General features: G+C 65.9%; 200 protein-coding genes and 4 pseudogenes (2 of these 204 only partly in view). 92 read left to right on the top strand and 112 right to left on the bottom strand.

Annotated elements, in window-relative coordinates:
• A protein-coding gene (locus IB275_RS12535) for a LysR family transcriptional regulator (protein WP_192295238.1) crosses the window boundary here: on the top strand, positions 1-354 show its 3' end. It extends 582 nt beyond the left edge of the window; 354 of the gene's 936 nt are visible here — the last part of the coding sequence; its start codon lies beyond the left edge, outside the window; the stop codon is at positions 352-354.
• A gap of 79 nt (positions 355-433) precedes the next feature.
• Entirely contained in the window at positions 434-1,678 is a 1,245-nt protein-coding gene (gene lysA, locus IB275_RS12530) for a diaminopimelate decarboxylase (RefSeq protein ID WP_192295237.1), read from the top strand.
• Between the two features lie 76 nt (positions 1,679-1,754).
• Here the strand turns inward: lysA and IB275_RS12525 are convergent, their stop codons facing one another.
• The gene (locus tag IB275_RS12525) at positions 1,755-2,192 is read right to left on the bottom strand and encodes an Lrp/AsnC family transcriptional regulator (RefSeq protein WP_201765472.1); all 438 of its coding nucleotides are present in this window, start codon (positions 2,190-2,192) and stop codon (positions 1,755-1,757) included.
• Positions 2,193-2,407: 215 nt separating this feature from the next.
• On the opposite strand from IB275_RS12525, the gene IB275_RS12520 reads away from it, so the two are divergent.
• Positions 2,408-4,090: a flavin monoamine oxidase family protein gene (locus tag IB275_RS12520; RefSeq protein ID WP_192295236.1), complete on the top strand. Its 1,683-nt coding sequence runs from the start codon at positions 2,408-2,410 to the stop codon at positions 4,088-4,090.
• 102 nt (positions 4,091-4,192) lie between these two features.
• Complete coding sequence (locus IB275_RS12515; RefSeq protein WP_081516817.1) at positions 4,193-4,978, top strand: carbon-nitrogen hydrolase family protein; 786 nt, start codon at positions 4,193-4,195, stop codon at positions 4,976-4,978.
• Between the two features lie 78 nt (positions 4,979-5,056).
• On the opposite strand, the gene IB275_RS12510 is transcribed toward IB275_RS12515, so the two are convergent.
• The 10 genes from IB275_RS12510 to IB275_RS12465 form a co-directional block, all read right to left on the bottom strand.
• Positions 5,057-5,428, bottom strand: coding sequence for a cytochrome c3 family protein (locus tag IB275_RS12510; protein WP_192295235.1), 372 nt, complete (start codon positions 5,426-5,428; stop codon positions 5,057-5,059).
• Positions 5,425-6,129, bottom strand: coding sequence for a ferric reductase-like transmembrane domain-containing protein (locus IB275_RS12505; RefSeq protein ID WP_192295234.1), 705 nt, complete (start codon positions 6,127-6,129; stop codon positions 5,425-5,427). Before IB275_RS12505 ends, IB275_RS12510 begins: the two co-directional genes overlap by 4 nt.
• Before the next feature lie 332 nt (positions 6,130-6,461).
• On the bottom strand, positions 6,462-7,412 hold the full coding sequence (locus IB275_RS12500; RefSeq protein WP_192295233.1) for a PDR/VanB family oxidoreductase: 951 nt from the start codon (positions 7,410-7,412) through the stop codon (positions 6,462-6,464).
• A 341-nt stretch (positions 7,413-7,753) separates the two neighbouring features.
• Positions 7,754-8,494 (bottom strand): SDR family NAD(P)-dependent oxidoreductase, encoded by a 741-nt coding sequence (locus tag IB275_RS12495; protein WP_192295232.1) that lies wholly within the window; start codon positions 8,492-8,494, stop codon positions 7,754-7,756.
• 10 nt (positions 8,495-8,504) lie between these two features.
• Complete coding sequence (locus IB275_RS12490) at positions 8,505-9,002, bottom strand: aromatic-ring-hydroxylating dioxygenase subunit beta (RefSeq protein WP_192295231.1); 498 nt, start codon at positions 9,000-9,002, stop codon at positions 8,505-8,507.
• The gene (locus IB275_RS12485) at positions 8,999-10,282 is read right to left on the bottom strand and encodes an aromatic ring-hydroxylating oxygenase subunit alpha (RefSeq protein WP_192295230.1); all 1,284 of its coding nucleotides are present in this window, start codon (positions 10,280-10,282) and stop codon (positions 8,999-9,001) included. Before IB275_RS12485 ends, IB275_RS12490 begins: the two co-directional genes overlap by 4 nt.
• A 10-nt stretch (positions 10,283-10,292) precedes the next feature.
• Positions 10,293-11,444, bottom strand: a complete 1,152-nt coding sequence (locus IB275_RS12480; protein WP_192295229.1) for an amidase — start codon at positions 11,442-11,444, stop codon at positions 10,293-10,295.
• Complete coding sequence (locus tag IB275_RS12475; protein ID WP_405307951.1) at positions 11,441-11,941, bottom strand: nuclear transport factor 2 family protein; 501 nt, start codon at positions 11,939-11,941, stop codon at positions 11,441-11,443. Before IB275_RS12475 ends, IB275_RS12480 begins: the two co-directional genes overlap by 4 nt.
• Positions 11,942-11,944: 3 nt before the next feature.
• Entirely contained in the window at positions 11,945-12,316 is a 372-nt protein-coding gene (locus IB275_RS12470; protein ID WP_045207771.1) for a hypothetical protein, read from the bottom strand.
• Positions 12,317-12,346: 30 nt separating this feature from the next.
• Complete coding sequence (locus IB275_RS12465) at positions 12,347-13,498, bottom strand: acyl-CoA dehydrogenase family protein (RefSeq protein ID WP_192295228.1); 1,152 nt, start codon at positions 13,496-13,498, stop codon at positions 12,347-12,349.
• Positions 13,499-13,711: 213 nt separating this feature from the next.
• Here IB275_RS12465 and IB275_RS12460 point away from each other — a divergent pair, with 213 nt between their 5' ends.
• The gene (locus IB275_RS12460) at positions 13,712-15,187 is read left to right on the top strand and encodes a PAS domain-containing sensor histidine kinase (RefSeq protein ID WP_192295227.1); all 1,476 of its coding nucleotides are present in this window, start codon (positions 13,712-13,714) and stop codon (positions 15,185-15,187) included.
• A 500-nt stretch (positions 15,188-15,687) separates the two neighbouring features.
• On the opposite strand, the gene fusA is transcribed toward IB275_RS12460, so the two are convergent.
• The gene (fusA, locus tag IB275_RS12455) at positions 15,688-17,796 is read right to left on the bottom strand and encodes an elongation factor G (protein ID WP_192295226.1); all 2,109 of its coding nucleotides are present in this window, start codon (positions 17,794-17,796) and stop codon (positions 15,688-15,690) included.
• Between the two features lie 258 nt (positions 17,797-18,054).
• Here fusA and IB275_RS12450 point away from each other — a divergent pair, with 258 nt between their 5' ends.
• The 4 genes from IB275_RS12450 to IB275_RS12435 all read left to right on the top strand — a co-directional run bounded on the left by IB275_RS12450 (position 18,055) and on the right by IB275_RS12435 (position 23,149).
• Positions 18,055-18,558: a sigma-70 family RNA polymerase sigma factor gene (locus IB275_RS12450; RefSeq protein ID WP_192295225.1), complete on the top strand. Its 504-nt coding sequence runs from the start codon at positions 18,055-18,057 to the stop codon at positions 18,556-18,558.
• On the top strand, positions 18,558-19,493 hold the full coding sequence (locus tag IB275_RS12445; RefSeq protein WP_192295224.1) for a FecR domain-containing protein: 936 nt from the start codon (positions 18,558-18,560) through the stop codon (positions 19,491-19,493). Before IB275_RS12450 ends, IB275_RS12445 begins: the two co-directional genes overlap by 1 nt.
• Before the next feature lie 408 nt (positions 19,494-19,901).
• On the top strand, positions 19,902-22,313 hold the full coding sequence (locus IB275_RS12440; RefSeq protein WP_192295223.1) for a TonB-dependent receptor: 2,412 nt from the start codon (positions 19,902-19,904) through the stop codon (positions 22,311-22,313).
• Between the two features lie 176 nt (positions 22,314-22,489).
• Positions 22,490-23,149 carry a DsbA family oxidoreductase gene (locus tag IB275_RS12435; RefSeq protein WP_192295222.1) on the top strand — a complete coding sequence of 220 codons (660 nt, stop codon included), beginning with the start codon at positions 22,490-22,492 and terminating at the stop codon, positions 23,147-23,149.
• Positions 23,150-23,421: 272 nt separating this feature from the next.
• Here IB275_RS12435 and IB275_RS12430 read toward each other — a convergent pair whose 3' ends face one another.
• Positions 23,422-23,757, bottom strand: coding sequence for a ribonuclease E inhibitor RraB (locus tag IB275_RS12430; RefSeq protein WP_024762270.1), 336 nt, complete (start codon positions 23,755-23,757; stop codon positions 23,422-23,424).
• Positions 23,758-23,964: 207 nt separating this feature from the next.
• Between IB275_RS12430 and ptrC the strand changes: the two genes are divergently transcribed.
• The gene (ptrC, locus tag IB275_RS12425) at positions 23,965-24,156 is read left to right on the top strand and encodes a type III secretion system co-regulatory protein PtrC (protein ID WP_081516802.1); all 192 of its coding nucleotides are present in this window, start codon (positions 23,965-23,967) and stop codon (positions 24,154-24,156) included.
• A 55-nt stretch (positions 24,157-24,211) separates the two neighbouring features.
• Here ptrC and IB275_RS12420 read toward each other — a convergent pair whose 3' ends face one another.
• From IB275_RS12420 to IB275_RS12410, 3 genes are all read right to left on the bottom strand, one after another.
• Positions 24,212-26,455 carry a xanthine dehydrogenase family protein molybdopterin-binding subunit gene (locus tag IB275_RS12420; RefSeq protein ID WP_192295221.1) on the bottom strand — a complete coding sequence of 748 codons (2,244 nt, stop codon included), beginning with the start codon at positions 26,453-26,455 and terminating at the stop codon, positions 24,212-24,214.
• Positions 26,456-26,466: 11 nt separating this feature from the next.
• Positions 26,467-26,925, bottom strand: a complete 459-nt coding sequence (locus IB275_RS12415; RefSeq protein ID WP_081516800.1) for a (2Fe-2S)-binding protein — start codon at positions 26,923-26,925, stop codon at positions 26,467-26,469.
• 451 nt (positions 26,926-27,376) lie between these two features.
• Positions 27,377-28,396, bottom strand: coding sequence for a zinc-dependent alcohol dehydrogenase family protein (locus IB275_RS12410; protein WP_081516799.1), 1,020 nt, complete (start codon positions 28,394-28,396; stop codon positions 27,377-27,379).
• A 313-nt stretch (positions 28,397-28,709) separates the two neighbouring features.
• Between IB275_RS12410 and IB275_RS12405 the strand changes: the two genes are divergently transcribed.
• The 6 genes from IB275_RS12405 (at position 28,710) to IB275_RS12380 (ending at position 36,740) form a co-directional block, all read left to right on the top strand.
• Entirely contained in the window at positions 28,710-29,624 is a 915-nt protein-coding gene (locus tag IB275_RS12405) for a LysR family transcriptional regulator (RefSeq protein WP_017517481.1), read from the top strand.
• Between the two features lie 355 nt (positions 29,625-29,979).
• Positions 29,980-31,215 carry a multidrug efflux RND transporter periplasmic adaptor subunit MexE gene (gene mexE, locus IB275_RS12400; protein WP_192295220.1) on the top strand — a complete coding sequence of 412 codons (1,236 nt, stop codon included), beginning with the start codon at positions 29,980-29,982 and terminating at the stop codon, positions 31,213-31,215.
• A 109-nt stretch (positions 31,216-31,324) separates the two neighbouring features.
• Positions 31,325-34,528, top strand: coding sequence for an efflux RND transporter permease subunit (locus IB275_RS12395; RefSeq protein ID WP_192295219.1), 3,204 nt, complete (start codon positions 31,325-31,327; stop codon positions 34,526-34,528).
• 5 nt (positions 34,529-34,533) lie between these two features.
• Complete coding sequence (locus IB275_RS12390; protein WP_192295218.1) at positions 34,534-35,961, top strand: efflux transporter outer membrane subunit; 1,428 nt, start codon at positions 34,534-34,536, stop codon at positions 35,959-35,961.
• A gap of 266 nt (positions 35,962-36,227) precedes the next feature.
• A complete protein-coding gene (locus IB275_RS12385) occupies positions 36,228-36,422 on the top strand; it encodes a hypothetical protein (protein ID WP_192295217.1) in 195 nt (64 codons plus the stop codon).
• A gap of 117 nt (positions 36,423-36,539) precedes the next feature.
• Positions 36,540-36,740, top strand: a complete 201-nt coding sequence (locus IB275_RS12380) for a hypothetical protein (protein ID WP_045207810.1) — start codon at positions 36,540-36,542, stop codon at positions 36,738-36,740.
• A gap of 53 nt (positions 36,741-36,793) precedes the next feature.
• On the opposite strand, the gene IB275_RS12375 is transcribed toward IB275_RS12380, so the two are convergent.
• The 3 genes from IB275_RS12375 to IB275_RS12365 are packed head-to-tail and all read right to left on the bottom strand — an operon-like array spanning position 36,794 to position 39,127.
• Entirely contained in the window at positions 36,794-38,014 is a 1,221-nt protein-coding gene (locus tag IB275_RS12375) for a CynX/NimT family MFS transporter (RefSeq protein WP_192295216.1), read from the bottom strand.
• Entirely contained in the window at positions 38,011-38,466 is a 456-nt protein-coding gene (locus IB275_RS12370; RefSeq protein ID WP_192295215.1) for a nucleoside deaminase, read from the bottom strand. The genes IB275_RS12375 and IB275_RS12370 overlap by 4 nt, the downstream gene beginning before the upstream one ends.
• 25 nt (positions 38,467-38,491) lie before the next feature.
• Positions 38,492-39,127 carry an ankyrin repeat domain-containing protein gene (locus IB275_RS12365; RefSeq protein ID WP_192295214.1) on the bottom strand — a complete coding sequence of 212 codons (636 nt, stop codon included), beginning with the start codon at positions 39,125-39,127 and terminating at the stop codon, positions 38,492-38,494.
• A 109-nt stretch (positions 39,128-39,236) separates the two neighbouring features.
• Between IB275_RS12365 and IB275_RS12360 the strand changes: the two genes are divergently transcribed.
• Complete coding sequence (locus IB275_RS12360; protein ID WP_192295213.1) at positions 39,237-40,103, top strand: LysR family transcriptional regulator; 867 nt, start codon at positions 39,237-39,239, stop codon at positions 40,101-40,103.
• 5 nt (positions 40,104-40,108) lie between these two features.
• Here IB275_RS12360 and IB275_RS12355 read toward each other — a convergent pair whose 3' ends face one another.
• Positions 40,109-42,172, bottom strand: a complete 2,064-nt coding sequence (locus IB275_RS12355; RefSeq protein WP_192295212.1) for a putative bifunctional diguanylate cyclase/phosphodiesterase — start codon at positions 42,170-42,172, stop codon at positions 40,109-40,111.
• Positions 42,173-42,384: 212 nt separating this feature from the next.
• Here IB275_RS12355 and IB275_RS12350 point away from each other — a divergent pair, with 212 nt between their 5' ends.
• Positions 42,385-43,473: an FUSC family protein gene (locus tag IB275_RS12350; protein ID WP_192295211.1), complete on the top strand. Its 1,089-nt coding sequence runs from the start codon at positions 42,385-42,387 to the stop codon at positions 43,471-43,473.
• 42 nt (positions 43,474-43,515) lie between these two features.
• On the opposite strand, the gene IB275_RS12345 is transcribed toward IB275_RS12350, so the two are convergent.
• On the bottom strand, positions 43,516-44,274 hold the full coding sequence (locus IB275_RS12345; protein ID WP_192295210.1) for a 3-oxoacyl-ACP reductase family protein: 759 nt from the start codon (positions 44,272-44,274) through the stop codon (positions 43,516-43,518).
• A gap of 123 nt (positions 44,275-44,397) precedes the next feature.
• On the opposite strand from IB275_RS12345, the gene IB275_RS12340 reads away from it, so the two are divergent.
• Positions 44,398-45,321, top strand: coding sequence for a LysR family transcriptional regulator (locus tag IB275_RS12340; RefSeq protein ID WP_192295209.1), 924 nt, complete (start codon positions 44,398-44,400; stop codon positions 45,319-45,321).
• Positions 45,322-45,443: 122 nt separating this feature from the next.
• A complete protein-coding gene (locus IB275_RS12335) occupies positions 45,444-45,701 on the top strand; it encodes a PA2433 domain-containing protein (RefSeq protein WP_192295208.1) in 258 nt (85 codons plus the stop codon).
• Between the two features lie 67 nt (positions 45,702-45,768).
• On the opposite strand, the gene IB275_RS12330 is transcribed toward IB275_RS12335, so the two are convergent.
• Positions 45,769-46,095 (bottom strand): I78 family peptidase inhibitor, encoded by a 327-nt coding sequence (locus IB275_RS12330; protein WP_192295207.1) that lies wholly within the window; start codon positions 46,093-46,095, stop codon positions 45,769-45,771.
• Between the two features lie 227 nt (positions 46,096-46,322).
• On the opposite strand from IB275_RS12330, the gene IB275_RS12325 reads away from it, so the two are divergent.
• Positions 46,323-46,709, top strand: a complete 387-nt coding sequence (locus tag IB275_RS12325) for a hypothetical protein (protein WP_192295206.1) — start codon at positions 46,323-46,325, stop codon at positions 46,707-46,709.
• A 48-nt stretch (positions 46,710-46,757) separates the two neighbouring features.
• Here the strand turns inward: IB275_RS12325 and IB275_RS12320 are convergent, their stop codons facing one another.
• The gene (locus IB275_RS12320; RefSeq protein ID WP_192295205.1) at positions 46,758-47,630 is read right to left on the bottom strand and encodes a LysR family transcriptional regulator; all 873 of its coding nucleotides are present in this window, start codon (positions 47,628-47,630) and stop codon (positions 46,758-46,760) included.
• Between the two features lie 108 nt (positions 47,631-47,738).
• Between IB275_RS12320 and IB275_RS12315 the strand changes: the two genes are divergently transcribed.
• The 7 genes from IB275_RS12315 (at position 47,739) to IB275_RS12285 (ending at position 51,563) form a co-directional block, all read left to right on the top strand.
• Entirely contained in the window at positions 47,739-48,485 is a 747-nt protein-coding gene (locus IB275_RS12315) for a CTP synthase C-terminal region-related (seleno)protein (protein WP_192295204.1), read from the top strand.
• Positions 48,482-48,805, top strand: a complete 324-nt coding sequence (locus tag IB275_RS12310) for an antibiotic biosynthesis monooxygenase family protein (RefSeq protein WP_192295203.1) — start codon at positions 48,482-48,484, stop codon at positions 48,803-48,805. Before IB275_RS12315 ends, IB275_RS12310 begins: the two co-directional genes overlap by 4 nt.
• Positions 48,806-48,897: 92 nt before the next feature.
• The gene (locus tag IB275_RS12305) at positions 48,898-49,359 is read left to right on the top strand and encodes a hypothetical protein (protein ID WP_192295202.1); all 462 of its coding nucleotides are present in this window, start codon (positions 48,898-48,900) and stop codon (positions 49,357-49,359) included.
• A gap of 20 nt (positions 49,360-49,379) precedes the next feature.
• A complete protein-coding gene (locus IB275_RS12300) occupies positions 49,380-49,805 on the top strand; it encodes a VOC family protein (RefSeq protein ID WP_192295201.1) in 426 nt (141 codons plus the stop codon).
• Positions 49,806-49,928: 123 nt separating this feature from the next.
• Positions 49,929-50,498 carry a C40 family peptidase gene (locus IB275_RS12295; protein ID WP_192295200.1) on the top strand — a complete coding sequence of 190 codons (570 nt, stop codon included), beginning with the start codon at positions 49,929-49,931 and terminating at the stop codon, positions 50,496-50,498.
• Between the two features lie 104 nt (positions 50,499-50,602).
• Positions 50,603-51,238, top strand: coding sequence for a C40 family peptidase (locus IB275_RS12290; RefSeq protein WP_225601665.1), 636 nt, complete (start codon positions 50,603-50,605; stop codon positions 51,236-51,238).
• 31 nt (positions 51,239-51,269) lie between these two features.
• Positions 51,270-51,563 carry a hypothetical protein gene (locus IB275_RS12285; protein ID WP_192295199.1) on the top strand — a complete coding sequence of 98 codons (294 nt, stop codon included), beginning with the start codon at positions 51,270-51,272 and terminating at the stop codon, positions 51,561-51,563.
• Between the two features lie 7 nt (positions 51,564-51,570).
• Here the strand turns inward: IB275_RS12285 and IB275_RS12280 are convergent, their stop codons facing one another.
• From IB275_RS12280 to IB275_RS12240, 9 genes are all read right to left on the bottom strand, one after another.
• A complete protein-coding gene (locus IB275_RS12280; protein WP_192295198.1) occupies positions 51,571-53,046 on the bottom strand; it encodes an efflux transporter outer membrane subunit in 1,476 nt (491 codons plus the stop codon).
• Positions 53,043-56,159, bottom strand: coding sequence for a multidrug efflux RND transporter permease subunit (locus IB275_RS12275; protein ID WP_081516777.1), 3,117 nt, complete (start codon positions 56,157-56,159; stop codon positions 53,043-53,045). Before IB275_RS12275 ends, IB275_RS12280 begins: the two co-directional genes overlap by 4 nt.
• Positions 56,159-59,281 (bottom strand): MdtB/MuxB family multidrug efflux RND transporter permease subunit, encoded by a 3,123-nt coding sequence (locus tag IB275_RS12270; protein ID WP_192295197.1) that lies wholly within the window; start codon positions 59,279-59,281, stop codon positions 56,159-56,161. Before IB275_RS12270 ends, IB275_RS12275 begins: the two co-directional genes overlap by 1 nt.
• The gene (locus IB275_RS12265) at positions 59,278-60,576 is read right to left on the bottom strand and encodes an MdtA/MuxA family multidrug efflux RND transporter periplasmic adaptor subunit (RefSeq protein ID WP_192295196.1); all 1,299 of its coding nucleotides are present in this window, start codon (positions 60,574-60,576) and stop codon (positions 59,278-59,280) included. The genes IB275_RS12270 and IB275_RS12265 overlap by 4 nt, the downstream gene beginning before the upstream one ends.
• A gap of 216 nt (positions 60,577-60,792) precedes the next feature.
• On the bottom strand, positions 60,793-61,293 hold the full coding sequence (gene tpx / locus IB275_RS12260; protein WP_081516774.1) for a thiol peroxidase: 501 nt from the start codon (positions 61,291-61,293) through the stop codon (positions 60,793-60,795).
• A gap of 161 nt (positions 61,294-61,454) precedes the next feature.
• The gene (locus IB275_RS12255) at positions 61,455-61,763 is read right to left on the bottom strand and encodes a hypothetical protein (RefSeq protein WP_138216553.1); all 309 of its coding nucleotides are present in this window, start codon (positions 61,761-61,763) and stop codon (positions 61,455-61,457) included.
• Between the two features lie 144 nt (positions 61,764-61,907).
• Positions 61,908-62,297: a VOC family protein gene (locus IB275_RS12250; RefSeq protein ID WP_192295195.1), complete on the bottom strand. Its 390-nt coding sequence runs from the start codon at positions 62,295-62,297 to the stop codon at positions 61,908-61,910.
• Between the two features lie 28 nt (positions 62,298-62,325).
• The gene (locus tag IB275_RS12245; RefSeq protein WP_192295194.1) at positions 62,326-62,826 is read right to left on the bottom strand and encodes a VOC family protein; all 501 of its coding nucleotides are present in this window, start codon (positions 62,824-62,826) and stop codon (positions 62,326-62,328) included.
• 302 nt (positions 62,827-63,128) lie between these two features.
• The gene (locus IB275_RS12240; protein WP_192295193.1) at positions 63,129-65,330 is read right to left on the bottom strand and encodes an OsmC domain/YcaO domain-containing protein; all 2,202 of its coding nucleotides are present in this window, start codon (positions 65,328-65,330) and stop codon (positions 63,129-63,131) included.
• 257 nt (positions 65,331-65,587) lie between these two features.
• On the opposite strand from IB275_RS12240, the gene IB275_RS12235 reads away from it, so the two are divergent.
• Positions 65,588-66,727 carry an aminoacetone oxidase family FAD-binding enzyme gene (locus IB275_RS12235; protein ID WP_494514445.1) on the top strand — a complete coding sequence of 380 codons (1,140 nt, stop codon included), beginning with the start codon at positions 65,588-65,590 and terminating at the stop codon, positions 66,725-66,727.
• A 314-nt stretch (positions 66,728-67,041) separates the two neighbouring features.
• Positions 67,042-67,683, top strand: coding sequence for an HD domain-containing protein (locus tag IB275_RS12230; RefSeq protein WP_192295191.1), 642 nt, complete (start codon positions 67,042-67,044; stop codon positions 67,681-67,683).
• On the opposite strand, the gene IB275_RS12225 is transcribed toward IB275_RS12230, so the two are convergent.
• A complete protein-coding gene (locus IB275_RS12225; RefSeq protein ID WP_192295190.1) occupies positions 67,680-68,603 on the bottom strand; it encodes a LysR family transcriptional regulator in 924 nt (307 codons plus the stop codon). The genes IB275_RS12230 and IB275_RS12225 overlap by 4 nt on opposite strands.
• 143 nt (positions 68,604-68,746) lie before the next feature.
• On the opposite strand from IB275_RS12225, the gene IB275_RS12220 reads away from it, so the two are divergent.
• The 4 genes from IB275_RS12220 (at position 68,747) to IB275_RS12205 (ending at position 73,657) form a co-directional block, all read left to right on the top strand.
• Positions 68,747-69,505, top strand: a complete 759-nt coding sequence (locus IB275_RS12220) for an SDR family NAD(P)-dependent oxidoreductase (protein ID WP_192295189.1) — start codon at positions 68,747-68,749, stop codon at positions 69,503-69,505.
• Between the two features lie 411 nt (positions 69,506-69,916).
• Complete coding sequence (locus tag IB275_RS12215) at positions 69,917-70,663, top strand: gluconate 2-dehydrogenase subunit 3 family protein (protein WP_192295188.1); 747 nt, start codon at positions 69,917-69,919, stop codon at positions 70,661-70,663.
• A gap of 7 nt (positions 70,664-70,670) precedes the next feature.
• Positions 70,671-72,434, top strand: a complete 1,764-nt coding sequence (locus IB275_RS12210) for a GMC family oxidoreductase (RefSeq protein ID WP_192295187.1) — start codon at positions 70,671-70,673, stop codon at positions 72,432-72,434.
• Positions 72,431-73,657 (top strand): c-type cytochrome, encoded by a 1,227-nt coding sequence (locus tag IB275_RS12205; protein WP_192295186.1) that lies wholly within the window; start codon positions 72,431-72,433, stop codon positions 73,655-73,657. The genes IB275_RS12210 and IB275_RS12205 overlap by 4 nt, the downstream gene beginning before the upstream one ends.
• Positions 73,658-73,807: 150 nt before the next feature.
• On the opposite strand, the gene IB275_RS12200 is transcribed toward IB275_RS12205, so the two are convergent.
• On the bottom strand, positions 73,808-74,128 hold the full coding sequence (locus tag IB275_RS12200; protein ID WP_081516762.1) for a DUF2025 family protein: 321 nt from the start codon (positions 74,126-74,128) through the stop codon (positions 73,808-73,810).
• A 297-nt stretch (positions 74,129-74,425) separates the two neighbouring features.
• On the opposite strand from IB275_RS12200, the gene sfnG reads away from it, so the two are divergent.
• Complete coding sequence (gene sfnG / locus IB275_RS12195) at positions 74,426-75,520, top strand: dimethylsulfone monooxygenase SfnG (protein WP_192295185.1); 1,095 nt, start codon at positions 74,426-74,428, stop codon at positions 75,518-75,520.
• Between the two features lie 178 nt (positions 75,521-75,698).
• Here the strand turns inward: sfnG and ubiM are convergent, their stop codons facing one another.
• From ubiM to IB275_RS12155, 8 genes are all read right to left on the bottom strand, one after another.
• Positions 75,699-76,871: a 5-demethoxyubiquinol-8 5-hydroxylase UbiM gene (gene ubiM, locus IB275_RS12190; protein ID WP_192295184.1), complete on the bottom strand. Its 1,173-nt coding sequence runs from the start codon at positions 76,869-76,871 to the stop codon at positions 75,699-75,701.
• 124 nt (positions 76,872-76,995) lie between these two features.
• On the bottom strand, positions 76,996-78,114 hold the full coding sequence (locus IB275_RS12185) for a sigma-54 interaction domain-containing protein (protein ID WP_045207883.1): 1,119 nt from the start codon (positions 78,112-78,114) through the stop codon (positions 76,996-76,998).
• Positions 78,111-79,295, bottom strand: a complete 1,185-nt coding sequence (locus IB275_RS12180) for an acyl-CoA dehydrogenase family protein (protein WP_192295183.1) — start codon at positions 79,293-79,295, stop codon at positions 78,111-78,113. Before IB275_RS12180 ends, IB275_RS12185 begins: the two co-directional genes overlap by 4 nt.
• 71 nt (positions 79,296-79,366) lie before the next feature.
• The gene (ssuD, locus tag IB275_RS12175; protein WP_151186711.1) at positions 79,367-80,512 is read right to left on the bottom strand and encodes an FMNH2-dependent alkanesulfonate monooxygenase; all 1,146 of its coding nucleotides are present in this window, start codon (positions 80,510-80,512) and stop codon (positions 79,367-79,369) included.
• 10 nt (positions 80,513-80,522) lie between these two features.
• Entirely contained in the window at positions 80,523-81,080 is a 558-nt protein-coding gene (gene msuE, locus IB275_RS12170; RefSeq protein WP_192295182.1) for an FMN reductase, read from the bottom strand.
• Positions 81,081-81,267: 187 nt separating this feature from the next.
• Positions 81,268-82,383, bottom strand: a complete 1,116-nt coding sequence (locus IB275_RS12165) for a saccharopine dehydrogenase family protein (RefSeq protein WP_192295181.1) — start codon at positions 82,381-82,383, stop codon at positions 81,268-81,270.
• 49 nt (positions 82,384-82,432) lie between these two features.
• The gene (locus tag IB275_RS12160; protein ID WP_192295180.1) at positions 82,433-82,834 is read right to left on the bottom strand and encodes a GFA family protein; all 402 of its coding nucleotides are present in this window, start codon (positions 82,832-82,834) and stop codon (positions 82,433-82,435) included.
• Positions 82,835-83,088: 254 nt separating this feature from the next.
• On the bottom strand, positions 83,089-84,225 hold the full coding sequence (locus tag IB275_RS12155) for an ATP-NAD kinase family protein (RefSeq protein WP_192295179.1): 1,137 nt from the start codon (positions 84,223-84,225) through the stop codon (positions 83,089-83,091).
• A 247-nt stretch (positions 84,226-84,472) separates the two neighbouring features.
• Here IB275_RS12155 and IB275_RS12150 point away from each other — a divergent pair, with 247 nt between their 5' ends.
• Positions 84,473-84,655 carry a PA1571 family protein gene (locus IB275_RS12150; RefSeq protein WP_192295178.1) on the top strand — a complete coding sequence of 61 codons (183 nt, stop codon included), beginning with the start codon at positions 84,473-84,475 and terminating at the stop codon, positions 84,653-84,655.
• A 21-nt stretch (positions 84,656-84,676) separates the two neighbouring features.
• Here the strand turns inward: IB275_RS12150 and pdxB are convergent, their stop codons facing one another.
• Positions 84,677-85,825: a 4-phosphoerythronate dehydrogenase PdxB gene (pdxB, locus tag IB275_RS12145; RefSeq protein WP_192295177.1), complete on the bottom strand. Its 1,149-nt coding sequence runs from the start codon at positions 85,823-85,825 to the stop codon at positions 84,677-84,679.
• Between the two features lie 143 nt (positions 85,826-85,968).
• Between pdxB and IB275_RS12140 the strand changes: the two genes are divergently transcribed.
• On the top strand, positions 85,969-87,372 hold the full coding sequence (locus IB275_RS12140; RefSeq protein ID WP_192295176.1) for an MATE family efflux transporter: 1,404 nt from the start codon (positions 85,969-85,971) through the stop codon (positions 87,370-87,372).
• A gap of 143 nt (positions 87,373-87,515) precedes the next feature.
• Here the strand turns inward: IB275_RS12140 and rhtA are convergent, their stop codons facing one another.
• A complete protein-coding gene (gene rhtA, locus IB275_RS12135; RefSeq protein WP_192295175.1) occupies positions 87,516-88,391 on the bottom strand; it encodes a threonine/homoserine exporter RhtA in 876 nt (291 codons plus the stop codon).
• 52 nt (positions 88,392-88,443) lie between these two features.
• On the opposite strand from rhtA, the gene IB275_RS12130 reads away from it, so the two are divergent.
• On the top strand, positions 88,444-89,046 hold the full coding sequence (locus IB275_RS12130; protein ID WP_081516749.1) for a helix-turn-helix domain-containing protein: 603 nt from the start codon (positions 88,444-88,446) through the stop codon (positions 89,044-89,046).
• Positions 89,047-89,143: 97 nt separating this feature from the next.
• Here the strand turns inward: IB275_RS12130 and phnX are convergent, their stop codons facing one another.
• Both phnX and IB275_RS12120 read right to left on the bottom strand, forming a co-directional pair.
• The gene (gene phnX, locus IB275_RS12125; protein ID WP_192295174.1) at positions 89,144-89,971 is read right to left on the bottom strand and encodes a phosphonoacetaldehyde hydrolase; all 828 of its coding nucleotides are present in this window, start codon (positions 89,969-89,971) and stop codon (positions 89,144-89,146) included.
• A 32-nt stretch (positions 89,972-90,003) separates the two neighbouring features.
• Positions 90,004-91,119 carry a 2-aminoethylphosphonate--pyruvate transaminase gene (locus IB275_RS12120; protein ID WP_192295173.1) on the bottom strand — a complete coding sequence of 372 codons (1,116 nt, stop codon included), beginning with the start codon at positions 91,117-91,119 and terminating at the stop codon, positions 90,004-90,006.
• 149 nt (positions 91,120-91,268) lie between these two features.
• Here IB275_RS12120 and IB275_RS12115 point away from each other — a divergent pair, with 149 nt between their 5' ends.
• On the top strand, positions 91,269-92,129 hold the full coding sequence (locus IB275_RS12115) for a LysR substrate-binding domain-containing protein (RefSeq protein ID WP_192295172.1): 861 nt from the start codon (positions 91,269-91,271) through the stop codon (positions 92,127-92,129).
• 160 nt (positions 92,130-92,289) lie between these two features.
• Here IB275_RS12115 and IB275_RS12110 read toward each other — a convergent pair whose 3' ends face one another.
• Positions 92,290-93,168 (bottom strand): LysR substrate-binding domain-containing protein, encoded by an 879-nt coding sequence (locus IB275_RS12110; protein ID WP_192295171.1) that lies wholly within the window; start codon positions 93,166-93,168, stop codon positions 92,290-92,292.
• Positions 93,169-93,501: 333 nt separating this feature from the next.
• Between IB275_RS12110 and IB275_RS12105 the strand changes: the two genes are divergently transcribed.
• The 7 genes from IB275_RS12105 (at position 93,502) to IB275_RS12075 (ending at position 100,959) form a co-directional block, all read left to right on the top strand.
• Positions 93,502-94,860 (top strand): MFS transporter, encoded by a 1,359-nt coding sequence (locus tag IB275_RS12105; protein ID WP_192295170.1) that lies wholly within the window; start codon positions 93,502-93,504, stop codon positions 94,858-94,860.
• Positions 94,861-95,030: 170 nt separating this feature from the next.
• The gene (locus tag IB275_RS12100) at positions 95,031-95,552 is read left to right on the top strand and encodes an RNA polymerase sigma factor (RefSeq protein WP_192223093.1); all 522 of its coding nucleotides are present in this window, start codon (positions 95,031-95,033) and stop codon (positions 95,550-95,552) included.
• Positions 95,553-95,659: 107 nt separating this feature from the next.
• Positions 95,660-96,583 (top strand): FecR family protein, encoded by a 924-nt coding sequence (locus tag IB275_RS12095; protein ID WP_192295328.1) that lies wholly within the window; start codon positions 95,660-95,662, stop codon positions 96,581-96,583.
• Positions 96,584-96,705: 122 nt separating this feature from the next.
• The gene (locus IB275_RS12090) at positions 96,706-99,309 is read left to right on the top strand and encodes a TonB-dependent receptor (RefSeq protein ID WP_192295169.1); all 2,604 of its coding nucleotides are present in this window, start codon (positions 96,706-96,708) and stop codon (positions 99,307-99,309) included.
• Between the two features lie 192 nt (positions 99,310-99,501).
• Positions 99,502-100,101: a biliverdin-producing heme oxygenase gene (locus IB275_RS12085; RefSeq protein ID WP_192295168.1), complete on the top strand. Its 600-nt coding sequence runs from the start codon at positions 99,502-99,504 to the stop codon at positions 100,099-100,101.
• Positions 100,082-100,531, top strand: a complete 450-nt coding sequence (locus IB275_RS12080) for a YbaN family protein (RefSeq protein ID WP_412547955.1) — start codon at positions 100,082-100,084, stop codon at positions 100,529-100,531. Before IB275_RS12085 ends, IB275_RS12080 begins: the two co-directional genes overlap by 20 nt.
• A gap of 59 nt (positions 100,532-100,590) precedes the next feature.
• Positions 100,591-100,959 carry a YajD family HNH nuclease gene (locus IB275_RS12075; RefSeq protein WP_192295167.1) on the top strand — a complete coding sequence of 123 codons (369 nt, stop codon included), beginning with the start codon at positions 100,591-100,593 and terminating at the stop codon, positions 100,957-100,959.
• A gap of 490 nt (positions 100,960-101,449) precedes the next feature.
• On the opposite strand, the gene IB275_RS12070 is transcribed toward IB275_RS12075, so the two are convergent.
• The 3 genes from IB275_RS12070 to IB275_RS12060 all read right to left on the bottom strand — a co-directional run bounded on the left by IB275_RS12070 (position 101,450) and on the right by IB275_RS12060 (position 103,774).
• Positions 101,450-102,445 carry an LLM class flavin-dependent oxidoreductase gene (locus IB275_RS12070; protein ID WP_081516739.1) on the bottom strand — a complete coding sequence of 332 codons (996 nt, stop codon included), beginning with the start codon at positions 102,443-102,445 and terminating at the stop codon, positions 101,450-101,452.
• Between the two features lie 343 nt (positions 102,446-102,788).
• Positions 102,789-103,202: an arsenate reductase ArsC gene (locus tag IB275_RS12065; protein ID WP_192295166.1), complete on the bottom strand. Its 414-nt coding sequence runs from the start codon at positions 103,200-103,202 to the stop codon at positions 102,789-102,791.
• Positions 103,203-103,282: 80 nt separating this feature from the next.
• The gene (locus tag IB275_RS12060; RefSeq protein WP_192295165.1) at positions 103,283-103,774 is read right to left on the bottom strand and encodes a DUF1543 domain-containing protein; all 492 of its coding nucleotides are present in this window, start codon (positions 103,772-103,774) and stop codon (positions 103,283-103,285) included.
• 164 nt (positions 103,775-103,938) lie between these two features.
• Between IB275_RS12060 and IB275_RS12055 the strand changes: the two genes are divergently transcribed.
• A complete protein-coding gene (locus IB275_RS12055; protein WP_192295164.1) occupies positions 103,939-104,619 on the top strand; it encodes a TetR/AcrR family transcriptional regulator in 681 nt (226 codons plus the stop codon).
• Between the two features lie 76 nt (positions 104,620-104,695).
• Positions 104,696-104,989, top strand: coding sequence for a hypothetical protein (locus IB275_RS12050; protein ID WP_081516735.1), 294 nt, complete (start codon positions 104,696-104,698; stop codon positions 104,987-104,989).
• Between the two features lie 7 nt (positions 104,990-104,996).
• Here the strand turns inward: IB275_RS12050 and IB275_RS12045 are convergent, their stop codons facing one another.
• Positions 104,997-106,133, bottom strand: coding sequence for a DUF1615 domain-containing protein (locus IB275_RS12045; RefSeq protein WP_405307925.1), 1,137 nt, complete (start codon positions 106,131-106,133; stop codon positions 104,997-104,999).
• An 86-nt stretch (positions 106,134-106,219) separates the two neighbouring features.
• Complete coding sequence (locus IB275_RS12040) at positions 106,220-107,113, bottom strand: DMT family transporter (protein ID WP_192295163.1); 894 nt, start codon at positions 107,111-107,113, stop codon at positions 106,220-106,222.
• Between the two features lie 130 nt (positions 107,114-107,243).
• Between IB275_RS12040 and IB275_RS12035 the strand changes: the two genes are divergently transcribed.
• Together IB275_RS12035 and IB275_RS12030 are read left to right on the top strand one after the other, a co-directional pair.
• On the top strand, positions 107,244-107,681 hold the full coding sequence (locus IB275_RS12035; RefSeq protein WP_138216592.1) for an Lrp/AsnC family transcriptional regulator: 438 nt from the start codon (positions 107,244-107,246) through the stop codon (positions 107,679-107,681).
• Between the two features lie 432 nt (positions 107,682-108,113).
• Positions 108,114-108,383: a hypothetical protein gene (locus tag IB275_RS12030; RefSeq protein ID WP_192295162.1), complete on the top strand. Its 270-nt coding sequence runs from the start codon at positions 108,114-108,116 to the stop codon at positions 108,381-108,383.
• Positions 108,384-108,523: 140 nt separating this feature from the next.
• On the opposite strand, the gene IB275_RS12025 is transcribed toward IB275_RS12030, so the two are convergent.
• The 3 genes from IB275_RS12025 to IB275_RS12015 all read right to left on the bottom strand — a co-directional run bounded on the left by IB275_RS12025 (position 108,524) and on the right by IB275_RS12015 (position 112,662).
• Positions 108,524-109,894: a DUF1329 domain-containing protein gene (locus IB275_RS12025; RefSeq protein WP_081516732.1), complete on the bottom strand. Its 1,371-nt coding sequence runs from the start codon at positions 109,892-109,894 to the stop codon at positions 108,524-108,526.
• A 13-nt stretch (positions 109,895-109,907) separates the two neighbouring features.
• Positions 109,908-111,869 carry a DUF1302 domain-containing protein gene (locus IB275_RS12020; protein ID WP_138216594.1) on the bottom strand — a complete coding sequence of 654 codons (1,962 nt, stop codon included), beginning with the start codon at positions 111,867-111,869 and terminating at the stop codon, positions 109,908-109,910.
• Positions 111,870-112,188: 319 nt separating this feature from the next.
• Positions 112,189-112,662: a DUF3859 domain-containing protein gene (locus tag IB275_RS12015; protein ID WP_151186696.1), complete on the bottom strand. Its 474-nt coding sequence runs from the start codon at positions 112,660-112,662 to the stop codon at positions 112,189-112,191.
• Between the two features lie 130 nt (positions 112,663-112,792).
• On the opposite strand from IB275_RS12015, the gene IB275_RS12010 reads away from it, so the two are divergent.
• The 5 genes from IB275_RS12010 to IB275_RS11990 all read left to right on the top strand — a co-directional run bounded on the left by IB275_RS12010 (position 112,793) and on the right by IB275_RS11990 (position 119,235).
• Positions 112,793-113,659 carry a pirin family protein gene (locus IB275_RS12010; RefSeq protein ID WP_192295161.1) on the top strand — a complete coding sequence of 289 codons (867 nt, stop codon included), beginning with the start codon at positions 112,793-112,795 and terminating at the stop codon, positions 113,657-113,659.
• Positions 113,660-113,805: 146 nt separating this feature from the next.
• The gene (fucP, locus tag IB275_RS12005) at positions 113,806-115,059 is read left to right on the top strand and encodes an L-fucose:H+ symporter permease (protein ID WP_192295160.1); all 1,254 of its coding nucleotides are present in this window, start codon (positions 113,806-113,808) and stop codon (positions 115,057-115,059) included.
• Between the two features lie 173 nt (positions 115,060-115,232).
• On the top strand, positions 115,233-115,724 hold the full coding sequence (locus IB275_RS12000; RefSeq protein ID WP_192295159.1) for a (2Fe-2S)-binding protein: 492 nt from the start codon (positions 115,233-115,235) through the stop codon (positions 115,722-115,724).
• Positions 115,721-117,958, top strand: a complete 2,238-nt coding sequence (locus tag IB275_RS11995) for a xanthine dehydrogenase family protein molybdopterin-binding subunit (RefSeq protein WP_192295158.1) — start codon at positions 115,721-115,723, stop codon at positions 117,956-117,958. The genes IB275_RS12000 and IB275_RS11995 overlap by 4 nt, the downstream gene beginning before the upstream one ends.
• Entirely contained in the window at positions 117,955-119,235 is a 1,281-nt protein-coding gene (locus IB275_RS11990) for a cytochrome c (RefSeq protein ID WP_192295157.1), read from the top strand. Before IB275_RS11995 ends, IB275_RS11990 begins: the two co-directional genes overlap by 4 nt.
• A gap of 42 nt (positions 119,236-119,277) precedes the next feature.
• On the opposite strand, the gene IB275_RS11985 is transcribed toward IB275_RS11990, so the two are convergent.
• The 8 genes from IB275_RS11985 to IB275_RS11950 form a co-directional block, all read right to left on the bottom strand.
• Positions 119,278-120,009 (bottom strand): dienelactone hydrolase family protein, encoded by a 732-nt coding sequence (locus tag IB275_RS11985; RefSeq protein WP_192295156.1) that lies wholly within the window; start codon positions 120,007-120,009, stop codon positions 119,278-119,280.
• A gap of 141 nt (positions 120,010-120,150) precedes the next feature.
• Positions 120,151-120,642 (bottom strand): YfbM family protein, encoded by a 492-nt coding sequence (locus tag IB275_RS11980; RefSeq protein ID WP_192295155.1) that lies wholly within the window; start codon positions 120,640-120,642, stop codon positions 120,151-120,153.
• A 58-nt stretch (positions 120,643-120,700) separates the two neighbouring features.
• A complete protein-coding gene (locus tag IB275_RS11975) occupies positions 120,701-121,891 on the bottom strand; it encodes a DUF4303 domain-containing protein (RefSeq protein WP_192295154.1) in 1,191 nt (396 codons plus the stop codon).
• 23 nt (positions 121,892-121,914) lie between these two features.
• Entirely contained in the window at positions 121,915-122,964 is a 1,050-nt protein-coding gene (locus IB275_RS11970) for an SMI1/KNR4 family protein (RefSeq protein WP_192295153.1), read from the bottom strand.
• 173 nt (positions 122,965-123,137) lie between these two features.
• Positions 123,138-125,036 (bottom strand): molecular chaperone HtpG, encoded by a 1,899-nt coding sequence (htpG, locus tag IB275_RS11965; protein ID WP_192295152.1) that lies wholly within the window; start codon positions 125,034-125,036, stop codon positions 123,138-123,140.
• A gap of 130 nt (positions 125,037-125,166) precedes the next feature.
• A complete protein-coding gene (locus IB275_RS11960; protein WP_192295151.1) occupies positions 125,167-126,411 on the bottom strand; it encodes an MFS transporter in 1,245 nt (414 codons plus the stop codon).
• Complete coding sequence (locus tag IB275_RS11955; RefSeq protein WP_081516718.1) at positions 126,412-126,858, bottom strand: PaaI family thioesterase; 447 nt, start codon at positions 126,856-126,858, stop codon at positions 126,412-126,414.
• Positions 126,855-127,328 carry a PaaI family thioesterase gene (locus tag IB275_RS11950; protein ID WP_081516717.1) on the bottom strand — a complete coding sequence of 158 codons (474 nt, stop codon included), beginning with the start codon at positions 127,326-127,328 and terminating at the stop codon, positions 126,855-126,857. Before IB275_RS11950 ends, IB275_RS11955 begins: the two co-directional genes overlap by 4 nt.
• A gap of 161 nt (positions 127,329-127,489) precedes the next feature.
• On the opposite strand from IB275_RS11950, the gene IB275_RS11945 reads away from it, so the two are divergent.
• Positions 127,490-127,711, top strand: a complete 222-nt coding sequence (locus IB275_RS11945) for a hypothetical protein (protein ID WP_138216606.1) — start codon at positions 127,490-127,492, stop codon at positions 127,709-127,711.
• A gap of 66 nt (positions 127,712-127,777) precedes the next feature.
• Here the strand turns inward: IB275_RS11945 and IB275_RS11940 are convergent, their stop codons facing one another.
• Both IB275_RS11940 and IB275_RS11935 read right to left on the bottom strand, forming a co-directional pair.
• A complete protein-coding gene (locus tag IB275_RS11940) occupies positions 127,778-128,539 on the bottom strand; it encodes a DUF599 domain-containing protein (RefSeq protein ID WP_192295150.1) in 762 nt (253 codons plus the stop codon).
• 65 nt (positions 128,540-128,604) lie between these two features.
• Positions 128,605-128,808: a hypothetical protein gene (locus IB275_RS11935; protein ID WP_192295149.1), complete on the bottom strand. Its 204-nt coding sequence runs from the start codon at positions 128,806-128,808 to the stop codon at positions 128,605-128,607.
• On the opposite strand from IB275_RS11935, the gene IB275_RS11930 reads away from it, so the two are divergent.
• Together IB275_RS11930 and IB275_RS11925 are read left to right on the top strand one after the other, a co-directional pair.
• Entirely contained in the window at positions 128,803-130,383 is a 1,581-nt protein-coding gene (locus tag IB275_RS11930; RefSeq protein ID WP_192295148.1) for a bifunctional 3-(3-hydroxy-phenyl)propionate/3-hydroxycinnamic acid hydroxylase, read from the top strand. The two genes, IB275_RS11935 and IB275_RS11930, sit on opposite strands and share 6 nt — an antisense overlap.
• 64 nt (positions 130,384-130,447) lie before the next feature.
• Complete coding sequence (locus IB275_RS11925; protein WP_192295147.1) at positions 130,448-131,095, top strand: TetR/AcrR family transcriptional regulator; 648 nt, start codon at positions 130,448-130,450, stop codon at positions 131,093-131,095.
• Between the two features lie 7 nt (positions 131,096-131,102).
• Here IB275_RS11925 and IB275_RS11920 read toward each other — a convergent pair whose 3' ends face one another.
• From IB275_RS11920 to IB275_RS11900, 5 genes are read right to left on the bottom strand one after another with little or no spacing between them, the layout of a single operon-like run.
• Complete coding sequence (locus tag IB275_RS11920) at positions 131,103-132,332, bottom strand: NADH:flavin oxidoreductase/NADH oxidase family protein (protein WP_192295146.1); 1,230 nt, start codon at positions 132,330-132,332, stop codon at positions 131,103-131,105.
• A 34-nt stretch (positions 132,333-132,366) separates the two neighbouring features.
• Positions 132,367-133,440 carry an amidohydrolase family protein gene (locus tag IB275_RS11915; RefSeq protein WP_192295145.1) on the bottom strand — a complete coding sequence of 358 codons (1,074 nt, stop codon included), beginning with the start codon at positions 133,438-133,440 and terminating at the stop codon, positions 132,367-132,369.
• Positions 133,441-133,470: 30 nt separating this feature from the next.
• Positions 133,471-133,851, bottom strand: a complete 381-nt coding sequence (locus IB275_RS11910; RefSeq protein WP_192295144.1) for a hypothetical protein — start codon at positions 133,849-133,851, stop codon at positions 133,471-133,473.
• Positions 133,852-133,853: 2 nt separating this feature from the next.
• Positions 133,854-135,500, bottom strand: coding sequence for an FAD-dependent monooxygenase (locus tag IB275_RS11905; protein ID WP_192295143.1), 1,647 nt, complete (start codon positions 135,498-135,500; stop codon positions 133,854-133,856).
• Complete coding sequence (locus IB275_RS11900) at positions 135,497-137,122, bottom strand: bifunctional 3-(3-hydroxy-phenyl)propionate/3-hydroxycinnamic acid hydroxylase (RefSeq protein ID WP_192295142.1); 1,626 nt, start codon at positions 137,120-137,122, stop codon at positions 135,497-135,499. Before IB275_RS11900 ends, IB275_RS11905 begins: the two co-directional genes overlap by 4 nt.
• Positions 137,123-137,385: 263 nt before the next feature.
• Here IB275_RS11900 and IB275_RS11895 point away from each other — a divergent pair, with 263 nt between their 5' ends.
• From IB275_RS11895 to IB275_RS11865, 7 genes are all read left to right on the top strand, one after another.
• Positions 137,386-138,000 (top strand): TetR/AcrR family transcriptional regulator, encoded by a 615-nt coding sequence (locus IB275_RS11895; RefSeq protein WP_192295141.1) that lies wholly within the window; start codon positions 137,386-137,388, stop codon positions 137,998-138,000.
• 79 nt (positions 138,001-138,079) lie between these two features.
• Entirely contained in the window at positions 138,080-139,171 is a 1,092-nt protein-coding gene (locus IB275_RS11890) for a VOC family protein (protein WP_192295140.1), read from the top strand.
• Positions 139,172-139,246: 75 nt separating this feature from the next.
• Complete coding sequence (locus IB275_RS11885; protein ID WP_192295139.1) at positions 139,247-140,200, top strand: fumarylacetoacetate hydrolase family protein; 954 nt, start codon at positions 139,247-139,249, stop codon at positions 140,198-140,200.
• The gene (locus tag IB275_RS11880; RefSeq protein ID WP_192295138.1) at positions 140,200-142,101 is read left to right on the top strand and encodes an acyl-CoA synthetase; all 1,902 of its coding nucleotides are present in this window, start codon (positions 140,200-140,202) and stop codon (positions 142,099-142,101) included. The genes IB275_RS11885 and IB275_RS11880 overlap by 1 nt, the downstream gene beginning before the upstream one ends.
• 59 nt (positions 142,102-142,160) lie before the next feature.
• Positions 142,161-143,177, top strand: a complete 1,017-nt coding sequence (locus IB275_RS11875) for an MBL fold metallo-hydrolase (protein WP_192295137.1) — start codon at positions 142,161-142,163, stop codon at positions 143,175-143,177.
• Positions 143,178-143,291: 114 nt separating this feature from the next.
• On the top strand, positions 143,292-145,142 hold the full coding sequence (locus tag IB275_RS11870; protein ID WP_192295136.1) for a DUF1302 domain-containing protein: 1,851 nt from the start codon (positions 143,292-143,294) through the stop codon (positions 145,140-145,142).
• Between the two features lie 14 nt (positions 145,143-145,156).
• Entirely contained in the window at positions 145,157-146,512 is a 1,356-nt protein-coding gene (locus tag IB275_RS11865) for a DUF1329 domain-containing protein (protein WP_192295135.1), read from the top strand.
• A 77-nt stretch (positions 146,513-146,589) separates the two neighbouring features.
• Here IB275_RS11865 and brnQ read toward each other — a convergent pair whose 3' ends face one another.
• The 10 genes from brnQ to sdhC form a co-directional block, all read right to left on the bottom strand.
• Positions 146,590-147,903 (bottom strand): branched-chain amino acid transport system II carrier protein, encoded by a 1,314-nt coding sequence (brnQ, locus tag IB275_RS11860; protein ID WP_192295134.1) that lies wholly within the window; start codon positions 147,901-147,903, stop codon positions 146,590-146,592.
• Between the two features lie 482 nt (positions 147,904-148,385).
• Positions 148,386-149,267, bottom strand: coding sequence for a succinate--CoA ligase subunit alpha (gene sucD / locus IB275_RS11855; protein WP_038803160.1), 882 nt, complete (start codon positions 149,265-149,267; stop codon positions 148,386-148,388).
• The gene (gene sucC, locus IB275_RS11850) at positions 149,267-150,433 is read right to left on the bottom strand and encodes an ADP-forming succinate--CoA ligase subunit beta (protein ID WP_015477516.1); all 1,167 of its coding nucleotides are present in this window, start codon (positions 150,431-150,433) and stop codon (positions 149,267-149,269) included. Before sucC ends, sucD begins: the two co-directional genes overlap by 1 nt.
• Before the next feature lie 160 nt (positions 150,434-150,593).
• A complete protein-coding gene (gene lpdA, locus IB275_RS11845; RefSeq protein ID WP_081516701.1) occupies positions 150,594-152,030 on the bottom strand; it encodes a dihydrolipoyl dehydrogenase in 1,437 nt (478 codons plus the stop codon).
• Positions 152,031-152,111: 81 nt separating this feature from the next.
• Positions 152,112-153,344 (bottom strand): 2-oxoglutarate dehydrogenase complex dihydrolipoyllysine-residue succinyltransferase, encoded by a 1,233-nt coding sequence (gene odhB, locus IB275_RS11840; RefSeq protein ID WP_192295133.1) that lies wholly within the window; start codon positions 153,342-153,344, stop codon positions 152,112-152,114.
• A gap of 42 nt (positions 153,345-153,386) precedes the next feature.
• On the bottom strand, positions 153,387-156,218 hold the full coding sequence (locus IB275_RS11835) for a 2-oxoglutarate dehydrogenase E1 component (protein ID WP_081516699.1): 2,832 nt from the start codon (positions 156,216-156,218) through the stop codon (positions 153,387-153,389).
• Positions 156,219-156,468: 250 nt separating this feature from the next.
• Positions 156,469-157,176: a succinate dehydrogenase iron-sulfur subunit gene (locus IB275_RS11830; RefSeq protein ID WP_045208028.1), complete on the bottom strand. Its 708-nt coding sequence runs from the start codon at positions 157,174-157,176 to the stop codon at positions 156,469-156,471.
• 11 nt (positions 157,177-157,187) lie between these two features.
• Positions 157,188-158,960: a succinate dehydrogenase flavoprotein subunit gene (gene sdhA, locus IB275_RS11825; protein WP_045208031.1), complete on the bottom strand. Its 1,773-nt coding sequence runs from the start codon at positions 158,958-158,960 to the stop codon at positions 157,188-157,190.
• A gap of 3 nt (positions 158,961-158,963) precedes the next feature.
• Complete coding sequence (sdhD, locus tag IB275_RS11820) at positions 158,964-159,332, bottom strand: succinate dehydrogenase, hydrophobic membrane anchor protein (protein ID WP_081517058.1); 369 nt, start codon at positions 159,330-159,332, stop codon at positions 158,964-158,966.
• Positions 159,326-159,712: a succinate dehydrogenase, cytochrome b556 subunit gene (gene sdhC / locus IB275_RS11815; protein ID WP_167523168.1), complete on the bottom strand. Its 387-nt coding sequence runs from the start codon at positions 159,710-159,712 to the stop codon at positions 159,326-159,328. Before sdhC ends, sdhD begins: the two co-directional genes overlap by 7 nt.
• A 354-nt stretch (positions 159,713-160,066) precedes the next feature.
• Between sdhC and gltA the strand changes: the two genes are divergently transcribed.
• Positions 160,067-161,350 (top strand): citrate synthase, encoded by a 1,284-nt coding sequence (gene gltA / locus IB275_RS11810; RefSeq protein ID WP_192295132.1) that lies wholly within the window; start codon positions 160,067-160,069, stop codon positions 161,348-161,350.
• A gap of 161 nt (positions 161,351-161,511) precedes the next feature.
• Here the strand turns inward: gltA and IB275_RS11805 are convergent, their stop codons facing one another.
• The 3 genes from IB275_RS11805 to IB275_RS11795 form a co-directional block, all read right to left on the bottom strand.
• Positions 161,512-162,117: an START domain-containing protein gene (locus tag IB275_RS11805; RefSeq protein WP_138216627.1), complete on the bottom strand. Its 606-nt coding sequence runs from the start codon at positions 162,115-162,117 to the stop codon at positions 161,512-161,514.
• Positions 162,118-162,241: 124 nt separating this feature from the next.
• Entirely contained in the window at positions 162,242-162,496 is a 255-nt protein-coding gene (locus tag IB275_RS11800) for a YkgJ family cysteine cluster protein (RefSeq protein WP_138216628.1), read from the bottom strand.
• A gap of 21 nt (positions 162,497-162,517) precedes the next feature.
• Positions 162,518-164,767: an alpha-glucosidase gene (locus IB275_RS11795; protein WP_192295131.1), complete on the bottom strand. Its 2,250-nt coding sequence runs from the start codon at positions 164,765-164,767 to the stop codon at positions 162,518-162,520.
• Between the two features lie 70 nt (positions 164,768-164,837).
• Between IB275_RS11795 and IB275_RS11790 the strand changes: the two genes are divergently transcribed.
• Entirely contained in the window at positions 164,838-165,179 is a 342-nt protein-coding gene (locus tag IB275_RS11790; RefSeq protein ID WP_045208042.1) for a DMT family protein, read from the top strand.
• A 66-nt stretch (positions 165,180-165,245) separates the two neighbouring features.
• On the opposite strand, the gene IB275_RS11785 is transcribed toward IB275_RS11790, so the two are convergent.
• Complete coding sequence (locus IB275_RS11785; protein ID WP_192295130.1) at positions 165,246-166,124, bottom strand: NAD(P)-dependent oxidoreductase; 879 nt, start codon at positions 166,122-166,124, stop codon at positions 165,246-165,248.
• Between the two features lie 103 nt (positions 166,125-166,227).
• Here IB275_RS11785 and IB275_RS11780 point away from each other — a divergent pair, with 103 nt between their 5' ends.
• Both IB275_RS11780 and ppnP read left to right on the top strand, forming a co-directional pair.
• Positions 166,228-166,779 carry a 3'-5' exonuclease gene (locus IB275_RS11780; RefSeq protein WP_045208048.1) on the top strand — a complete coding sequence of 184 codons (552 nt, stop codon included), beginning with the start codon at positions 166,228-166,230 and terminating at the stop codon, positions 166,777-166,779.
• 133 nt (positions 166,780-166,912) lie between these two features.
• Positions 166,913-167,194 carry a pyrimidine/purine nucleoside phosphorylase gene (ppnP, locus tag IB275_RS11775; protein ID WP_024765480.1) on the top strand — a complete coding sequence of 94 codons (282 nt, stop codon included), beginning with the start codon at positions 166,913-166,915 and terminating at the stop codon, positions 167,192-167,194.
• A 67-nt stretch (positions 167,195-167,261) separates the two neighbouring features.
• Here ppnP and IB275_RS11770 read toward each other — a convergent pair whose 3' ends face one another.
• Positions 167,262-168,179: a CobW family GTP-binding protein gene (locus IB275_RS11770; RefSeq protein ID WP_192295129.1), complete on the bottom strand. Its 918-nt coding sequence runs from the start codon at positions 168,177-168,179 to the stop codon at positions 167,262-167,264.
• Positions 168,176-169,924, bottom strand: a complete 1,749-nt coding sequence (locus tag IB275_RS11765) for an amidohydrolase (protein ID WP_192295128.1) — start codon at positions 169,922-169,924, stop codon at positions 168,176-168,178. The genes IB275_RS11770 and IB275_RS11765 overlap by 4 nt, the downstream gene beginning before the upstream one ends.
• Positions 169,925-170,036: 112 nt before the next feature.
• On the opposite strand from IB275_RS11765, the gene IB275_RS11760 reads away from it, so the two are divergent.
• Complete coding sequence (locus IB275_RS11760) at positions 170,037-171,083, top strand: helix-turn-helix transcriptional regulator (protein WP_192295127.1); 1,047 nt, start codon at positions 170,037-170,039, stop codon at positions 171,081-171,083.
• A gap of 57 nt (positions 171,084-171,140) precedes the next feature.
• Here the strand turns inward: IB275_RS11760 and IB275_RS11755 are convergent, their stop codons facing one another.
• A complete protein-coding gene (locus IB275_RS11755; protein ID WP_192295126.1) occupies positions 171,141-171,557 on the bottom strand; it encodes a VOC family protein in 417 nt (138 codons plus the stop codon).
• A gap of 17 nt (positions 171,558-171,574) precedes the next feature.
• A complete protein-coding gene (locus tag IB275_RS11750; protein ID WP_045208059.1) occupies positions 171,575-172,000 on the bottom strand; it encodes a YciI family protein in 426 nt (141 codons plus the stop codon).
• Positions 172,001-172,324: 324 nt separating this feature from the next.
• On the opposite strand from IB275_RS11750, the gene IB275_RS11745 reads away from it, so the two are divergent.
• The 14 genes from IB275_RS11745 (at position 172,325) to IB275_RS11680 (ending at position 186,254) form a co-directional block, all read left to right on the top strand.
• On the top strand, positions 172,325-172,792 hold the full coding sequence (locus IB275_RS11745) for a YbaK/EbsC family protein (protein ID WP_045208063.1): 468 nt from the start codon (positions 172,325-172,327) through the stop codon (positions 172,790-172,792).
• 255 nt (positions 172,793-173,047) lie between these two features.
• On the top strand, positions 173,048-174,271 hold the full coding sequence (locus tag IB275_RS11740; RefSeq protein ID WP_192295125.1) for an SfnB family sulfur acquisition oxidoreductase: 1,224 nt from the start codon (positions 173,048-173,050) through the stop codon (positions 174,269-174,271).
• Between the two features lie 9 nt (positions 174,272-174,280).
• A complete protein-coding gene (locus IB275_RS11735) occupies positions 174,281-175,654 on the top strand; it encodes an LLM class flavin-dependent oxidoreductase (RefSeq protein ID WP_192295124.1) in 1,374 nt (457 codons plus the stop codon).
• A complete protein-coding gene (locus IB275_RS11730) occupies positions 175,654-176,319 on the top strand; it encodes a methionine ABC transporter permease (RefSeq protein ID WP_192295123.1) in 666 nt (221 codons plus the stop codon). Before IB275_RS11735 ends, IB275_RS11730 begins: the two co-directional genes overlap by 1 nt.
• Positions 176,320-176,447: 128 nt before the next feature.
• Positions 176,448-177,218, top strand: coding sequence for a MetQ/NlpA family ABC transporter substrate-binding protein (locus IB275_RS11725; RefSeq protein ID WP_192295122.1), 771 nt, complete (start codon positions 176,448-176,450; stop codon positions 177,216-177,218).
• Positions 177,219-177,396: 178 nt separating this feature from the next.
• The gene (locus IB275_RS11720) at positions 177,397-178,632 is read left to right on the top strand and encodes an SfnB family sulfur acquisition oxidoreductase (protein ID WP_192295121.1); all 1,236 of its coding nucleotides are present in this window, start codon (positions 177,397-177,399) and stop codon (positions 178,630-178,632) included.
• 9 nt (positions 178,633-178,641) lie between these two features.
• Positions 178,642-179,856, top strand: a complete 1,215-nt coding sequence (locus tag IB275_RS11715; RefSeq protein ID WP_192295120.1) for an SfnB family sulfur acquisition oxidoreductase — start codon at positions 178,642-178,644, stop codon at positions 179,854-179,856.
• A complete protein-coding gene (locus tag IB275_RS11710; RefSeq protein ID WP_192295119.1) occupies positions 179,853-181,250 on the top strand; it encodes an LLM class flavin-dependent oxidoreductase in 1,398 nt (465 codons plus the stop codon). The genes IB275_RS11715 and IB275_RS11710 overlap by 4 nt, the downstream gene beginning before the upstream one ends.
• A gap of 22 nt (positions 181,251-181,272) precedes the next feature.
• Positions 181,273-182,070 carry a MetQ/NlpA family ABC transporter substrate-binding protein gene (locus tag IB275_RS11705; protein WP_192295118.1) on the top strand — a complete coding sequence of 266 codons (798 nt, stop codon included), beginning with the start codon at positions 181,273-181,275 and terminating at the stop codon, positions 182,068-182,070.
• 240 nt (positions 182,071-182,310) lie between these two features.
• Positions 182,311-183,372: a methionine ABC transporter ATP-binding protein gene (locus IB275_RS11700; protein WP_192295117.1), complete on the top strand. Its 1,062-nt coding sequence runs from the start codon at positions 182,311-182,313 to the stop codon at positions 183,370-183,372.
• Positions 183,335-184,009 carry a methionine ABC transporter permease gene (locus tag IB275_RS11695; protein WP_192295116.1) on the top strand — a complete coding sequence of 225 codons (675 nt, stop codon included), beginning with the start codon at positions 183,335-183,337 and terminating at the stop codon, positions 184,007-184,009. The genes IB275_RS11700 and IB275_RS11695 overlap by 38 nt, the downstream gene beginning before the upstream one ends.
• Positions 184,010-184,144: 135 nt before the next feature.
• Entirely contained in the window at positions 184,145-184,654 is a 510-nt protein-coding gene (locus IB275_RS11690) for a hypothetical protein (protein ID WP_225607839.1), read from the top strand.
• A gap of 38 nt (positions 184,655-184,692) precedes the next feature.
• Positions 184,693-185,043 (top strand): VOC family protein, encoded by a 351-nt coding sequence (locus tag IB275_RS11685; protein WP_192295114.1) that lies wholly within the window; start codon positions 184,693-184,695, stop codon positions 185,041-185,043.
• A gap of 269 nt (positions 185,044-185,312) precedes the next feature.
• Entirely contained in the window at positions 185,313-186,254 is a 942-nt protein-coding gene (locus tag IB275_RS11680) for a hypothetical protein (protein ID WP_192295113.1), read from the top strand.
• A gap of 45 nt (positions 186,255-186,299) precedes the next feature.
• On the opposite strand, the gene IB275_RS11675 is transcribed toward IB275_RS11680, so the two are convergent.
• Positions 186,300-187,121 (bottom strand): alpha/beta fold hydrolase, encoded by an 822-nt coding sequence (locus IB275_RS11675; protein ID WP_192295112.1) that lies wholly within the window; start codon positions 187,119-187,121, stop codon positions 186,300-186,302.
• A gap of 139 nt (positions 187,122-187,260) precedes the next feature.
• Positions 187,261-188,160 carry a LysR family transcriptional regulator gene (locus tag IB275_RS11670; protein ID WP_192295111.1) on the bottom strand — a complete coding sequence of 300 codons (900 nt, stop codon included), beginning with the start codon at positions 188,158-188,160 and terminating at the stop codon, positions 187,261-187,263.
• A 115-nt stretch (positions 188,161-188,275) separates the two neighbouring features.
• Here IB275_RS11670 and IB275_RS11665 point away from each other — a divergent pair, with 115 nt between their 5' ends.
• Complete coding sequence (locus IB275_RS11665; RefSeq protein WP_192295110.1) at positions 188,276-189,268, top strand: aldo/keto reductase; 993 nt, start codon at positions 188,276-188,278, stop codon at positions 189,266-189,268.
• A gap of 67 nt (positions 189,269-189,335) precedes the next feature.
• Entirely contained in the window at positions 189,336-189,803 is a 468-nt protein-coding gene (locus tag IB275_RS11660) for a thermonuclease family protein (RefSeq protein ID WP_192295109.1), read from the top strand.
• A gap of 12 nt (positions 189,804-189,815) precedes the next feature.
• Here the strand turns inward: IB275_RS11660 and IB275_RS11655 are convergent, their stop codons facing one another.
• On the bottom strand, positions 189,816-190,622 hold the full coding sequence (locus tag IB275_RS11655) for a substrate-binding periplasmic protein (protein ID WP_192295108.1): 807 nt from the start codon (positions 190,620-190,622) through the stop codon (positions 189,816-189,818).
• 261 nt (positions 190,623-190,883) lie between these two features.
• Here IB275_RS11655 and IB275_RS11650 point away from each other — a divergent pair, with 261 nt between their 5' ends.
• Positions 190,884-191,303, top strand: a complete 420-nt coding sequence (locus IB275_RS11650) for a nuclear transport factor 2 family protein (RefSeq protein WP_225607842.1) — start codon at positions 190,884-190,886, stop codon at positions 191,301-191,303.
• A 31-nt stretch (positions 191,304-191,334) separates the two neighbouring features.
• Here IB275_RS11650 and mgtA read toward each other — a convergent pair whose 3' ends face one another.
• From mgtA to IB275_RS11630, 4 genes are all read right to left on the bottom strand, one after another.
• Positions 191,335-194,052, bottom strand: coding sequence for a magnesium-translocating P-type ATPase (mgtA, locus tag IB275_RS11645; RefSeq protein WP_192295106.1), 2,718 nt, complete (start codon positions 194,050-194,052; stop codon positions 191,335-191,337).
• Positions 194,053-194,164: 112 nt separating this feature from the next.
• The gene (locus IB275_RS11640; protein ID WP_192295105.1) at positions 194,165-197,830 is read right to left on the bottom strand and encodes a translocation/assembly module TamB domain-containing protein; all 3,666 of its coding nucleotides are present in this window, start codon (positions 197,828-197,830) and stop codon (positions 194,165-194,167) included.
• Positions 197,831-197,844: 14 nt separating this feature from the next.
• A complete protein-coding gene (locus IB275_RS11635; RefSeq protein ID WP_412548208.1) occupies positions 197,845-199,572 on the bottom strand; it encodes an autotransporter assembly complex protein TamA in 1,728 nt (575 codons plus the stop codon).
• Positions 199,573-199,652: 80 nt separating this feature from the next.
• Positions 199,653-200,300, bottom strand: a complete 648-nt coding sequence (locus IB275_RS11630; RefSeq protein WP_081516669.1) for a GNAT family N-acetyltransferase — start codon at positions 200,298-200,300, stop codon at positions 199,653-199,655.
• A gap of 129 nt (positions 200,301-200,429) precedes the next feature.
• Here IB275_RS11630 and xthA point away from each other — a divergent pair, with 129 nt between their 5' ends.
• Positions 200,430-201,242 carry an exodeoxyribonuclease III gene (gene xthA / locus IB275_RS11625; protein WP_192295104.1) on the top strand — a complete coding sequence of 271 codons (813 nt, stop codon included), beginning with the start codon at positions 200,430-200,432 and terminating at the stop codon, positions 201,240-201,242.
• Between the two features lie 57 nt (positions 201,243-201,299).
• Here the strand turns inward: xthA and IB275_RS11620 are convergent, their stop codons facing one another.
• The 4 genes from IB275_RS11620 to IB275_RS11605 all read right to left on the bottom strand — a co-directional run bounded on the left by IB275_RS11620 (position 201,300) and on the right by IB275_RS11605 (position 206,444).
• Positions 201,300-202,505, bottom strand: coding sequence for a hypothetical protein (locus tag IB275_RS11620; protein ID WP_192295103.1), 1,206 nt, complete (start codon positions 202,503-202,505; stop codon positions 201,300-201,302).
• A gap of 331 nt (positions 202,506-202,836) precedes the next feature.
• Positions 202,837-203,460 carry a response regulator transcription factor gene (locus IB275_RS11615; RefSeq protein ID WP_192295102.1) on the bottom strand — a complete coding sequence of 208 codons (624 nt, stop codon included), beginning with the start codon at positions 203,458-203,460 and terminating at the stop codon, positions 202,837-202,839.
• Positions 203,461-203,703: 243 nt separating this feature from the next.
• Positions 203,704-206,070, bottom strand: coding sequence for a hypothetical protein (locus IB275_RS11610; RefSeq protein ID WP_192295101.1), 2,367 nt, complete (start codon positions 206,068-206,070; stop codon positions 203,704-203,706).
• Positions 206,071-206,216: 146 nt separating this feature from the next.
• Positions 206,217-206,444, bottom strand: a complete 228-nt coding sequence (locus IB275_RS11605; protein ID WP_192295100.1) for a hypothetical protein — start codon at positions 206,442-206,444, stop codon at positions 206,217-206,219.
• Positions 206,445-206,641: 197 nt separating this feature from the next.
• On the opposite strand from IB275_RS11605, the gene IB275_RS11600 reads away from it, so the two are divergent.
• Complete coding sequence (locus tag IB275_RS11600; RefSeq protein WP_192295099.1) at positions 206,642-208,024, top strand: substrate-binding domain-containing protein; 1,383 nt, start codon at positions 206,642-206,644, stop codon at positions 208,022-208,024.
• Between the two features lie 102 nt (positions 208,025-208,126).
• Here the strand turns inward: IB275_RS11600 and IB275_RS11595 are convergent, their stop codons facing one another.
• From IB275_RS11595 to IB275_RS11575, 5 genes and pseudogenes are all read right to left on the bottom strand, one after another.
• Complete coding sequence (locus IB275_RS11595; protein ID WP_192295098.1) at positions 208,127-208,843, bottom strand: hypothetical protein; 717 nt, start codon at positions 208,841-208,843, stop codon at positions 208,127-208,129.
• Positions 208,844-209,063: 220 nt separating this feature from the next.
• Positions 209,064-210,743, bottom strand: a pseudogene (locus IB275_RS11590) (hypothetical protein); the annotation flags it as partial.
• Positions 210,744-211,115: 372 nt separating this feature from the next.
• Positions 211,116-212,123 (bottom strand): annotated as a pseudogene (locus tag IB275_RS11585) (hypothetical protein); the annotation flags it as partial.
• A 909-nt stretch (positions 212,124-213,032) separates the two neighbouring features.
• Positions 213,033-214,646 carry a tetratricopeptide repeat protein gene (locus IB275_RS11580; protein WP_192319069.1) on the bottom strand — a complete coding sequence of 538 codons (1,614 nt, stop codon included), beginning with the start codon at positions 214,644-214,646 and terminating at the stop codon, positions 213,033-213,035.
• A gap of 49 nt (positions 214,647-214,695) precedes the next feature.
• Positions 214,696-215,583 carry a hypothetical protein gene (locus IB275_RS11575; RefSeq protein WP_192295095.1) on the bottom strand — a complete coding sequence of 296 codons (888 nt, stop codon included), beginning with the start codon at positions 215,581-215,583 and terminating at the stop codon, positions 214,696-214,698.
• Positions 215,584-215,936: 353 nt separating this feature from the next.
• On the opposite strand from IB275_RS11575, the gene IB275_RS11570 reads away from it, so the two are divergent.
• Together IB275_RS11570 and IB275_RS11565 are read left to right on the top strand one after the other, a co-directional pair.
• On the top strand, positions 215,937-216,980 hold the full coding sequence (locus tag IB275_RS11570) for a TerC family protein (RefSeq protein WP_192295094.1): 1,044 nt from the start codon (positions 215,937-215,939) through the stop codon (positions 216,978-216,980).
• Positions 216,946-217,143 (top strand): hypothetical protein, encoded by a 198-nt coding sequence (locus IB275_RS11565; protein ID WP_192295093.1) that lies wholly within the window; start codon positions 216,946-216,948, stop codon positions 217,141-217,143. The genes IB275_RS11570 and IB275_RS11565 overlap by 35 nt, the downstream gene beginning before the upstream one ends.
• A gap of 238 nt (positions 217,144-217,381) precedes the next feature.
• Here the strand turns inward: IB275_RS11565 and IB275_RS11560 are convergent, their stop codons facing one another.
• Positions 217,382-218,611: an acyl-CoA dehydrogenase gene (locus IB275_RS11560; protein ID WP_192295092.1), complete on the bottom strand. Its 1,230-nt coding sequence runs from the start codon at positions 218,609-218,611 to the stop codon at positions 217,382-217,384.
• Positions 218,612-218,778: 167 nt separating this feature from the next.
• Here IB275_RS11560 and IB275_RS11555 point away from each other — a divergent pair, with 167 nt between their 5' ends.
• Positions 218,779-219,711, top strand: coding sequence for a LysR family transcriptional regulator (locus IB275_RS11555; RefSeq protein ID WP_081516660.1), 933 nt, complete (start codon positions 218,779-218,781; stop codon positions 219,709-219,711).
• A 157-nt stretch (positions 219,712-219,868) separates the two neighbouring features.
• Here the strand turns inward: IB275_RS11555 and IB275_RS11550 are convergent, their stop codons facing one another.
• The 7 genes and pseudogenes from IB275_RS11550 to IB275_RS11520 all read right to left on the bottom strand — a co-directional run.
• Positions 219,869-220,996, bottom strand: coding sequence for an acyl-CoA dehydrogenase family protein (locus IB275_RS11550; protein ID WP_192295091.1), 1,128 nt, complete (start codon positions 220,994-220,996; stop codon positions 219,869-219,871).
• A gap of 10 nt (positions 220,997-221,006) precedes the next feature.
• Entirely contained in the window at positions 221,007-222,191 is a 1,185-nt protein-coding gene (locus IB275_RS11545) for an acetyl-CoA C-acyltransferase (protein WP_192295090.1), read from the bottom strand.
• A gap of 16 nt (positions 222,192-222,207) precedes the next feature.
• Positions 222,208-222,978, bottom strand: coding sequence for a 3-hydroxyacyl-CoA dehydrogenase (locus tag IB275_RS11540; RefSeq protein ID WP_192295089.1), 771 nt, complete (start codon positions 222,976-222,978; stop codon positions 222,208-222,210).
• Positions 222,979-222,996: 18 nt separating this feature from the next.
• Positions 222,997-224,661: an acyl-CoA synthetase gene (locus tag IB275_RS11535; RefSeq protein WP_192295088.1), complete on the bottom strand. Its 1,665-nt coding sequence runs from the start codon at positions 224,659-224,661 to the stop codon at positions 222,997-222,999.
• 396 nt (positions 224,662-225,057) lie between these two features.
• Positions 225,058-225,570: pseudogene (locus IB275_RS11530) on the bottom strand (methyl-accepting chemotaxis protein); the annotation flags it as partial.
• A 393-nt stretch (positions 225,571-225,963) separates the two neighbouring features.
• Positions 225,964-227,034: pseudogene (locus tag IB275_RS11525) on the bottom strand (PDC sensor domain-containing protein); the annotation flags it as partial.
• Positions 227,035-227,286: 252 nt separating this feature from the next.
• Positions 227,287-227,761 carry the 3' portion of an AraC family transcriptional regulator gene (locus tag IB275_RS11520; protein ID WP_192296308.1) on the bottom strand. 542 nt of this gene lie beyond the right edge of the window, so 475 of the gene's 1,017 nt are visible here — the last part of the coding sequence; the start codon falls outside the window, past its right edge; the stop codon is at positions 227,287-227,289.

The following is a 227,761-nucleotide window of genomic DNA, read 5'->3' as shown; positions in this document are numbered from 1 at the left end:
CTGGCCACCAGCGACCGCTACCGGCACCTGATCGACGCCGTGTTCCTCGGCGCCGGCGTGCAGCGGCAGATGCAGGTGGAAACCCACAGCGCCGTCTCGGTGTGCAGCATGGTCCGCGCCGGCCTGGGCCTGGCCGTGGTCAACCCGATCACCGCGCTGATGTTCCGGGACCAGGGCATCCAGCTGCGCCCGCTGGCCTTCTCGCTGCCGTTCCAGGTCAGCGTGGCGAAACCGCTGTACCGCCCCGCTACGCCGCTGCGCGAGCGCTTCGTGGCGGCACTTCAGGCAGAGGCTGGCGTGCTGGTACAGCGCCTGCGCGAAGCCGGCGTGGGCTGCACCCTATATCAAAATTGAATTGATCCGATAACAAGCGGCATTATTCAGCCATGCAAAGGGCCGGTAGACTAGCGCCATCTACCTTCGGAGCCCATTCATGACTTTCCTCGCCCTGCCCCGTGCCGAACAGCTCGCCCTGCAATTCGGCACCCCGCTGTGGATCTACGACGCAGCCACCATCCGCGGCCAGATCGAGCGCCTGAAGAGCTTCGACATCATACGCTTCGCCCAGAAGGCCTGCTCCAACCTGCACATCCTGCGCCTGATGCGCGAACAGGGGGTGAAGGTCGATGCGGTATCCCAGGGCGAACTTCTGCGCGCCCTGGCCGCTGGCTACTCGTGCCGCGAGGATGAGTCCGAGATCGTCTTCACCGCCGACCTGCTGGACCGCACCACCCTGGAAACCGTGGTCGAGCACGGCATCCCCGTGAACGCCGGCTCCATCGACATGCTCCGCCAGCTGGGCGAAGTCGCCCCCGGTCATCCGGTGTGGCTGCGCATCAACCCCGGCTTCGGCCACGGCCACAGCAACAAGACCAACACTGGCGGCGAACACTCCAAGCACGGCATCTGGCACAGCGACCTGCGCGCCGCCCTGGACGTGATCGGCGAGCGCGGCCTGCGCCTGGTCGGCCTGCACATGCACATCGGTTCGGGCGTCGACTACGGCCACCTGGCTCAGGTCGGCGAAGCCATGCTCGGTCTGGTTCAGCAGGTGAAGGACGCCGGCCACGACCTGTCCGGCATCTCCGCCGGCGGCGGCCTGTCCATCCCCTACCGCGCCGGCGATCCTGAAGTGGACACCGCGCACTACTTCCAGCTGTGGGACAAGGCGCGCAAGGCCGCCGAAGCCGTGGTCGGCCACCCGCTGCACCTGGAGATCGAACCGGGCCGCTACCTGGTCGCCCAGTCCGGCTGCCTGCTCAGCGAAGTGCGCGCCACCAAGGACGCCGGCCGCAACCACTTCGTGCTGGTGGACGCCGGCTTCAACGAGCTGATGCGCCCGTCCATGTATGGCAGCTACCACGGCATCCGCGTACTGGCCGGCGACGTCGCCAGCCGCGAGGTAATCGACACCGTGGTGGCCGGCCCGCTGTGCGAGTCCGGCGACGTGTTCACCCAGGGCGACGGTGGCGTGGTCATCCCCCGGGCCCTGCCGCGTGCCCAGGTCGGCGACCTGCTGCTGATCGAGGACACCGGCGCCTATGGCGCATCCATGTCGTCCAACTACAACAGCCGCCCGCTGATCGCCGAGGTGCTGCTCGAAGGCGCCGAGGCGAAGCTGATCCGCCGCCGCCAGCGCGTGGAAGAGCTGCTGGCCCTGGAAGAAGACCTGGGCTGATTCCCGCCGTCACGATCCGCCGGCCCTGCCGGCGGGTCGCGGGTGTGGCCCGCCCTCTACCGGAAGCGTCCGCCCCTCACCGATCGATACGCGTCGACAGAATGATCGACGACATCGTCCGCTCCACCCCGTCCAGTGCGCCGATGCGGTCCAGCACCGCGTCCAGGTCACGGATCGACAGCGCCTCGACTATCACGATCATGTCGAAGTTGCCGCTCACCGAATGCAGCGTCTTCACTTCGGCAATCTTCTCCAGCGCCTGCACCACCTGGTGTGACAGCTTGGGCAGCGCCGTCACCAGCACGTGGGCGCGCACCAGTGACTGCGCGTAGCTGTCCGACACCTTGATCGAATAGCCGGTGATGACGCCCTGCTGCTCCAGCCTTTCGATGCGGCTCTGCACCGTGGAGCGCGACACCCCGAGCTTGCGTGCCAGCTCCGAGATCGACTCGCGGGCGTTGGCACGCAGCAGGTTCAGCAAGGCTGCGTCGGCGTTTTTCGTCATATTGCTCATGGTATTGGTCAATCTGCCTGAAAGCTCTCGCCAATCTTGCAGATTGTCAGGTTCATTTCAACGACGGCCTTTGCAATAGTGGACGCCACGGCGAGCCCAGACGGCTCGCCATTTCTTTGCCCGCGCGCCATCCATCGACTGGTCCCTGCGGGCCGCGAAAAGCCTTGCCAAGCTGGTGCTACAAGCCGGCACGTCGAATAAAAAGGAAGCCTCCAATGCTCAAGAACCGCCACCCCCACACCCCCGGCAAGAAACCGGTGACCATCTTCGGCCCGGACTTCCCCTTCGCCTTCGACGACTGGATCGAGCACCCCGCCGGCCTGGGCAGCATCCCCGCCGAGAAGCACGGGCAGGAAGTGGCCATCGTCGGCGCCGGCATTTCCGGCCTGGTGGCGGCCTACGAGCTGATGAAGATGGGCTTGAAGCCGGTGGTCTATGAAGCGTCGAAGATGGGTGGCCGGCTGCGTTCGGAAACCTTCGAAGGCGCCGACGGCATCATCGCCGAGCTGGGCGGCATGCGCTTCCCGGTCTCCAGCACCGCCTTCTACCACTACGTCGACAAGCTCGGCCTGGAAACGAAACCCTTCCCCAACCCGCTGACCCCGGCCTCGGGCAGCACCGTGGTCGACCTGGAAGGCACCAGCCACTACGCCGAGAAGATGGCCGACCTGCCGGAGATCTTCCGCGAAGTCGCCCAGGCCTGGGCCGAGGCGCTGGAAGACGGCGCACGCTTCTCCGAGGTCCAGGACGCGCTGCGCGAGCGCGACACGGTCAAGCTGAAAGCCCTGTGGGACGAGCTGGTGCCCAAATGGGACGACCGCACCTTCTACGACTTCGTCGCCACCTCCAAGGCCTTCTCGCGCCTGTCCTACCGCCACCGCGAAATCTTCGGCCAGGTCGGTTTCGGCACCGGCGGCTGGGACTCGGACTTCCCCAACTCCATGCTGGAAATCTTCCGCGTGGTGATGACCAACTGCGACGACCACCAGCATCTGGTGGTGGGCGGCGTCGAGCAGGTGCCGCGCGGCATCTGGAGCCATGTGCCGGAGAAATGCGCGCACTGGCCTGCCGGTACTTCCCTGGCCAGCCTGCACAACGGCGCGCCGCGTCCGGGCGTGAAGAAGATCGCTCGCGCCGCCGACGGCACCTTCGCCGTCACCGACTACTGGGGTGACACCCGCCACTACGCGGCCGTCCTGGCGACCTGCCAGACCTGGCTGTTGACCACCCAGATCGAGTGCGAGGAAGCACTGTTCTCGCAGAAGATGTGGATGGCCCTGGACCGCACCCGCTACATGCAGTCCTCGAAGACCTTCGTGATGGTCGACCGGCCGTTCTGGAAGGACAAGGACCCGCAGACCGGCCGCGACGTGATGAGCATGACCCTCACCGACCGCCTCACCCGCGGCACCTACCTGTTCGACAACGGCGACGACAAGCCGGGGGTGATCTGCCTGTCCTACTCCTGGATGAGCGACGCCATGAAGATGCTCCCGCACCCGGTGGAGAAGCGCGTGCAGCTTGCGCTGGATGCATTGAAGAAGGTCTACCCGAAGGTCGACATCGCCGGCCACATCATCGGCAACCCGATCACCGTGTCCTGGGAGGCCGACCCGCACTTCCTCGGCGCCTTCAAGGGCGCGCTGCCGGGTCACTACCGCTACAACCAGCGCATGTACGCGCACTTCATGCAGGACGACATGCCCGCCGAGCAGCGCGGCATCTTCATCGCCGGCGACGATGTGTCCTGGACCCCGGCCTGGGTGGAAGGCGCGGTGCAGACCTCGCTGAACGCCGTGTGGGGCATCATGAAGCACTTCGGCGGCGCGACCCATCCGGAAAACCCCGGCCCCGGCGACCGCTTCGCCGAACTGGGTCCGATGGAACTGCCGGACTGATCCGCGCCACTCCCCTGCCTTGACTGAACAGCGGCTCGCGCGGGGCCGGGATCGGGTGCAAACTGCCTGATCCCGGCCTTGCGCGTTTCGAAGGAGAACACCATGTACCTCGCCCTCTACCAGTGCCCACCCGGCCCCGACGACGTCGCCGGCAACCTGCGCCGCCTGGAGCAGGCCGCGCAACAGGCGGTGCAGAACGGTGCGGACCTGCTGGTGCTGCCGGAGATGTACCTGTCCGGCTACAACATCGGCGCGAAGCGTGTCGCGGAACTTGCGGAAAGCTGCGACGGCCCGTCGGCCCTGCGCATCGCCGAGATCGCCCGCGAGCACAAGCTCGGCATCCTCTACGGCTATCCCGAACGTGACGGCGACGCCATCTTCAACAGCGTGCAGCTGATCGACCGGCAGGGCGAACGCCGCGCCAACTACCGCAAGACCCACCTCTACGGCGACCTCGACCGCAGCCAGTTCAGCGCCTCCGATGAGCCGCCGGCGATCTTCGAGCTCGACGGCTGGAAGGTCGGCCTGCTGATCTGTTTCGACGTGGAATTCCCCGAGGCCGTGCGCACGCTCGCTTTGGCCGGCGCGGATGTCGTGCTGGTGCCCACTGCGAACATGCGCCCGTACGAATTCGTCGCCCAGGTGCTGGTGCCGACCCGCGCCTACGAGAACCAGGTGTTCCTGGCCTACGCCAACTACGTCGGCAGCGAGGGCGAAATCGAGTACTGCGGCCTGAGCAGCATCGTCGCCCCGGATGGCCAGGTGCTGACCAAGGCCAAGCAAGGCGAGGAGTTGCTGGTGGCCGAGCTGGACCCGCACCGCATAGCCCTGGCGCGCGAGGGGTACAGCTATGTACACCTGCGGCGGCCGGTGCTGTATCGCAGTTGAAAAAAGCCCGGCTGATGCCGGGCTTTCTTTTGCCCAAGAACAATCGTAGGGCGGATAACGCCACCGGCGTTATGCGCCCTACGGGTACGACTTCCCGGTTGTATCGCGGTGGCAGGCCTGGCAGCTGCGCACCGGTCCGCTGGCGTGAAACGCCTGCAGGCGCTGCAGGTGGCAGCTCTGGCAGAGCTGGTGGAAATCCGCCTCGATGCGCACGGCCAGCGCCGGGCTCTGCTTGTGGCAGAGGATGCAGCTGCGGTTGCCGGAGACCGAGGGCGACTGGTCCTGGTAGTCGTGGTGGCAGGTAATGCAGTTTACCGAGGCGTGCGGCTCATGGGGGAACGCCAGCGGCATCAGCGGGCGGCTGCGTTGCCAGTGCTCGTGGGCGAACCACGCCCCCGCCGACAGCGCCACGGCAGCGGTGACGCCAAGTCCGATCCAGATACGCCTCACAGCGGCAGCTCCAGATTCGCCAGCAGACTGTAGAGCGCCGACAGGCCGATGATCGCGCCGCTGGCCGCCAGCGCGATCCAGATGGCGCGTTGCGCCGTGTTGCGCTTGCGACCGCTGATACCGTTGACGGGCTTGGGCAGGCGCGGCCAGGCAGCCACCGCCAGCATCAGCGCCACCAGCAAGGCGCCCTTCCAGACTCCGCCGCTGTAGTAGCCCGCACCGAGCACATGGACAGCCATCAGCGACAGGGCGAGAAAACTGCCGCCGTAATGCCAGCGGCGGAACGAAGCGGCGCTGCTGCTCCAGCGCGGGCGGACGCGGCTCAGGCTGGAAACCGCCAGCACCAGCATCAGGATCGCCGACGCCAGCCCGGCCAGCATGTAGCCTGGGGCGGATGGCAGCAGGTCCTCGACCAGCAGCGGCTCATCGATCAGCAGCACGACGATGTGCAGTAGCAGCAACGCGACGGCAGCAAAGCCCAGGTCACGGTGCAGGCGCAGGAAGAACTTGCCCTCATAGCGAGGGCGCGGTTGCGGGCGACCACCGATGACGAACAGCAGCCCCAGCAGGCAGGCGCCGAGCAGCCCGGCGGCGTTGGCGAAATCCCAGGCATAGCCGAGCCCCGGCATGGCGCCGAGGCCAAGCAGGACGGCGACCGGCAGCAGGCAACCGAGCGCCAGGCGCGCGATCAGCGCAGGCATGGGGGACTCCGAACGAGGGACGGTCGCAGGAGGCTAGCAAGCGCCGACCAGGCGCGCGTGTCGATCCCTGCCAGACGAATTGCCGGCTCTGCCACACCCTGTAGGAGAGAGATTGCTCACGAACCGACGCCGGCATCTGCCGGGATCGTACTGCCACCCTGTAGGAGCGCCCCATGGGCGCGATCGCGGGCATGGCCCGCTCCTACACTGGGCTCCGTAACCCGCCAGGAAACGCCAAGCAGGATGGTGTGGAGCGCAGCGATACCCTTCAATCCGCACACCAGCAGCATGGGTATCGCTGCGCTCCACCCATCCTACAAGAGCGGTTCGGCTTACAGGTCCAGCACCAGCCGCGCCGACCTGGCGCGAGACACGCAGGCGCAGATCTGCTTGTTGGCGGCCTTTTCCTTGTTCGACAGGCAGTTGTCGCGGTGCTCCGGCTCGCCCTCCAGCACTTCGACGATGCAGGTGCCGCAGATGCCCTCGCGGCACTCGGTATCGATGTCGCAGCCATGGGCCTGCAGCACGTCCACCAGCGTCGAGTCCGCCGGTACGTGAAGCACCACGCCGGAGCTGGCCAGTTCCACTTCGAAGGAACCGGTCGGCGCCGCGTTGGCAGCCGGGTCGGCCTGGAAGTGTTCCAGGTGGATGGCGTCCTCCGGGCGGCTGCGCGCAGCGATCTCCACCACCTTGTTCATGAACGGCGCCGGGCCGCAGGTGTAGACATGGGCCTGTTGCGGCGCACGCTCCAGGCACTCGCCCAGCACGCGGCCGAGGTCGGCGGGTTCGACGCCGTAGTGAAGCTCCACCTTGCCGGCGAAGGCCTCGCTGGCCAGCAGTTCGACGAAGGCCGCGTGCTCGGCCGAACGGGCGAAGTAATGCAGGCGATAGGACTCGCCCCTGGCGTTCAGGCGGTAGGCCATGCTCAGCAGCGGCGTGACGCCGATGCCGGCGGCGAACAGCACGTGCTCGCGCGCTTCGGGCGCCAGGCGGAACAGGTTGCGCGGCGCGCCGATGTCCAGCTCCATGCCTTCGCGCACTTCGTGCAGCGCGCTGGAGCCGCCACGGGAGGCGCCTTCCTTCTTGATCGCTACCAGATAGGCCGCGCGGTCATCCGGCGGGCTGCACAGCGAATACTGGCGCGTCACCCCGGTGGGGCCGGTGACGTCGACGTGGGCGCCCGGCTCGTAGGCGTCGAACGGCTGGCCATCACAACGTACGAGGCGCAAGGAACGGATGTCCTGCGCTTCCTCGACGATCCTTTCGATTCTGACCTTCATCATGGCGTTACCTGCAAGGCGTTGAGTGCGGGCTCTGTGGCCCCTTTCCGGCCTCTTTTTCACGAGCGGACGGGTTGTCGATGTTGCTCTGGAGAGAGGTTTCCTCTCTCCGATTGATTGGTTTCGGAGCAAGGGCGCTGCCCTCACCCCAGCCCTCTCCCGGAGGGAGAGGGAGCAGAATGTGCCGGCTGACGATGCGGTTTCATCCTGCTCCGGACGGGACGGTCCCCTCTCCCTTCGGGAGAGGGTTAGGGTGAGGGGGCTTGAAGCCCATCACCCATGCCAGGACCGAGCGCAGGGCGGATAACGCGCAGCGTTATCCGCCGATCACTCAGCCTGAAGCCTCAGCGCATGAACAACCCGCCATTGATATCCCAGCAGGCGCCCGTCACCGATCCGGCGTTCTCCGCGCAGAGCAGCAGCACGCTGTCGGCGATGAAGGTCGCGTCGCCCAGGCGGCCGGTGGGGATGGTCTTGAGGATCAGTTCCAGGCGCTCGGGCGCCACGCTCTCGTAGACCACCGGCAAGTCCAGCGGCCCCGGCGAGATGGCATTGACGGTCACGCCCTGCCCCGAGAGTTCGCGGGCGAACACCTTCGTCAGGGTCGCCACGCCGCCCTTGGCCGCCGCATAGTGGCCGCCGGTGGCGGTGCCGCCGTTCTGTCCGGCCAGCGAGGCGATGTTGACGATGCGGCCATAGCCGCGCGCCGCGAAGTGCGTGCCGAACACCTGGCAGGCGACGAAGGTGCCGCGCAGGTTCACCGCCATGGAGGCGTCGAAGTCCTCCGGGCTGATGTCCATGAGCGCGGCCACCTTCGACATCCCGGCGTTGTTCACCAGGATGTCGGTGCCACCCCAGCGCTCGGCAAGCAGGTCACGGGCGCGTTCGAAATCGGCTTTCTCTCGCGCGTCCAGCTTCAACCCGACAGCCGTGCGGCCCTCGGGGTCGAGTTCGTCGGCCAGTCGCTGTACCGCTTCTTCGTTCAGGTCGGCCAGCGCCACGCGCAGGCCGGCAGCGTGCAGGCGGCGCGCAATGACTTCACCCAGCCCGCGTGCGGCGCCGGTTACCAGGGCTACTCGTTGCATGGTGCGGCCCTCAGAGCAGGAAGCCGAGCGCGTTGAGCGCGTCTTCGGCATTGATCAGGCGGATCACCTTGCGCTCCAGTCGCGGCTGGCCGTCATTGAGGCGGATGCGGTGATTCAGGTCGGCAATGAACGGAGTCGCCACACCGCGCTTGTAGGCGTAGAGCACCTGCGCCGAGTTCACCTCGACCAGGTCACCCGCCGCTTCCACCAGGGAAAAGCGCGAGATGGTACGCACGGTCTTCGCCGCGTCCACCGCCGACGGCGAATGGCCGCCGGTGAGGCGTTCGATACGCAGGGCGCGCATGCGCGCGTCGTCGAAGACGTAGTTCAGGCGCGAGGCGAAGTCATCGTCTTCTCCGTCGATCGGCACCACGTAGACGCCGTCCTCGCTCCACAGCTGCGACCACTGTGCGTAGTCCTTGCGGTCCAGCAGTTCGGCTTCGCGCCAGACGAATTCGATGGCCTTGGCCAGCGGGCCGGAGAAGCCGTTCAGGGTGTCGTTGCTCATTGGCTCATCATCCTTTTCCACATCTGGTACGCCTCGCGCATGCCGCCTTCGTCGGTGGCGTGGGAGACCTTGTCGCCGTTTTCGGCGACCACTTCGCGGTTCAGGCCACGGTTGACCAGGATCGGCGCGTCGACGCCGGCGTAGGACCCACGCTGCACGCGGTCCCAGGCCTCGGCGTCATCCGGGCTGCCGAAGCCGAACGGGCCCTGGAAGTGCTCGTGGATGCGCATGCGCTCGCGGTTGGCGATTTCCGGGCCGCCGTCCATGCCCAGCGCGACGTGGCGAATTTCGGTCTCGGTGACGGAGATCGGCCGCAGCACGCGGAAGAACGACATGGACATGGCCACGTTGGGGAACAGGTTGAGGTTGAAGCCGGCGCCGTGCAGCGAACGGACGATGCGGCGCACCTGTTCCGGCGGCATGGTTTTCGACAGTTCCTCGGTGACGTGGGCGAAGCGCTCCTGGAGCTGCTCGGTGCCGTCGTCGTGGTCGAGGTCGACGTGCTCGGGAACCATCACCATCACGCTGTGGCCGTTGCCCAGGGCGTGGGTCACCGCCTGCTCGTCGCTCATGAACGAGAGCATCTCTTCGGTCTCTTCATCCACCGAGGACATGAACGACTTGTGCACGATGGGGAAGTGGTAGCCGTCGGTGGTGTTCTCCAGCTGGATCTTCCAGTTGCCGCGGAAGGTGAACTTGTGTTCGCCCTGGGTCTTGATCGGGTAGCCGGCGCCCTGCTTCATGAACAGGTCCATCCAGTGCTTCGCCCCGCCGAGGAATTCTTCGAGCGGCTCGATGTCATCGTTGTAGGTGGCGAACACCATGCCGGCGTAGCTCTCCACACGCAGGCTGGTCAGCGGCAGCTCGGACTTGTCGAGGATGTCCTCGTAGCCGTCCGGGTACGGCAGCGCGCGCAGCTTGCCGTCCAGCGCATAGGACCAGCTGTGGTACGGGCAGGTGAAACCGGTGGCGTTGCCCTTGTGCTTCTCGCACACGGTGGCGCCGCGGTGGCGGCAGCGGTTTTCCAGGACGTTGATCGTGCCCTTCTTGTCGCGCACCACGATCACCGGGCGGCGACCGACGCTGGTGGTCTTGAAGTCGCCGGCGTCGCGCACTTCGCTTTCGTGGGCGACCCACACCCAGGTGCGGTAGAAGATCTTGTCCATCTCCGCTTCGAACAGCTGCGGGTCGTTGTACAGCGAAACATCGACGCGGTCGTCGCCGACCAGCTCTTCGACGCTGCGCGACCGGGCGATCAGCCGGTATTCGTGAGCGCTCATGCCCATCTCCTCATGCCGATTTCTTATGTTTTTGCGCAGGCCGCGTGGCAGCCAGGCTGTGTTCGAGTTGCGCGCCGAAGGCACACACACGTTCGTCGTCGCCCTTGCGGCCGACGATCTGCAGGCCGACTTTCAGCCCGCCGCAATCCAGGTCCACCGGCACGGTCAGCGCCGGGTGTCCGCTCAGGTTGAAAGGCCGTACCAGGGGCGTCATGCCGGCCACGGACTTGCCGTTGCGCGCATCGCTGAGCAGCGGCGGCAGGTCGGGCATGGTCGGCAACAGCAGGACTTCGAAGTCCTCCAGCGCGGCGTCGATGGCGCGGGTGAAACCGTCGCGCACCTTCTCCGCTTCGGCGCGCTCGGCGTCGGTGGTGCGGCTGGCCAGCAGCAGGCGCTGCTCGACATCGGCGCCGATCAGGCCCTTGCCGGTCAGCGCCGCATAAGCGGCCCAGTTCTCGTGGTTGATCACCACCAGCCCGGCCTGGAAGGCCGCCTCGAACTCGCCGAGGAACAGGTGGCTGCGGCGCCAGCCGGCGCGGTCGGCGGCGGCACCCAGGCAAGCCTGGATGTGCGGCGCCGATGGCACTTCGAGGAAGGCCACGCGGGCACCCTCGCCCGGCATCCGCACCTCGCCGAAGCCGGGGCAGATGACCTGCATGGCGGCGATCAGGTCGGCCATGTTGGCGGCGAACGGGCCGACGCAGTCCAGGCTGCTCTGCGCCGGATGCACGCCGTCGCGGCTGACCCGGCCGAAGGTCGGCTTCAGCCCGGCGATGCCACAGCAGGCCGCCGGTACGCGGACCGACCCGCCGGTATCAGTGCCCAGGGCGATATCCGCCAGCCCGGCCGCCACGGCAGACGCGGAACCGCTGGACGAGCCGCCCGGCACGCGGTCGGGCGCCATCGGGTTGATCGGCGTGCCGGTCCAGTCGTTGATGCCGGTGACGCCGAAGGCCAGTTCGTGAAGGTTGGTCTTGCCGACGATCTGCCAGCCGGCGTTGAGCACGGCGTCGACGACGAAGGCGTTGCGCTCGGCTGGCGCGGCATCGGCCAACGCGCGGGTGCCGCAACGGGTCGGGTAGCCGGCGATGTCGATGCTGTCCTTGACCGCGACGCGCTTGCCGCCGTTGCCGAGGAGGAACTCGCTGACGAAAGTGCTCATGGACGGGTCTCCTCTGCGCTGCCCAGCAGGCGCTGCGACAGGCGCTGGGTGCGGAAGTGACTGATCTGCCAGCGCCCGTCGATCTCGCGGAAATCGATGTCCAGGCGCGTGCCGAACAGCTCGGTGTGCCCCTCGGCGTAGGTCGAAAGCTGCTGCATGATCCATTGCCCACGAGCGGTGCGACCGTCGACGCGGATCGACTCGCTGGTGAGGAAGTGCAGGTTCAGCGTGAAGTGCGGCGACGGCGGCAGGTAGCCGAAGACGAACGCGGCAATCGCCTCGCGGCCCTGGTGATGACCGAAGGTCTGCGCCGTGGAAGAGCCGATGCCCTCCCACACCGCGTCCTCGCTGAACAGCTCGGCCAGCTCGCTCATCGCCACCGGCGCATGCGGCACGTCGCAGAGGTCCATGTAGCGGGCCATCAACCGGCGCACCTGGCTTTCCCCTTCGAGGGTCTCCAAGCGGCGGTTCAGCTCGGCCATGCTCAGGCTGCTCATGGCTCAGGTCCGCGCGGCTTCGGGAATGGTCAGCGGGCGGCCGATGCGCGCCTCGACCTTGGCGTACTTCCACAGGCTGTACTCGCCCACCGGAGTGGTGCGGAACAGGTTGCAGGCGTCGATCACGGTCTGGTGGCAGTCCACGTCGGCCATGATGTAGACGGTCCAGGGCGAGGTAGTGGACGGGCCGACCATCAGGCGGTCGTCATCCAGCACGCCGAGCACGTTCATGCCCGGCAACGCGCCGAGGTCGCCCATCATCTGCGAGAAGCCCTTCCACACGGTGATGCCTTCACCGGTGGGCAGGTCGAAGAACGGCTGGGCGATGCCGATGCAGAACAGTACGCGCAAGGGTTCGGTGGTGGGACGGGTCATGGCTCGGTCCTTAATTTTTATGGTTCGAAATCAGATGTATCCGGGGAACGGCGGCACATCGAGCAGCACCGCGCCGGCGCCGTCGTACATGCCATCGCTGAGGAAGGCGTGCTGGGTGACCACCATGGCGTCGCGCAGGTAGCGCTGCAGCGGGTGGTGCATGTAGATCGCCGTGGTGCCGGCAAGGGTGTAGGCACGGCGCACCACGTCGGCACCGGCGCGGGACACGTGCACGGCGGACAGGCGCAGCTGGCTGACCTGCTCGGGACTGACCGCATCGCCGGCGAGGATGGATTCCCAGACGGCCTCGGTGGCGTCATAGAAGAAGCCGCGCGCGGCCTGCAGCTCGGCTTCGGCCTTGCCGATCTCGATGCGCACGTAGGCGCGGTCACCCAGTTTGGGCGCGCCGGTCACGCCGCTGGACGATGCCATGCGGGTGATCTCGTCCAGCGCCGCGCGGGCCAGGCCGAGGTTCACCACGGCGAGTACCTGGGCGGCGTAGGCAATGGTCGGGTAGCGGTACAGCGGCTCGTCGATGTTCGATTGGCCGCCACGGATGAAGGTCCAGTCGTCCGCGACGAAGGCGTTGTCCAGCTTCAGGTCATGACTGCCGGTGCCCTTGAGGCCGACCACGTTCCAGTTCTCGACGATCTCCACGTCCCTGGCGCGCAGCAGCGCGGTACGCGGCTTGCCGCCCGGCCCGCCGATGCCGATGCCGACACCGAGTACGTCGGCGCCCTTGCAGCCGCTGGCGAACTTCCAGGTACCGCTGACACGCCAGCCGCCTTCCACCTGGGTAGCCGGCTGGATCGGGAACAGGCCACCGGCGAACACCAGGTCAGGGCCGTCGGCATAGAGCTCGGCGAGGGTGTGACGCGGCAGCGCGGTGAGGTAGGTGCTGGCGCTGCCGAAGCTGGCAACCCAGCCGGCGGAGCCGTCGGCTTCGGCGATGCGCTCGACCAGACGCAGGAACTGGGCCGGCGGCAGCGCGTCGCCACCGAAGCATTTGGGCGTGGCGGCACGGTAGATGCCCACGTCGCGGAAGCGTTCGATCATGTCGCGCGGGACAAAGGAGCGGGTGTCGAACTCCTCGCGACGCTGGCGGACTTCATCCAGTACGCGCTGGAATTCGAGGGCACGGCCGTCCGCATCGAGCGGTTCGGCGAGGGCGGCACGCAGCATGGCGTCATCTCCGGTTGTTCTTGTAGGGCCAACCCGTTCGATGCGGGCCGGTCATCGTTGGGGCCAGTGTATGAACCGCCCTGCCCGCCCAACTATTGGTGCGTGCAGCCCCATGCCTAAAGAAATCCCCTAGTCGGCGCCGGGTTACTCCGCAGTCCCTTCGCGCTACGCTGCGCGGTATAAAGACGCCACTGCATTGCGAGACCGATTTCGATGTTTCAGCCCAAGCCCGACGACTTCCTCGCCCTGCTCCAGGCCATGCCGCTGTGCGTGATCCTCCACGACGCGCAGACCAAGGAAATCCTCTGGGCGAACAACGCAGCGCTGGCCGTGCTCGGCTTCACCCTCGAAGAGCTGGTACCGCTGAAAGCGCCGGACATGACCGCCAAGGCCCCGCAGTACCGCCGCTCGGTCGGCCTGCGCTGGCTGGAAGGCGCCGCGCGCACCGGGCAGCGCACCATCGAGTGGTGCTACCGCTCCAAGCAGGGCGTGGAAATCCTCTCTGAAGCCGTCGCCACCCGCGTCCACCTGCAGGAGCGCGATGTGCTGATGGTGCAGTTCCGCGACATCTCGAAGGAGAAGCAGGTCGAGCGCGACCTGCAGCGTTTCGAGAGCCGGCTGAAGGCCTTCATGCAGGACCTGGCAGAAGGCGTGGCAGTGCTGGATGCCGACGGCAAGCTGCGCTTCCTCAGCGAATCTGCCCTGCCCCTGCTGGGCGGCAGCCAGGACGACTGGCTGGCGCACAACTTCCTCGGCCGCTGCGACACCGCCACGCGCCCGCGCCTGGAACACCACCTCGCCATGCAGCCGCCGAGCCGCGAGCCCTACTCGGTCAGTTACCAGTTGCAGCGCCTGGACGGCGAATGGCGCTGGCACCACGCGACCTGCCGCTACATCGAGATCGAGGACGACCTGGTCGGCCACCTTCTGCTGTTCCGCGACGTCACCGACCAGGTGCGCGCGGCCCAGGCGCAGCGCCAGAGCGACCAGAAGCTGGAGTACCTGGCGCGGTACAACGCCATGGGCGAGATGGCCCTGGCGATTGCCCACGAGCTCAGCCAACCGCTGGCGGCCACGCGCAACTTCATCGAGGGCGCGCTGATCCGCCTGGACCGCGAACAGAAGACCGAGGCCTCCGCCGCCTGGGGCCTGGACAGCGCGGTGCGGCAGATCGAGCACGCCTCGCTGATCATCAAGAGCGTGCGCGAATACGTGGTGAAGCTGGAGCAGGCCGAACAGCGCATCGACCTCAACGAACTGCTTGGCGAGACTCTCTACTTCATCAGCCTCAAGGCCCAGCCGAGCAACGTGCGCGTGGAGCTGGAGCGTTGCGAGGAACCGCTGTGGGTGAGCTGCGAGAAGGTGCTGGTCGGCCAGGTGATCCTCAACCTCGCCTTCAACGCCATCGAGGAGATGCTCAACCTCCCCGAAGACCGCCGCCTGCTGCGCATCCGCACTTCTTGTGACGGGAGCACTGCGCGGTTGTCAGTCCTCGACCAGGGCCGGGGCATCGATGCCGGCGCCAAGGAAAGGTTGTTCGATGGCTTCTTCACGTCGAAGGTGAGCGGCAACGGCATCGGTCTTGCGCTGTGCCAGAGCATCGTCTCGCGGCATCGCGGTGATATCTGGGCGGAGAATGTCGAGCCGTGTGGCGCGATGTTCTGTTTCGAGTTGCCGTTGGCGCAGTGATTGACCGCCGGCCCAGCCGGCGGGTCGCGGGCATGGCCCGCTCCTACAAAAGAAGGCCGGCGCACACCCTGCTTTTCGCTCCTGAAGACTTCCAGAGAAATATCCGTGCGCGCCGAGTGCCCCGTTCAGGAGGCCTCGTTGAAGCGAAGTTTCAGGGGTTGAGCGGCATGGATGCCGCGAGAGCGCTGTCGGGCCAGGGATGGCCCGTCAGCGCGTGCCCCTGAAACTTCGCTTCAACGAGGGTATTTTTCGCCTAAGCGAAAAACCGGATGTCCGGGGCAAGCCTTTTGGTTACTTTTCGGCGTTTGGAAAAGTGACTCGCCCGAGGGGGCGAAACACTATGTCCGCGCGCACGCCGAAGCGACGCAGAAACACCCAAGTCAATGCAGCACCGTAGGGCGGATAACGCTGGCGCGTTATGCGCCCTACGAAATGCGCCATCGCTAGGCTCCACCAAAGAAAACGGCGCCCGTGGGCGCCGTTATCGGTTAAGGAACAACTCACCCCTGGGACTTCTTGATGATCGCCTCGGCAATGTTCGCCGGCGCCTCGGCGTACTTGGTGAACTCCATCGAGTAGCTCGCCCGCCCCTGGGACATCGAACGCACGTCCGTGGCGTAGCCGAACATCTCGCCCAGCGGCACCTCGGCACGGATGACCTTGCCTGCCGGCGTATCCTCCATGCCCTGGATCAGCCCGCGACGGCGGTTGAGGTCGCCCATCACGTCGCCCATGTAATCCTCGGGCGTCACCACCTCGACCTTCATCACCGGCTCCAGCAGCACCGCGCCGCCCTTCTGCGAGAGCTGCTTGGTGGCCATGGAGGCGGCGATCTTGAACGCCATCTCGCTGGAGTCGACGTCGTGGTAAGAGCCGTCGAACACCGAGGCCTTCAGGCCGATCAGCGGGTAGCCGGCGAGCACGCCGTTCTGCATCTGTTCCTCGATACCCTTCTGGATCGCCGGGATGAACTCGCGCGGGATGACACCGCCGACCACCTCGTTGACGAACTCCAGCCCGTCCTTGCCCTCGTCGCCCGGCTCGAAGCGAATCCAGCAGTGACCGAACTGGCCACGGCCACCGGACTGGCGGACGAACTTGCCTTCGATCTCGCACTTCCTGCGGATCGCCTCGCGGTAGGCCACCTGCGGCTTGCCGATGTTGGCCTCGACGTTGAACTCGCGGCGCATGCGGTCGACGATGATGTCCAGGTGCAACTCGCCCATGCCGGAGATGATGGTCTGCCCGGTTTCCTCATCGGTCTTCACGCGGAACGAGGGGTCTTCCTGGGCCAGCTTGGACAGGGCGATGCCCATCTTCTCCTGGTCGGCCTTGGTCTTGGGTTCCACGGCCACGGAGATCACCGGATCGGGGAAGTCCATGCGCTCGAGGATGATCGGCTTGTCGATGGAGCACAGGGTGTCGCCGGTGGTGACATCCTTCATGCCGATCAGCGCGGCGATGTCGCCGGCGCGCACTTCCTTGATCTCTTCGCGCTGGTTGGCGTGCATCTGCACCATGCGGCCGACGCGCTCCTTCTTGATCTTCACCGAGTTGAGCACGGCGTCGCCGCTGCTCAGTACGCCGGAATAGACGCGGGCGAAGGTCAGGGTGCCGACGAAGGGGTCGGTGGCGATCTTGAAGGCGAGCGCGGAGAACGGCTCGCTGTCGTCGGCGTGGCGTTCCAGGTGTTTCTCTTCGTCGTCCGGGTCGGTGCCGTTGATCGCGGGGATTTCCGTGGGCGCCGGCAGGTAGTCGATCACCGCGTCGAGCACCAGCGGCACGCCCTTGTTCTTGAACGAGGAGCCCAGCACCGCCGGGACGATCTGGTTGGCCAGGGTGCGCTGGCGCAGGCCGGCCTTGATCTCCTCGATGGTCAGTTCCTGGCCTTCGAGGTACTTGTTCATCAGGTCATCGTTGGCTTCGGCCGCAGCCTCGACCATGTGCGCGCGCCACTCGTCCGCCAGCGCCTGCAGTTCGGCCGGGATAGGTTCCTCGGTGTAGCTGGTGCCCTGGTCGGCGTCGTTCCAGACGATGGCCTTCATCTTCACCAGGTCGATCTGCCCGGCGAAGTTTTCCTCCGAGCCGATGGCCAGCTGGATCGGCACCGGGGTGTGCCCCAGACGCTGCTTGATCTGCGCCACCACGCGGAGGAAGTCGGCGCCCTGGCGGTCCATCTTGTTGACGTAGGCCAGGCGCGGCACGTGGTACTTGTTGGCCTGGCGCCAGACCGTCTCGGACTGCGGCTCAACGCCATCGGCGCCGCTGAACACCACCACCGCGCCGTCGAGCACGCGCAGGGAGCGCTCCACCTCGATGGTGAAGTCCACGTGGCCAGGAGTGTCGATGATGTTGAAGCGGTACTTGTTGGGGTACTGCTTGGAGGAGCCCTGCCAGAACGCCGTGGTGGCCGCCGAGGTGATGGTGATGCCGCGCTCCTGCTCCTGCACCATCCAGTCCATGGTCGCCGCGCCGTCGTGCACCTCGCCCATCTTGTGGTTCACACCGGTGTAGAAAAGGATGCGCTCGGTCGTCGTGGTCTTGCCGGCGTCGACGTGGGCGACGATGCCGATATTGCGGTAAAGCTCGATGGGCGTGGTGCGAGCCATGGTGTGCTCCGTATCTGCTGGGTGACTGCCGGGCCTGCTGCTGCAGATCCGTTGCCTGCGCGGGACGGCGAGAGGAAGTGCGGCGTCAGAAATTTCTGAGCGCAACAGGCTCAAGGTAGCGCGTCTTCGTGGCAATTCCAGTGTCGGAGGGTCGCAGGCAGTATCGTCCGACCGGCTGCGCCGCCGTGCCATTGCGCTATGCGGCGGGAAAACCATAAAATGATAGGCATTCTCAAATGAAAATCTGACGCACGCACCGTGGCCCTCGTCGAAACCCCGTCCCCGCAGCATCTGCACACCCTCTACAACGAGCACAACGGCTGGCTCCAGCAGTGGCTGCGCGGCAGACTGGGCAACGCCTGGGATGCCGCCGACCTCGCCCATGACACCTTCCTGCGGCTGCTGCGGCGGCCGCTGGAGGACCTCGGCGAACGCCCGCGCGCCCTCCTCACCCATATCGCCAAGGGCCTGCTGGTGGACCGCTGGCGGCGTCAGGAGATCGAACGCGCCTACCAGGAAAGCGTCGCCGCACTGCCCGAAGAGCAGGCGCCCGGCCCGGAAACCCGCGAGCTGATCCTCGAAGCGCTGGAGCGCATCGATGCCGCCCTGAGCGAGCTGCCGGCAATGACCCGCGAGGCCTTCCTGCTGTCGCAACTGGACGGCCTGACCTACCCGGTGATCGCCGAGCGCCTGGGCATTTCCCTGGCCAGCGTGAAGCGCTACATGCGCGCCGGCTTCGTCGCCTGCCTGAGCGTCGCCTGATGCGCGAGCAACCGCTGGACCCCGGCATCCTCGGCGAAGCCGCCGACTGGCTGGTGCGCCTCAACGAACACCCGGCCAGTAGCGCCGACCTGCAGGCCATCGAGCAATGGCGCGCGCGCAGCGCCCAGCACGCCGAAGCCTGGCGCCGCGCCGAAGCGCTGCTGGGCCTGCGCCAACTGCCGCCGGGCCTTGGCCGGCAGAGCCTGCAACGCAGCGGCCTGAGCCGCCGGCAGATGCTCAACCGCCTGGGCGTGCTGATGGCCGTGGCGCCGGCTGCCTGGCTGACGGCGCGGCAGCTGCCCTGGGCGGAATGGAACGCCGACCTGCGCACCGCCGTGGGCGAGCGCAAGCACCTGCGCCTGCCCGATGGCAGCCAGCTCACCCTGAATACCGACAGCGCGGTGAACGTGGCCTTCAACGCCCATGAGCGGCGCCTGAGCCTGCTCGAAGGCGAAATCCTCGTCGACGCCCTGCCCGACCCGCGCCCCTTCCTCGTCGACAGCCGCCACGGCCAGCTGCGCACCCCGGCCGCACGTTTCAGCCTGCGCGACCTGGGCGATGCATGCCGCGTCGCGGTGCTCGACAAGGAGGTCAGCGTCGAGCTGCCGGGCTATGCGAGCCAGACGGTCGGCGCCGGCCAGCAACTGGTGTTCGGCGCACAGGGCTTCCAGCCGCTGCAGACAGCGGACGCCAACGCCAGCGCCTGGGAAAACGGCATGCTGCTGGCCCAGGGCATGCGCCTGGACGACCTGCTGGGTGAGCTGGGCCGCTACCGCAGCGGCTTCCTGCGCTGCGACCCGCGCCTGGCGAACCTGCGCGTGACCGGGGCGATCCCGCTGGGCGACAGCGACGCCGGCCTGGCGCTGCTAGCGGACATGCTGCCGGTGAAGCTGCGGCGGATGACGCGCTACTGGGTCACGGTGGAGCCAGCGTGAAAGGCCGTTTCCCCCGTAGGGCGCATAACCTGGGACAGGTTATCCGCCGGCATGCTCATGGCGGATAACGCTGGCGCGTTATCCGCCCTACGAACTGTGACTCCTGTGCCTGTGATTCCCCCTCACCCCAGCCCTCTCCCTCAGGGAGAGGGAGCAGATCGTACCGGCGGACGCCACGGTTTCCTCCTGCACCCAGACAGTCCCCTCTCCCTCCGGGAGAGGATTAGGGTGAGGGCGGCCCAGCGCCGGGCTATCCATCTACCTGTAGGAGCGGGCCATGCCCGCGATTGCCCCCATGGGCGCCCCCCCAAAAAACTACCTGAAAATTTCTTCGCCCATCCCTGACACCTTTTTCGATCTCGCCCGGTGAAGAGGAAGACAACCTCTATTTGCCGACAGGAACACTCCATGCTCCTCCGCTCCCGCCTCCGCCCGCACTCCCTCGCCCTGGCCGTCGGCCTGGCCCTGACCGGCGGCGTCGTGCTGCCCAGCCTGGCCGCCGAAGCCGCCAGCCAGCAGCGCCAGTACGACATTGCCCCCGGCCCGCTGGGCGAGGTGCTGGCACGCTTCGCCGCCCAGGCCGGCGTGCCGCTGGCGTTCGAGGCGCAGGCGCTGAACCGCCAGCAGAGCACGGGTCTGAAAGGCAGCTTCGCCCCCGAGCAGGGCCTGGAGCAGTTGCTTGAAGGCAGCGGCTACCGCCTGGTGCGCAAGAGCAGCGGTTACGGCGTAGAGGCCGCCCCCGATGACAGCGGCGCCCTGGAAATGGACGCCACCACCGTCAGCGGCGCGGCCCAGCAACCCGGTGACCTGCCGCCCGCCTATGCCGGCGGCCAGGTCGCCCGTGGCGCGCAGTTGGGCATGATGGGTAACCAGGACATCCAGGACGTGCCCTTCAGCTTCGCCAGCTACACCGCCAAGACCATCCAGGACACCCAGGCGCAGACCGTCGGTGACGTGCTGCTCAACGACGCCTCGGTGCGCCAGGGCAACGGCTACGGTAACTTCTCGCAGATCTTCGTCATCCGCGGCCTGCCGCTGAGCACCGACGACGTCTCGCTCAACGGCCTGTACGGCGTCACCCCGCGGCAGATCATCGGTACCGAGTCGCTGGAGCGCGTCGAGCTGTTCAAGGGCCCCAACGCCTTCATCAACGGCGTAACGCCCAGCGGCAGCGGCATCGGCGGCGCGGTCAACCTGCAGACCAAGCGCGCCGAGGACACCCCCACCCGCAGCGTGACCCTGGGCTACGGCAGCGACAACCAGATCGGCGAACACCTCGATCTCGGCCAGCGCTTCGGCGAGGACAACCGCTTCGGCGCGCGGGTCAACCTGGCCCAGCGCGAAGGCGAGACTGGCGTTGACGACGAGAACCAGCGCTACAAGCTGGCCACCGTCAACCTCGACTACCGTGGCGAGCGCCTGCGCCTGAATACCGACTTCGGCTACCAGAAGCAGCGCATCAACCAGGGCCGCCCGGTGGTCTACGTCGGCAGCGGCGTCACCAGCATTCCCCACGCCCCGGACGCCGACCACAACTACGGCCAGTCCTGGAGTTATTCGCAGCTGGAAGACACCTTCGGCATGTTCCGCGCCGAGTACGACCTCAACGACAACTGGACGGCCTACCTCTCCGGCGGCGCCAAGCACACCCGCGAGAACGGCGCCTACTCCGCGCTGACCCTCAACGACAACAGCGGCGACGCGGGCGGCGGCACCATGGATGCTACCCACGACGAGGACAACAAGAGCGCCATGGCCGGCCTCAACGGCCACTTCGCCACCGGCCCGGTCACCCACCAGATGAACCTCAGCGTCGCCGGCATCTGGGCCGAGCAGCGCAGCGCCTACACCATGGCCACCAAGCGCTACCCGACCGACCTCTACAACCCGGTGCAGACGCCCAAGCCCGCGCCGACCCTGGCCGGCGGCGACTACAGCGACCCGGGCATCGTCGGCAAGACACGGAACAGGAGCGTGGCCGCCGCCGACACCCTGGGCTTCCTCGACGACCGCGTGCTGCTGACCGTCGGCGTGCGCCGCCAGAGCATCGGCACCGACGGCTGGAACTACGTCGGCAAGCGCACCGCCAGCTACGACGAATCCATCACCACGCCGGTCTACGGCCTGGTGGTGAAACCCACCGAGTACCTGTCGCTCTACGCCAACCGCATCGAAGGCCTGGCCGCGGGCCCGACCGCGCCCAGCAGCGCTTCCAACTTCGGCGAAGTCTTCGCGCCGAACCGCTCCAAGCAGGTGGAAGTGGGCGCCAAGCTGGACTTCGGCAGCTACGGGGGCAACCTGGCCTTCTACCGCATCGAGCAGCCGTTCAGCACCACCGACCCGGATTCGAAGATCTTCAGCGTCGACGGTGAGCAGGAGAACCGCGGCATCGAACTGAACCTCTTCGGCGAGCCGGTCGACGGCCTGCGCCTGCTGGCCGGCGGCACCTGGATCGACACCGACCTGAAGAACACTGCCGGCGGCAAGACCGACGGCAACCGTGCCGTGGGTGTACCGACCTTCCAGTACAACCTGGGCGCCGACTGGGACGTCCCCGGCATCCAGGGCGCCGCCATCAATGGCCGCGTGCTGCGCACCGGCGGCCAGTACCTGGACGCCGCCAACGACCTGAGCATCCCGGCCTGGACCCGCTTCGACCTCGGCGCCCGCTACGCCTTCAAGGTGGACGAGCGCGACGTGACCCTGCGCGCCAACCTGGAGAACGTCGCCAACAAGTCGTACTGGGCCTCCACCATCGGCGGCTACCTGACCCAGGGTGACCCGCGCACCCTGAAGCTGTCGATGACCGTCGACTTCTGATTTCCCCATCGCGACAGGGACGTCGCACCCCAGCCCCACCCCGGCCGCCGGCCTCCAGACCGGCGGCGCAGGCACCCGGCAAGCAGGCGAAAAACACCCCCGGCCGTCTCGCCACTGGATCGCAACACCCATCCGGGTCCATGCTAGAAGCTCGCCCATTTGCCGGAGTTCGCCCCATGAGCGACGCCATCACCATCGATTTCGTCTCCGACGTGGTCTGCCCCTGGTGCGCCATCGGCCTCAACGGCCTGCTGACCGCCATCCGCCGGGTGGACGGCGAACTGACCGTGGAGCTGCGCATCAAGCCCTTCGAGCTGAATGCCGACATGCCCGCCGAAGGGGAAGACCTGGTGGAGCACCTGCAGCGCAAGTACGGCAGCAGCGCCGAGGACATCGCCCGCAATCAGGAGCACCTGCGCTCCATGGGCGAGGAAGTCGGCGTGCACTTCGACCTGAAGAAGCGCAGCCGCATCTACAACACCTTCGACGCCCATCGCCTGCTGCACTGGGCGGGTGAATCGCACCGCGACATCGCTCTGAAGCAGGCGCTGCTGCACGCCTACTTCGGCGAAGGGCGCGACCCGAGCGACCCGGAAGTGCTGCTGGAAGTGGCCGTCAGCGTCGGCCTGGACGCGGTGCGCGCGCGGGAAATCCTCGACAGCGACGCCTACGCCGACGAGGTGGTGGCCGAGGAGGACTTCTACACCAGCCATGGCATCCGTGCGGTGCCGGCGGTGATCCTCAATGGTCGCCAGCTGATCTCCGGGGCGCAGAGCACCGACTACTACGAGCAGGCGCTGCGCCAGGTGGCGCGCCATGCGCCGTTGCCGGAGTGAGCCTTCTACCGCAGTGAAATCGCCCGCTTCGCGCGGGCCTTTTCATTTGGCACTCTCGTTTCCTGCGAACGCGGTGCTCCCCTGTAGGAGCGGACATTATCCGCGAAGGATTGCAGGACCGTAGGGCGCATAACCGGGAACAGGTTATCCGCCGGCACCCGCACGGCAGATAACGCTGGCGCGTTATGCGCCCTACAAGGGCCGCCCGCCTGCATTTGCCACAAAAGAAAAACGGCGCCCGAAGGCGCCGTTTCTCGTGCAGCATCAGCCGATCAGAGCGCCGACCAGCCGTCCATCTGACCGCCCAGGTCAGCGGAGTGCTCGGACAGCAGCGCCGCGTAGCCGCTGATGTGCTCATGGGAGAGCTCCATGACCGGGTACGCCAGGACCTGCCAGGGCAGCTTGTCGTTGCCGTCGTACTCGGAGTACGCCACCTTCTGCCCGTTCTGCAGCAGCATGATGGCGAAGTCCAGGGCGGACTGCTCGTCCGGGAAGATCACCGCGAACTCCACCTCATGCTCGAGGGAGAGGTCTTCGCCGTCTTCCTGCAGGGCCCACAGGGCATCGCCGATTTCGTCTTCCGGGAAAAGCTGCTTGTCGCGGCTCATGTCACTGCTCCAGTTCGATTTACAAAGTGCCCGGTGTGGGCACGCCCGCGCAGGATACCCGTCCTGCATGACAACTGCCGGAAAATCTCGCCGGCACCATCGCCTTTCGTGATGTTCACCATCACGGCGTTTCACTTCCGAGCTTGCCCGCCTGGCGCGAGGATGTGTCCATCGGGCCTGCGCCCTCCCCTCATCGAGCCTGCGACCATGCACAGCACCGAGGCCTACCGCATCACCTACATCACCCTGGACGAGGTGCAATTGCACTTCGAGACCGAAATCGCCATCCCCGACGAGGACGGTGGCCTCGCCCTGCTCCGTGCCGCCACGCCGCCAGCCGAACGCCGGGCGCTGCGCGAGCTGATCTGCGAGCAGGCTCCGGCGGTTCTTTCAGCGTAGACCCTGCAAAGCAATAGCCCCGCATTCGCGGGGCTATTGCTTCAGGCTTCGAACCTCACGCCTGCAACTGATTGCCGATCGGTAGCGTGCGGATACGCTTGCCGGTCGCCGCGAACAGCGCGTTGGCCAGCGCCGGCGCCAGGGGCGGCACGCCCGGCTCACCGACACCGGTCGGCGGTTCGGCGGACGGCACGATGTGCACCTCCACTACCGGCATCTCGTTGATGCGCAGCACCTGGAAGTCGTGGAAATTGGACTGGTCGACCTTGCCGTCGGTCAGCGTGATGGCGCTGTGCAGCGCCGCCGACAGGGCGAAGCCGATGCCTCCCTCCATCTGCGCCTTGATCACGTCCGGGTTGATCGCCAGGCCGCAGTCCACTGCGCAGACCACGCGGTCCACCTTGAAGCTCTTGTCGGCCTTGTAAGTCACCTCGACCACCTGGGCGACGAAGCTGCCGAACGACTCGTGCACGGCGATCCCGCGACCGCGCTGTTCGCCGTCCTTGCCCTTTTCCAGCGGGGCCAGCCAGTTCGCCCGCTGCGCCACCAACTCCAGCGCGCCACGATGACGCGGGTGCTTTTCCAGCAGCTTGCGGCGGAACTCGTACGGGTCCTGCTTGGCGGCAATGGCCGCTTCGTCGACCAGCGTCTCGGTGGAGAACGCCGTGTGGGTATGGCCCACCGAGCGCCACCACTGGGTCGGCACCGTGACGTTCTCCGCCAGCGCCTGTTCGACGCGCAGGTTGGGCACGGCGTAAGGCAGATCGGCGGCGCCCTCGACGGCGATCTTGTCGACACCGTCCTTGACCATGAACTTCTCGAACGGCGTGCCGACGATGAAGGATTGCCCCACCAGCCGCTGCTCCCAGCCCACCAGATTGCCCTGGGCATCCACCGCCAGCCGCGCGCGGTGCAGGAAGGCCGGACGGTAGTAGCCGGCGCGGGTGTCGTCTTCGCGGGTCCAGACCATCTTGATCGGTACCTTCACGCCTTGCTCGCGGGCCGCCTTGGCAATGGCGACCGCCTCCAGCACGTAGTCCGAATGCGGATTGGCGCGGCGGCCAAAGCTGCCGCCGGCGTACAGCTGGGTGATGCTCACCTGCTCGGGCGGCATGCCCAGCAGCTGCGCCACCGACATCTGGTCGCCGGTCTGCCACTGCTCGCCGTTCCAGATCTGGCAGCCGTCTTCCTTGAGGAAGACCACACAGTTCAGCGGCTCCATGGCCGCGTGGGCAAGATAGGGGAACTGGTATTCCGCCTCGATCAGATGCGCTGGTTTCTCCAGCGCCTTGCCGATGTCACCTTCGTTGCGCGCCACCAGGCCCGGCTTGCTGGCCATGTCGCGGTACTGGGCGAAGATTTCCTTGCTGCCCATCTTGAAGGCCTTGCTCTCGTCCCACTCGACCTGCAGCGCGTCACGACCCTGGCGCGCGGCCCAGGTGTTCTTCGCCAGTACCGCGACCCCGGCAAAACGCCGCTCGCTGCCGGGGAACTGCACCACGTCGACCACGCCGGGCACGGCCTTGGCCTTGCTCGCATCGATTTTCGCCGGCACGCCGCCGAAGCGCGGCGGATGGGCAACCACGGCCACCAGCATGTCGGGCAGGTGTACGTCCTGGGTGAACTGCGCGGTGCCATCGGTCTTCGAGGGGCTGTCCTTGCGTGGCAGCTTCACCTGGCCGATCAGCTTGAAGTCCTTCGGGTCCTTGAGTTTCACGTCCGCCGGCACCGGCTGCTTCGCCGCCGCCTCGGCCAGTTCGCCGAAGCCGGCCTTGCGCCCGGAAGCCGGATGGGTGACGACGCCGTCGTGCACTTCGACCTGCGCCGCCGGCACCTTCCACTGTTCCGCCGCTGCGCCGACCAGCATGGCGCGGGCACTGGCGCCGGCCTTGCGCATCTGTTCGAAGGAGTTGGCCATGGCGTTGCTGCCGCCGGTGCCCTGCAGGTTGCCGAAGGCCAGGTTGGCGTAGCGCTTGGCATCAGCCGGTGCGCCTTCGACCTGCACGTGGCTCCAGTCGGCGTCCAGTTCCTCGGCGACCAGCGTGGCCAGGCCGGTGTAGCTGCCCTGGCCCATTTCCACATGCTTGGCGATCACGGTGACGGTGCCGTCCGGGGCGATGCGCACGAAAGCGTTGGCCTCGAAATCGCTGGCCGCCTGGGCGTCGCCCAGCTTGCCCAGCAGCGGCGCGAAATAGATGCCCAGGGCCAGACCGCCAGCGCCACGCAGGAAGCTGCGACGGCTGACGTTGAGGATGCTGCCGGGCTGTGCCGGCTGTTCGTCGGTACGGGGTTCGAGCATGACTTCGGTCCTCAAGCCAGGGTCTGGGCGGCGTCGTGGATGGCCGCGCGGATCCGCGCATAGGTGGCGCAGCGGCAGATGTTGCCGCTCATTGCGGCGTCGATGTCGGCGTCGCTGGGCTTCTTGTTCGAAGCCAGCAGCGCGGTGGCCGACATGATCTGCCCGGACTGGCAGTAGCCGCACTGCACCACGTCGAGCTTGCGCCAGGCCTCCTGCACCGCCTTGCCGGCGGCCTGCTCGGCCACCGCCTCGATGGTGGTGATCTTCTTGCCGGCCACCGCCGCCAGCGGGGTGACGCAGGAGCGCGTCGGCTGGCCGTCGATGTGCACGGTGCAGGCGCCGCACAGCGCCATGCCGCAGCCGTACTTGGTGCCGGTCAGCCCGGCGACGTCGCGGATGGCCCAGAGCAGCGGCATCTCGCCGGGGGCGTCGAGCTCGTGGTCCTTGCCGTTCAGGTTCACGGTAATCATCAGGAATTTCACCTCTTTCACTGGGTGATAAAAAACAGGGTCTTGAAAGGGAGCCAAGCGCAGCGGCTCCGGCACGCAATGGATTCAGCCTAGGCGCAGCGGCCGGCAGGTGCCGCGACGATACGCGAGGAAGGCGCCGAGCGGTTTGCCTGGTTCTCCCGAGGCTTGCCTGATACTGCGGGGGATGTTGCGGCGTATAGAAGGCTCTACTCCGAGACTTTGCGGCCGGCGGATCAGTACCGCCCAAAATCGGAAGCCCGCATTTGCTCCGAGTAGGATGGCGTGGAGCGCAGCGATATCCATCACACCTGGCGTGGAGACCGCATGGGTATCGCCTAGGCTCCACCCATCCTACGTTCCAGCAAGTCTTTATCCGTCGCAGAGGCGGCAATAATGAGTGCGCATAAAAAAGCCACTCCGAAGAGTGGCTTTTTCAATCACGAATGACGGATCACTCCGGCATCTTCATCACCACACGGCCGCCGCCCGGGCAGGTTTCCATGTAGTAGTTGGCGTCGCGGTACTGGGCGAAATCGAACACCCGGTCGATGCTCGGCTTGAGCAACTGGTCGGCGGTCATCTGGTTGATCGCGGTCAGCGCCCGTTGCACGGCTTCGTCGTTGCGGGTCAGGCCGATCTCCGGTTGCCCGGTGAAGTCCAGCACGCAGTGGCGGTAGAACTGCAGGTGCTTCTTGAACGCCGCGCAGGCCGGGAAGGCTGCGTCGTTGCCGCCATTGATGCCGTAGAGGATCAGCTTGCCACGCGGCGCGGCAACGTCACCCAGCAGCTTCATCTGCGGACCGGCGCACTGGTCGAGGACGATCTCCACGCCTTCACCCTTGGTGAAGCGCTCGACTTCCAGCACCAGGTCCTGCTCCTCGGTGTAGATGATCTTGTCCGCACCCAGGCCTTTCAGAAACTCGCGGGTTTCCTCGTGGCTGGTGGTGGCGATCACCTGGGCGCCGAGCGCCTTGGCCAACTGCACCGCCTGCGGGGCGAGGCAATGACCAGCCTCGGTGATCAACACGCGCTGGCCGGGCTTGATCTGCGCCAACTCCACCAGGGCGAAGTAGGAATACAGCAGGCCGGTGTAGTGCACGGCGGCTTCGACCGGGGTCAGCACCTCGGGATAACGGGTCAGCGAGGTGCGCGGCACGATGACGTGGTCGCCCCAGGCCGGGTACAGGTTCGGCGAGTTCGCCGGGAAACTGGCCACCGCCACGCCGGGCTCGAGGTCTTCAACGCCCTCGCCCACGGCTTCGACGATGCCGGAGAGTTCATAGCCGATGCCCGCCGGCAGCTTGGCCTGATCCGGGGCGAGGTTCTGCCGCCAGAGCACGTCGCGCCAACTGACGCCCAGTGCCTGGGTACGGACCAGCACTTCACCCGGCCCCGGCTGCGGGGTCGGCATTTCCTCGATCTTCAGGACCGAGGCGTCACCGAACTGGTGGAAACGGATCATGCGGGACATCACATACCTCGCCTTAGTAGTGCTCATAGCCACGGACTCTATCCGGGCTTTAGGGGTGACGCCACCGTTCACCATTGATAATTGACATAAACGCCGATGATTCGGCCCGCGTTGAAAGCCTTGTCCGGCGCGGCTGCAAGGCTCTGCGACGGGGCTGCGGGAGAGAACGGGGCGGCTCTGTTCCTACAGAGTCTGACCACACTGCCGGGGCGAGATTCTCATTAAAAAAGTGGAAATTGATCAAGGACTTATCTGACAGACTTGACTCAGGACACGCTCGGCCCCACTTTTCCCCCATCGCCAGGGAGTCCCTATGAACCGCAACGACCTCCGCAAGGTTGATCTCAACCTGTTGATCGTTTTCGAGACGCTGATGCACGAACGCAGCGTGACCCGCGCCGCCGAGAAGCTGTTCCTCGGCCAGCCGGCGATCAGTGCGGCCCTGGCGCGCCTGCGCGGTCTATTCGACGATCCGCTGTTCGTCCGCACCGGGCGCAGCATGGAACCCACCGCGAGGGCGCAGGAAATCTTCGGCCACCTCTCGCCGGCGCTGGACTCCATCTCCACCGCCCTGAGCCGTGCCGCCGACTTCGACCCGGCCACCAGCAAGGCGGTGTTCCGCATCGGCCTGTCCGATGACGTGGAGTTCGGCCTGCTACCGCCGCTGCTGCGCCGCCTGCGCTCCGAGGCGCCGGGGATCACCCTGGTGGTGCGCCGCGCCAACTACCTGCTGATGCCGCAACTGCTGTCGTCCGGGGAAATTTCCGTAGGCGTGAGCTACACCGACGAGTTGCCGGCCAACGCCAAGCGCAAGACCCTGCGCCGCAGCACCTGGAAGATCCTGCGTGCTGACTCGATCCCCGGTGCGCTGACCCTCGATGACTACTGTGCGCGCCCCCACGCGCTGGTGTCCTACGCCGGCGACCTGGACGGCTTCGTCGACCAGACCCTCGCCGAGATGGACCGCAAGCGCCAGGTGGTGCTGGCCGTGCCGCAGTTCGTCGGCCTCGCCCAGTTGCTGGCCGGCACCGACATCATCGCCACCGTGCCCGAATACGTCGCACTGGCGCTGACCGCCGCCGGCGGCCTGCGCGCCGAGGAGCCGCCCTTCCCCACCCGCCTGGCCGAGCTGTCCATGGTCTGGCGCGGTGCCCAGGACCAGGACCCGGCCGAGCGCTGGCTGCGCTCGCGCATCACCATGTTCGTGGGTGATCCGGACAGCCTCTGACCCCACCCCACCGTAGGGCGCATAACCTGGAACAGGTTATCCGCCGGCAACGACGCGGCGGATAACGCCCGAGGCGTTATTCGCCCTACGCAACTCGCTCCTACAAAAGTCCTTTCGGCCAAACATCAGCGTGGGGCGGTCCCCTCTCCCCAGCCCTCTCCCTGAAGGGAGAGGGAGCTAAAAGCGGCAAACCCCGTGCCCACTCCCTCTATCTATTCCTGCGCATAGTGCAAAAGCATTTATCACTGCGCGTGATAATCAAAATCTGCTCGTTCGATTAGTTCCCGGGCGCCCCCTTGCGCAGACTCCGCTCCATCAGAAATCCCAAAACCAATTAGATCGCCGGAGTATTTCCATGGAGCGAAATCTGAACACCTTGCGTATTCCGTTGGCGTTGGCCGCCGTGCTGGTTCTCAGCGCCTGCGGCAAGGGCCAGGAAGCGGCGCAGAACATGGCCGCCCCCAAGGTCAGCGTGGCGGACGTCATCGAACAACCGATCAACGAATGGGACGAGTTCACCGGCCGCCTGGAGGCTCCGGAGTCCGTTGAACTGCGTCCGCGCGTCTCCGGCTACATCGACCGCGTCGCCTTCCGTGAAGGCGCGCTGGTGAAGAAAGGCGACCTGCTGTTCCAGATCGACCCGCGGCCGTTCCAGGCCGAGGTCCATCGCCTGGAAGCCCAGCTGCAACAGGCTCGCGCCAACCAGACCCGTACCGTCAACGAAGCCTCCCGCGGTGATCGCCTGCGCGCCACCAACGCCATTTCCGCGGAGCTCGCCGACGCCCGCACCGCCGCCGCCACCGAGGCGAAAGCCGTGGTCGCCGCGACCCAGGCGGAACTGGACAACGCCCGCCTGAACCTGTCGTTCACCCAGGTCACCGCGCCCATCGACGGCCGCGTCTCGCGCGCCGAAGTCACCGCCGGTAATCTGGTGAACAGCGGCGAAAGCGTGCTGACCACCCTGGTCTCCACCGACAAGGTCTACGCCTACTTCGACGCCGACGAGCGCGTCTACCTGAAGTACGTCGACCTCGCCCGCAAGGGCGGCCCGGACGCCCGCGGTACCAGCCCGGTGTACCTGGGCCTGACCGGCGAGGACGGTTTCCCCCACCAGGGCCGCCTGGACTTCCTCGACAACCAGGTCAACCCCAAGACCGGCACCATCCGTGGCCGCGCCGTGTTCGACAACGACGCCAACCAGTTCACCCCCGGCCTGTACGCCCGCATCAAGCTGGTCGGCAGCGGCACCTACCCCGCCGCGCTGATCAAGGACGAAGCGGTCGGCACGGACCTTGGCAAGAAGTTCGTGCTGGTGCTCGACAAGGACAGCAAGGTGCAATACCGCGGCATCGAGCTGGGCCCGAAACTCGAAGGCCTGCGCATCGTCCGCAGTGGCCTGGTGAAGGGTGATCGCATCGTGGTCAACGGCCTGCAACGGGTTCGCCCGGGCGCCCAGGTCGATGCCCAGGGTGTCGAGATGGCCAGCAAGGAAACCCTCGCCAACCTCGAAAGCCAGCGTCGCGCGCTGGAGAGCTTCGAGGCGCCGAAGGTCGCCGAGAAATCCTCCAAGCCGGGTGCTCCGCGCGGCTGACCCCAACCCGTAAGTCCTGAATCGATGTACCAGGCCCTGTCCCACCAGGGCCTTGGGTGACCTTTGTCCCGGGTTTGGCGAACCGCAGCGTTCGCGACAGGAACCAGCCATGAACTTTTCGCAATTCTTCATCCAGCGGCCGATCTTCGCCGCCGTGCTTTCGCTGATCATTCTGATCGGCGGGGCCATCTCGCTGTTCCAGCTACCGATCAGCGAATACCCCGAAGTCGTGCCGCCCACCGTGGTGGTGCGCGCCAACTTCCCCGGCGCCAACCCCAAGGTGATCGGCGAGACCGTCGCCGCACCGCTGGAACAGGCCATCACCGGCGTCGAGAACATGCTCTACATGTCCTCGCAGTCCACCGCCGACGGCAAGATGACCCTGACCATCACCTTCGCCCTGGGCACCGACCTGGACAACGCGCAGGTGCAGGTGCAGAACCGCGTGACCCGTACGCAGCCCAAGCTGCCTGAGGAAGTCACGCGGATCGGCATCACCGTCGACAAGGCCTCGCCCGACCTGACCATGGTCGTGCACCTGACCTCGCCGGATAACCGCTACGACATGCTCTACCTGTCCAACTACGCCATCCTCAACATCAAGGATGAGTTGGCGCGCCTGGACGGCGTGGGCGACGTGCAGCTGTTCGGCATGGGCGACTACTCCCTGCGCGTCTGGCTGGACCCGAACAAGGTCGCCTCGCGCAACCTGACCGCCACCGACGTGGTCGCCGCGATCCGCGAGCAGAACCGCCAGGTCGCCGCCGGTTCGCTGGGCGCCCCGCCCTCGCCGAGCGACACCAGCTTCCAGCTGTCGATCAACACCCAGGGTCGCCTGGTCACCGAGGAAGAGTTCGAGAACATCATCATCCGCAGCGGCCCGGACGGCGAGATCACCCGCCTGAAGGACATCGCCCGCGTCGAACTCGGCTCCAGCCAGTACGCCCTGCGCTCGCTGCTGGACAACCAGCCGGCGGTCGCCATCCCGATCTTCCAGCGCCCCGGTTCCAACGCCATCGCCATCTCCAACCTGGTGCGCGAGAAGATGGCCGAGCTGAAGAAGGACTTCCCCCAGGGCGTGGACTACTCCATCGTCTACGACCCGACCATCTTCGTCCGCGGCTCCATCGAAGCGGTGGTGCACACCCTGTTCGAAGCCCTGATCCTGGTGGTGCTGGTGGTCGTGCTGTTCCTGCAGACCTGGCGCGCCTCGATCATCCCACTGGCCGCCGTGCCGGTGTCGCTGATCGGCACCTTCGCGGTGATGCACGCCTTCGGCTTCTCGCTCAACGCGCTGTCGCTGTTCGGCCTGGTACTGGCCATCGGCATCGTGGTGGACGACGCCATCGTGGTGGTGGAGAACGTCGAGCGGAACATCGGGCTGGGCCTCACACCCATCGAGGCGACCAAGCGCGCCATGAAGGAAGTGACCGGGCCGATCATCGCCACCGCGCTGGTACTGTGCGCCGTGTTCATTCCCACCGCGTTCATCTCCGGCCTCACCGGGCAGTTCTACCGGCAGTTCGCCCTGACCATCGCGATCTCCACGGTGATCTCCGCGTTCAACTCGCTGACCCTGTCGCCAGCGCTGTCCGCCGTGCTGCTCAAGGGGCACCACGAGCCGAAGGACCGCTTCTCGGTGCTGCTGGACAAGCTGCTGGGCGGCTGGCTGTTCCGTCCGTTCAACCGCTTCTTCGACCGCGCCAGCCACGGCTATGTCGGCACCGTCACCCGCGTGCTGCGTGGCAGTTCCATCGCGCTGCTGCTGTATGCGGGGCTGATCGGCCTGACCTACCTGGGCTTCTCCAGCACCCCGACCGGCTTCGTGCCGCAGCAGGACAAGCAGTACCTGGTGGCCTTCGCGCAACTGCCCGACGCCGCCACGCTGGACCGCACGGAAGCTGTGATCAAGCGCATGTCGGAAATCGCCGGCAAGCACCCGGGCATCGAGCACACCGTGTCCTTCCCGGGCCTGTCGATCAACGGCTTCACCAACAGCCCCAACAGCGGCATCGTCTTCACCCCGCTGAAAGACTTCAGCGAGCGTAAGGGCCCAGGGATGTCGGCCAACGAGATCGCCGCCGAGCTGAACAAGCAGTTCGCGGATATCCAGGACGCCTACATCGCGATCTTCCCGCCGCCGCCGGTACAGGGGCTGGGCACCATCGGCGGCTTCCGTCTGCAGATCGAGGACCGCGGCAACGCCGGTTACGAGGAGCTCTACGCACAGACCCAGAACATCCTCAACAAGGCCCGCGCACTGCCCGAGCTGAACCCGATGTCGGTGTTCACCAGCTACCAGGTGAACGTGCCGCAGGTGGATGCCGCCATCGACCGCGAGAAGGCCAAGACCCACGGCGTGGCGATCAGCGACATCTTCGATACCCTGCAGGTCTACTTAGGCTCGCTGTACGCGAACGACTTCAACCGCTTCGGACGCACCTACCAGGTCAACGTCCAGGGCGAGCAGCAGTTCCGTCTCGAACCCGAGCAGATCGGCCAGCTGAAGGTGCGCAACAACCTGGGTGAAATGGTCCCGCTGGCCACCTTCATCAAGATCAGCGACACCGCAGGTCCCGACCGCGTGATGCACTACAACGGCTTCATCACCGCCGAGATCAACGGCGCCGCCGCACCGGGCTACAGCTCCGGCCAGGCCGAGGCCGCCATCGAGCGCCTGCTCAAGCAGGAGCTGCCCAATGGCATGACCTACGAATGGACCGAGCTGACCTACCAGCAGATCCTCGCCGGCAACTCCGCGATCTACGTGTTCCCGCTCTGCGTGCTGCTCGCCTTCCTCGTGCTGGCCGCGCTGTACGAGAGCTGGGGTCTGCCGCTGGCGGTGATCCTGATCGTGCCGATGACCCTGCTGTCGGCCATCGCGGGCGTGATCCTGTCCGGTGGCGACAACAACATCTTCACCCAGATCGGCCTGATCGTGCTGGTGGGCCTGGCGTGCAAGAACGCGATCCTGATCGTCGAATTCGCCAAGGACAAACAGGACGAAGGCATGGACCGCCTGAGCGCGGTACTGGAAGCCTGCCGCCTGCGTCTGCGGCCGATCCTGATGACCTCCATCGCCTTCATCATGGGCGTGGTGCCCCTGGTGCTGTCGTCCGGCGCCGGCGCCGAAATGCGCCATGCCATGGGTGTCGCGGTGTTCTCCGGGATGCTCGGCGTGACCTTCTTCGGCCTGTTGCTGACCCCGGTCTTCTATGTGCTGATCCGCCGCTTCATGGAAGCCCGTGAGGCGAAGAAGCAGGAACGCGCCGCCCTGAGCCACACGACCCATAACGAGGCCCACCAGGCATGAGCGTCATGACCATCAATGCTGTGAGCAAGAGTGCCGTGAAACTGTTCGTCCCTTCCCTGCTCGCGCTGGTCCTCAGCGCGTGCATGGTCGGCCCCGACTACCAGAAGCCGGACACCGCGCCGGCCCGGCTGGACAGCAACGCCCAGGCGCAGAACTACGACCGCACCCGCTTCGAAGACGCCTGGTGGAAGCAGTTCGACGACCCGGTACTGACCCAGCTGGTCGACCAGGCCCTCAAGGAAAACCGCGAGCTGCGCGTGGCCTATGCCCGCGTGCTGGCTTCGCGGGCGATCCGCGATGACGTTGCCAATGACCGTTTCCCCACGGTCACCAGCCGCGCCGAAGGCCAGGTCGGCAAGGGCCAGGTGCCCGGCCAGACCGAGGACCGGGTCAACCAGGAGCGCTACGACCTGGGCCTGGACATGATCTGGGAAGTCGACCTGTTCGGCCGCGTGCGTCGCCAGCTGGAATCCAGCGACGCGCAGAGCGAAGCCATAGTCGCCGACCTGCAGCAGCTGCAGGTCAGCCTGATCGCCGAGCTGGCCGATGCCTATGGGCAGCTGCGCGGTGCGCAATTGCGCGAAAGCATCGCCAAGAGCAACCTGGACAACCAGCGCGAGTCCCGTGACCTGACCATCCAGCTGCGCGACGCCGGCGTCGGCAGCGAGCTGGACGTGCAGCGCGCCGAAGCACGCCTGGCCGCCACCGAAGCCAGTGTGCCGCAACTGCAGGCCGAGGAAGTGCGCCAGCGCAACCGCATCGCCACCCTCCTCGGCCAGCGCCCGGATGCGCTGAGCGTGGACCTGTCGCCGAAGAAACTGCCGGCCATCGCCAAGGCCCTGCCCATCGGCGATCCGGGCGAGCTGCTGCGTCGCCGGCCGGACGTCGCCTCCGCCGAACGGCGCCTCGCAGCCGCCACCGCGGACGTGGGCGTGGCCACCGCCGACCTGTTCCCGAAAGTCAGCCTCGGCGGCTTCCTTGGCTACACCGCCGGCCGTGGTTCGCAGATCGGCTCGTCCGCCGCCAGCGCCTGGGGCGTGGCCCCGAGCATCACCTGGGCGGCCTTCGACCTGGGCAGCGTGCGGGCCCGCCTGCGAGCCTCCAAGGCCGACGCCGACGGCGCCCTGGCGACCTACGAGCAGCAGGTCCTGCTGGCGCTGGAAGAGTCGTCGAACGCCTTCAGCGACTACGGCAAGCGCCAGCAGCGCCTGGTGTCGCTGGTGCGCCAGTCCGAAGCCAGCCGCAATGCCGCGCAACAGGCCGGCCTGCAATACCGCGAGGGCACCGTGGACTTCCTCAACCTGCTGGACGCCGAACGCGAACAGCTGGCCGCCGAGGACGCCCAGGCCCTGGCGGAAGTCGATGTGTACCGCGGCATCGTGGCGATCTACAAGGCCCTTGGCGGCGGCTGGCAGCCGACGCCGGCGGCCTGATCGATCCTCCCCGGTCGGGAATCTCCCGACCTTCCAGCCCTGCGGTCTGACGCTCCGGACCGCGGGGCTTTTTTATGCCCGCAGCCGGGCAGTTCCCGCACAACCCGTCACTTTCTGCCCCACGAAGGCAAGCGCGAAAGGACACCGTTTCGAGAATCTGTCAGAAACCTGGATATCGATCAGTATTTTCCGATAGCAAACGAAAATAAGCTGAAGCTGGTTCGAATTCAGAATTCACTGACATCGGGAATCAGGGAAACCGCTCAGTGCCCAACAATGAGGTCGAGAGAAGTCCATCACCCTCCGGCGACAACGAGCTGTGCCGGCTCCTCCTGCGGGTCAGGCGCGGCGAGGTCATCCACCCTCGTTTGAAGCGGCTGCTGGTCCACCTCGGATTCGCCGAACTGCGCGGCCTGCAGCTTGCCCTCACGGGCAAGGGCCGGCTCCTGCTGGAGACCTGAGCTTGGGCTGAGCGCCGTGGGCCGCTATGATCCGGACCGGCTTGCCAGGGATCAAAGGAGTTCGGTCCTGCTCTGGCCTAGACTCTCTATATCAGATCTTTCAGACAAGGACACGCCGTGGACGCCACTGCCCATTTCATCCCGCTGGACCCCACGTCTCTCTTCATCACCCTCGGCATCATCGTCTTCGGCATGTTCATGCTGGGCATCGGCTTCACCATCCGCCAACGCCCGGTGGGCGTGTTCCTGATGTGGGTCGGCACGCTGAGCATGCTGTCGATCATCGCCTACCGCATCTACATCGCTACCTCCGTGTAACGACGCAGGCAAAAAAATGGCGCCCTCGGGCGCCATTTTCGTTTCATCCAGTCTCAGCGCTGCATCGCTCGCGCATAGCCCCTGGGCGAGAAGCGCAGGGTCACGCCCAGCATCAGCACCACCGACACCGCCAGCAGGACCCAGGAAGCCTGGAAGCTGCCCGTGCTGTCGCGCAGCCAGCCGGTAACGTAGGGCACGATGCCGGTGACGATGAAGCCAATCCCCTGCACGAAGGCCGCCAGGCGCCCGGCCGCGCCGGCGTCGGCGAGGTGGTCCAGGGTCAGGGTCAGGCTCAGGGCGAAGCAGGCGCCCAGGCCGTAGCCGATCATCGCCACCCAGATGCCCGGCAGGTGCAGCGGCGCGCAGATCAACCCGACGAAGCCGGCGAGCTGGATCAGCAGGCACAGGCACAGCCAGCCACGGCGGTCCAGCGAACGGCGGATCAGCAACGGGATGGTCAGCGCGGCGATCACCTGGAAGATGGTCATCAGGCCGATCAGCTGGCCGCTGGCCTGGGCCGTCCAGCCAAGCTGGCGGTAATACACCGGCAACCAGGCCACCATGCTGGTATAGCCGCCGTTGATCAGGCCGAAGTACAAGGCCAGCAGCCAGGCGCGACGGCTGCCGAAATAGTGCTGCACCTTCTGCCTGGGCGGCACGGCTACCGGCGTCTCGCGCGGGCGGGCGACGGACCACAGCAGCAGGCCGACGACAGCCAGCAGCAGCCAGGCGCCAAGGCCGTCCTGCCAGCGGTGGAAGTGCTCCGATACCACCGGCGCCAGCACGGCCGCGCTACCACCACCGGCCATCAGCGATGCCGAGTACAGGCCCATGGCGGACGGTACCTTGTGCGGGAACCAGCGCTTGATCACGCCCGGCACGAACGCCTGAATCACCGCCACACCGCAACCCGCCAGCACCGCGCTGGCGATCAGTGCGAAGCCGCTGTCCAGCAGCAACCGCCAGAAGCATGCCGCGCCGATGGCCAGCAGGCCGAGCACCATGCCGCGGCTCTCGCCCAGGCGCGGCCCGACCCACGGCAGGCCCAGGGCGAACAGGCCCATGCACAGCACCGGCAGCACCGTCAGCATCGACAGGCCCTGGAAGCCCAGGCCGGTGGCATCGTGGATATCGGCCAGCAACGGGCCGATGGAGGTGAGGATCGGCCGCAGGTTGATGCCCAGCGCGACTATCACCAGCAGGCCGATCCAGCCGGCGTGGCTGCTCTGCCCCGCCGCGTCACCCTGGGCCGGTAGCGTCATGCCGCGGCTCATGAGCGCTGCTCCTGCCAATGGTTGTAGAGACCCTCTTCACCGCTCGGACGCAGCGCACGCAGCGGAACCGACTGCCACTGCGGCGGCTGGGTCATCTGCTGGTACACGGCGGCAGTCGACAGCCCGAACGGCTCGCCATCGTCGTTGGAATAGGCGAAGTACGCGCCTTCCACGCCGCACAGGTGCATGGCCGCCAGGCACATCGGGCATGGATGGCCGCTGGCGTAGATCACGCAGCCGTCCAGCCGCGACATGCCCAGCACCGCCGAGGCACGGCGGATCGCCATCAGCTCGGCGTGGGCGGTGGGGTCGAAATCCAGATGGATGGAATTGGCGGCGCGGGCGATCACCCGCCCGTCCTTGACCAGCACGGCGCCGAACGGGCGGCCGCCGGCCTCGATGTTATCGCGGGCCAGTTGCAGGGCCTCGCGCATGAAGACTTCGTGTGACATGGCAGTTTCCAGCGAATCGGTTCGATCAATGCGCGCCGGCGACTTCCAGCATCCTGGCGATGGTGGTCTGGTTGCGCTGGCGGGCGTGTTGCAGCGGCGTGACGCCGTCGTTGTCGGCCAGGTTCAGGTTCGCCCCGGCTTCTATGAGCTGTTTCACGATGGCCTGGTGACGCGGGCCGCCGTCGCTGAGCAGGATGGCTTCGAGCAGCCCGGTCCAGCCCAGCTTGTTGATGTGATCGGGGTCGACGCCAGCCTTGAGCAGCGTCGCTACCACCTCCACATGGCCGCGCTCGCAGGCCGGGATCAGTGCCGTGCCGCCATAGCGGTTGGTGCTGCGCAGGTCGGCGCCGTGGGCCAGGGTCAACCGGAGAATCTCCAGGCGCCCCGCCGCACCGGCCAGCAGGTAGGCGCTGTCATGGATGCGGTTCTGCCGGTTGACGTCGGCGCCAGCGGCAATCAGCAGCCGCGCGACTTCCACACGGTTGCCGGCGGTGGCCAGCAGCAGCGGCGTGTTGCCCTGCCCGTCACTCACATCCACCGGTACGCCGCGTTTGAGCAGGGCCGCCACCTCGGCTTCGCGACCGTCGCTGGCAGCGCCCAACAGCGCGTCTGCGGCGGCACGGCTGTGCACTTCTTCGGTCTGAACAGTCGGCATATCCATGGGCGCTCCCCCGTGATGGCTGTCGTGCCTCTAATCACTGCAGCCAGTATGACGAAGGGATGTTCTATGCTGAAATTAAATAGAAACATGACTTTCAGTGGGAATCGCAATGCTTGACCCCAACCTGCTGCGCAGCTTCGTGATGGTGGTGGACGCCGGCAACTTCACCCGCGCCGCCGAGTTGCTGCACCTCACCCAGTCCACCGTCAGCCAGCAGATCCTGCGGCTGGAGCAGAGCCTGGACTGCCGCCTGCTGGACCGCAGCCAGCGCCAGGTGCTGCCCACCGAACAGGGCGAGCAGCTGCTGGGCTACGCGCGGCGCATCCTCGAACTCGGCTCGGAGGCGCGCGAGGCGCTGAGCAGCGAGCACAGCGAGGGCGTGCTGCGTCTGGGGATGCCGGAGGACTTCGCCGGCGAACGGATGATGCCGCTGCTGGCAGCCTTCAGCGCGGAACGCCCGAGGCTGCGCCTGGAAGTCTCCAGCGGCCTCAGCCAGGAACTGCTGCGCCAGTACCGCAGCGGCGAACTGGACCTGGCGCTGGTCAAGCAATGGGGCGCGGACAGCGACTGCCTCGCCCACTGGCCCGAACCCCTGGCCTGGCAGGACAGCGCCGCCACCCCCGCCGCCGCCCGTGACCCGCTGCCGCTGGTGGTCTTCCCGCTGGGGGCGTTGTATCGCCAGGAAATGATCCACGCCCTGGAAGCCAGCGGCCGGCGCTGGCGCATCAGCTACAGCAGCGCCAGCCTGGCGAGCCTTTCAGCGGCGGTGGCGGCGGGCATGGGCGTCAGCCTGCTGCCCCTGCGCGGCCGCCACGAAGGCCACCGCGTATTGACCGCCGAGGAAGGTTTCGCACCCATCGAGGGGCTGGAACTGGCGCTCTATGCGCGCCCCGAACTGGGCAGTGCCGGGCGCAGCCTGTGCGAGCAACTGCGCGAACTGTGCGCGCAGCTGGCGGCGATTGCGCCGGAAAGCTGAAGGGCTCAGGCCGGCGCGCTGAGACGCTCGAGAAACTGCTCGGCCGGCACCGGCTTGCCGAGCAGGAAGCCCTGCAGCGAGTCGCAGCCCAGGCGAGTGAGGAAGTTCTGCTGGCCGGAGGTTTCCACCCCCTCGGCGACGATGCGCAGGTCCAGCGCCTGGCCCAGGGCGACGATGGCCGAGACGATGGCGGCGTCGTCGCTGTCCTGCTCCAGGTCGCGGACAAAGCCACGGTCGATCTTCAACTCGTTGGCCGGCAGGCGCTTGAGGTACAGCAGACTGGAGTAGCCGGTGCCGAAGTCGTCGATGGACAGGTCGACGCCCATGTCCGACAGCCTGCCGAGGATTTCCAGGCTGGAATCGGCGTCGCGCATGGCGGTGGTCTCGGTGATTTCCAGGGTCAGGCAGCGCGCCGGCAGCTGGTGGCGCTGCAGCGCGTCGGCCACCGACTGCACCAGGGCCGCATGGCAGAACTGCAGCGCCGAGAGGTTCACCGCCACGCGCCAGCTTTCATGGCCCTGCAGGTACCAGTCGCGCATCTGCCGGCAGGCCTCGTCCAGTACCCAGTCGCCGATGGGGATGATCAGCCCGGTGCGCTCGGCCAGGGCGATGAAGGTGTCAGGCATCAACAGGCCACGCTGCGGATGCTGCCAGCGCAGCAGCGCCTCGGCGCCGATGGGCTCTCCGCTGGCGGCGAACTTGGGCTGGTAATGCAGGATGTACTCGCGGCGCTCCAGAGCTGCGCGCAGGTCGTGCAGCAACTGCAGGTGGTTGCGCGCGTTGGTGTTCATCGACTGCTCGAAAAAACTGTAGCCGTTCTTGCCGTTGCCCTTGGCGTGGTACATCGCTGCGTCGGCGTTGCGCAGCAGTTCATGCTGGCTGGCGCCGTCGCCGGGATAGACCACGATGCCGATGCTGGCGGCGATGCGCAGCTCCTGGCCAGCGACCTGGAACGGCTGGGCCAGCAGGCTGATCTGCTGCCCGGCGACGGTCACCGCGTCCTCGGCCTCGGCCAGTTCGGCGAGCACCACGAACTCGTCGCCGCCGATGCGCGCCACGGTGTCTTCACTGCGCAGGCTGTCGCGCAGGCGCTGGGCGACAGCCTTGAGCAGCAGATCGCCGACATGGTGGCCGAAGGCATCGTTGACCGGCTTGAAGCCGTCGAGGTCGAGGAACATCAGCGCGAAGTGCCCGCCAGCGCGTTGCACCTTGCCGATCATCTGTTCGATGCGGTCCTCCAGCAGGATGCGGTTGGGCAGGCGCGTGAGGTTGTCGTGCAGGGCGAGCTGGGTCAGTTCCTGGTTGGCCTGGGCCAGCGACGAGGTGAGCTGCGCCGTGCGCGACTCCAGGCGTGCGTCCAGCACCGAGGTGAGCAGCGCGATGCCGATCACCGCCAGGGTGACGATGATGATCAGCAGGGCCAGCCAGTCACTGTTCAACCCGCTGGGGGAGGCGCCGCAGAAGCTGCCCTCGGGGAAGCGTGCGGCCGCCATGCCGGTGTAGTGCATGCCGACAATCGCCACGCCCATCACCAGCGCGGCGCCAGCACGGGCCAGGCGCACATAAGGAGTGTTCTGCCGCAGCTTGAAAGCGATCCACAGTGCCGCGCCGGAAGCCGCCACGGCGATCGCCAGGGACAGGCCGAACAGCGTCGGGTCGTAGTCGATACCCGGCTGCATCAGCATCGCGTGCATGCCCAGGTAGTGCATGCAGCTGATCCCGGCGCCCATGGCCAGCGCACCGCAGATCAGCTGCCAGAGCGGCAGGCGGTCCTGGCTGACCAGCGCCAGGGCGAAGCCCGAGCTGAGCACGGCAATGGCCAGCGACAGCAGCGTCAGGGTGAGGTCGTAGCCCAGCGGAATAGGCAGGCTGAAGGCGAGCATGCCGATGAAGTGCATCGACCACACGCCGATGCCCATGGCCACCCCGCCGCCGCCGATCCACAGCAGCACCGGCCAGCCACGGGTGGTCGCGATGCGCCCGGCCAGGTCCAGGGCCGTGTAGGACGCCAGCATGGCGACGCACAGCGAAATCAGGACAAGGGAGGGATCGTAACTACCGGCAAGCATGGGGAAATCTCGGTGCCCCTGGGGCGGGCGCAAAAGTGCGGAATTCTAGCGAAGACCGGTGAAGAGGAACCAGCGCTTCCGGTGGAATTTCTATCGGCGTGCCCGCAGCTGCCTTGAGCCCGTTCGGCGGCTCGCCAGAATGATCCATCGCAGGCTCTGGCCGGCGCAACCGACTACCCTTGCAGAGTCCCCCACAACCGGAGCCGCTTCCCTTGGCGAAGCAACCCTCGATCCTCACCCTGCCGTTCCGCCGCCTGGCCAACCCCTACACCCGCTACCGTTACGCCGCCTGGATTCACTGCGTGCGCGTCGGCCTCGCACTGCTCGCCTCGATGCTGCTGACCAGCGCGCTGAAATTGCCCCACGGTCTCTGGGCCTCGGTGACGGTGCTGGTGGTGATGGGCGGGCTGGTGCACCAGGGGACGATTCGCGGCAAGTCCTACGAGCGGGTGATGGGCACCCTGGTCGGCGCGGCGCTGGGGCTGTGCGTGATCGCGATCTACGACCAGACCCGTTCGCTCACCCTCACCTACCTGGCCATGTCGGTGCTGGGCGCGGCCTCGGCCTTCTATGCGATCCGCCGGCCCGGCTACGTCGCGCTGCTGGCGGGGATTACGATGTGCATCGTCGCCGGCCCCGGCGAGACGGGATTCACCGAAGGGCTATGGCGCTCGGCCAACGTACTGATCGGCGTCGCCGTGGCCCTGCTGTTCTCGCAGATCTACCCGTTGCGGGCGGTCTATGTCTGGCGCTACCTGCTCTCGGACAACCTGCGCGCCTGCGCGCGGATGTACGGGCAGCTGTCTTCCAACCACGACTTCACGCCCGAGCATTTCGCCCGCCAGTTGGAGGAGCTGGACCACCGTCTGGTGGCATCGCGTGCGCACCTGGGGCCGGTGTCGCGGGAGACCGGCATGCCGCTGCGCGAGCTGGAGATTCTCCAGCGCATCCACCGCGCGATCATGGGTACCCTGGAATCGCTGATCGCCTCCAGGCAGTTCGCCGCCCAGGCCGGGGAGATAGAACCGGTGCCGGCCAGCCTCGACTCGCACCGGCAGATCATCGGCCGTCTGCTGCTGCAATCGGCCCATGCCCTCAAGTTCAGTCGCACCAGCAAGCTGGTGCAGGCCTGCCAGGGTCTGGACAACCTGCCGGTGCGGCCGCACAACCTGACCGACTCCTTCGAGAAGCAGGGTTTCTACTGGCTCACCCTGCGTCTCTATGAACAGGTGGAGATGCTTTCGGAAAAGCTCGCCGCCACCTCCGAGCACTGGAACATCCAGAGCCGCGACCGGGCCTGAGCCCCGCCGCGCCGTTTTTACCAAGAGTCGATCAGGAATCGATCAGGCCCCGAAGCCGCCGTCGATGGTCAGGCTGGCACCGGTGATGTAGCCCGCTTCCGGACCGGCCAGGTAGGCGACGAAGGCGGCGATTTCTTCCGCGCGGCCATAACGACCCACCGCCATCAGGTCCATCAGGGAGGCAGCGAAGTCGCTGTCGGCTGGGTTCATGTCGGTATCCACCGGGCCGGGCTGCACGTTGTTCACGGTGATGCCGCGCGGGCCGAGGTCACGGGCCAGGCCCTTGGTCAGGCCGACGATGGCCGACTTGCTCATGGCGTAGACCGCGCCGCCGCCGAAGGGCATGCGATCGGCGTTGGTGCTGCCGATGGTGATGATGCGACCGCCCTGCCCCATGTGCCGCGCGGCGGCCTGGGTGGCGACGAAGACGCTGCGCACGTTCACCGCCAGGGTGCGGTCGAGGTCTTCCAGGCTGAATTCTTCCACCGGGGCGATGGCCAGTACGCCGGCGTTGTTCACCAGGATGTCGATGCCGCCCAGGCGCTGGGCTGCGGTGTCGATGGCCTGTTGCACGGAAGCTGCATCGCCGCTGTCGGCTTTCAGGGCCAGGGCGCGGCCGCCGGCGGCTTCGATGCTGGCGGCGAGGTCTTCGGCCTTCTGCGCCGAGCTGACGTAGGTGAAGGCCACGGCAGCGCCTTCGCGGGCCAGGCGCTGCACGATGGCGGCGCCGATGCCGCGGGAGCCGCCCTGTACGAAAGCGACTTTGCCGGTGAGGGATTGGGTGGTTTGCGTGGTGGTCATTTCGTGTCTCCAGGAATCCAGTGGGGGAGTAAGTTCGACGGGGCCAGTTTCCCTCGCGGACTCGTTACTCGGTAGTCAGCAATCGCTATATTCAGTCGATACCAAACGTCCGGAATACCACCCATGGAAAGCCTGATCAGTATCGAATGCTTCGTCCGCAGCGCGGAGGCCGGCAGCTTCGCCGCCGCCGCGCGCCGCCTGGGGCTGACCCCGGCGGCGGTGAGCAAGAACGTGGCGCGACTGGAGAACAACCTGGGCGTGCGGCTGTTCCAGCGTAGTACCCGCAGCCTGGCCCTGACCGAATCCGGCGAACGATTTCTCGACGAAGCCGGCGGTGGCCTGGCCAGCCTGCAGAGCGCCATCGCCAATCTGGCCAGCGCCGACGGCCAGCCCAGCGGCATGCTGAAGGTGAGCATGGGGCTGGTGTTCGGCCGCGACTACATATTGCCGCTGCTGGGCGACTTCCTCGGGCGCTACCCGGCGATCCGCCCGGACTGGCACTTCGACAACCGCCAGGTGGACCTCATCGCCGAAGGCTTCGACGCGGCCATTGGCGGCGGCTTCGAGCTTCCGCCCGGCGTCGTGGCGCGCAAGCTGAGCCCGGCGCACCTGGTGCTGCTGGCCTCGCCGGCCTACCTCGACGGCCGCCCGGCAATCCGCTATCCGTCGGACCTGCCCAGCCACGACGGCATCCGCATCCGTTCACCGCAGACCGGCCGCGTGAGGCCCTGGCCGCTGACCAACCGCCAGCAGGCTCAGGCGCCGATCGCACTGAAGGAACGCATGACCTTCAGCGACCCGGAAGCCGCCTGCGTCGCCGCCCTGATGGGACTGGGCGTGACCCTGGTAAGCATGCAGCACGCCGTGCCCTACCTCGACAGCGGCCGCCTGGTGCGTGTGTTGCCGGAGTGGTACGTGGACGCCGGCAACACTGCGCTCTACTACGCCGCGCAGAAGCTGCTGCCGGCCAAGACGCGGGTATTCGTCGACTGCGTCATCGAGCACTTCCGCAGCCAGGGCCTGGAGCAGCGCTTCAGTGCGCTGTGAAGCGCTACGACCTCAACCTTTGTTGCGGAAATTTAAATGAATCTTGCCAGTCGCCAGCGGGTCGATACTTAGCAAGCTACGCAGACCAGAAGCTTGCGCATCAAGAATCGAGGAGAACCTGGATGAAAAAATATGCCCTGCTCCTGGCCATGGTGTTTTCCGTACCGGCCTTCGCTGACAGCGCGCTGTGCGACGGCAACCTGCAGCAGATCAACGACTTCCTCAAGACCGCCAGCAAGAACGCCACCGGCGTGAAGGTCAATACGGTTCACGAGTACGTCGCCAAGGCCGAGGCGGCGAAGAAGGCCGGCAACTACGAGGAGTGCGTCAACCAGTCGAGCCAGGCGCTGCGCGTGATCAAGAAGCCCGCCAACCGTTGATCCGCACTGGAAACGAAAAAGCCCCGCCTAGGCGGGGCTTTTTCATGGGCGCCGGCCGGCGAAGGACTCAGCCGCAGGAGACCTGCTTCACCACCTGGTTGTCATCGACATCGATGTTCAGGCGCTGCGAGTTGTACTCCATGGTCACCGGCTGGTGCGGGGTGAGCACACGGGCAACGCTGGCGCCGGCATCGCGGCGGGCTTCCTCGGTCAGGGTCGGGTTGACGACCTTGCCGATGATCGATTGCACCGCCTTGGCGTTGCAGGTGCCGGTCATGGCCGACGAATCATCCGCGGCCGGCTGGGCGGCATCGGACGAGGAATCCTTGGAACTGCAGCCGGCGAGCGCGGCGACAGCGAGAAGCGACAAGAGAGTCACTCGGTTGAAGGGCATGGAAGGTCTCCCTGGTTCTTCATGGAAAAAAACGCGAAAGGCGCCACCTTACCAGCCCGAAGGCTGCGGCAGCGCGATGGATGTATTGCAGGCTGATACATGCAATGCCCGACGCAGAGCCGTACGGCGCCATTTACACAACCTTTACACCGGCGGCGTTACGATTCTTTCGAGGCCGATGTCTCATAGATACCTGGTTCCTCGCCGGGTTCCTCAGGAGGTGCATCATGCTTCACCGTCTCCCCCAGATCGCCCTGCTCTGCGCCAGCCTTGCCCTCGCCGACCAGGCCGCGGCCAACAGCAACACCGATGCCGCGGCAATCGGCGCGGTGGTCGGCGCCGTTGTCGGGGGTGCCGTGGTCGCCGGCTCGCAACCCGCGCCGGCGCCCTATTACGCTCCACCGCCCCCAGTCGCCTATTACCCGCCGCCACCGGTGTACTACCAGCCGGCGCCGGTCTATCAGCCCGTGTATCAACCGGTGTACCAGCCGGTCTATCGCCCGGTCGTGGTGGTGCCCGGCCCGCGTTATTACGGCCCACCCCGCTACTATGGTCCGCCGCGCTATTACGGCCCCGGCTACTACGGCCCGCCGGGGCACTACCGCCACTGGTAAGCACTGCTACAGACCAAAGACCCCGCTTCTCTGGCGGGGTCTTTTCATTCAGGCCGGCAGACGAATGCTCCCGGCCAGTTCCTCGAACAGTGTCACCACCGCCCGCAGCGCCCGGCAGTCCGGCCGGGTCAGCAACCAGAGATGGATGCTGCAACCGGGCAGTTCCGGCTCCAGCACCTGCAGCCCGTCGTCCGGGCGCAGCAGGAACGCCGGCAGCGCAGCCAGCCCCAGCCCCGCGCGGCACAGATCGAGCACCGACAGCATGCTGTTGCAGCGGTAGGCCGGAAGCACCGTCGGAAACGCCTGGCGGCGCCAGGCGACGCTGGAGTGGTCGGGCAGAAAGTCGTCCGGGGCGATCCAGCTCATGTCTTGCCAGGGGCGTTCGCCCTGCTCGGCCAGGTAATCGCGATGGGCACAGAGGACGTAGTGCACCTCGCCCAGCTTGCGTCCGACAAGATGCTCCGGCGGCGCGTTGGTCAGGCGCAGGGCGATGTCGGCGTCGCGGCGGCTGAGGTTGGCGAAGGCGTTGGAGGTGGTCAGCTCCAGGTTCAGCACCGGGTAGCGCTTCATGAAGCGCGCCAGGGCCGGTAGCAGCAGGCCTTGCAGCACGGTGTCGGAACAGGTCAGGCGCACGGTGCCGCTGAGCACGTCGTGGCCCTGCTCCAGCCCCAGACGAGCCGCTTCCAGCGCCTGTTCGGCGAGTTCCGCCTGGGTCGCCAGTTGCTGCGCGGTGGCGGTCGCCAGGTAGCCGTTGCGGCCCTTCTCGAACAGCGCGGTGCCCAGCGCCTTTTCCAGCCGGCGCACGGCGCGGAACACGGTGGAGACGTCGACCTCGAGCAATTCCGCGGCGCGCGCAAGGCTGCCTCCGCGTACCAGCGCCAGCACCAGGGCCAGATCGGCGTATTCCAGACGGTATTGCATCGACGCACTCCAAGGTTGCGCAACCGCCCATTTTCGATTGCACCTGCGCAACTATAAATTGCCTCCCATGGGCCCGCCAATGGGCCACGACGCCAGGGGGAACACAGGATGGGAAAACGTCGTAAAACACTGCGCATCGGCCTGATCGGCGACCGCGACAGCCGCGTCACCGCCCACTGGGCAATTCCCCTGGCCCTGCAGCAATCGCTGCTGCCGCATTCGGGCACGCTGCGCGTGGACTGGCTGGACACCCCGCGCCTCGCCCAGGGGCTGGACCTTGAGCCCTACTCCGGCTTCTGGGCGATCCCCGGCAGCCCCTACCAGAACACCGAAGGCGCATTGCGGGCGATCACCTTCGCCCGCGAAAACCGGGTGCCCTTCCTCGGCACCTGCGGCGGCTTCCAGCACGCCCTGCTGGAGCGCGCCCGCAACGTCCTCGGCTGGAGCGACGCGGCCCACGCCGAGACGGACCCGGAAGCGGCGCGCCCGGTGGTGCATGCCCTGCCCTGTTCACTGGTGGAAGTCAGCGAGACCATCCGCCTTACCGCCGGCTCGCACCTGGCGGCCATCTATGGCCTGCCGGATATCCGCGAGGGCTATCGCTGCAGCTACGGGTTGAACCCGCAGTTCCAGGACGAGCTGTTCAGCGGCTCGCTGCGCGCCTGTGCCCACGGCGAGGACGGCAGCATCCGCGCACTGGAAGCGACCGACCATCCGTTCTTCGTCGCCACCCTGTTCCAGCCCGAACGCAAGGCCCTGGCCGGCATCGCCGTGCCGCTGGCCGAAGCGTTTCTGTCCGCTGCTTTCCGCCATCAATCCAGCCAAGAGCCCACTCGCATCGGGAGCCCCGCATGATCGCCAGCACACCGCAACCGCCCTACTACGCCGTGACCTTCACCTCCTACCGCACCGAGCTGGACGAAGGCTATGGCGCCACCGCCGAACGCATGCTGGAACTGGCCGCGCAGCAGGACGGCTTCCTCGGCGTCGAGTCGGCCCGTGGCACTGACGGCCTGGGGCTGACCGTGTCCTACTGGCGCGACGAGGCCGCCATCCGCCAGTGGAAGCAGCAGACCGAGCACCGCATGGCCCAGCAGGCCGGCCGCCGCGACTGGTACAGTGCCTTCCGCGTGCGCATCAGCCGGGTCGAGCGCGAATACGGTTTCGAACGCTGAGCGACCCGTTCTGGCCCAGACACGACATGCCGGGTTCGATGCCCGGCGCACATCGTCTAGGCTGGTCCCCATTGAGCACGGGGGACCGACGCATGCACCGACAAGCCAGTGAACTGCAGGCCGCCTACCTGGGCGAAGTCCGCGGTGAAAACTTCTTCCTCGGCCTGGCCGAGCAACTGCCGGAGGGGGCGTCCTCGATGCTCCTGCTGGCGCGACTGGAACGCCAGACCGGCCTGCGCATGGCGCGGCTGCTGCAGCGTCACGGCCTGCCGCTGGGCGACACCGCGCACGCCGCCGCCCAGGGCCGCCAGCGCGCCGCCGACTGGCTCGGGCTCGACTGGCCACAGACCCTGGAAAAACTCGAAGTGCTGGTGGAGCCCTACGTCCGGCGCTACGACAGCCTGGCCATCGAGGGCGACGACGATGACCGCGACATCCTCGACGACCTCGCCGAGCACGAACACGCCCTGCTGGACTTCACCCGCCTCGCCCGTGAGGGCCAGATGAGCGCGGCCAAGGCCACCATCAGCCGCCTGCTGGCCGTACCGGCCTGAACCTGACAGGGAGCACGTCCATGGCTCTATCGCCCTTCCACCTAGCCATTCCCGTCTACGACCTCGCCCTGGCCCGGCGTTTCTACGGCGAGGTGTTCGGCCTCGCCGAGGGCCGCAGCAGTGCCCAGTGGGTGGACTTCGATTTCTTCGGCCACCAGCTGGTGATCCACGAGCACCCGCGCACCGCCAGCCAGGAGGCAGCGCACACCAATGCCGTCGACGGGCATGACGTGCCGGTACCGCACTTCGGCGTGGTATTGCCCTGGGAAGATTGGGAGGGTCTGGCGCAGCGGCTGCGCGAACGTGACACGCAGTTCGTCATCGAACCCCATGTGCGCTTCCAGGGCCAGGTGGGCGAGCAGGCCACGCTGTTCCTCTTCGATCCCTGTGGCAACGCCCTGGAGTTCAAGGCCTTCAAGGACATCGGCCAGCTGTTCGCACGCTGAGTGCTGACCGATCATCCTCAGTGGAATTAGCCTTCAGGCCTACTGGAAATTTCCTACATCGATCTTTTCTAGCCGTTCCTAGGATGGCGCCCGTCCCCACCGTTCACCCCGAGGTGATCCGACGTGCGCCCCCTCTGCTGGTTCCCGCTCTACCTGCTCTGCACCCTGGGAGCACCGACCGCCCTGGCCGATGATTTCGACGCGCCGGACTGGCGCCGCTACGAGCACGCCTCCATCGACCGGGGCTTCACGCGCGCTGGCACCGCCTGGCGGGTAGCCCAGTTGGGCCGCGGCCCGGCGCACAGCCCGGCGGAAACCTCGCGCATCATTGCCCGCGCCCACGAGCTGATCGGCACGCCCTACCGCTGGGGCGGCCAGAGCGAGAAAGACGGTTTCGATTGCAGCGGGCTGCTGGTCTACCTCTACCGCAGCATCGCCAATCGCAAGCTGCCACGCACCACCCACTCAATGATCGCCCAGCGCCACAACGAAGTGAGTCGCGATGAACTGAAGCCCGGCGACGCGGTGTTCTTCAACCATAACGGCGAGGGCGGAACCAGCCACGTCGGGCTGTACATCGGTGGCGACCGTTTCATCCATGCCCCGAGCACCGGCAAGAGCATCCGCATCGACTCCCTGGACAACAGCTACTGGAAGCGCAGCTACACCACGGCGCGTCGCTTCAGCGGCTGACCTGCCAGGCAGACGAAGGCAGGTCACTCCCCATTTCTCAATCGGAAAATGCCTACGACGATTTGCAGCTTCCCCTCGTTAATCCGACGCAGGGGATTTCTAAGATGGCGCCCCGTTCCGCTACCCAGTCACTCGATGTACCCAAGATGCGTTTCCTCACCCTGTTGAGCACAACCCTTTTGCTCGCCATCACCACTCCTCACGCCGAAGCCCGCGAGTCAAAGCGCACGACGCAGCACAAGGCCACATCCAGCCTGTCTCGTTCCAGCCATGTGAAAGTGGTCAATCGCAACAACGTCCGCCTGCACCACGAAGTGAAGCGTCCACTGCAACCGGGGGTGCACAAGGCTCAGGCGGGCAGCAGCTCCCGTGTGGTAGCCCGCGCCCGCCAGCTGATCGGCGTGCCCTACCGTCGCGGCGGCACCACGGTTGCCAACGGCTTCGACTGCAGCGGGCTGCTGGTCTACCTGTTCCGCACCGAAGCGGGCATGAAGCTGCCGCGCACCACCGGCCAGATGATCGACAGCGGCAGCCAGCGAGTCGGCCGCGGTGAGCTCGAGCCCGGTGATGCGGTGTTCTTCAACCGCAATGGCCGCGGCGATGTCAGCCACGTCGGCCTGTACATCGGCAACAACCAGTTCATCCATGCACCCAGCAGCGGCGAGCGCATCCGCATGGATTCGCTGAACAACAGCTACTGGGAACGCAGCTACAGCACCGCCCGCCGTTTCAACGGCTGATCTCCCTTCCCGCCACCGGAACTCCCTGACGATGCCCAGCCTGCTGGTCGAGATAGTGCGCTACACGCAAGAGTGCTTCCCGGGTTGGGCCGAATGCCGGCTGATCGACGCTGGCGGGCGTGACTGGCGCTTTCTCAAGCCGCGCGCGCGCCTGCGCACCCTCAATCAGGACGATCGCCTGCCGGCCGTAGGCCAGATCGACTGCGAAGTCCTCGAGCGCCTGGATGGCACCGCGCTGGTGAGCACGGCGCTACCGCGCGGGATCAAGTCACTGGATGGGGAAAGCCACTTCCGCATTCCCCTCAGCGCGCTGATTGAGGACTGACGCGAAATCAGTCCCGCGTCGCCTGCCCTTCCTCGGTGATCCTCGCCGCATCCCAACCGCCGCCCAGCGCGGCGATCAGTTGAACGCTGGCGGTCAAGCGGCTGCCGGTCAGGGTCAGCAGCGTGCGCTCGTTGGAAAGCGCGCTGGTCTGGGTGGTGACCACATTGCTGTAGTCGATGGTGCCGGCCTTGTACTGGTTGGTGGTCAGGCGCAGCGCCTCGCGGGCGGAATCCAGCGCTTCCTGCTGCACGCCGCTTTCCTCTTCCAGCACCTTGAGCTGGACCATGTAGTCCTCGACCTCGCGGAAACTGTCCAGAACGGTCTGCCGGTAGCTGGCCACGGTCTGGTCGTAGCTCGCCTCGGCCTGCTCGACCTGGGAGGCAATCAGCCCGCCGTCGAACAGGGTCATGGCGAACTGCGGGCCAATGGACCAGTAGCGGTTGGGCGTCTCGATCCAGTTCTGGAAGCTGCCGCTGCGGTACCCGCCGGCGGCGGTGAGGGTCAGGTCGGGGAACCAGGCAGCCTTGGCCACGCCGATCTTGGCGTTGGCGGAAATCACCTGGCGCTCGGCGGAGGCCACGTCCGGGCGCCGCTGCAGCAGTTCGGACGGCAGCAGCGCCGGCACATTCGGCAGGCCTGGCACGCCGTCCACGGCAGCCAGGGAGAACTGTGCCGGTGGCACGCCGACCAGCACGGCAATGGCATGTTCCAGCTGCGCGCGCTGGTACTTCAGGTCGATGGCCTGGGCCTCGGTGCTTTTCAGCTGAGTACGCGCCTGGGCGACATCGGCCTTGGTGACGATGCCGGCGTTGTACTGGTTCTCGGTGAGCTTGAGCGAGCGCTGGTAGGCCGTGACCGTGTCGTTAAGCAGCTTGATCTGCTGGTCCATGACGCGCAGTTGCAGGTAGTTCTGGGTCAGCTGCGATTGCAGCGAAAGCCGCGAGTTGGCCAGGTCCGCCGCGCTGGCGTCCATGCTCGCGTTGTCGGCTTCCAGCTGGCGGCGCAGCTTGCCCCACAGGTCCAGCTCCCAGCTCACACCGAGGCTCGCCGAGTAGCTGTTGCTGATCGAACTGCTGCCACCGCCGCTGCTGACGGTGGAACCGTCCGGCAGACGCACGCTGCCGCCGCTACCGGTGCCTTGCCCGGAGCGGGTCTTGCCGACGTCGGCGCTGATCGTGGGGAAGAAGGAAGAACGCGCACCTTTGGCCAGCGCCTGAGCCTGGCGATAGGACGCGAGCGACTGTGCCAGGGTCTGGTTGGCAGCCACCAGACGGGTCTGCAGATCGTTCAGCGTGGCGTCGCCGTACAGCTCCCACCAGGCGCCGTGGTTGAAGCCGTCCTGCGGCTTCGCCAGTTGCCAGCCCTCGCCCTCCTTGAAGCTGGCGGGCACCGTCAGCTCGGGGCGCTGGTAGTCCGGGCCGATGGCACAACCGGCCAGGGCCACGGCCAGCGCCAACGGAAGAAGGGAACGGGAACGGATCATACGGGTGTCTCCAGGGCGCCGTCGGTGCGCACGCCGCGCTTCTTGTTGACCCAATGGCGCAGGCGGTCGAGGTAGAGGTAGACGACGGGGGTGGTGTACAGGGTCAGCAACTGGCTGCCGATCAGACCGCCGACGATGGTCATGCCCAGCGGGCGACGCAGCGCGGCGTCGCCGCCAATGCCGAAGATCAATGGCAGTGCGCCGAGGATGGCGGCCAGGGTGGTCATCATGATCGGCCGGAAGCGCTTCATCGCCGCCTCCAGGATCGCGTCCCGAGGGGACAGGCCCTGGGTGCGTTCGGCGTCCAGGGCGAAGTCGATCATCATGATGGCGTTCTTCTTAACGATGCCGATCAGCAGGATCACTCCGATCAGCGCGATCAGCGACAGCTCGGTGCGGAACAGCATCAGCGTGAGCAGCGCGCCGACGCCCGCCGAAGGCAGCGTCGAGAGGATGGTCAGCGGATGAACGTAGCTCTCGTAGAGGATGCCCAGCACGATGTAGACCGACACCAGCGCCAGCAGGATCAGCCAGGGCATGTCGTTCTGCGTGTCCTGCACCGCGCCGGCGTTGCCTTCGAAGGTGGCCTGGATTTCCATCGGCAGGTGGATGGGCTCCACCGCCGCCAGGATCGCGTCGCGGGCCGGGCCGATCTGCGCGCCCTGGGCGAGGTTGAAGGAGAAGGTGGTGGCGGCGAACTGGCCCTGGTGATTGACCTCCAGCGGCGCGCGACTCGGCTCGATATGCGTGAAGGCCGACAGCGGAATGCGCTGCCCTTCGCTGTTGATCACATAGACCTGGCGCAGCTCCTCGGGCGTTTCCTGGTACGGCTGGGCGACTTCCATCACCACGTGGTACTGGTTCAGCGGGTTGAAGATGGTCGAGACCTGCCGCTGGCCGTAGGAGTTGTTCAGCACCGCGTCCACCTCGGCGACGTTCACCCCGAGGCTCGCCGCGCGGTCGCGGTCGATCACCAGGCGGCTCTGCACGCCCTTGTCCTGGGCGTCGCTGTTCACGTCGACGATCTGCGGCACCTTGTTCATCGCCGCCTCGACCTTGGGCGCCCATTCGCGCAGCAGGTTGAGGTCATCGCTGCGCAAGGTGAAGTCGTACTGCGCGTTGCCCTGGCGGCCGCCGATGCGCACGTCCTGGCCGGCGACCAGGAACAGGTTGGCGCCTGGCACCTCCGCCAGCTTCTTGCGCAGGCGGTTGACGATGGTCTCGGCAGAGTCGCGCTCGGTGATGTCCTTCAGCGTGACGAAGAACGAGCCGGTGTTGCTCGACTGCCACTTGCCGCCACCGACGAAGCCCACCACGTTCTCCACGCCCGGGTCCTCGGAGAGGATCTTGCGGAACTGCGCCATCTTCTTGTCCAGCGCCTGGAACGAGATGCTCTGGTCGGCCACCGCGAAGCCGCGCAGGCGCCCGGAATCCTGCTGTGGCAGGAAGCCCTTGGGCACCACCACGAACAGATAAAGGTTCAGCGCGATGCAGCCGAGCATGATCATCACCATCAGCCGCGAGTGCTCCAGTGCCCAGCTCAGGCTGGCGCGGTAGCGCTGCATGAAGGCGACGAAATAGCGGTTGCTCTGGCGCTCCACCGAGGCCTTTTTCGGCCCGCGCTCGACCGGCTTGAGCAGGCGCGCGCAGAGCATCGGCGTCAGCGTCAGGGAGACCACCAGCGATACCAGGATGGCCGCCGCCAGGGTCACCGAGAACTCACGGAACAGCCGCCCGGTGATGCCGCCCATGAGCAGCAGCGGGATGAACACCGCCACCAGCGACAGGGTCATCGACAGCACGGTGAAACTCACTTCCCGCGCACCGCGGATCGCCGCCTGGATCGGCGGGTCGCCTTCCTCGATGCGCCGGGCGATGTTCTCCACCACCACGATGGCGTCGTCCACCACGAAACCGGTGGCGATGATCAGCGCCATCAGCGACAGGTTGTTCAGCGAGAAGCCGCACAGGTACATCACCGCGAAAGTGCCCACCAGCGACACCGGCACCGCGAGGCTGGGAATCAGCGTGGCGCGGCCGTTGCGCAGGAACAGGTAGACCACCAGGATCACCAGCACCACGGAGATGATCAGGGTCAGCTCGGCCTCCTCCAGCGAGGAGCGGATCGACGGGCTGCGGTCGTCCATCACCGACAGTTTCACCTGCGGGCCGAGCACGTCCTGGATGATCGGCAGCTGCTCGTGGATGGCGTCGGTGGCTTCGATGATGTTGGCGCCGGGCTGGCGGGTGATGATCAGCAGCACCGCCGGCAGGTCGTCGGAGAAGCCGGCGTTGCGCACGTCCTCCACCGAGTCGGTGACCTTGGCCACATCGCGCAGGCGCACCGCCGCACCGGTGTCGGCGTTGTAGTGGACGATCAGCGGGGCGTACTCGCTGGCCTTGCGCAACTGGTCGTTGGAGTCCACCTGCCAGTGGCGCTCGCCGAACTCCAGCGAGCCCTTGGGCCCGTCGGCGTTGGTGTTGTTGATGGCGTTGCGCACCGTGTCCAGGGAAATACCGTAGTGGCTGAGCTGGTCCGGATTCACGTCGACGCGCACCGCCGGCAGCGAGGAACCGCCGATGCTCACCTGCCCCACGCCCTTCACCTGCGCCAGCTTGGGCGAGACGATGGTCGAGGCCAGGTCGTACATCTGCCCGCGGGTGTAGGTATCCGAGGTCAGCGTGAGGATCATGATCGGCATGTCCGACGGGTTCGCCTTGCGGTACGTCGGGTTGTTCGGCATGCCCGAGGGCAGCAGGCTCATGGCCGCGTTGATCGCCGACTGCACCTCGCGCGCGGCGCCGTCGATGTCCTTGGACAGGTCGAACTGGATGATGATGGTGGTGTTGCCCAGGGAGCTGCTGGAGGTCATGTCGGTGACCCCGGCGATGCGCCCCAGCGAGCGCTCCAGCGGTGTTGCCACCGTGGAGGCCATGGTTTCCGGGCTGGCGCCGGGCAAGGAGGCCTGCACCAGGATGGTCGGGAAATCGACGTTGGGCAGCGGTGCCACCGGCAGCAGACTGAACGACAGCGCGCCGGCCAGCATCAGCGCCAGGGTCAGCAGGCAGGTGGCGACCGGGCGCAGGATGAACAGGCGAGACAGGCCGCCCATCAGCCACGCTCCGCCGGGTCGATGCTGTTCACGTCCAGGCCGTGGCGCTGCCGCCAGTTGGCCCAGCGCGTGGCCAGGCGGTCGAAGTACAGGTAGATCACCGGCGTGGTGAACAGCGTCAGCAACTGGCTGACCAGCAGGCCGCCGACCATGGTGACGCCCAGCGGCTGGCGCAGCTCGGCGCCGGCGCCGCCGGCGAGCATCAGCGGCAGCGCGCCGAGCAGCGCGGCCATGGTGGTCATCAGGATCGGCCGGAAGCGCAGCAGGCACGCCTGGTAGATCGCCTCATGGGGCGGTTTGCCCTCGTTGCGTTCGGCATCCAGGGCGAAGTCGATCATCATGATCGCGTTCTTCTTCACGATGCCGATCAGCAGGATGATGCCGATGATCGCCACGATGCCGATGTCCTGCCCCGAGAGCATCAGCGCCAGCAGCGCGCCCACACCCGCCGAGGGCAGCGTGGAGAGAATGGTCACCGGGTGGATGAAGCTCTCGTAGAGGATGCCCAGCACGATGTACATGGTGACGATGGACGCCAGCACCAGCAGCAGGGTGTTGGACAGCGAAGCCTCGAAGGCCTGCGCCGCACCACGGAAGCTGCCCTGCAGGCTGACGGGCATTTCCATCTGCGCCTCGACGTCGCGGATCGCCTGCACCGCCTCGCCGAGGGCGACGCCCTTGGCCAGGTTGAAGGAGATGGTCGCGGCCGGGAACTGGGCGATGTGGTTGACCGCCAGCAGGGTGTGGCGCTCCTCCACCTTCGCCAGGCTCGACAGGCGCACCTGGGTGCCGTCGCTGGACGGCACGTAGAGGTTCTCCAGCGACTGCGGGCCGATCTGGAATTCCGGCGCCACTTCCAGCACCACGCGGTACTGCGTGGCCTGGGTGAAGATGGTGGAGATCAGTCGCTGGCCGAAGGCGTTGTACAGCACGCTGTCGATGCTCGACAGGCTCACGCCCAGGCGCGAGGCGGTGTCGCGGTCGATGTTGATGTAGGCCTGCAGGCCCTTGTCCTGCCAGTCGGTGGCCACGTCGGCCAGCTCCGGCAGTTGCTGCAGCCGGTCCACCAGGCGCGGCACCCAGTCGGCGAGGACATCCGGGTCGGCGTCCTGCAGGGTGAACTGGTACTGCGTGCGGGCGATACGGTCCTCGATGGTCAGGTCCTGCACCGGCTGCATGTACAGCTTGATGCCGGCGATCTGGTCCAGCTCCGGCTGCAGGCGATGGATCACCTCGCTGGCGGTTACGTCACGCTCGGCGTGGGGCTTGAGGTTGATCAGCAGGCGCCCGGTGTTGAGGGTAGCGTTGGTGCCGTCGACGCCGATGAACGAGGACAGGCTGTCCACCGCCGGGTCCTTCAGCACGATCTTCGCCAGGTCCTGCTGGCGGCTGGCCATGGACTGGAAGGAGATCGACTGCGGCGCCTCGGCGATGCCCTGGATCACCCCGGTGTCCTGCACCGGGAAGAAGCCCTTGGGCATGAAGAGGTACAGCAGCGCAGTGAGCACCACGGTGGCGACGGCCACCAGCAGGGTCAGCGGCTGATGGCGCAGTACCACGCGCAGGGCGGCGGCGTAGCGCTCGATCATGTTGTCGATGAAGCGCCCGGCGGCGCGGGCGAAACGCCCTTCCTTCTCCGGCTCGACGTGGCGCAGCAGCTTGGCGCTGAGCATCGGCGTCAGGGTCAGGGAAACGAAGCCGGAGATCAGGATCGCCACCGCCAGGGTGATGGCGAATTCGCGGAACAATCGCCCGGCCACATCGCCCATGAACAGCAGCGGGATCAGCACGGCGATCAGCGAGAAGGTCAGCGAGATGATGGTGAAGCCGATCTGTTTCGAGCCCTTGAGCGCCGCTTCCAGCGGCTCGTCGCCCTGCTCCAGGTAGCGCGCGATGTTCTCCACCATGACGATGGCGTCGTCCACCACGAAGCCGGTAGCGATGGTCAGCGCCATCAGCGTCAGGTTGTTGATCGAGAAGCCGGCGAGGTACATCACGCCGAAGGTACCGATCAGCGACAGCGGCACGGCGAAGCTGGGGATCAGCGTCGCGGAAATATTGCGCAGGAACAGGAAGGTGACCATCACCACCAGGCAGACGGCGAGGAACAGCTCGAACTGCACGTCCGCCACCGAGGCGCGGATGGTCGTGGTGCGGTCGGTGAGCACCGTCACTTCCAGGCTGCCGGGCAGGGTCGCTTGCAGCTGCGGGAGCATCTTCTTGATGCTGTCCACCACCTCGATGACGTTGGCGCCCGGCTGGCGCTGGATGTTCAGCACCACCGCCGGCGAGGTGTTGGCCCAGGCGGCCAGGCGCACGTTCTCGGCGTCGTCTTCCACGCTCGCCACGTCGCGCACGCGCAGCGGCGAGCCGTTCTTGTAGGCGATGATCAGGTCGCGGTAGGCGTCGGCGGACTTGAGCTGGTCGTTGGCGTCCAGGGTCGAGGAGCGGGTCGGGCCGTCGAAGCTGCCCTTGGGGCCGTTGAGGTTGTTGTTGGTGACGGTGGTCTGCAGGTCTTCCAGGCTCAGGCCGGCGGCCGCGAGGGCGCCGGGGTTGGCGCGGATGCGCACGGCCGGGCGCTGGCCGCCGCTGATGCTGACCAGGCCGACGCCGGAAATCTGCGAAATCTTCTGCGCAAGGCGCGTGTCCACCAGGTCCTGGATCTGCGGCAGTGGCATGTCCGGGGACATCACTGCCAGGGTCAGGATCGGCGCGTCCGCCGGGTTCACCTTGCTGTACACCGGCTGGTTCGGCAGGTCCTTGGGCAGCAGGCTCTGCGCCGTATTGATCGCCGCCTGGACTTCCTGCTCGGCCACATCGAGGTTGATCTGCAGGCTGAACTGCAGGGTGATCACCGAGGCGCCGCCGGAGCTGGTGGAGGACATCTCGTTCAGGCCGGGAATCTGCCCCAGCTGGTTCTCCAGCGGCGCAGTCACCGAGGAGGTCATGATGTCCGGGCTGGCGCCGGGGTACAGGGTCACCACCTGGATGGTCGGGTAGTCCACTTCCGGCAGCGCCGAGATCGGCAGGAAGCGGTAGGCGATGATCCCTGACAGCAGGATCGCCACCATCAGGAGCGTGGTGGCGACCGGCCGCAGGATGAACAGGCGCGACGGGTTCATTCGCTCTTACCGCTGTCCTGGACCGGGGTGTCCGAACCGAACGGCTTGGCGGTGGACTTGTCGCCCTCCTCGGTGGCGGCCGCACGGGCCTTCTCGTCGGAGGTGGCGATGTTCATGCGGGTGCCGTCGCGCAGGCGGTCGGTGCCTTCGACGACGACGCGATCACCCTCCTTCAGGCCCTCGGTCACGACCACGCGCTCGCTCTCGCTGGTGCCCAGGGTGACCAGCTGGCGCTTGGCCTTGCTCTCTTCGCCCACCAGATAGACGTAGGTGCCGTCGTTGCCGCGCTGCACGGCGTTGGCCGGAATGGTCAACACGCCCGGCAGGGTCTCGGCGAGCAGGCGCACGTTGACGAACTGGTTGGGGAACAGCTTGTGGTCGTCGTTCTCGAAGCCGGCCTTGAGCTTGACGGTGCCGGTGGTGGTGTCGATCTGGTTGTCCAGGGTCTTCAGCACGCCGGTGGCCAGGGTCTGGTTCTGGTTGCGGTCCAGCGCCTCGACCGGCACCGGCTTATTGCTGTAGAGCTCGCGGGCGATAGTGCCCAGCTGCTGCTGCGGCAGACTGAATACCACGGAGATCGGCTTGACCTGGGTGATGACCACCAGCGGCGTGGTGTCGCCGGAGGTGACCAGGTTGCCCACGTCCACCTGACGCAGGCCGACGCGGCCGGAGATGGGCGCGCGCACCTGGGTGAATTCGAGGTTGAGTTTGGCGTCGGCGACCTGGCCCTGGTTAGTCTTCAGGGTGCCTTCGAACTGGCGCACCTGGGCTTCCTGGGTGTCCAGGGTCTGCTTGGCGATGGAGTCCTCGGCGTACAGACCCTTGTAGCGGGCCAGGTCGATCTGTGCGTTCTTCAGTTGCGCCTGGTTCTGCAGCAGGGTGCCCTGGGCCTGGTCCAGCGCGGCCTGGAACGGACGCGGGTCGATCACCGCGAGGACATCGCCGGCCTTCACTTCCTGGCCTTCCTGGAACGGCACCTTGACCAGCTGGCCACTGACCCGCGCGCGGACGTTGACGGTGTTGTAGGCCGTCACCGTGCCCAGCGCGTGGTAGTGCACTGGCAGGTCGCCCTTGACCACCGGCGCGACGCTGACGGTCACCGCCGTGCCGCCCTGCCCCGCGGCCATCTGCCCCGGCCCCGGTCGTCCGCCGCGCCCGCCCTGGGCCGCCGGCGCCCCCGAAGACGTCGAGTGCAGCCACATGATCAGCCCCACCACCGCGGCGAACAGCAGCGCGGTGATGAGCCAGGGGCGCAGGGTGCGAAGTTTCGAGGGCGATCCGTTGCTTGCAGTCATGGGACTCTGTCTTTTGAAAAGGGGGCTTGGCGCAAAGAAGTGAGAATACCGAGGCTGAACGATAAGCACAGCATGGCCGCAGGCAAAGTCTCTTTACCCGCTATTTACCTTTGATTTACCGGGAGTTACGAATTACCGGGGCATTGCGACCCGGAAATGGCGCGGGAGGTTCCGCGCCATTGGGGCCAGTCCTGATGGACCGGCCCGATCCTTCCATCAGGCCAGGGCGGCGATGGCGGCGGCGTAGTTCGGCTCGTCGGCAATCTCGCCTACCAGCTCGCTGTGCAGCACCTTGTTCTGCTCGTCCAGCACCACCACAGCGCGCGCAGCCAGGCCGGCCAGCGGGCCGTCGGCGATGGCTACGCCGTAGTTGGCAAGGAACTCGCGGCCACGCAGGGTGGACAGGTTCACCACGTTCTCCAGGCCTTCGGCGCCGCAGAAGCGCGCCTGGGCGAACGGCAGGTCGGCGGAAACGCACAGTACGACAGTGTTGGCCAGCTTGCTGGCTTCAGCGTTGAACTTGCGCACGGAGGTGGCGCAGGTCGGGGTGTCGACGCTGGGGAAGATGTTCAGCACCTTGCGCTTGCCGGCGTAGGTTTCCAGGGTGACGTCGGACAGGTTGCCGGCGACCAGCGACAGGGCCGGAGCCTGTTCGCCTTTCTGCGGCAGCTTGCCGTCGACGGAAACCGGGTTGCCCTTGAGGGTAACTTGAGCCATTGCTTGGGTCCTTCTGTGAGGGATGGCGGCGCTGGCGGGTTGCCAGCGCCGCAGGAGGATTCGGGGCCGGGGCAGATGCTAGCACGACTTTCCCGAGCGGATTGCTCGGACATGCATCCGACCCTTGAGCGTCAACAGCCCCGACCTCCCTCAGACCCGGCTCAGGCAGCAGCGGCCAGGGCGGTTCCCACGCAAGGCTGCTCGTGAAAGCCGCGAGGCAGGCGCTGGCTGCCCGGCATGGCGGCCAGGCGTTTCTCCCAGAAGCTGCGCCAGTCGTTGTGCACGGCGGCGGCGCGAGCCTTGCGCTGGGCGCGGCGCGCGGCGTTGCGCGCATCACGGCGGGCTTCCTTGTAGACCTCGGTGTTGCGGCAGCTCCGGCATTTCACCCGGTTCAGCTCGGTGGTGGATTCCAGGTGCTTGCCCGCATGCCCGCAGGCCAGGTGCCCCTTGACCTTGTAATGAGTGACCATCGCAGATTCTCCCTGTCCGGCGAGCGCACCCTCGCCGCTTGGCGGTGCCGCAGTCGGGCAATCGGTGCGTACCCGGTGACTGCGACGCTCAGGGAGTTGGACGAGCCGCCGCGCTGGCAGGTTCGAAATTTCTCTCGCGCCGGCTCACTCCTGCAGATGGCAAACGCAACACACCTTATTGCCATCCAGGTCGCGCACGTAGGCACCGTAGTAGGTCGGCGAATAGTTCAGGCGCAGGCCGGGCGACCCTTCGTCGACGCCGCCCAGTTGCACGGCGCGGGCATGGAAGCTGTCGACCTGGTGCCGCGTGCGCGCCTCGAAGGCCACCAGGCTGCCGTTGCCGACCGTGGCCGGCAGACCATCGATGGGCTGGTAGACGCAGAACACCACGTCGCTGTCCGGGTGGGCGAAGATCGCCCGCTCAGGCGCGTGGCGATGCGCCTTGAGGACGATACCCAGCGCGCCGAGCACCCTGCCGTAGAACTCGATGGCACGCGGCAGATCGTTGGTGCCGACGGTGATATGGCTGAACATGCCGCGCCCCCTCCTCTGCCGGTGGGAATCAGTTGCCGGCGTGAGCGCGCTCGATAGCGGCCATGTCCAGCTTCTTCATGCCCATCACCGCCTGCAGCGTTCGGCTGGCCTTCGCCGGGTTCGGGTCGGCCACCATGTCGCCGACGTGGCGCGGGCAGATCTGCCAGGACACCCCATAGCGATCCTTCAGCCAACCGCAGACCTGCGCTTCCTCCGGGCCGCCGGCGCCGAGCTTGTCCCAGAAGTGGTCGATCTCCTTCTGGCTGTCGCACATCACCTGCAGCGACAGCGCCTCGGTGAACTGGAATGTCGGCCCGCCATTCAGGGCGATGAAGGTCTGCCCGTCGAGGACGAACTCCACCGTCAGCACCGAGCCGGGCTCGCCGCCGTGACGGTCCTTCTCGGCTTCGGGGTAGTAGGCGGTCTGGACGATCCGCGAGTTGGGGAAGATGGCGACATAGAACTCGGCCGCTTCCTCGGCCTTGCCGTCGAACCACAGGCAGGGGGTGACGCGTTGCAGGCTGGACATGGTGAATCTCCTGATTCTCGCGCGGTCGGCTTGACCGGCATGCAGCTTGGTCGCCTGGGCGACGACGGAATCGACAAGTCTAGGCGGACTTTCGCGCTTCACCGGACGACCGGTCGAGCGGCATGCAGGACTGCCAACCCAATGGCCAGACATGAAAAAGGGCACCCGAAGGTGCCCTGTCCGTGCAGTTCCGTAGGGCGCATAACCCGGAACGGGTTATCCGCCGTTTGCTCCGCGGCGGATAACGCTGCGCGTTATTCGCCCTACGGACTCGCTGACTACGCGAAATCGACTTTGTCGGATCAGCGGCCCGCCACCGCCCTGGCCCGTGCCTGGTGCAGCTTCTTGTAGCTGTCGATCAGGCGCAGGTGCTTGTCGAGCCCTTCCAGCCTGGTGCTGGTCGGCGTCAGGCCGTAGAAGCGCACGCTGCCGTCCAGCGAGCCGAGCACCGCGTCCATGCGCTCGTTGCCGAACATGCGGCGGAAGTTGGCCTCGAAGTCGGCCATCTCCAACTCCTCGTCCAGGTGCACTTCCAGGGCGGCGCTGAGCGCCTGATAGAACAGCCCGCGCTCGACGGTGTTGTCGTTGTACTGGAGGTACATTTCCACCAGCTCCTTGGCCGTCTCGAAGCGCTTCGCCACGAGATTGATCAGCAACTTGAGCTCGAGGATGGTCAGTTGGCCCCAGACCGTGTTGTCGTCGAACTCGATGCCGATCAGCGTGGTGATGTCGGTGTACTCGTCCACCTCGCAGGCTTCCAGGCGCTTGAGCAGCGACTTGAGGCGGACGATGTTGAGGCTGTGCAGGTTGAGGATGTCCGCGCGGAACGCCAGCGCCTTGTTGGTGTTGTCCCAGATGAGGTCTTCCACCGGGTAGATTTCCGAGTAGCCCGGCACCAGGATGCGGCAGGCGGAGGCGCCCAGGTGCTCGTACACGGCCATGTAGACCTCCTTGCCCTGCTCCTCGAGGATGCCGAACAGGGTCTGCGCTTCCTGCACGTTGGAATCGTCACCGTGGCCGGAGAAGTCCCACTCGACGAACTCGTAATCGGCCTTGGCGCTGAAGAAGCGCCACGACACCACGCCGCTGGAGTCGATGAAGTGCTCGACGAAGTTGTTCGGCTCGGTCAGCGCCTGGCTTTCGAAGGTCGGCCGCGGCAGGTCGTTGAGGCCTTCGAAGCTGCGGCCCTGGAGCAGCTCGGTGAGGCTGCGCTCCAGTGCTACCTCGAAGCTGGGGTGCGCGCCGAAGGAGGCGAACACGCCGCCGGTGCGCGGGTTCATCAGGGTCACGCACATCACCGGGAACTCGCCGCCCAGGGAGGCATCCTTGACCAGCACCGGGAAGCCCTGCTCCTCCAGGCCCTTGATGCCGGCGACGATACCCGGGTACTTGGCCAGCACGTCCTGCGGCACGTCCGGCAGCGCCAGTTCGCCCTCGAGGATTTCGCGCTTCACCGCGCGCTCGAAGATTTCCGACAGGCACTGCACCTGGGCTTCGGCCAGCGTGTTGCCGGCGCTCATGCCGTTGGACAGGTAGAGGTTCTCGATCAGGTTGGACGGGAAGTACACCGTCTCGCCGTCGGACTGGCGCACGAACGGCAGCGAACAGATGCCGCGTTCGGTGTTGCCCGAGTTGGTGTCGTAGAGGTGCGAGCCACGCAGCTCACCGTCCGGGTTGTAGACCTCCAGGCAGTGCTCGTCGAGGATTTCTTCCGGCAGCTCGTCTTTCGCGCCCGGCTTGAACCAGCGCTCGTCGGGGTAATGCACGAACGGCGCGTTGGCAATCTCCTCGCCCCAGTACTGGTCGTTGTAGAAGAAGTTGCAGTTCAGCCGCTCGATGAACTCGCCCAGCGCCGAGGCCAGCGCGCTTTCCTTGGTGGCGCCCTTGCCGTTGGTGAAGCACATCGGCGACTGCGCGTCGCGGATGTGCAGCGACCAGACGTTGGGCACGATGTTGCGCCAGGATGCGATCTCGATCTTCATGCCCAGGCCGGCAAGAATTTCCGACATGTTGGCGATGGTCTGTTCCAGCGGCAGGTCCTTGCCCTGGATATAGGTGCTGGCACCGGCGGCGGTGCTCGGCATCAGCAGCGCCTGGGCGTCGGCGTCGAGGTTCTCGACTTGCTCGATGACGAAGTCCGGGCCGGTCTGCACCACCTTCTTCACCGTGCAGCGGTCGATGGAGCGCAGGATGCCCTGGCGGTCCTTCTCGGAGATGTCCGCCGGCAGCTCCACCTGGATCTTGAAGATCTGCTTGTAGCGGTTTTCCGGGTCGACGATGTTGTTCTGCGACAGGCGGATATTGTCCGTGGGAATGTCGCGGGTCTGGCAGTAGAGCTTGACGAAGTAAGCCGCGCAAAGCGCCGAGGAAGCCAGGAAGTAATCGAACGGCCCCGGTGCCGAACCGTCGCCCTTGTAGCGGATGGGCTGGTCGGCAATCACCGTGAAGTCGTCGAACTTGGCTTCGAGTCGGAGGTTGTCGAGAAAATTGACCTTGATTTCCATGCGGGCATTACCACGAAAAAGTAGAAAGCGAACTGCCGCGCATTATCCGGACAAAAGCGCCGCGGGGATATCCCGACGTGCCCGGCACCGGTCGGGAAGCCTGCTTGCACAATCGACACGTGGTCGGCTACACGCAGCTCGCACGGCGCCCTTGGGGTAAGATGCGCGGCTTTTGCGTCGCCCAGGCGCTCGTCCACGAGGAATCCACCGTGCTCACTTCCCAGGTCATCATCATCGGCGCCGGCGCCGCGGGACTGATGTGCGCCATGAGCGCCGCCGCGCGCGGTCGTCAGGTACTGCTGATCGATCATGCCAACAAGGCCGGCAAGAAAATCCTCATGTCCGGTGGCGGGCGCTGCAACTTCACCAACCTGTACTGCGAGCCGGCCAACTTCCTCTCGCAGAACCCGCACTTCTGCAAGTCCGCGCTGGCGCGCTTCACCCAGTGGGACTTCATCGCCCTGGTGGCCAAGCATGGCGTGCCCTACCACGAGAAGAAGCTTGGCCAGCTGTTCTGCGATAACAAGTCCAGCGACATCCTCGGCCTGCTGCTGGACGAGTGCGAGCAGGTGGGCGTCGACCTGCGCCTGGACACCTCGGTGAGCGAGATCGCCCGTCTCGACGAAGGCGGCTACCAACTGCAGACCAGCCTCGGCCTGGTGCGCTGCGAATCCCTGGTGATTGCCACCGGCGGCCTGTCGATCCCGACCTTGGGCGCCACCGGCTTCGGCTACCAGATCGCCCGCCAGTTCGGCCACAGCGTGCTGCCGACCCGCGCCGGCCTGGTGCCCTTCACCATTACCGATCCGCAGCTCAAGGCCCTGTGCACCGAGCTGTCCGGCACCTCGGTGGAGGACTGCCGGGTCAGCTGCAACGGCCAGAGCTTCGTCGAGAACATCCTGTTCACCCACCGCGGCCTCAGTGGCCCGGCGATCCTGCAGATTTCCTCCTACTGGCAGCCGGGCGACACCATCAGCATCGACCTGCTGCCGCGCATCGACCTGCCCGTCTGGCTCGTCGAGCAACAGCACGAGCGCCCCAACAGCGAGCTGAAGACGCTGCTGGGCGAGCTGTTCACCAAGAAGATGGCCGGCCTGCTGGCCGAGCAGTGGTTCGTCTCCAAGCCGATGAAGCAGTACACGCCAGCCGAGCTGAAGGCGATCGCCGAACGCCTGGGCGATTGGCAACTGGTGCCGGCCGGCACCGAGGGCTACCGCACGGCGGAAGTGACCCTGGGCGGCGTCGACACCCGCGAGGTGTCGTCCAAGACCCTGGAGTCGCTGAAATCCCCCGGCCTGTACTTCGTCGGCGAAGTGCTGGACGTCACCGGCCACCTGGGCGGCTTCAACTTCCAGTGGGCCTGGGCGTCGGGTTACGCGGCGGCGCAGTTTGTCTAGGGCAGACGCCCCACGCCGAGGCTTTCGAACGGTAGGACCGTAGGGCGCATAACCCGGAACGGGTTATCCGCCGATTGCCTGACGGCGGATAACGCTGGCGCGTTATCCGCCCTACGATCTTCGCCCTGCATCGGCGCCCGCTCCTACAGGGGAGCTCGATTTCAGAGGTTTACAGGCTGCTGGCAGCAAAGGATGCACAGCTGTCCGGATTCGCTCCCTCGCCCTCGTTGTCCCTCGGGGGGCGCGGATTTCCAATGGCATGGAGCGCGACGCAACCCGCTTCGCGCCTTGGAAACCCTGCCCAGGAGCCCGCCATGAGCCTCGACCTGAACGGCGTCAAAGTCCCCGACAGCACTCTTGCCAAGGCCATCACCGAGATGGTCCGCGACAACACCACCCCGCTGCTCTTCCACCATTCCTCGCGCGTCTACTACTGGGGCGCACTGACCGGCGCACGCAAGGAGCTGAAGTTCGACGCCGAGTTGCTCTACGCCGGCGCGATGTTCCACGACATGGGCCTGATGCCGCGTTACTGCAGCCAGTGCGAACGCTTCGAAGTGGACGGCGCCGACTGCGCCGCCCAGTTCCTGCGCAGCCACGGCATCGCCGAGAGCGATATCGATACGGTGTGGACCGCCATCGCCCTGCACACCACACCCGGCATTCCGCAGCACATGAAGCCGGAGATCGCGCTGGTCACCGCCGGGGTGGAAATGGACGTACTGGGCATCGCCTACCCGCAGTTCCCCGACGCCCAGCGTGACGCCGTGGTCGCCGCCCATCCACGCGGCGGGCAGTTCAAGCAGGACATCCTGCAGGCCTTTTACGACGGCATCAAAGCCAAGCCGGAAACCACCTTCGGCAACGTCAAGGCCGACGTGCTGGCGATGAAGGATGCGGGCTTCGTGCGCGGCAACTTCTGCGAAGTGATCCTGAATTCCGACTGGGCCAGCTAGGTCTTCACAGTCACGGGCGTGCCCAGCACACCGGGCTCACCCAGCAACTGCGTCAGCCATTGCATGAACATCCGCACCCGCTGCGGCAGGCGGCGATGGGCGTAGAGCAGGGAGATTTCCATGGGTGGCAACGGGATGTGCTCCAGCACCGCTACCAGCCGCCCTGCTTCCAGGTCGTCCAGCACGCCATGGATCGGCACCTGGATGATCCCCAGCCCACCCATGGCCGCGCTTTCGTAGGCCTCGGCGTTGTTCACCGACAGCGCCCCGCCCATCTGCACGAAGCGCACCTCGCCGTGGTGCAGGTACTCGAAGCCCGGCGGCCGCGCACCCAGCACCGTCACGTAGTGGATCAGCTGGTGCCCGGCGAGGTCGTCCAGTGTCTGCGGCACGCCGTGTTCGGCGAGATAGGACGGGCTCGCGCAGGTCACCTGCGGAAACCGCCCCAAGCTGCGCGCCACCACCGATGGATCGCTCACCGAACCGACCCGCACCACGCAGTCGAAACCCTCGCGCACCAGATCGACGCGGCGGTCGGTGCAGCTCACCTCCAGTTCCAGCGCCGGGTGCCGCGCGAGGAATTCGCCCAGGCGCGGCATCACCAGCTTGCGCGCCATCACCGTCGGCATGTCCACCCGCAGGCGGCCGCCGAGGGCTTTGTCGTCCTGTCGGAACAGGCCCTGCAACTCGTCCAGCTGGGCCAGCATGTCCTTGCTGCGCTCATACAGCACCAGACCGTCCTGGGTTGCGGTAACGCGTCGGGTGGTGCGTTGCAGCAGACGCGTACCGAGCAGTTCCTCCAGCGCCTGAATGTGCTCGGACACCGTGGAGCGCGGCAGGCCGAGCTGTTCGCCGGCCTGGGTGAAGCTGGCCAGCTCGGTGACGCGGACGAAGGTGCGTAGCAGGTCGGGACGGATCATGGGCGCTCTCTGTGGAGTTCACTGTTTATTGTTCGTAAGTGCCGACCAGTATTTCCGATTCATGTCGGTTTATCACGAGTCAATCGAACAATAAGCTTTCCCTCAATCCCACCTGCTCTCCAAACCAGCACAGGAGCTTCGCCATGACCCGCAAGATCGCTCTCATCACCGGCGCCAGCCGTGGCCTTGGCCGCAACGCCGCCCTGCACCTCGCCGCTGCCGGCGTCGACATCATCGGCACCTACCGCAGCCAGGCTGACGAAGCCCACGCCGTCGCCGCCGAGATCGAGCAGCACGGCGGTCGCGCGGTGATGCTGCAACTGGATGTCGCGGACAGCACCCGCTTCGCTGCCTTCGCGCAGCAGATCCGCGCCACCCTGGGCGACACCTTCGGCCGGCAGGACTTCGACTTCCTGGTGAACAACGCCGGCATCGGCCTCTACGCCAGCTTCGCCGAGACCAGCGAAGAGATGTTCGACCAGTTGATGAACATCCAGCTCAAGGGCCCGTTCTTCCTGACCCAGAAGCTGCTGCCACTGATCGCCGATGGCGGCCGCATCCTCAACGTCTCCAGCGGCCTGACGCGTTTCTCGCTGCCCGGCTACGCCGCTTACGCAACCATGAAAGGCGCCATGGAAACCCTGACCAAGTACCAGGCGAAGGAGCTGGGCGCACGCGGCATCGCCGTGAACATCCTCGCTCCCGGCGCCATCGAGACCGATTTCGGCGGTGGCCAGGTGCGCGACAACGCCGAGCTGAACCAGCAGATCGCCAGCAACACCGCCCTGGGCCGCGTCGGCCTGCCGGACGACATCGGCGCGGTGATCGCCACCCTGCTCTCCGACGGCGGCCGCTGGATCAACGGCCAGCGCGTGGAGGCTTCGGGCGGGATGTTCCTCTGAGCCCCACGGCAGCATGACCCTGCCGTAGGAGCGGACTGCGTCCGCGATCAGTCCGCATCGCGCCGGGCCATCACGCACAAAGTCCGCTCCTTCACCCCCTGTTAGTCCGCGGCGTGTCTAGCCCGCGGATTTTCTCAAAATCCGCAACAAGCCTTTACCGCGAAAAAACCTGCAACATTTTGTTACGGCCTCTAGTCTAAAAACGCGCGTGGAAAAGACGAAGCGCCAATCCGGCACAGGCCAGGGACCATTTCCGGCCAGCCGATCGGCACAGTGCCCCTTGCGGGCCGACTTCGCACCCCCGCTCCGCTCGACTGCCCTGGCACAGAGCGCACCACCGTGAATTGACCTGGCAAGACCCTTCCACTCCCCCTCGACAACGAGCGGACGGGTATTGCCTCAGGAGCCGAAATGACCGAACACCCCAAGGGCTTCACCCGGCGCCAGCTGTTGAAGTCGTCCGCCGCCTCGCTGGCCGTCGGCGCTGCCGCCAGCGCCCAGGCCGCCACCGTGATCGGCACCCCGAAATGGCTGCCCTTCGACCACAACGGCCCGCTGCACTACGACAGCCCCGGCTGGCAGTTCTTCACCGCCGAGGAAGCCACCGAGGTGGAAGCGATAGTTGAACAGCTGATTCCCGCCGACGAGCTGAGCGTCAGCGGCAAGGACGCCGGCTGCGCGGTGTTCATCGACCGCCAGTTGGTCAGCGACTACGGCGACTTCGGTCGCCTGTACATGCAAGGCCCTTTCACGCCGGGCACACCGGCCCAGGCCGATCAGTCGCCGCTGGTGCCGCGCGAGCGCTACCGTATCGGCCTCGCCGCGCTGGGCAAGTACTGCCAGGGCAAGTTCCAGAAAAACTTCAGCGCGCTAACCGGCGAGCAGCGCGACCAGGTCCTGACTGACCTGGAAAAAGGCGCCATCACCCTCGAAGGCATCGACGCCAGACAGTTCTTCCAGCAGGTGCTGGACAACACCATGGAAGGTTTCTTCGCCGACCCGATCTATGGCGGCAACCGCGACATGGTGTCGTGGAAGATGCTCGGCTTCCCTGGCGCACGCTACGACTACCGCGACTACATCGCCCTGCACAACCAGAAGCTCGACCTCGTGCCGCTCTCCATCATCGGCAGCTCCGCCTGGACGAAAAAGGGATAACCACCGCATGGCCAAGAAACTACCTTCCACCGATGTGGTGGTCGTCGGACTCGGCTGGGCCGGTTCCATCATCGCCCACGAGCTGGCTGACGCCGGGCTGAATGTGATCGGCTTCGAACGCGGGCCGTGGCGCGACACCGCCGCCGACTTCAACCTCGCTTCGGCGGCTGACGAACTGCGCTACAACCGTCGCCAGGAACTGATGCTGCGCACCCGGCAGAACACCTGCACCATGCGCAACAAGGAAACGGAAACCGCCCTGCCGATGCGCTCCTGGGGCTCGTTCCACCCCGGCAACGGCACCGGCGGCGCCGGCAACCACTGGGCCGGCATCACCTTCCGCTTCCAGCCCGAGGAATTCCGCCTGGCCAGTCATCTGAAGGAGCGCTACGGCAAGGAAGTGCCCGAAGAGCTGACCCTGCAGGACTGGGGCACCACCTGGGAGGAAATGGAACCGCACTACGACGCCTTCGAGCGGCTGGCCGGGGTTTCCGGCAAGGCCGGCAACCTCAAGGGCAGCATCGTCGAGGGCGGCAACCCCTTCGAGGGTGCGCGCTCGCGCGAATACCCCAACCCGCCCACCGCGCAGACCTACGCCCCGACCCTGTTCGCCGAGGCCGCGCGCAACCTGGGCTACAAGCCCTTCCCGGTGCCCTCGGCGCTGGCCTCCCAGGGCTACACCAACCAGCTCGGCGTGACCATGGGGCCGTGCACCTTCTGCGGCTTCTGCACCAACTACGGCTGCGCCAACTACTCCAAGGCCAGCGCCATCGTCAACGTGATGCCGGCGCTGATCCGCAAACCCAATTTCACCGCACGGACCAATTCCGAAGTGCTCAAGGTCAGCCTGGACAGCACCGGCCAGCGCGCCACCGGTATCGTCTACGTCGACTCCAGCGGCGAGGAATGGGAGCAGCCGGCGGATATCGTGGTGGTCGCCGCGTTCATCTTCGAGAATGTGCGCCTGATGCTGCTCTCCGGCATCGGTGAGCCGTACAACCCGATCGCCAACACTGGCACCACCGGGCGCAACTTCGCCTACCAGACGGCCAACAGCGTGAAGCTGTTCTTCAAGGACAGGAACTTCAATCCCTTTATCGGTGGCGGCGCCATCGGCATGGGCATCGACGAGTTCAACAACGACAACTTCGATCACTCCGGGCTCGGCTTCGTCGGCGGTGGCAGCACCCGCGTGACGCCCATCGGTGCCGCCCCCATCGACTCGCGCCCGACACCGCCGGGCACCCCGACCTGGGGCGCGCAGTGGAAGAAGGCCACGGTGGAAAGCTACCTGAGCAACATGTCCATCGGCTGCGAAGCCAGCAGCTACACCACCCGCGGCAACTACCTGTCGCTGGACCCGAACTACAACGACCCCCACGGCCGGCCGCTGCTGCGCATCACCTTCGACTTCCCCGAGAACGACCTGCGCATGGCGCAGTACTGCACCGACAAGGTGGCCGAGATCGCCCGCAGCATGAACCCGCAGCAGATCGTCCCGGCGCCGCGCAAGGGCCCCTGGTCCAACACCTCCTACCAGTCCTCGCACATCGTCGGCGGCTTCATCATGGGCGCCGACCCGAAGAACAGCTCGGTGAACAAGCACCTGCAGGTGTGGGGCGTGCCCAACCTGTTCGTGGTCGGCTCTTCGGCCTTCCCGCAGAACCCCGGCTACAACCCCACCGGCACCGTCGGCGCCCTGGCCTTCAAGACCGCCGATGCGATCCGCCGGCTGTACCTGAAACGCCCCGGGGAGATGATCAGCGCATGAAGACTCTTCTCTCCCTCGGCACCCTCGCCCTGCTCGGGCTCAACCTGCAGCCGGCCTTCGCCGGAACGGCTGCTGACTCCTACAACCTGGTGGAAAAAGGCCGCTACCTCGCCGTGCTGGGCGACTGCACCGCCTGCCACACGGTGCCCGGCCAGGCCCCCTTCGCCGGTGGCGTGGCGATCGAGACGCCGTTCGGCAAGCTGGTGGGCGCCAATATCACGCCCGATACGGAAACCGGCCTCGGTCGCTGGAGCTTTGACGACTTCCAGGCGGTGATGTCCACCGGCCATGGGCGCAACGGCAAGCGGCTGTACGGCGCGATGCCCTTCACTGCGTACACCAAGGTGCGGCGGGAGGACAACCTGGCGCTCTGGGCCTACCTGCAGACCCTGGAGCCGGTACGCAACCCGGTGGAAAGCAACCAGTTGCCCTTCCCCTTCAGCGTGCGCACCAGCCTGATCGGCTGGAACTGGCTGAACTTCACCCAGGGCGAATTCGTGCCCTCGCCGGACAAATCGCCGCAGTGGAACCGTGGCGCTTACCTGGTGGAAGGCCTGGGCCACTGCGGTACCTGCCACACGCCGAAGAACCTGATCGGCGGCGACGACAACGAGCGCTTCCTCGCCGGCGCCAACCTGCAGGGCTGGGCCGCCCCGGACATCACCGCCAACCCGCACAGCGGCATCGGCCAGTGGAGCACCGAGGACCTCGTGCAATACCTGAAGACCGGCGCCAACCGCTTCGACATCGCCTCCGGCCCCATGGCCGAAGCGGTGGAGAACTCGACCCAGCACTGGGACGATGAAGACCTGCTGGCCGTGGCGGTATACCTCAAGGATGGCGCGGCCGATAAACCGGCACCGACACCGGTGGCGGCCAGCGACGCGGCGATGGTCGCGGGAAAGGCGATCTACGCCGACCGCTGCTCCGCCTGCCACGTGAGCAACGGTACCGGGGTGAAGAACCTGTTCCCGACCCTCGCCGCCGCACCGCTGGTCAACAACGACGACCCGACCTCGCTGATCCGCGTGGTACTGGCCGGCAGCCGGGCCGGTGGCACCGAGGCTGCGCCCACCTCGCCAGCCATGCCTTCGTTCGCCTGGAACCTCGACGACGAGAAGGTCGCCAACGTGCTGACCTACGTGCGCAATACCTGGGGCAACGCAGCGGCGCCGGTCACCGCCGGCCAGGTGGCGGACCTGCGCAAGGAGCTGGCCCAGTAGCGTCCGGCAAGACGCCAGAGCGGACGCCGTCCGCTCTGGCTGGTCCCGATATCCCGGTTTCTGCAGGAGCGGGCCCGCGAACCCCTCCCCGGCTTCGCGCTGCACGGCGCTTCCCCGCCCCTGCGAACGCCCGGCGCGCGGGCGTGGTGATCACTTCAGGCAACGCTCGGCGGCGATCTCCGGCAGGTCGGTGCGACGCAGGTAGGTCAGCAGCGCCTCGTTGAGGTTCAGGCGGTCGTGGATGTTCTGCTCGGCGAGAATCTGCAGGCACTCGCGGCTCAGGGTCATCACCACGCCGTTCTTCGGTGCCCAGACGAACTCGCAGGCGGGGCGGATGCTGTCCTCGGCCACGTCCATGCCGAAAGAATCCTCGCTGAAACGCACGATGTACTTGCCGGTCTTGAGATTGAAGCCGACGAAGCCAGACAGCCCGTCGGCGGCGTTGCAGATATCGCTGGAAGTAATGGCCATGCTGCCCCCTGGATTTGTTCTGTTATGGATTCGCACGCAGGAGGTCCCCGCTTCTGTGAGCAGGTGAACTTCGAATTCTGACAGCCTTGCCGGCGCCTGCTCAGGGGCCGGTTGTCGCACCCGTCGCTGTTGCCTGACCAACACTTGCCCAGCAGCTGTGCGCCGTGCGGAACACCCGCCGCTGTCCTGGCCAAACGCCAAGCTGCTGATCCGCCGGGAATTTCCCGCGTGGCACGGCTTTCGCTCTGCACAGCCTGCGGCACCTTCGCCGCTGTGCAGCCCCGAGGAGCCCGAGCCATGAGCCAACAACCGATCCGCTTCGCCTACTGGGTCCCGAACGTCAGTGGAGGCCTGGTGGTCAGCAAGATCGAGCAGCGCACCCACTGGGACATCGACTACAACCGCCAGCTCGCGCGCATCGCCGAGGAGGCCGGGTTCGACTACGCGCTGACGCAGATCCGCTTCACCGCCGGCTACGGCGCCGAGTACCAGCACGAGTCGGTAGCCTTCAGCCACGCCCTGCTGGGCGCTACGGAAAAGCTCAAGGTGATCGCCGCCATCCTCCCCGGCCCGTGGACGCCCGCGCTGGCGGCCAAGCAACTGGCGACCATCGACCAGCTCACCGCTGGACGCATCGCAGTGAACATCGTCAGCGGCTGGTTCAAGGGAGAGTTCCAGGCCATCGGCGAACCCTGGCTGGAGCATGACGAGCGCTACCGCCGCTCGGAGGAATTTATCCGCGCCCTGAAGGGCATCTGGACCCAGGTCAACTTCAGCTTCCACGGCGACTTCTACCGCTTCCACGACTACAACCTGAAGCCCCGGCCACTGCAGCGCCCGCACCCGGAAATCTTCCAGGGCGGCAGCTCACGGGCCGCGCGCGACATGGCTTCACGAGTCTCCGACTGGTACTTCACCAACGGCAACAGCGTGGAAGGGATCAAGGCACAGGTGGACGACATCCGCGAAAAGGCCGCGGCCAACGGACACGCGGTGAAGATCGGGGTGAACGCCTTCGTCATCGCCCGCGATACCGAGGAGGAAGCCCGCGCAGTGCTCGCCGAGATCATCGACAAGGCCGACCCTGAAGCGGTGAACGCCTTCGGCCACGCTGCCAAGCAAGCCGGCGCTGCCTCGCCGGAGGGCGAAGGCAACTGGGCGAAATCCAGCTTCGAGGACCTGGTGCAGTACAACGATGGCTTCAAGACCAACCTGATCGGCACGCCACAGCAGATCGCCGAACGCATCGTCGCGCTCAAGGCGGTGGGTGTGGACCTGGTGTTGACGGGCTTCCTGCACTTCCAGGAAGAAGTGCGCTACTTCGGCGAGAAGGTGCTGCCACTGGTGCGCGAACTGGAACGTAAGAAGGCACGGCAGACCGAGGCGGCCTGAGACGTCAGGTGCCCAGTCGTTCGCGAGCAAGAACTAGGCGTCCCCCTCGGTCCTACGAAAAGCGCACCGAGCGGCTCGGCGATTGTAGGAGCGAGCTTGCTCGCGAACGCTTTTACGTCAGCCCTGTAGGGCGGATAACGCCTACGGCGTTATCCGCCCTACAGGCAAGCACCTACGTTCAGGCCCCCTGAGTCAGATGTCTGGCTATCGCAGTGCGCAGCGGCGGCAGGCTCTGCGCCAGGCGCAGGCCGGCGTTGCGCAGCAGGCGCACCGGCGGGCGCGGATCGGTGTACATGCCGACGATCAGCCGGGTGGCCTGGTACAGCGGCCAGGTCGCCAGGCGATGAGCCATGGCGTAACGGCGCAGCGGCCAGGTGCCGCCGATATCGCCGCCACGGCGATGGGTCGCGAGGATTTCATTGGCCAGCCGGCGCTGGCTCTGCAGGCCGAAGTTGAAGCCGTGGGCGGTGACCGGGTGCATGCCGACGGCAGCATCGCCGATCAGCGCGCTGCGCGGGCCGACGAAGCGGTCCGAGTACACGCCCACCAGCGGGTAGCTGTGGCGCGGGCCGAGCAGCTGCATGCCGCCCAGGCGGCGGTCGAAGCGGCGCTCCATCTCGTGGGCAAAGGCCTTCTCGTCCAGTTCCAGCAGCGGCGTCATCTCGCGCTGCGGCAGAGTCAGGACCACCGAAGAACGGTCGCCGTTGATCGGCAGCAACGCCAGGGTCTGGCCGTAGCCGAACCATTCCCAGGCGACGTTGTGATGCGGTTTTTCGTGGGCCATGCGGCAGACCATCATGGTCTTGCCGAAGTCTTCCATGTGCGCGCCGATGCCGAGCATGCGGCGGGTCTCGGAGAAGCGGCTGTCGGCCGCCACCAGCAGGCGCGCGTGGACGCGGCTGTCATCGTCCAGGGTCAGCGACACACCATCCTGCTGCACCTGCAGCGTGCGCAGAGCACGACCACAGACCAGCGAGACGTCCGCGCATTCGTGCACCGCGTCGAAGGCGGCGCGGCGGATCATCTGGTTGGACACGAAGTAGCCCAGCTGCTGGGCGCCGGCGTGCTCGGCCTCGATGCGCAGGGTGAACAGCGAGGGGCCATTGAGCACCTGGGCATCGCGCAGTGGCGAGACTTCCTCCGGGTCGATCCGCGACCACATGCCCAGCCGCTGCAGCTCGGCGCGGGAAGCGTGGGTCAGGGCGATCTCCCGGCCGTCCTCGGCGGGCTCGGACACAGCAGACAGTGGCTGGCGGTCGATCAGCAGGATCGACAGGCCGTTGCCCGACAGCGAGCGGGCCAGGCAAAGCCCGGCGGGGCCGGCGCCGACGATGGCGATGTCCACGTGCATGGGAGACTCCTTTCGCGAGGGATGGGCGGTCCCGGAGTCTAGGCTGGCCACTGGCCCGTTTCGTTGCCGTGGATCAGTGGCCCGCGGCGAATACCTCCAAATAGACGGGCCCGATCAGAGCGGGCTAGATCGACAGCCGCACGCCCCGCTGCGGGTCGATCACCGCCGCGCCTCGGCGCTTGTTCACTACCAGCTCGCCGATCTCGATCAGCCGAGTGCGCGTGACGTTGCGGCTCAGGCCGAGCAGGTTGGCGGTGTGTACCTGATTGCAGTGGCAGAAACGATAGGCCGCGCGCAGCAGCGCGTCTTCCACCCGCGCGTGCAGGTTGCCGCCCTGCTCCTCGAACAGCCGTTGGAACGCCTGCTGGAGAATCTGCTCGGCGCCGAGGGACTCCAGCCGTGGCTCCTCGCTGCGTTCGATACGCAGGTTGGAGAGGTGCAGGTCCTCCGCGCGGACCACGCCGTCGCGGCAGATCAGCAGCGTGTGGTGGATGACGTTTTCCAGCTCGCGGATATTGCCCGGCCACGAGTAGCTGCGCAGCTTCTGCGCGGCCTCGGCGCTCAGCTGGCTCTGCCCGTAGCCCAAGCGGCGGCTGTATTCGGCGATGAAGTGGCGGGTCAGCGGGAGAATGTCGCCGGGCCGCTCGCGCAGCGGCGACAGCTCCAGGCTGACCACGTTGAGCCGGTAGTAGAGGTCCTCGCGGAAGTGCCCGGCGTTGATCGCTTTCTCCAACTGCACGTTGGTGGCCGCCAGCACTCGCACGTTGATCGGGATGCTCTTGCGCGAGCCCAGGCGTACCACCTCGCGCTCCTGTAGCACGCGCAGCAGCTTGACCTGGATCGGCATCGGCAGGTCGCCGATCTCGTCGAGGAACAGCGTGCCGCCGTTAGCCTCCTCGAACCAGCCGGCCTTGGCCGCCAGCGCGCCGGTGAAGGCACCCTTCTCGTGGCCGAACAGCTCGGCCTCCACCAGGGATTCGGAGAAGGCCCCGCAGTTCACCGCCACGAACGGACCGCCGCGCCGCGCACTGAGGTTGTGGATGTGCCGCGCCACCAGCTCCTTGCCGGTGCCGGTCTCGCCGATGATCAGCACGCTGGCCTCGCTGGGCGCAACCTGCTGCAAGTGGTCGAGCAGCGCCTGGGACTTCGGGTCCTCGAAGACCTGTGCCGTGGCGCGGATGGAGGTGGCCAGCGCGGGGGATTTGGGCAGGGTCAGCAGACCCTCGGGTGTGGTCGCGTTCATGAGTAGAAAGTCGGTTGCGGCAGTTGCTGATTCAGCGCCCAGTCGCCCAGCTCGCGGACCTTGTAGTCCACTGGGTCGTGCAGGGTCTGGGTGCGCAGGTTGCGCCAGTAGCGGTCGATGCGCAGCGCGGCGTGGGTGGAGCGCGCGCCGGTGACTTCGAACAGGCGGTTGCAGATTTCCAGGCCGTTGCGGGTCGCCGCCACCTTGGCGGTAGCGATGGCCACGGCCAGCCGGCCACGCTCCTCGGCGTCCAGCGCGGCGCCCTTGTTCCAGGCTTCGTCGAGCAGTTGTGCGGCACGGCGCACCAGCAGGCGGGTGCTTTCCAGGCCGACCCAGAACTCGCCGTAGTGCGCGAGCACGTAAGGGTCCTCACCCACCGTGGGGACGCTGGCGCGGAACCACGGGCGGGCTTCCTTGAGCGTGTACTGCCGCGCTTCCTCGAACGCGCCTTCGGCGATGCCGAGGAAGATGTGGCTGAAGATCAGCTGGGCGATCAACGGACGCAGGCAGGCGAAGGGTGTGCTCAGCGGGCCCGGATCGAGCAGCAGCTCGCTCTCCTCCACCCGCACGCGCTCGAAGGTAGCGCTGCCGCTGTCGGTCTGGCGCTGGCCCATGTTGTCCCAGTCGTGGGCCAGGCTGATGCCGCTGCGCGCGGTGGGGATGGCGGCGATCAGCAGCTTGCCGCCCTCGCCGTCCAGCGCCGAGGCGATGAGCATCTGCGAATCCAGCGCGCCGGAGCAGAAGCTCTTGCGCCCGGAAAATTCGCGCCAGCCGGCGAAGCTGCGCGACACGGTGCGGGTGTCCAGCGGGTTCAGTGCGTTGCCCCAGAACCATTGATTGCGCGCGGTCAGCTCGAACCACGGCTGCCACTGCTCGGGGCGGGAAAACAGGCGCACGGTGGCCAGCATCAGGTGCTGGAAACCGAACACGTGGGCGATGGAGCTGTCGGCCACGGCGAACTGGCGGACGATGTCCAGCGTGGTGCTCCAGTCGGCGCCCAGGCCGCCGTATTCGGCAGGGATGATCAGCGACAGCAGGCCGCTCTGGCGCAGCGCGTCGCGTTCGGCCTTCGGCGTGCCGCCGCGGATGTCGCGCTCGGCGGCGGTTTCGGCGAAACCGGCGGCCAGGCGCTGGGCAATCTGCCCGGGTGTCAGTGCGTCGAGATGCGTCTTGGCATTCACGCTCTCTTCCTCTTGAGTCTGTTCAGGGCAAGCCGGACCTGTGCCCGGCAAGTCGGGGGCGGAGAGCCGGCTCAGCCGGCCTTGCGTCCGGGCAGCACATCGTTGGCGATCATTTCGCCGAAGGGCCCGGTGAGGTTGGTCACGCCGCGTCCGGCAAGGCTTGCATAGGGCTCGGGCAGCAACGGGAAGACCAGCTCGGCGAAGCGATAGGCCTCTTCCAGGTGCGGGTAGCCGGAGAAGATGAAGCTGTCGATCCCCAGGTCCGCGTACTCCCTGATGCGCTCGGCGACCTGCTGCGGGTCACCCACCAGCGCGGTGCCGGCGCCGCCACGAACCAGGCCGACGCCGGCCCAGAGGTTGGGGTAGATCTCCAACTGGTCGCGCCGCCCGCCGTGCAGCGCAGCCATGCGCCGCTGGCCTTCGGAGTCGAAGCGGGCGAAGGATTTCTGCGCATTGGTGATGGTCTCGTCGGAGATGTTGGCGATCAGCCTGTCGGCGGCCTGCCAGGCTTCCTCGGCGGTCTCGCGGACGATCACGTGCAGGCGAATGCCGAACTTCACGCTGCGCCCCTGCTTCGCGGCCTTCTCGCGCACGTCAGCGATCTTCTGCGCGACCGCTTGCGGTGGCTCGCCCCAGGTCAGGTAGACGTCCACCTGCTCGGCGGCCAGGTCGTGGGCCTCGGCCGAGGATCCGCCGAAGTACAGCGGCGGGTAAGGCTTCTGGATCGGCGGATAGAGCGCCTTGGCGTTCTCTACCTGCAGGTGCTTGCCGGCGAAGTCCACCGATTCGCCCTGCAGCACACGGCGCCAGATGCGCAGGAATTCGTCGGTGACTTCGTAGCGCTCGGCGTGGCTGAGGTGAATGCCGTCGCCACGGTTTTCATCCGGGTCGCCGCCGGTGACCACGTTGATCAGCAGGCGCCCGCCGGAGAGGCGATCCAGGGTCGCGGCCATCCGCGCGGACACGGTCGGCGAGATGATCCCCGGACGGATCGCCACCAGGTAGCGCAGGCGCTCGGTGAGCGGCGCCAGGGCTGAGGCCACCACCCAGGAATCCTCGCAGGAGCGCCCGGTGGGAATCAGTACGCCGTAGTAGCCCAGGGAATCGGCGGCCTGGGCGATCTGCTTGAGGTACGGCAACGACACCGGGCGCGCGCCTTCGCTGGTGCCGAGGAAGTGGCCGTCGCCGTGGGTGGGCAGGAACCAGAACACATTCATCGAAGGCTCCTCAGGCGGTCTTGCGCAGTTGCGGACGGGCGAACAGCGGCGCGGCGCGCTCGGCGGCCAGCTGGATGCGGGCGCGCAGGGTGTCACTGGTGATCTGGTAGTTGGCGAAATCCGCTTCGCTGGCGTACACGCCAATCGGCAGCGTGATCGACTGGAAGAAGCTGAACAGCGGGCGCAGCTGGTGGTCGAGGACCAGCGCGTGGCGCTCGCTGCCACCGGTGGCGGCGAGCAGCACCGGGGTGTCGATCAGGGCGTTCATGTCCACCAGGTCGAACAGGTGCTTGAGCAGGCCGGGATAGGAGCCGCGGTAGACCGGCGAGGCCACCACCAGCAGGTCGGCGGTCTCGATCTCGCGCAGGGTGGCCTCCAGCTCTGCGGAAAGCTCCTGGCGCGACAACGCGGCACCCAGCGGGCGGGCGATGTCGGCCAGTTCGATGATTCGGGCTTCTACCGGAAGCTGCTCGCCGAGTGCGTCGAGCACGGCCTGGGTGAGCACCAGGGTGCGCGAGGGGCGATAGGTGCCGCCGGAGACGGCGACCACTCTTATGGGGCTGGTCATGGGTTTTCCCTGTTGACTGTTGCGCTAGGTACAGAAGCCTTGAGCAAGGGCCGTACCAACCCCCGAAAGGGCCGTAACAACAAGGAAATGTATGATTTTCGGGCACTTCAGCCGGTTCTGCCGGGTGTTTCGTGTCACTCAGGCAACAGCACTGCTGATCGAGTGTTGCCTGAGAAACAGCCTGCCATCAGTGCGCCGGCAGCTCGCGCAGGCCGTGGGAGATGTTCAGCCCTTCGAGTTCGGCCACGTACTCATCCGTGGTGAGCAGGCCGATACAGGGCGTCGCGCCGCGCTGGCGCAATTGCCCGGCGGCCAGCTTGCGTGCCAGCGCTACCGCCGCCATGCAGGGGATGTTCGGGCCGTGGTCCTGCTGCGCGAGAATTTCCCAGCAAAGCGCCAGGGGTTTGCCGTCGCCATCGACGCCCTGCAGGTGGACGAACATGCCGCTGCGCCCGTCGCCCAATGGCTCCATCGCCACAGCCAGACGATGCAGGCCGGCGCCCAGGCGCGCGGCGTCCTTCACCAGCCCGGCGCGCACCAGCCACGACAGGCCCCAGGTGCCGAACTGGGTGAGCTTCAGGCCGAGGCCGGCGGAGAAACGCACGTCCTGCACGCCGGGGTAGCGCTGCGGGAACAGGTCGAGGTCCGGCACATCACAGTGGGCCAGCCAGCGCTGTCCCAGGGGTGCGGGAAAGCGGTGGCGATTGAGTCCCTGCCAGCCGTGCACGTCCTGCCAGCGCCCCTGGCGCCACTGGCGCAAAGGCTTGCCGCAGTAGCCCAGCACTGCGGAGACCGTGGCCTGGCCGGGAATCTTCGCCGAGGAGCTGATGCCGTGGTGGATGCTGTCCAGGCGCTGGAAGCGTGGCAGCAGCTCGTCGATCACCGAGGCAGCCAGCGCAGGCACCGAGCTTGCGCCGCTGCACACCAGCACCCCGGCGCTGCGCGCGGCGCGGTCGAGTTCGTGGATGCCGCAGACGAACTGCCGGGCGTCGGCCAGGTCGATGTAATGCGCACGGGCGCCGATGGCGGCGCGGGCGACGCGGTAGTCCTGCCCCTGGAACGGCCCGGCGGTGGAAATCACCAGGTCGACCTTCAGTTCATTGAGGCGGCCGGCCAGTGTCGGCTGGTTCATGTCCAGGCACACCGCCTCGCCGCCCACCTGCGCGGCCAGTTCATTGGCGCGACGCTGGTCGCGCCCGCCCACCAGCACGCGGATGCCCTCAATGCCGCTGAGGCGACGCACGATCAGGCTGCCGAAGTTGCCGTAACCGCCCAGCACCAGCACGCGAAATTTTCGTTCCATTGACACTGACCCTGTTGCTCCCTGACTGCTGCTGGAGATGCCAGCTCCTTCATCCCGGTTTGGCGCCCCCATGGTGGGGCAGATTGTCCTCCAGCGGCCACCAACTGGCGCGGGAATCGACGTAGTAATGTGCTTCGAGCTTTGTCCGCACGGGCTCGTCCAGGGTTCCCGCACGCACCCGCAGGGTATCCGGCAGCGCATCGCGGGCGCTGTAGATCGGCGAGCCGCAGGTGCGGCAGAACACGCGCTTCTTCTCCGGCGTGGCGCGGTATTCGGCCAGCTCCGACTCGCCGCTGAGCAGACGAAACGCCGCACTCGCCACCGGGACATTGGTGGCGAACGGCCCGCCCTGCGCCTTGCGGCACTGGCTGCAATGGCAGACCTGGATTGGCGCCAGCTCGCCGCTGATCTCGTAGCGCACCGCGCCGCACAGACAACCGCCCGAATTCATGCCCAGCCCCTTCTTCCGGTTTCGCGGAGCGAAGCAGTCTAGATCAGGCTCGGTTACCTGCACCACCGTGCGTGGGAGCAACTGTCTTCCCCTGGGGATGTCCGTGCCTGCATTTCCCCTCACCCCAACCCTCTCCCGGAGGGAGAGGGAGCCGTCCGTGCCAGCTGAAACCAAGGTCTCTCCCTGCACCGAACGGTCCCCTCTCCCCCTGGGAGAGGGTTAGGGTGAGGGCGAACCCGAGCGTCGGACTTTCACTAACGGGGCAGTTCTTCGCTGCCCCAGCCCAGCGGATAGAGCAGTTCTTCCTTGTAGCCGGCCCACACCCGCACCGCCGCCGGGAAGCTCGCGTCCAGCCCGGCGTCACCACTGTCCACCAGCAGCGGCCGGCCCTCGAGTGTGCCGAGCTTGCGCTTGGTGGCAATCACCCGCAGTCGCTCGATTCCGATGGCGCGCAGCACGCGCGGGCTGATCTGCTGGTTGCCACGGCCGAGGATGTGCCCCTGCCCACCGATGGCGGTCACCAGCAGGAAGGCCGGGTGCCCGTCCACCAGTTCGAACAGCTGCGCCTCAGTGACATCGCGGGCGATCACTTCGCCGTTCTCGATCACATCCACGCCCAGCAGCGTGGTCTCCAGGTGCAGGTCGGCGGCCAGCCCGTGCAATGTCGAGCCAGGGCCGAAGACGTAACGCACATCGTCCTCCCAGCTGTCCTCCAGCCAGGCGGCAAGATCGGCAAGCACCAGCTCCTCGGTTTCCATGCCGGCCTGCTTCACGTGCTGCATGAAGTGGCCTTCCTCGGGCACCGTCAGTTCGGCGTACCAGCGCGCGGCGACGCGACCTTCGCGCAGCGCGGCCTCGTCGAGATCGCGCACTTCACCCTGGGTCAGGCGCACCAGCCCACCGTCCACCAGCCGCCGCGCCAGTTCCCCGGCGGCGCGCGGGCTGATGGTGTAGACCCCGGAGTGGATCTTCACTCCGGCAGGAATGCCCAGCACCGGCTGGCCTTCGCGGGCCACCTCGGCCACATCCCGCGCGGTGCCGTCGCCACCGGCAAAGAGAATCAGCGCTACGCCGGCTTCCTGCAGCGCCTGCACGGCGTGACGGGTATCCGCCGCGCTGCTCTGCTGCTCTTCCAGGGCACCCGCCAGGCGATAGGCAAAGCCCATGTCCGCCAGCAGGTCGGCGCCCATCGGGCCGGGGAAGGTGAGGAATTCCAGGCGCTCGCGCACCGGCAGCAGGTGCTCCAGGGCAACCCGCGTACGCTCCGCCGCCCGTGGTTCGGCGCCGCGCGCCAGGGCCAGCGCGGCCACGCCATCGCTGCCCTTGAGCGCGGTCGGGCCGCCGATACCGGCCAGCGGATTGATGATCAGCCCTATGCGAATCCTGTCCATACTCAACCTCGAGGGAAACTTCTTCGAACCACCGGCGCAACGCCGGGTCGGACCAGGGAAGCGGTAACTCCACTCACTATAACGACAAGCAAACGACCGGGGACCTCGCGATTGGCACGCAATCTGCAAGTCATCCGGTCGTCTGTCTTCGGTGACGGATATTCGGCGCAGCCCTGCGCGCCTCTGTCACCGGGGTTTCATCTGATCTGCCTAGACTGCAACGAACCTGATGTAGAGGAGATTGGCCATGAGCCTGCAAACCCACCAGCAATCCGCACCCCGCCCCACTCCGCGCCAACCGCAGCAGCCAGTCGGCGGTTCGATCATCGATGCCCAGGGCCGCGAAGTGCCGATTACCGAAGACATGATCCAGCGCGCCTGCCAGGAACTGGACAAGACCTGCGAGCCGCCACGCCGCCAAGCGGAATAAAGGCGCGGCGGCGCGTCCGCCCTACTCCCCGACCCGGTTGGCCCCCAGCGCGGTCAGCAGGCTTTCCAGGCGCGGCGAATCGCCCTGGATGTCTACCCACAACCCGGTGATTTCCCGGCGCGGCGGGTAGTGCTTGCGCAGCGCGTCGAAAGCCGCGCGCCGGGTCTGGGTGTCTCCGATCAGACTGCGACGGAAATTGGCGTCATCGCTGCGCGGGTCGTACACCGCGCGGCAGAGCATCGCCAGCGCCCAGTCCGGATCGCATTCCTCTTTCAGACTCAGTTCTGCCAGCCATTGCGCCGGCAGCAGGTCGTCGAGGTCGACGGCCGGCTCGCAACGCTGCCAGGCGCAGAACGCCTCGTAGATCTGCGCCGTGCCACGCAACTTGCCATCCAGGCTGTAGCCGGCGATGTGTGGGGTGGCGATACGGCAGTGATGGGCCAGTTGCACGTTCACTTCCGGCTCGCCTTCCCAGACGTCCAGCGCCACGTCGATATCCGCGCCGGACTCCAGGTGGATGCGCAGCGCCGTGTTGTCGACCACACCGCCCCGGCTGGCATTGATCAGCCAGGCGCCGGGGCGCAATGCCTTGAGGCGCTGCGCGTCGATCAGGTGGCGCGTCGGGTTTTCGCCTTCGCGGGTCAGCGGCGTGTGCAGGCTGATCACGTCGCACTCGCGCAGCACTTCTTCCAGACTGCGGAAATCACCCCCTTCGGCGGCGGCGCGCGGCGGGTCGCAGACGCGCACGTCCCAACCCAGCCCGCGCAGCACATCCACCAGGCGACCACCCACCTGCCCCGCGCCGATCACGCCATAGCGGCGTTCGGATAACTTGGCGCCATGCACTTCGGCCAGCGCCAGCAGGCTGCCCAGCACCCAGTCCACCACGCCGCGGGCGTTGCAACCCGGCGCGCTGGACCAGGCGATGCCAGCCTCGGCGAAGTACTCGAGGTCCAGGTGATCGGTGCCGATGGTGCAGGTGCCGACGAACTTCACCTGGCTGCCCTGGAGCAGCTCACGGCTGACGTCCGTCACCGAGCGCACCAGTAATACTTCGGCATCGCCCAGGGCCGCGCGGTCGATCCCGCGTCCGGGCAGGCGACGGATGTCGCCATGGGCGCCGAAGAAGGCTTCGACCAGGGGAATGTTTTCATCGGCAAGGATACGCATGGGCTGACTCCATAAATCGACACCGGCTACTTTACCAGCGCCGTTGCGCGCGGTCCCGCGCCACACACGCCAGGCTTTGCTGCCCGGGCGGACAGCCCTTAAACTGGTCGGCTTCCCGCCCATTTCTTCTGCCAAGGAAAGCCGTGACCAGCCTCACCCAGCCTGTCTCCCGCGGACGGCGCACCGCCACCGAACTCAAGGAACTGCTGACCCTCGCAGCGCCCATCATGATCGCCCAGCTGGCGACCACCGCCATGGGCTTCGTCGATGCGGTGATGGCCGGCAGCGTGGGGCCGCGCGACCTGGCCGCGGTGGCGCTGGGCAACTCGATCTGGATTCCGATCTTCCTGCTGATGACCGGCACCCTGCTCGCCACCACCGCCAAGGTGGCGCAGCGCTACGGCGCGGGCGACCAGGCCGGCACCGGCCCGCTGGTGCGCCAGGCGCTGTGGCTGGCACTGCTGGTCGGCCCGCTGGCGGGGGCGACGCTGTGGCTGCTCTCCGAGCCGGTGCTGCGGGCGATGAAGGTCGAGGAAGCGCTGATCGAACCCAGCTGCTTCTACCTGCGCGGCATCGCCTGCGGCCTGCCGGCGGTGGCGCTGTATCACGTGCTGCGCTGCTTCAGCGATGGCCTGGGGCGCACCCGGCCAAGCATGGTGCTGGGCATCTGCGGGCTGATGCTGAACATCCCGATCAACTACGTGCTGATCTACGGCCACCTCGGTTTCCCGGCGCTGGGCGGCCCCGGCTGCGGTTGGGCCACCGGCTCGGTCATGTGGTTCATGCTGCTGGGCATGCTGGTCTGGGTGAACTGGGCCAAGGTCTACAAACCGAGCCAGCTGTTCAGCCACTGGGAGCTGCCGAAGCCGCAGGTGATCGGCAGCCTCGTAGGGGTCGGCCTGCCCATCGGCATCGCGGTGTTCGCCGAGTCCAGCATCTTCTCGGTGATCGCCCTGCTGATCGGCGAACTCGGCGAGAAAGTGGTGGCGGGCCACCAGGTGGCACTGAACTTCAGCGCACTGGTGTTCATGATCCCCTACTCGCTGGCCATGGCGGTGACCGTCCGCGTGGGGCAGTCGCTCGGTGCCGGTGCGCCGCGCGATGCTCGTTTCGCTGCCGGCGTGGGCATGGGCGCGGCACTGGCGTACGCCTGCATTTCCGCCAGCGGCATGCTGCTGATGCGTGAGCACATCGCCGGGCTCTATACGCAGGACCCGGATGTCCTGGCGCTGGCCGCCACGCTGCTGGTGTTCTCGGCGCTGTTCCAGTTCTCCGACGCCGTACAGGTCACCGCCGCCGGCGCCCTGCGCGGCTACCAGGACACCCGCGCGACCATGATCATGACCCTGTTCGCCTACTGGGGCATCGGCCTGCCGGTGGGCTACAGCCTCGGCCTCGCCCACTGGCTGCAGGAGCCCACCGGCCCGCGCGGCCTTTGGGAGGGCCTGATCGTCGGTCTGACCTGCGCCGCGGTAATGCTGTGCATCCGCCTTTCGCGCAGCGCCAAGCGGCAGATCGTGCTGAACGAGATGCGCACGGCGGGCTGATCGCCCACAACGCAGAAAGCCGCCCGAGGGCGGCTTTTTTATTTGGGAGTCGTGCAGGAAAAACACTGCGTAGGATGGCGCTCCACCCATCCTACAAAAGCAAAAAGCCGCCCAAGGGCGGCTTCTTCGTAGCGCAGGGAGGATCAGTCGGTAACCAGCGCCGGCTTCGGCCGGCTGCTCAGCGTCGTGCCCACCGAGGCGACGATGATCGCGCCGATGGCGATCCACTGGTGCGAAGTCAGCTGCTCGCCCAGGAACACCAGACCGGACAGCGCGCCGAAGGCCGGCTCGATACTCATCAGGGTGCCGAAAGTCCGCGCCGGCAGGCGAGTCAGCGCCACCATCTCCAGGGTGTAGGGCAAGGCGCTGGAGAGGATCGCCACGCCCAGCAACGCCGGGAACAGGCTGATGTCGAACAGCGCCATGCCGCTGTGCGCAAGGCCGATGGGCGCTACGCAGATCGCCGCGATGCTGATGCCCAGCGCAGCGCCCTGTGCGCCCAGGTCATTACCGGCGCGCTGGCCGAAGATGATGTAGAGCCCCCAGCAGACGCCCGCCCCCAGCGCCAGCGCGGCGCCCTTGGGGTCGATGCCGTGGCCGAAGTCGGCGATCGGCAGAAGCAGGCCGAGGCCGACCACGGCAATGGCGATCCACAGGAAGTCGATCGGCTTGCGCGAATAGAACAGCGCGACTGCCAGCGGCCCGGTGAACTCCAGCGCCACGGCAACGCCCAGCGGAATGGTCTGCAGCGCCATGTAGAAGGTCAGGTTCATCAGGCCCAGCGTCACGCCGTAGATGAACAGCGGCTTGAGCGGCTTGCCGCGCAGCGAGGCGCGCCACGGGCGGAGGATCGCCAGCAGGAGGATGGCCGCGAAGATCAGGCGCATGGAGGTCACGCCTTCGGCGCCGAGCACCGGGAACAGGCTCTTGGCGACCGATGCGCCGGTCTGGATCGAGGCCATGGACACGATCAGGATGAGAATGGGGAAGGCAGTGGAAATAAAGCGAGAGCGAGGCATGATGCGGACCTGAACAGGCGTTGCAACGGTTGGGATTTCTTGGTTGACTGTTATGCGCAACATAATGCGCAAAAAGGCCAGAATGAGCAATATACTGCCCACTCCTTCCGAACGTCCCAGCGTGCTGGTGCATGTCGCCGATAACGTGAAGACGCACCGCCGCAATGCCGGCTTTAGCCAGGACGCACTGGCCAAGGCCTCGGGCGTCAGCCGGCGGATGCTGGTCGGCATCGAGAGCGGCGACACCAACGTCAGCCTCGCCACCCTCGACCGCATCGCCGCCGCTTTGACAGTCACCTTCGCCGACCTGGTTCGCCCGCCGTCCACCGGCGGCCTGTCCCGCGTCGACGCCGTCGCCTGGGGCGGCCAACAGGCCGACAGCCGCGGTACCCTCCTCGCCAGCACCCCCGCCACCCGCCAGGCCGAACTCTGGCACTGGACGCTCGCCCCCGGCGACCGCTACAACGCCGAGCCCGATGCCGAAGGCTGGTACGACATGGCCTATGTCATCGAAGGCCGGTTGACCATCGTCCTTGCCGAGGAAACGGTGGAGGTCGACGCCGGCGGTTTCCACGTATTCAAGAGCAACCAGCCGTTTTCCTATCAGAACCATGGGGATGTGCTGGTGCGGTTTGTGCGGAACGTTGTGAACTGATTACGGCTGACAGACGCGCCTGTCGGCGCTGATCGCGGGCACGCCCCCCATGAGAAAGGCCCGCACTAAGCGGGCCTTTCTCACATCAGATCAAATCTCAGCAGGCCTGCGGCATCTCACCCCGCGCCAGGCGTGCATTGATTTCGGCAATCACCGCTGGCAGTTCGGCGATGGTGTCGATCAGGTAGTGCGGGCGCGAGCCTTCGAACATCTGGCCGATGCGGCGACGTTCCTGCTCCAGCTTCTCCGCCGGCAGCGCCTTGTACTGCTCATAGGTCAGCCCCAGGGCGTTGCCCGAGCAGGTCAGCGCCACGGTCCACATGCCGGCGCTGCGGCCTTCGAGGATGCCCGGCCAGGTGTCGTCGACCTTCACGCAGGCCGCCACGTCGTTGATGCCCAGGGCAATCACGTTGGCCAGCGCCTGTGCCGGGTGCGGGCGGCCGTTGGGCACTTCATCGGTAGCGACCACGTGGTCGGCGACGTAGCCGTTGGTCTTCGCCAGGGCAACGACCTTCTCCATCACCACCGCCGGGTAGCCGGAGCAGGAGCCGATCTTCAGCCCTTGCTTGCGCAGTGCGGCGATGGCGTCCAGCGCGCCGGGAATCAGCGCCGAGTGCTCGGCGATCTTCTCGATCTGCAGCGGCATGAAGCGCTCGTAGATGGCGGTGACGTCATCGTCACTCGGTACGCGGCCGAACCTGGCCTTGTAACGTTCGGCGATGGCCGGAATGTCGCACAGGGTGCGGATGTGGTCCCACTTGCCCATGCCCATCGGGCCGCGGGCCTCTTCCAGGCTGACCTGGACGCCGAACTCGGCGAAGGCCTCGACGAAGATCTGCGTCGGTGCAAAGGAGCCGAAGTCGACCACGGTGCCGGCCCAGTCGAGGATGACGGCTTGCAGTTGCTTGGGTTGCTGGTAATTCATGGCGTTCAATCCTGTGAGAATTCGGGCGGGCGTCAGATTTCGAAGACTTCCATTTCCTTCAGCGTCTCGGCGATGGCTGCGACGGCGGCGCGCATGCCGCTGGCGTCGACCTGGCCGATGCAACCGACACGGAAGGTTTCCACCTGGGTCAACTTGCCCGGGTAGAGGATGAAGCCCTTCTCGCGCACCCGGTTGTAGAACTCGGTGAAGGTGTAGCGGGCGTCACTCGGCGCATGGAAGGTGACGATGATCGGCGCCTGGATCTCGGCCGGCAGGAAGCTGCGGAACCCCAGCTCGGCCATCTCCGCCAGCAGAGTCTGGCAATTGTTTGCGTAACGCTGATGACGGGCCGCGAGACCGCCCTCTTCCTCGTACTGGCTCAGCGCTTCGTGCAGCGCGGCCACCACGTGGGTCGGCGGGGTGAAGCGCCACTGGCCGGTCTTGGCCATGTAGGCGTGCTGGTCCTGCAGGTCCATGGACAGCGAGTGACAATTGCCGGCGCTGGCGTTCAGGGCGGTGCTGCGGGCGAAGACGAAGCCCATGCCCGGTACGCCTTCCAGGCATTTGCCGGAAGCGGCGATCAGCGCATCGAAGGGGATGTGGCGGGCGTCGATGTCCAGCGCGCCGAAGGAACTCATGGCATCGATGATCAGGCGCTTGCCGTGGGATTCGATGACCCTGGCGATCTCGGCCAGCGGGTTGAGGATGCCGGTGCTGGTTTCGCAGTGGATCAGGGCAACGTGGGTGAGGCTCGGGTCTGCGCTGAGCAGGCGGTCCACGTCGGCGGCGGTGGTCGGCACGTCTTCTTCGGTTTCGAAGGTGCTGAACTCGCGGCCGATCACCTGGCAGATCTTTGCCAGACGCTTGCCGTAGGCGCCGTTGATCAGTACCAGCACCTTGCCATCACGCGGTACCAGGGTGCCGATGGCGGCTTCGACGGAGAAGGTGCCGCTGCCCTGCAGGGGCACGCAGGTGTGGCTCGCCTCGCCGTGGATGATCGCCAGCAGGCGCTTGCAGACGTCGGCGGTCAGGTCGTTGAAGTCGCGGTCCCACGACCCCCAGTCGACCATCATGGCGCGACGGGTGCGGGGGGACGTGGTCAGCGGACCGGGAGTCAGCAGGATGGGGGCTCGCTCGGCAGTGCTCATGCTCGATTCCTCTTTCTTGGGAACGTCGTCAGGGCTGAATTCGGTTGGGCCGGGGCGGGATCGCGGCGGCCTGGGCATAACTTGCCGGCCGGGCAGATATCGTTCAAATTGTTTATCACGATGCACTTCATAAGTCTGACATATACCTCATGAACCTCTTCCAGCTCCGCGCCTTCGACGCCGTCGCCCGCGAACGCAGCTTCACCCGCGCCGCCGAGCGCCTGTTCATCAGCCAGCCGGCCGTGACCGGGCACGTGAAGGCGCTGGAGGAGCACTACCAGGTCAACCTGTTTCGCCGTACCGCGCGCGGCGTGGAGCTGACAGAAGATGGCGTACGCCTGTCGGCCATCAGTCGCACCCTGTTTGCCCTGGAGGAGGAAGCCGAAGCCGTGCTCGACGCCAGCCGCGAGCTGGTGACCGGGCGTATCGAAGTGGCCGCCGACGGCCCGCACCTGGTGATGCCGATGCTTGCCCGGCTGCGCGCGCGCTACCCCGGCATCACCGTCAACCTGCGCCTGGGCAATGCGCAGGAAACCCTTGCCGCGCTGATGGACGAGCACGTCGATATCGCCGTGCTGACCGAGGTGGAGCCGCGCGCCGGGCTGTTCCTGCGCGAGCTGGTGGAGTCGCGCATCTGCGCCCTGGTGCCGGCCAACCATGCCTGGAGCGAGCATGCTGGCGAGCTGCCGCTGGGCGAGCTGGACCAGCAGATCATGGTGCTGCGCGAGCCCGATTCGATCACCCGGCGCACCTTCGATGCGGCCTGCTCGGCGGCATCGGTCGAGCCCCGCGTGCTGCTGGAGCTGGACAGCCGCGAGGCCGTGACCGAAGCGGTGGCAGCGGAGCTGGGGATCGGCATCGTGTCGTCGCTGGAGGTCAGTCCGGACCCACGGGTAAAGGCGATTCCGCTGGGCGGCAACGGCCTGCTCAACCGCCACGCCATCGGCTGCCTGGAGCGGCGCCGGGGGTTGCGGGTAGTGAGTGCGTTTCTGGAATTGGCGGAGGGCTGAGGATCATCGCCTGAATCGACTTCAGGAGCGCCGCGCGCAGATATCCCCTGTAGGGCGCATAACACCCAGGGCGTTATCCGCCGTCCTGGCGAATAACCCGTTCCGGGTTATTCGTCCTACGGGTGCCGACGGAATCTTAGGAAGGATGCGAACAGCCGCCCTACTCCGCCGGCAGATCTTCCTTCACCAGATCGAGAAAGGTCGCCACGATCCGCCGGGTGCTCTGCTCACGCAGGCACACCAGCGTCTCGCTCATGCGCCAGTGGCAGTCGAGGATCGGCAGCGCATGCACGCGCGCATCGGCCCCCAGTTCGGCAGCCGACACCACGCCGACGCCAATCCCCACCGCTACCGCTTCCAGCGACGCCTCGCGGCCTTCCACCTCGATGGCCGGGCGGATGCGCCAGCCAGCGCGGGCCATCTCCGCCTCGAGCATCTGCCGGGTCACCGAGCCCTGCTCGCGCAACACCAGCGGCGTGTCGTCGAGGTCGGACAGTTCGATGGACTCGCGCCCGGCCCAGGGATGGCTGCGGCCGACGAAGGCGACGATGGGGTCGCTGCGCAGGGTGAAGGTCAGCAGGCGCTCGTCCTGCACCTCGCGGCCGAGCAGCGCCAGGTCCGCCTGGTAGTCGAACAGGCGCTGCAGGGATTCGTCGGTATTGCCCGTTTCCAGCTTCACGCGGATGCCCGGATGGCGCTGGCAGAAGCGCGCGATCTGCGGCAATACGTGCACCGGCGCGTCCACCGCCAGGGTCAGGCTGCCGGTCTGCAACGCGCTGGATTCCTGCAGCAGCTCCTGCGCCTCCGCCTCGATCACGAACAGCCGCTGGGTCACCGCCAGCAGACGTTCACCCAGCTCAGTCAGGCGCACCGAGCGCTTGTTGCGATGGAACAGCAGCACGCCGTAGCGCTCCTCCAGCTTGCGCACCTGGTCGGAAACCGCCGGCTGGGTGAGGAAAAGGCGCTCGGCGGCGCGGGTGAAGCTGCCGTGTACCGCAACGGCATGGAAGGCCTTGAGCTGAGCGTGGGAAACGGACATGGGCGCGCCTCTGCAGGAAGGTTCTGACCGTCTTCTCACCAGCAGACGGAAAGCGACTACAAGGTCATTCGCGCAGAACACTAGCGTCATGGCCCTCTGTCATACAAGTCCAGCTTATTTTTGAAATCTGATAAATCGATTTCAGTTATTTATTCGAAATTGTTTCCATCCCTCCACCGCCGCCGAACCTGAAGGGTTCAGCAAGGCGGCACAGAGCAGTTCCAGCGCTTCTGACCCGCACCGCAAAGATGGTGCGACGTGCTTCGAAAACAAAAATAAAAAAGGCGTTACCCACTGACTGCCGGCACAGCACAACAACAAAGAGGTCAGATCATGCTCAACCCTCACGGCACCGCTTCGCCGCGCGCTTCCCTGGCGCGCTGGAAATGGCAGATCTTCGCCATCACCTGGCTGGCCTACGCAGCCTTCTACTTCACCCGCAAAGCCTTCTCGGTGGCCAAGCTCGGCATCGCCGAAGACCCTACCTTCCATCTCGACAAGATCGCGATGGCCAACCTCGACGCCATCTACCTCACCGCCTACGCGGTGGGCCAGTTCACCTGGGGTGTCTTCGCCGACCGTTACGGCCCGCGTGTGGTGGTGTTCGGTGGCCTGCTGATCTCCGCCGCCGCCGCGCTGGTAATGGGCAGCTTCGCCACCCTGCCGGTCTTCGCTACCTGCATGGTGGTCCAGGGCCTGGCGCAATCCACCGGCTGGTCCGGGCTGTGCAAGAACATTGGCAGCTTCTTCGCCACCCATGAGCGCGGCCGCGTGCTCGGGCTGTGGAGCACCTGCTACGCCTTCGGCGGACTGGTCGCCTCCCCCTTCGCCGGCTGGTGGGCCTATGAAGTGTTCGGCACCTGGCATGCGGCGTTCTATTCCACCGCCGCGGTGGTCGGTGCGGTCGCCATCCTGTTCCTGCTGCTGCAACGCAACCGTCCACAGGACGTCGGCCTGCCGCCGGTGGAAGCCGATGTGCAGCAACCCGAAGCCGTGAACTACGCCGGCTTCAAGCACGAGGGCGAGAACGGCAAGTCCCTGCGCATCCTCGGCAAGGTGCTGCGCAACCGCACCGTGCTGACCCTGGGCCTGGCGTACTTCCTGCTCAAGCCGGCGCGCTACGCGATCCTGCTGTGGGGCCCGGTGATCGTCTACGAACGCATGCCGGGGCTGGGCAAGGTCGGCGCGGCGATCCTGCCTTCGGCCTTCGAGGTCGCCGGACTGCTCGGGCCGATCCTGATCGGCTATGCCTCGGACCGCATCTTCGGCGCGCGGCGCATGCCCGCCTGCGTGATCAGCCTGCTCGGCCTGACCGTCTGCCTGGCGCTGTTCGTCCCGGCCATGCAGACCGGCAGCAGCCTGCTGGTGCTGGCCCTGCTGTTCATGATGGGCCTGACCCTGTACGGACCGGACTCGATGATCAGCGGTTCCGCCGCCGTGGACTTCGGCACCGGCGAAGCGGCCGGCACCGCGGCGGGCTTCGTCAACGGCTGCGGCTCCATCGGTGCGATCCTCGGCGGCCTGCTGCCGGGCTACTTCGACACCTACACCGTGTTCATCGGTTTCACCGTCACCGCGCTGATCGCCGCCGGCATCCTCATCCCGCACTGGAACAGCCGCCCGGAAGCGGCCGACCAGGCGCAATCCAGCAGCGACGAACCTCGCCTGAACGCACGCCCCGTTCGCTCCTGAGTCCCGCTTCCCCCTCACCGGCCGGCTGAGGGAATGGGCGAGGCGCCCCGCGCGCCTCGCCCTTTTTTCGTTGGCGCCTGCACATCCGGAACCACGGATGGGCTTGTGCCATGAGCCCCACCTGAATAACATTGATTATCATTTAAAAATTATTCCTGCTGGACGCCCTTGTGAGCACTTCCAACCTCGACGCGGTCTTCCTGGCCCAGCGCCTGCCTTTGCTGCGCACGCTCGTACGGATGGTGAAGAACCCGAGCATCGCCGAAGACCTGGTGCAGGAAACCTACCTGCGCGTCGCCCGCACCCTGCTCGATCGCCGCATCGATCACCTGGAACCCTTCCTCTTCCAGACCGGCCGCAACCTCGCCCTGGACCACCTGCGCCACCTGCGCATGCAGTCGCGGACCATGCTCGAGGACGTGCCTTTCGACGTGGTGCAGGCCGTGCCGGCGCCCGCCTCCAGCGCCGAGGACCAGTTGCATGCGGAGAAACTGCTCGAGCGCCTGGGTGCCACCCTCGAAGAACTCAGCGAGCGCCAGCAGCGCATCTTCATCCTCAGCCGCCTGCACGGCTGCGGCTACGCGGAGATCGCCGAGCAGCTCGACATCTCGCCCAGCACGGTGCAGAAGGAACTGAAACTGATCATGGCGATCTGTGTCGGACTGGTCAGCCGCCTTGAGGAATCGGTATGACGGACTACCGTTCGCCGGCCGATTCGACAACAATGCGCGGCTCACCACCCCAGCACCGCCCTGAGGATCGCCCCTTGCCCCACGCCACGCCGCCCGACGACCAGCAGATGGCCGAAGCTCTCGACTGGCTGATCCTCGAGGACGACATGGACGCCGCCACCCGCGCGCGCTTCGATGCCTGGCTCGCCGCCAGCGAAGGCAACGCGCGTGCCTACCAGCGCGTGCGCGATGCGTGGCAGTCACCGTTGCTGCCGGTCGCCGCTGCGCGCCTGGAACGCAAACGGGCGCAGGAAAAAGCCCGGCCGCTGCGTCGCCCGCGGCGCTTCTGGAAACCCGTCGCCACGGCTGCGGCGCTGGTACTCGCCATCGGTGTCGTGGTGCAGGGCGACCTGCTGACGCGCCTGCGCGCGGACCATCTCACCGCGGTCGGCGAACGCCAGAAAGTCCAGCTGGCCGACGGCTCGAACGTGCTGCTCAACACCGACACCGCATTCTCCAGCAAGGTCGACGACCAGCAGCGCGTGGCCCGTCTCTACCGCGGCGAAGTGTTCTTCGACGTCGCCCATGACCGCAGCCGCCCCTTCGAGGTGGAGGCCGGGCCAGTGCAGGTCACGGTGCGCGGCACGGCGTTCGCCGTGCGCTACCTCGGCAACGAGGCGGAGGTCAGCGTGCAGCGTGGTGAAGTCGACCTGCGCACGCGACTGGACGACGCCCGCGTCAGCCTCGGCGCCGGCGACAGCATTCGCGTCGGCCCACAGGGCTTCGGCGAGCGCCAGCACGGCGCCGAGGCCGAATCCCAGCTGGCCTGGGTGAAGGGCCGCATGGTGTTCGAGAACTGCCCGCTCAGCCAGGTGCTGGCCGAATTGCGCCGCTACTACCCCGGCTGGATCGTGAATACCAACGAGCGCCTGGAGAACGTCAGCGTCACCGGCAACTGGCGCCTGGACGACCCGCTGGGCGTGGCACGTTCGCTGGCTCAGATCACCTCCGCCGAGCTGCACGAATACCCGAAACTGCTGATCCTCAACTGACTTCCCGCCCCGCACAGAAAGTTTTTTTACGCGATCCGAAAGGCTCGTTCGTTTAGTCAGAAGCCAATGCAATAGATTCGCATTTACGAATGCGAACAAAGACTGACTAAGAGAGCCCTTCGATGACCATTGCTTCTTCGCGTGCCCCCCTGCGCCGGCTGTCCGCGCCGGCCAGCATCTCGCTGCTCGCCCTGTCCATCGGCCTCGCCAGCCTGCCGGTCGCTTCCGCTCTCGCGGCGGAAGCGAGCCAGACTCAGGCCGGCTACAGCTTCGACATCGCCCGCCAACCATTGCCCCAGGCACTCAACGCATTCAGCGCGGTGACCGGCTGGCAGGTTGGCGTGGCCGGTGACCTGGCTGACGGGGTGGTCTCTCCGGGCGTCAGCGGCCGCCTGCCGGCGGAGCGCGCGCTGAAGACCCTGCTCGGCGGCACCGGCCTGAGCGTGCGCCAGCTCGGCCCGCGCAACGTGGTGCTGGAGCGCAACCTCTCCTCCGTCGCCGAGATGCAGCCGCTCACCGTCACCGCGACCCGCCAGGCGCAGAGCGTCACCTCGGTTCCGTCCACGGTGAACGTCGTCGGCCGCGAGGAACTGGACCGCAAGAACGTCAACAGCATCAAGGAACTGGTGCGCGACATGCCCGGCGTCTCCGTCGGCGGCACCGGCAACCGTGCCGGCATCACCGGCTACAACATCCGTGGCATCGACGGCGACCGCGTGCTGACGCAGATCGACGGCGTCGAGATCCCCAACAGCTTCTTCAACGGCCCCTATGCGCAGACCGAGCGCAACTATGTCGACCCGGAAATCGTCAAGCGCGTGGAAGTTCTGCGCGGCCCGGCCTCGGCCCTGTATGGCAGCAACGCCATCGGCGGCGCGGTGAGCTACTTCACCCTCGACCCGGACGACATCATCAAGGACGGCCAGGACGTCGGCGCGCGCCTGAAGACCGGCTACAGCTCCGCCGATGACAGCTGGCTGACCTCCGCCACCGTCGCCGGCCGCCACGACGACTTCGACGGCCTGCTGCACCTGAGCCAGCGCAACGGTCACGAGACCGAGTCCTACGGCAGCACCGGCGGCACCGGCCTGTCGCGCACCGAAGCCAACCCCGAAGACGTGCGCACCACCAACGTGCTGGCGAAACTGGGCTGGAACTACGCAGAAGGCAGCCGCTTCGGCCTGGTCTACGAGAAGTACAAGGACGACGTCGACACCGACCAGAAGAGCGCCTACGGTGGCCCGTACTTCAATGGCGCACCGACCATCCCCGACAGCGTGCTGCCCGGCGGCATGTATCAGTGGCGCACCGGCAACGACACCATCACCCGCGAACGCTACGGTCTGGAACACCAGATGCTGCTGGACAGCGCGGTGGCCGATCACCTGAAGTGGACCTTCAACTACCAGATCGCCAAGACCGACCAGAGCACCGACGAGTTCTACTACCCCATCACCCGCCAGGTGCTGCGGACCCGCGAGACCCAGTACAAGGAGCGCCAGTGGGTGCTCGACCTGCAGATGGACAAGGCCTTCGCCCTGGGCGACACCGACCACCTGCTGACCTACGGCACCACCCTCAAGCGCCAGAAGGTCACCGGCTACCGCGAAGGCGACGCCACCTGCCTGGCTGTCAGCCGCACCTGCACCACCATCGGCGGCCCGAGCTCGGTGGCCTCCGACCGCCTGGCCCGCAGCAGCGACTTCCCGGACCCGACCATCGATACCTACGCCCTGTTCGCCCAGGACGAGATTCGCTGGAACGACTGGACCTTCCTTCCCGGCCTGCGCTACGACCACACCCGCCTGGACCCGCACATCACCGAGGAATTCCTGCGTACCGTCGACCAGAGCGGCGAAGGCGACGTCAGCAGCGAAAGCAAGAGCTGGCACCAGCTCTCGCCCAAGCTCGGCGTGACCTACGCGTTCAACGACAACTACCTGTGGTACGGCCAGTACGCCCAGGGCTTCCGCACCCCGACCGCCAAGGCGCTCTACGGCCGCTTCGACAACCCCACCACCGGCTACCGCGTGGAGCCCAACCCGGACCTGGACCCGGAACGCAGCCAGAGCTACGAGACCGGCCTGCGCGGCAACTTCGAGGAAGGCTCGTTCGACGTGGCGGTCTTCTATAACAAGTACCGCGACTTCATCAACGAAGACGCCATCACCCCCGGCTACGACGAACCGACCTTCACCAGCAACAACATCAAGAACGCCATCATCAAGGGCGTGGAGCTGAAGGGCCGCCTGGAACTGGGCGCCTTCGGCGCGCCGCAGGGGCTCTACACCAAGGGCTCGGTGGCCTACGCCTACGGCCGCAACAAGGACACCGGCGAGCCGATCAACAGCGTCAACCCGCTCACCGGCGTGTTCGGCCTGGGCTACGACGAACAGGCCGGCCGCTACGGCGCCCTGCTCGACTGGACCCTGGTCAAGCGCAAGACCCGCGTCGACGACAGCCAGTTCAACGCCCCCGACGGCACCAGCAGCCAGTTCAAGACCCCGGGCTTCGGCATCCTCGACCTGACCGGCTACTACAAGCTGACCGACGACCTGACCCTCAACGCCGGCCTGTACAACCTCACCGACAAAAAGTACTGGCTGTGGGATGACGTGCGCGGCTACGACGGCGTCGGCGAAGCCTCGGTACTGGCCCCGGCCAACCTTGATCGCCTGACCCAGCCGGGCCGCAACTTCGCGATCAACCTGGTGTGGGATATCTGATGCTCACGCGCCCTCGCTGGTCGTAGGGCGCATAACCTGGAACAGGTTATCCGCCGCCCGGCGCGGCGGATAACGCTGACGCGTTATGCACCCTACAAAAGCTGGCTCGCACAGTGAACGCCGACAATCTTTACGCTTTCCCCGAACTCGTTCGTCTCGTCTGTAAAGACCTGTAATTTCAAGGAATTGGACATGACCACCCTGGAACTCCCCGCCCTGCGCTCGCAGCGCCTGAACGCGCTGACCCACGCCCCCCACGAGCGTCTCGACCACGCCGTGAAGGCCCGCGAGCCCTTCTCCAGCCGCGAGCGTTTCGCCCGCTTTGTGGTCGCCCAGTACCTGTTCCAGTCCGAGCTGCAGGCCCTGTACCAGGACGCCGAGCTGGGCAAGATCTTCCCCGACCTGCCGCAGCGCTGCCGCGCCGAACAGGCCCGCCTGGACCTGGCCGACCTCGACACCCAAGTGCCCGCCCCGGTTGCCGGCGCCATCAGCAACCCGAGCCAGGCACACGCCTTGGGCTGGCTGTTCGTCTCCGAAGGCTCCAAGCTCGGCGCGGCCTTCCTGATCAAGCGCGTCGCTGTGCTGGGCCTGGACGAGAACACCGGCGCCCGTCACCTGGGCGAACCCGAAGGCGGCCGTGCCGAAGGCTGGAAGCGCTTCACCCGCACCCTCGACGGCCTGGAGCTGAGCGAAGCCGAAGAGCGCGAAGCCGAAGCCGGCGCCGTGGCCGCTTTCGAGCGTTTCTCCGAACTGCTGCAACACAGCTACGACAGTGCTCCCGCCGCCGTCTGACGCCCTCGAGCGCGCGCCTGCCGATGCGGCGCGCGCCACCCCCTTCGCCCCCGCGCGCTCGCGGCTGGCCCGGCTGGCATTCGCGTTGCTGGCGTACACCAGCCTCGGCGTGGGCATGGTGGGATTGGTGGTGCCGGGGTTGCCGACCACCGAGTTCGTCCTGCTCGCCGCCTGGGCCGCGTCGAAGAGTTCGCCGCGCCTGTCCGCCTGGCTGGAGAATCACCGGCTGTTCGGCCCCATCCTGCACAACTGGCGCAACGGCCGCGCCATTGCGCGACGCGCCAAGATCAGCGCCAGCCTGGCGATGCTCGCCGCCCTGGCGATCATGCTGGTCACCCTGCCCCACGGCCTCTGGCTGTACGCTGTGATCCTCGGCATGGCGGTTGGCAACCTGTGGATCTGGTCGCGCCCGGATACGCCCAGGCCGTAGCCAGCGCGCGGCAGCGGACTTATGCTGGAAGTCCGATTCCACACTCTCTTCTACGAGCCATGAACCAGCCCACCAGCAAAGTCGACGCCGTCCTCGCCGAAGCCCAACGCCGCCGCGAAACCAGCTACCGCGAAAAAGCCCTGAAGATGTACCCCTGGATCTGCGGGCGCTGCGCCCGCGAGTTCAGCGGCGTGCGCCTGCGCGAGCTGACCGTCCACCACCGCGACCACAACCACGACAACAATCCCGAGGATGGCTCCAACTGGGAACTGCTCTGCCTGTTCTGCCACGACAACGAGCACCAGCGACAGGTGGACCTGCATTACCAGAACAGCAACGACGCGGGCGCCAAGGGCCCGAAGGTCACCCACAAGGGGCTGGCCGGGCTGGCGGACCTGCTGAAGAAGAAGGACCACGGCGAGGCCTGAAGCCTCCCCCATTTGCTGCCGCAGGTTTCTGCCGATGCAGGCGGATGGGTAGGAGCGGACTCCGTCCGCGATTGGCCTGCATCGCGTCGGACACCATCGCGGACAAAGTCCGCTCCTACCGGATAGATCTGCGCTCGGATCGGCCCTCACCCTAACCCTCTCCCAGGGGGAGAGGGGACCGTTCGGTGCCGGATGAAACCACAGCGTCAGCCGGCACGATTTGCTCCCTCTCCCTGAGGGAGAGGGCTGGGGTGAGGGGAAAAGCACAAACACGGAACTACCAGGGAAAGACAGTTGCTCCTACGCCATTCTCGGACGCTGAATCTCCCTGTAGAAGCGGGCCATGCCCGCGATCGCGCCCATGGGGCGATCCTGAAGGCGAGGCTCGGCGCAGTCCTGTAGAAGCGAGCTTGCTCGCGAACCCAGCCCCGCTGCGAGGCCATTCGCGAGCAAGGGCTAGGCGCCCCCTCGGTCCTACGAAGAGCCTTGCTCAGCGCAGGCCGGCAACGATTTCCAGCGAGCGCAGGCGCAGCTCGTGGTCGTAGATGTCGCTGGTGAAGATGATCTCGTCCACACCAGTCTGCTCCAGCAGGATTTCCAGGCGGCTGCGCACCTTCTCCGGGCCGCCGATCACCGCCAGGCCGAAGAAATTGCCCACCGCATCCTGCTCATGGGGCAGCCACAGGCCGGCCATGCTCTTCACCGGCGGTTTCTGTTTCAGGCTGTCGCCACGGATCAGCGCCAATACGCGCTGGAAGGCGGTGGTCGCCAGGTATTCGGCTTCCTCGTCGGTCGGCGCGGCCACCAGCGGCACACCAATCATGGCGTAGGGCTTGTCGAGCACCGCCGAGGGCTGGAAGTTCTCGCGATAAATGCGCAGCGCGTCGTGCAGGTAGCGCGGCGCGAAGTGCGAAGCAAAGGCGTAGGGCAAACCTTTCTGCGCGGCCAGATGGGCGCTGAACAGACTGGAGCCCAACAGCCAGATCGGCACGTTGGTGTCCTCCCCCGGAATTGCCAGCAGCGACTGCTGCGAGCGGCGCGGGCCGAGGAGCATTTCCAGTTCGGCAACCTGCTCGGGGAAGTCCGCGCCGTCGCCCAGGCGATCGCGACGCAGGGCGCGCATGGTCGCCTGGTCGGCGCCGGGCGCGCGGCCCAGGCCCAGGTCGATACGGCCGGGGTAGAGGGTTTCCAGAGTGCCGAAGTTCTCCGCCACCACCAGCGGCGGATGGTTGGGCAGCATCACCCCGCCGGAGCCGACGCGGATGCGCTCGGTCTTGCCGGCGATGTGGCCGATCAGCACGGCGGTGGCCGAGCTGGCGATGCCGTCCATGTTGTGGTGCTCCGCCAGCCAGTAGCGGGTAAAGCCCAGGCGCTCGACGTGCCGGGCAACCTCGACGGCGTTGTTCAGCGCCTCGGCAGCGCTGCCCTGGTCGCGCACGGGCACCAGGTCGAGCATGGAGAAGGCAATATCTGACAGGGACTTCATAGGCACTCCGATTCGGGTCACACAGGCGCTGACACGCAACGCCGCGGACATGACTTTGACCGTGACTCTATCGAGGCACTCCGCGCCTGACCACTTGTCGGGATCGATAGTGCTCATGCCGCCGAGTGATACAGGGCTGCCAGCGTATTGCCATCACCTGTTCACCGGACGGTCACCGCTCTGTCATGCGGAGTGGCCAGAATGCCCTTGCGCTGAAGGACCAGCGCCCCATCTCTACGGGAATCCGCCGCCAATCCTCCCCAGGCAACGGCGAAATCCTGTGGCCTACGAAGCAAAAAGCCCGCATCCGTGCGGGCTTTTTGCTTTGTCATCGCCGGAAGCTTCAGTCGCGGTTCTTCACCATTTCGAAGAGCTTCAGGCGATCGCTGATTTCCTGCAGGGTGTGGCGGAACGGGTCGTGCTGTTCGCTGTGGGCCGGATCGGCGAAGTTCCACACGATCACTTCGCTGGAGTTCGGCAGTTCGTCGCCCTCGTCGGTGGACTTGTCGCACAGGTCGATCAGGTAATCGAAGTGCTGGCCGCGGAATTCGTCGATGGACTTGCTGCGCAGGCCTTCAGCGGAGATCCCGGCGTGCTCCAGCACGTTGCGCGCGCGGGGGTCGATGTCGGTCGGGTGGATACCCGCGCTGAAAGCTTCGAAATGCTCGCCATCGGTGTGCCGCAGCAGCGCTTCGGCCATTGGCGAGCGGGCGTCGTTGGCGACACAGACGAACAGGACTCGGCGTTTCTCGGTCATCTTTACCTCGGCACGGGGGTCGGCTCTGCGCCCCTTATACGTCAGGTTTTATGACAGAGCCGTGTCAGCGCCATGAAGGCTCACAGCACGATGTAGTCGCTGCGCTGCACGATGCCGCGGCTCTCCCCTTCCACCAGGTGCACATAGCGTCCGCCGATCTGGTCAATGGCGATGCAGTCGTCGACGTCGATCACCGCGTCGGTGTGCGCCTTGTCCCAGCTGCGCGGCATGCGACGCTTGGCCCGCACCTTTGCGTCGGCGGCGTCGCGCGCGGCCACCAGCACGTACTGGTGCGCCTCGCCGAAGCTGCCCAGCTCGTAGCCACCCAGGTTGACGAAGAACAGCCGCTGCTCACCCGGCGCCGGCATCGCCTCGCTGAACTCGACGCGATACGCCTCCACGCCCTCCACCTCCAGCCAGGAGTCGATGTGCAGGCCGTCCGGGCTGCCGAACCAGGCCTCGCGCAATTGCGGGTAGGTGGATTTCAGGTTGTCGCCAATGACGAAGGCCACGTCATGGACCTCGATCCGCGCGCGCGGATGGCGTCCCCCCAGCATGACTACGAACAGCATTTCAGACCCTTCCCAGGTTTCAGATTTGGTCTGACAGATCCGTCATACGGCAGGTTCAATCTACTGGCGGATAAATGGCCATCCGCCAGTCAATCCGGTGGGTGGCAATCGCTATATAGAAAGTTATATTCTGAATCTTCGTTTCACTGCCCCGATGTTTTCCCATGCCCCAGACCGCGCCTACCCCGACGCGACGCCGACAACGCCCTGCCCTCAGCATCCGCGACCGCAACCGCCAGCGCATCCTGCTGGCTGCCGGCGAAGAATTTGCCGAGAAGGGCTTCACCGCCGCCAAGACCCAGGACATCGCCAGCCGCGCCGAGCTGCCCAAGTCCAATGTCTACTACTACTTCCAGAGCAAGGAGAACCTCTACCTGCGCCTGCTGGAGAACGTGGTGGACGCGGTGCTGGAAGCCGCCGCCCTGCTGCGCGAGTGCGACGACCCGGCCTGGGCGCTGCCCGCGCATATCCGCGCGCGCCTGCACATCGCCCGGCAGTGGCCGCACGCCTACAAGGTGTTCGCCAGCGAGATGCTCCACGGCGCGCCGCACCTGCCACCGGAGTGGCTGCAACGCCTGCGCGCCGAATCGCGCCGCAACGTCGAGTGCATCGCCGCCTGGATCGACCGCGGCCTGCTCGCCCCGGTGGACCCGCAGCACCTACTGCTGAGCATCTCCGCGGCCACCCGCACCTATGTCGACTTCGACTGGCAGATCGCGATGATCACCGGCAAGGCGCAACCCGCCGCCGATGACTTCGAGGCGGCAGCGGCGACCATCACCCGCCTGGTCCTGCGCGGCACCGAAGCAGAACCGGCGGCGCGCCTGCGTCCCTTGCCGCTGTAGCGGCCAGCGGCGGCTGCACTAAGCTGAGAATGTCCGCACGGCCATGCGCCGTGCCTGCATTCGTCTGGGAGACGCCATGAAATCGCTACTGATCGCCGCATCGCTGATCGTTGTGCAGCCCGCCTTTGCCGCCATCCCCATGCTCAACTACGACTGCCCGAACGATATCCAGATCCACACCGACGAGAACGGGCCGGTCTACATCAATGGCCAGGAAGCCAAGGTCACGCAGAACACCGACAGCACCGTGGTCGCCAAGGGTGAAGGCGTGACCGTGCAGATCAGCACCAACGACGACGGTACTGTCAGCGTCTCCTACACCGGCCCGAACGGCGACAGCGGCGTCTGCGACCCCGCCGAGGGCGACTGATCAAGCGCTACGGCGCCCGCCCCAGGCAGCGCTGGTAGCGCTCGTCGACGCGCTGGGCGAACCAGGCAGTGGTGAGCTGACGGGTGATCTTCGGGCTGTGCAGCGTGATGCCCGGCAGCATCGCCCGCGGCATCGACTTGCCAGCAGCGCGTTCGGCCAGCGCGAAAACCTTGGTGTAGAGCTCCGACTTCGTGAACTCCGGCTTGTCGCCGAGCTCCAGGTCGCGGCGGATTTCCCTTTCGCTCATGCCCAGCTTCGGCCCCAGTGTGCGCACCGCCTTTTCAGTGCTGCCGGCGTCGTAGCTGCCGTAGAGGATCAGGTCGCCATCCAGTGCCAGGGTGATGCCGGTGAGGTCCGCCACCACGCGCTGGAACGCCGCGTTGCGGCTGGCGTACCAGCCCGCGTTGAAGTCGGCGAAACGGTACAGCTGGCGCGGGTAGTTCACCGGGTAGCCGAGCAGATGGGCGATGCCGAAGTACATGCCGCCACGACGGCTGAACACCTCGCGGCGGATGCTGCCGTCCACCGGATACGGATAGCCTTCGGCATGGGCCTGGGCGAACTCGATGCTGACCTGCATCGGCCCGCCGGTATGCACCGGGTTGAAGCGGCCGAACAGCTGCTGGCCCAGCGGTACCCCGCCGATGAAGTCATCGAAGATCGCGCTCAGCTCCCGCTCGGTTTTTGCACTCGCCAGGCGTTGGCTGTAGGTGCGGCCGTTCGGCGATTTCAGCGCCAGCGCGGTATCGATGAGGAAGCCCGGCACATGCACCTTGCCCGCACGCCGGTCGATCTCGGCGCGGGCGATCTTGCCCAGCCCCGGTACGGGCGGGTCAGCCTTGAAGTTGGACTCCTGCTCGGTGATCGCCACGACCGAACAGAGGTTTTCGGTGGTCGCCGGAATGCGCTGGGTGGTGAAGGCGACCTGGATGTCCTTCGCCCAGCCCTGGCGGTCGGACGCGCCAGCGGGAATCAACTTGGCCAGCTTGCCGCGTACCTCTTCCGGAGTCGGCTCCGGCACGCTGGGTGCGCGGCTGCTGCAGCCGGCCAGCGCCAGCAGCGCGGCCACGCCCAGCAGATGAATGAATCGTGATGAAGGCCTTTTCAGGCTGAATGAATCTGCCGTCAGGGCAGCCGCAGTCATAGTCCGTTCCTTGCTTGGTTTCTGCCGCCTACAGGACCTGTGCCCGGCGGCACAGGTTCCCCGGCATTGTCAGGCAAGCACGGATTTCAGCGCCAGGCCAAGCGCCTCAGGTTCAGGCTCCAGCCGCGCTGCATGCCGGCGGCGGCCAGCAGGATGGCGGCCACGCCTAGCCATTGCAATGGGGTCAGGCGGTGGCCGAAGGCGAACCAGTCGACGAAGATCGCGGCGATCGGGTAGATGAACGACAGCGCGCCGGTCAGCGCCGTGGGCAGTTTCTGGATCGCGCCATAGAGCAGCACGTACATGATGCCGGTATGCACGATACCCAGGGTCGCCAGGCTGGCCCAGGCGCTGGTGGCCTGCGGCAATGGCGACAGGTTCGCCCAGGGCGCCAGCAGCAGGACGCCGGTCACCGCCTGGATCAGCGCGATCAGGTGCGGCGGCACGCCGGTCAGGCGCTTGATGATCAGCGCCGCCACCGCATACAGGGCCGCCGCGCCGAGGGCCTGAGCGATGCCGCCCAGATAGTCGCTGCCCACCTGCCCCACCTCGCCGTGTGCGCTGACGATGGCCAGCATGCCGACGAAGGAAACGCCGAGCCAGGCGAGTTTTTGCCCGGTCACCTTCTCGCCGAGGAACAGCGCCCCCAACAACACCAGCAGGAACGGCTGCACGTTGTAGACCGCCGTGCCGATGGCGATGGACGCCCGCGAGTAGGAGCCGAACAGCAGCACCCAGTTGCCGACGATGGCCGCGCCACTGAGCAGCGCCAGGCCGAAGGTGGCGCGGGTGAGAATGCCGGGGCGCAGGAAACCCATGGCCGCGCAGATCACCAGGAGCGTCGCGGCGCCGAACACGCAGCGCCAGAACACCACGTCCAGCACCGGCTGACCCGAGACCACCACCAGCCAGCCGATGGTGCCGCAGATCAGCATGGCGCTGATCATTTCCAGGGTGCCGCGTCTGATGGATTCGTTCATAGATCACCTCCGCTTGTTGGTGATCAGTATGAACAGGTGGATTCGTGCACTCCATCGCCTGGCGCAGGCAAACCCCAGAGATCACCTTTATTATCAAGGCAACTCTTCGACTTCACCTTTCGAGGCAAAGATGACCGACGACATCGACCAATTGCTGATCTCCGCGCTGATGGAGGATTCGCGCCTTTCCCTCAAGGCCCTGGCCCAGGTCAGCGGCCTGAGTTCGCCCAGCGTCGCCGAGCGCCTGCGCAAGCTCGAGGAACGCCAGGTGATCACCGGCTACACGGTGAACGTCGACCCGCGCGCCTTCGGCTACCAGCTGCAGGCCATCGTCCGGGTGCGGCCGCTGCCGGGGAAATTGCAGGACGTGGAGAAGCAGATCCTGGCGATCCCCGAATTCACCGAGTGCGACAAGGTCACCGGGGAGGATTGCTTCTACGCGCGAATGTGCGTGCGCTCCATGGAGCAGCTGGACGAGATCCTCGATCACCTCAACGGCTTCGCCGAGACCAACACCGCCATCGTCAAGAAGAGCCCGGTGAAGCGGCGGTTGCCGCCGATGGCGTGAAGCCCGCCCTACGATCTCTGCCCTACCCGGCGCCGAAAATGATCCCGGCTCGACGTAGGATGGCGTGGAGCGCAGCGATACCCATCAAGCCCGTCCGGCGCCGCACTTCCGAGCCTGCGCACTCCGCAGGGCGCATACAGCGACGCGTTTAATCCGCCCGACCTCACGGCCAGCACGGCTGGATTGACACCCTACCCTTGAGTCCCTAACTTTGCCTCGCTGCCCCACCTGGGCAGTTCGGGATTGGCGTCCCGGAAATAGGAAGGTGCCGAGAATCTCTCGGTACCTGGCATGGTTGCACCTGCGTTATGGGGGGACCGTGCAGGGCATCTTCGGATGCGCCGGTCTCCTATTCCGGTACGCCAACCTGTACGGTCCACCCACCCTGATTGGCGTCAGGACGTGGAAACTCCGCAAATAGGGGATACAACCATGAATTTCACAGCACCATCCCTGCTCCACCTCAAAGACGACATTTCCAACCTGTCGCTCCAAGACGCCGCCGACTGCCGTCATCAGGCCCTGTGCAGTATGCTCACTTTCCTCGCCGGTATTTCCGACCACGGGAATCCGTCGACGGATGTGCTGGCCGGCACATTCGCCGGCCTGGAATACCTCGCAAAAGATTCAGCCCAGCTGTACGCCGCCGCCGAAGCTCGGTCTCGGGCAAAGGCACAGGCACAGGCACAGGCACGGGCGTAGCGGAAGGTTCGGAGCGCTGCCGGACGATGGGTATCGCTGCGCTCGACGCCATCCTACCCGGAGCGCCTGCCTGACCCGTCACAGCGCCCGGGAGACGAAAAAGACAAAGGCCCCTTTCGGGGCCTTTGTCGTTCACACGCTTAGCGCGATGCCTTGCGGCGCAGCGCCGACGGGCTGAAGTTGGAATCGTCCGGCGCCGGCTGACTGAAGTCAGCGGTGCCCGGCTCCTCGTTGTCCAGCCACTGGATGCTGTAGCGGTGTGCCTGGAGGTCGTGGAAGGTGTCCAGCGCAGTCCACACCATCGGCTGCTCGTAGAAGCTCTTCAGGTAGGCCAGCGACACACGCCACAGTTCACCGCGACCATCGTACTGGTCCACCACGGCGGCACCCCAGCTGTCCTCGTCGAGGTAGAGGGTGCGGCGCGAGTAGATGTGCCGCGCGCCGGCCTTCAGCTTGCCATCCACCACCCAGACGCGGTGCAGCTCGTAGCGGGTGTACTTGGGATTGACGTGGCCGGGGGTGAGCAGGTCCTTGTACTTAACCTCCGGGCTGGTGATCTGGTAGTTGTTGTAGGGGATGTAGATTTCCTTCTTGCCCACCAGGGTCCAGTCGTAGCGATCCGGCGCGCCGTTGTACATGTCGGTGTCGTCGGCGGTACGCAGGCCATCGGAGTCTTCGATCGGGGTGTCGTAGGCCAGCGTCGGGGCGCGGCGCACGCGGCGCTGGCCGGGGTTGTAGCCCCAGGCCTGGCGCGGTTCCTTGACCTGGTCGAGGGTCTCCTGCACCAGCGCGCCGTTACCGGCCAGGCGGGCCGGGGCGGTGGTGAAGGTCATGTAGTAGAACATGGTGTTGCCGAGCTTCTCGAAGCTGCCCTTGGGGTCGTAGAAGCGGAACAGCGCCTCGTCCTGCGAGGTCACCAGCGCGTACGCGCCGTTGCGCTGTACACCGGCCTGGGATGAGCGCCGCACGATGTAGGTGCCACGGTAGCGGGCGATGTGGTTCCACACTGCTTCCACGCCGCTCTGCGGGATCGGGAACGGCACGCCGCCGTAGGCATCGGAGAAGCCGTTGCCACCTTCCACCAGCTTGGCGCTGGTGGCGTTCTTGTAGATGTTGTCGTAGATCCACTGCGGCGCCGAGCCGGTGCGGTGGGTCTCGTAGACCGGCATCTGGTAGCTGTCCGGGTAGGCGTTGAACAGCGCGATCTGCCCCGGTGTCAGGTTGGCCTTGTACTGGTCGAGGTTGGCCTTGGTGATGACGAACTTGGGCTTCTCGCCGGCGAACGGGTCGACATGGTGCGAGCCCGGCCCCTTGTAGCCGGCGGGCGCAGAAGTCAGGCCGCCGCTCCAGGCGGGGATGCTGCCGGCGGCGTTGCCGGCCTTTTCCGCGCCCATGGGCGTCAGGCTGCTCTTGAGCTGGGCGGCCTGGTCGGCCGAGACGGCAGCACGCGCATCGGTGACGGCCAGGGCCGTCAGCGTGGCAAGGACGATCAGGGAACTCTTCTTGTACATGGTTCTCTCCGGATCAGAACGAGTATTTCGCGGTGATCGAGACGTTGTCGCGGTCACGCGCGGAGTTGCTGGAGCCGGCGCCGTAGTAGCTGGTGTACTGGGTGCCGACCTCGAAGGTGTTCAGGTAGCTGGCGTCGATGCCGAGGGTGTAGGCCTTGCGGCCTTCGATGAAGTTGCCGGTGCGGTCGGAGTTGCCGCTGAAGTCCTCCTGGTAGACGGCGTAAGGCGAAAGCTTCACCCCAGCGTAGACGTCGTTCCAGCTGCCGGTGAGCAGCAGCGTGTAGCCGTAGCTGTCGCGGCTGATCTGCACGTCATCGTCATTGCCGCCGACGTAGGCCTTGTCCTGGGCGCCGACGAACTTGCGCTTGCTGCCATCCCAGGCGGTGTATTCCAGGCTGCTGCCGCGGATGTGCTCGGAGGCCAGCTCGGCCACGCCGGTCATGGAGTCGAAGGTCAGGTGCGGGCCGAAGTTGTAGATGGTCGACAGCGAGATGTTGTAGGTCTCGGCACGCTCGTAGTTCTCGAACAGCTCGCCACGGCACAGCTGCTTGCCGGCCACCGGGGCGCAGGCCTGGCCGGCCGGCGTGTTGGCATCGAACAGGTTGGTCTGACCAAGCACGCCCTGGGTCAGCAGGTCGCCCAGCAGGTCGTCGGTGGCGGAGATGCTGATCGGCATGTTCGGCCGGTAGGCGATCTCACCGGACACCGAGGCGTCGCCCAGGGTCGTGTTGAAGCTGAAGCCGTACATGCGGATGTTTTCGACGTAGTCACGGCGTGCTTCGGCGTTGCTCGCCATGTCCAGCGTGGCCAGCCCCGGCACCGCTTCGCCCAGGCCCAGCGGGCCGAGCAGCGAGTTGAGTTCGTCGACATCAACCCCCTGGTAACCGCGCAGGTCAACCGCGATCTGCGGCTCCTTGGCGTGGTAGTTGACGAAGTAGAAGCCGAACTCGGTGGAGTTCAGTTCCTCGGCGATGTAGCGGAACGCCACGCCGAACTGGCCGCTGTCGCTGGCTTCGATGTCCTTGCCAACGTTGGCGACCTTGAAGGTGCCGGTATTGGGGTTCAGGTAGGAGTTGGGCCCGTGCGGCCCGTTGCCCAGCAGGCCGAGGGAAGCCACGGTCGGGTAGCCGGCCAGCAGCTCCTTGATCAGCGGGTTGTCCTCGGTGGTGTAGGCGGTGTTGCCGCCGTCGCTGAACAGGTCGGTGTCGGAGAAGTAGGTGCCTACCGAGTCCAGGCGGGTCTCCTTCCACTTCCACTGGTAGAAGCCTTCCACCGAGAGGTCGTCGGTGAGGCCGAAGTTGAGGCTCAGCGCCTCGGTCGGCACCAGCACTTCCTTGAGTTCCGAGCCCGGCAGGTGGAAGCGCGCGGCGTCCACCGGGTTGATGGTGTTGATGCCACCCCGGTAGAACACGCCCTCGCCCCAGTTCAGCACCTGGCGGCCGACGCGGCCGGTCAGCGGGTGCTCGGCGACGTCCCAGCTGCCGGACAGGTAGGCATCCAGCAACTCGGCCTTGCGCCCGGCGATGTGGCGGGTGTCGTCGGTGAAATGATCATCCTGCGGGAACGACTGGCTGGGACGCTCCACGCCATTGGTGGTGTCGTAGTAGTCATTGCGCTTGTCCATGATCTGCGTGTCGTAATAGGCAGTGCCACGCATGAACAGGCCGTAGTTCTGGTACTTGGCCGAGAGGTCGGAGGTGAGCTTGAAGACCTGGGAAACCAGGCCGGTATCGAAGTTGCGGTTGCCGTCGTCGGCGTTGATGTCGCTGATGTTGCTCTTGTCACGCCCCTGCACGCGCCACATGGCGCCGTAGGACAACGTGCTGTCGAGCGAGCCGGTGATCTCGTTCTCTGCCAGCTTGAACTCCAGGGCCTGGGCCGACCCCGCCACCAGCAGCGGCAAGAGTCCCATCACCGCCCCCGCCCGCCGCGGCGCCCAGAAAATGGACGAACGCGCACCCAATCGACTGTTCATAGACAGCATTACCTCCATGGCCAAGATTTATCGCCCCGGTCATTGCGGCCGGCGCTGTTCTTATTCGTTTCTCGGCTGCCGACGACCTCGGAATAACCGGGCCACCGTGCAGTAACACTCCTGCCAGAGCGCTTGCGGGCGCCTTGGCCCCCACTCCTCTTCTGCTTGCACGCCGGGAGTTGGGACTATCGTGCAGGCAAAGTAACAAACTGTTTCTCCCCTGCCAATGGAAAGGATGTAATCCGTGCCTTTCAACGGGCAAAGAAAAGCCCGGCACATGGCCGGGCTTTTCTCTTACAGATAGTTCACACAGCGAGACTTACTCGACGGTGAACGTCTTCTCCGCCAGCAGGCGGTCGCCCTGGAACACCATGAAGCGCCACTGGCCCTGGACCACCTCGTGGTTCTCGGTGAACTGGTAGGCCATCACGTCGGTGGGCGCGCCCACGACCAACTTCTGCACGACCTCGAGCTTGTCGTGGCGCTGGCCGTCGGGGGTCACCACGCCGGGAGTGAAGTACAGCAGGGTCAGCGGCGTGTCGCCTTCCTGCTTGCCGCTGAGCTGGTAGCGCATGCCGAACTTGGTGCCCAGCTTGGCCGGAACGCGAGTGGTGGACTCCAGCTGCTCCTTGCTGCTGGTCAGCACGCGCTCACCGGGCTGGTAATCCTTGTAATTGCTGACGAAGACGCCGTACTCCACCGGGCCGTTGACGCGCACTTCGGCAAAGGCCGAGGAAGCGAAGGCACAAGTCAGGGAGAGAGCCAGGACTGCTGGCAGGCGGGAAATGGACATGTCGCGCTCCTTGTTGGGGTCCGCGCGAGGCTATGACATCGCCGTGACAGCCTGATGACAGCTTGACGCCGTACGGGTCGGTGCGGCGCCAAGCGTCTATCATGCGTGGATCGGACCACTGGACACCACCATGAGCGACAGCCTGCTAGCCATCCGCCCGCGCGCCGAAGACGTCGAGGGCGTGCCTATCCTGCGGCCCCTGCCCTCGGCCCAGCGCCGCAGTGTCGGGCCCTTCGTGTTCTTCGACCACATGCTCGAAAGCAGCTTTGCGCCGGAGCACGGCATGGACATCCGCCAGCACCCGCACATCGGCCTGTCCACCCTCACCTACCTGTTCGAAGGCCAGGTACAGCACAAGGACAGCCTCGGCTCGGACCAGCTCGTGCTGCCTGGCGACGTCAGCTGGATGACCGCCGGGTGCGGCGTCGCCCATGTCGAGCGGACCCCGGCCAACCTGCTGCACAGCGGCTCGCGCCTGCACGGCCTGCAGGTCTGGCTGGCCCTGCCTCGGGAGCTGGAAGGCTGCGAGCCCAGCTACAGCCACCACGCGGCCGCCAGCCTGCCGGAAAGCGACAGCCTGGGCGTGCGCATCCGCATGATCGCCGGCTCCGGCTTCTGCCTGGAGTCGCCGGTGCCGGTGCGTTCGAAGACGCTCTATGCCGACCTGCAGTTGTCCGCCGGCGCCACCCTGGCGATCCCCGACGAACACCCCGAGCGCGCGCTATACCTGATCGAAGGCGAAGCGCTGCTGGGCGATGAATCGCTGCCGTTGCACCAACTGGTGGTTCTGCCCGAGGGAGCAACCTTCACCCTCTCCGCCTGTGGCGACTGCCACGCCGTGATGATCGGTGGCGACGCGCTGGACGGGCCCCGGCGGATGAACTGGAACTTCGTCGCCAGCGACCCCGATCTGATCGACAGCGCCCGCGCCCGCTGGGCCGCCCGTGACTGGCCGACGGTGCCGGGCGAGCAGGAACGCATCGAACTGCCGCGCTAGTCGTACAGAGACGCCGATCAGAAATCGCCGCCACGCAGTCGAAACCGGCGAATGCCTGAGGACTTGCGCAGCGGCTTGCCGCACCATCGCGCGCCCCGAACCCTTGCCGACGGCAAGCCCGCTACTTCTGGCCCAAGGAGTCCGTGATGGACCAGTCGACCGCCAACCGCCACACCAGCGCCCTCACCGTGCTGACCCTGCTGTTCTTCATGTGGGGCCTGATCACTTCGCTGAACGACATCCTCGTACCGCACCTCAAGGCAGTCTTCACCCTGTCCTACGTTGAGGCCTCGCTGGTGCAGTTCTGCTTCTTCGGCGCCTACTTCATCATGTCCTTCCCCGCCGGGCGACTGGTGGAGAAGGTCGGCTACAAGAGCGGCATCATCGTCGGCCTGGCCACCGCCGGTATCGGCTGCCTGCTGTTCTACCCGGCGGCCGGCGCGCAGTCCTACCCGTTCTTCCTCGCCGCGCTGTTCATCCTCGCCTCGGGCATCACCCTGCTGCAGGTCGCGGCCAACCCCTACGTGAACATACTTGGTCCGGCGGCCACCGCCGCCAGCCGGCTGAACCTGACCCAGGCCTTCAACTCGCTGGGCACCACGGTCGGTCCGCTGGTGGGGTCGGTGACCATTCTCGCCATCGGCGCCGGCGCCGCCTCGCAGATCGGCAACTCCGCCGCCAGCGAAGCGGACTCGGTGAAGACCCCCTACCTGGTGCTGGCCGGCCTGCTGTTCGCCATCGCCGTGCTGATCGCCCTGTTCCGCCTGCCAAAGATCCACCACGGCGAGCCCACCGACGGCGTGGCCGGGCGCCAGTCGATCTTCGCCCACCGCCACCTGGTCTTCGGGGTCATCGCGATCTTCTGTTATGTCGGTGCCGAGGTGTCCATCGGCAGCTACCTGGTCAGCCTGATGGGCCAGCCGGATATCGCCGGGCTGCCGGCGGACCAGGCCGGCAAGTACCTGTCGTTCTACTGGGGTGGTGCCATGGTCGGCCGCTTCATCGGCAGCGCACTGATGCGCGCCATCGCGCCGAACCGCCTGCTGGCCTTCAACGCCGTGGCCATCGCCGTGCTGATCGTCATCGCGCTGAGCATCGGCGGGCACGTGGCGATGTGGGCGCTGATCCTGATCGGCCTGTTCAACTCGATCATGTTCCCGACCATCTTCTCCCTCGCTCTGGAAGGCCTGGGCAACCTCACCAGCAAGGGCTCCGGCCTGCTCTGCATGGCTATCGTCGGCGGCGCCGTGATGCCGCTGGTGCAAGCCTTCTTCGCCGACCGTATCGGCCTGCTGCCTTCCTTCGCCGTACCGCTGGTGTGCTACCTGTACATCGTCTGGTTCGGCGCACGCGGCTATCGCGCCGACCAGGCCTCCACGGCTCCCGCCGGCAACGCCTGACGCTGATCCCTGACGGGGCGCAGTACCTGCGCCCCTATCACCTGATTCCTACAGCCCTTTCGGCCTGCGCGCCCTAGCTGGCGTCAGGCTGCTCCCGAAGACTTCCTTCCTTTTCCCTACGCCCGGCCGACGCCAGGTGTCGGGCATGACACTCTCAGGAAGGAGCCCACCCCATGGCTGATCCCCTCTCGCTGGTCGTCAACGGCCAGTCCTGGCCACTCGCTGTGGCAGCCGATACGCCCCTGCTGTACGTCCTGCGCAACGACCTGCAGCTCAACGGTCCCAAGTTCGGCTGCGGCCTGGGCGAGTGCGGCGCCTGCACCGTGCACCTCGATGGCGTCGCCACCCGCTCCTGCATCACGCCAGTCTCCGCAGCCCTGGGGCGCCAGGTCACCACCCTGGAAGGCCTCGGCACGCTGGAAGCCCCGCATCCGGTGCAGCAGGCCTTCATCGACGAGCAAGCCGCGCAGTGCGGTTACTGCACCAACGGCATGGTCATGACCAGCGCCGCCCTGCTCGAGCGCAATCCCAAGCCCAGCGACGAAGAGATTCGTCAGGAACTGGCCTACAACCTGTGCCGCTGCGGCACCCATGTTGAAATCCTCAACGCCGTGAGAAGGGCCGCCGGCCGCAGCGGTGACGACGGACAGGGGAGCCCCGCATGACCCCGCTCAGCCGCCGCAACTTCCTCAAGGCCGGCGGCGTGCTGCTGGTCAGCGTCCAGCTGCCACGCCTGTCGCTCGCACAGGGCACTGACGCCACGCTGCCGCTCGATCAGGTCGACAGCTTCATCGCCATCGCCGCCAACGGCACCATCACCGCGGCCTGCGGCCATGTCGACCTGGGCACCGGCATCCGCACTGCCCTGAGCCAGATCGTCGCGGAGGAGCTGAATGTCGATATCCATCAGGTGACCCTGCTGCTGGGCGATACGCGCTACACCCCCGACCAGGGGCCGACCATCGCCAGCTCGAGCCTCCAGGTCAGCGCCATTCCCCTGCGGCGCGCGGCGGCCGAAGCGCGGGAATTCCTGATGCAACGCGCGGCACAGGTCCTGAGGACCGACATCCGGCAGCTCGACTGCGCTGACGGCGCCATCTTCGTCAAACGCAAACCGGCGCGCCGTATCGGCTATGGCGAGCTGCTGCAAGGGCAGCGCTTCGAGCTGAAGATCGACGCCAGCGCGCCGCTCAAAGCACACAGCGAATACCGGGTGGTCGGCCATTCGGTACCGCGCCTGGATATCCCGGCCAAGGTCACCGGGGGGCTGACCTACGTGCACGACATGCGCCTGCCGGGAATGCTCCACGGCCGCGTGGTGCGCCCGCCCTACACCGGGGCTGACGTTAACGCGCCCCTGGGCCGGAGCCGGCTGGAAGTCGATGAGCAATCCGTGGCCAGGTTGCCCGGCTTCGTCCGCCTGGTGGTGATCGGGGACTTCATCGGCGTGGTGGCCGAGCGCGAAGAGCAGGCGATCCGCATCGCTCGGGCGCTGAAGGTCCGCTGGAAAAGCTGGAGCGACCTGCCGCCGCTAGGCCTCGACGACCTGGAAAAGACCCTCCGCGAGCACCCCAAGCAGCCACGCATGCTGCAGGACGACGCGCAGATGGATGCCGTGCTCAGGCAGGTCGACCGTCCGCTGCAGCGCACCTACGTCTGGCCCTACCAGCAGCACGCTTCCATCGGCCCGTCCTGTGCGTTGGCAAACCCCGAGGATGGCGTGATGAAGGTCTGGTCCGGCAGTCAGAATCCCCACGACCTGCGCGCCGACCTGATAACGCTGCTGGGCATGCAACCCGAGCAGGTCGAAGTCATCAGGATGGAAGCCTCCGGCTGCTACGGGCGCAACTGCGCCGATGACGTGTCCGCCGACGCCGCCCTGCTCGCCCTGGCTGTCGGCCGCCCGGTGCGTGTGCAATTGATGCGCGAACAGGAACACGGCTGGGAACCCAAGGGCTCGGCGCAGCTGATCGAAGTCCGTGGCGGGCTGGACAAGGACGGCAACGTGGCCGCCTACGACTTCGCCACCTGCTACCCCTCCAACAACGGCATCAACCTCGCGCTGCTGCTCACCTCGAAGGTGGACGCCAAGCCCCAGGTGACGCGGATGGGCGACCGCACTGCCGTGCCGCAGTACGCCTACCCGCACATGCGCGTGGTCTGCAACGACGCCGCGCCCATTGTCCGGGCGTCGTGGATGCGCGGGGTGTCGGCATTGCCCAACGTCTTCGCCCACGAGTCCTATATCGACGAACTGGCACAGATGGCCGGCGCCGACCCCATCGAGTTCCGCCTGCGCTACCTGCACGATGAGCGCGCGGTCACGCTGATCAGGGCACTGGCAGCTTCCGCCCACTGGCAGCCGCGCGCCTCACCCAACCCGCAGGCGCGCCAGGGCAATCTGCTGGTCGGCCGCGGCTTCGCCTATGCGCGGTACTTCCACAGCGACTTCCCGGGGTTCGGTTCGGCCTGGGCCGCCTGGATCGTCGGCGTCGAGGTCGAACCGCACACTGGCGCCGTCCGCGTGACCGACGTCCACGTCGCGCAGGACTGCGGGCAGATGGTCAACCCCGACGGCGTGCGCCATCAGGTCCACGGCAACGTGATCCAGGCGACCAGCCGGGCACTGATGGAGTACTCGACCTTCGACCGCAGCGGGGTCACCAGCCTGGAATGGGGCAGCTATCCGATCCTCGGGTTCCCACAGGTGCCGAAGATCACCGCGCTCCTGCTCGACCGCCCCGGCACCCCGCCGCTGGGGGCCGGCGAGTCCACCTCGGTGCCCAGCGCCGCAGCCATCGCCAATGCCCTGTACGACGCCACCGGCGTGCGCTTCACCCGTCCACCGTTCACGCCCGAGCGGGTTCGCGCCGCGCTGCAGGAGAAACAAGCGTCATGAACAAGACCTCTCTGGCCATTATCGGCGGGCTGGCCGCACTCGTCGCGACGGGAATGATCGCCACCGGGAAACCGAGCATCGCTCCGATCGACCCGCCGGCTGCCCAAAGCTTCAGCGCCGAAGCCATCGCCCGCGGGCAGCAGTTGGCTGCGCTCGGCGACTGCGCGGTGTGCCACACCCGTGACGGCGGCGCGCCACTGACCGGCGGTCGCGCCATGGTGACGCCCTTCGGCACGCTCTACACCTCCAACCTCACTCCGGATCGCGAGACCGGTATCGGCGTCTGGTCCTTCGAAGCCTTCAAGCGGGCGATGCGCGAAGGCATTTCGCGCGAGGGCGACTACCTCTACCCGGCCTTCCCCTATACCGCGTTCACCCGTGTCGGAGACGAAGACCTGCGCGACCTGTACGCCTACCTGATGACCCGCCCGACCGTCGTAGCGGATACGCCGGACGACCGCCTGCCCTTCCCCTACAACCAGCGCCGGATCATGGCGGGCTGGAACTTCCTGTTCTTCGACAAGGGCGTCTTCCAGCCGCAGCCGCATCGCGATGCCGCGTGGAATCGTGGCGCCTATCTGGTGGAAGGGCTGGGTCATTGCAGCGCCTGTCACACGCCACGCAACGCGCTGGGCGCCGAGCGCACCGGCAAAGATCGCTTCGCCGGCGCAACGGTGGACGGCTGGCAGGCTCCGCCGCTCAACGGTGGCAGCAAACCCGCCATCCCGTGGACCCAGGCGACGCTGTACGACTACTTGCGCAACGGTTTCTCGCGCTACCACGGAGCCGCCGCCGGCCCGATGGCGCCAGTAGCCGCCGGGCTCACGCAGCAACCGGACGCGGACCTGCAGGCCATGGCGCGCTATCTTGCGACCTTCCTCCCGGAGCAAACCGGCGACTTCTCGCCGGAGCAACGGGCCGTCGAACTGGAGCAGCGCACCTACGGCACGCTGCAGCCCGTCAGTGGCAGCGGTGGTCGGATATTCAATGGCGCCTGCATGGCCTGCCACCATGACGGCGACAACCCGAAACTCAATGGCGTGCGGCCATCGCTGGCGGTGAGCAACAACCTGCATGCGGCCACGCCGGACAATCTGCTGCGGGTGATCCTGGACGGCATCGGCCACCCGGCGCGGCCGGAGCTGGGCTACATGCCGGCCTTCCGCAACAGCCTCAACAATGAGCAGATCATCGCGCTGGCGCGCTATCTGCGAGAGGACTTCGCCGGCCTGCCAGCCTGGCCGGACCTGGAGTTCAAGGTGGCCAAGCTGCGTTGAATCCGGCAGGGGGGAGCGGCGCGACGCCCTCCCCCGATCCGGTCAGGCGCCGAAGCGTTCGTCCAGCAGGTCGAACATCGCAGCGAAGGCGCGACGCGCCACCTTGGCGTCGTACTGCATCTTGCCCGGTACCTGCGCGTGCGGGTCGGTGAAGGAGTGCGCGGCGCCGCCGTAGCTGGTCAGGGCCCAGTCGACATTGGCGGCGGTCATTTCCCTGGCAAACTCGCCCAGCTGCTCGCGCGGCACCAGCGGGTCGATGGCGCCGTCGAGGACCAGCACCGCGCCCTTGATGTTCTTCGCGTCCGCCGGGTTCGGCGTGTCCAGGGTGCCGTGGAAGGAGACGGCGGCGGCCACCGGAGCGCCATCGCGGGCCAGTTCCAGGGAGCAGCAGCCGCCGAAGCAGAAGCCGAAGGTGGCCAGCTTCGCGGTGTCCAGCGGTGCCTTGCCGGCCTGTTCCAGCAGCGCCTTGAGCGAGCCCTGCATGCGTTGGCGCAGCAGCGAGCGGTCGCTCTTCAGCGGCATCATGGCGGCGAGGGCCTGGTCCGGACCGTTGGGACGTACATCCTTGCCATAGAGGTCGGCCACCAGCACCACGTAGCCGCGCTCGGCGACCTTGCGTGCGGTGTCCAGGGCACCCTGGCTGACGCCCATCCAGTTCGGCGCCATCAGCAGGCCGGGACGCGGCGCAGTGCTGGAAGCATCGAATACCAACTGGCCTTCGAAGGCCTGGCCATCGACGCTGTAGGCGACGGGTTGCACGCTGATCTGACTCATCGGGGTAGTCCTCTGGTAAATGCCGGGGATGCCTATCGAACCGGGAACAAGCCTACTCGACTATCTCGGGTTCGGTGGGTGATTGTTTCAGGGCAAGCAGCAGCAGAAGGCACAGTGCAAGGCCTCTGCTGCGTCCACCCTTCAGTAGATGCTGACGAGCACATGTCGCTGCTCAGTGGCGCAGACATGATAGAAGTCGCGCAGTTCCCGGAAGGCTGCTTCGAGTTCAGTCTTTAGCTGCACAGGATCGTCCGTCCAGATCTTCGGGTAGAGTTTGGCCTTGCGGAACCTGGCGAAATCGGCGGCGGCCAGCGCCTCATCGATCGACACCGTATCGAGCGCAGCGACGATAGCCGGCAGTTCCTCACTTCTTGTGCAGGCAATGAAATCCTCGCAATCGAAGACCTGCACACCGACCACCGCCTCGCTGAGCGGGTTGCCTTCGATCGGCGAACTGGCCGACACGCCGGTGAGCAGGAAGTGCAGGCCATCCCACAGCTTGTCCAGCCCGACTTGCGGGCAGTCTGCTTTCTCGAGCGCTTCGGCCAGATCGAGCAACTCTTCAGCCGGCGCTTCGCCGAGGCGCTTGAGCGCGGCGTCATCCACGCTCAGATAGACGGCCTGGATTCCCATGTTGATTCTTCCCGTGTGCGTTGAAGTTCCAGGGCTTGTCGCGTTGGTCTGGTGAGCATCACTGCTGTTCGAACTCCTCCAGCACATCGCGGGCATGCTCGCGGATGAAGGCCCACTTCGAGGTCAGCCCCCGTTGCGCCGCCACCACTTCGTCGGCTCGCAGCGTGCAGAAGCCACAGCCAGGCGCCAAAGCCTCGGCGACTGCTGGCGCAATAGCCGGGTGTTGCTCCAGCACCGCTTCGAGCGGGCGGTAGTCCAGGGGCTGGTGCTTGCCACGATCGCGGAAGGAGCGGTAGGGAGCGCTGAGCCCACGCGCGGCCACTTCGGCGGGCAAGCCGTTCAGATACGCGGCAATCAGGTCCATGCGGTCGAGCCGTGCCAGGGCTGAGGCGGCCCAGGCACGCTCGCTTTCACTGGAAGCCTCGCTGCACAGGGCGGTTTCCAGCGTGCTGATGACGTCGGGCGTCGAGTGGTTGATCTCGGCCAGCAGCATGCTCGCCTGCCACGCTTCGCCGGCACTACGCCCGGCGACGACGTCGAGCAGCGCCGGTACGGCGGCTTCGCCCAGGGCGCGGACGAGGGCGTCGTACTCGCCGAGCAGCGGTCCGGGCGCAACCGCCCGCACGGCTTGCGGCACCACGTCGGCGACCTGCTCCACAAGCGGCAACGCCGCGATGCGCGCACGTTCGCGCTCGGCCTCGTCGTACATCGGGAAGTGCCGCAGCAACTGCGCGCGGGTCAGGCTGAGCGGCACCAGGTCGCCCGCTTCATCGGTGGCAACGGCGATGAAGTGCCTGTCGACCAGACCCTCCTTGAGCAACTGAGCACGGGCCCGCTTGGCCGCACGGGGGAAACAGTGCAGGAAGCGGTCATAGACCGCCTCCCAGGCGCTGAAGCTGCCCTTGGCCGTGGCTTGCGCGAACTCGGCACACTGCGTCGCCCATTGATCCTGCTCGTCGCCCGGCTCGAAGCCATGATCCTCGGCGTGCTGGCTCAGGTCCGGGCCGGACCAGCGCAGGTCCTCGCCATCGTCGTCGTAGTCTGCGGCCACCTGGGCCAGGACCTCTTCCGTAGCGACCGTCACCATCGGCCAATAGAGCACCGAGCCGTCGCCGTAGAACTCGTGGAACATCGCGCCGTAGACGGTCTCGTCCGGATGGTCACGGCGAATCTTGCGCACTGCATTCACCATATGGTCCACGGCGACGTTTTCCAGGGCCTTCCAGTCGAACTTCTGCTTCGGGGGCATCCTTACTCTCCGCTGGCGCTGAACTATCCTGACGGTTCGTCTATAGCCACCAGGGTACGAACCAACCCGGCCGCGTAGTCCGCCGCGAAGCGGTAGCCACCCTCGACGTCAACGATGCTGCCGGCGGCGAGCCGTGCATCCCACCAGTCACTGAGGAAGCCAGGGGCATAGCCGCCGGTGCAGAATCCGTAGGGGTCGGCCACATAGCTGGTGGTCAGCATCAGGGTGTAGCAGGGGCGCCGGTAGTCGCTCTGCTCCCGGGAGCAGTCATGGAAGTCTTCATACGACTCGGCGAGCTTGAGATGGGAGAACAGCCAGAACATCGCGTCGTACATCAAATGCGAATCCGCGTCGGCATGCAGGGCGAAAAAGCCCTTGGCGCGGACGATCCGTTCGGCCAGGCGGCGGATGCGCAGCTCGCCATCGGGCAGCTCGGCCGCCGCTGCTTCCAGCGCGCGGCTCAGGAGGGGCGACAGCGTGCCGCGCTGCACCGTGGCGAGGTCGGCTTCGAGGGTTTCCGCGTCGTCGTTGAACTCATCCTCGCTGACCAACCCGCGAATGAAGGTCGCGAAGTCCGGTGCGACCTCGGTAATCGCGTAGTCGGCTTCCTGATCGACATGCACCACCCGTGGCTCCCCCTGCGGCCCGCACTGGCGGTAGTCGAGCATGATCATCTCGTGCCCGGCGCTGGGAGTATTGGCGATACCGATACCGATGTCGGGATAGCCCCACTCGGCGCGCATGAAGGCCGAGCCGAGATCACCGCACAGCGAATACGCAGCGCTGCGCCCGATGGCGTAGAGGCCAGTGATCGCGATGTGATCCTCGGCCCAGCCGGTCGGTTCATTCATCGGGTAGCAGCAGCGCTCGACAGCACCACCATTGCGCAGGCGCGCCAGCTCCACGTAGGCATCCGGCAAGCGATAGCCGCACTCCGCCTCGATCTGCCCAATCAGTTCGTCGCTGGGGGCTGGCTCGGTGTAGTGGCTGAGCGAGTAGTCGCCATCGTCCCAGAAGCCTTCAAGATCGAAGCCTTCGAAGGCCCCGGTAGTTCTTGCGACAGGTTGCGTCATTCCATTCTCCCTTGGGGGGCGCAGCATTTCGTGTTGGCGCCGAGTCAGCTTGCCGAGCGCTTGATGGCCTGCGTCGGCATATCCTTGCAGCGGTCTTTGACAGTCCTGCGCAATGAAAAACGCCACGATTCCAGCACTGAAATCGTGGCGTCTGTTTCAACCCTCGCAGAGGGTTAGGCGGAAAGCTCCACCAACAGCTTGTTCAGGCGGCGCACGTAGGCGGCCGGGTCCTTCAGGCTGTCCCCCGCGGCCAGGGCGGCCTGGTCGAAGAGGATGTGGGTCAGCTCGCCGAAGCGGTCTTCGTCAGCTTCCGCGTCGAGCTTCTCGATCAGCGGGTGGGCCGGGTTGAATTCGAAGATCGGCTTGGCTTCCGGCACCTTCTGCCCGCTGGCCTCGAGAATCTGGCGCATCTGCAGGCCCAGGTCCTGTTCGCCGATGGCGAGGATCGCCGGCGAATCGGTCAGGCGATGGGATACGCGCACCTCGGCGACTTCATCGCCCAGCGCGGCTTTCAGACGCTCGGCCAGGCCCTCTTTGGCCTTGGCGATCTCTTCCTGTGCCTTCTTGTCCTCGTCGGAGTCCAGGCTGCCCAGGTCCAGGTCGCCACGGGCGACATCGACCAACTGCTTGCCATCGAACTCCGGCAGGTAGCTCATCAGCCACTCGTCGATGCGGTCGGTGAGCAGCAGCACTTCGATGCCTTTCTTGCGGAAGACTTCCAGGTGCGGGCTGTTCTTCACCTGGGCGAAGCTCTCGCCGGTGAGGTAGTAGATCTTGTCCTGGCCTTCCTTCACGCGACCGATGTAGTCGGCCAGGGAAACGCTCTGCTCGCCGCTCTCGTCGCTGGTGGAAGAGAAGCGCAGCAGGCCGGCGATCTTGTCCTTGTTGGCGAAATCCTCGGCAGGGCCTTCCTTCAGCACCTGGCCGAAGTTCTTCCAGAAGCCCTTGTAGGCTTCGGCGTCGTTGCTCGCCAGCTTCTCCAGCATGTCCAGGGAGCGCTTGGTCAGCGCGGACTTCATCGAGTCGACGATCGGGCCGGACTGCAGGATCTCGCGGGAGACGTTCAGCGACAGGTCGTTGGAGTCCACCACACCCTTGATGAAGCGCAGGTACAGCGGCAGGAACTGGTCGGCCTGGTCCATGATGAACACGCGCTGCACATACAGCTTCAGGCCGCGCGGGGCCTCGCGGTGGTAAAGGTCGAACGGCGCGCGGGCCGGGACGTAGAGCAGCGAGGTGTACTCGAGCTTGCCCTCGACCTTGTTGTGGCTCCAGGTCAGCGGGTTCTCGAAGTCATGGGCGATGTGCTTGTAGAACTCCTGGTATTCCTCGTCCTTCACCTCGGTGCGCGGACGGGTCCAGAGGGCGCTGGCGCGGTTGACCACTTCCCACTCGGTCTCAGCCGGGGCGTCTTCGCCAGCGGCCTCTTTCGGCAGCTCGATGGGCAACGCGATGTGGTCGGAGTACTTCTTGACGATGTTGCGCAGGCGCCAGCCGTCGGCGAACTCGTCTTCGCCGTCCTTGAGGTGCAGGACAATGCGGGTGCCACGTTCGGTCTTGTCGATGCTCGCCACATCGAACTCGCCCTCGCCTTTCGACGACCAGTGGACGCCCTCGCTGGCCGGGGCACCGGCGCGGCGGGTGAACACGTCCACCTTGTCGGCAACGATGAAGGCGCTGTAGAAGCCCACACCGAACTGGCCGATCAGGTGGGAATCCTTCTTCTGGTCACCCGAGAGGTTCTTCAGGAAGTCGGCGGTGCCGGACTTGGCGATGGTGCCCAGGTGCGCGATGACTTCCTCGCGGCTCATGCCGATGCCGTTGTCTTCGAGGGTGACGGTCTTGGCGTCCTTGTCGAAGCTCACACGGATCTTCAGCTCGGCGCCGCCTTCGAGCAGCTCGGGCTTGGCCAGGGCTTCGAAACGCAGCTTGTCGGCGGCGTCGGAGGCGTTGGAAATCAGTTCGCGAAGGAAGATTTCCTTGTTCGAATACAGGGAATGAATCATCAGGTGAAGCAGCTGCTTCACTTCGGTCTGGAAGCCCAGTGTTTCTTTTTGAGTCTCCGCGCTCATTGTTTCTCGCTCCGAGGATGACAAATGCCGCGTCATGCGGCCGATGTCAGCGAGATGGGGGCTTCCCGAACCAATTCAAGGGGTTGGCGAAAAAACGTCGGCACATCGACGGCAGAGCGCCGGCGGACGGTCAGTGCGCCGGCAACTCGATATCGGTGATTTCGCTGGGGCGCAGCGTGTAGCTGGCCTCGCCCGGCCCCTCGATGACCCGACGGATGACAACACGGCCGTCGGCATTCAGGCCGACGAAGACGCCCTCGGCGGTGCGCCCGCGCTCGGTGGTCACGCGCATGCTGCGGTTGATGTAGCGCTGCGGGTTGGCCTGCAACCGCTCCAGCGCCAGGCGACCGCTTTCCGCCGCCGGCGGCACCGAGGCGCTCGTTGCCGCCGGGGCAGGCGCAGGAACCGGTGCTGCGGAGACGCTTGCCGCCTTCAATCGCGGATAGTGGTCGCCGCGCACACCCCAGCCGCGCGTCGGATTCTTCTCCAGCTTCACCTGCAGGTCTTGCGTCTGCCCGTCCATCTCGACGGTCAGCGGGACCTCCTGGGAAGCCCGCTGGGTATCCAGCGTCGGCATCCGGCTGATGGCGACGTCACCCCGGGCGAAGCGGCGCTGCAGGTAGTCCTGCACTACATAGCGCAGGGTGTCGCGGGAGTCGAAGCGGGTATCCACCTCGCCATCGCGGTAGCGCAGGCGGTCGGTGAAGACCTCGATGTTGCCCGACAGCGTGGTCTGCATCTGGGCCGGCAGCACCAGGTGGAAGACGCCTTCCATGCGGTTGGGGGCCTTGGGCGTCAGGTCCAGGTGCAGGCTGTAGCCGCTTTGCAGGCGCACCGCCTCGGGCAGGTCCTGGCCCGGCGCGAGCCAGCTGACTTCGATTTCCGGCAGGCTGCCCTTGTCGTCGGGCAGCACATCCAGCCGGAGCGGGCCGCTGACCGGCGCCGCCAGGCGCACCTGGACTTCGCGATGGGCATAGAAATCCTGCCCTTCGCGCAGGCTGAGCACGCCGTCGATGAACTCGGCCTGCTCGGGCACGAACGGCTTGCCGTTGAGCTCGCCACGCAGGTCGATGGCCAGTTCAGGCTGCACGACCGGTTCAGGCTTGAGCCATTCGAGGCGCAGAATGGCCTCCAGGCGCGCGCTGTCGTGGCTGGCCAGCAGGGTCAGGCCGACCACCAGCGGAATGCAGCCCAGCCCACCGAGGGCGACAGCACTGCGCGCATGGCGCCAGTGAATCAGGACGAACAGCAGCGCCAGCGGCGGCAACAGGCTGGCAAGCCCCCAGAACAGGCTGCGCTCGAAGGCGCGGGCGATGAGCCAGACGTACCCGGCGAGGGTCAGCAGCAGGCCGAGCAGGATCAGCAGCGTGTCCATTCAGGCGCCGTCGACCTTGAAGTGCGCGCGGGCGGTGGCGATGGGCTCGGTGCGGGTGGTCTGCCAGGCGGTGATGGCGACGTTGGCCACGCGCCGGCCCTGGCGCCAGACCTGGCACTGGGCGTAGGTATCGCGGAAGTGCCCGGCGCGCAGGTAATCGATGGAGAAGTCGATGATCTTGGGCATGTGCGGGATGCCCATGAACATCAGCAGGTGCAGCAGCGCCGATTGCTCCATGAAGCCGGCGATCACCCCGCCATGCAGGGCCGGCAGCGTCGGGTTGCCGATGTTGTCCGGGTTGGCCGGCAGGTGGAAGATCGCGTCGTCGCCCAGGCGCAGGCAGCGGATGCCCAGCAGCCTGGCGTAGGGAATCATGTCCAGCAGCGGATCGTAGTTCTTGCTCTCGTGCGCCGCGCGCACCATCGCCTCGATGTTCACCGCGCTCATCCCTGGCCTCCCTCGACGTCACGCTTCACGGCGCCGGCGGAAACCGCCTTGCCCATGCGCATGAAGGTGCCGACCACATGGGCGATGGGCTCCGAGGGATCGTCCTGGTAGGCGTAGCCGCGGGTAAAGATGATGTTCGGGGTGACCCGGTAGCATTCGGCGAACCCGTAGACGTCCTTGTGCGGCTGCGCCGGGTGCATGTAGTCGATGCGCAGGTCCAGGGTCGGGCATATCTCGAACTGTGGCAGCACACAGACGGTGGAAATGCCGCAGGTGGTGTCCATCAGCGTGGTGATGGCGCCGCCGTGGATCACGCCAGTCTCCGGATTGCCGACGATGGCCTCGCTGTAGGGAAGCCGCAGGGTCAGGCCGGAAGCGTCCGCCGCGTGCGCGCTGATGCCCAGCAACTGGCAGTGGCGCAGCGCCGACAGGAAGCGCTGGGCGCGCTCCAGGAGTGGGTTTTCGGACATGGGAGGGGTCGACCGATTGACTGCACGGGGCCGCATCATACCCCGTGCGTTGTCACTCCTGCAGTGATGGATTACAGGGCCTGCGGAATATTCGTTGAACTAATTCACACAACCTCTGTTCAAAGGGCTAACACCAGGAAAGCCGCACATGGAGGCTCCGCATGAAAAAAACCCTTCCCTTCGCTCTGCTGATCGTTGCCGGTCTCGGCCTTGCCGCCTGCGACAAGAAAGAAGAGCCGAAAGCGCCGGCCGCACCCGCCGCGACCGAGCAGCCGGCAACTCCGGCGCCGACCACCCCGCCGGCACCTGAAGCCGCCCCGGCTGCTCCGGCTGCCCCGGCCACCGCGCCGCAGGAGCCCGCCGGCGAGCAGAAGCAGCAGTAACAGCGCTTTTTCCGCACAAAACAAGGCCCGCACTATGCGGGCCTTGTCGTTTCTGTCGTTTGCCAGTCAGCCGCTGGGGGGAATGTCATTGTCCCGTGGCGCGTCACCCTGCAGCGTCGGCGTGTAAACCATCACGTGGAGCACGTTGGAGTGGAATTCGCGCTGGTACAGCACGCCCACCACCCCCGCCGTCACCAGCATGAAGATCCACGGGTTGATGAACCAGGCCAGCATCGCCAGGGCAAAGTAATAGGTCCGCAGCCCCTGGTTGAACTGGTGCGCCGCCAGCGACACCACGCGCGCCGCCCGTTCGGCGAAGGACTTGCGCTCGAGCTCGCCGACGTTGCGCTCCCCCACCATGGGCGCGGAGCCGATCAGCACCGCCGCGAAGTTGTACTGGCGCATGCACCAGCTGAAGGTGAAGAAGGCGTAGACGAACACCACCGCCAGGCACAGCAGCTTCAGCTCCGACAGCCCGCGGGTCGGCGCCGTGACGAAAGGCAGGTCGGCCAGCACGGAGATCGTGCGCTCAGCGGAACCCAGCAGGGTAAGGATGCCGGCCAGGATGATCAGGGTGCTGGAGGCGAAGAACGAGGCGTTGCGCTCCAGGTTGCCGATCACGCTGGCGTCCGCCACGCGGTTGTCGCGCAGCAGCACGCGGCGCATCCAGTCCTGGCGGTAGAGGTGCAACACGCTGGCCAGGCACGCGGTGTCGCGGGCTTTGGTCTTGGCGTAGCGGGTGTAGCCGATCCAGCAGAAGAGGAACCAGAGGATGGCAAGCAGGTTCCAGAAATACTGGATGTCGAACAGGTCGACGACGTCGGTCATGGATGTCCTTGCGATTCGAGACGGGATGAAGTCAGTACGCAGCCGATAGACGCCAGATCCTACCCTCAAGACACGATTTCTGCTGCCCAGGGCAACACCCTCCTCCGCTGCGCCCCGCCATCAACATGCCTGTCCAGGGCCCCGGTCAAGCTGGAAGAATTTCTTACTAAAAAACCAATATTGACGAATTCATCATTTTTGTTAGATTCCGCCTCACCCGGATCAGCAAGAATCCGGGCCCACTTCTGGCTGCGGATCTCCCAATGCATAACAACAATGAGCTCCTTCCCGAATCGGTCGATGTCCTGGTGATCGGCAATGGCCCGGTCGGCGCGACGCTGGCTGCCCTGCTCGGCCGTTATGGCGTGGACGCCCTGGTGATCGACAAGGCCCATGACATCCTGCCCATGCCGCGCGCCATCGCCCTGGACAATGAAGCGCTGCGCATCCTCCAGCTCGCCGGGCTGGAGGAAGACGCGTTCGAAACCGTGGTCATCCCCCAGGTGAAGATGCACTGCCCCATCGTCGGCCAGTTCGGCCAGGCCAACACCAGCGGCCGCATCGACGGCCACCACAAACTGGTGACCTTCTACCAACCGGACCTCGAACAGGCGATGCGCCGACAGGCCCGGCACTACGAGAACCTGCGCTGCCGGGGAGGCCTGGAACTGCAGGAGTTCACCCAGAACGACTGCGGCGTCAGCGCCACCCTGCTTGACGGAGCCGGCGTGCAGCACCACGTACGTTGCCGCTATTTGGTCGGCGCGGACGGCGCAAGCTCGCGGGTACGCGGGTCGATCGGCCAGGAATTCAACGGCCAGAGCTATTCCGAGGACTGGCTGATCGTCGATGCCGGCTCACGCCAGGGAAAGGCCATCGACCACGTCGAATTCCTCTGCGACCACCGCCGGCCGACACCGCACATGCCCGCCCCCGGCGGCCGCGAGCGCTGGGAGTTCATGCTCCGCCCCGGCGAAACCCGCGACGAAATGGAAGACCAGGAGCGCATCCGCAGCCTGCTGGCGCCCTGGATCGAGCCGCAGCACCTGACCATCGAGCGCCAGGCGGTCTATCGCTTCCACGCCCGCTGCTGCGAACGCTTCCAGCAGGGTCGGGTGTTCCTCGTCGGCGATGCCGCGCACATCACTCCGCCCTTCGTCGGCCAGGGGCTGGTGGCCGGCTTGCGCGACGTGGCCAACCTGGCCTGGAAGCTCTCCTGGGTACTCCAGGAACGCGCCTCGCCGCGGATACTCGACAGCTACGATCAGGAGCGCCAGCCCCACGCGCGGGAGATGATCGACCTGGCCAAGCTCATGGGTCGCCTGGTCATGCCCGGCAATGCCCTGGCCGCCGCCCTGATCCACGGCCTGATGAAGGCACTGCGGCTGATCCCGGCGGCACGGCGGCACTTCGAGGAGCTGGACATCAAGCCCAAGCACCGCTTCCGCCGCGGCCTGTTCGTGCGCAGCCCGCGGCAGGCACGACTGGTCAGCGGCGGGCTGTTCCCCCAGGGCTGGGTGCGCAACGCCGGACGCATCTGCCTGAGCGACCAGTTGCTGGGCGATCGCCTGCAACTGGTCGGCCTGGGCACCGACCCGCGCCAGTGGCTCGACGCTGCGCAACAGCAGCAATGGCTGGAACTGGGAGGCAGCTTCCTGCAGATCGTCCATGCCCGCGACGACAGCCGCGTGGATCTCGCCGAAACCCTCGACGGATCACTGCTCGCGCCCTGGCCTGATCCGGCGCTGGTGGTGGTGCGCCCGGACCGCATCATCATGCATCAGGGCCGGCCCGAGCAGGCCGCCGAGTTGCTGCGCCATTGCCAGGCGCTGCTGCGGGCATGAGCGGGTACCGGTTGGCCATGGGCATCCCGTATCATCGCGGCAGCCCCGCAGACGAATGATCGCCATGACCGACCGCCAGCCCCGCGAAGACCACAGCGAACCGCTCACCCGCGGCCACAAGAAGCGCGCCCGCACCCGCCAGGGACTGCTCGATGCGGCGCTGCGGGTGTTCGCCCGGCAGGACATCGCGGCCACGGTGTTCCAGGACCTGGCCGCCGAGGCGCAGGTCTCCACCGGCACCATCTACAACTACTTCAAGACCCGCGAGGAGCTGGCCGAGGCCGTGGGCATCTCGCTGGCCGGCGACTTCTCCGAGACCATCACCCAGCTCAGCGCCGGCATTTCCAGCGGTGCCCGGCGACTGGCCATCGGCGTGCGCATGTTCGTCCTGCACGCACAGGCCGACCCGCAATGGGCCAGCGCGCTACTGCGGGTGATCCACTATGACCAGGCCATGCATTCGACGCTGGCCAACCATGTTCGCGACGACCTGCGCGGCGGGCAGGCCGAAGGCGTCTTCAACTACGCGAACGAAGATGTCGCCCTGGACCTGGTGCTTGCCTGCGCCACCGGAGCCATCCGCGCCAGCCTCGAGGGCCGGGCGCCGGAGGGCCAGGACATCCTGCTCGGCGAGATGGTCCTGCGCGCTCTCGGCGCCACTCCCGCCAGGGCGGCGAAGCTAGCCGCCCTGCCCTTGCCGCGGGGCGACTGAACGCGCCTCAGGCCTGAGCGACCCAGCGCCGGTAGCGGCGCGACAGCTTGCGCAGCTTCAGCTGGTTGCCGATCAGCGCCAGCAGTGGCGAGGTACGCGGATTGGTCGGGCGGCCCTGGCTGAGCAGCGTCAGTTGCTTCTTCACCACCGACTGGGTCGCCACGGCGGCGAAGGCCTTGTTCTTCCACGCCACGACTATCGGCTCGACCTGTGCACCCTCGCCGGCCTGCCAGCGCCGTGGCAGCGTGGGATCGACTGCCAGGGCCGTGGCCATCCCCACCATCGCCACCGGCCCCTGCAGTGCGCGTTCGGCGACCTCGCAGCGGCGAATGCCGCCGGTGACCATCAGCGGCATGCGTGCCGTCGCGGCGATACGCTCGGCGAACTCGAGGAAGTAGGCCTCCCGCGCCAGTGTGCTGCCGTCGCGAGTCTGCCCCTGCATCGCCGGGCTTTCGTAGCTGCCGCCGGACAGCTCGACCAGGTCCACGCCGCGCTCGTTGAGCAGATGCACCACGGCCTCGGCGTCCCGCGCCTCGAAACCGCCGCGCTGGAAATCGGCGGAGTTGAGCTTCACCGCCACGCAGAATTCCGGAGCCACCCGCTCGCGGATCGCCTCCACCGTGCGCAACAGGATGCGCGCGCGGTTCTCCAGGCTACCGCCCCAGTCGTCCTTGCGCTGATTGCTCAGCGGAGAGAGGAACTGGCTGAACAGGTAGCCATGCGCGGCATGTACCTGCACGCCAGTGAACCCGGCCCTCTCGGCCAGCAGCGCGGCGTTCAGGTAGCGCTGGATCAGCCCGTCGATCTCCGCGCCGGACAAGGCACGCGGCTGCGCGAAGACGCCCTTCAAACCGGGAATGTCCACGGCGATAGCCGATGGCCCTAGGGCTTGCTGGCCAAGGTCGGCCATCAGTTGGCGGCCCGGATGGTTGATCTGCATCCAGGCCTGCGCGCCCTGGCTGCGACAGACCTCGGCCCAGCGACGAAAACGCGGTAGCAGGCGGTCATTCTCCAGCACTACTCCGGCCGGGCCAGTCAGCGCGCGGCGATCGACCATCACGTTGCCGGTGATGATCAGCCCGGCCCCGCCTTCGGCCCACCGCTGGTAAAGGCGCAGCAGCGTTTCGCCAGGCGCGTGGTCGGCATCGGCGAGGTTTTCTTCCATCGCCGCCTTGGCGATGCGGTTGCGGATCACCTGCCCGTTGGGCAGGCGCAACGGTTCGAACAGGGTGCTCATGGGATCGCTTCTCCGTTAATCACTCGGACCTGGCTCAACGGCTGCGCACCCGCTCGACGTAGGCGCCCAGCGGACGGGTGAGACTGCGCTTGATCCGGCTGGCGAACGACTCGCCGCTGTAGATCGGCGCCGCCACCACCTGCTCGCGGGCATCACGGTACTGCGGGAACAGGCTCAGCGCGTGCCCCCGATTGATCCCGTAGCGCTGCGCATCCGACCACAGGGTGTTCTGCTCCAGGGTCTGGCAGGTCAGGGTGGTGACCGGCGCCGGCGCGAAGGGGAAGTCGCTGCCGAAGAGAATCTGCGAGGGCTCCACCAGCTCCTTGAGCGCCGCCATGGAGTAGCGCGACGGCGACAGCGCGGTGTCGAAGTAGAAGCGCTTGAGGTAGGTCATCACCCCCTGCGGGGCCTTGTCCTGGAACTGCGGCAGGGCATTGGCAAGGGACACGCGCCAGGCCACGTAGGGCAGGAAGCCGCCACCGTGGGCGAGGATCCAGCGGATGCGCGGGTACTTCTCCAGGGTGCCGGTGAGGATCAGGTTCACTGCCGCACGGGTGGTGTCGCAGAGGAACTCGACGAGGAAACCCGGCGCGGCTATGCCCAGCTTCTCGCTGCTTTCGTGCATGTTCGGGTGGACGAAGACGATGGCCGCGCGGCGGTCCAGTTCGGCCATCAGCTCGTCGAAACGCTCGTCGCCAAGGAACACCCCATCGGTGCTGCCCAGCAGCACCACGCCTTCGGCCTTCAGCTCGTCCAGTGCGCGGATGGCCTCGCGACAGGCGGCTTCGGTGAAGGGAGTGGGCAGCACGGCGAAGTTGCCGAAGCGCCCCGGATGATCGGCCCGCATCTGCGCGGCGAAGTCGTTGCAGCGCATCGCCAGCTCGCGGGCCTGCTCCACTCCTCCGCCGAAATGCACGCCCGGCGCCGACAGCGAGGTAATGGCGGTCTGGATGCCGTTGAGGTCCATCACCTCGATGGACTTCTGCGGCGTCCATTTCGGCAGCGGCGCGCCGGCGACCATGTCCAGGCCTTTTTTCGCCATGACCTCGACGAAGGCCGGCGGGATGATGTGATGGTGCACGTCGATTCGACCTTGTTGGATCGTCATTCTTGTTGTCCTTGTGTGATCCGTGAGGGGCTAGGCAGCCCGGGCGATCTTCATGGCTTCGTTGAACCACAGGGCCACCGCGAAGCGCCCCTGCAACTGGCACTGCCCGCCTTCGACGGCGCGCAGCATGTCGGTCTCGTCGCGGCTGAGCATCACCCGCAGCGCGTCCGCGCTGCGTTGCCAGTGCTGGATGAAGTCCGGCCTGCGGTGCTCGCCACGGTGCAGGCTGAGCACCCCGCCGCGCAGTTGGTAATAACCGCCGACGCCATCACCGGTGCGAATCTGCAGCACGAACGAGTCCTCGTGGAGCAGCTCGCGCAGGCGCGCCGAGCGGCGTTCGGCCCGGCGCAGCAGTGGGATGGACGCCAGCAGGAGCAGGCGCAGTTTCAGCGAATCGATGAACAGGCTCATGGTCAGCGGGCTCCGCGCAGACGGTTTAACAGCGAATAGCAATCGACCGGCAGGCTGTCGCCACGCCAGCACACATGCTGGTCCGGGCGTACCAGCACGAAGCGCCGTTCGTACAGGCTGGCCAGGTACTTCTCGTGAATCGGCAGAACGCTCAGCGGCACGCGGCATTCCGCGGCGGCCTCCTGCAGCGGTGCGCAACTCTCGGCGTCCACATCGAAGGCCAGCAGGGTATAGCCGCCCAGGGCCAACTGGTCGAAGACCGCCGTGCCATCCTCGCGGAACGCGCTGGGCAGGCGCGCGCCGGACCAGGTGGTGGGGGTGTAGCGAATCTCCTCGTAGGCCGGCTCACTCGCGGTGTCTGCTTCGATCGCCGGAGAGCCGTGATAGCGATAGCCGATCTCCACGCCCAGCGACTCGTAGAGCCGCGATACCTTGCGTTCGAACTCGCGCCCGGCGGCCTCTCGCGCCGCCTCACCGGCCGGCCCCTGGGCGAGTAGCGCGTCGTCGCGGCGCATCTGCGCCTCGAAGGTCGCTGCCGCGCATTTCTTCACGTGGTCGCGGTTGCGCCGGGCAACGGGCAGGCGCTCCGCCTCGTAGCTCTCCAGCAGGCGCGGGCCACCCCAGCCGGCCAGGCAGGCCGCGAGCTTCCACGCCAGGTTGTGCGCCTCGGCCACGCCGGTGTTCATCCCCAGTCCGCCGGTGGGCATGAACTGGTGGGTAGCGTCGCCGGCAATGAATACACGCTGCCGGCCGAACGAACGGGCTACCAGGAACTGCGGGCGCCACGGGCCGGACTGGACGATCTCATAGCGCAGCCGGGTGCCGAGGGCAGCGTCCACCACGCTCTCCAGCGACTCGCCGGGGCGCGGCGCAAAGGGCCGGTGCAGCACGTAGTCGTTGCGGCTGGCATCCGGCGAGACCAGCAGCCCGGCGAAGCCCGGCCGGGTCAGCCAGGTGTGCCAGTACGGCTGGTTGTTCGGGAACAGCCCGGCGATCTCGTCGGAACGCAGGTGGATGATGAACAGCTCGCCGACCAGGTCGCGGGTGCCGTCGTAATCGATGTTGAGGAAGTTGCGCACGCGGCTGTTGGGGCCGTCGCAGCCGATCAGGTACTGGGCGAAGAACTGCTGCGCCTCGCCGCTATCCACTTCGTGGGCCATCGCCACCACGCCGGTAGAGCCCTGCTCGAAGCCGTACAGGCGCCAGCCCATGCGCAGCTCGATGTTCGGGTCAGCTTGCACCTCGGCCATCAGCACCGGCTCCAGGTGCATTTGCGCGATTCGCTGCATCGACTCCAGCGGCAGGCTGCCGTCGCGGCAGGCGCGGATGGCCTGTTCGGCCTGGCTGACCGGCTGGTAAATGAGGTGACGGTCCGCCATCACGCTGTAGAACGGCCCGTTGGCCGACGCCGCCATTGCCGAGTACTGGTTGGCGTCGACCGGGTTGCCGGCCGCGCGGATGCGCTCGGCCAGGCCCAGCTGGCGGAAGATTTCCATCGAGCGGCAGTTCACCACGTCCAGCTTGGGATGCGTGGTGGTCTCCCGGCGATCGTTGAGCAGCACCGAGCGAATGCCCAGGCGGCTGAGGTTGAGCGCCAGGGTCAGGCCGACCGGACCGGCGCCGCTGATGAGAACGGGCGTGTCGATCATGCCGCCACTCCTTGGGGTTGGTTGCTGTACCGGACCAGTGCCAGACCGGCGAGGAAGCGCTCGGCGACACGACCCAACTGGTCGGCACGGCCGGCGTCGAAGACGTAGCGGTCGGGGCGGATCAGCACGAAGTCCATGTCGGCTTCGTCGAACCAGTCCTGCAGCGCGCCGGTGGGGTCGCCCAGCACCGGGCTGGTCGGGTCTTCGGCGAACTCCAGCAGGCGCAGCTCCACCTGTTGCGCCAGCCGCTCCAGCAGGGCGCGCTGGGTGTCCAGGCAACCTCGCCGGGCGAGCAAGGCGAAGCCGTGGCCGAGCGCCTCGTCGAGCAGCACCCGCTCGCCCTCCTCCTCCCGCAGCACCTTCGGCTGCAGCGCGAGGTGGCCCGACAGCCGATGCCCCCAGCCGCAGAAGCCGGCAGCCAGCGGCTTCTTGCGGTTGGCGCGCTCGTTGAACGCCTTGTTGGCGAACGGCAGCATGCCGGCGATGCGGAACAGCAGCCAGTCGCGCAGGAAGGCCACGCCGCGGTGGCGGGTCTGGATGACGTTGCCGAGGAACATCGCGCCGTTGATGATTTCGCGCACGTGGGCCGAGCGCTCGGCCTCGTAGTCGTCGAACAGTTTCTCCTGCGCGGCCCCGCGCAGCACCATGTCCAGCCGCCAGCACAGGCTGCTGGCATCGCGCACGCCCGAGCACATGCCCTGGCCGAGGAACGGCGGCATCTGGTGAGCCGAATCGCCGGCCAGGATGATCCGGCCGTTGCGCCAGTCGTTGGCCCACAGGCCGTGGAACTTGTAGTAGGCGATGCGGGTGATCTCGATCTTGTCGAGGTCGACGAAGTCGCGCAGCTGCTGGCGCACCAGGTAGGGATCGGTGGCCTCGCGCTCGGACTTGCCGCCGGTGACCATGAACTGCCATTCGTAGTACGGGCCGGCCATGGGCACATAGGTCACCGGCTGGGCCGGGTTGCACACCTGCGAGTGGTTGGCCGGCAGCTGTGCATCCTTCTCGCCGGAGCGCGTCTTGGTGTCCACCACTACCCAGGCCTCGTCGAAGTCCGCCGACTCCAGGCGCAGCCCGGCCTCGCGGCGGACGAAGCTCTTGCCGCCATCGCAGCCGATCAGGTAGCGGCCCTGGAACACCCGCTCGCTGCCGTCGCGCTGTACGGCGGTGGCGCGCACGCCTTCGGCATCCTGCTCGACGCCGGTGACTCGGCAGCCATACACCGGAGTGACGTTGGGGTAGCGCTTGAGCCCGTCGTGGAAATGCCGTTCCAGGGTCGGCTGGTGGAACCACCAGGCGCCGGGATGGCCGTAGCGGCGGTCCTGGCTGCCGATGCGCGAGCGGGTCACCGGCTTGCGACCGGGGCGCAGGATGATTTCCATGTCGGTGAACGACTCGCTGGTGCGGCCGATGTCGTCGGCCAGGCCAGCGGACTGGAAGATGCGCATGATCTCGTCGTCGAAGTGCACGGCACGCGGGGCATAGTAAAGGTCCTCGTCGCGCTCCAGGCCGACCACCGACCAGCCATAGCGGCCCAGCAGGTTGGCCAGTACCGCCCCGGTGGGGCCGAGGCCGACGATGATCACGTCACAGGTTGTCGTTGTTGTTGTGGACTGTTGCATTGCTTGCTCCAGGGGAAGACATCGCCGAATCATTTTGAACACTAGTGTTCAATTCAGTCAACTGGAGATCAATTTTGATTCAAATTGCCTAACCAAACCCGCCGGCCAGAGCCTTTCCAGAGCACCGCCGCCGTACTGGATAGGCCCGGAAGTCGGAAGAAACCGAGGAGAAAGCAGGAAAAATGACGGCCAATGGACCCTGTTGACTTATTTTGAACGCAAGTGTTCAATCGCTCCAAGCTTGACCTTGGAGCCATTTCTTCATGGAAACCCTCAACGCCGTACAACGCCGCATCCATCAGGCCGCCCTGCGCCTGTTCGCCGAGAAGGGCGCCAGCCAGGTGAACATCAGCGACCTGGCGCAGGAGGCCGGTGTGGCCCGGGGCACCATCTACAACAACCTTCAGTCGATCGACGACCTCTTCCAGCACGTTGCCAGCCACCTGGCGGCGGAGATGCACCAGCGCGTGGTGAAGAGCTTCGGCGAGACCTCGGACCCGGCCCTGCGCCTGGCCAACGGCATGCGCTTCTTCGTCCGCCGGGCCCACGAGGAACCGCACTGGGGCGCCTTCATCAGCCGCTTCTCGATGAGCGAGGAATCGCTGCGCGGCATGTGGTTCGGGCCACCCACCGCCGACCTGCTCAGCGGGCTCGCCAACGGCCGCTACAGCTTCCGCCAGGAGCAGCTGCCGTCGGTGATCTCGATGATTGCCGGGTCCGTGCTCAGCTCCATCTTTCTGGTCCTGGAGGGCCACCGCACGTGGCGCCAGGCTGGCAGCGATGCCGCGGAACTAACCCTGCGCGCGCTCGGCGTGGCGCCGGAGGAAGCACACAGCCTGTCCACCGGTGAGCTGCCGGTGCTACCGCCAGCGGACTGATCCAGCCGAACCTGCCAACGCTCCTTTTCAGGGGCGATGGCGAAGCCTTGCCTGACGAAAGCCACGGAGAACAACAAACATGAGCCGTCAGCACTCCTCTACTTCCCTGGCAACGCCGCAGCCGGCGCGCCATCCGCAGCCGACGGTCAAGGCCCGCGCGCTGGCGCACCTGATCTTCGAGCGCCCGGACCTGGAGCAGGCCGAACGCTTTCTTGCCGACTTCGGCCTGACCCTGGCGCGCCGCGATGCCGACTGTCTCTATCTGCGCGGCACCGGCCCGGCGCCCTACTGCTATCGGGTGCAACAGGCGGCACAGGCGCGCTTCGTCGGCTTCGGCCTGGCCGTGGAATCGCGCGAGGACCTGCAACGGCTGGCACGCCTGCCGGGCGCCTCGCCGATCCAGAAGCTCAGTACTCCCGGTGGCGGCGAGTCCGTCAGCCTGAACGACCCTTCCGGATTCGTCGTCGAGGCGATCCACGGCCAGCAGCCGGCCAGCCAACTGGCGCACCGGGCGGCCCTGCCGCTGAACCAGGTCGACGACGCACCGCGGATCAACGCCACCCAGCGCCCGCCCGTGGCGCCGCCGGACATCATCAAGCTCGGCCACGTGGTGCTCGAAGTGGCCGACTACCAGGCCACCGCCGGCTGGTACACCGAGCATTTCGGCCTGATTCCCAGCGACGTGCAGGTGCTGCCCGATGGCTCCCCGGCGGTAGCCTTCCTGCGCCTGGACCTGGGCGACACACCCGCCGACCACCACACCCTGGCACTGGCCCAGGGCTTCATGGCGGCCTACAGCCACAGCGCCTACGAAGTAGTGGATGCCGACGCCGTCGGCATGGGTCAGCGGGTGCTGCGCGAGCGCGGCTGGAAACATGCCTGGGGTATCGGCCGGCACATCCTCGGCAGCCAAATCTTCGATTACTGGCAGGACCCCTGGGGCGACAAGCACGAGCACTACTGCGACGGCGACCTGTTCACCGCCGAGCGTCCCACCGGACTGCACGGCGTCAGCCCCGAAGCCATGTCGCAGTGGGGCCAGCGCATGCCCAAGAGCTTCACCAAGCCGGCGATGAACCTGCAGAAGCTGCGCATCCTGCTGCACAACCTGCGGCACAGCCCGGATCTGACGCTACGCAAGCTGATTACCCTGGCGCGGATGTTCGGCTAGCCCCGCAACACAACAAACAGCACAACAACAATCGCCGCCCCGACGCGGCCCACAGCAGTACCAGGAGTCGCCCCCATGCCCGTGCACCTTGTCCGCTTCGAACACCAGAACGAAACCCGCTGGGGCGTGCTGCGCCAGGGGCGCATCAGCCCCCTGCCCGACCGCTACGCCAGCACCGGCGAGCTGATCCGCCAGGTGCCGGTCGAGGAACTGTGTGAGCTGCGCGGTGACGAACTGGCGCTGGATGCGGTGAAGCTGCTATCGCCGATCACCCGCGACCAGCAGTTCGTCTGCCAGGGCGCCAACTACCGCCAGCACATGATCGAGTCGGGCATGGACCCGGACGCCAAGCACTTCAACATGATTTTCACCAAGGCGCAGAGCTGCATCGTCGCTGCCGACAGCGACCTGATCAAACCGCGCCAGGTGCGCTTCCTCGACTACGAGATCGAACTGGGGCTGGTGCTGCGCCGCGAGATCACCGGCAAGGTCGCGGTGAGCGACGCCAACCTGCACGAGTTCATCGCTGGCGTGGTCATCGTCAACGACTACTCGGCGCGCGACATCCAGATCCCGCAGATGCAGTTCTACAAGGGCAAGAGCTTCCGCACCTTCGGCCCGGTCGGCCCGTACCTGTGCCTGCTGCAGAAGAACGACATGCGTTACCTGAAGGATCTGCAGCTGCGCCTGACAGTCAACGGCGAAGTGCGCCAGAGCGACAGCACCGCCAACCTCGTGCACGGCCCGGCGGAGACTCTGAGCGAGCTGTCCGGCGTGCAGGACTTCGCCGCCGGCGACCTGATCGCCACCGGCACGCCGGCCGGCTGTGCGCTGTCGGTGCCGTCGCCGGCCAAGCAGCGCATCGCCGCGCTGCTGCCCGAGCACATCAAGTGGAAAGCCTTCCTCAAGACCCAGGCGGGGCGCAGCCAGTACCTCAAGGCCGGCGATCTGGTCGAAGCCAGCATCCGTAGCGCCGACGGCGTGATCGACCTGGGCGTGCAGCGCAACCGTGTGGTGGAGCAAGCCTGATGGCCGTGCAGACCCTCGCCGACATCCAGGCACTGGAAAGCATCCCGCTGGCCCGCCGCGAACTGCCCGCCAGCACCTATGAGGCTCTGCGTCGCTGCGCCGTGCAAAACGGCCAGGCGACAGCACTGAGCTTCTTCCTCGAAGCGAAGGACTTCCGCCGTACCCACGACTGGACCTACGCCGAGCTGTTCGCCGACATCACCCGCGCCGCCAACGCCTTCCACCGGCTCGGCATCGGGCCGAAGGACGTGGTCGCCTTCCTGCTGCCGAACCTGCCGGAAACCCACTTCGTGATCTGGGGCGGCGAGGCCGCAGGCATCGTCCTGGCGATCAACCCGCTGCTGGAAGCCGCACAGATCGGCGACCTGCTGCGTGCCGCCAATGCGCGGCTGGTAGTGACCCTGGCGCCGACGCCCGGCAGCGACCTGTGGCCCAAGCTGGCCAGCCAACTCGACAGCTTGCCCGGCGTGCACGATGTGCTCTGGGTGAGCATGGCGCCCTACGTCGGCAGCGTGGCATCCCTGGCGCTGCGCTGGATGGCCCGGCGCGAACGCACTCGCCACCCGCGTCTGCACATCCACGACCTGCGCCGGCTGATGCGCCGCGAGAACGGCAAGCAACTCAGCAGCGACCGGGTGATCCGCGCGGAGGAGCCCTCTTCCTATTTCTGCACCGGCGGCACCACCGGCCTGCCGAAGATCGCCAAGCGCAGCCACGGCTCGGAAGTCTTCAACGCCTGGGCCATGGCCGCCAACATGCAGCCACGCCAGAGCGGCCAGGCAATCTTCTGCGGGCTGCCGCTGTTCCACGTCAACGGCCAGCTGGTGACCGGGCTGATGCCCTGGACCCATGGCGACCGGGTAATCATCGGCACGCCTCAGGGCTATCGCGGCGAGGGGGTGATTCCGGCGTTCTGGGCGATGGTCCAGCACTTTGGCATCAACTTCTTCTCCGGCGTACCAACCGTCTATTCGGCACTCCTGCAACAACCGGTCGCCAACCATGACCTGTCCAGCCTGCAGTACGCGCTGTGCGGCGCCGCGCCTATGCCGGTGGAGCTGTTCCGCGAGTTCGAGCGGGTGGTCGGCGTGCGCATCCTCGAAGGCTACGGCCTGACCGAAGGCGCCTGCGTGTCCTCGAGCAACCCGCCCGACGGCGAGCGCCCGATCGGCTCCATCGGCCTGCGCCTGGCCTACCAGGGCATGCGCGCGGTGATCCTCGACGACCACGGCGACTACCTGCGCGATGCCGAAGCCGACGAAGTCGGGGTGATCGCCATCCACGGCCCGAACGTCTTCCTCGGCTACCTCGAGGCCAGCCACAACAAGGGGCTGTGGATCGACATCGGCGGGCAGCGCTGGCTGAACACCGGCGACCTCGGCCGGCAGGACGCCCAGGGCTACTTCTGGCTCACCGGGCGCAAGAAGGAACTGATCATCCGCGGTGGCCACAACATCGACCCGAAGCAGATCGAGGAGGCACTGCAGGCGCACCCGGCGGTTGCTCTGGTAGCCGCGGTGGGCAGCCCCGATCCGCATGCCGGCGAGATTCCCGTGGCCTACGTGCAGCTCGCCGCCGGCCAGCGTACCGACAGCGCCGCGCTGCTGGACTTCGCCAACCAGCGGATCAGCGAACGCGCCGCGGTGCCCAAGCGCATCGAGATTCTCGACGCCCTGCCAGTCACGCCGGTGGGCAAGATATTCAAGCCCGCGTTGCAGCAACGCGAGATCGCTCGGGTGATCCACCAGGAGGCGGACAACCAGGGTCTGGCCGGCATCGCCGTGGAGGTGGTGCAGGACGCCCGTCGCGGGCTGGTGGCGCAGGTTCGCGCCGGCAGCGGACGTGATGAACTGGCCCGCGCGCTGGGCCGCTACAGCTTCGCGGTGGACTGGCACGGCTGAGACCAATCACACCACCGCCTCGCTCGCACCCGAAACAACAATAAAACGAAGGAAGTGCCATGCGCCCTCGACTGCCCCGAGCCCTTGCCCTGCTGCTCGTCCTCGCCCTGCCCGGCTGCGAACGCATCCAGCAAGCGGCCCTGGATACGATGGTCAAGGACCACACCGACCAGTCCCTGATCCAGGGCGGCAACGCCATCCGCGTCATCCTCTGCGGCACCGGCACGCCGCAGGTCAACGCTACCCGTGGCCAGGCCTGCACCCTGGTGGCTGCCGGCGGCCGACTGTTCCTCTTCGATGCCGGCGAAAACGCCATGCGCAACCTGGAGACCAACCACGTGCCGGTGCAGGCGCTGAACCAGGTGTTCATCACCCACTGGCATTCCGACCATTTCAATGGCCTTGGCGCGCTGATCAACCACAGCTGGATCTACGGCCGGCAGACGCCCTTCCTGGTCTATGGCCCGCCCGGCGTCGAGCAGGTCGTCGAGGGTCTGGCCATGGCCTACGCCCAGGACGCCGGTTACCGCAGCGCCCACGCCCTGCCGCCGACCAACCAGCAGCTGGCGTTCGCCGAGCCGCGCGGGGTGGAGATCGTCGAGGGGCTGGAGTCGGTGCGTGTCTATGACCAAGGCGGCGTGACCATCGACGCCTACCGTGTCGATCACCACCCGGTGGAACCGGCCTACGGCTACGTACTGCACTACCAGGGCAAGAAGCTGTTCATCAGCGGCGACACCCGCGTCAGCGAGCGCTATCTCGAGGCCATGCGCGATGCCGACCTGGTGGTGCACGAGGCGATCAACGCCCATCTGGTCCGCGAAGGCGCCGCCGCGCTGGAACGCACCGGGCAGCCGGATCGCGGGGCGCAGGCCGTGCGCGTGCTCGACTACCACGCCGACACCCTGGAGCTGGCGCGCATGGCCCAGCGTGCCAGGGTGCGCCACCTGCTGCTTACCCACCTGATTCCCGCCCCGGACAACTTCCTCGCCCGACGCATGTTCGTCAGCGGCATGGCCGATGAGTATTCGGGCGAGATCACGCTCGGGGAGGACGCACTCGACCTGAGCCTCTAGCACCTCCACCTCACCACCTTCATCAACTGGCCCGCAGACCGCGGGCCAGCGGGGAGCCGCTGCGCCCGAAAAAGGGCCGGCAGACGACAGAACAACAACAAGAGGTCGTTTCAGATGAACCGCAGATCACCCGCCTTGCACAAGCTTGCGCTTCCCGCCGCCATCGGCCTGGTCCTCTACGGTAACGGCGCGCAAGCCTTCACCTTCTCCCTTGGCGAGATCGAAGGGCAGTTCGACTCCAGCCTATCAGTCGGCGCCAGCTGGGCCATGCGCAACGCCGACGCCGCACTGCTGCACAGCCACAGCTCGGATGACGGCAAGCGCAACTTCCGCGAGGGCGACACCTTCTCCAAGGTGTTCAAGGGCATCCACGACCTGGAGCTCAAGTACGGCGACTCCGGCGCCTTCCTCCGCGGCAAGTACTGGTACGACTTCAAGCTCAAGGACGAGCACCTGCACTTCAAGGACATCGATGACAACGGCCGCGAGGAAGGCGCCAAGGCGTCGGGCGCCGAGTTCCTCGATGCCTTCCTCTACCACAACTACAGCATCGGCGACCTGCCCGGCACCGTGCGCCTGGGCAAGCAGGTGGTGAGCTGGGGCGAGAGCACCTTCATCCAGGGCGGCATCAACGCCATCAACCCGATCGACGTCGCCGCCTTCCGCCGGCCCGGCTCGGAGATCAAGGAAGGCCTGATCCCGGTGAACATGTTCTACGTCTCGCAGAACTTCAGCGAGCACCTGTCCGCCGAGGCCTTCTACCAGTTGCAGTGGCAGAAGACAGTGATCGACAACTGCGGCACCTTCTTCTCCACCACCGACGTGATGGCCGACGGCTGCAACGGTCTCGCCGCCGGCCCGGTGATCAATCAGAACCCGCTGGCGGTACAGGCCCTGGCGCCAGCCGGAATCAACCTGACCGACGAAGGCATCGTCATCCCTCGCGGCAAGGACAACGAAGCGCGCGACGACGGCCAGTGGGGCGCGGCGCTGCGCTGGTTCGCCCCGGAACTGGACAGCGAATTCGCCGGCTACTTCATCAACTACCACAGCCGCCAGCCCTACCTCAGCGTGCGCAGCGGCCCGCACGCCGCCGACCTGGGCTTCGCCCCGCAACTGTGTGGCAACCTCGGCATTCCCGACGCGCTCTGCGGCGCGGTGATCGGCAGCAGCGCCGGCCAGCAACTGACCCAGGCCTATCGGCTGGGCAGCGCGCAGTACTTCGCCGACTACCCCGAGGACATCCAGCTCTACGGGCTGAGCTTCAGCACCAGCCTGCCCACCGGCACCACCCTGGCCGGCGAGATCAGCTACCGGCCGAACATGCCGGTGCAGATCAACCCGGTCGACCTGGTCACCTCGACCCTGGGCATACCGGCGCTCACACCGGTCTACGGCGATGCGCCGGCACCGGCCAACGACGCGGTCCTCAAGGGTTACCGGCGCAAGGAAGTGACCCAGGCGCAAGTCACCGCCACGCACTTCTTCGACCAGGTGATGGGCGCCGACCGCCTGACCCTGATCGGCGAGATCGGCGTCACCCACGTCGGCGGCCTGGGCGACGACGACGAGCTGCGCTACGGCCGCAGCCCGGTGTTCGGCCAGGGCGCGTTGTACCCCGATAACAGCCTGTGCACCGGCAACAGCGTCACGCCGCAGTACTGCAACGACTCCGGCTTCGTCACCAGCACCGCCTGGGGCTACCAGACGCGGGCGATCTGGGAATACGCCGACCTCATCGACGGCGCCACGGTGCGACCCAACCTGGCCTGGTCCCACGACGTCCACGGCTACGCCCCGGAGCCGGGCTTCAACCAGGGCGCGCGGGCGATCAGCATCGGCGTCGATGGCACCTACCTCAACACCTACAACATGAGCCTTTCCTACACCAACTTCTTCGGCGGTAAGTACAACGTGAATACCGACCGGGACTTCCTTGCCCTGAGCTTTGGCGTGTCGTTCTAAGCGGAGAAAAACCGATGAACAAGAAACTTGCGTGCGCTTCACTGCTGTTCCTGGCCCTGCCCTTCAACCTACAGGCTGCCGTTCCCGAAACGGAAGCGGCGAAACTGGGCAACACCCTCACGCCCCTGGGTGCAGAGCGCGCCGGCAATGTCGACGGCAGCATTCCCGCCTGGGACGGCGGCCTGCCAGCCAACGCCGGCAGCCGCGGCGCTGACGGCCGCCTGAGCGACCCCTTCGCCGCGGAAAAACCGCTGTTCACCATCACCGCGAAGAACATGGCGCAGTACGCGGCGAACCTCACGCCGGGCCAGCAGGCGATGCTGCAGCGCTACCCGGATTACCACCTCAACGTCTATCCCGCGCATCGCTCGGCGACCTACCCGGCAGCGGTACTGCAAGCTGTCTCCGCGAATGCGCGCCATGCCAGCCTGGTCGAGGGCGGCAATGGCCTGAAGGACTTCCAGACGGCGATTCCCTTCCCCATTCCGCAGAGCGGCGTCGAGGCGTTGTGGAACCACATCACCCGCTACCGCGGCGGCAGCGCCCAGCGTCTGCACGTTCAGGCGACGCCCACCGCCAGCGGCACCTACACGCCCACCTACTTCCAGCAACAGTTCAGCTATCGCGACCAGCTCACCGACTACATCCCGGACAAGGACAACAACGTCCTCTTCTACTACAAGCAGCTGGTCACCGCGCCGGCGCGTCTGGCGGGCGATGTGGTGCTGGTCCACGAGACCCTCGACCAGGTCCGCGAGCCACGGATGGCCTGGGTCTACAACGCTGGCCAGCGCCGCGTGCGCCGCGCCCCGCAGATCGCCTACGACGGCCCCTACCCGGCCTCCGATGGCCTGCGCGTGGCGGACAACCTGGACATGTTCAACGGCGCGCCGGACCGCTATGACTGGAAGCTGGTGGGCAAGAAGGAAATCTATGTCCCGTACAACAGCTTCGCCCTCGACTCCACCGCCCACCGCTATGACGACCTGGTCAAACCCGGCCACCTCAATCAGGACCTGGTGCGCTACGAGAAACACCGCGTCTGGCAGGTCGAAGGCACCCTGCGCGCCGGCGAGCGACACATCTATGCACGCCGCGTGCTGTTCCTCGACGAGGACACCTGGCAGGCCGTGCTCGCCGACCACTACGACGGCCGCGGCACCCTCTGGCGCGTGGGCGAGAGCTTCATGACACCGCTGTACGACAAGCAGATTCCCTGGCTGGGCGTGGAGGCCATCTATGACCTCATCAATGGTCGCTACCTGGTGTCCGGCCTGACCAACCAGGAGAAGTCCCAGGTGGAGTTCGGCTTCAAGGCCAGCAGCGTCGACTACACCCCGACGGCGCTGAGGAACCAGGGCATCCGCTGACCTTCAGCGAACGGGATAAATCGACCTGCATGAAAAAGGCCGCCTTGTGGGCGGCCTTTTTCGTGGATGGCAGGATATCAGGCCATCGCTTCCTGAGGTTTGCCCAGCAGGCGGTCGATCACCACCATCACGGCCAGCATGGCGACCGAAGGGATCAGCCAGGCGAGGCCCTGTTCGGCCAGCGGCAGGTGTTCCATCCAGGCCGGCATCCAGGCGTCGAGCTTGGCCCCCTTCAGGGCATCGATGAGACCGAAGACGAAGGAGATCACCATCACCGGAGCGACGATGCGGGTCTGCGAACGCCACAGGCTGGCGCAGAAGCTCAGCGCCACCAGCACGATGCACGGCGGGTAGATGGCGGTCAGCACCGGGATCGAGAACTGGATGAGCTTGGTCAGGCCCAGGTTCGATACCAGCAGCGAGAAGCCGGCCAGGATCACCACCAGGCTGCGGTACGACAGCGGCACGATGCGGCAGAAGTACTCGGCGCAGGCGCAGGTCAGGCCGACGGCGGTCACCAGGCAGGCCAGCGCGATGAGCACGGCGAGGAAGGTGCTGCCCAGCGAGCCGAAGGTGTGCTGCACGTAGGCGTGCAGGACGGCAGCGCCGTTGGCGGCACCGGCGGCGATGTCGTGGCTGCCCGAGCCCAGGCGGAACAGGCTGATGTATACCAGCGCCAGGCCGACCCCGGCGATCAGGCCGGCAATGATGGCGTAACGAGTGATCAGCCGCGGCGAGTCGACACCACGGGAGCGGATCGCGTTGACGATGACGATGCCGAAGACCAGCGCGCCGAGGGTGTCCATGGTCAGGTAGCCATTGACGAAGCCCTGGGAGAACGCCGCGGCCTGGTAGGCCGGTTCAGCGACGCCGATGGGGCCGGCCGGCAGCATGAAGGCGGCGATGCCCAGTGCGGCCAGGGCGATGATCTTCAGCGGCGCGAGGAAGCGGCCGACGGTATCGAGCAGCTTGCCCGGATACAGCGAGATCACCAGCACCACCGCGAAGTACACAAGGCTGTAGAGGAACAGCGGCAGCGCGCCCTCCCCGGTCAACGGCGCGAGGCCGACTTCGAAGGAAACGGTGGCGGTACGCGGGGTGGCGAACAGCGGCCCGACCGACAGGTAGCAGACAGCCGCCAGCAAGCCGCCGGCGACCTTGCCGATGGGGTGGCTCAGGGTGTCCATCGCACCACCGACCTTGGCCAGCGCGACGACAGTGATCACCGGCAGGCCGACCGCGGTGATCAGGAAGCCCAGCGCGGCCATCCACACGTGCGGCCCCGACTGCAGGCCCACGATCGGCGGGAAGATGATGTTACCCGCGCCGACGAACAGCGCGAAGGTCATAAAACCAAGTGCCAGGACGTCCTGGCCTTTCAAGACTTTCATGAAGGGAAATACCACAGTGCTGAAACGGTTTCGTGGTCTCCCAAGGCACGCACACCATACAGACGTGACAAAGCCGCATCGAACGGGATTGGCCGACTCACGCTGGGCGAGCCTGGGCATCCTGTGATGCTGCTGTCATCGGTACGGTGATTTGTTCTTGGAAGTCCGATAGCAGAGGTTTTCCATGGGCTCGTGGCCCGGTTGCTCCTGCATTCTGGTTATCCCGACATCCTTGCCGGTCAGGAATCGCCGTCGCTTCCGGGTAGGAATGGACGGTGAGCGAGCCTTCCCTTGTGGGGAACGCGACGCTTCATATAGTTGCTAGCCTAACGATCTATTCCGATGAACTGCACTGACATACGTCAGATCGTCCGCGGAATGAAAGCGGGTGTCGCCTGAACGACACTTTGTAGACGCCGCCATAACGACAGAGGCCACCCGAAGGTGGCCTCTGTTGATGGACGGTTAAATAAGCGAGGCGCTTACTTGACCGGCCAGCCGGTCAGCTCGGCCAGGGCCTTGCCGATGTCAGCCAGGGAACGCACGGTTTTCACGCCAGCGTCCTGCAGGGCAGCGAACTTCTCGTCCGCAGTGCCCTTGCCGCCGGAAATGATGGCGCCGGCATGGCCCATGCGCTTGCCGGGCGGTGCGGTTACACCAGCGATGTAGGACACCACCGGCTTGGTCACGTTGGCCTTGATGTAGGCAGCCGCTTCTTCTTCGGCCGAACCACCGATTTCGCCGATCATCACGATGGCTTCGGTTTTCGGGTCTTCCTGGAACAGCTTCAGGATGTCGATGAAGTTGGAGCCAGGGATCGGGTCACCACCGATGCCCACGCAGGTGGACTGGCCGAAGCCGGCGTCAGTGGTCTGCTTCACGGCTTCGTAGGTCAGGGTGCCGGAACGCGACACGATGCCTACCTTGCCCGGCAGGTGGATGTGACCCGGCATGATGCCGATCTTGCACTCGCCGGGAGTGATCACGCCCGGGCAGTTCGGGCCGATCAGGCGTACGCCCAGCTCGTCGCACTTGACCTTGGCTTCCAGCATGTCGATGGTCGGGATGCCTTCGGTGATGCAGACGATCAGCTTGATGCCGCCGAAGGCCGCTTCCAGGATCGAGTCCTTGCAGAACGGAGCCGGAACGTAGATGACCGAAGCGTCAGCGCCGGTAGCTTCCACGGCTTCCTTGACGGTGTTGAACACCGGCAGACCCAGGTGGGTGGTGCCGCCCTTGCCGGGGGTCACGCCGCCAACCATCTTGGTGCCGTAGGCAATGGCTTGTTCGGAGTGGAAGGTACCCTGCGAGCCGGTGAAGCCCTGGCAGATGACTTTGGTGTCTTTATTGATCAGGACGCTCATTACTTACCCTCCGCGGCCTTGACGACTTGCTGGGCAGCGTCGGTCAGGCTGGTCGCCGCGATGATGTTCAGACCGCTTTCGGCCAGGACCTTGGCGCCGAGGTCGGCGTTGTTGCCTTCCAGACGAACGACAACAGGGATTTTCACGCCGACTTCTTTCACGGCGCCGATGATGCCTTCGGCAATCATGTCGCAGCGAACGATGCCGCCGAAGATGTTCACCAGAACGGCAGCGACGTTGCTGTCGGACAGGATGATCTTGAACGCTTCGGTCACGCGCTCTTTGGTGGCACCACCGCCAACGTCGAGGAAGTTGGCCGGCTTGCCGCCGTGCAGGTTGACGATGTCCATGGTGCCCATGGCCAGGCCAGCGCCATTGACCATGCAGCCGATGTTGCCTTCCAGTGCGACGTAGTTCAGTTCCCACTTCTGCGCATGGGCTTCACGAGCGTCGTCCTGGGACGGGTCGTGCATGGCGCGCAGCTTGGGCTGACGGTACATGGCGTTGGAGTCGATGTTGATCTTGGCGTCCAGGCAGTGCAGGTTGCCGTCTTTCTTGATCACCAGCGGGTTCACTTCCAGCAGTGCCAGGTCGTAGTCCTGGAACAGCTTGGCCAGGCCAACGAAGATGTGGGTGAACTGCTTGATCTGGTCGCCTTTGAGGCCCAGCTGGAAAGCCAGCTCACGGCCCTGGTAGGGCTGAGCGCCAACCAGCGGATCGATGGTGGCCTTCAGAATCTTCTCGGGAGTCTCGTGCGCAACTTTCTCGATGTCCACGCCACCTTCGGTGGAGGCCATGAAGACGATGCGACGGCTGGAACGGTCGACAACGGCGCCGAGGTACAGCTCCTTGTCGATGTCGGTGCAGGATTCCACCAGGATCTTGCTGACCGGCTGGCCGTTGGCGTCAGTCTGGTAAGTCACCAGACGCTTGCCCAGCCAGTTGGCGGCGAACGCCTTGGCGTCCTCTTTGCTCTTGACCAGCTTCACACCGCCCGCTTTACCGCGGCCACCGGCGTGTACCTGGGCTTTAACGACCCACTCGGTACCACCGATTTTTTCACAGGCTTCTGCGGCCTCTTCGGGTGTGTCGACGGCGAAGCCCTTGGATACGGGCAGGCCGTACTCAGCGAACAGCTGCTTACCCTGATATTCGTGGAGATTCATGCTTGTCTACCGTTTTCGTCTTGGGTATTGCGCATTCGGCGCGGCGCTCGTGGCACCACGCCACCTGTGACCGAGTCCCCCTCGGGGGAGAAACGATCCGGCGGGATGGACGGCAGCCCCTCGCAAAAGACTGCCGCCCTCCCCGCCGTGGTCCCGTTCCTTAGCGCTTCTTGCGGTTGGCGATGTGGATGGCGTGGCCATTCACTGCCAGGGCCGCTTCGTGCAGCGCTTCGGACAGAGTCGGGTGGGAGAAGACCATCATGCCCAGGTCTTCGGCACTGGTACCGAATTCCATGCCGATCGCGCCTTGCTGAACCAGCTCGGCGGCGCTCGGGCCGATCACGTGGACGCCCAGTACGCGGTCGGTCTTGGCATCGGCGATGACCTTGACCAGACCGCCGGTGTCGTTGGCAGCCATGGCGCGGCCGCTGGCGGCGAACGGGAAGGTACCGACGTTGACTTCGACGCCTTCACCCTTGAGCTGCTGCTCGGTCTTGCCGACCCATGCGATTTCCGGGTGGGTGTAGATCACCGACGGAATCAGGTCGTAGTTCATCTGGGCCTTGTGGCCAGCGATGCGCTCGGCAACCATCACGCCTTCTTCCGAGGCCTTGTGCGCCAGCATGGCGCCGCGGACCACGTCACCGATGGCGTAGACGCCCGGAACGCTGGTCTTGCACTGGTCGTCGACGAAGATGAAGCCACGCTCGTCCAGGGTCACGCCGCTGTCGGCAGCCAGCAGATCGGTGGTCACCGGGCGACGGCCCACGGCCACGATCAGCTTGTCGAAGACTTCCTTCTGCTCGCCGTTGGCGTCGGTGAAGGTCACGGTGACCTGCTTCTTCTTCACGTCCGAACCGGTAACGCGAGCGCCCAGGCGGATGTTCAGACCTTGCTTGGTCAGGGTCTTCAGGGCTTCCTTGGCGATCTGCTCGTCGGCAGCCGGGAGGAACTTGTCCAGGGCTTCCAGGACGGTGACTTCAGCGCCCAGGCGAGCCCAGACCGAACCCAGCTCCAGGCCGATGACGCCAGCGCCGATCACGCCGAGTTTCTTCGGTACGCTCTGGAATTCCAGGGCGCCGGTGGAGTCGACGATGATGTCTTCGGTCAGCGGGGCCGGCGGGATTTCAACCGGCTTGGAGCCCGAAGCGATGATGATGTTGTCGGCTTCCAGAACCTGGGTCTTGCCGTCCAGGCCGGTCACTTCGACCTGCTTGTTGGCCAGGACCTTGCCGTGGCCTTCGAAGGAGGTCACGCCGTTGGCCTTGAACAGGGTGGCGATGCCGCCGGTCAGGTTCTTCACGATGTTGGCCTTGCGACCAATCATCGCCGGAACGTCCATCTTCACTTCGCCAGTGGAGATACCGTGAACGTCGAAGCTCTCTTTGGCTTCCTTGTACTTCCAGGAGCTGTCCAGCAGCGCCTTGGACGGAATGCAGCCTACGTTCAGGCAGGTACCGCCGAGAGCGACCTTGCCCTCTTTACCGATGTACTTCTCGATGCAAGCGGTCTTCAGGCCGAGTTGGGCGGCACGGATGGCGGCTACGTAACCGCCGGGGCCGGCACCAATCACAACCACGTCGAATTTCTGGCTCATGTCTCAATCCTTATTCCGGTGAAGCGGACGGCCCCTTGCGGGGCCGTCGTGTAGTACGGGGCCGTCGTGTGAACTGACGTATCAGACGTCGAGCAGCAGGCGAGCCGGATCTTCCAGCAGATCCTTCATGGTGACCAGGAAGCTTACCGCTTCCTTGCCATCGATCATGCGGTGATCGTAGGACAGCGCCAGGTACATCATCGGCAGGATCACTACCTGGCCATTAACGGCCATCGGGCGTTCCTGGATCTTGTGCATGCCGAGGATGGCGGTCTGCGGCGGGTTGACGATCGGAGTCGACAGGAGGGAACCGAATACGCCACCGTTGGAAATGGTGAAAGTACCACCGGTCATGTCTTCGATGGACAGCTTGCCGTCTTTGGCTTTCTTGCCGAAGGTGGCGATGCCGTTCTCGATCTCGGCCAGGCTCATGAACTCGGCGTTGCGCAGAACCGGTACGACCAGACCGCGGTCGCTGGAAACTGCTACACCGATGTCCTGGTAGCCGTGGTAGACGATGTCGTTGCCGTCGATCGAGGCGTTGACGCCCGGGAAGCGCTTCAGGGCTTCGGTGGCGGCCTTGACGAAGAAGGACATGAAGCCCAGGCGAACGCCGTTGTGCTTCTTCTCGAACAGGTCCTTGTACTTGTTGCGCAGGTCCATGATCGGCTTCATGTTGACTTCGTTGAAGGTAGTCAGCATGGCCATGGAGGACTGGGCTTCGACCAGGCGCTCGGCAACCTTGGCGCGCAGGCGGGTCATCGGAACGCGCTTCTCGACGCGGTCGCCGGCGGCGAATACCGGAGCAGCAGCGGCAGCCGGAGTAGCTGCCTTGGCGGCCGGAGCAGCAGCCGGGGCGTTCTTCTTGGCTTCAACGGCGGCTACGACGTCTTCCTTGGTCACGCGACCGCCCTTGCCGGTGCCGGCCAGGCTGTTCGGGTCGATGCCGTTCTCTTCGGCCAGCTTGCGGGCGGCCGGCGAGAGGATGTTGTCGTCGCCAGCGGCGGCGGCCGGGGCAGCAGCGGCCGGAGCGGCAGCCGGAGCCGAGGCAGCAGCCGGAGCGGCGGCGGCAGCACCGCCTTCGCTCAGCTTGCCCAGCAGTTCGTTGGAGAGAACGGTGTCGCCTTCGTTCTTGACGATCTCAGCCAGGACGCCGTCGGCCTCGGCCAGTACTTCGATCACGACCTTGTCGGTCTCGATGTCGACGATCAGTTCGTCACGCTTGACGGCTTCACCGACCTTCTTGTGCCAGGTTGCGACGGTGCCGTCGGCAACCGATTCCGGGAAGGTTGGGGCTTTGATTTCGATAGCCATTATGTGTGTTTCCTTAAATTCGGTATCAACTGCGCGTTGGCGTTAAACGGTGAAGGCGTCCTGCAGCAGTTTTTCCTGCTGCTCGGCGTGCATCGAAGCGTAGCCGCAAGCCGGAGCTGCCGAGCCTTCGCGGCCCGCGTATTCCAGGTTGAGACCTTTCTTGTGCGCGGCGATGACACGACGCATGTGGTGCTGCGAGCAGAACCAGGCGCCCTGGTTCATCGGCTCTTCCTGGCACCAGACGATGTGCTTGAGGTTCTTGTACTGCGACAGCACCTCGGTCAGATCATCTTCCGGGAAGGGATACAGCTGCTCGATACGAACGATCGCGATGTTCTCGAGACCTTCGGCACGACGCTTCTCCAGCAGGTCGTAGTAGACCTTGCCGCTGCACAGCACGATGCGGTCGACTTTCTTCGGATCCAGGCTGTCGATCTCGTTGATCACAGTCTGGAACGAACCGTCGGCCAGATCTTCCAGGGTCGAGATGGCCAGCTTGTGACGCAGCAGCGACTTCGGAGTCATCACGATCAGCGGCTTGCGCAGCGGACGGATCACCTGACGACGCAGCATGTGGTAGACCTGAGCCGGAGTAGTCGGCACGCAGACCTGGATGTTCTGCTCGGCGCACAGCTGCAGGTAACGCTCCAGACGCGCGGAGGAGTGCTCCGGACCCTGCCCCTCGTAACCGTGCGGCAGCAGCATGGTCAGACCACACAGACGTTGCCACTTGGTTTCGCCGCTGGTGATGAACTGGTCGATCACGACCTGTGCACCGTTGGCGAAGTCACCGAACTGCGCTTCCCACACCACGAGTGCATCCGGGGTGGTGGTGGCGTAGCCGTATTCGAACGCCAGTACAGCTTCTTCCGAGAGGTAGGAGTCGTACAGGCTGACGCGCGGCTGGCCGTCGAACAGGTTGGCCAGCGGGATGTAGACCGAGTCGTCCTTCTGGTTGTGCAGCGCCGCGTGGCGGTGCGAGAAGGTGCCGCGGCCGACGTCCTGACCGGTCATGCGGACCGGGTGACCTTCGAACAGCAGGGTGGCGTAGGCCAGGTTCTCGGCGAAGCCCCAGTTGATCGGGAAGCCACCGGCAGCCATCTTGGCGCGGTCTTCGTAGATCTTCTGTACCTGACGCTGCATGACGAAGCCGTCCGGGGTTTCCAGCAGCTTGTTGGACAGGTCCTGGAGGGTCTTCAGGTCGCAACGGGTGTCGTGACGGGCGGTCCAGGCATGGCCGATGTACGGACGCCAGTCGACGAAGAGCTCCTTGTTGGGCTCCTTCACCAGGCTCTTCACCACGTGCAGGCCGTTGTCGAGAGCGTCGCGGTATTCGTCGACCTTCTCCTGGGCCTGCTCGGTGGTCTGCACGCCAGCGGCGATCAGCGCGTCGGCATACAGGTCACGGGTGGTGCGCTGCTTGGCGATCTGCTGATACATCATCGGCTGGGTGCCGCTCGGCTCGTCGGCCTCGTTGTGGCCGCGACGACGGTAGCAGACCAGGTCGATGACCACGTCACGCTTGAACTGCATGCGGTAATCGATGGCCAGCTGGGTCACGAACAGGACCGCTTCCGGATCGTCGCCATTCACATGGAAGATCGGCGCCTGGATCATCTTCGCCACGTCGGTCGCGTACTCGGTGGAACGAGCATCGTCCTGACGGCTGGTGGTGAAGCCGACCTGGTTGTTGATCACGATGTGGATGGTGCCGCCCGTCTTGTAAGCACGGGTCTGCGACATCTGGAAGGTTTCCATGACCACGCCCTGCCCCGCGAAGGCGGCATCGCCGTGGATGGAAATCGGCACGACCTTGTCGCCGCTGCCGTCTTTGCGACGGTCCTGGCGAGCGCGTACCGAGCCCTCGACCACCGGGGAAACGATTTCCAGGTGCGAGGGGTTGAACGCCAGGGCCAGGTGGACTTCGCCGCCGGTGGTCATGACGTTGGAGGAGAAGCCCTGGTGGTACTTCACGTCACCCGAGCCCAGTTCGACCAGTTTCTTGCCTTCGAACTCGTCGAAGAGGTCGCGCGGGTTCTTGCCCAGGGTGTTGACCAGGACGTTCAGACGGCCACGGTGGGCCATGCCGATGACGATTTCCTTGACGCCGTAGGAGCCGGAGCGCTGGATGATCTCGTCGATCATCGGGATCAGGCTCTCGCCGCCTTCCAGGCCGAAGCGCTTGGTGCCCGGGTACTTGGTGCCCAGGTACTTTTCCAGGCCTTCGGCAGCGGTCAGGCGCTCGAGCAGGTGGGAACGGGCGTCGGCGGAATACGTCGGACGGCCGCGCACGCTTTCAAGGCGCTGGGCGAACCAGTGGCGCTGCTCGGAATCGACGATGTGCATGAACTCGGCGCCGATGGTGCTGCAGTAGGTCTGCTTCAGCGCATCGATGATTTCACGCAGGGTCGCTTCTTCCTTGCCGATGTAGAGCTCACCGGTACGGAAAGTAGTGTCGAGGTCTGCAGCGGTGAGCCCGTAGTGTTCGAGCGACAGATCGGAGGGAGCGGTACGCACCCAGAGACCCAGCGGATCGAGCGATGCTGCCTGATGTCCACGCAGACGGTATGCCAGGATCAGACGCAGGACTTCAACCTGCTTTTTCTCGTGCTCGGTGCTTACGCTGCCAGCGGAAACAGGCGCAGCGCGGCGCTGGTTCTTGGCCAGGAGTACGAAATGATCACGGATAGAGGAATGCGAGACGTCGGGGGCAGGATTGCCGTCGGCGGGGAGCTTCTGGAAGTACGTGCGCCACTCTTCTGGCACAGCGTTCGGGTCGTGCAGGTAGAGCTCGTAGAGCTCTTCGACGTAGGCAGCGTTTCCACCGGATAGATGGGCACTGTTCCACATCCGCTGCATTACGCTTTCGTGCATGCTTGGTCACCCTCGGTAAGGGGACTCCACCTGTGGAATCTCTGGCGCGAAGTCATACACAGCGACTTCAAGCCACCGATCCCCGCAGATAGTCCGGGTACCAGCCCGGATGCCCCTGCTGGTCATATATACGTTTTCAAAACAGGACCCCCGCTTTGTGGGCTTGGGTCCTAGGGACTGTACCGCCGGAAAATGTTCCGGCGGTACAGGTGTCGCTCTTGCAATGATCTTTGGGCGCGAGGCCCTTGGATCAAGTGCCGCTCTGCAGCAGCATGTTACGGATGTGACCGATTGCCTTGGTGGGGTTCAGACCCTTCGGGCAGACGTTCACGCAGTTCATGATCCCGCGGCAGCGGAAGACGCTGAACGGGTCATCCAGGCTCGCCAGGCGCGCCTGAGTTTCGGTGTCACGGCTGTCGGCCAGGAAGCGATAGGCTTGCAGCAGTGCGGCGGGACCCAGGAACTTGTCGGGGTTCCACCAGAACGACGGGCAGGAGGTCGAGCAGCAGGCGCACAGGATGCACTCGTACAGACCGTCCAGCTTCTCGCGCTCTTCCGGGCTTTGCAGACGTTCGATGGCCGGCGCTGCATATTTGTTCTGCAGGAACGGCTTCACGCTCTCGTACTGCTTGTAGAAGATGCGCATGTCGACGACCAGGTCACGGATGACCGGCAGGCCGGGCAGCGGGCGAATGACCAGCTTGCCGCCCTTCAGGCCAACGGCCGACAGGGGGGTGATGCAGGCCAGGCCGTTCTTGCCATTCATGTTCATACCGTCGGAACCGCACACGCCTTCACGGCAGGAACGACGGTAGGAGAAGCCCTCGTCCTGTTCCTTGATCAGCGCCAGCACGTCCAGGACCATGATGTCCTTGCCGTCGGTATCGACCTGGAAGTCCTGCATGTAAGGTGCAGCATCCTTCTCAGGGTTGTAGCGGTAAACACTCACTTGCAACATGGCGGGCACCCTTAGTAAGTACGAACCTTGGGTTCGAATGCCGGAACAGTTTTCGGCGCGAAGTTGACGGCACGCTTGGCTACACGCTTCTCACCCGGGAAGTACAGGGTGTGGCACAGCCAGTTCTCGTCATCGCGCTCCTCGAAGTCTTCACGGGCATGCGCGCCGCGGGACTCTTTGCGGGCTTCTGCCGCAATCGCAGTGGCTTCGGCCACTTCGAGGAGGTTCTGCAGTTCCAGCGCTTCGATACGCGCCGTGTTGAATGCCTGGCTCTTGTCGTTGATCTTGACCGCAGCGATACGCTCACGCAGATCAGCCAGCTGAGCGATACCTTTCTGCATGTATTCGCCGGTACGGAACACACCGAAGTAGTTCTGCATGCAGGATTGCAGCTCGCGCTTGAGCGGAGCGACTTCTTCGCCGCTGGTGCGCTCGTTCACGCCGTTCAGGCGCTTGAAAGCGGACTCCAGGTCGGACTCGGAAGCCTGGCGGTGCTCGATACCATCCTTGAGCGCCTTCTCCAGGTGCAGACCGGTGGCACGACCGAACACAACCAGGTCGAGCAGCGAGTTGCCGCCCAGGCGGTTGGCGCCGTGTACCGATACGCAAGCCACTTCGCCTACAGCGAACAGGCCTTCGATGATCTGCTCGTTGCCGTTGGCGTCCATGGTCAGGGCCTGGCCATGGATGTTGGTGGCAACGCCGCCCATCATGTAGTGGCAGGTCGGGATAACCGGAATAGGAGCGACAACCGGGTCAACGTGGGCGAAGGTCTTGGACAGTTCGCAGATGCCAGGCAGGCGGCTGTGCAGAACTTCTTCGCCGAGGTGGTCGAGTTTCAGCAGTACGTGGTCCTTGTTCGGGCCCACGCCGTTGCCGGCGATTACTTCCTTGACCATGGAACGGGCAACCACGTCGCGGCCGGCCAGGTCTTTCGCGTTCGGAGCGTAACGCTCCATGAAACGCTCGCCATGGGCGTTGATCAGGTAGCCACCTTCACCGCGGCAACCTTCGGTGACCAGTACACCAGCGCCGGCGATGCCGGTCGGGTGGAACTGCCACATCTCGATGTCCTGCACCGGCACGCCAGCGCGCAGGGCCATACCGATGCCGTCACCGGTGTTGATCAGGGCGTTGGTGGTGGAGGCGTAGATACGGCCGGCACCGCCAGTGGCCAGGACCACGGCTTTGGAGCGGATATAAACGGTGTCGCCGGTTTCGATGTCGATGGCGATGACGCCAACCACATGACCGTCCTGGTTCTTCACCAGGTCAACCGCGTACCACTCATTAAGGAAGGAAGTACCGCTCTTCAGGTTGGCCTGATAGAGAGTATGCAGCAGGGCGTGACCGGTACGGTCGGCCGCGGCGCAGGTACGGGCAGCCTGGCCACCCTTGCCGAAGTCCTTGGACTGGCCACCGAACGGACGCTGGTAGATGCGGCCCTGCTCGGTACGGGAGAACGGCAGACCCATGTGTTCCAGTTCGAACACGGCTTCCGGGCCGACGGAGCACATGTATTCGATAGCGTCCTGGTCACCGATGTAGTCGGAGCCCTTGACGGTGTCGTACATGTGCCAGCGCCAATCGTCGTTCGGGTCGGCCGAAGCGATGGCGCAGGTGATGCCGCCCTGGGCGGATACGGTGTGCGAACGGGTCGGGAAGACCTTGGTCACCACGGCAGTCTTGTGACCGCCCTGGGCCAGTTGCAGCGCAGCGCGCATGCCGGCGCCGCCACCCCCAACGATGATGGCGTCGAAGGAAAGAGTACGAATGCTAGCCATGGATCAGTTACCCCAGAGAATCTGCACACCCCAGACGAAGAATGCGAACATGGCCATGCCGCATACCGCCTGGACGAGGAAACGCACGACGGTCGCGGACTTGCCCAGCGCCATCGGAGTCAGGTAGTCGGTAGTGATGGTCCACATACCAACCCACGCGTGCACGCTCAGGGAAACCAGCGTCAACAGGCTGAAAATCTTCATCAGGCTGTGGGAGAACAGACCATGCCACTCGGTGTAGGTAATACCCGGGTGGGCGATCAGGAAGCCCAGCAGGAAGAGAACATAAGCCGCGAGAACGACCGCGGAGACGCGCTGGACCATCCAGTCATAGAGACCCGAACGCGACAAGTTAGTGACGTTAGTTACCATACCCATACCCCCGCCAGAACGATCAGCACCACTGCGACAGCGATGACGATTTTCGAACCACGCTTACCGCCTTCCAGCGTTTCGCCAATACCTGCGTCCATGACGAGGTGACGAATACCGGCTACCAGGTGGTACAGGAGCGCAGACAGCAGGCCCCAGATCACAAGCTTGACCAACGGATGGGTCAGACACGCCTTCACCTGCTCGAAGCTTTCTTCCGAAGCGAGGGAACGATCCAGTGCGAACAGCAGCACTGCGATGCCCACGAACAGAATGACGCCAGAGATGCGGTGGAGAATCGACGTGTAAGCAGTGATAGGGAGTTGGATGGTCCTTAGGTCTAGGTTTACGGGTCGTTTGCTATTCACGGCTTTTTTCACACTGAGAGCCCTTCTATGAATCAGGGCTAGTTGTCGGGAGGTGCACTTGTCAGGTACCCATCACCTTCGGGAGTGACAACCACCAATCAAGCGAGGCCGGACGGCCCTTGGCGGCTGGTCGCCGAGTATAGACAGTTAGGCTCCTAATGACAACGGAAAGACCTTCACCTAAGGACTAATTGCCGCACCCCCCAAAAAGGCGTAAACAGGCAAATTTTTCCGGCAAAACAGGGGCTTGGAGGAGCCAAACTTCTCCGATTGTGCAAATTGACATTCGGATTTATCTCTCTATAGTGGTGCGGGCCCTGCGTGGGGGGTCGTACAGATGATTTCAAGCATAAATAGGAGGCCATCATGGCTGACAAAAAAGCGCAGTTGATCATCGAGGGCGCTGCCCCCGTCGAACTGCCTGTCCTCTCCGGCACGCTGGGTCCCGATGTTGTCGACGTGCGGGGCCTGACCTCCACGGGTCACTTCACTTTCGACCCCGGCTTCATGTCCACCGCCTCCTGCGAGTCGAAGATCACCTACATCGACGGTGATAAAGGTGTACTGCTGCATCGCGGCTACCCGATCGAACAGCTCGCCGAGAAGTCCGACTACCTGGAAACCTGCTACCTGCTGCTCAACGGCGAACTTCCGACTGCCGAGCAGAAGGAAAAGTTCGTTGGCACCATCAAGAACCACACCATGGTTCATGAACAGTTGAAGACCTTCTTCAACGGTTTCCGCCGTGATGCGCACCCGATGGCCGTGATGTGCGGCGTGATCGGTGCCCTCTCCGCCTTCTATCACGACTCCCTGGACATCAATAATCCGAAGCACCGGGAAGTCTCGGCGCATCGTCTGATCGCCAAGATGCCGACCATCGCTGCCATGGTGTACAAGTACTCCAAGGGCGAGCCGATGATGTACCCGCGCAACGACCTGAACTATGCAGAAAACTTCCTGCATATGATGTTCAACACCCCTTGCGAGACCAAGCCGATCAGCCCCGTGCTGGCCAAGGCCATGGACCGCATCTTCATCCTGCACGCCGATCACGAGCAGAACGCTTCCACCTCCACCGTGCGCCTGGCGGGCTCCTCGGGCGCCAACCCGTTCGCCTGTATCGCCTCGGGCATCGCTGCCCTGTGGGGACCGGCTCACGGCGGTGCCAACGAAGCCGTTCTGCGCATGCTGGACGAGATCGGTGACGTGTCGAACATCGAGAAGTTCGTGGCCAAGGCCAAGGACAAGAACGATCCGTTCAAGCTGATGGGCTTCGGCCACCGCGTGTACAAGAACTTCGACCCGCGCGCCAAGGTCATGAAACAGACCTGCGACGAGGTTCTCCAGGAGCTGGGCATCAACGACCCGCAACTGGAACTGGCCATGAAGCTGGAAGAAATCGCCCGCCACGATCCCTACTTCGTGGAGCGCAACCTCTATCCGAACGTGGACTTCTACTCCGGCATCATCCTGAAGGCCATCGGCATTCCGACCAGCATGTTCACCGTGATCTTCGCCCTGGCACGTACCGTGGGCTGGATCTCGCACTGGCAGGAAATGCTTTCCGGTCCGTACAAGATCGGCCGCCCGCGCCAGCTGTACACCGGCGCCACCGAGCGCAACTTCGTGGACCTCAAGGCCCGCTAAGCGCTACGGCGTACGAGAAAAGGCCGCCTTCGGGCGGCCTTTTTTATTGCCGCGGGCAAGGCCTCGCCTTCCTGCAGGAGAGAGCCTCACCGACGCGCCACGACAGGAACGAAAAAGCCGCCCGAAGGCGGCTTTTTCATGAAGGGGAACGTCAGCGTCTGTTACTTCTCGGCAGCGCTGCGCAGGCCCTTCAGGGTGTTCATCGGCGCATCGACCACGAAGCTGTTGGCCAGCCAGGACGGGATGCTGCCACCCGGCTCGGTCTGCACCTGGTAGGTCACTTCGGTCACGCCGGCGCCCTTGGGGACCAGCTTCCACTCGCCGATCAACTTCGGCACGCGGATTTCGCCCTTCTCTTCGGGGATATAGGTCGGTTCGGCTTTCAGATGACGGATCAGGCCGCCGTCGGCAGTCTTCTCGGTGGTCACATGGATCACCACGTCGCGGCCGGTCACCGGCCAGGGCATGTCGATCTTCGAGTAGGTCCAGGAATTGTCGCCTTCGGTTTTCAGCAGGCGCATTTCGGCGCAGGCGTGGATCCACTTGCAGGAACCGGCCACGTCTTCCTGCAGGGCGTTGATCTTGGCCACATCGGCCTTGATGTCGACGACGCCACGGTAGGCCTTGTACTTGGAGCCGGCCACAGGGCTGAGGAAGACCTTCACGCCGTCTTCTTCCTTCTCCAGCTTCCAGTCTTCCGCCAGGGCAGTGCCGGCAAAGCCCATCACGGCAGTGGCCAGCAGGGTCATACGCAATACACCACGCATCGTCTTACCTCTCTTTATTCTTGATCTTGTGGGGGCAGCAAACGCCGCCGCCCCGTCGCAATCCGCGGTCTTGAGCGGGTCGGGGCATCAGTATGGACCGCGAAAACGTGACTTCCAAGTCACATCAGGCAGCGGTAATGCGTTCCCACTCGGTGAGGATCTGCAGGGCCTGCTCGTTGCTGCTGCCGCAGGCGTCGGCGTCCGCCTCGAAGGCCGCACAGACCTTTGGACGCCGAGAGTCGCCGAATAGTTTGCACAGATTGCGCTCATCCAGTTGCACGCAGCGCACGCCCGCCGGCTTGCCGTCAGGCATGCCGGGGATGGGCGAGGAAATCGACGGCGCTATGCAGCAGGCGCCACAGCCGATACGGCATTGCATGGATGAACTCTCTACTCGACTTCAAGGATTGGAGCGCAGCAGCCTCTGCTCGCGCAGTGCCGCCACCAGATGCTCGCCCTCGGCGGAGCCAGCGCGGTAGAACACCGCCGGCTCGCCAATGGGCGCGGGGACTTCGACAGAACCGCCAGAAGCCACCGCGAAGGTGCTGCCACTCCACAGATGCACCCAGCGGCCCTCGGGCAACGCCACGCTCAGACGCTGCACACCGGGCTCCAGTACCGGGGCCACCAGAAATTGGTCGCCGAGCATATAGCTCGTCGGCGTTTCCGCCAAGCTGGCCGGATCAGCGGGGAACTCCAGCCAGAGCGGGCGCACCAGCGGCCAGCCATGCTGCGCCGCCTCGTCCATCAGGCGCTGACGGTACGGCGCCAGCTCACGAAACACCGTGGCGAAGCGCTGCAACTGCGCCACAGTGGCCGGCGTGCTGTAGGCCTGCACGTTGTCGTCCGGGCGATTGCCCTCGTGGGTGCGCAGCAGGCTGGTGAAGGCGGAGAACTCCATCCAGCGCAGCAGCAGCTCCTCGCTTCGGTGGTAGTTCCTGATCGGGCTGCTGATGGTGGTGTAGCCCCCGGTATCGCTGTGGTTCAGGCTGAATCCGGATACACCGCCCGACAGCAGTCCCAGCAGCGCGCTGTGCAGACCGTCGTCGGCATCCCAGGTCACCAGCTGGTCGCCCAGCCACATGCTGGTGGTCAGGCCGGGGCTGTGACTGTAAGCGGAGCGCATGAAGAACAGCAGGTCGCCGGCGCCCTCCTCGTCCACCAGTTGCCGGTTCAGCTTCGCCCACAGCTCCGGATAGCGATTGTGCAGAGCCGCAGCCGGCTCGCCGGATGCCAGCTTCGCCTCGTAAGGCAGCGCTTCGCCGAAGTCCGCCATCCAGCCGGAGAAGCCCGCGCCAAGCATTTCGTCGTGCATCACCCCGCGCAGCCAATCAGCCGCCTGCGGGTTGGTGAGATCAACCAGGCCGGCGCTGAAACTGGTGTTCTGCAACAGCAGCGGCTGCCCTTGTTGATCCAGGGTCAGATAGCCGTGTTCCAGCGCCTCGCGATAGAGGTTACGGGTCGCCCCGCCCTTCTCCGCCGTATCCACCAGGAAGGGATTCACATAGGCCAGACTGCGAATGCCCTTGGCCCGCAGTTCAGTGTTGAACGCCAACCAGCCCGGATAGCGTTCGCCATCCAGCACCCAGTTCCACCACAGCTGCTTGCCGAAACTGGTGGTGCGCTGGCCGACCCAGTCCTGCACCCAGACGCCGGCCAGCGGCACCTTCGCCTGCTCGAATTGCCGGACGATGCCGCGCACACGCTCGGTGCCGCCCTGCAGCCCGAGGATCGCGCCCTGCTGGGTCCAGGCCGGCAACGGCGGCATGCGCCCGACCACCGAGGTGTGCGCCTCGATCAACGCCTTGGGGCTGCTGCCTTTATAGATGTGCGCCTGGAGCTTGCCAGCATGCACCTCCAGCGCCACGCGCTGCTCGTCGCGCAGGTCGAAGACCTGGTACTCCGGCGCCTCGCTGAAGAAGCCATGCAGCCGTGAGGTGAGATAGAAAGGCACCGGCGCGTAGGTGGTCCACCAGTCGCCACCGGCGCGGGCACTGAGGTCCGCGGCCAGGGTGATCGGTTGCAGACCGCGCCCCACGCCCTGCTCCTGCACTAGGATCGGCAGGCGGCGCCCGCTCAGATCGAAGCGGGTGAACTGCTCGCCGAAACCATGGAACTGTTCGCCCGCCTCCCGCGCCCACGCTAGGTAAAGACGGTTCAACGCCGGATCATTCAGGCTCACGTCCATCACCACGCCGCGCTCGCCGTCGGCGCGCAACGAGAAGGTATAAGGAGCCTGCCGGCCATCGGCACAACTGAGCGTACCGGCGATCAGCAGCGTGTCCGCTTCAGCGTGCACGGAGTCCAACTGTTGCTGGCGACACAGCAGCTCGCGGTGTTCATGGACGAACATCGCGCCGCGATGCTCTTCGGCGTCCACACGACCGATACCCGCGGCCAGGAATCCGCCACGGGTCTGCCACAGCGTCTGCGCGGGATGTTCGCCCGCGCGCAGGGCGAAGGACGCACCGTCCCACTCCAGGCGATAGTCACCCAGCGGCCAGATCTGCCCGCCAGCCATGGCCGGCGCCACCGTCAGCTGCGCCCAGACCGGCCGCTGCTGCCACCACTGCCACCCTTTCCAACCACCGAACGCCAATACCCCCAGCGCCAGCAACGCTGCCGTTCCCCGCAATACGAACCTGATCAATATCCGCCCCTTGGCTGTCGCGTCGCGCATCCACTAGGCTCAGGCGCAGTCCCCTTCTGGAGCCGCTGCCATGCCGGTCTGGCTGCAAACCGCGTTTCTTCTGTCACTCTCCAACCTGTTCATGACCTTCGCCTGGTACGGCCACCTGAAAACCCTGAGCAGTAAGCCGTGGATCATCGCGGCGCTGGTCAGCTGGGGCATCGCACTGTTCGAATATCTGCTGCAGGTGCCGGCCAACCGCATCGGCTACACAGTGATGTCGGTGGGGCAGCTGAAGATCATGCAGGAGGTCATCACGCTGGCGGTTTTCGTACCGTTCAGCGTGTACTTCATGCAGCAGCCACTGAAGCTCGACTATCTATGGGCCGGCTTGTGCCTGCTGGGCGCGGTGTACTTTATCTTCCGCGCCTGAGGCGATCAGGAGCGGCGCACGACGATCTCTGCGACCGATGGCGCCACCTGAGGGGGAGAAAGCGGATCAGGCCTCGGGCGAGTCCTGAAGACGGGTGATCAGGCTGGAAGTGTCCCAGCGCCCGCCGCCGGCGGCCTGCACCTCGGCGTAGAACTGGTCGACCAGCGCCGTGACCGGCAACTGCGCGCCGTTGCGGCGAGCCTCATCCAGGACGATACCCAGGTCCTTGCGCATCCAGTCCACCGCAAAGCCGAAGTCGAAGCGACCTTCCAGCATGCTCTGGTGACGATTCTCCAGTTGCCAGGACTGCGCGGCGCCCTTGCTGATCACCTCCATCGCCGCCATGCCGTCGAGGCCGGCGCTCTGGGCGAAGTGCAGCGCCTCGGACAGCCCCTGCAGCAGGCCGCCGACACAGATCTGGTTGACCATCTTGGTCAGCTGGCCGCTGCCCACCGGGCCCATGCGCCGCACCATGCGCGAATAGGTGGCGATCACCGGCTCGGCGCGGGCGTAAAGGTCAGCGTCGCCGCCGACCATCACCGTCAACGCACCGTTCTCGGCGCCGGCCTGGCCGCCGGAAACCGGCGCATCGAGGAAGCCCAGCTCGCGCTCGGCCGCCGCCACCGCCAGCTCGCGGGCCACTTCGGCCGAAGCGGTGGTGTGGTCCACCAGCACGGAGCCGGGCTGCATGCCGGCCAGCGCTCCATCCTCGCCCAGCACCACGCTGCGCAGGTCATCATCGTTGCCCACGCAGCACATCACGAAGTCAGCCCACTGCGCGGCCTCGCGCGGGGTCTGCGCCGAGCGGCCGCCGAACTGCTTGACCCACTGGGCGGCGCGGCTCGCAGTGCGGTTGTAGACGCACACCTCGTGCCCTTCGCGCGCCAGATGCCCGGCCATGGGATAACCCATCACACCCAGGCCGATGAAAGCCACTTTCGCCATCGCAGTCCCCTTGTCCGATCAAGTCGCTCAGCCTAGCACAGCGGTTTGCCGGTCCCGCAAACGCCTTCCATACTCGATTCGAACCCAACCACGAGCACCGACTATGCCCCACTGGCTGGTGATCGACCTGGAAGCCACCACCGAGGAAGGCGGCTGGCCGGTCGAGGAAATGGAGATCATCGAGATCGGCGCGAGCCTGGTAGCCGAGGCCGACGGCCGCGAGCTGGACCATTTCCAGCGTTTCGTCCGCCCGCAGCGACGCCCGCTGCTGACGACCTTCTGTCGCGAACTCACCCACATCACCCAGGCCAACGTCGATGCCGCCGCCCCGCTGCGCGAGGTCTGGCCGCAGTTCGAGCGCTGGCTCGCCCAGCACAGCCCGCGCCTGGCCGGCTGGACCAGTTGGGGCGACTACGACCGCCACCAGCTGGAACTGGAATGGCGCCGCCAGCACCTGGACAGCCACCTGTCCCGCGTCCCTCACGTCAACCTCAAGCAGCGCTTCGCCCAGGCCCGTCAGCTCAAGCGCCAGGTCGGCCTGAACGCCGCGCTGCACCTGGCCGGCCTGCATTTCCAGGGTCAGCCGCACCGTGCCCTGGAAGACGCCCGCAATACCGCCCGCCTGCTGCCGCTGACCCTGCCCGTCGCCGGCTGAAACCGCCGATCCATCGTCGATTCAGCGCCGACCTTGCACTGACCGCACGGTCGCCTGCGCCGCTCTAGTGACGGGGCCTGCGGCCTTGGGCATACTGGCGGGCCCTTTTTCACCCCTCTAGCAGGAGAAGCCCATGTTCAAGGTCAACGAGTACTTCGACGGCACCGTCAAATCCATCGCCTTCGACATGACCGCAGGCCCCGCCACCATTGGCGTGATGGCTCCCGGCGAATACGAATTCGGCACCAGCCAGCTGGAGGTGATGCACGTCGTCGCCGGCGCGCTGACCGTCAAGCTGCCGGGCAGCGACAGCTGGGAAACCTTCGAAGGCGGCAGCAACTTCACCGTGCCGGCCAACAGCAAGTTCCAGCTGAAAGTCGCCCAGGACACCGCCTACCTCTGCGAATACCGCTGAGTTCGGCGCGTCGTGAGAAACCGGCCCTGGTGGCCGGTTTTTTGTTGTCTGCGCTTTGGCAATGCTCCTACGAAAAGCAGTTGTGCAGACCGCCTTCAAGATCCGCCCGCAACCCCGCATCCTTCTCGGCAATGAACACCAGCCGCGAGCCCTGCGCCGCCTCGATCGCAGTGGCCGGGCGGAGCTGATAGCGCCCGCCGACATATTGCAGCCACACCGTATCGCCCTGTCCCGCCAGGCGAATCAGCCCCTTGAGGCGCAACAGACCGCGTGGCAGTGCCTCCAGCCATTGTTTCAACCGCGCGCCGTCGAAGGCCGTATCGCCCTGCCAGCTCCAGCTGTCGAACAGGTCGCCATGGTCGATGCCTTCCTGCCCATGGGGCCGCAGCTTGCGCGACGGCTCACCTAGCAGCAGCTCATCGGGAATCTGCGCCTGGATAGTTTCCAGCACCCGCGCGCCCCGGCCGAAGCGCTCGCGCTGGCTGGCGCGCTCGTCGGCGTCCAGCAGGTCGCATTTATTCAGCAGCAGCAGGTCGGCGGCGGCGGCCTGCATGCGTTCCAGTCGCGCATACTCACCTTCCAGCGGTTCCCGGCGGGCAGCATCGACCACGGTGAGCACCGCATCCAGATGCAGGCGCCTGCGCAGTTTCGGGTAACCCAGCGTCTGCACGATGCGCTGCGGGTCGGACACCCCGCTGCACTCGATCACCACCTGTTCCAGCGGCGGGTGCATGGTCGCCAGGCGCTCCAGCTGCGCCAGCAGGTCGTCCTGCACGCTGCAGCAGATGCAGCCGTTCTCCAGGCTGTACACGGCCTCGGTCTGCTCGGCGATCATGCCGGCGTCGATGTTCAGCTCGCCGAAATCATTGACGATCACCGCCAGGCGCCGGCCTTCGCAGCGTTCCAGCAGGTTGCGCAGCAGCGTGGTCTTGCCCGCGCCGAGAAAGCCGGCAACCACCGTCACCGGGATGCTCGCGGCGTTCATGCGTTGACGCCTTCGATGCGCGGCGGCTCGCCCTGCCACACCGCCGCCAGGGCCGTATCGCTGAACTGGCCGAGACGGTCGTACACCGGGCGGCCTTCGACGAAGGTCAGTTGCACCTCGGTGCGGTGGATGAAGTTGCGCGCCGGCTGCTCGAACAGGTTGCGGTCGAGCACGATGAAGTCTGCCGACTTGCCCGCTTCCAGGCTGCCGGTGAGCTTCTCCAGGCCCATGGCATAGGCACCATTGAGGGTCGCCACGCGGATCGCCTGCTCCAGGCTGATCGGCTCGCCGAAGCAGGCCGGGTCGTCGTTCCACGGGTTTTGCCGGGTGACCAGGGTTTCCAGCGCCAGCCAGGGGTCGATGGACGCCACCGGCCAGTCGGTGCCGAACACTGCGATGCCGCCGGCGGCCAGCACGCCCTTGAAGTCGTAGATGCGCTTCAGCCGATCCGTGCCGTAGCCCGAACGCGCGCCGCTGGCGAAGGGCGTTGGGTACCAGGCTGCCGGGGAGAACTCGGCGATCACTTCCAGCTCGCGGAAGCGCTTGAGGTTGCTCGGATGCAGGATGGTGCTGTGCGCACACTGGTGGCGCACGCCGCTGAAGCCATTGCGCCGGCGCGCCTCGGCCACTGCGTCGAGGAACACGTCGGACGCCGCATCGCCAGTACAGTGGGCGATGACGCGAATGCCGCGGCTATCCATGTCCACCACCATGTCGGTGATGTGCTCGGGCGTCAGGTTGAGCTTGCCGCGCCAGGCGTCTTCGCCCGGCCAGGGTGTAATAAGGAAGGAGGAGCGCGGCTCGACGGTACCGTCGAAGTGGAACTTCACAGCGTTCGCCGACAACCGTGCGCTGCGATAGTAGTGACGCTCGCCGCTGAGCAGCTCCCAGCGGCGACGCACCGGGAAGATGTCGTCCTGCCAGCTGATCGCCGCTTCCACACGCAGGGTCAGTTGGCCGGCATCGTCGAGGTACTTGAGGGCGTCCAGGCGGTTCTCGCAGACGTGCAGGTACTTGGCCGCCGTGACGCCGCGCGAGCTCTGGAAGTGCACACCCTCGCGGTAGGACTGGCGCAGTACCTTGGCCGGGGTCGGCGGCATGGCGGCGTGGATCAGCGCATAGGCGCCGTCGATCATCAGGCCGTTGGGCTCGCCGGTCAGCTCGTCGCGCTCCAGGTAGCCGTTGCGCGGGTCGGCGGTGCTGGCGTCGATGCCGGCCAGTTCCAGCGCGCGGGAATTGACCATCATGGTGCCCCACATGCGGTCGAGCAGCGCCACGGGGCGATCCGGCAGGATGCTGTCGAGCCACTCGCGGCCCGGCTTCAGCCCGGCTTCGCGGAAGGTGTAGCGCACCCAGTACTGGCCGTAGACCCAACCGTCACCGGGGTGGCTGGCGGCGTAATCGAGGATGGCTTTTGCAAGCTGCTCCGGGGTCGGGTCCTCGATGCCGACGTCGAGGTCGTCGGCGTAGCGCGGGTTCAGCGCCAGGTCCGGGTGGGTGTGCATGTCGTGCAGGCCGGGCATGCAGAACGCGCCTTCGAGGTCGCGCACCAGGGTATCCGGGCCGATCAGGTGCTCCATATCCTCCCGGCAGCCCACCGCCAGCAGCCGGCCATCGCGGATGGCCATGGCCTCGGCCCAGGGCTGGGCGGGGTCGAGCGTATAGACGCGGCCGTTGTGCAGCAGCAGTTCGGCGAAGCGGTCGGTGGGGGAATTGGAGGAGCGGAAGCGGTCCGGAGCGGTCATGGGAAGCCCTTGTTGTTCTTGTCCGTGGAGGCAGTATAGGGCTCGGCTTTCGATCACCGACTAGCATAAGATGACAACTCACTAGCACCAGACAACAGCTTGAGCCTACCTGATGCCCACCGCGTCCTTCGACATCGATTACGCCGCCCGGCAGCTGTTCCGCCACTTCCTCGACGAGTGGCGCGCACGCCCCTCCCTGCCGGCGCTGGCCCCCCTGCTGGGTGGCCTCGGCCTGCCCAGCAACAGCGAAGCGGCGGCTGCCGAGATGAACTTCGCCCGCTATTACCGGCTGCTGCAGCAGGCCGCCGGGCTGCTTGGCCCGAGTGACTTCTTCCTGCGCCTGGGCCAGCGCTACAACCTCTATGACCTGGGGGTGATCGGCTACGCGTTGATCAGCGCGGCCAACCTGCGGCGCTCCTGGGACATTTCCCTAGGCCAGCCGTCGAGCCTGATGCCACACCCGATCCACACCCACCGCGAGGAAGTCGGCGAGCACATCCGCCTGACGCTGCAGCTACCGCCCTTCAGCGAGGTGGAGCGCATCGCCCTCTGCGAGGAGTGGCTGAGCAGCACCTGGCGCTGGCTGTGCCAGCGCCTGCCGGACCTGGAGGCCTGCGCCGGCATGCAACTGCACCTGCCCTACCCGCCGCCGGCCCACGCGGCCCTGTACGGCGAACTCTTCCCCGGCCCCTGCCAGTTCAATGCCGGGCAGGCCGAACTGTGGATGCCGAAGGCCTTCCATGACCAGCCCTTCTCCACCGCCAACCCGTCGGTGAGCAGGCTGTGCCAGGCGCAGGGTGCGGCGACTTTGGCCAGCTTCGAGCGCGGCTCCGCGCTGCCGGACGATGTGCGCTACTACCTGCTGCAAAACGCGCGTATCCCGCTGCCGGACCTGGAGCAGACCGCCGCCTGGCTGCGTCTGCCGCCGCATACGTTGCAACGCCGGCTGCGCGAGCACGGGCTGACCTTCAAGGGAATAGTGCTGGAGGTGCGGATGGCGCTGGCCCAGCGTTATCTGCTGGCCAGCCGGATGGCGCTGCAGGAAATTGCCTTCCTGCTCGGCTATGAGCACGTCACCAGCTTTCACCGGGCCTTCCAGCGGTTCACCGGGACGACGCCGGAGCGGTTCCGCGCCGACGCCGGGAAGGACTCCCTGTAGGAGCGGGCCATGCCCGCGATCGCGCCCATGGGGCGCTCCTACAGGGAAATGCCGGCGTCAGCCTTCCTTCTCGCAATTGATCATCCACGGCACCCCGAAGCGATCTTCCACGGCGCCGAACAGCTCCGCCCAGAAGGTCTGTTCCAGCGGCATGGTGACCTTACCGCCCTTGCCGAGAGCTTCGAAGAGGCGCCGCGCCTCGGCCTTGGTATCGACGTTGAGGGTGATCGATACGCCCTTCACGCCCTCGTACTGGCCGCATTGCGGCGAGGCGTCCGAGCCCATCAGTACGTGGCCGTCCACCTCCAGGCGAACGTGAATAACACGGTTCTTCAGTGCCTCGGGCATGTCTTCGCAGCCCGGCGCGTCGGAGAAGCGCATCAGTGCCGGCAATTCGGCGCGCAATACTTCGGCGTAGTAACGGAAGGCTTCTTCACAGTTGCCGTCGAAGACCAGGTAGGCATTCATCAACATGGCGGTGTGCTCCAGGCTCAGGATTTACTGGCGATTTCGGCGCGCAGGCGTTCTTCCTGTTCGCGCAGTTCCGGGGTGAATTCGGCGCCGAAGTCCTCGGCCTCGAAAATCTGCCGGATCTCGATCTCGGACTCGCCGTCGAAGGGATTGGGCGAGCGTCTGACCCAGTCGATGCACTCCTGCAGCGACGCGGTCTGCATGATCCAGAAGCCGGCGATCAGCTCCTTGGTCTCGGCGAACGGACCGTCGATCACCTGCCGCGACGCGCCATCGAAGCGCACCCGCGCCCCCTTCACGCTGGGGTGCAGGCCTTCACCGGCCAGCATCACGCCGGCCTTCACCAGTTCCTCGTTGTAGGCCCCCATGGCGGCGAGCAGCTCTTCCTTGGGCATCACACCGGCTTCGGAGTCGGCGGTGGCTTTGACGATCACCATGAAACGCATGGTCTTTCTCCTCTTGTTGTCATTTTCAGCGTGGCGGCCGGTTGCTTCCGGTTCCTGACGAGTAGTCGAAGGGCGTGAAGGCAGATCGACAGGCCGCGCGAATTTTTTTCGTGCGGGGCGACGGGGGCTCTGAGCATAGGCCGGCGATCGCCATGGCGCTGCGAGCGGGCCGTGGATTCACGGCCGGCCATCAGGGCCGGGAGCGAGTTCAAGCTTCGCGCGGACCTGCCGCCCTGCCGGCACTGACAGACGAATGGCTGACTGGACAGCCTCCGCCGCGCTCCCTAGATTCAGTCCTTTTCGCACGACACGGAGCATCGCCCCATGAGCCTGGAATCGGTTCGCGCCTTCTTCGCCGAAAAGGCCCCCGACATCGCCATCATCGAGCTGGAAACCAGCACCGCCACCGTCGCCCTGGCCGCCGAGGCCCACGGCGTCGAGCCGGGCCGCATTGCCAAGACGCTGTCCCTGCGCGTCGGCGAGCGCACCGTGCTGGTGGTGGCCCGCGGCGATGCGCGGCTGGACAACCGCAAGCTCAAGGAAGCCTTCGGCGGCAAGGCCAAGATGCTTGGCGCCGAGGATGTGGTGGCGCTGACCGGGCATCCGGTGGGCGGCGTCTGCCCGTTCGGCCTGGCGACACCCTTGCCGGTGTATTGCGATGTGTCGCTGCAGGCGTTCGACGAAGTGCTGCCGGCGGCCGGCGCGGTACACAGTGCCGTGAGGATCGAGCCGCAGCGCATGGCGCAGCTGGTGGCGGCGGATTGGATCGATGTTTGTCAGGAATTGGCCTGATCGTCGCGCCCCAATGGAATCGCCGGCCCTGCCGGCGGATCGCGGGCAGGGCCCGCTCCTGCACCCTGTTCCTGAAGTGTTGTTCCAGCAACACACGCCCAACACTTTGCTGTTCACCCAGCGCCGCAACTGTTGGGAATAACCAACAAAGCATTGATTTAAAAGGACTTTATTTTACGGCACAGCTTGTGCAGTGACTCAGTCAGACAGACCCGAACGCCGGGTCGATTCATCTGCCGAGGTCGCTGTACTGCCATGCCACAACTCCCCGAATCCGCCCATTACGACATCCGCGAGCCCAACGCGCAGCGGATCGGCTCCGATGCGCAAGCCATCGAAGTCGCCCATAAGGTCGCCGCGTTCCTGCTCGAAGGTGCCGCCGAGCGCGACCGCAACCGCGTCGTCCCGCCCGAGGTCGTCGAGGTCTACTCCAACAGCGGCCTTTGGGGCATCACCGTGCCCCGCGAGTTCGGTGGCGCCGAGGTGTCCTACGCGACCCTCGCCGAAGTCATCGCCATCGTCTCCGCCGCCGATCCGTCGCTGGGTCAGATTCCGCAGAACCACTACTGCCTGCTGGAAGACATCCGCCTGCAGGGTAGCGACGAGCAGAAGCGCTTCTTCTTCGACCTCGCGCTCAAGGGCAACCGCTTCGCCAACGCGCTGTCGGAAACCGGCGGCAAGAACGTCCAGGACATCCAGACCCGCCTGCGCCACGACGGCGACAGCGTGCTGATCGAAGGCCGCAAGGGCTACTGCACCGGCTCGCTCTACGCCCATTGGATCGGCGTGCTCGGCCTCGACGAGCAGAACAACGCCCAACTCGCCTTCGTCCCGCGCGGCACGCCGGGGCTGGTGATCGTCGACGACTGGGCCAGCATCGGCCAGCGCACCACCTCCAGCGGCACCGTGCTGGTGGAAGGCCTGCGCGTTCCGGCGTTCAACGTCTTCCCCACGCACCGCTCGTACGACGTGCCGACCCTGGCCGGCCCGTTCGCGCAGATCACCACCGCCGCCATCGACGCCGGTATCGCCCGCGCCGCGCTGCGCGACACCATCGCCTTCGTCCGCGAGCAGGCACGCCCGTGGATCGACGCCGGCGTGGAAAAGGCCAGCGAAGACCCGCTGACCATCATCCAGGTCGGCGAACTGGGCATCCGCATCGAAGCCGCCGACGCCCTGCTGGAACGTGCCGGAAAGGTGATGGACGTCGCCCGCCCGGCGCCGGACGAAGACAGCGTGGCCCGCGCCTCGGTCGCCGTGGCCAAGGCCAAGGTGCTGACGACCGAGGTCGCCATCGAGGCCTCGAACAAGCTGTTCGAACTCGGCGGGACCCGCTCCACCCTCGCCCGCCACGGCTTCGACCGCCACTGGCGCAACGCCCGCGTGCACACCCTGCACGACCCGGTTCGCTGGAAGTACCACCTGGTCGGCAACTGGCTGCTCAACGACAAGCGCCCGCCGCGCCACGACTGGAACTGAGGACGCGCGATGAGCAAGCAGATCCGCCTCAACGCCTTCGCGATGAACTGCGTCGGCCACCTGTCACCCGGCCTCTGGCGCCACCCGCGCGACCAGCAGGCCGCGCGCTACACCGACATCCACTACTGGATCGAGCTGGCGAAAACCCTCGAACGCGGCAAGATCGACGGCCTGTTCCTCGCCGACGTGCTGGGCGTCTATGACGTCTACCACGGCAACGCCGACGCGGCACTGCGCGCCGGCGCGCAGGTGCCGGCCAACGATCCGCTGCAGATCGTCCCTGCCATGGCCGCGGCCACCGAGCACCTGGGTTTCGGCATCACCGCCTCGGTGTCCTTCGAGCACCCGTTCCCCTTCGCCCGGCGTATCTCCACGCTGGACCACCTGACCCGTGGCCGCGCCGGCTGGAACATCGTCACCTCTTACTTGAACAGCGGCGCGCGCAACCTGGGGCTGAAGCAACAGCTCAACCACCAGCAGCGCTACGCCCTGGCCGAGGAGTACCTGGAAGTCTGCTACAAGCTCTGGGAAGCCAGCTGGGACGACGACGCAGTGGTGGCCGACCGCGCAAGCGGCGTCTACGCCGACCCGCGCAAGGTGTACCCCATCGAGCACAAGGGCGAGCACTTCGAAGTACCCGGCTTCCACCTGAGCCAGCCGTCGCCGCAGCGCACTCCGGTGCTCTATCAGGCGGGCGCATCGAGCCGGGGCAAGGCGTTCGCCGCCGGCAATGCCGAGTGCGTGTTCGTTGCTGCGCCGACCAAGCGCATCCTCCGCGACCAGGTGGCTGACCTGCGCCGCCTCGCCGTCGAAGCCGGCCGCGAACCGAACGACGTGCTGGTGCTGAACCAGCTCACCGTGATCGTCGCACCGACCGACGTGGAGGCCCTGGCCAAGCTGGAAGACTACCGCCACTACAGCGACCGCGAGGGCGCCCTGGCGCTGGTCTCCGGCTGGACCGGCATCGACTTCGGCCAGTACGCACCAGACCAGGTATTGCGCCATGTACAGAGCGACGCGATCCAGTCCGCAGTGGATGCCTTCAGCGCCGCCGACCCGGAGCGCCAGTGGACCGCCGCCGAGATCGCCGACTACTGCGCCCTGGGTGGCGATGGCCCGCTGCTGGTGGGTTCGCCGCAGACCGTGGCGGATCAGTTGCAGGCCTGGGTCGAGGAAACCGACGTCGACGGTTTCAACCTCTCCAGCCTGGTGGCGCCGGAAACCTTCGTCGACATCGTCGACCTGCTGGTGCCCGAGCTGCAGGCGCGTGGGCTGTTCAAGCGCGAGTACGAACAAGGCACCCTGCGCCACAAGCTGTTCGGCCAGGGCGACCGCCTGCGCACGCCGCACCGTGCGGCGAAACTCAGACGAGGTAGCGCCTGATGGACGGCTGGTTCCGCAACCTCGACTGGCACGATCTCACCCAGGCCTGCCTGGATACTCTCGCCATGCTCGGCGGCGCGCTGGCCTTCACCGTCCTGCTGGGCCTGCCGCTGGGTGTGCTGCTGTACCTCACCGGCAAGCGCCAGCTGCATGCCAGGCCCGGCCTGTACCGCGCGCTCTCGGTGGTGGTGAACATGCTGCGCTCGCTGCCATTCATCATCCTGCTGATCGTGCTGATCCCGGTCACCACGCTGATCACCGGCACCTCGCTGGGCGTCGCCGGCGCGATTCCGCCGCTGGTGGTGGGTTGCACGCCGTTCTTCGCGCGGCTGGTGGAAACCGCCCTGCGCGAAGTCGACCGCGGCCTGGTGGAAGCCACCCAGGCGATGGGCGCCAGCACCTGGCAGATCATCTGGCACACCCTGTTGCCGGAAGCGCGCACCGGGCTGATCGCCGCCGTGACCGTCACCGCCATCGTGCTGGTGGACTACACCGCGATGTCCGGCGTGATCGGCGGCGGCGGCCTCGGCGACCTGGCCATCCGCTTCGGTTACCAGCGCTTCCAGACCGACGTGATGATCATCACCGTCTCCCTGCTGATCCTGCTGGTGCAGGCCCTGCAGATGAGCGGCGACCGTCTCGTCGTGCGCTACACCCGGCGCTGAATTCCCCGCCCACTCCCCGCCCGGGAGCGGCACCTGTGATCCACCCGCCGGCAGCCGGGCCCCGCTGCCATCAAGGCCCCACGTCCACACCACGACGGCCCACCCACTACTGCCCAGGAGCAATACCCATGAAAAAGGCCATCGCCATTCTGGCGGCCGTCGTCGCCTTCTCCGCCCAAGCGGGGGAGAAGCTAGTGGTCGGCGCCACCCCGGTGCCCCACGCCGAGATCCTCGAGTTCGTCAAACCGGAGCTGGCCAAGGAAGGCGTCGACCTCGATATCAAGGTCTTCACCGACTTCATCCAGCCCAACCTGCAGCTCGCGCAGAAGAACCTCGACGCCAACTACTACCAGTACCGTCCCTTTCTCGATGACTTCAACAAGACCCGCCACACCGACCTGGTGCCGGTGGTAGGTATCCACATCGAGCCCTTCGGTGCCTACTCCACCAGGTACAAGTCCCTTGCCGAGCTGCCCGACGGCGCCAGCGTGGCCATCCCCAATGACCCGGTGAACACCGGCCGCGCGCTGGTGCTGCTGGCCGAGAGCGGCCTGATCAAGCTCAAGGACCCCAGCAACCCGCAGTCCACCGAGCGCGACATCACCGACAACCCCAAACACCTGAAGATCCGTGAGCTGGAAGGCGCCCTGCTGGCCCGTGCGGTGAAGCAGGTGGACCTGGCGTTCATCTTCGCCAACTACGCACTGGAAGCCGGCATCGACACCAAGAGCGCGCTGATCGTGGAGAAAGGCAAGGACCTCTACGCCGAGTTCCTCGTCGCCCGCCCGGACAACATCCAGGACCCGGGCATCCAGAAGCTGGCCAAGGTGCTGAATTCGCCGGAAGTCCGCCAGTTCATTCTCACCCGCTACAAGGGCGAGATTGCTCCCGCCTTCTGATGGGGGTTCGGGCGCGGGGGCGAATCACCCTCTCCCCCCGCCCTCTCCCGCAAGCGGGAGAGGGAGCCAAAAGCCCGCCGGCTGACACATCTGTTTCAACGCGCACGGATAGTCCCCTCTCCCTTCAGGGAGAGGGTTAGGGAGAGGGAATCCCAGCTCCACAACCACAGGAAATCGCATGACCAACGAATCCGCACCCAAGGACCTTCGTGACCAGGCGCCCCGGCAACTCCCGGCGCGCCGCATCGACAACGACGCCCAGGCCATCGACGCCGCCCACGAAGTGGCCCGCCTGGCGAAACCCGGCGCTGCCGCCCGCGATCGCGAGCGCGCACTGCCCTGGCGCGAGCTGGAGCACTTCACCGCCCAGGGCCTGGGCGGCATCAGCATTCCCCGCGAGTACGGCGGCGCGCAGGTCTCCTACGCCACCCTGGCCGAAGTCTTCCGCGTGATCTGCGCCGCCGACCCGGCGCTGGGGCAGATTCCGCAGAACCAGTTCGGCCTGCTCAACGTGATCGACAACGTCGCCAGCGACGTGCAGAAGCGCGTGCTGTTCGGCGGCGTACTCAACGGCCGGCGCATCGGCAATGCCGGCCCCGAACGCAACACCCGCAACACCCTCGAACTCAAGGCGCGGCTGCTGCGCGACGGCGAGCACTTCCGCGTCAGCGGCGAGAAGTTCTACTCCACCGGCGCGCTGTTCGCCCACTGGGTCGCGGTGAAGGCCATCGACGAGGAAGGCCGCGCAGTGATGGGCTTCGTCGAGCGTGGCGTGGAAGGCCTGCGCATCGTCGACGACTGGTCCGGCTTCGGCCAGCGCACCACTGCCAGTGGCACCGTGCTGCTGGACAATGCCCCCGTTGCCGGTTCGCTGGTGATCCATAACGGCCGCCTCGCTGACGTGCCGAACATCCAGGGCGCCGTCTCGCAACTGATTCAGGCCGCCATCGATGCCGGCATCGCGGCGAACGCCCTGGAAGACGCCATCGACTTCATCCGCACGCGCACCCGCCCCTTCATCGATGCCAACGTCGAGCAGGCCAGCGAAGAGCCCTTCACCATCGCCGAGATCGGCCGCCTGAAGGTTGAACTGCACGCCGCCGAGGCGCTGCTGGAGCGCGCCGGCCATGTGCTCGACGAAGTCAGCGCGCGCCCCATCGACGACGAGTCCGCTGCCCGTGCCTCCATCGCCGTGGCCGAGGCCAAGGTGCTGACCACCGAGGTCAGCCTGGCCGCCAGCGAAAAGCTCTTCGAGCTGGCCGGCAGCCGCGCCACCCTTGCCGAATTCAACCTCGACCGTCACTGGCGCAACGCCCGCGTGCACACCCTGCACGACCCGGTGCGCTGGAAGGTCCAGGCGGTCGGCGCCTACCACCTCAACGGCGCCCGCCCCGCGCGTCATTCCTGGATCTGAGGAACGCCGATGAACAGCCTCGTACAATCTCCCGCACAGATCGCACCCATCCACATCATCCGCAGCGACGACGAAGCCCTCGACGTCGCCCGCACCCTGGCCGCCGACTTTCGCGAGGGCGCCATCGTCCGTGACCGCGAGCGGCGCTTGCCCATCGACGAACTGGAGCGTTTCAGCCGCTCCGGCCTGTGGGGTATCACCGTGCCGCGCGAGCATGGCGGCGCCGGGGTTTCCCGCGTCACGGTGGCCCGTGTGATCGCGATCATCTCCGCCGCCGACGGCTCGCTGGGGCAGATTCCGCAGAACCATTTCTACGCCGTCGAGCTGCTGCGGGTGAACGGCAGCGAAGAGCAGAAAGCCCGCCTGTTCGCCGAAGTGCTGGCCGGCGTGCGCTTCGGCAACGCGCTGGCGGAAATCGGCACGCGCACCGTCCACGACCGCATCACCCGCCTCAAGCGCGAAGGTGGCCAGCTGCGCATCCATGGCCGCAAGTTCTACTGCACCGGTGCGCTCTACGCGCAGCGCATTCCGACCCTGGTGATCGATGACGACGGCGTCCAGCAGTTCGCCTTCATCGCGCGCGACAGCCAGGGCGTGGAGGTGATAGATGACTGGTCCGGCTTCGGCCAGCGCACCACCGGCAGCGGCAGCGTGGTGTTCGCTGGCGCGCCGGTGGGCGAGGACGACATCGTGCCGTTCCAGAGCGCCTTCGAGCGTCCGACCACGGTCGGCCCGTTCGCGCAGATTCTGCATGCCGCCATCGATGTCGGCATCGCCCGTGGCGCCTACGAAGACGCGCTGGTGTTCCTGCGCGAAAAGGCGCGGCCGTGGATCGACGCGGGCGTGGACAAGGCCAGCGACGACCTACTGGCGATCAATGAAGTCGGCCGCCTGGCGATCCGCCTGCACGCCGCCGAAGCGTTGCTGGATCGCTCCGGCCGCGTGCTCGATGCCGCCACTGTCGAGCCCAGCGCCGAGAGCGTCGCCGCCGCCTCCATCGCCGTGGCCGAGGCGCGGGCGATCACCACCGAAGTCTCGCTGCTGGCCGGCTCCAAGCTGATCGAACTGGGCGGCAGCCGCGCCAGCCTCGCCGAGCTGGGCCTGGACCGCCACTGGCGCAACGCCCGCGTGCACACCCTGCACGACCCGGCGCGCTGGAAGTACTTCGCGGTGGGCAACTACTACCTCAACGACCAGCTGCCGCCGCGCCGGGGGACCCTATGAGCCAGAAGCAGATCCTCCTCAACGCCTTCAGCATGAATTGCGTCGGCCACATCAACCACGGCCTGTGGGCCCACCCCCGCGACCGTTCCAGCGACTTCAACAAGCTCCGCCACTGGACCGACCTCGCCCGCCTGCTGGAGAAGGGCCTGTTCGACGGCCTGTTCCTGGCCGACATCCTCGGCGTCTACGACGTCTACCAGAACGGCATCGAGCTCACCGCGAAAGAGGCCATCCAGCTGCCGGTGAACGACCCGCTGATGCTGGTCTCGGCCATGGCCGGCGCGACCGAGCACCTGGGCTTCGGCGTCACCGCCAACCTCACTTACGAGGCGCCCTACCCGTTCGCCCGGCGGCTCTCCACGCTGGATCACCTGAGCGACGGACGGGTCGGCTGGAACATCGTCACCGGCTACCTGGAAAGCACCGCTCGCGCCATGGGTCAGGAACGGCAGATCGACCACGACCGCCGCTACGACCGCGCAGACGAATACCTGGAGGTGCTCTACAAGCTCTGGGAAGGCAGCTGGGAAGACGACGCTGTGATTGCCGACCGCCAGCGCCGCATCTACGCGCAGCCAGCCAAGGTGCACAAGGTCCGCCACCACGGGGAATTCTTCGACGTCGAGGGTTACCACCTCAGCCAGCCGTCGCCGCAGCGCACGCCGCTGCTGTTCCAGGCCGGTGCGTCAGATCGCGGGCTGGCCTTCGCCGCGCGCCACGCCGAGTGCGTGTTCGTCTCGGCGCAGACTCGCGAGGCCACCCGCGTGCTGGTGGACCGCATCCGTCAGGCGGCGGTCGAGGCCGGCCGCCGGGCGGACGACATCAAGGTGTTCATGGGCATCAACGTCATCGTCGCGCCGACCGAGGCCGAGGCCCGCGACAAGCTCGCCGAGTACCGTCGCTTCGCCAGCGCAGAGGCGGGTCTTGCGCACTTCGCCAGCACCACCGGCATCGACTTCTCGCGCTACGCGCTGGACGAGCCGATCCGCTATGAGAAGACCAACGCCATCGAGTCCGCCACCAAAGCGCTGACCGTCGTCCGCACCGATGCCACCGTGCGCCAGCTGCTGGAACAACTCGCCCTCGGCGGCCGCTACACGACGCTGGTGGGCAACCCGCTGCAGGTGGCCGATGAGCTGCTGGGCTGGATCAACGAGGCCGGCCTCGACGGCTTCAACCTCACCCGCACCGTGGAGCCGGAAAGCTACGCCGACTTCATCGACCTCGTGGTGCCCGAACTGCAGAACCGCGGCGCCTACAAGAGCGCCTACGCGGACGGCACCCTGCGGGAAAAACTCTTCGGCGCCAACCGCGCCCGACTGCCCGCGCGGCACGTCGGCGCAAGCTTCCGCCAGGCAACCGCCACTGGAGCGACTCCGGCCCTCACTGTTTAAAAATCAAAAAGGATTCGTTGCCATGCATGCACGCTTCAAACTGACCCTCGGGCTCTCCTTCAGCCTCCTCGCCGCCGGCCTCGCCCAGGCCGCCGATAGCCTGCGCCTGGGCACCACCGCCGCCTTCGCCCCGCCGTTGGAAGTGGCGGTGAAAGAAGCCGCCGAGCAGGGCCTGAAGGTCGAGCTGGTGGAGTTCACCGACTGGAACGCACCGAACATCACCCTCGACCACGGCGACATCGACGCCAACTACTTCCAGCACACGCCCTTCCTGGAAAACGCCAACCGCGAGGGCGGCCTGCACCTGAAGGCGTTCGCGCCAGGAATCATCAACAACGTCGGCCTGTACTCGACCCGATACAAGGCCATCGCCGACCTGCCGGAGGGCGCCAAGGTCGCCATCGCCAACGACCCGATCAATGGCGGCCGCGGCCTGCAGCTGCTGCAGAAGGCCGGGTTGCTCAAGCTCAAGGACGGCGTCGGCTACAAGGCAACGCTGGACGACATCGTGGCCAACCCGAAGCACATCCAGATCATCGAACTGGAAGCCGTGCAACTGGTGCGCGCCCTGGACGACGTCGACCTCGCCCAGGGCTACCCGCACTACATCCGCCTGGCCGGGACCATCGATCCGAGCAGCGCGCTGCTGTTCGATGGCATCGAGAACCGCGAGTACGTCATCCAGTTCGTGACCCGCGATGACTACAAGGACCCGGACGGCAAGCTGAGGAAGTTCGTCGATCTCTACCAGCACTCGCCGCAGGTCCGCGCCGCACTGGACAAGGCCCACGGCTCGCTCTACCAGCCGGGCTGGCAGTAAACGCGCCAGCATCACCGCTGGCGCGCTATTTCGTAGGGCGCATAACGCGTCAGCGTTATCCGCCGCGCAGGCGCCGGCGGATAACCTGTTCCAGGTTATGCGCCCTACGTTCCGGCCGCGCCGAAATCTCCGGCAAGAACCGCAATTGCCGAACACACCGAACCAGTCCCCTCTCCCTTCAGGGAGAGGGTTAGGGAGAGGGCAAGGCGCCCGCTCCGAACTACCGAACAGGCCCCCACCATGGTCAGCTTCAACCGCAATCTCGAACTCGCCACCCAGCACATCGCCCTGCGCGGGCTGGGCAAGACCTACGCCGGCCACCACGGCCCGGTGGAAGCACTGAGCGACATCGAACTCTCCGTCCGCCGTGGCGAAGTGTTCGGCATCATCGGCCGCAGCGGCGCCGGCAAAAGCTCGCTGATCCGCACCCTCAACCGCCTGGAGCAACCCAGCATCGGCCAGGTGCTGATCGACGGCGAGGACATCGGCGCTTTCGACTCCCAGCAACTGGTCGGCCTGCGCCGCCGCGTTGGCATGATCTTCCAGCACTTCAACCTGATGTCGGCCAAGACCGTCGCGCAGAACATCGCCCTGCCCCTGCGCGTGGCCGGCGTGCCCAAGGCGCGCATCGCCGAGCGGGTGGACGAACTGCTGCAACTCGTGGGCCTGGAAGACAAGCGCCACGCCTACCCGGCGCAGCTCTCCGGCGGGCAGAAGCAGCGCGTCGGCATCGCCCGCGCACTGGTGCACCAGCCGGAAATACTGCTCTGCGACGAGGCCACCTCGGCGCTCGACCCGGAGAGCACCCAGGCCATCCTCGCGCTGCTGCGCGACATCAACCGCCGCCTGGGCCTGACCATCGTGCTGATCACCCACGAGATGGCGGTGATCCGCGAAATCTGCGACCGCGTGGTAGTGCTCGAACGCGGGCGCATCGTCGAGCAGGGCGACGTCTGGGAAGTCTTCGGCAACCCGCAGCACGAGGTCAGCCGTACCCTGCTCGGCTCGCTGCAACAGCACCTGCCGCCGGACCTGCTGGCACGGCTGGAGCATCCCTCGGACCACGAAGTCATCCTCGACCTGCACTACACCGGCGTGCGCGAACAGGAGCCGGACCTGCTGGCCATCGCCCAGGCCCTGGGCAGCCGCATCAGCCTGCTGCACGGCGGCATCGAGCGCATCCAGGGTCGCGCCCTTGGCCGCCTTCTGCTGAGCGTCGCCGCACCCGCCGCCAGTGCCCCGCAACTGCTCGAACGTGCCCGCGATGTCGCCGACAGGCTGGAGGTGCTCACCCATGCCTGATCGCCTGCTGCAAGGCCTGCTCGACACCCTGCTGATGATCGGCGCGTCCTCGGCCATCGTCCTGCTGGTGGGCATCCCACTGGCCCTGGTGCTGGTCACCACCGGCCCCGGCGGGATCTTCCAGGCGCGCCTGGTCAACCAGGGCCTGGGCAGCGTGGTCAACGTGCTGCGCTCGATCCCGTTCCTGATTCTGATGGTCGCGCTGATCCCCTTCACCCGACTGATCGTCGGCACCAGCTATGGCGTGTGGGCAGCGGTGGTGCCACTGACCATTGCCGCCACACCGTTCTTCGCGCGCATTGCCGAGGTCAGCCTGCGTGAGGTCGACCACGGCCTGATCGAAGCGGCCCAGGCCATGGGCTGCCAGCCCCGACACATCATCTGGAACGTGCTGCTGCCCGAGGCGCGGCCGGGCATCGTCGCCGGCTTCACCATCACCCTGGTAACCATGATCAACTCCTCGGCCATGGCCGGTGCCATCGGTGCCGGCGGCCTCGGCGACCTCGCCTACCGATACGGCTACCAGCGCTTCGACACCCAGGTGATGCTCACCGTGATCATCCTGCTGGTCGCCCTGGTGACCCTGATCCAGTTCGGCGGAGATCGCCTCGCGCGCTGGCTCAACAAGCGGGTGTGACGTTCGTCGGCTGAGCTCGGCGCAGCCCTGCCCCCACGCGGGTTGCGTCTAACCTGACAACACACCCGCCCCTCCGTGCCCCGGCACAGCTCGTGGATGCGTGGCGTCCCTGTGCTTACTGCGGAGGCGTTCGTCATGGCCAATCCCCTTTCCACCCTGGGCATCGTGCATACCGCCATCAGCCTGGTGCCACTGGTCGCCGGGCTGTGGGCGTTCTACCAGGCCGGGCGCATCGATCCACGCAGCCCGGTCGGGCGCTGGTACGTCTACGGGATGATCCTCGGTGTGCTGACGGCCTTCGGCCTGTCCAGCACCGGCGGCTTCAACGCCGGTCACGCCATCGGCATCCTCTGCCTGATTGCCATCGCGGCAGGCAGCTACGCGCAGCGGATCGGTGCGCTCGGCGGGCTGCGCGAATATGTGGAAACCGGCGCGATGAGCTTCAGCTTCTTCCTGATGATGATCCCCACGCTCAACGAATCCCTGTCGCGCCTGCCGCCGTCCAATCCCATCGGCCAGGGCCCGGATTCGCCGCCGGTGCAGACGGCGGTGCTGGTCGCGCTGCTGGTGCTGGTGGTCGGCGTGCTCTACCAGTTCTACCGCATCCACCGCCGCCGCATGCCACCGGCACGCCCGGCACACTGAACGTCTATGCTGGCGGCGTCCCTTCACGGAGCGCCGCCATGACCGTCCGCCGCATCGTCGCCAACCTCGCCACCGGCAAGCCTGCCGAGGTCGCCCGTTTCTACCGCGAGCTGTTCGACCTCGACGTGGTGATGGACCACGGCTGGCTGATCACCCTCGCCAGCGGCGACAGCTCGCTGGCGCAGATGAGCCTGGCGAGCGAAGGCGGCTCCGGTGCGCCGGTGCCGGACCTGTCCATCGAGGTGGACAATCTCGACGAGGTGTACGAACGCGCCCTCGCGGCCGGCCACGAGATCACCTACGCACTGACCGTCGAGCCCTGGGACGTGCGGCGCTTCTTCCTGCGTGACCCGTTGGGGACGCTGCTGAATGTGCTGGAACACCGCTAGCCGCTGACCGTTCGTCACTACCGCCGTTGCCCGCCCCTCTTTCCCGGCAAACCGTTTGGGGCAACCTAAACTGCATCTGGGCGCCGCCGAGCAAGGCCGCCCAGCGCCGGATGGAATCGGTTCCCGCCCGCCAGGCAGAAGCCCGCAACGCACCATGCATCCCGACGCCCGAGACAGCCCCTGCCCAGAGCCCCGCCCAGCCAGAGCCTGGTACCGGCCCCGCTCCAGGTGCTTGCCGCATTATCCAGGAACAGCTTCGGGAGACCCGCATGAGCATTCGCAATTCCAAGGAGCCGGCCGACGGAGCCGGCCAGCCCAAGCCGCAGCGCCCCTTCGCCCACCCGCAGGACCACCTGGCGCAGCTCTATGACCTGCCGCCCGGCCAGCTACCGGATGCGCTGGGTAGCGCGCCGAGCCAGGCGTCCGCCTATTCCAGCGGCGCCACGGACTACGCCCTGAAACAGCAGCAGAGCGCGCAGCACACTCTCGACCAGCTCGACGAACTGGATGAAACCCTGCAGCGCGAAGCGGGCCGGCCAATCACCAATGCCATCGGCACGCCGAATTTCTCGCCCGACGTCCCGCTCAGTCAGGCCGATCAGTTGCTGCAAGCTGTTGTCTCGCAAGACGCCAGTGACACAGAGAACGTGCTGCAGGACGTGCAGAGCACCCTCGATTCCCTCGCCGGCATGGCCCAGGGGCTGTCACAGCAACGCCTGGACTCCATCAAGGAACGCGAGACGCTGGACGCGCGCCAGGAGCAGGCCGATGAACGCGAACGCCTGCTCAACGAACGCGAAGACGCCTTGCGCCAATGGGAGCAGCGGTTACAGCAGGAGAAGGCGGCGCTGGCCCGCCTCGGCGAGCAGCAGGCCGCCACCCTTGCCGAGCGCAGCGCCACCCTGCAGACGTTGGCGGAAACCGTCGACAGCCGCGACCGCGCCACCAGCAAGCGTTGCGAAGTACTGCAGACGGAGCAGGATCAGCTGGAGCGCAAGCTGGCGCAGATGCGCATTCGCCATGCCGACCTGGACGGCCGCGAGACGCTGCTGCAGCAAAAGGACAACGAGCTGACCGAACGCTTCAAGCAACTGGTGGATGCCAAGGAGCGCTTCGGCGCCATCGTCCGCAGCTTCAACGAAACGGTACGCTTCAACACCGCGCTGAGCGCCATCAACCGCACCGTGAACGGGCGCCCGGACGGCCACTGATTCACTCGTGGAGTGCCGGGGCCCAGCGGCCCCGGCAGCGGCGTCTCAGCGATTGAGGAAGCCCAGCAGGTCCTCGTTCACCTGGTCGGCCAGGGTGGTGCACATGCCGTGCGGGCCGCCCTTGTAGACTTTCAGCTCGCCCTTCTGCACCAGCTCCACCGAACGCTGGCCGGCGGCGCCGATGGGCACGATCTGGTCATCGTCGCCGTGGAGGATCAGCGCTGGCACGTCGATCTTCTTCAGGTCCTCGGTGTAGTCCACTTCGGAGAACTCGTGGATGCACAGGTACTGGCCCAGGTGCCCGCCGGTCATGCCCTGCAGCCAGAAGTTGTCGATCACGCCCTGGGACTGCTTCGCGCCCGGCCGGTTGTAGCCGTAGAACGGCACCGCCAGGTCCTTGAAGAATTGCGAGCGGTCTTCCTTCACGCCCTTGCGGATGCCGTCGAACACGTCGATCGGCAGGCCGCCGGGGTTGGCAGTCGTCTTGAGCATCAGCGGCGGCACCGCACCGATCAGCACCGCCCCGGAAAGACGCTTGGTGCCATGCCGGCCGATGTAGCGCGTCACCTCACCGCCACCGGTGGAGTGGCCGACCAGCGTGGCGGACTTGAGGTCCAGCGCATCGATCACCGCCGCAAGGTCGTCGGCGTAGGTGTCCATGTCATTGCCGTTGGCCGGCTGGCCCGAGCGGCCGTGGCCGCGCCGGTCGTGGGCGATGACCCGGTAGCCCTTCTGCACCAGGAACAGCATCTGCGCGTCCCAGGCGTCGGCATTCAGCGGCCAGCCGTGGGAGAACACCACCGGCTGCCCGCTGCCCCAATCCTTGTAGAAGATCTCAGTGCCATCTTTCGCTTTGACGAAGCTCATTTAGGTCGTTTCCTTCAGGGAGTGGTTGAAAAGAAACGCCGCAACTCCAGCGACTACGGACCGCTCTACGGCGGCCTTGAGCATAGCCAGCGCGGTGACGCCGGCGGCTGCGCCCGGTGGCTTTCCGACGAGCGACAACTCAACCGATGCCGGCCGCGAACAGGCTGCCGAGCCAGTCGGAGAACACCCGCAGGCGCCGCGACATCTGCCGGCGCACCGGGTGCAGCACGCTGACCGGCAGCGGCGGCGGCTGCCAGGGGCGCAAAACCTCCACCAGCTCGCCGCTGGCCAGGCCTTCGCGCAGGTGATAGCGCGGCGCCTGGATCATGCCGAAGCCGGCGCGGCAGGCGGCAATGTAGGCGTCGGCGTTGTTCACCGCGATCCGGCTGGGCAGCCGCTGGGTGCGAAGCTGACCGTCGAAACGGAACTCCAGGTCGAAGATGCGCCCGCTGGAGGCCGACTGGTAATTGACCGCGAGATGCCCTTCGAGCCGCTCCGGATGCTCGGGCAGGCCGAATTCCTGCACATAGGTGCGGCTCACGCAGGTCAGTTGCTCCAGCTCGGCGATGCGCCGGCCGACCAGGCTGGAGTCGGGCAGTTCGCCAGCGCGCAGCACGCAGTCCACGCCTTCGCGCACCAGGTCCACCTGGCGGTCATTCAGGCTCAGTTCGAGTTCGATCTGCGGGTAGCGCCGGCAGAACTCCGGCAGCGCCGGGATCACCACCAGCCGCCCCAGCGAGCTCGGCAGGTCGATACGCAGCTTGCCGCGCGGATTGTCGGGCGAGTCGGAGAAGCAGTTCTCCGCCTCCTCCAGGTCCTCCAGCAGGCGCACGCAGCGCTCGTAGTAGGCCTGGCCATCGGCAGTGACGCTGACCTGCCGCGTGGTGCGGCGCAGCAGTTGCACGCCCAGATGCGTCTCCAGTTGCTGGATCAGCTGGGTCACGCTGGCGCGCGGCATCTGCAGGCTGTCCGCCGCCTTGCCGAAGGCCTTGAGTTCGACGATGCGGGTGTAGACCTGCATGGCCTGCAAGCGGTCCATGGCGCACTCCGATTATTCATCCAGACCAAATAGTTAAACCGCAATCTGCCGGTTTATCCATGCCTGGCAAACAACAAGAATGGTCCTGCCCTTTTATCCCCCGGAGAATCCCCGCATGAAGACCCGCCGCCTGGGCTCGCAAGGCCCCCTCGTCTCCGCCATCGGCCTCGGCTGCATGGGCATGTCCGATTTCTACACCACCGGTAGCGATGAGGCCGAATCCATCGCCACCCTGCACCGCGCGCTGGAGCTGGGCGTTACCCTGCTCGACACCGCCGACATCTACGGCCCGCACACCAACGAGGAACTGCTCGGCCGCGCCCTGAAGGGCAAGCGCGAGCAGGTGTTCCTCGCCACCAAGTTCGGCATCGTGCGCACTCCGGACCAGCCCCAGGTGCGCGGCGCCAATGGCAGCCCGGAATACATCCGCCAGGCGGTGGAAGGCAGCCTGAAGCGCCTGGGCACCGACCACATCGACCTCTACTACCAGCATCGCGTCGACCCCAAGGTGCCCATCGAGGACACCGTCGGCGCTCTCGCGGAGCTGGTGAAGGCCGGCAAGGTGCGCTATCTCGGCCTGAGCGAAGCTTCGGCAGAAACCCTGGAGCGCGCGCACAAGGTCCACCCGATTACCGCGCTGCAGAGCGAGTACTCGCTGTGGACCCGCGATCCGGAAGAGAACGGCGTGCTGACCGCCTGCGAGCGCCTGGGGGTCGGTTTCGTGCCCTACAGCCCGCTGGGCCGCGGCTTCCTCACCGGCGCGCTGAAGAGCCCGGATGACTTCGCCGAGGACGACTACCGGCGCTCCAGCCCGCGCTTCACCGGCGACAACTTCGCGAAGAACCTCCTGCTGGTGGACAAGGTCGCCGAACTGGCCGCCGCCCGCGGGGTGAAGCCTTCGCAACTGGCGCTGGCCTGGGTGCTCGCCCAGGGCGAGCACCTGGTGCCGATCCCCGGCACCAAACAGCGCAAGTACCTGGAAGAGAACGTCGCCGCCGTAGAGCTGGCGCTGACGCGGGCGGAACTGCTGGAGCTGGACGCGATCTTCCCGGCCGGTGCGGCCGCTGGCGGGCGCTACAGCGAACAGGTGATGGCGCTGATCCAGTAAAAGCTCTGCATCGGGGCTCCGGTGGATGCTCGCAGCGGTTATGCTGACGGGGTCCACCGGAGGCTCCATGCGATTCGTTCCCGCCGCACTGCTCGTACTTTCCTTCTTTCCCCTCGCCGCCCACGCGGATGAGGAATGCCAGGTGACGGCCGTGTTCAGCGGCGACCAGCTGACCTGCCAGCGCGCGGACGGCGGCGATACCACCATCCACCTGCGCGGCATCACTGCTCCGGAACTGGAACAACCCTTCGGTCAACGTTCCCGCGCGGCCCTGGTGCAGCTTGCCCTGGGCAAGAGCGCCACGCTCAAGCACGCAGAGCCACTACCCGACGGCAGCCTGCGCGCGGCTGTCTGGGTCACTCCGGCGGAGTGCCCGAACTGCGGTCATACCCTGGATATTGGTCGCGCCCAGCTGAGCATCGGCCTCGCGCGCTGGCGGCAGAGCGATGCGCAGACGCCCGAGGAAGTCGGCCAGTACCAGTTCGAGGAACACGAGGCCAAGGCGCGGCGCACCAATCTCTGGCGCAAGCCCTGAAGCGGGAATCCGTCAGTTGCTCACGTAGTGCTGCAGGATGCGCCGGTCCTCGCCCTCTTCCACCAGCGTCTTCAATGTCTGCGCGTAGCGACGGACGAAGTCCTCGTCCTGGGTACGCTTGCTGAAGGCGACTTCCGCCGACTCCGCTGAAACCACCACGCCGGTAGGCTCGATACGCTTGACCAGGCCCAGTTGCTGCAGCTCGTACTGGCCGCTGTGCTCGTCGGCGATGATGCCGTCGATACGGCCCTTGTCGACCATGTGCCAGAGGTTGCTGCGGCTGGGATTGAAGAACACCCGCGCGGCGTAGTCCGGGTCGGCCATCAGCTGGCGATAGGGTTCGCCGTAGGACACGTCAATCTGTGCGCCGAGGCGGAAATCGCTGCCGGGCAGATCGGACAGCTGTTGCAGACTGTCGCGCTGAGGCAGCCCGCGGCGGACGAAGAGGATGTTGCGCGAAGGTGGCAGCACGGTGCCGGAGAACCAGGCGTAGACCTCCCGCTCGGGCTTGCGGAAGGCACCGGGCAGCACGTCGAGGCGACCGAGTTCGAGTTCCTTGAGCGCCCGTGCCCAGGGCAGCTTGACCATCCGCACCTCGCACCCCAGGCGCTCCAGCACGGTGCGATTCAGCTCGACGTAGAGCCCGCCGACGCTGCCGTCGGGCAATTGCATGCTGAAGGGCGGGTCGTCATCCCAGCGCAGGGTCTTCTCGCAGGCGGCCAGCGGCACGCTGGCCAGCGCCAGGCCCAGCAGGGCCAGGCACTTCAGGCGCACGCTCGACGGTAAGGGCAGGCGAAGGGCTTGCGATGGCAAGATCACGACTCACGACAGGAGAAGACGGATCACCGGAGTGTATTGAACACAGCCCCCGTGTTGCCAGCGGCAAGTGAATCGCGCCGGCCCTGCCAGGAGGCCGGCAGGGCTGATCCCGACTTCGGGCAATGGCAGAAAACGATGCAGGAAACACAGGATTTATCCTACATCCATGAAGCAACAGCCCGCCTAGAGTGCCGCGAACTCACCGCCGAAGGCAGTGATATTGCCACCGACTCCGACAGATCAAGGAGACTGACAGTGAAAATGCTTCGATCCATCGGCCTTGCCCTGCTCGTGGCGGGCAGCCTGGCGACCACGGCCTGGGCCAGCAGCGACGAGGAACAGATCCTGACCCTGGAACAACAATGGGTGGATGCCAGCGCCCAGGGCGACAGCGCGTTCATCCGCCAGTTGCTCGACGATGGCTTCGTCAACATCAATGCCCAGGGCCTGGTCCGCGACAAGAACACCGTGCTGAGCGCGCGCCCCCTGCCTCCCGGCGCCAGCCAGAGACTGTCCGGGCTCACCGTCCGGCTGCACGGCGACACTGCCGTGGTGACCGGTACCAACACGGTCCGTATGGACCTCACGGCCAGTCCCGTGGCCGTGGCGTACACCGATGTCTACCGCAAACGCCGCGGGCAATGGCACGCGATTTCGGCACAGGAAACCTTCCGCCACTGAGTCGTGCCTGGCCTCATGACGGCCGGCCCGCTCACTGCCAGCCGTAGCGCCGGGCGAACCAGCCCTTGACCGTCTGCGTCAGCGCCATGTAGCCGAGCAGGATCGCCACCAGCCACGGCCAGTAGCCCAGCGGCAACGCCTGCATGCGGAAGGAATGCGCCAGCGGCCCCATGGGCAGGAAGATCGCCACCGCGACGATCACCAGGGTCATGCCCAGCAGCGGCCAGGCGGCGCGGCTCTGCAGGAAGGGAATCCGCCGGGTGCGGATCATGTGCACCACCAGCAGTTGCGAGATCAGCCCCTCGACGAACCAGCCGGACTGGAACAGCGTCTGGTGCGCCGGTGAATCTGCACCGAACACGTGCCAGAGCACGAGGAAGGTGGCGATGTCGAAGATCGAGCTGATCGGCCCGAAGAACACCATGAAGCGCCCCAGCCCGTCCGGATTCCACTGTTGCGGCTTGCGCAGCAGTTCATCGTCGACATGATCGAAGGGAATGGCGATCTGCGACAGGTCGTAGAGCAGGTTCTGCACCAGCAGTTGCAGCGGCAGCATCGGCAGGAAGGGAATGAAGGCGCTGGCCACCAGCACGCTGAACACGTTGCCGAAGTTGGAGCTGGCGGTCATGCGGATGTACTTGAGCATGTTGGCGAAGGTGCGGCGCCCTTCGATCACGCCCTCCTCCAGGACCATCAGGCTCTTTTCCAGGAGGATCAGGTCGGCGGCTTCCTTGGCGATGTCCACTGCCGAATCCACTGAAATGCCGATGTCCGCCGTGCGCAGCGCCGGGGCATCGTTGATGCCGTCGCCGAGGAAGCCGACCACGTGGCCGCGCTCGCGCAGCACACGCACCAGGCGCTCCTTGTGGCTGGGAGTGAGCTTGGCGAACAGCGTGGTGCGCTCGGCCAGTTCGCCCAGCTCGGCGTCGTCGAGCTCGTCCAGCTGTGGGCCGAGCAGCACGCCCTCGACTATCAGGCCCACGTCACGGCAGACCTTCAGGCTCACCCGGTCGTTGTCGCCGGTCAGCACCTTCACCGCCACACCGTTCTCCGCCAGCGCGCGCAGCGCCGTAGCGGTGGTTTCCTTGGGCGGGTCGAGGAAGGCGATGTAGCCGGCCAGGCACAATTCGCTCTCGTCCGCCACGCCGTAGATATCGCGGGTGGGCGGCAGCTCGCGGGTGGCCACGGCGACCACCCGCAGGCCTTCCTGGTTGAGCCCGTCGGCCACCGCACGGATGCTCTCCAGGCGCGCCCCGGTCAGCGGCTCGACGCCATCGGCGGTTTCCACCGTGGTGCAAACCGACAGCACCTCTTCCAGCGCGCCCTTGCAGATCAGCAGGTGGTTGTCTTCGCGCTCACTGACCACCACCGACATGCGCCGGCGGGCGAAGTCGAAGGGAATCTCGTCGAGCTTGCGGAAGCGGCTGTCCACCTTCAGCGCATGACGCAGTTCGACGTGCTCGAGGACGGCGACATCCAGCAGGTTCTTCAGCCCGGTCTGGTAGTGGCTGTTGAGGAAGGCCAGTTGCAGCACGCGGTCCTGCACCTGGCCGAAGGCGTCGGTGTGACGTTCGAGGACGATGCGGTCCTGGGTCAGGGTACCGGTCTTGTCGGTGCAGAGAATGTCCATGGCGCCGAAGTTCTGGATGGCGTCCAGGCGCTTGACGATCACCTTGCGCCGGCTGAGCACCACCGCGCCCTTGGCCAGGGTCGAGGTGACGATCATCGGGAGCATTTCCGGGGTCAGGCCGACGGCGATGGACAGCGCGAACAGCGCGGCCTCCAGCCAGTCGCCCTTGGTGAAACCGTTGATCAGCAGGACCACCGGCGCCATCACCAGCATGAAGCGGATCAGCAGCCAGCTGACCCGGTTGACCCCGGTCTGGAAGGCCGTCGGCGTCGGGTCGCTGGCGATCACCCGCTCGGCGAGGGAACCGAAATAGGTGCGCGTGCCGGTGCCGATCACCACCGCCAGGGCGGAGCCACTGACCACCGTGGTGCCCATGAAGCACAGGCTGTCACGCTCCAGCGGGTTGCCCTGGCGGGCGTCACGCAGCTGGGCGAACTTCTCCACCGGCAGGGACTCTCCTGTCAGGGCGGCCTGGCCGACGAAGAGGTCCTTGGCGCTGAGCAGGCGCACGTCCGCCGGGACCATGTCGCCCGCCGACAGCCACAGCACATCACCGACCACCAGTTCGCGGATCGGCACTTCGGCACGACACGCCGGACCGATGCCCTGCGCGCTACGGAACACGGTGGCGGTGTTGCTCACCATCGCCTTGAGCTTCTCGGCGGCGCGGTTGGAGCGCTTCTCCTGGATAAAGCGCAGCAGCGTGGAAACGCCCACCATGCTGCCGATCACCACCGCGGCCTCCACGTCCTCGGTAAACCAGGAGATGGTCGCCAGCACGGTGAGCAGCAGGTTGAAGGGGTTGCAGTAGCAGTACCAGAGGTGCATCCACGCGCCGATGGGCCGGTCCTGGTCCACTTCGTTCTGCCCGTCGCGCTGGCGGCGCTCGTCCGCCTCCCCGCCACTCAGGCCTTCGCGCCGACTCTCCAGTCGCTCCAGCACCGTGGCCGACTCCAGCGCAGACCACTCCAGCAGGGCCGCGGTCAGCGCATTGGGCGCCTGCCTCCCTGCCGCCGAACCGCGCAGCAGGTCGCGCGCAGCCAGCCGGCGCAGTTGACGGGCCGGGAAGCCCTTGTTGATGAATTCGAGCAGGTGGGTCCTGATGAGGTCCAGGCGCATGATGACTTTCCCCTTGTGCGCACATCGTCCGGCGGCGGTGGGGAGTCTGTGCCGGGTACCTTAAGGGGCCATGAAGACCGGCGGCGCCGAACGACGGCGCCGCCGAGCGCACTCAGAAGTCGCGCTTGTAGAAGATATCCAGGGAGCTGGCCAGGCCGCTGGCGGCCTCCAGGTAGACCTTCTTGCTCAGCAGGTAGCGCAGCGCGATGGTGTTGGCCGGTTCGAACACGCCCACGCCATAGCGCAGGCTGAGACGGTCGGAGAGCTGCCCGCTGGCGACCACGCTGGTGCTGTTGCCGGTGCCCTCGGTGTCCAGCTGGAAGTCCTGGATGCCCAGGCGCTGGGCGACTTCACCGGTCAGCGGCGCGCTGCCGGCCAGGCCGAGCGCCAGGGCTGCCTCGCCGAGCATGTTGCTGTCCTCGCCGCTGGACATGGGCCGGCCCAGCACCAGGTAGGACAGCGCCTGCTGCTGGCTCATGGCGGGCTCGGAGAACACTTCGCTACGCGGCTGCTCGGCGTTGCCGGTCAGGCGCAGGCCGGCCACCACGTCGTCGACCTTGCGGATCGCCTCGACGTCGAGGAACGGCTGGTCGATAGGCCCGGCGAACAGCAGGCGCGCGCGGCGGATGGTCAGCTTCTGGCCGTAGGCGCGGTAGCGGCCGTTGTTCAGGCGCAGCTCGCCACGGGTGTCCATGTTGTCGCCGACGTGCACCTGGCCCGCCAGCTCCGCGTTCAGACCGAAGCCGCTGAAGGTCAGCTTGTCGCTGCCGACCCTGACATCGATATCCATGTTCAGTGCAAGCGCGCTTTTCGGCTCCTGCTTCGCGCCGACAATCACGCTGTCGTCGGACACCTTGACCGTGGACGGCGGCAACTGGCGAATGGTGATGGCGCCGCGCGGGACCTGCACCGAGCCGGACACGGCAAGCCGTTCGCCCGCCATCTGCACCGTGAGATCGGGCTCCACTTCGAGGTTGGCGTAGGGCTCCACGGTCACCGGCAGTCGACTGCCGCGCAGCTTCACGTCGACGTCCAGACCACTGAACCAGGCGATGCGCCCGGACAGGCTGCCGTTGCCATGTTCTCCGGCCTTCCAGTCGCCGCTCAGGTCGACCTGCTCGCCAGCAATCCGGGCGGTGACCTGCAACTGCTCGAAACGGGTCGGCAGGTCGCCGCCGGAGATTTCCCCGTCGTTCAGGCGCAGCTCGCCATCCACCCGGGGTGCCAGCAGGCCGCCGGAAATCTGCCCGCTGCCGTTGAGGTGGCCTTTCAGGGTTTCCACCATGGGCGCAAAGGGCCGCGCCACGGCGATGTCCAGGCCACTGAGGCTGAAGGTGCCGCTCACCGGCTTGGCTTTCGGCCGCGGGTCGAGCTGGACCTGGGCCTGCAGACTGCCGAGCTTGTCGCCCTGGAACTGCAGGGTGGAGTCGATGCGCCGGGGCGTCAGGCGGCTCTCCAGTTGCAGCCTCTGGTAGGGGAAATCGACCCACTCCTCCTGCTCCTTGATGCGCAGGGTGCCGTTGTTGGCATTGATCAGGATGGAGCCGTTGGGGCCGCTGGCGGGCAGGTCGAGCTGCACGTCGCCGTCGAGCTTGCCCTTCCAGGCGAAGTCCTCGGGCAGCCAGCGCGCCAGGCTGTCCAGCGGGAACTCGCGCAGGTGCATGCGCAGGCGTGGGTCGGGCATCAGCCGCTGGTCTTCCATGCACAGGCTGGCGGGGCCGGAAGCCCAGCAATGGGCGCCGAGGTTGATCCGACCGTCCGCCAGGCGTTCCAGGCGTGCCGGCTGTTGCAGGCGCCAATCCTGGCCGCCGCTCTGGATGTCGCCTTTTGCCAGTCGCCCGCGCCAGTCCTTGCCGTTCCAGTTACCGTCCAGGCCAAGGTCGAGCACTACCGGCTTGCCCTGCAGGTTCAGGGCGAGTTGCTGGCGTTTGATATCGCCGCTGCCCTCGAGCTTGAGCACGCCGAAATCCGTTTCGCCGCTGTGCAGGCCCTGGGCGGTCAGGTTGAGACGACCACGCTGGCCGGCGTCGAGGGCAGCCGTCAGGTCCAGCGTGCGCAGCCCCTGGTCGGCGTAGGCGACGCGCTGGCCATCGAGTTTCAATTGCCCTTGCGGCGCCTGCAGCGTGCCGGCCAGGTCGAGCTGGCCGTTGAGACGGCCGAACAGCTGCGGCCACAGCTGACCGAGGCGATTCAAGGCGATGTCCAGGCGACCGGACAGCCGCTGGTCCAGCGCGGCTTGTCCGCTGATGCGGTTGTCGCCCAGCTGCAACGCCAGGCCATCGACCTTCCACGCCTGCCCTGCCGCCGTGGCATTCGCCTTGAAGGTGGCCGGCTGGCCACGCAGGCGGCCCTGCAGGTCGAGGTTGGCGTCAAGGTTCAGCGCCTCGCCCTTGAGCGAGCCCTTGCTGCGCAACGGTCCACCGAGGCGGCCGGGCATTTGTTCGAGCCAGTAGGCCGGGTCGAGATCGGACAGGTCGAGCGCCGCGTCCCAGGTCACTGCATCGGCGAAACCGACCTTCAGGTGCCCTTCGGCCTTGCCCTGCCCGGCCACCAGTTTCAGCGACGGCAGGAAGACTTCCGCAAGGTTGCCCGACACCGGGCTGGCCAGGGTGAAGTCACCGGCCGGCCCCTTGAAGGCGCCGTCAAAATTACCCAGGTAGGCACCCTCGCTGTAGCTCACCTCGGCCTTGAAGGTGTGTACGCTCACCGGAGGCTCGTCGATCTCCGGGTACAAGCGGCGCCAGGGGAAGTCCAGCCAGTCGAGCTGGGCGTTGGCGGCGAAGGCATCCTTCCAGTCGAGGCGGCCGGTCAGCGCCACGCGCTGGTCCTTGGCGGCGCTCAGGTCGAGGGCGGCGATGTCCGCGCCCTCGGCGTCGACGCGCCCGCGCAGGGTCAGCACCACCGGACTTTCCTCGGCGGGCAGCACGGCGGCGCCAGCCAGCTGGTAGCCATCCTTGAGGTTGCCGCTGGCATTCAGACGCAGCTGGTTCAGCGTCAGGGTATCGGGTAGCGAAGCATCGGCCTTGAAGCCGTCAGCAGTCACCAGCGCGGTGGCCGGCAGGTTCTCCGCCAGCGGTTGCAGGTCTCCTTCCAGGTTGCCGTTCAGGTAGCCACTGCTCTGCGCCTGCAATTTGAGGTGCCCCATCAGTTCGCCCTTGGCCTGCAGCTGCAGGGTCCAGGGGTTCTCGCCCGGCGCGGGCAGGCCAAGCGTCCCCTCGGCCTCCAGCGGCCAGCCCTGGGTCGGCTTCAGCAGGCCCTTGAGCGACAGGCTCAGGCCATCACGGGCAAGCTTCACCGAGTCGATGTGCAGGCCTTCGCGATCCCAGTGCGCGGCCAGTTCGGCGTCGCGCAGCTGTTCCTGGCCATCGAGCAGGAAGCGGCCGATACGGATGTCACCCAGTTCCAGTGACAGCGGCAGGCTCAGGTCGGGCAGCTCGATGGGGCCGGACGATTCGCTCGGCTCGCTCGGCGGCAGGGTCAGCAGCACTTCGTTGGCCACGACCTTGTGCAGGCAGAGGGTCATGCGCAGCAGGCAGGCCGGCGACCAGTCGATCTGTGGCTGGTCCAGTACCAGGTGGGTGGCACCGTCGGTCCATTCCAGGCGTTTGGCGCTGAAACCACCGGCAAGGCGGCCGTCGAATTCATCGACGCTCAGGCCCGGCACCCAGCTCAGCACCGCCCTGCTGCCCGCAGGCGTGCCGAGCAAGGCGGCCACCACAATGACCAGCAGCAGGATCAGCCCGAGCAGGCCGCCCAGGCTCCAGCGCAGAGCGCGCATCCAGCCCGCACGGGTCACAGCTCAGGCCCCATGGAGAAGTGCAGGCGGATGCCGCCGTCCTCGTCCAGGCCATCGGCGAGGTCCAGGCGCAGCGGGCCGACCGGGGAAATCCAGCGGATACCGATGCCGACGCCGGTCTTGATCGAGGGGAAGTCCAGCGAGTTGAACGAGTTGCCCTGGTCGACGAAGGCTGCAATACGCCAGCGCTCTGCGATGGGGTACTGGTATTCGACGCTGCCGGCGACCATGTAGCGGCCACCGATGCGATCGCCGTCGGAGTTCTTCGGCGACAGTGTCTGGTAGTCGTAGCCGCGCACGCTCTGGTCGCCGCCAGCGAAGAAGCGCAGCGACGGCGGGATCGCGCTGTAGTCATTGGTGGCGATGCCGCCGACCTGGATGCGTCCGAGCAACCGCTGTCCTCCCCAGAAACTGGTCACGCCCTTGGCCATGGCGTTGATATGGGCGACGTCGGCGTCCGCCAGCAGCCCTTCCTTGGCGCCCTTCACCTCGAATTGCAGGCGATAGCCCTTGCCGGGGTCGATCTTGTTGTCGGCCTCGAGGATCGAGTAACCGATGCCCGGCATCAGGAAACTGCTCAGGCCCGAATCGTCGCCCAGTTTGTACTCCTCGCGCTGCCAGTTCAGCGAGACGACCCGCTGCCAGCCGCTGTCGAGCTTGTGGTGCCACTCGCCGCCGAGGGTCAGCAGCTTGCTCTCGGTGTCCACCAGGTCTTCGTACTGGTAGCCGCTGGTGAAACGCAGCTTGTCGGTGAGCGGCGGGTCCAGCGGAATTTCGTACCAGGCGCCGACGTTCTGCCGTGGCGCGGAAACTTCCGCCTCGAATCCCAGACTATGGCCCTGCGGGTTGACCCAGTGGCGGGTCCAGGTGGCCCGTGCACGGGGCCCGACGTCGGTCGAGAAGCCCAGGCCAAGGCCCATGGTGCGTGGCTTGCGCGCCTCCAGATGAACGTTCACCGGCACCACTTCGCCATCGGCGTTGGTCGGCGCGGCATCCACCCGCACGCCATCGAAGTAGCCGCTGGACTGCAGGGCCTGGTTGAGGTCGGCGATCTGTTCGGAATCGTAGTCGGCGCCTTCCTTGAACGGCACCATGCGCTGCAGCAGGTCCTCGTCGAAGGGGAAATCGCCAGCGAATTCGACCTTGCCCAGGCGATAACGCGGCCCGCTGGCGTACACCAGTTCGATGTCCGCCACGCCGGCTTCGGGGTCGATGCGCAACTGCTGCTGGGTGAACTGGCCGCGGAAGAAACCGAAGCGCGAGGCCTGGTTCTGGATCAGCCGCTTGGCGTCTTCGTAGGCGCCGTGGTTGAGCTGTGCGCCGGGCTTCAGGGCGTCGCCGCCGGGCACCCGGAAGCTTTTGAGCTGGGCTGCCGGGCCTTCGACGCGCACAGTGACGTTGCGCAGGTGGATAGGCTCGCCGGGCCGCACATTGATGCGCAGGGTCGGCACCTTGTCATCGGTCACCCGGCCACGGATGCGCGCCTGGTAGTACCCCAAAGCCTGGGCGGCCTTCTGCGCCTGCTCCACGGCATTGCGCCGGAATCTTTGCAGGGCCACCTGATCACGCTCGCCAAGGCTGCCCACATAGGCCTCGATATTGGCCTTGAGCGCAGCGTTGGCGGGGGTGACACGAACGTCGAGATGGGCTTCGGCCGCCAGGGCCCTCTGCAAGCAGAAGGCCATCACCAGCAGCAGCCCAAGCAATCCTTGGACAACTCTCATGGCGCGAAATGCTAGCACGGGTTTTCCCCGTATTGCCTTCCTTCAGGCCGTAGGAAGCGTCTGAGGATTCAAAGCCCCGGCTATCCCGCGGACACTTTCACCGCCTCGCGCCCATGGGTGGGATGGAACAACACGTGCTCGCGGATCGGGCCCAGCGCCACCTCTCCCAGTTCCTCGTAACCGTGGCGCCGGTAGAACTCCAGGTAGCGAGCATTGCCCGTATCCAGCACCAGCCCCTGGGAGCCGCCGTCCTCGGCGCACCAGGCATGCAGCGCATCAAGCAACTGCTCGCCCAGGTGCTTGCCCTGGAACTCCGGGTGCACGCCGATCAGAGGAAGGATGTGATAAGGCCCCGGCGGCAGGCAGCCGAGCACGGCGGCGTGATAGTCCAGGTAGCGCCGGGTGCAACCCAGGCCAGTGGTAAGCAGCATGCGCATGCGCCAGAACCAGCTCTCGGTGACATCCAGGCGACGTTGCGGTGGGACCACCAGCGCAACGCCCACCAAGCGGTCCTCGATCAGCAGGCCGATGGCGGGCAGCTCCTCGAGGAAGTGCTGGTTGACCAGCTCGCGGACGGTCGCACGCACGCGCTGGTCGAAACCGGCACGGTCGGACTCGAACAGGTAGGCGAAGGTGGGTTCGTGGCGGTAGGCGTGATAAAGCAGCGAGCGGACTTCACGGCTGTAGTTGCCGTCCAGCAGACGGACTTCGGCGAGGGTATCAGGCATGCGGACGCCTCTTCGTGTGAGTTCTTCTTATGGTTATGAGTCCAGCCACAAAACCCTAGCAGCGCCTCGCCGGGGTCGCCAGGGTCGGCCTACCTGGGCTAGCATCGTGCTTTTGCCAGGGCGCCCAGGATGAAAATCGTCTCCTTCAATATCAACGGTTTGCGCGCACGTCCCCACCAACTCCAGGCGATCATCGAACGCCACCAGCCGGACGTGATCGGCCTGCAGGAAACCAAGGTTGCCGACGAGCAGTTCCCCCGCGAGGAGATCGAGGCCCTTGGCTACCACGTGCATTACCACGGGCAGAAAGGCCACTACGGCGTCGCCCTGCTCTCCCGCCAGGAGCCGCTGGAGCTGCAGCGCGGCTTCCCCAACGACGGCGAGGAGTCCCAGCGCCGCTTCATCTGGGGCACCTTCAAGGACGCCGATGGCCAGCCGATCACTGTGATGAACGGCTACTTCCCCCAGGGCGAGAGCCGCGATCATCCGGTGAAGTTCCCGGCCAAGCAGCGCTTCTACGCCGATCTGCAGGACCTGCTGGAAACCCGCTTCCAGCCCGACCAGCCGCTGGTGGTGATGGGCGACATCAACATCTCGCCGGAAGACTGCGACATCGGCATTGGCGAGGAGAACCGCAAGCGTTGGCTGAAGACCGGCAAGTGCAGCTTCCTGCCGGAAGAGCGAGAATGGCTGGCGCGCCTGAAGGGCTGGGGTCTGGTGGACAGCTTCCGCCTGCAGAACCCGAGCGTGGACGACCGCTTCAGCTGGTTCGACTACCGCAGCCGTGGTTTCGAGGACACTCCCAAGCGCGGCCTGCGCATCGACGTGATCCTCGCCTCCGAAGCCCTGCGCGGCCGCATCGCCGAGACCGGCGTGGACTACGACATCCGCGGCATGGAAAAGCCCTCGGACCACGCGCCGATCTGGATGCAGCTGAAGTAATCGCCTTGAACGAAAAAGCCCGGGCAATGCCGGGCCTTTTCATCTTCCGGTGAGAACTCAGGCTTCTTCCGCACCGGTTCCGACCGTCTTGCTGATGGCGCTGTAGGTCGTGTTGAAGCGCACGGTCTCGTTGAAACCCCTGACGATGGCGCCAAAGCGCTCCTTGGCATCGAGCAGTTGCTTGAAACGGTCCGCCAGCTCGCCGCTCTGGCGCTGCAGGCCGGCCTCGCGATCATCCAGCTCCTGAACCCGCGCACGTAGCTGGTTCTGCTGACGGTCGATGCTCTGCTGCTCCTGACCCAGGACCTCAGCGCGCTTGGTCGTCGCACGGTCACGGCTATCGACGGTCTCGGCCAGGGCCTGCAAGGCCGTGCTGCGTTCGGCAAGAACGGTGGCATTGTGTTCAGCGATACGTTCGATGCCTTGTTTTTCTTCCTGCAGACGTTGCTCCTGCTGAGTCAGGCGCTCTTCCCGCTCGGTCAACTGGCGCTCGCGCTCCAGCGTCGCCAGACGGCGCTCCTCGAGCGCCTCGCGCATCTTCACGATTTCCAGCTTCTGCTGCGACAGACCGTGCGCCATGCCGGCCAGCGAATCGAGAGTGGACTGTACATCGTGCAGAACGCCATCGGTCTCAAGGGCCGAAGATTGGCGCGCTGTCACGGCGGATTCCGCGGACGCCCGAGCATTCGTGGCTTCGGTGGTGGAGTGTTGGGCTTGAGCGTTCATGATGGGGGGTTCCTCGTGGGAAAAGGGGGAAGACGCCTGGCTGGACAGCAGAAGGGTTGTCGCATCGACAGGAGTGCATGGGTGGCCCTGGTTCGGCTCCGGAATCCGCAGCGAGTCCAGCAGGATTTCAGCCTCTTGAACTTCGCAGCCCGCCGGCTCGAAATGGGGAACACCAGCGGCCAGCGCCAGTGGCTCGGCGGTGTCGGGGGAGTCGTTTTCCGCGACACCCAGCCCAGAACAGGCAGAGGCGAGTTCGGCAAGGTCTCTTTCGAGGTGCTCGAAAGCCTCCAAGGACTGAGGGCCCGCCGACTGCCCGGCGGGCGAAGTCTTGTCGCTCTGAATCGGGATGTACCCTGCCGATAGTGCAGGGCGAGCAATTTTCTCGGCCGGTGGGGACAGAGGTGACATGAGACCGGGAAGGTCCTCGTCGATAGCTGGAGAAAGAAGTGCGGTGACCTCACCGGACGAATGTGGAGCGGTCACGTCTGACGAGCCGTCCTCTTGGAGTCCTTCGAACCGCTGCGCATCTGGAGTCATGAAACGTCCTACCCTGAGGGTGGTCAGCCACACCTTCTCTGCACGCCGCACGGCAATTCGAACGGAGGTCGGAGACTCGGTGGCGATGCCCCTTCGCAATCAAGGGCAACAGGCCGACGGGAAGAGCCGATGGGATGCCCCGCTCTTCTCGGATGAGGGAAGAGCAGGACAGGTTGCAGGAAGAATTCTTACAACCCAGCGCCACCGTGACTGTCAGTTAATTCCTGCACGAATGAAGGAAAACTATGGAAGGCCACCTGATCGATTCGGCTCGTTACCACGGCGCCGATTGCCCTCCAGAAGCCAGGCGAGCGTCACTGATCGATGGCCCCTAAAGCAGGCCGATCTCCTCACTGATGCTGAACAGCTCTTCCAGGGTAGCGGCCGACAGTTTCCGCATCAGTTGCCTCTTATGCTGGCCGACACTGGCCCCCGATAAAGCCAGCACCTCCGCAAGAGATGCCACCGAACGCCCCAGGCGCAACCCGTGCAGCACGGCGACCACATGGGTGGGGAGAACCAGTGCCGACTCCAGCCGTGGATCGCCCACCAGTGGCAAACGCTCATGTTCAGGGAAGACCTTGCCACCCGCGAGTACGGCGTCGACGGCCCTGCCGATCAAGGTCGGTCGGTCGTCCATCAAGAGAAAGCCCGAAACCCCGATGCGAATTGCGCGTTGAATGTTCAGCGGTGAGCCAAGGCTGGAGCAGACCAGCACAGGAGTGCTGGGTTTGAGTCGGCCGTCTCGCCGGAGCATGGTGACCAGTTCCATACCATGGATGTCCGGCAACTCCAGGGTCACCACCAGCAGATCGCAGTCACTGGCCTCCAGGCTGCTCAAGGCCTGGCGTGCATACTTGAAATGCACGTCGCACTGATGGCCATGCTCCTGCAGAAACCGGCGGAGCGTGAGGAAGTCACGCCGAGACGGCTCGATGAGTACTATACGGGCCATGTTCCTCCTTGCTGCAACGGCCCCGCAGGCCGCGTGCGACATGGCATACAGAAAGAATCCACTGCAGTAATCGTTCCCACAGAAATCTCATTGAACAGCTAAGCCAACGGAACACGGCGCTGGCGCAACTGACAAAGCCGGACAACTCCTTGTCTCGGCATCCCCTGTTTCGCCAGCCCCCACTGCGGCAGATAAACCCGACCGGAACGCCCGATGGCGTGCCGGTCGCTCCAGTCGCTCCGGTCACTCGTTGACGGTTTTGGAAATGGCCGACAGGGTGCTGTTGAACTGCACCGTCTCATTGAAGCTCTTCACGATAGTGCTGAACTTGTCCTTGGCACTCTGCAGCTGCTTGAGCCGAACGCCCAGTTCCTCGCTCCTGCGCTTGAGGGCACTCTCCCGCTCGTCCAACTCGCCGGCGCGGGTACGCAGGCTGGCAGTCTGTTCATCGATACGTTGCTGTTCCAGCTGGATCGACTCGGCACGTTTGACAGTGGTCTTGTCGCGCAAATCGACGGTCTGGGCCAGTTCCTTGAGCGCTTCGCTGCGTTCGGCGAGTAGACGATTGTTCTCTGCGGCCATGCGATCCAGGTTGGTCTTGGCCTGCTTGAGATGATTTTCCAATTGCAGCAGGCGCTCTTCCTTGTCGCCCGCCAAGCGCTCGCGCTCCTGCAACTGGATGTTCCACTCCTCCAGCTCTTCCTGCAGACGGCCCGCCGCCTGTTTCTGCTGAGTCAGCCCTTGAGCCATGCCGGCGAGCGAGTTCAAGGTGCTCTGCACATCGGACAGCACGTCATCCGGATCGGCCTCAAGCTGCGGAACACTCAGCGTGGCCGCTACTTCCTGCAATTCCGCCGAGGAGATGGGGGCATTGGCCGGAGCCTCGACCTCGATTGACTCATCGTGCATTTCGGTCATTTCAGTTTCCTTCTGGATAAAGATTCCCTGAAGCGTCATCGCTTCAGGACGGTTGTCGACTGTCTGCATGACCTCAGCAGCTAAGGAGGCGGACGAGGTGTTCGCGACGTTCAGCCGGGTCTTTGCTTCCGGGGCTGTATCGCGAACGACATGGGCGACCGTCAGCACAGCCAGGGCGTCCTCGAGACTTGCGATCATCGGTTCAAAACCGAAATCATCCGCGACAGTGCCTTCCGGGGGTGTCAGGTGATCCGTTCTGGGCTGATCGACGGCAGCAGCGATCGGGGACTGCTCGGGCATGGCAGCCTCTGCGCCGATGTTTTCGGTGGTACACACGCTCGCTTCCGGCGTATCGACTGCCGCCGCCGGCAGGGCGTGCTGGAGCGAAGCCTCCACCTCGGGGGCGCTCTCATCAGCCGACAGCGATACACCGAGACTTGGAGCTGCAGACGTCCGCTCCACGGTCGGCTGTGGCCGCGCAACAACGCTTCTGGCGAGACACACGCCACTAACGGCGATGCCCGGAGCTGCCGCTTCTGGCGCTTCCACCACGGACTCGGGCTCTTGCTCGTGGACGGCTTTGCTGTCTACCTCTACCCCGAGCGCTTCCAATGCCGGTACAAGGGCAGTGCTCATCGCTGACAACTGCCGATGCTCGACAGGCTCCTCGATCATCGGCGCCTGCACGATGAACTCCGGGACAGCCACGACCGTCGCCTCGATGACAGCCCCGGTGTCGGAAGGACCTTCAACTTCAGGCTCAGTCGCTGCCATGTGCACTGACGCCTCCACTTCTGGAGGTTCGCTGACAATTGCTTCCAGCCGGGACGGCTCGCCAACAGGCTCAACAAACGACATTGGCACAGGTGCGGCCACTGGCTGCAGTACTACCTCCTCGACCAGGGGCAAAGTCCGCCTTGCCGAAGCGGCCGTTTCCGGCGTCGAGACCTGCGGTAGCTCGACGCGCTCCTGAACTTTCTGCCTTGGCTCCACTAACGCAGATTCGCCCCGCTCGACCACGACCGGAACGTCCTGCGTTTCCATGATCCACTCGACCCGAGGTTCGTCCAGAGAAAGTGGCGTCTCCGACATCGGGGCAAGCTCAGCAATCTGTTCTTGTAGTACCGGCGCAGCCTCGCCACAGCCCTGCGCGGCAGACAATTCCCGTCCCAGGGAGTCCTGGCCCAGGGCTTCCGACGCCACGCTGCCTGGCAGACCGAGCCCATGCGACTGGTCAATACCGGCAGTGGAGCCGAGAGCGGACGACTCACCTGTACTGGAAGCTGCAACCTCGGCCTCGGGTTCCGCCTCCTCGGCGGAGCTGCTGTGCCTCGACTGACGGGCGAAACCAGCGAAATCCAGGATCATCTCGGTAGCCATTTCGAATCCAAGGTCTTCGATCCTGGTCGGTGCATCCTCTTCGCCCTCGTCAGCCTGTCGCAGGACACCGACCGCAGGCGGGCGCACACCGAGCATTCCGGCTCTGGACAACAGATGCAGCCACGAATGCAACGGTTGTATCGGCAGTCGGGCCCCCTTGAAGGTCAATGCCTGAGGAGAAGGCAGGCTCAGTGCGCGATGCCGCCAGGGCCGTCCCCAGTAAGCGGCGGATGCGACATGCAGGGCCAGAGCGGTGGATTTGACGCGATGCTCGGAGCCAGCCGAGGCTGGCGCGCTTTGGAATTGGGTCATGATCACTTTCCGGCGGAGACGTTGAAACGACGCAAGTTTCGCTTGGCCGGAAAACAGGTGTTATCAGGCTTTCCTGATGAGCCAGGAGATTTTTCCTATCACTTCGTCAGCGCCCTTTTGTCAGCCGTCCCGGCTCAGTCGCGGCGTCAATGAGGCAAGCGCTTTCTGGCCCCCTTGTCGGAAAAGCGCTGAACGAGCCCCGCGAGATCCAACAGCATCACCAGGAAGAAAAGCGGAGCCACCAGCAAGAGCGTCGGAGGCGCCAAGGCCAGCGCCCTTTCCGGTGCGATGACCAGGGTGCCGGCCATCAGCACCACCAGAAGAATGAGCACCAGCTTCATCAGGACCGACGCAAAATCGAGGGTCTCGTGCATGTCGTTCTCCAGCAGGGTCGATTCGAGTGACCTGTATAGCCGTGGGCCAAGTACGTCGAAATCGGAAACTTCCTGCAATCCGCCAGTCATGTCTGAAGGCATCTGGAACTTCTCTGCCCTGCTGTGAAGCGTCATATCGATGCAATGATTCCGACTTAATCTGCCGCGCCAACGATGCCTCAAATGGAAGTTGACCCATGCAGTACAAGTCGAGCCCCAGCGATGCCCAACCCTGGCCCGTCACCATCGCCTGGCTCACCATCGCATTCATCTGCTACGCGTTTCCCTGGTCGGCCTTTGCCGCCCTGCCCTCGTCCCAGGGCGGCGAACCGGTGCTGCGTATCCAGGGTTCCAACACCATCGGTGCGCACCTGCTGCCGGAGCTGGTGAAGGGTCTGCTGGTCAGCGAGGGCTACACGGAGGTCAGCGCCAAGCCGGGCAAAGCAGAGAACGAACAGCGCCTCATCGGCCGCAGTAAGGAAGGCAAGGAGGCCGTCATCGACCTCGCCGCCCACGGCTCCAGCACCGGCTTCGTCGCCCTGAAGGACAACACCGCCGAGCTGGCCGCCGCCTCGCGCCCGATCAAGGACGCCGAAGTGGCGGGCCTGTCGGCGTCGGGCAACCTGCGCAGCGCCAAGGCCGAACAGGTAATCGGCATCGACGGCCTGGCGATCATCGTCAACACGGCCAACCCGCTGGACGAACTGACTACCGATACGCTGGCGAAAATCTTCTCCGGCGAGGTGAAGACCTGGGAAGAAATCGGCGGGCGCGGCGGCGCCATCCGCCTGTATTCCCGCGACGACAACTCCGGCACTTTCGATACCTTCAAGGAGCTGGTGCTGGCCAGCCACGGCAAGGCGCTGGCCAGTGGCGTGCAGCGGTTCGAGTCCAGCGACCTGCTGTCGACCGAAGTGAGCAAGGACCCGCAGGGCATTGGTTTCGTCGGCCTGTCGTCGATCCAGAAGTCCAAGGCCCTGCGCATCGCCGATGGCGACTCCCAGGCCATGCCGCCATCGACCACCCTGATCGCCACCGAGGACTACCCGCTGTCGCGCCGCCTGTTCCTCTACATGAAGCCCGAGGAACCGAACCGCTGGGCCCGCGCCCTGCTGCAGTTCGCCCAGGGCGACAAGGGCCAGGCCCTGGTCAGCGCCAGCGGCTTCGTCGGCCAGCGCGTGCAGGCGGTGAAGATGGCCCCGCGCGCCAGCATGCCGGAGAACTACCAGGCCCTCGCGCGCGACGCCGAGCGGCTGTCGGTGAACTTTCGCTTCCGCGAAGGCAGCGCCACCCTGGACAACAAGGCCCAGCGTGACATCGACCGCCTGCTGGCCTACCTGCAGCAGCACGGCAAGATGAACAAGCAAGCCGTGCTGGTTGGCTTTGGCGATCCCAAGCAGGATCCGGCGCGCGCCGAGCTGCTCTCCAAGTTGCGCGCGATGGCCGTACGCCGCGAGCTGGCAAAGGAAGGCGTGATGTTCCGCGAGATCAGCGGCATGGGCGATGCCCTGCCGGTGGCGGCCAACAGTGACAACGACGGCCGGGTAAAGAACCGCCGTGTTGAGGTCTGGGTGTACTGATTGGCAGGGCGCAGCTCTCGGCCTGGCGACCTTGACTCGTCTGGAGTTCTGATAAAAAGCCCGACTCATGGCCGGGCTTTTGTATGCATCAATCGCCTCTCATCAGGGCTTAGTCGGTGCCACGAGCGCCTTCACCGACGCATCGAAATAGGCCACTGGCAGTACGTAATCCTGTCCCATCAGCTTGCCTTCGCCAAACCACAGTACATCGTTCTGAACCAGCCGCAGATTCGCGCCGTCGAACTCGAAGCGGCTGCCGTCGCTGCCGTTGAAGATCAGGGCACCGCCGTCCAGTCGAACGACATCAAAACGTACGGTCTGACCTGGCATCTGCATTCTGATGCGCTGCAGGTACACCGGTGCCAGGCGCGCGAACAGTTGCATGGCCTCGTTGCGGTATCCGCCCAGGCTAAGGCCAGGCCTGGTTTGCAGCTCGCTGGCGATCAGAGCGAACACATCGGCGTTGGCGCGGGCCTGCGCCAGTTTCATCGGCAGTACTCGGGCCAGGGCAGCCGGGTCGACCTGACTGATCTGAGTCGCGGGATTGGCCACCACTTTGGCTTTGCTCTTCGGATCCGCTGGTTTGACCGGCACGGTCACGCTTTTTGTGTATTCGCTGGCATCAGGGGCGAGCAATACGCTGCTGGCCAGGTAAGCGGCGCAAGCAGTGGTCTGGCTGGCCTTGTCACCATTGACCAGCATCGACAATGGGCTGCCGGTCCTAGGCAGCTTGGCCGGATCGACACCTCGCTGGGCGAGAACGGTATTGACCTGCCCCTGGGTCAGCTCACCACGGGCCAGGCCGCAGGCCTGGGCCATGATCTGTCCGTCGCGCTGGCCATTGATCGTGGGTACCAGGCTGAATACCGCGTTGCGGATAATCGGCAGCGCCGGCAGGTTCAGGCGTACGCCCTCGCCCGCTATGTCGGAGCGTTCCACTGAGTTGGTCGCGGCACTTGACCATGTCACCCTGGATGGTGGTGACATCGCCTTCCACGTTGGTCACGCGGGTATCCAAACCATCAACCGCCTGGTTGGTAGCGAACAACTGCGAGCCATTCACGCCATCGGTGCTGGTCGCGCTCAGGCGGCCGGCAGCCATATTGGTGAGGGTACGTTCCTTGCCAGCCGAACCGATGCTCACGGTGCTGGTCGGGTTGGCGCCGGCAAAGTTGTAGCTGGTGCCGGCGATGGTGGCGGACTTGGTCGCTACCGCCGCTGCAGTAGTGGAGCCTGCGCCCAGCGCCACATCGTTGGCGTTGTTCGATACAGCGCCCATGCCAATAGCCACGGAATCCGCGCCAGTGGCCTTGGAGTCAGTACCAGTGGAGTTGGCATGGAAGTACTTGGTGCCGGTTTCGTAGATGTTGTTGACCGTGTCACCCATGTTGGTGATGGACTGGTTGGTCTCGTACAGCTGCGAGCCGTTCACTGCATCGGTGCTGTCAGCACTCAGATCGCCAGCGGCTACGTTGGTGATCTTCTGCGCCTCGCCCGAACCATGGCTGGCGTCGTACGCACCCAGGTCGGCGTTCCACTGCAGAGCATCCTGCTGCAGAGCATCGATGTTGGTGGTGTTGCTGGTGATGTTGTCGCCCATGGTGACCATGTCACCCTGGATGGTGGTGACATCGCCTTCCACGTTGGTCACGCGGGTATCCAGACCATCGACCGCCTGGTTGGTAGCGAACAACTGCGAGCCATTCACGCCATCGGTGCTGGTCGCGCTCAGGCGGCCGGCAGCCATATTGGTGAGGGTACGTTCCTTGCCAGCCGAACCGATGCTCACGGTGCTGGCCGGGTTGGCGCCGGCAAAGTTGTAGCTGGTGCCGGCGATGGTGGCGGACTTGGTCGCTACCGCCGCTGCGGTAGTGGAGCCTGCGCCCAGCGCCACATCGTTGGCGTTGTTCGATACAGCGCCCATGCCGATAGCGACCGAATCTGCACCGGTGGCCTTGGAGTCAGTACCAGTGGAGTTGGCGTGGAAGTACTTGGTGCCGGTGTTGTAGATGTTGTTGACCGTATCGCCCATGTTGGTGATGGACTGGTTGGTCTCATACAGCTGCGAGCCGTTCACTGCATCGGTGCTGTCAGCACTCAGGTCGCCAGCGGCTACGTTGGTGATCTTCTGCGCCTCGCCCGAACCATGGCTGGCGTCGTACGCACCCAGGTCGGCGTTCCACTGCAGAGCATCCTGCTGCAGAGCATCGATGTTGGTGGTGTTGCTGGTGATGTTGTCGCCCATGGTGACCATGTCACCCTGGATGGTGGTGACATCGCCTTCCACGTTGGTCACGCGGGTATCCAAACCATCAACCGCCTGGTTGGTAGCGAACAACTGCGAGCCATTCACGCCATCGGTGCTGGTCGCGCTCAGGCGGCCGGCAGCCATATTGGTGAGGGTACGCTCCTTGCCAGCCGAACCGACGCTGACAGTGCTGGCCGGGTTGGCGCCGGCAAAGTTGTAGCTGGTGCCGGCGATGGTGGCGGACTTGGTCGCTACCGCCGCTGCAGTAGTGGAGCCTGCGCCCAGCGCCACATCGTTGGCGTTGCTGGAGACAGCGCCCATGCCAATAGCCACGGAATCCGCGCCAGTGGCCTTGGAGTCAGTACCAGTGGAGTTGGCGTGGAAGTACTTGGTGCCGGTGTTGTAGATGTTGTTGGCGGTGTTACTTACGTTAGTGACGGCCTGGTTGGTGGAGTACAGCTGCGAGCCATTCACGCCATCGGTGCTGGTCGCGCTCAAGCGGCCCGCCGCCACGTTGGTTAGGGTGCGCTCATTGCCAGCCGAGCCGATACTGACGGTACTGGTCGGGGCGGTGCCAGCGAATGTGTAGTTGGTGCCAGCAATGGTGGCACTCTGGGTAGCCACGGTGGTGCCAGTGGTGGAACCTGAACCCAGAGCTACGTCATTGGCATAGTTGGCTACTGCGCTATTGCCCATGGCGAGCCCATTGTCCTTGGCGGCAGTTGCATACCAGCCGACTGCGGTGGAGGTATTTCCCAAACTCCTGGCCCCACCGCCAATACTCACCGTCGAACCGCCAAGCGCTTGCGCTTTGTCGCCAAGGGACACACTACTGGTGCCTGCGGCGGATGAGCTCAGACCGATCGAAACGCTGTTTACACCTGAGGCAGCTGCAGTTGGGCCAACAGCAACGGCAGCTGACGCTGTCGACTTCGCATTGACCCCTACCGCGACGGATTCGCCACTTGTCGCACTGGAATACGTACCCAATGCCGTAGAGTTTCCGCCAATAGCCCGCGCTGCCGCGCCGAAGGCAGCGGCCTGCGGGCCGCTGGCAGTGGAGTATGTACCGACAGCGGTTGCGTACTGGTCGGTGGCATTGGCCGAACTGCCCAAGGCGGTGGCGTCTTTGGCAGTAGCCTGAGCGATGTAGCCCAGGGCGGTGGAGTTGTTACCGCTGGCATTGGCGGACGAACCGGCGGCAATTGATTGCAAACCACTGGACTTCGAGGCGTAACCTAACGCAATCGCCTCCAGATTGGTGCCGCTGGCGCGAGCCCCCGCGACAACTGCGCCATCAGCATTGCTGGCGGAAGCCGAAGACCCAAGTACAGTCGCATTCTTGGAGGCATTAACAGCACTTGAGGCACCCACAATCACCGCGCTGGCGGAGTCTGTGACTGTGCTGCTGCCACCCAGTACCGAAGCCCAGGATGAATTCACCAACCGGCTGTTACTGCCAATTACAGTGCCGTGGTCCGAGCCGACATCCGACATCACCGTCTGACCGGAGCTACCGCCAATAGCAACAGTACTGTCGCCATTGTTGGTGATTTCATTACCCACCGATACGCTGTTCACTGCGCTGGATGTCACACTCCAACCCAATGCGGTCGCGTCCTGCCCCCCAACTAAAGAGTTGGCACCGACGGCAGTTGCGTTGCCTGCTCCACTGGCCGTGTTGGTAACGTTAACCGTGGCATTCGGCCCATAAGCAACACTGTTGCCTCCCTTGGTGATGACGCCACCGTCAAGCGCGCCCGCATTAGCCATGCCCGAGACACCAATAGCCCCGAGGGTCATTGCCTTCAAAAGGAGAGTAGTGCTGCTTTTCTTCCTCCCTTTGGCCATCTCCGACGCAACGACCCATCGGCCGAGCGTCGCGTTCCATACCACACGATAAATCTTGTTCACGAAAAAACTCCTTGGCAGCTCGATGAGCCGTCAGTCATTGCCGGCCCATCGAGAGCCGATTCAAACCCGTTGGTTAACGGGATTCAGGGGTCAGCGCGGCCTGTGCCGGCACAGGCACAGGGGCCTGGCAGTGCGCTGCAAAACAGAGGGGGTTGCTGCCCGGGCGCGAGCTGCGCAGACAGCCGAATTCGCCGATCGCGAGCGAGGCAACCGGTAGTCCCGATAGAAGGGGTTCGAGGAGTGTTCGGCAGGGGTTTCGGCGTTGTCATGGCGGCTTTGGCACGTGTGCATTTCGATGTGCCAACGATAAGAATCTGCCGCCTGAGCAATAATCAGGACTCCCAGTTTTTGTCGTAGGGGAGTTCTGACAGTTCAGTAACTCAGCGGGATAAATCCGAGCTGTTCGCAAGCTTCCGTGGGGGTTTTGTCAGAGCGCCGAAAGTGGCAGGCAGATAAAATCAGCCCCCCTAGGCCAGTCGCCTTAACCCCCAATTAGCCAGTGACGCAAAGCAGCCAGGATTTCGGCTGCTCGAGACGCTGGCATGGCGCTTTCCACGCGGCACCCTGGAGGCACAATCTGGTCTGCGGGGTAGTCCTGGGAGGGAGTTCGATCAGTACCTGGGCAGCATGGAGAGAGGGTCAGGCACACTGGATCAGCCCGTGGCGTTTGCGCCGGAGACGGAACGCGTAACCTTGACTGCGGCGGCCAGCTCCATTGCAGACGTTGTCTCGGAATGAGCACTCGCCACCTCGCCAGGCGGCTGCAGGACCGCCGCGCCGGAGGCCTGGGGACATCGGTGGGAAGTGCTGAAAAAAAGGGCGGTCGCAATCGACCGCCCCTTTTGTTCAGGCCTGATGTTTGTTCTTGGCCTCCGCTTGGCGCACCAGGTGCCGGCGAAGTCGCTGCACCACTGGCCCCCAGTCCCCCAGCGTCTCCTGGCGAAGAATCCGCACCGAGTCGTACCAGAGGCTGCGCTGCGTGTCGCAGCGCCACAGATAGGACCCCACCTTGTCCACCAGCAACAAAGTGGGCACCCCCAGCGCACCCGCCAGATGAGCAGTGGAGGTGCAGGTACTGACCACTGCATCGACCGCCTTCAGCAGCTCGGCGGTATCGGCGAAGTCATTCAGCTCGGCACTGTGGTCGACGATGGGCAGCCCCTTGGCTACCAGTTCGCCCACCACTTGCGCAGCATCCGGATTCACCGAATGGAACAACACGCCATCCTGCTCCAGCAGCGTCATCAGGCTTGGCAGATCCAGCGAGCGGACATCATCGCGGACCTGCTGCGGATTGCCTCTCCAGGCCAGTGCGATATGCAAGCGTGGATCACGCTTGAGCTGCCGGCGCCATCGGCTTATGCCCTGCGGGGAAGCCTGCAGATAAGGCACCCCGCAGACATCCGCTTCGGTCACGCCAAAAGCCCCGCAGGCACTCATCAGCGGCAGGTGGTAGTCGGTTGGCCGAAGGTGATCGATATTCATCTCGACGTCGTAAGGCACGCAAGGCCGGAGCAGCTCTTCCAATGGACCGAAGATGCCGAATACCAGCTTGCCGCCCTGCTCCCTCACCCGCTGCGCAATGCGCGGCAGAAATCGGACCAGCAGGATGGCATCGCCATAACCCTGCTCAAGCCAGATGCCCAACGTCTTGCCGGCCAGAGGCTCGCCATGCCAGCGCGGAACGCCGAGCTGGTTCTCTCGAATGTCCAACTGCTGCCCCAGCTGCTGGATGACCGCGAATCGCGCATCCATATTCCCCCACCCCGTGTCCCACTGCCCCAGGCGCAGCTCCAGCTCCGCCAGGAGCAGGCGCAGGCGCATATCGGTTGGCAGGCGAGACAAATATTCGCGAGTAGTCGCCAGTGCTTCCTGATACCGCCCCGTATCGACCAGCGCGAGAATCAGGTTGTTCGGCGCATGGAAATGCCCCGGGTCGCAGATCAGGGCCTGACGCGCAGCCTCGACGGAAGCTTCCGACTGGTGCAGACGGCGCAAGGCGATACTCAGGTTCGAATACGCATCAGCGCAGTCAGGCTGCCATTCCAGCATCTGCCGGCAGGTTCGTTCGGCATCGCTCCAGCGCCGAACCGCAAGATAAGCGGCCGACAGACAGACAGCGAACTCGGCTCGCGAGCCCGGGGCCAACTCCCAGGCTCGCTCCAGCGCCTGATAGGCCGCAGGAGCATTCATGTTCTCCATCAGTTGGCTGAGCCCGAGGTGGAACCAGCCTTCTGCGCTCCGCGGAAAGCGTTCTGTCGCGCGGCGCGACAACACCGTCGCCACCGAGAGCAGATGGACATCCCCCACCACCTGGCCGAGGACAGCCAGGGCTTCATCAGCCGGCAACTCTTCAAATGCACCCAGGATCTGCTCGAGCAGGCGCCAGGGCCTGCGGCAATCGATTCCTTGCTCACGCAACTGGTGGACCTGCTTGACCGCTTCGGCAAGGTTATTCAAGGCCGGTAAATCCATTCTTGCCGCCATACTGGTTTTCCTCTGTACTTTATTACTGCTTGGACGCACCCATGAGCTCTGCTACTTCCGGCTGGAAGTAGGCCGCTTTCAGTCGATAGTCCTGGCCCAGCAGTTGACCCTTGCCATACCAGAGCACGCCGTTCTGGGTCAGCGTCAGGCCCCGGCCCGCCGAGAAATCGTAATGAAGACCAATGTTGGTGCTGAACTCCAGTCGGTTATCACCCAGGCCGATCAGTTGGTAGCTGGTATTAACCGGCGGCAGCTTGGCCGGAACGCGAGCGAGGTAGGTAGGCGCCAGGCGGCCGAACAGCACACGGGCACGCTCACTGTACTCAGCCACGCTCAAACCGGGCTTGCGTTGCAGGTCCTGGGCGATAAGTGCAAAGACATCGGCGTTTGCCCGTGCCTGGGCAATCTTTATCGGCAGAACCCTGGTCAGCCCGTCGTTGTCGAGTTGCTGTGCCACCGGGGCATTGTCTGCGGCTTTTTCCGCGGTGGCGGGCGCAGCCTTGAGGAAGTCCTTCGGGTTGGCTGCCATCAGCACATCGGTGGCCTGGTAAGCCGCGCAGGCGGTGGCCTGAGCGGCGCGATCACCGTTGACCAGCAGAGCTGTAGCATCCTGGCTCTGGCGCGGTAGGCGGGCACTGTCGATGCCCATGCTCGCCAGAGCTGCATTGACCTGAACCTGGTTCAGCTGTCCGCGCGCCATGCCGCAGATCTGCGACATGAACTGCTGGGTGCGCTTACCCTGGAAAGTCGGCGACAAGGACATCACCGCATCCTCGATGACCGGCAGTGCAGGTAGGCTGACCCAGCCAGCGGGAGTAGCGGACTTGGACTGCGGTGACAGAGAGGGCAGATCGCAGCCGGCAAGGCCGGCTGAAATGAGCAATGCGACGGACAGGATTTTCAGCTTCATGGTTGCACCTGGAGGAATGGGTTGCATGGGGTGCCGAGGTAAAACACTCAGCCATTAGGTGCGCCATGCTAGATATCCATTGCGCATTGCACGCTCATCGAACCCTGAGAGAAATGTAGGAATATTCTCATTAGATTTTTCCAGCATTCGCAGGGCGCCGAACGGCCATGAACTAGACTTTCCCTGAGCAGCTGCGGCTCCCTCCCCTACCAATGTAGGAACTTGTTACGTTCCATCGCTTGCCTGAGGCGTCCGCTCTGCTATGTTCCCGCCAGTGACGCCGGGCCCCTCTGACGGTTGCCAACCGCCATGTCGGAGTCACTTTTCGACAACGACACTAAGGGAGGGGCCACATGACAGCTCTGCACGCCTTTTTGACCGAACCATTCCTCGGAACCGCCACCTGGTTCTGGCTGGCCTTCCTGGCCATCGTGATTCTTCTGCTGGTACTCGACCTGGGCGTTCTGCAACGCGATCACCACGAGATCGGCGTACGCGAGAGTCTGATGCTCTCCGCCGGCTACTTCGCCTGCGGCCTGGCCTTCGGTGGCTGGGTCTGGTACGAGTTCGGCGCCACCAGCGCGGTGGAGTACTACACCGGTTTCCTCGTCGAACAGTCACTGTCCATGGACAACGTGTTCGTCATGGCGATGATCTTCGGCTTCTTCGGCATCCCCCGCCGCTACCAGCACCAGGTGCTGTTCTGGGGCATCCTCGGGGCCATCGTCATGCGTGCGCTGATGATCGGCCTGGGTGCCGCGCTGGTGAAGGAATTCGAGTGGATCATGTACGTGTTCGGCGCCTTCCTGCTGTTCAGCGGCGTGAAGATGCTGTTCAGCAAGCATGAAAGCGAACCCGACCTGGCCAACAACCCGGTACTGAAGTTCCTGCGCAAGCGCATCCGCATGACCGACACCCTTCACGAGCACCACTTCTTCGTGAAGATGCCGGATGCCTCGGGCAAGCTGGTGCGCTACGCCACCCCGCTGTTCCTGGCGCTGATCCTGATCGAGCTGGCCGACCTGGTGTTCGCCGTGGACAGCGTGCCGGCGATCTTCGCCATCACCCAGGACCCGTTCATCGTCTACACCTCGAACATCTTCGCCATCCTCGGCCTGCGCGCCCTGTACTTCTCGCTGGCGGCGATGATCCACCGCTTCGTCTACCTGAAGTACGCCCTGGCGCTGGTGCTGGTGTTCATCGGTACGAAGATTTTCCTCCACGGATTCATCGGCAAGGTTCCCGCAGCCCTGTCCCTTGGCGTAACCTTCGGCCTTTTGGCGGGTGGCATACTGCTATCCTTGCTCAAGACCCGCCGGACCAGCGAGGAACCGCTGGAAATCGTCAGCCAGGAGAGGATCCATGCAAGCGCTGGAGGTGAGGATCGAAGCCGTTGAGTTTCGCGGCCGGGCCTATTGGCAGGTCCGCCTCGGTCGTCGCGCGCTGCGTTTCCCCCATGAAGCCGCCGCGCGCGCCTTCGCCGCCCAGTTGCACACGCGGCGGGAATGGCTGATCGAGCAGCGGGCGACGAGCGACGGGCCGGAGCCCTCTGCCCCGTGATGAAAAGAACAAGGCCAGCGCAAGCTGGCCTTGTTCGTTGTGCGGAGCGAAGAACATCCCGTAGGGCGGATAACGCCGTAGGCGTTATGCGCCCTACCCTTGGCCCGAGCGTAGGAGAAGACTGCGCCCTCGATAGGTCTGCCTCGTGACGAATGCCATCGCGGACGCAGTCCGCTCCTACGAAAAGCGCCAATGCAAAAGGCCCGCATCAGCGGGCCTTTTTCATGGCTGCCTGGGATCAGCGGCTGCTGCGCAGCGCGTCACGTGGCACGTACTTGCCGATCTCGTATTTGCCGATGGCAGCGCGGTGCACTTCGTCCGGGCCGTCGGCCAGGCGCAGGGTACGCTGCATGGCATAGAAGTACGCCAGCGGGGTGTCGTTGGAAACACCGGCACCGCCATGCATCTGGATGGCGCGGTCGATCACCTGCAGGGCGACGTTGGGCGCCACGACCTTGATCTGGGCGATCTCGCTCTGGGCGATCTTGTTGCCAGCGGTGTCCATCATGTACGCGGCATGCAGGGTCAGCAGGCGGGCCTGGTTGATCTCGATGCGCGAGTTGGCGATGACGTCGATGTTGCCACCCAGGCGCGCCAGCGGCTTGCCGAAGGCGGTACGGCTGACGGAGCGCTTGCACATCAGTTCCAGCGCGCGCTCGGCCATGCCGATGGAACGCATGCAGTGGTGGATGCGGCCTGGGCCGAGGCGCCCCTGGGCGATCTCGAAGCCGCGGCCTTCGCCGAGCAGGACGTTCTCGTAAGGTACGCGCACGTTCTCGAAGAGCACTTCGGCGTGGCCGTGCGGAGCGTCGTCGTAGCCGAACACCGGCAGCGGACGGAGGATCTTCACGCCGGGGGTGTCGGTGGGCACCAGGATCATCGAGTGCTGCTGGTGACGCGGCGCGTCCGGGTTGGTCAGGCCCATGAAGATCATGATCTTGCAGCGCGGGTCGCAGGCGCCGGAGGTCCACCACTTGCGGCCGTTGATGACCCACTCGTCACCGTCGCGTACCGCGTTGGCTTCCATGTTGGTGGCGTCGGAAGAAGCCACGCCCGGCTCGGTCATGGCAAAGGCAGAGCGGATCTCGCCGCGCAGCAGCGGCTCCAGCCAAGTGCGCTTGTGTTCTTCGGTGCCGTAACGCACCAGCACTTCCATGTTGCCGGTGTCCGGCGCGGAGCAGTTGAAGGGCTCGGAGCCCATCAGCGAGCGACCCATGATTTCCGCCAGCGGCGCGTATTCCATGTTGGTCAGGCCGGCACCCAGCTCGGACTCGGGCAGGAACAGGTTCCACAGGCCTTCGGCCCGGGCCTTGGCCTTGAGCTCTTCCATGATGGCCGTGGGCTGCCAGCGGTCGCCTTGCGCCACTTGCTCCTCGAACACCTTCTCGGCGGGATAGACATAGGCATCCATGAACGCGGTAACGCGTTCACGCAGGTCCTGAACCTTGGCGGAATAAGCGAAATCCATGGGGGCTAACCTTCTGGCGGCGGTTGTTTGTGTGGTGATGATGCTAGAACAGCCCAAGGCATTTACCCAGCCTATTATCCGAATCAATGAACATTCATAACCCGTATGGACCTGAGCGTTCGTTCGGGTATGATCGGCCGCAGAACAACTACAAGCGGAGCCCTGGAATGAACCTCAGCAAGGTCGATCTGAACCTGTTCATCGTCTTCGACGCGATCTACACGGAAGCCAACCTGACCCGCGCCGGACAGATAGTCGGCATTACCCAGCCGGCCGTGTCCAACGCCCTCGCCCGCCTGCGTGAAACCTTCAACGACCCGCTGTTCGTGCGGACCGCGCAGGGCATGGTGCCCACGCCGATGGCGCAGAACATCATCGGGCCGGTGCGCAACGCGCTGCAGTTGCTGCGCGTATCGGTGCAGGAGAGCCGTACCTTCACGCCGACCCAGGCGAGCAAGACCTACCGCATCAGCATGACCGACCTCACCGAGGCCATCGTCCTGCCGCCGCTGTTCCAGCGTCTGCGTCGCCTGGCGCCGAACGTGCACATCGAGAGCTTCCTCTCCAAGCGCCGCGAGACCACCAAGGAACTGGCCGCCGGCCGCCTGGACTTCGCCGTGGACGCGCCGCTGAACACCGACCCGCAGGTGCGCCACGTCAAGCTGATGGAAGACCGCTACGTCTGCGCCATGCGCCAGGGCCACCCACTGGCCAAGGACAAGCTGAGCCTGGACGAGTATCTGTCGGTGGCGCACATCCAGATTTCCAGCCGCCGCAGCGGCCTGGGCTATGTGGACCTGTCGCTGGGCAAGATGGGCCTGCAGCGCAAGATCGCCCTGCGCTCGCAGCACTACCTGATGGCCTCGACCGTGGTGCAGCAGACCGACATGGTGGTCACCGTCCCCGAGCGCTTCGCCCGCCACCACGGCCTGCATTTCGTCGACCTGCCGGTGAACGACGTGCCCAAGCTGGAAACCCACCTGTACTGGCACGAAAGCACCGACCAGGACCCGGCCAACCGCTGGATGCGCGAGCAGATCATCGAGCTGTGCCAGCAGGTGACGGCGCGAGAAGCGCGCGAGGCGGCAGAGCGCGCCTGATGCTTCGGGCGATACCCATCGATGGGTATCGCTTCGCTCCACGCCATCCTACGCTGGTGTGCCGGAGCTCGCTCCTACAGAAAAACAAGCCACCTGCAGACCCCGCCCTGCCGAAGTGCCTGTCCAACGAACAGGCCGGGGTCTGCCGGCGAACCCTTCAAAGACTCCGCGCGATCACCAGCCGCTGCACATCGCTGGTGCCTTCGTAGATCTGGCACACGCGCACATCGCGGTAGATGCGTTCCACCGGGTAGTCCTGCAGATAGCCATAGCCGCCGAGGGTCTGGATCGCTGCGGAACACACGCGCTCGGCCATTTCCGAGGCGAACAGCTTGGCCATGGAGGCTTCGGTCAGACACGGCAGGCCGGCTTCGCGCAGGCTGGCGGCGTGGTGGACCATCTGCCGGGCCACGGCTATTTCGGTAGCCATGTCGCTGAGGCGGAAAGCCACGGCCTGGTGCTGGATGATCGGCTTGCCGAAGGTCTCGCGCTCGTGGGCGTAGTCGCGGGCGTATTCGAAGGCTGCGCGGGCCATGCCGACTGCCTGCGAGGCGATGCCGATGCGCCCGCCCTCCAGGTTCGCCAGGGCGATGGCGTAGCCCTGCCCCTCCTCACCCAACCGATAGCTGGCCGGGATGCGCACGTCGTCGAAGGCGATCTGGCAGGTATCGGAGGCGTGCTGGCCGAGCTTGTCCTCAACGCGCACCACGCGGTAGCCGGGTGTGTCGGTGGGCACGATGAAGGCGCTGATGCCCTTCTTGCCCGCCGCCGCATCGGTCACCGCGAAGACGATCACGAGACCCGCGTGCTTGCCGGAAGTGATGAACTGCTTGCTGCCGTTCAGCACGTAGTGGTCGCCGTCGCGACGCGCACGGGTCTTCAGGAAGCTGGCGTCGGAGCCGGCCTGCGGCTCGGTCAGCGCAAAGGCGCCGATCATCTCGCCCCGTGCCAGCGGCACGAGGAACTGGCGCTTCTGCTCGTCATTGCCGAACTTGGCGATGGGCATGCAGCCCACCGAGTTGTGCACGCTCATGATGGTCGAGCAGGCGCCGTCGCCGGCGGCGATTTCCTCCAGGGCCATGGCATAGGCCAGGTGGCCGGTCTGCGCGCCGCCCCATTGCTCTGCCACCAGCATGCCGAGGAAGCCGAGGTCGGCCATTTCCTTGATGGCTTCGGCCGGGAAGCGGTGCTCGCGGTCCCAGTCGGCGGCGAAGGGTTTCAGCCGCTCCTGGGCGAATTGGCGGGCAACGTCGCGGATCTGGATATCTTCTTCGCTGGGAATCATCACTCGCTCCTTAGGCCAGACGCTCGACCGCGATGGCCGTGGCTTCGCCGCCACCGATGCACACCGAGGCCACGCCACGCTTGAGGTCGTACTGCTTGAGCGCCGACAACAGGGTCACGATCACCCGCGCGCCAGAGGCGCCTATGGGGTGGCCGAGGGCGCAGGCGCCGCCATGGACGTTGAGCTTGTCGTGGGGAATGTCCAGGTCGCGCATGGCGGCCATGGCGACCACGGCGAAGGCCTCGTTGACCTCGAACAGGTCAACGTCGCCCAGCGCCCAGCCGGTGCGCTGCATCAGGCGCTCGACCGCGCCCACGGGGGCGGTCGGGAACAGGTTCGGCGCGTCGGCGTAGGACGAATGCCCACGGATTGCCGCCAGCGGCGTCAGGCCACGCTTCTCGGCTTCGGACAGGCGCATCAGCACCAGCGCGGCGGCACCGTCGGAGATGGAACTGGCATTGGCCGCCGTCACGGTGCCGCCGTCGCGGAACGCCGGTTTCAGGGTCGGGATCTTGTCCAGCCTGGCCTTCGGCGGCTGCTCGTCTTCGCTGATGGCGCGCAGTTCCTTGCCGGCCTTCACAGTGACCGCGACGATCTCGTCCTTGAAGCGGCCTTCGCTCATGGCCTTCTGGGCGCGGGTCAGCGAGGTGATGGCGTAGTCGTCCTGCTGCTCGCGGGTGAAGCCGTACTTCTCGGCGCAATCCTCGGCGAAGGTGCCCATCAGGCGGCCCTTGTCGTAGGCATCCTCGAGGCCGTCGAAGAACATGTGGTCGAGCACCCGGCCGTGGCCCATGCGGTAGCCACTGCGGGCGCGATCCAGCAGGAACGGCGCGTTGGACATGCTCTCCATGCCGCCGGCCAGGGCGACGCGGGCGCTGCCGGCGAGGATGGCGTCGTGGGCCATCATCGCGGCCTTCATGCCCGAGCCACACATCTTGTTCACCGTGGAGCACGGCGTGCCGCGAGCAAGCCCCGCGCCCAGCACGGCCTGGCGCGCCGGCGCCTGGCCTTGCCCGGCGGCGAGCACGCAGCCGAGCACGGCTTCGTCCACTTCTTCGGCGCCCAGGCGGGCGCGTTCGACGGCCGCGCGGATCGCTGCCGCGCCGAGGGTGGCGGCGGTGACGTCCTTGAAGTCGCCGAGGAAGCCGCCCATGGGGGTACGGGTGGCGCTGACGATGACGATGGGATCGTTCATGACTCTGACCTCCTGCTTACTTCGCGGCCATGCGGATGGCGCCGTCGAGGCGGATGACTTCGCCGTTGAGCATGCTGTTCTCGATGATGTGGCGGGCCAGCGCGGCGTACTCGTCCGGACGACCGAGACGCGGCGGGAACGGCACGCTGGCGCCGAGGGAGTCGCGCACTTCCTGGGGCATGGCGGCCATCATCGGCGTCTCGAAGATGCCGGGGGCGATGGTCATCACGCGGATGCCCGAGCGCGCCAGTTCGCGGGCGATCGGCAGGGTCATGCCGACCACCGCGCTCTTGGACGCGGAGTACGCGGCCTGGCCTATCTGCCCGTCGAAGGCGGCCACCGAGGCGGTGTTGATGATGATGCCGCGTTCGCCACCAGCGTCCGGCTCGTTGCCGGCCATGGCTTCGGCAGCCAGGCGCAGCATGTTGAAGGTGCCGATCAGGTTGATGTTGATGGTGCGGGTGAAGCTTTCCAGTCCGTGCACGCCGTTGCGGCCGATGACCTTTTCCGCCGGGGCTACGCCTGCGCAGTTGGCCAGGCCGTGCAGCGCGCCGAAGGCGTCCAGCGCGAGTTGAACAGCGGCTTTGGCGTCCGCTTCGCTGCACACGTCGGTACGGATGAAGCGTGCATTCGCCTCGCCCAGCTCGGCGGCCTGGGCCGCGCCGGCTTCGGTGTTGACGTCGGCCAGCACCACCTTGGCGCCAGCGCTCACCAGCAGCTTCGCGGTGGCCGCGCCGAGGCCGGAACCGCCGCCGGTGATGAGGAATACCTTGTTCTGGATCTGCATGTAGTCTCTCCGCTGTACTTAGTGAGCCGCCGCTTTCTCGGCCGCTTCGCGTTGCTTGGCAATCTCCTGGTTGCGCAGGAGGAAGCGCTGGATCTTGCCGCTGGGGGTCTTGGGCAGTTCATCGACGAACTCCACTTCCCGCGGGTAGCTGTGCGCCGACAGTCGCTTGCGCACGTACTGTTGTAGTTCCTCGGCCAGTTCCGTGCCCGGCCGGTAGGACGAACAGAGCACCACGAAGGCCTTGACCAGTTCAGTGCGCTCCGGGTCCGGCTTGCCGATCACCGCCGCCTCGATCACCGCCGGGTGCTCGATCAGCGCGCTCTCCACGTCGAACGGGCCGACGCGGTAGCCGGAGGTGGTGATCAGGTCGTCGGCGCGGCCGACGAAGCTGATACTGCCGTCGGCGTTCAGCTCCACGGTGTCGCCGCTCAGGTAGTAGTCGCCGACGAAGGATTTGGTCTCCATGCCCTGGTAGCCGGCGAACCACATCAGCGGCGACTGGCGGCGGTCCATGGCCAGCACGCCGGGCTGGCCGGCGGGCAGTTCGTTGCCCTGCTCGTCCAGCACCACCACACGGTGGCCGGGGATGGAGAAGCCGGCAGCGCCCAGGTGCACCGGGTGCTGCAGTTCGTGGTGATTGGCCAGCACCATGCCCAGCTCGGTCTGGCCGTAGTGGTCATGGATGGTCACGCCCAGCTCGCTGGCGAACCAGCGGATCACTTCCGGAGTCAGCGGCTCGCCTGCGCTGCTCACTGCGCGCAGGCGACCCTTGAGCGGTTTGGACACGGCCTCGCCAGCGGCGATCAGCAGGCGGTACGCGGTGGGCGAACCGGCCAGGTTGGTGATGCCGTACTTGCGCACGATGCGGCAGGTGCTTTCCACCGTGAACGCGCCTTCGTAGAAGGTGATCGGGTGCCCCATGGCCAGCGGCCCGGTGACCCCGTAGTAGAGGCCGTAGGCCCAGCCCGGATCGGCGAGGTTCCAGAACGAGTCCTCCTCGCGCAGCCCCACCGCATCGCGCATGTAGCCGACGAAGGCGACGATGGCCTTGAGCGGCACGGCCAGCGGCTTGGCCAGCCCGGTGGTGCCGGAAGTGAACATCAGCAGGAAGGTGTCTTCGCCGCTGCGCAGCACCGGCTCGAACTCCGGCGAATGGCGCTCCAGTTCGGCCCAGAAGCTGTAGTCGCCATGGCGGATGCCCTGCCCCTTCGGACCGCCAACCGTCACCAGCAGAGGCGCGTCGGGCACCTCGTCGAGCTTGCCCCGGTTGGCGCCGTCGGTGACGACCACCTTGCTGCCGGCGAGCTTGACCCGGTGCTCGATGGCCTTGGGGCCGAAGGCGGTGAACAGCGGCTGGTAGACCGCGCCCAGGCGCCAGGTGCCGAGCACGGCGATCAGCAGCTCCGGGGTGCGCGGCAGCATGCCCGACACCACGTCGCCGGGGCGTACGCCGAGGCCGTGCAGGAAGCTGGCGAAGCGGCCGGAAAGCTCCTTGAGCTGGGTGAAGGTGTAGGAAGCGCTGTCGCCGTCCTTGCCCTCCCAGAACAGCGCGACGCGGCCAGGGAGGGCGTGGCGGTCGCAGCATTCGACACAGGCATTGAGGGCATCGAGGTTGCCGGCCAGGACGGCGTCGGCGGTGGCGCGGTAGTCGAACTCGGCCGTGGCGGAGGTATGGGAACGCATCGCAGAACTCCTGGGTTTGTTCTTGTCTGGAGTCCCCTGATGTTCCCGCCGCGCCGGCGCGCGGGCAATGTCGAAAGCCGCCAATCTGGATGAGCGGATTGGACAGCCATGGGTGAGGTTCTACGGTTGGGTAGGCGTCGCGCTTGATGGGTTGGGTGCCGTGCGGTTCGCGGGCACGGCCCGCTCCTACAGGGATGTTTCGGCGCTTGGGCGGGCCCTCACCCTAGCCCTCTCCCAGAGGGAGAGGGGACCGTTCGGAGCGCGATGAGGGATCAGAGCTCGCTGGTTATCAGCGGTGCAGGAAGAGCGACAAACTCGCCGAGTGCAGCAGACTGCCCCCTCTCCCTCCGGGAGAGGGTTGGGGTGAGGGGAAAGCCCGAGCACCGAAGGTCGGCATCAAACGCGGAACTGATCCATCAGCCCCTGCTGATGATTGGCCAGCTTGTTCAGCGACTGGCTGACCTGCGCCGATTCCTGCGCCTGGCTGGACAGCGATTCGGTGACGTCGCGGATGCCGGCCACATTGCGGTTGATCTCCTCGGCCACCGCGCTCTGTTCCTCGGCGGCGCTGGCGATCTGCAGGTTCATGTCGGTGATCACACCCACGGCGTCGCCAATGCGCTTCAGCGCGGCCACAGCCTGTTCGACCTGGTTCACGCTGTCCTGCGCCTGGCGGTGGCTATTGTTCATCGCGCCGACCACCTCGCGGGTGCCGTTCTGCAGGCCTTCGATGACCTGGCGGATTTCCTCTACCGAATCCTGGGTGCGCTTGGCGAGGTTGCGTACCTCGTCGGCGACCACCGCGAAGCCGCGCCCGGCCTCACCGGCGCGGGCCGCTTCGATGGCGGCATTGAGCGCCAGCAGGTTGGTTTGCTCGGCGATGCCGCGGATCACTTCCAGCACCGAGCCGATCTGCTCGCTGCTCGCTGCCAGCCCTTCCACCTGGCTCATGGCGCTGCTCATGTCGCTGGCCAGTTCGTCGATCAGGCGGGTGGTGTTGTCGATCACGCTGAGGCCATCGCGGGTCGCGCCGTCGGCGCCACGGGCGGCATCGGCGGCCATGGCGGCGCTGTTGGCGACGTCATGGGCGGTGGCGCTCATTTCCTGGGAGGCTGTGGCTACCTGGTCGACTTCGCGGAATTGCTGCTGCATGCCGGCGCTGGTCTGGCTGGCGATTTCCGAGGATTGGTCGGCAGTGGCGCGGGCGTCCTGCACCGAGGACTTCACGTCGCGGATGATCGGCTGCAGCTTGTCGAGGAAGCGGTTGAACCAGCCGGCCAGTTCACCCAGCTCGTCCTTGCCGCTGTAGTCCAGGCGTTTGGTCAGGTCGCCTTCGCCGCTGGCAATGTTGCGCAGCATGGCGGCGACGTTGAGGATCGGCCGGGTCACGCCGCGGGCGGTGAGCCACACCAGCAGCAGGCCGACGATGGCGGCGGCGAGGCCGAACAGGGTCTGCCACAGCGCGCCGCTGGAGTTGCGTTCATCCAGTCGCTTCTGCAGCTCCAGCGCCGGAGCCAGCAGCACGTCCTGCGGCACGTCGAGTACTACCGCCCAGGGCTTGGTGGCATCCGGGATCGGCAGCAGCGGCTCGAGCACGCGCAGCTGGCCGCCCTGCTCCAGCACCTGCGGACGACCGCCGGCCTGCAGGGACAACAGCTCGGCGGCCTGGTCGGGAATGGCCTTGGCCAGCGGCTGGCCGAGCAGCGCTTCGTCGCTGCTGTAACCGGCGAGCAGGCCTGCCGGGCTGACGATGCTGACGCTGCCGGCGCCGTCGTAGAGTTGGTTGTCGCCATCGACAGAGAGCTTCTGCAGGCGGCTGAGGCTGATGTCGATGCCGATCACGGCGATGACCTTGCCCTGGTCGATCAGCGGGAAGGTCACGGTGGTCATCAGCACCTTGGTGCCCGAGGCGCTGTCGAAATAGGGATTGAGCACGCAAGCCTTGCGGGTCTGCAGCGGGCACAGCTGCCAGGTGTTGAACGGGCTGCCGTCGAGCATCGCCGAGGTGTCGGCGATCATGTCCTCGGTCACTGCCAGGCCGGTCATCTCGCCGGAGGCCTTCTGCGCCCAATAGGCGCCGAAGCGGCCCTTCTCATTGCTGCCGGTGTCGGGCTGGTCATGGAAGGCAGCGTCCTGGCCGTCCAGCGCGTCGGGCTCGAAGACCACGTAGAGGCTGAGCAGGTTGGGGTTGCTCTTCAGACCATCGCGCACCAGCTGGTTGAGGTCCTTGCGCACGCTGGCGGCGTCCGCGCCGTGCTGGGTGGTCTGCTCGCGCAGCTGGGCGACCTGGCGGGAGAACTGGTTGCCGAAGTGGTAAACGTCGGTGAAGAAGCGCTGGATGATCTCCGCCTGCTGCTCGCTGCGCGCCTGCATCCGCGACTTGGCCGCGTCCTTGAGCATGTCCGCGTTGGCCGCCTTGATCAGCTGCGCATCATGGTTCATCCGGAACAGCGAGAGGCCGACCAGCAGGCAGACGATGCAGAGCAGGCAGAGGCCGGTCAGCAGCGTGATCTTCCACTGGATCGAGAGGCGGGACAGGGGCATGGTTGGCGTCCTTGAGCAACAAGCAATTCTTTGAGGTTTTATCGGCTTGTAAGGCGGCTACTTGAGCTGCGCCCTTAAATTTCAGGGCTCCTGGCGGATCAGCGCGCGGTACTGCCCGGGCGTCGATCCGGTCCATTTGCGGAAGGCCTTATAGAAGGCGCTGGTGTCGGCGAAACCCAGCTCCTCGGCCAGGTCGGCGAAGTTGCCGTCGTCGCTGTCCAGCCTGGCGATGGCGAGGTCACGGCGCAGCTGGTCCTTGAGCGCCTGGTAGGACTGCCCTTCGGCGGCGAGCTTGCGGCGCAACGTCGAGGGCGCCATGTAGAAGTGCCCGGCGAGGGCGTCGAGGTCCGGCCAGCGTTCGAACTTCAGGCTGCGCAAATAGGCCTTGGTGCGTGCGGCAAGACTCTGCGGGTCGCGGTAGCGCACCAGGATGTTCGCTGGCGCGCCACCGAGGAAACGCCGCAGCTCGCGCTCGTCACGGCGCACGGGGAGATCGAGCGCCTCGGCGTTGAACAGCAGGCGCGACTGGCGACGGGCGAAATTGAGGTTCTCGGTG

Source organism: Pseudomonas sp. PDM21 (genome assembly GCF_014852505.2).
Lineage (GTDB): Bacteria > Pseudomonadota > Gammaproteobacteria > Pseudomonadales > Pseudomonadaceae > Pseudomonas.
The sequence above is the reverse complement of the archived record's forward strand: the minus strand, read 5'-3'. Positions and strand labels throughout refer to the sequence as shown.

What these genes read in the sequence shown, in the direction of transcription:
- lysA (WP_192295237.1), top strand. Translation starts at nt 434, where the DNA reads ATGACTTTCCTCGCCCTGCCCCGTGCCGAACAGCTCGCCCTGCAATTC.
- IB275_RS12525 (WP_201765472.1), bottom strand. Translation starts at nt 2,192, where the DNA reads ATGAGCAATATGACGAAAAACGCCGACGCAGCCTTGCTGAACCTGCTG.
- IB275_RS12520 (WP_192295236.1), top strand. Translation starts at nt 2,408, where the DNA reads ATGCTCAAGAACCGCCACCCCCACACCCCCGGCAAGAAACCGGTGACC.
- IB275_RS12515 (WP_081516817.1), top strand. Translation starts at nt 4,193, where the DNA reads ATGTACCTCGCCCTCTACCAGTGCCCACCCGGCCCCGACGACGTCGCC.
- IB275_RS12505 (WP_192295234.1), bottom strand. Translation starts at nt 6,129, where the DNA reads ATGCCTGCGCTGATCGCGCGCCTGGCGCTCGGTTGCCTGCTGCCGGTC.
- IB275_RS12500 (WP_192295233.1), bottom strand. Translation starts at nt 7,412, where the DNA reads ATGATGAAGGTCAGAATCGAAAGGATCGTCGAGGAAGCGCAGGACATC.
- IB275_RS12495 (WP_192295232.1), bottom strand. Translation starts at nt 8,494, where the DNA reads ATGCAACGAGTAGCCCTGGTAACCGGCGCCGCACGCGGGCTGGGTGAA.
- IB275_RS12490 (WP_192295231.1), bottom strand. Translation starts at nt 9,002, where the DNA reads ATGAGCAACGACACCCTGAACGGCTTCTCCGGCCCGCTGGCCAAGGCC.
- IB275_RS12485 (WP_192295230.1), bottom strand. Translation starts at nt 10,282, where the DNA reads ATGAGCGCTCACGAATACCGGCTGATCGCCCGGTCGCGCAGCGTCGAA.
- IB275_RS12480 (WP_192295229.1), bottom strand. Translation starts at nt 11,444, where the DNA reads ATGAGCACTTTCGTCAGCGAGTTCCTCCTCGGCAACGGCGGCAAGCGC.
- IB275_RS12475 (WP_405307951.1), bottom strand. Translation starts at nt 11,941, where the DNA reads ATGAGCAGCCTGAGCATGGCCGAGCTGAACCGCCGCTTGGAGACCCTC.
- IB275_RS12470 (WP_045207771.1), bottom strand. Translation starts at nt 12,316, where the DNA reads ATGACCCGTCCCACCACCGAACCCTTGCGCGTACTGTTCTGCATCGGC.
- IB275_RS12465 (WP_192295228.1), bottom strand. Translation starts at nt 13,498, where the DNA reads ATGCTGCGTGCCGCCCTCGCCGAACCGCTCGATGCGGACGGCCGTGCC.
- IB275_RS12460 (WP_192295227.1), top strand. Translation starts at nt 13,712, where the DNA reads ATGTTTCAGCCCAAGCCCGACGACTTCCTCGCCCTGCTCCAGGCCATG.
- fusA (WP_192295226.1), bottom strand. Translation starts at nt 17,796, where the DNA reads ATGGCTCGCACCACGCCCATCGAGCTTTACCGCAATATCGGCATCGTC.
- IB275_RS12445 (WP_192295224.1), top strand. Translation starts at nt 18,558, where the DNA reads ATGCGCGAGCAACCGCTGGACCCCGGCATCCTCGGCGAAGCCGCCGAC.
- IB275_RS12440 (WP_192295223.1), top strand. Translation starts at nt 19,902, where the DNA reads ATGCTCCTCCGCTCCCGCCTCCGCCCGCACTCCCTCGCCCTGGCCGTC.
- IB275_RS12435 (WP_192295222.1), top strand. Translation starts at nt 22,490, where the DNA reads ATGAGCGACGCCATCACCATCGATTTCGTCTCCGACGTGGTCTGCCCC.
- IB275_RS12430 (WP_024762270.1), bottom strand. Translation starts at nt 23,757, where the DNA reads ATGAGCCGCGACAAGCAGCTTTTCCCGGAAGACGAAATCGGCGATGCC.
- ptrC (WP_081516802.1), top strand. Translation starts at nt 23,965, where the DNA reads ATGCACAGCACCGAGGCCTACCGCATCACCTACATCACCCTGGACGAG.
- IB275_RS12420 (WP_192295221.1), bottom strand. Translation starts at nt 26,455, where the DNA reads ATGCTCGAACCCCGTACCGACGAACAGCCGGCACAGCCCGGCAGCATC.
- IB275_RS12415 (WP_081516800.1), bottom strand. Translation starts at nt 26,925, where the DNA reads ATGATTACCGTGAACCTGAACGGCAAGGACCACGAGCTCGACGCCCCC.
- IB275_RS12410 (WP_081516799.1), bottom strand. Translation starts at nt 28,396, where the DNA reads ATGTCCCGCATGATCCGTTTCCACCAGTTCGGTGACGCCTCGGTCCTG.
- IB275_RS12405 (WP_017517481.1), top strand. Translation starts at nt 28,710, where the DNA reads ATGAACCGCAACGACCTCCGCAAGGTTGATCTCAACCTGTTGATCGTT.
- mexE (WP_192295220.1), top strand. Translation starts at nt 29,980, where the DNA reads ATGGAGCGAAATCTGAACACCTTGCGTATTCCGTTGGCGTTGGCCGCC.
- IB275_RS12395 (WP_192295219.1), top strand. Translation starts at nt 31,325, where the DNA reads ATGAACTTTTCGCAATTCTTCATCCAGCGGCCGATCTTCGCCGCCGTG.
- IB275_RS12390 (WP_192295218.1), top strand. Translation starts at nt 34,534, where the DNA reads ATGACCATCAATGCTGTGAGCAAGAGTGCCGTGAAACTGTTCGTCCCT.
- IB275_RS12375 (WP_192295216.1), bottom strand. Translation starts at nt 38,014, where the DNA reads ATGAGCCGCGGCATGACGCTACCGGCCCAGGGTGACGCGGCGGGGCAG.
- IB275_RS12370 (WP_192295215.1), bottom strand. Translation starts at nt 38,466, where the DNA reads ATGTCACACGAAGTCTTCATGCGCGAGGCCCTGCAACTGGCCCGCGAT.
- IB275_RS12365 (WP_192295214.1), bottom strand. Translation starts at nt 39,127, where the DNA reads ATGGATATGCCGACTGTTCAGACCGAAGAAGTGCACAGCCGTGCCGCC.
- IB275_RS12360 (WP_192295213.1), top strand. Translation starts at nt 39,237, where the DNA reads ATGCTTGACCCCAACCTGCTGCGCAGCTTCGTGATGGTGGTGGACGCC.
- IB275_RS12355 (WP_192295212.1), bottom strand. Translation starts at nt 42,172, where the DNA reads ATGCTTGCCGGTAGTTACGATCCCTCCCTTGTCCTGATTTCGCTGTGC.
- IB275_RS12345 (WP_192295210.1), bottom strand. Translation starts at nt 44,274, where the DNA reads ATGACCACCACGCAAACCACCCAATCCCTCACCGGCAAAGTCGCTTTC.
- IB275_RS12340 (WP_192295209.1), top strand. Translation starts at nt 44,398, where the DNA reads ATGGAAAGCCTGATCAGTATCGAATGCTTCGTCCGCAGCGCGGAGGCC.
- IB275_RS12335 (WP_192295208.1), top strand. Translation starts at nt 45,444, where the DNA reads ATGAAAAAATATGCCCTGCTCCTGGCCATGGTGTTTTCCGTACCGGCC.
- IB275_RS12330 (WP_192295207.1), bottom strand. Translation starts at nt 46,095, where the DNA reads ATGCCCTTCAACCGAGTGACTCTCTTGTCGCTTCTCGCTGTCGCCGCG.
- IB275_RS12325 (WP_192295206.1), top strand. Translation starts at nt 46,323, where the DNA reads ATGCTTCACCGTCTCCCCCAGATCGCCCTGCTCTGCGCCAGCCTTGCC.
- IB275_RS12320 (WP_192295205.1), bottom strand. Translation starts at nt 47,630, where the DNA reads ATGCAATACCGTCTGGAATACGCCGATCTGGCCCTGGTGCTGGCGCTG.
- IB275_RS12315 (WP_192295204.1), top strand. Translation starts at nt 47,739, where the DNA reads ATGGGAAAACGTCGTAAAACACTGCGCATCGGCCTGATCGGCGACCGC.
- IB275_RS12310 (WP_192295203.1), top strand. Translation starts at nt 48,482, where the DNA reads ATGATCGCCAGCACACCGCAACCGCCCTACTACGCCGTGACCTTCACC.
- IB275_RS12305 (WP_192295202.1), top strand. Translation starts at nt 48,898, where the DNA reads ATGCACCGACAAGCCAGTGAACTGCAGGCCGCCTACCTGGGCGAAGTC.
- IB275_RS12300 (WP_192295201.1), top strand. Translation starts at nt 49,380, where the DNA reads ATGGCTCTATCGCCCTTCCACCTAGCCATTCCCGTCTACGACCTCGCC.
- IB275_RS12290 (WP_225601665.1), top strand. Translation starts at nt 50,603, where the DNA reads ATGGCGCCCCGTTCCGCTACCCAGTCACTCGATGTACCCAAGATGCGT.
- IB275_RS12285 (WP_192295199.1), top strand. Translation starts at nt 51,270, where the DNA reads ATGCCCAGCCTGCTGGTCGAGATAGTGCGCTACACGCAAGAGTGCTTC.
- IB275_RS12280 (WP_192295198.1), bottom strand. Translation starts at nt 53,046, where the DNA reads ATGATCCGTTCCCGTTCCCTTCTTCCGTTGGCGCTGGCCGTGGCCCTG.
- IB275_RS12275 (WP_081516777.1), bottom strand. Translation starts at nt 56,159, where the DNA reads ATGGGCGGCCTGTCTCGCCTGTTCATCCTGCGCCCGGTCGCCACCTGC.
- IB275_RS12270 (WP_192295197.1), bottom strand. Translation starts at nt 59,281, where the DNA reads ATGAACCCGTCGCGCCTGTTCATCCTGCGGCCGGTCGCCACCACGCTC.
- IB275_RS12265 (WP_192295196.1), bottom strand. Translation starts at nt 60,576, where the DNA reads ATGACTGCAAGCAACGGATCGCCCTCGAAACTTCGCACCCTGCGCCCC.
- tpx (WP_081516774.1), bottom strand. Translation starts at nt 61,293, where the DNA reads ATGGCTCAAGTTACCCTCAAGGGCAACCCGGTTTCCGTCGACGGCAAG.
- IB275_RS12255 (WP_138216553.1), bottom strand. Translation starts at nt 61,763, where the DNA reads ATGGTCACTCATTACAAGGTCAAGGGGCACCTGGCCTGCGGGCATGCG.
- IB275_RS12250 (WP_192295195.1), bottom strand. Translation starts at nt 62,297, where the DNA reads ATGTTCAGCCATATCACCGTCGGCACCAACGATCTGCCGCGTGCCATC.
- IB275_RS12245 (WP_192295194.1), bottom strand. Translation starts at nt 62,826, where the DNA reads ATGTCCAGCCTGCAACGCGTCACCCCCTGCCTGTGGTTCGACGGCAAG.
- IB275_RS12240 (WP_192295193.1), bottom strand. Translation starts at nt 65,330, where the DNA reads ATGGAAATCAAGGTCAATTTTCTCGACAACCTCCGACTCGAAGCCAAG.
- IB275_RS12235 (WP_494514445.1), top strand. Translation starts at nt 65,588, where the DNA reads ATGTGCGCCATGAGCGCCGCCGCGCGCGGTCGTCAGGTACTGCTGATC.
- IB275_RS12230 (WP_192295191.1), top strand. Translation starts at nt 67,042, where the DNA reads ATGAGCCTCGACCTGAACGGCGTCAAAGTCCCCGACAGCACTCTTGCC.
- IB275_RS12225 (WP_192295190.1), bottom strand. Translation starts at nt 68,603, where the DNA reads ATGATCCGTCCCGACCTGCTACGCACCTTCGTCCGCGTCACCGAGCTG.
- IB275_RS12220 (WP_192295189.1), top strand. Translation starts at nt 68,747, where the DNA reads ATGACCCGCAAGATCGCTCTCATCACCGGCGCCAGCCGTGGCCTTGGC.
- IB275_RS12215 (WP_192295188.1), top strand. Translation starts at nt 69,917, where the DNA reads ATGACCGAACACCCCAAGGGCTTCACCCGGCGCCAGCTGTTGAAGTCG.
- IB275_RS12210 (WP_192295187.1), top strand. Translation starts at nt 70,671, where the DNA reads ATGGCCAAGAAACTACCTTCCACCGATGTGGTGGTCGTCGGACTCGGC.
- IB275_RS12205 (WP_192295186.1), top strand. Translation starts at nt 72,431, where the DNA reads ATGAAGACTCTTCTCTCCCTCGGCACCCTCGCCCTGCTCGGGCTCAAC.
- IB275_RS12200 (WP_081516762.1), bottom strand. Translation starts at nt 74,128, where the DNA reads ATGGCCATTACTTCCAGCGATATCTGCAACGCCGCCGACGGGCTGTCT.
- sfnG (WP_192295185.1), top strand. Translation starts at nt 74,426, where the DNA reads ATGAGCCAACAACCGATCCGCTTCGCCTACTGGGTCCCGAACGTCAGT.
- ubiM (WP_192295184.1), bottom strand. Translation starts at nt 76,871, where the DNA reads ATGCACGTGGACATCGCCATCGTCGGCGCCGGCCCCGCCGGGCTTTGC.
- IB275_RS12185 (WP_045207883.1), bottom strand. Translation starts at nt 78,114, where the DNA reads ATGAACGCGACCACACCCGAGGGTCTGCTGACCCTGCCCAAATCCCCC.
- ssuD (WP_151186711.1), bottom strand. Translation starts at nt 80,512, where the DNA reads ATGAATGTGTTCTGGTTCCTGCCCACCCACGGCGACGGCCACTTCCTC.
- msuE (WP_192295182.1), bottom strand. Translation starts at nt 81,080, where the DNA reads ATGACCAGCCCCATAAGAGTGGTCGCCGTCTCCGGCGGCACCTATCGC.
- IB275_RS12165 (WP_192295181.1), bottom strand. Translation starts at nt 82,383, where the DNA reads ATGGAACGAAAATTTCGCGTGCTGGTGCTGGGCGGTTACGGCAACTTC.
- IB275_RS12160 (WP_192295180.1), bottom strand. Translation starts at nt 82,834, where the DNA reads ATGAATTCGGGCGGTTGTCTGTGCGGCGCGGTGCGCTACGAGATCAGC.
- IB275_RS12155 (WP_192295179.1), bottom strand. Translation starts at nt 84,225, where the DNA reads ATGGACAGGATTCGCATAGGGCTGATCATCAATCCGCTGGCCGGTATC.
- IB275_RS12150 (WP_192295178.1), top strand. Translation starts at nt 84,473, where the DNA reads ATGAGCCTGCAAACCCACCAGCAATCCGCACCCCGCCCCACTCCGCGC.
- pdxB (WP_192295177.1), bottom strand. Translation starts at nt 85,825, where the DNA reads ATGCGTATCCTTGCCGATGAAAACATTCCCCTGGTCGAAGCCTTCTTC.
- rhtA (WP_192295175.1), bottom strand. Translation starts at nt 88,391, where the DNA reads ATGCCTCGCTCTCGCTTTATTTCCACTGCCTTCCCCATTCTCATCCTG.
- IB275_RS12130 (WP_081516749.1), top strand. Translation starts at nt 88,444, where the DNA reads ATGCGCAACATAATGCGCAAAAAGGCCAGAATGAGCAATATACTGCCC.
- phnX (WP_192295174.1), bottom strand. Translation starts at nt 89,971, where the DNA reads ATGAATTACCAGCAACCCAAGCAACTGCAAGCCGTCATCCTCGACTGG.
- IB275_RS12120 (WP_192295173.1), bottom strand. Translation starts at nt 91,119, where the DNA reads ATGAGCACTGCCGAGCGAGCCCCCATCCTGCTGACTCCCGGTCCGCTG.
- IB275_RS12115 (WP_192295172.1), top strand. Translation starts at nt 91,269, where the DNA reads ATGAACCTCTTCCAGCTCCGCGCCTTCGACGCCGTCGCCCGCGAACGC.
- IB275_RS12110 (WP_192295171.1), bottom strand. Translation starts at nt 93,168, where the DNA reads ATGTCCGTTTCCCACGCTCAGCTCAAGGCCTTCCATGCCGTTGCGGTA.
- IB275_RS12105 (WP_192295170.1), top strand. Translation starts at nt 93,502, where the DNA reads ATGCTCAACCCTCACGGCACCGCTTCGCCGCGCGCTTCCCTGGCGCGC.
- IB275_RS12095 (WP_192295328.1), top strand. Translation starts at nt 95,660, where the DNA reads ATGGCCGAAGCTCTCGACTGGCTGATCCTCGAGGACGACATGGACGCC.
- IB275_RS12090 (WP_192295169.1), top strand. Translation starts at nt 96,706, where the DNA reads ATGACCATTGCTTCTTCGCGTGCCCCCCTGCGCCGGCTGTCCGCGCCG.
- IB275_RS12085 (WP_192295168.1), top strand. Translation starts at nt 99,502, where the DNA reads ATGACCACCCTGGAACTCCCCGCCCTGCGCTCGCAGCGCCTGAACGCG.
- IB275_RS12075 (WP_192295167.1), top strand. Translation starts at nt 100,591, where the DNA reads ATGAACCAGCCCACCAGCAAAGTCGACGCCGTCCTCGCCGAAGCCCAA.
- IB275_RS12070 (WP_081516739.1), bottom strand. Translation starts at nt 102,445, where the DNA reads ATGAAGTCCCTGTCAGATATTGCCTTCTCCATGCTCGACCTGGTGCCC.
- IB275_RS12065 (WP_192295166.1), bottom strand. Translation starts at nt 103,202, where the DNA reads ATGACCGAGAAACGCCGAGTCCTGTTCGTCTGTGTCGCCAACGACGCC.
- IB275_RS12060 (WP_192295165.1), bottom strand. Translation starts at nt 103,774, where the DNA reads ATGCTGTTCGTAGTCATGCTGGGGGGACGCCATCCGCGCGCGCGGATC.
- IB275_RS12055 (WP_192295164.1), top strand. Translation starts at nt 103,939, where the DNA reads ATGCCCCAGACCGCGCCTACCCCGACGCGACGCCGACAACGCCCTGCC.
- IB275_RS12050 (WP_081516735.1), top strand. Translation starts at nt 104,696, where the DNA reads ATGAAATCGCTACTGATCGCCGCATCGCTGATCGTTGTGCAGCCCGCC.
- IB275_RS12045 (WP_405307925.1), bottom strand. Translation starts at nt 106,133, where the DNA reads ATGACTGCGGCTGCCCTGACGGCAGATTCATTCAGCCTGAAAAGGCCT.
- IB275_RS12040 (WP_192295163.1), bottom strand. Translation starts at nt 107,113, where the DNA reads ATGAACGAATCCATCAGACGCGGCACCCTGGAAATGATCAGCGCCATG.
- IB275_RS12035 (WP_138216592.1), top strand. Translation starts at nt 107,244, where the DNA reads ATGACCGACGACATCGACCAATTGCTGATCTCCGCGCTGATGGAGGAT.
- IB275_RS12030 (WP_192295162.1), top strand. Translation starts at nt 108,114, where the DNA reads ATGAATTTCACAGCACCATCCCTGCTCCACCTCAAAGACGACATTTCC.
- IB275_RS12025 (WP_081516732.1), bottom strand. Translation starts at nt 109,894, where the DNA reads ATGTACAAGAAGAGTTCCCTGATCGTCCTTGCCACGCTGACGGCCCTG.
- IB275_RS12020 (WP_138216594.1), bottom strand. Translation starts at nt 111,869, where the DNA reads ATGAACAGTCGATTGGGTGCGCGTTCGTCCATTTTCTGGGCGCCGCGG.
- IB275_RS12015 (WP_151186696.1), bottom strand. Translation starts at nt 112,662, where the DNA reads ATGTCCATTTCCCGCCTGCCAGCAGTCCTGGCTCTCTCCCTGACTTGT.
- IB275_RS12010 (WP_192295161.1), top strand. Translation starts at nt 112,793, where the DNA reads ATGAGCGACAGCCTGCTAGCCATCCGCCCGCGCGCCGAAGACGTCGAG.
- fucP (WP_192295160.1), top strand. Translation starts at nt 113,806, where the DNA reads ATGGACCAGTCGACCGCCAACCGCCACACCAGCGCCCTCACCGTGCTG.
- IB275_RS12000 (WP_192295159.1), top strand. Translation starts at nt 115,233, where the DNA reads ATGGCTGATCCCCTCTCGCTGGTCGTCAACGGCCAGTCCTGGCCACTC.
- IB275_RS11995 (WP_192295158.1), top strand. Translation starts at nt 115,721, where the DNA reads ATGACCCCGCTCAGCCGCCGCAACTTCCTCAAGGCCGGCGGCGTGCTG.
- IB275_RS11990 (WP_192295157.1), top strand. Translation starts at nt 117,955, where the DNA reads ATGAACAAGACCTCTCTGGCCATTATCGGCGGGCTGGCCGCACTCGTC.
- IB275_RS11985 (WP_192295156.1), bottom strand. Translation starts at nt 120,009, where the DNA reads ATGAGTCAGATCAGCGTGCAACCCGTCGCCTACAGCGTCGATGGCCAG.
- IB275_RS11980 (WP_192295155.1), bottom strand. Translation starts at nt 120,642, where the DNA reads ATGGGAATCCAGGCCGTCTATCTGAGCGTGGATGACGCCGCGCTCAAG.
- IB275_RS11975 (WP_192295154.1), bottom strand. Translation starts at nt 121,891, where the DNA reads ATGCCCCCGAAGCAGAAGTTCGACTGGAAGGCCCTGGAAAACGTCGCC.
- IB275_RS11970 (WP_192295153.1), bottom strand. Translation starts at nt 122,964, where the DNA reads ATGACGCAACCTGTCGCAAGAACTACCGGGGCCTTCGAAGGCTTCGAT.
- htpG (WP_192295152.1), bottom strand. Translation starts at nt 125,036, where the DNA reads ATGAGCGCGGAGACTCAAAAAGAAACACTGGGCTTCCAGACCGAAGTG.
- IB275_RS11960 (WP_192295151.1), bottom strand. Translation starts at nt 126,411, where the DNA reads ATGGACACGCTGCTGATCCTGCTCGGCCTGCTGCTGACCCTCGCCGGG.
- IB275_RS11955 (WP_081516718.1), bottom strand. Translation starts at nt 126,858, where the DNA reads ATGAGCGCGGTGAACATCGAGGCGATGGTGCGCGCGGCGCACGAGAGC.
- IB275_RS11950 (WP_081516717.1), bottom strand. Translation starts at nt 127,328, where the DNA reads ATGTCCGAAAACCCACTCCTGGAGCGCGCCCAGCGCTTCCTGTCGGCG.
- IB275_RS11945 (WP_138216606.1), top strand. Translation starts at nt 127,490, where the DNA reads ATGAAAAAAACCCTTCCCTTCGCTCTGCTGATCGTTGCCGGTCTCGGC.
- IB275_RS11940 (WP_192295150.1), bottom strand. Translation starts at nt 128,539, where the DNA reads ATGACCGACGTCGTCGACCTGTTCGACATCCAGTATTTCTGGAACCTG.
- IB275_RS11930 (WP_192295148.1), top strand. Translation starts at nt 128,803, where the DNA reads ATGCATAACAACAATGAGCTCCTTCCCGAATCGGTCGATGTCCTGGTG.
- IB275_RS11935 (WP_192295149.1), bottom strand. Translation starts at nt 128,808, where the DNA reads ATGCATTGGGAGATCCGCAGCCAGAAGTGGGCCCGGATTCTTGCTGAT.
- IB275_RS11925 (WP_192295147.1), top strand. Translation starts at nt 130,448, where the DNA reads ATGACCGACCGCCAGCCCCGCGAAGACCACAGCGAACCGCTCACCCGC.
- IB275_RS11920 (WP_192295146.1), bottom strand. Translation starts at nt 132,332, where the DNA reads ATGAGCACCCTGTTCGAACCGTTGCGCCTGCCCAACGGGCAGGTGATC.
- IB275_RS11915 (WP_192295145.1), bottom strand. Translation starts at nt 133,440, where the DNA reads ATGACGATCCAACAAGGTCGAATCGACGTGCACCATCACATCATCCCG.
- IB275_RS11910 (WP_192295144.1), bottom strand. Translation starts at nt 133,851, where the DNA reads ATGAGCCTGTTCATCGATTCGCTGAAACTGCGCCTGCTCCTGCTGGCG.
- IB275_RS11905 (WP_192295143.1), bottom strand. Translation starts at nt 135,500, where the DNA reads ATGATCGACACGCCCGTTCTCATCAGCGGCGCCGGTCCGGTCGGCCTG.
- IB275_RS11900 (WP_192295142.1), bottom strand. Translation starts at nt 137,122, where the DNA reads ATGCAACAGTCCACAACAACAACGACAACCTGTGACGTGATCATCGTC.
- IB275_RS11895 (WP_192295141.1), top strand. Translation starts at nt 137,386, where the DNA reads ATGGAAACCCTCAACGCCGTACAACGCCGCATCCATCAGGCCGCCCTG.
- IB275_RS11890 (WP_192295140.1), top strand. Translation starts at nt 138,080, where the DNA reads ATGAGCCGTCAGCACTCCTCTACTTCCCTGGCAACGCCGCAGCCGGCG.
- IB275_RS11885 (WP_192295139.1), top strand. Translation starts at nt 139,247, where the DNA reads ATGCCCGTGCACCTTGTCCGCTTCGAACACCAGAACGAAACCCGCTGG.
- IB275_RS11880 (WP_192295138.1), top strand. Translation starts at nt 140,200, where the DNA reads ATGGCCGTGCAGACCCTCGCCGACATCCAGGCACTGGAAAGCATCCCG.
- IB275_RS11875 (WP_192295137.1), top strand. Translation starts at nt 142,161, where the DNA reads ATGCGCCCTCGACTGCCCCGAGCCCTTGCCCTGCTGCTCGTCCTCGCC.
- IB275_RS11870 (WP_192295136.1), top strand. Translation starts at nt 143,292, where the DNA reads ATGAACCGCAGATCACCCGCCTTGCACAAGCTTGCGCTTCCCGCCGCC.
- IB275_RS11865 (WP_192295135.1), top strand. Translation starts at nt 145,157, where the DNA reads ATGAACAAGAAACTTGCGTGCGCTTCACTGCTGTTCCTGGCCCTGCCC.
- brnQ (WP_192295134.1), bottom strand. Translation starts at nt 147,903, where the DNA reads ATGAAAGTCTTGAAAGGCCAGGACGTCCTGGCACTTGGTTTTATGACC.
- sucD (WP_038803160.1), bottom strand. Translation starts at nt 149,267, where the DNA reads ATGAGCGTCCTGATCAATAAAGACACCAAAGTCATCTGCCAGGGCTTC.
- sucC (WP_015477516.1), bottom strand. Translation starts at nt 150,433, where the DNA reads ATGAATCTCCACGAATATCAGGGTAAGCAGCTGTTCGCTGAGTACGGC.
- lpdA (WP_081516701.1), bottom strand. Translation starts at nt 152,030, where the DNA reads ATGAGCCAGAAATTCGACGTGGTTGTGATTGGTGCCGGCCCCGGCGGT.
- odhB (WP_192295133.1), bottom strand. Translation starts at nt 153,344, where the DNA reads ATGGCTATCGAAATCAAAGCCCCAACCTTCCCGGAATCGGTTGCCGAC.
- IB275_RS11835 (WP_081516699.1), bottom strand. Translation starts at nt 156,218, where the DNA reads ATGCACGAAAGCGTAATGCAGCGGATGTGGAACAGTGCCCATCTATCC.
- IB275_RS11830 (WP_045208028.1), bottom strand. Translation starts at nt 157,176, where the DNA reads ATGTTGCAAGTGAGTGTTTACCGCTACAACCCTGAGAAGGATGCTGCA.
- sdhA (WP_045208031.1), bottom strand. Translation starts at nt 158,960, where the DNA reads ATGGCTAGCATTCGTACTCTTTCCTTCGACGCCATCATCGTTGGGGGT.
- sdhD (WP_081517058.1), bottom strand. Translation starts at nt 159,332, where the DNA reads ATGGTAACTAACGTCACTAACTTGTCGCGTTCGGGTCTCTATGACTGG.
- gltA (WP_192295132.1), top strand. Translation starts at nt 160,067, where the DNA reads ATGGCTGACAAAAAAGCGCAGTTGATCATCGAGGGCGCTGCCCCCGTC.
- IB275_RS11805 (WP_138216627.1), bottom strand. Translation starts at nt 162,117, where the DNA reads ATGCGTGGTGTATTGCGTATGACCCTGCTGGCCACTGCCGTGATGGGC.
- IB275_RS11800 (WP_138216628.1), bottom strand. Translation starts at nt 162,496, where the DNA reads ATGCAATGCCGTATCGGCTGTGGCGCCTGCTGCATAGCGCCGTCGATT.
- IB275_RS11790 (WP_045208042.1), top strand. Translation starts at nt 164,838, where the DNA reads ATGCCGGTCTGGCTGCAAACCGCGTTTCTTCTGTCACTCTCCAACCTG.
- IB275_RS11785 (WP_192295130.1), bottom strand. Translation starts at nt 166,124, where the DNA reads ATGGCGAAAGTGGCTTTCATCGGCCTGGGTGTGATGGGTTATCCCATG.
- IB275_RS11780 (WP_045208048.1), top strand. Translation starts at nt 166,228, where the DNA reads ATGCCCCACTGGCTGGTGATCGACCTGGAAGCCACCACCGAGGAAGGC.
- ppnP (WP_024765480.1), top strand. Translation starts at nt 166,913, where the DNA reads ATGTTCAAGGTCAACGAGTACTTCGACGGCACCGTCAAATCCATCGCC.
- IB275_RS11770 (WP_192295129.1), bottom strand. Translation starts at nt 168,179, where the DNA reads ATGAACGCCGCGAGCATCCCGGTGACGGTGGTTGCCGGCTTTCTCGGC.
- IB275_RS11765 (WP_192295128.1), bottom strand. Translation starts at nt 169,924, where the DNA reads ATGACCGCTCCGGACCGCTTCCGCTCCTCCAATTCCCCCACCGACCGC.
- IB275_RS11760 (WP_192295127.1), top strand. Translation starts at nt 170,037, where the DNA reads ATGCCCACCGCGTCCTTCGACATCGATTACGCCGCCCGGCAGCTGTTC.
- IB275_RS11755 (WP_192295126.1), bottom strand. Translation starts at nt 171,557, where the DNA reads ATGTTGATGAATGCCTACCTGGTCTTCGACGGCAACTGTGAAGAAGCC.
- IB275_RS11750 (WP_045208059.1), bottom strand. Translation starts at nt 172,000, where the DNA reads ATGCGTTTCATGGTGATCGTCAAAGCCACCGCCGACTCCGAAGCCGGT.
- IB275_RS11745 (WP_045208063.1), top strand. Translation starts at nt 172,325, where the DNA reads ATGAGCCTGGAATCGGTTCGCGCCTTCTTCGCCGAAAAGGCCCCCGAC.
- IB275_RS11740 (WP_192295125.1), top strand. Translation starts at nt 173,048, where the DNA reads ATGCCACAACTCCCCGAATCCGCCCATTACGACATCCGCGAGCCCAAC.
- IB275_RS11735 (WP_192295124.1), top strand. Translation starts at nt 174,281, where the DNA reads ATGAGCAAGCAGATCCGCCTCAACGCCTTCGCGATGAACTGCGTCGGC.
- IB275_RS11730 (WP_192295123.1), top strand. Translation starts at nt 175,654, where the DNA reads ATGGACGGCTGGTTCCGCAACCTCGACTGGCACGATCTCACCCAGGCC.
- IB275_RS11725 (WP_192295122.1), top strand. Translation starts at nt 176,448, where the DNA reads ATGAAAAAGGCCATCGCCATTCTGGCGGCCGTCGTCGCCTTCTCCGCC.
- IB275_RS11720 (WP_192295121.1), top strand. Translation starts at nt 177,397, where the DNA reads ATGACCAACGAATCCGCACCCAAGGACCTTCGTGACCAGGCGCCCCGG.
- IB275_RS11715 (WP_192295120.1), top strand. Translation starts at nt 178,642, where the DNA reads ATGAACAGCCTCGTACAATCTCCCGCACAGATCGCACCCATCCACATC.
- IB275_RS11710 (WP_192295119.1), top strand. Translation starts at nt 179,853, where the DNA reads ATGAGCCAGAAGCAGATCCTCCTCAACGCCTTCAGCATGAATTGCGTC.
- IB275_RS11705 (WP_192295118.1), top strand. Translation starts at nt 181,273, where the DNA reads ATGCATGCACGCTTCAAACTGACCCTCGGGCTCTCCTTCAGCCTCCTC.
- IB275_RS11700 (WP_192295117.1), top strand. Translation starts at nt 182,311, where the DNA reads ATGGTCAGCTTCAACCGCAATCTCGAACTCGCCACCCAGCACATCGCC.
- IB275_RS11695 (WP_192295116.1), top strand. Translation starts at nt 183,335, where the DNA reads ATGTCGCCGACAGGCTGGAGGTGCTCACCCATGCCTGATCGCCTGCTG.
- IB275_RS11690 (WP_225607839.1), top strand. Translation starts at nt 184,145, where the DNA reads ATGGCCAATCCCCTTTCCACCCTGGGCATCGTGCATACCGCCATCAGC.
- IB275_RS11685 (WP_192295114.1), top strand. Translation starts at nt 184,693, where the DNA reads ATGACCGTCCGCCGCATCGTCGCCAACCTCGCCACCGGCAAGCCTGCC.
- IB275_RS11680 (WP_192295113.1), top strand. Translation starts at nt 185,313, where the DNA reads ATGAGCATTCGCAATTCCAAGGAGCCGGCCGACGGAGCCGGCCAGCCC.
- IB275_RS11675 (WP_192295112.1), bottom strand. Translation starts at nt 187,121, where the DNA reads ATGAGCTTCGTCAAAGCGAAAGATGGCACTGAGATCTTCTACAAGGAT.
- IB275_RS11670 (WP_192295111.1), bottom strand. Translation starts at nt 188,160, where the DNA reads ATGGACCGCTTGCAGGCCATGCAGGTCTACACCCGCATCGTCGAACTC.
- IB275_RS11665 (WP_192295110.1), top strand. Translation starts at nt 188,276, where the DNA reads ATGAAGACCCGCCGCCTGGGCTCGCAAGGCCCCCTCGTCTCCGCCATC.
- IB275_RS11660 (WP_192295109.1), top strand. Translation starts at nt 189,336, where the DNA reads ATGCGATTCGTTCCCGCCGCACTGCTCGTACTTTCCTTCTTTCCCCTC.
- IB275_RS11650 (WP_225607842.1), top strand. Translation starts at nt 190,884, where the DNA reads ATGCTTCGATCCATCGGCCTTGCCCTGCTCGTGGCGGGCAGCCTGGCG.
- mgtA (WP_192295106.1), bottom strand. Translation starts at nt 194,052, where the DNA reads ATGCGCCTGGACCTCATCAGGACCCACCTGCTCGAATTCATCAACAAG.
- IB275_RS11640 (WP_192295105.1), bottom strand. Translation starts at nt 197,830, where the DNA reads ATGCGCGCTCTGCGCTGGAGCCTGGGCGGCCTGCTCGGGCTGATCCTG.
- IB275_RS11635 (WP_412548208.1), bottom strand. Translation starts at nt 199,572, where the DNA reads ATGAGAGTTGTCCAAGGATTGCTTGGGCTGCTGCTGGTGATGGCCTTC.
- IB275_RS11630 (WP_081516669.1), bottom strand. Translation starts at nt 200,300, where the DNA reads ATGCCTGATACCCTCGCCGAAGTCCGTCTGCTGGACGGCAACTACAGC.
- xthA (WP_192295104.1), top strand. Translation starts at nt 200,430, where the DNA reads ATGAAAATCGTCTCCTTCAATATCAACGGTTTGCGCGCACGTCCCCAC.
- IB275_RS11620 (WP_192295103.1), bottom strand. Translation starts at nt 202,505, where the DNA reads ATGACTCCAGATGCGCAGCGGTTCGAAGGACTCCAAGAGGACGGCTCG.
- IB275_RS11615 (WP_192295102.1), bottom strand. Translation starts at nt 203,460, where the DNA reads ATGGCCCGTATAGTACTCATCGAGCCGTCTCGGCGTGACTTCCTCACG.
- IB275_RS11610 (WP_192295101.1), bottom strand. Translation starts at nt 206,070, where the DNA reads ATGACCCAATTCCAAAGCGCGCCAGCCTCGGCTGGCTCCGAGCATCGC.
- IB275_RS11605 (WP_192295100.1), bottom strand. Translation starts at nt 206,444, where the DNA reads ATGCACGAGACCCTCGATTTTGCGTCGGTCCTGATGAAGCTGGTGCTC.
- IB275_RS11600 (WP_192295099.1), top strand. Translation starts at nt 206,642, where the DNA reads ATGCAGTACAAGTCGAGCCCCAGCGATGCCCAACCCTGGCCCGTCACC.
- IB275_RS11595 (WP_192295098.1), bottom strand. Translation starts at nt 208,843, where the DNA reads ATGGCCCAGGCCTGCGGCCTGGCCCGTGGTGAGCTGACCCAGGGGCAG.
- IB275_RS11575 (WP_192295095.1), bottom strand. Translation starts at nt 215,583, where the DNA reads ATGAAGCTGAAAATCCTGTCCGTCGCATTGCTCATTTCAGCCGGCCTT.
- IB275_RS11570 (WP_192295094.1), top strand. Translation starts at nt 215,937, where the DNA reads ATGACAGCTCTGCACGCCTTTTTGACCGAACCATTCCTCGGAACCGCC.
- IB275_RS11565 (WP_192295093.1), top strand. Translation starts at nt 216,946, where the DNA reads ATGCAAGCGCTGGAGGTGAGGATCGAAGCCGTTGAGTTTCGCGGCCGG.
- IB275_RS11560 (WP_192295092.1), bottom strand. Translation starts at nt 218,611, where the DNA reads ATGGATTTCGCTTATTCCGCCAAGGTTCAGGACCTGCGTGAACGCGTT.
- IB275_RS11555 (WP_081516660.1), top strand. Translation starts at nt 218,779, where the DNA reads ATGAACCTCAGCAAGGTCGATCTGAACCTGTTCATCGTCTTCGACGCG.
- IB275_RS11550 (WP_192295091.1), bottom strand. Translation starts at nt 220,996, where the DNA reads ATGATTCCCAGCGAAGAAGATATCCAGATCCGCGACGTTGCCCGCCAA.
- IB275_RS11545 (WP_192295090.1), bottom strand. Translation starts at nt 222,191, where the DNA reads ATGAACGATCCCATCGTCATCGTCAGCGCCACCCGTACCCCCATGGGC.
- IB275_RS11540 (WP_192295089.1), bottom strand. Translation starts at nt 222,978, where the DNA reads ATGCAGATCCAGAACAAGGTATTCCTCATCACCGGCGGCGGTTCCGGC.
- IB275_RS11535 (WP_192295088.1), bottom strand. Translation starts at nt 224,661, where the DNA reads ATGCGTTCCCATACCTCCGCCACGGCCGAGTTCGACTACCGCGCCACC.